Origin of the sequence: Vibrio sp. NFR (genome assembly GCF_027587095.1) — a bacterium.
Classification (GTDB): Bacteria; Pseudomonadota; Gammaproteobacteria; order Enterobacterales; family Vibrionaceae; genus Vibrio; species Vibrio harveyi.
Window position 1 is genome coordinate 1 of the sequence record NZ_JAPPTN010000008.1, and the last position, 230,686, is coordinate 230,686.

Annotated in this window: 207 protein-coding genes, 2 pseudogenes and 1 riboswitch (1 of these 210 cut by a window edge); of the genes and pseudogenes, 95 read left to right on the forward strand and 114 right to left on the reverse strand. The window is 44.8% G+C overall.

Annotation, left to right across the window (positions count from 1 at the left end):
• Nucleotides 1-126: 126 nt before the first annotated feature.
• The 3 genes from OH463_RS15700 to aroG form a co-directional block, all read right to left on the reverse strand.
• Nucleotides 127-1,689, reverse strand: a complete 1,563-nt coding sequence (locus OH463_RS15700; protein ID WP_009696364.1) for a methyl-accepting chemotaxis protein — start codon at nt 1,687-1,689, stop codon at nt 127-129.
• A gap of 221 nt (nt 1,690-1,910) precedes the next feature.
• Complete coding sequence (locus tag OH463_RS15705) at nt 1,911-3,083, reverse strand: MFS transporter (RefSeq protein WP_017190759.1); 1,173 nt, start codon at nt 3,081-3,083, stop codon at nt 1,911-1,913.
• A gap of 168 nt (nt 3,084-3,251) precedes the next feature.
• Nucleotides 3,252-4,304 (reverse strand): 3-deoxy-7-phosphoheptulonate synthase AroG, encoded by a 1,053-nt coding sequence (gene aroG, locus OH463_RS15710; protein ID WP_009696367.1) that lies wholly within the window; start codon nt 4,302-4,304, stop codon nt 3,252-3,254.
• Between the two features lie 476 nt (nt 4,305-4,780).
• On the opposite strand from aroG, the gene OH463_RS15715 reads away from it, so the two are divergent.
• A complete protein-coding gene (locus tag OH463_RS15715; RefSeq protein WP_005452383.1) occupies nt 4,781-5,764 on the forward strand; it encodes an OmpA family protein in 984 nt (327 codons plus the stop codon).
• Nucleotides 5,765-6,286: 522 nt separating this feature from the next.
• On the opposite strand, the gene cyoE is transcribed toward OH463_RS15715, so the two are convergent.
• The 4 genes from cyoE to OH463_RS15735 are packed head-to-tail and all read right to left on the reverse strand — an operon-like array spanning nt 6,287 to nt 9,526.
• The gene (gene cyoE / locus OH463_RS15720) at nt 6,287-7,195 is read right to left on the reverse strand and encodes a heme o synthase (RefSeq protein WP_269991560.1); all 909 of its coding nucleotides are present in this window, start codon (nt 7,193-7,195) and stop codon (nt 6,287-6,289) included.
• The gene (locus OH463_RS15725; RefSeq protein WP_005452387.1) at nt 7,188-8,207 is read right to left on the reverse strand and encodes a COX15/CtaA family protein; all 1,020 of its coding nucleotides are present in this window, start codon (nt 8,205-8,207) and stop codon (nt 7,188-7,190) included. Before OH463_RS15725 ends, cyoE begins: the two co-directional genes overlap by 8 nt.
• 12 nt (nt 8,208-8,219) lie before the next feature.
• Complete coding sequence (locus OH463_RS15730; RefSeq protein ID WP_029788565.1) at nt 8,220-8,762, reverse strand: hypothetical protein; 543 nt, start codon at nt 8,760-8,762, stop codon at nt 8,220-8,222.
• Nucleotides 8,759-9,526, reverse strand: coding sequence for an SURF1 family protein (locus OH463_RS15735; RefSeq protein ID WP_005452391.1), 768 nt, complete (start codon nt 9,524-9,526; stop codon nt 8,759-8,761). Before OH463_RS15735 ends, OH463_RS15730 begins: the two co-directional genes overlap by 4 nt.
• Between OH463_RS15735 and OH463_RS15740 the strand changes: the two genes are divergently transcribed.
• Nucleotides 9,525-9,761, forward strand: coding sequence for a DUF2909 family protein (locus OH463_RS15740; RefSeq protein WP_005452392.1), 237 nt, complete (start codon nt 9,525-9,527; stop codon nt 9,759-9,761). The two genes, OH463_RS15735 and OH463_RS15740, sit on opposite strands and share 2 nt — an antisense overlap.
• A gap of 2 nt (nt 9,762-9,763) precedes the next feature.
• Here the strand turns inward: OH463_RS15740 and OH463_RS15745 are convergent, their stop codons facing one another.
• The 4 genes from OH463_RS15745 to coxB are packed head-to-tail and all read right to left on the reverse strand — an operon-like array spanning nt 9,764 to nt 14,087.
• Nucleotides 9,764-10,648: a cytochrome c oxidase subunit 3 gene (locus OH463_RS15745; RefSeq protein WP_005452393.1), complete on the reverse strand. Its 885-nt coding sequence runs from the start codon at nt 10,646-10,648 to the stop codon at nt 9,764-9,766.
• 11 nt (nt 10,649-10,659) lie between these two features.
• On the reverse strand, nt 10,660-11,265 hold the full coding sequence (locus OH463_RS15750; protein WP_005452394.1) for a cytochrome c oxidase assembly protein: 606 nt from the start codon (nt 11,263-11,265) through the stop codon (nt 10,660-10,662).
• 21 nt (nt 11,266-11,286) lie between these two features.
• Nucleotides 11,287-12,927 carry a cytochrome c oxidase subunit I gene (ctaD, locus tag OH463_RS15755; RefSeq protein WP_009696372.1) on the reverse strand — a complete coding sequence of 547 codons (1,641 nt, stop codon included), beginning with the start codon at nt 12,925-12,927 and terminating at the stop codon, nt 11,287-11,289.
• Nucleotides 12,924-14,087: a cytochrome c oxidase subunit II gene (gene coxB, locus OH463_RS15760; protein WP_009696373.1), complete on the reverse strand. Its 1,164-nt coding sequence runs from the start codon at nt 14,085-14,087 to the stop codon at nt 12,924-12,926. The genes ctaD and coxB overlap by 4 nt, the downstream gene beginning before the upstream one ends.
• A 330-nt stretch (nt 14,088-14,417) precedes the next feature.
• On the opposite strand from coxB, the gene OH463_RS15765 reads away from it, so the two are divergent.
• The gene (locus tag OH463_RS15765; protein WP_009696374.1) at nt 14,418-16,112 is read left to right on the forward strand and encodes a phospho-sugar mutase; all 1,695 of its coding nucleotides are present in this window, start codon (nt 14,418-14,420) and stop codon (nt 16,110-16,112) included.
• Nucleotides 16,113-16,199: 87 nt separating this feature from the next.
• Here OH463_RS15765 and OH463_RS15770 read toward each other — a convergent pair whose 3' ends face one another.
• A complete protein-coding gene (locus tag OH463_RS15770; protein ID WP_269991561.1) occupies nt 16,200-16,619 on the reverse strand; it encodes a GNAT family N-acetyltransferase in 420 nt (139 codons plus the stop codon).
• A gap of 88 nt (nt 16,620-16,707) precedes the next feature.
• Entirely contained in the window at nt 16,708-17,340 is a 633-nt protein-coding gene (locus tag OH463_RS15775) for a LysE family translocator (protein WP_269991562.1), read from the reverse strand.
• Between the two features lie 250 nt (nt 17,341-17,590).
• Here OH463_RS15775 and OH463_RS15780 point away from each other — a divergent pair, with 250 nt between their 5' ends.
• From OH463_RS15780 to OH463_RS15790, 3 genes are all read left to right on the forward strand, one after another.
• Nucleotides 17,591-18,418 carry an AraC family transcriptional regulator gene (locus OH463_RS15780; RefSeq protein WP_049537809.1) on the forward strand — a complete coding sequence of 276 codons (828 nt, stop codon included), beginning with the start codon at nt 17,591-17,593 and terminating at the stop codon, nt 18,416-18,418.
• A 71-nt stretch (nt 18,419-18,489) separates the two neighbouring features.
• Nucleotides 18,490-19,233 (forward strand): AzlC family ABC transporter permease, encoded by a 744-nt coding sequence (locus tag OH463_RS15785; RefSeq protein ID WP_269991563.1) that lies wholly within the window; start codon nt 18,490-18,492, stop codon nt 19,231-19,233.
• Nucleotides 19,230-19,541, forward strand: a complete 312-nt coding sequence (locus OH463_RS15790) for an AzlD domain-containing protein (protein ID WP_009696378.1) — start codon at nt 19,230-19,232, stop codon at nt 19,539-19,541. Before OH463_RS15785 ends, OH463_RS15790 begins: the two co-directional genes overlap by 4 nt.
• A gap of 8 nt (nt 19,542-19,549) precedes the next feature.
• Here the strand turns inward: OH463_RS15790 and OH463_RS15795 are convergent, their stop codons facing one another.
• Nucleotides 19,550-20,164, reverse strand: coding sequence for a fumarylacetoacetate hydrolase family protein (locus OH463_RS15795; RefSeq protein ID WP_005452403.1), 615 nt, complete (start codon nt 20,162-20,164; stop codon nt 19,550-19,552).
• 204 nt (nt 20,165-20,368) lie between these two features.
• Nucleotides 20,369-21,460, reverse strand: a complete 1,092-nt coding sequence (locus OH463_RS15800; protein WP_045486700.1) for a porin — start codon at nt 21,458-21,460, stop codon at nt 20,369-20,371.
• A 564-nt stretch (nt 21,461-22,024) separates the two neighbouring features.
• Here OH463_RS15800 and OH463_RS15805 point away from each other — a divergent pair.
• From OH463_RS15805 to OH463_RS15815, 3 genes are all read left to right on the forward strand, one after another.
• Nucleotides 22,025-22,993 (forward strand): porin, encoded by a 969-nt coding sequence (locus tag OH463_RS15805; protein WP_110415121.1) that lies wholly within the window; start codon nt 22,025-22,027, stop codon nt 22,991-22,993.
• A gap of 435 nt (nt 22,994-23,428) precedes the next feature.
• Nucleotides 23,429-24,268 (forward strand): DMT family transporter, encoded by an 840-nt coding sequence (locus OH463_RS15810; protein ID WP_005452406.1) that lies wholly within the window; start codon nt 23,429-23,431, stop codon nt 24,266-24,268.
• 62 nt (nt 24,269-24,330) lie between these two features.
• Nucleotides 24,331-24,945 (forward strand): glutaredoxin, encoded by a 615-nt coding sequence (locus OH463_RS15815; RefSeq protein WP_269991564.1) that lies wholly within the window; start codon nt 24,331-24,333, stop codon nt 24,943-24,945.
• 67 nt (nt 24,946-25,012) lie between these two features.
• Here the strand turns inward: OH463_RS15815 and OH463_RS15820 are convergent, their stop codons facing one another.
• The 3 genes from OH463_RS15820 to OH463_RS15830 all read right to left on the reverse strand — a co-directional run bounded on the left by OH463_RS15820 (nt 25,013) and on the right by OH463_RS15830 (nt 26,940).
• Entirely contained in the window at nt 25,013-25,147 is a 135-nt protein-coding gene (locus tag OH463_RS15820) for a hypothetical protein (protein ID WP_005452414.1), read from the reverse strand.
• A gap of 134 nt (nt 25,148-25,281) precedes the next feature.
• Nucleotides 25,282-25,629 (reverse strand): hypothetical protein, encoded by a 348-nt coding sequence (locus OH463_RS15825; RefSeq protein WP_005452418.1) that lies wholly within the window; start codon nt 25,627-25,629, stop codon nt 25,282-25,284.
• A 120-nt stretch (nt 25,630-25,749) separates the two neighbouring features.
• Nucleotides 25,750-26,940 carry a multidrug effflux MFS transporter gene (locus tag OH463_RS15830; protein ID WP_005452425.1) on the reverse strand — a complete coding sequence of 397 codons (1,191 nt, stop codon included), beginning with the start codon at nt 26,938-26,940 and terminating at the stop codon, nt 25,750-25,752.
• A gap of 111 nt (nt 26,941-27,051) precedes the next feature.
• Here OH463_RS15830 and OH463_RS15835 point away from each other — a divergent pair, with 111 nt between their 5' ends.
• On the forward strand, nt 27,052-27,939 hold the full coding sequence (locus OH463_RS15835) for a LysR family transcriptional regulator (protein WP_017190772.1): 888 nt from the start codon (nt 27,052-27,054) through the stop codon (nt 27,937-27,939).
• A 257-nt stretch (nt 27,940-28,196) separates the two neighbouring features.
• The gene (locus OH463_RS15840) at nt 28,197-30,017 is read left to right on the forward strand and encodes a putative bifunctional diguanylate cyclase/phosphodiesterase (RefSeq protein WP_005452427.1); all 1,821 of its coding nucleotides are present in this window, start codon (nt 28,197-28,199) and stop codon (nt 30,015-30,017) included.
• A 35-nt stretch (nt 30,018-30,052) separates the two neighbouring features.
• Here OH463_RS15840 and OH463_RS15845 read toward each other — a convergent pair whose 3' ends face one another.
• Complete coding sequence (locus tag OH463_RS15845) at nt 30,053-31,339, reverse strand: peptidoglycan DD-metalloendopeptidase family protein (protein WP_005452428.1); 1,287 nt, start codon at nt 31,337-31,339, stop codon at nt 30,053-30,055.
• Nucleotides 31,340-31,462: 123 nt separating this feature from the next.
• On the reverse strand, nt 31,463-32,092 hold the full coding sequence (locus OH463_RS15850; RefSeq protein ID WP_269991565.1) for a hypothetical protein: 630 nt from the start codon (nt 32,090-32,092) through the stop codon (nt 31,463-31,465).
• A gap of 149 nt (nt 32,093-32,241) precedes the next feature.
• Between OH463_RS15850 and OH463_RS15855 the strand changes: the two genes are divergently transcribed.
• The 4 genes from OH463_RS15855 (at nt 32,242) to OH463_RS15870 (ending at nt 37,586) form a co-directional block, all read left to right on the forward strand.
• Nucleotides 32,242-32,643, forward strand: a complete 402-nt coding sequence (locus tag OH463_RS15855) for a GFA family protein (protein WP_269991566.1) — start codon at nt 32,242-32,244, stop codon at nt 32,641-32,643.
• A 157-nt stretch (nt 32,644-32,800) separates the two neighbouring features.
• On the forward strand, nt 32,801-33,472 hold the full coding sequence (locus OH463_RS15860; protein ID WP_005452432.1) for a YoaK family protein: 672 nt from the start codon (nt 32,801-32,803) through the stop codon (nt 33,470-33,472).
• A gap of 409 nt (nt 33,473-33,881) precedes the next feature.
• Complete coding sequence (locus OH463_RS15865) at nt 33,882-35,246, forward strand: YjiH family protein (protein ID WP_005452434.1); 1,365 nt, start codon at nt 33,882-33,884, stop codon at nt 35,244-35,246.
• A 468-nt stretch (nt 35,247-35,714) separates the two neighbouring features.
• Nucleotides 35,715-37,586, forward strand: a complete 1,872-nt coding sequence (locus tag OH463_RS15870; RefSeq protein WP_009696385.1) for a methyl-accepting chemotaxis protein — start codon at nt 35,715-35,717, stop codon at nt 37,584-37,586.
• Nucleotides 37,587-37,645: 59 nt separating this feature from the next.
• Here OH463_RS15870 and OH463_RS15875 read toward each other — a convergent pair whose 3' ends face one another.
• From OH463_RS15875 to OH463_RS15885, 3 genes are all read right to left on the reverse strand, one after another.
• A complete protein-coding gene (locus OH463_RS15875) occupies nt 37,646-37,948 on the reverse strand; it encodes a hypothetical protein (RefSeq protein ID WP_079325282.1) in 303 nt (100 codons plus the stop codon).
• A gap of 243 nt (nt 37,949-38,191) precedes the next feature.
• Complete coding sequence (locus tag OH463_RS15880) at nt 38,192-39,349, reverse strand: amino acid permease (protein ID WP_005452440.1); 1,158 nt, start codon at nt 39,347-39,349, stop codon at nt 38,192-38,194.
• A gap of 750 nt (nt 39,350-40,099) precedes the next feature.
• A complete protein-coding gene (locus OH463_RS15885; protein WP_005452442.1) occupies nt 40,100-40,411 on the reverse strand; it encodes a hypothetical protein in 312 nt (103 codons plus the stop codon).
• A gap of 140 nt (nt 40,412-40,551) precedes the next feature.
• Between OH463_RS15885 and OH463_RS15890 the strand changes: the two genes are divergently transcribed.
• Together OH463_RS15890 and OH463_RS15895 are read left to right on the forward strand one after the other, a co-directional pair.
• Nucleotides 40,552-40,887 (forward strand): helix-turn-helix domain-containing protein, encoded by a 336-nt coding sequence (locus tag OH463_RS15890; RefSeq protein WP_009696387.1) that lies wholly within the window; start codon nt 40,552-40,554, stop codon nt 40,885-40,887.
• Between the two features lie 88 nt (nt 40,888-40,975).
• Nucleotides 40,976-41,707: a hypothetical protein gene (locus OH463_RS15895; protein WP_269991567.1), complete on the forward strand. Its 732-nt coding sequence runs from the start codon at nt 40,976-40,978 to the stop codon at nt 41,705-41,707.
• A gap of 86 nt (nt 41,708-41,793) precedes the next feature.
• Here OH463_RS15895 and OH463_RS15900 read toward each other — a convergent pair whose 3' ends face one another.
• The 7 genes from OH463_RS15900 to OH463_RS15930 form a co-directional block, all read right to left on the reverse strand.
• A complete protein-coding gene (locus OH463_RS15900) occupies nt 41,794-42,540 on the reverse strand; it encodes a phosphatase (protein WP_269991568.1) in 747 nt (248 codons plus the stop codon).
• A 26-nt stretch (nt 42,541-42,566) separates the two neighbouring features.
• On the reverse strand, nt 42,567-43,301 hold the full coding sequence (locus OH463_RS15905; RefSeq protein ID WP_005452446.1) for a nucleoside/nucleotide kinase family protein: 735 nt from the start codon (nt 43,299-43,301) through the stop codon (nt 42,567-42,569).
• 9 nt (nt 43,302-43,310) lie between these two features.
• Nucleotides 43,311-43,829: an MltR family transcriptional regulator gene (locus OH463_RS15910; RefSeq protein WP_009696391.1), complete on the reverse strand. Its 519-nt coding sequence runs from the start codon at nt 43,827-43,829 to the stop codon at nt 43,311-43,313.
• A gap of 59 nt (nt 43,830-43,888) precedes the next feature.
• Nucleotides 43,889-45,160 (reverse strand): zinc-binding dehydrogenase, encoded by a 1,272-nt coding sequence (locus OH463_RS15915; protein ID WP_269991569.1) that lies wholly within the window; start codon nt 45,158-45,160, stop codon nt 43,889-43,891.
• A 47-nt stretch (nt 45,161-45,207) separates the two neighbouring features.
• Entirely contained in the window at nt 45,208-46,620 is a 1,413-nt protein-coding gene (locus tag OH463_RS15920) for a PTS mannitol transporter subunit IICB (protein WP_005452449.1), read from the reverse strand.
• A 13-nt stretch (nt 46,621-46,633) separates the two neighbouring features.
• Nucleotides 46,634-47,077: a PTS sugar transporter subunit IIA gene (locus tag OH463_RS15925; RefSeq protein WP_005425097.1), complete on the reverse strand. Its 444-nt coding sequence runs from the start codon at nt 47,075-47,077 to the stop codon at nt 46,634-46,636.
• A 478-nt stretch (nt 47,078-47,555) separates the two neighbouring features.
• Nucleotides 47,556-48,275 (reverse strand): GntR family transcriptional regulator, encoded by a 720-nt coding sequence (locus tag OH463_RS15930; RefSeq protein ID WP_009702404.1) that lies wholly within the window; start codon nt 48,273-48,275, stop codon nt 47,556-47,558.
• Between the two features lie 313 nt (nt 48,276-48,588).
• On the opposite strand from OH463_RS15930, the gene mngA reads away from it, so the two are divergent.
• From mngA to manA, 3 genes are all read left to right on the forward strand, one after another.
• Nucleotides 48,589-50,523, forward strand: coding sequence for a PTS 2-O-a-mannosyl-D-glycerate transporter subunit IIABC (gene mngA, locus OH463_RS15935; RefSeq protein WP_045486799.1), 1,935 nt, complete (start codon nt 48,589-48,591; stop codon nt 50,521-50,523).
• Nucleotides 50,524-50,944: 421 nt separating this feature from the next.
• Nucleotides 50,945-53,584 (forward strand): mannosylglycerate hydrolase, encoded by a 2,640-nt coding sequence (gene mngB, locus OH463_RS15940; RefSeq protein WP_269991570.1) that lies wholly within the window; start codon nt 50,945-50,947, stop codon nt 53,582-53,584.
• Between the two features lie 115 nt (nt 53,585-53,699).
• On the forward strand, nt 53,700-54,893 hold the full coding sequence (gene manA, locus OH463_RS15945) for a mannose-6-phosphate isomerase, class I (protein ID WP_269991571.1): 1,194 nt from the start codon (nt 53,700-53,702) through the stop codon (nt 54,891-54,893).
• 246 nt (nt 54,894-55,139) lie between these two features.
• On the opposite strand, the gene OH463_RS15950 is transcribed toward manA, so the two are convergent.
• Complete coding sequence (locus OH463_RS15950) at nt 55,140-56,912, reverse strand: SgrR family transcriptional regulator (RefSeq protein WP_017818619.1); 1,773 nt, start codon at nt 56,910-56,912, stop codon at nt 55,140-55,142.
• A gap of 227 nt (nt 56,913-57,139) precedes the next feature.
• Between OH463_RS15950 and OH463_RS15955 the strand changes: the two genes are divergently transcribed.
• The gene (locus OH463_RS15955) at nt 57,140-57,280 is read left to right on the forward strand and encodes a hypothetical protein (protein WP_009696400.1); all 141 of its coding nucleotides are present in this window, start codon (nt 57,140-57,142) and stop codon (nt 57,278-57,280) included.
• Nucleotides 57,281-57,517: 237 nt separating this feature from the next.
• Entirely contained in the window at nt 57,518-58,057 is a 540-nt protein-coding gene (locus tag OH463_RS15960; RefSeq protein ID WP_269991572.1) for a redoxin domain-containing protein, read from the forward strand.
• A gap of 105 nt (nt 58,058-58,162) precedes the next feature.
• On the opposite strand, the gene OH463_RS15965 is transcribed toward OH463_RS15960, so the two are convergent.
• On the reverse strand, nt 58,163-58,531 hold the full coding sequence (locus tag OH463_RS15965; RefSeq protein WP_017190783.1) for a winged helix-turn-helix transcriptional regulator: 369 nt from the start codon (nt 58,529-58,531) through the stop codon (nt 58,163-58,165).
• A gap of 154 nt (nt 58,532-58,685) precedes the next feature.
• Nucleotides 58,686-59,270 (reverse strand): NAD(P)H-dependent oxidoreductase, encoded by a 585-nt coding sequence (locus tag OH463_RS15970; protein ID WP_050907281.1) that lies wholly within the window; start codon nt 59,268-59,270, stop codon nt 58,686-58,688.
• Nucleotides 59,271-59,539: 269 nt separating this feature from the next.
• Here OH463_RS15970 and OH463_RS15975 point away from each other — a divergent pair, with 269 nt between their 5' ends.
• From OH463_RS15975 to OH463_RS15985, 3 genes are all read left to right on the forward strand, one after another.
• Nucleotides 59,540-59,881 carry an ArsR/SmtB family transcription factor gene (locus OH463_RS15975; protein WP_005452482.1) on the forward strand — a complete coding sequence of 114 codons (342 nt, stop codon included), beginning with the start codon at nt 59,540-59,542 and terminating at the stop codon, nt 59,879-59,881.
• Between the two features lie 85 nt (nt 59,882-59,966).
• Complete coding sequence (gene arsB, locus OH463_RS15980) at nt 59,967-61,022, forward strand: ACR3 family arsenite efflux transporter (protein WP_005425129.1); 1,056 nt, start codon at nt 59,967-59,969, stop codon at nt 61,020-61,022.
• A 151-nt stretch (nt 61,023-61,173) separates the two neighbouring features.
• A complete protein-coding gene (locus tag OH463_RS15985; protein WP_005452486.1) occupies nt 61,174-61,386 on the forward strand; it encodes a hypothetical protein in 213 nt (70 codons plus the stop codon).
• Between the two features lie 20 nt (nt 61,387-61,406).
• Here the strand turns inward: OH463_RS15985 and OH463_RS15990 are convergent, their stop codons facing one another.
• Both OH463_RS15990 and OH463_RS15995 read right to left on the reverse strand, forming a co-directional pair.
• A complete protein-coding gene (locus OH463_RS15990) occupies nt 61,407-62,189 on the reverse strand; it encodes a helix-turn-helix transcriptional regulator (protein WP_017190784.1) in 783 nt (260 codons plus the stop codon).
• 31 nt (nt 62,190-62,220) lie between these two features.
• Nucleotides 62,221-62,754 carry a YbhB/YbcL family Raf kinase inhibitor-like protein gene (locus tag OH463_RS15995; protein WP_005452491.1) on the reverse strand — a complete coding sequence of 178 codons (534 nt, stop codon included), beginning with the start codon at nt 62,752-62,754 and terminating at the stop codon, nt 62,221-62,223.
• A gap of 192 nt (nt 62,755-62,946) precedes the next feature.
• On the opposite strand from OH463_RS15995, the gene OH463_RS16000 reads away from it, so the two are divergent.
• The 3 genes from OH463_RS16000 (at nt 62,947) to OH463_RS16010 (ending at nt 66,508) form a co-directional block, all read left to right on the forward strand.
• Nucleotides 62,947-63,738, forward strand: coding sequence for a PhzF family phenazine biosynthesis protein (locus OH463_RS16000; protein WP_269991573.1), 792 nt, complete (start codon nt 62,947-62,949; stop codon nt 63,736-63,738).
• Nucleotides 63,739-63,935: 197 nt separating this feature from the next.
• Complete coding sequence (locus tag OH463_RS16005; RefSeq protein WP_269991574.1) at nt 63,936-64,553, forward strand: NAD(P)H-dependent oxidoreductase; 618 nt, start codon at nt 63,936-63,938, stop codon at nt 64,551-64,553.
• Nucleotides 64,550-66,508, forward strand: a complete 1,959-nt coding sequence (locus tag OH463_RS16010; protein ID WP_005452494.1) for a monovalent cation:proton antiporter-2 (CPA2) family protein — start codon at nt 64,550-64,552, stop codon at nt 66,506-66,508. The genes OH463_RS16005 and OH463_RS16010 overlap by 4 nt, the downstream gene beginning before the upstream one ends.
• Nucleotides 66,509-66,559: 51 nt before the next feature.
• On the opposite strand, the gene OH463_RS16015 is transcribed toward OH463_RS16010, so the two are convergent.
• Together OH463_RS16015 and OH463_RS16020 are read right to left on the reverse strand one after the other, a co-directional pair.
• Nucleotides 66,560-66,853, reverse strand: a complete 294-nt coding sequence (locus OH463_RS16015; protein ID WP_005452495.1) for a hypothetical protein — start codon at nt 66,851-66,853, stop codon at nt 66,560-66,562.
• A gap of 152 nt (nt 66,854-67,005) precedes the next feature.
• On the reverse strand, nt 67,006-67,872 hold the full coding sequence (locus OH463_RS16020) for a LysR family transcriptional regulator (RefSeq protein WP_269991575.1): 867 nt from the start codon (nt 67,870-67,872) through the stop codon (nt 67,006-67,008).
• Nucleotides 67,873-67,989: 117 nt separating this feature from the next.
• Here OH463_RS16020 and OH463_RS16025 point away from each other — a divergent pair, with 117 nt between their 5' ends.
• Together OH463_RS16025 and OH463_RS16030 are read left to right on the forward strand one after the other, a co-directional pair.
• Nucleotides 67,990-68,361 carry a YybH family protein gene (locus tag OH463_RS16025; RefSeq protein WP_009696409.1) on the forward strand — a complete coding sequence of 124 codons (372 nt, stop codon included), beginning with the start codon at nt 67,990-67,992 and terminating at the stop codon, nt 68,359-68,361.
• Nucleotides 68,362-68,510: 149 nt separating this feature from the next.
• Nucleotides 68,511-68,747, forward strand: coding sequence for a hypothetical protein (locus OH463_RS16030; RefSeq protein WP_005452502.1), 237 nt, complete (start codon nt 68,511-68,513; stop codon nt 68,745-68,747).
• Between the two features lie 183 nt (nt 68,748-68,930).
• Here OH463_RS16030 and OH463_RS16035 read toward each other — a convergent pair whose 3' ends face one another.
• On the reverse strand, nt 68,931-70,025 hold the full coding sequence (locus OH463_RS16035; protein ID WP_005452504.1) for a permease: 1,095 nt from the start codon (nt 70,023-70,025) through the stop codon (nt 68,931-68,933).
• 251 nt (nt 70,026-70,276) lie between these two features.
• Here OH463_RS16035 and OH463_RS16040 point away from each other — a divergent pair, with 251 nt between their 5' ends.
• Together OH463_RS16040 and sigZ are read left to right on the forward strand one after the other, a co-directional pair.
• Nucleotides 70,277-70,570 (forward strand): ArsR/SmtB family transcription factor, encoded by a 294-nt coding sequence (locus tag OH463_RS16040; protein WP_005433559.1) that lies wholly within the window; start codon nt 70,277-70,279, stop codon nt 70,568-70,570.
• Nucleotides 70,557-71,117 (forward strand): RNA polymerase sigma factor SigZ, encoded by a 561-nt coding sequence (gene sigZ, locus OH463_RS16045; protein WP_009703482.1) that lies wholly within the window; start codon nt 70,557-70,559, stop codon nt 71,115-71,117. The genes OH463_RS16040 and sigZ overlap by 14 nt, the downstream gene beginning before the upstream one ends.
• Before the next feature lie 7 nt (nt 71,118-71,124).
• Here the strand turns inward: sigZ and OH463_RS16050 are convergent, their stop codons facing one another.
• Complete coding sequence (locus OH463_RS16050) at nt 71,125-72,018, reverse strand: LysR family transcriptional regulator (protein WP_269991576.1); 894 nt, start codon at nt 72,016-72,018, stop codon at nt 71,125-71,127.
• A gap of 85 nt (nt 72,019-72,103) precedes the next feature.
• On the opposite strand from OH463_RS16050, the gene OH463_RS16055 reads away from it, so the two are divergent.
• Nucleotides 72,104-73,219: a linear amide C-N hydrolase gene (locus OH463_RS16055; RefSeq protein WP_045486661.1), complete on the forward strand. Its 1,116-nt coding sequence runs from the start codon at nt 72,104-72,106 to the stop codon at nt 73,217-73,219.
• 292 nt (nt 73,220-73,511) lie between these two features.
• On the opposite strand, the gene OH463_RS16060 is transcribed toward OH463_RS16055, so the two are convergent.
• Nucleotides 73,512-74,291 (reverse strand): SDR family NAD(P)-dependent oxidoreductase, encoded by a 780-nt coding sequence (locus tag OH463_RS16060; protein WP_269991577.1) that lies wholly within the window; start codon nt 74,289-74,291, stop codon nt 73,512-73,514.
• A 325-nt stretch (nt 74,292-74,616) separates the two neighbouring features.
• On the opposite strand from OH463_RS16060, the gene OH463_RS16065 reads away from it, so the two are divergent.
• Nucleotides 74,617-75,606 carry a zinc-binding dehydrogenase gene (locus tag OH463_RS16065; RefSeq protein ID WP_269991578.1) on the forward strand — a complete coding sequence of 330 codons (990 nt, stop codon included), beginning with the start codon at nt 74,617-74,619 and terminating at the stop codon, nt 75,604-75,606.
• A 70-nt stretch (nt 75,607-75,676) separates the two neighbouring features.
• On the opposite strand, the gene OH463_RS16070 is transcribed toward OH463_RS16065, so the two are convergent.
• Entirely contained in the window at nt 75,677-77,026 is a 1,350-nt protein-coding gene (locus tag OH463_RS16070; RefSeq protein WP_269991579.1) for an alpha-amylase family protein, read from the reverse strand.
• A gap of 727 nt (nt 77,027-77,753) precedes the next feature.
• Between OH463_RS16070 and OH463_RS16075 the strand changes: the two genes are divergently transcribed.
• A complete protein-coding gene (locus OH463_RS16075; RefSeq protein ID WP_269991580.1) occupies nt 77,754-79,016 on the forward strand; it encodes a DUF4297 family anti-phage-associated protein in 1,263 nt (420 codons plus the stop codon).
• Entirely contained in the window at nt 79,016-80,800 is a 1,785-nt protein-coding gene (gene herA / locus OH463_RS16080; protein ID WP_269991581.1) for an anti-phage-associated helicase HerA, read from the forward strand. Before OH463_RS16075 ends, herA begins: the two co-directional genes overlap by 1 nt.
• Before the next feature lie 47 nt (nt 80,801-80,847).
• Here the strand turns inward: herA and OH463_RS16085 are convergent, their stop codons facing one another.
• Nucleotides 80,848-81,762 (reverse strand): BRCT domain-containing protein, encoded by a 915-nt coding sequence (locus OH463_RS16085; RefSeq protein WP_017818602.1) that lies wholly within the window; start codon nt 81,760-81,762, stop codon nt 80,848-80,850.
• A 158-nt stretch (nt 81,763-81,920) separates the two neighbouring features.
• Nucleotides 81,921-82,214: a peptidylprolyl isomerase PpiC gene (gene ppiC, locus OH463_RS16090; protein ID WP_079722410.1), complete on the reverse strand. Its 294-nt coding sequence runs from the start codon at nt 82,212-82,214 to the stop codon at nt 81,921-81,923.
• A gap of 253 nt (nt 82,215-82,467) precedes the next feature.
• Here ppiC and OH463_RS16095 point away from each other — a divergent pair, with 253 nt between their 5' ends.
• Nucleotides 82,468-83,382, forward strand: coding sequence for a chemotaxis protein (locus tag OH463_RS16095; RefSeq protein ID WP_005452523.1), 915 nt, complete (start codon nt 82,468-82,470; stop codon nt 83,380-83,382).
• Nucleotides 83,383-83,400: 18 nt separating this feature from the next.
• Here OH463_RS16095 and OH463_RS16100 read toward each other — a convergent pair whose 3' ends face one another.
• The 4 genes from OH463_RS16100 to hutW all read right to left on the reverse strand — a co-directional run bounded on the left by OH463_RS16100 (nt 83,401) and on the right by hutW (nt 86,597).
• Nucleotides 83,401-83,937 (reverse strand): ATP:cob(I)alamin adenosyltransferase, encoded by a 537-nt coding sequence (locus OH463_RS16100; protein ID WP_005452525.1) that lies wholly within the window; start codon nt 83,935-83,937, stop codon nt 83,401-83,403.
• A gap of 103 nt (nt 83,938-84,040) precedes the next feature.
• Entirely contained in the window at nt 84,041-84,571 is a 531-nt protein-coding gene (gene hutZ, locus OH463_RS16105; RefSeq protein ID WP_005452526.1) for a heme utilization protein HutZ, read from the reverse strand.
• A 134-nt stretch (nt 84,572-84,705) separates the two neighbouring features.
• Complete coding sequence (hutX, locus tag OH463_RS16110; protein ID WP_009696418.1) at nt 84,706-85,209, reverse strand: heme utilization cystosolic carrier protein HutX; 504 nt, start codon at nt 85,207-85,209, stop codon at nt 84,706-84,708.
• 17 nt (nt 85,210-85,226) lie between these two features.
• Nucleotides 85,227-86,597, reverse strand: a complete 1,371-nt coding sequence (gene hutW, locus OH463_RS16115) for a heme anaerobic degradation radical SAM methyltransferase ChuW/HutW (protein ID WP_009701463.1) — start codon at nt 86,595-86,597, stop codon at nt 85,227-85,229.
• 166 nt (nt 86,598-86,763) lie between these two features.
• On the opposite strand from hutW, the gene OH463_RS16120 reads away from it, so the two are divergent.
• The 10 genes from OH463_RS16120 to OH463_RS16165 all read left to right on the forward strand — a co-directional run bounded on the left by OH463_RS16120 (nt 86,764) and on the right by OH463_RS16165 (nt 96,998).
• Nucleotides 86,764-87,516, forward strand: coding sequence for an energy transducer TonB (locus OH463_RS16120; RefSeq protein WP_005452531.1), 753 nt, complete (start codon nt 86,764-86,766; stop codon nt 87,514-87,516).
• The gene (locus OH463_RS16125; RefSeq protein WP_005452532.1) at nt 87,516-88,214 is read left to right on the forward strand and encodes a MotA/TolQ/ExbB proton channel family protein; all 699 of its coding nucleotides are present in this window, start codon (nt 87,516-87,518) and stop codon (nt 88,212-88,214) included. The genes OH463_RS16120 and OH463_RS16125 overlap by 1 nt, the downstream gene beginning before the upstream one ends.
• Entirely contained in the window at nt 88,211-88,624 is a 414-nt protein-coding gene (locus OH463_RS16130) for an ExbD/TolR family protein (RefSeq protein ID WP_017190797.1), read from the forward strand. Before OH463_RS16125 ends, OH463_RS16130 begins: the two co-directional genes overlap by 4 nt.
• A 26-nt stretch (nt 88,625-88,650) precedes the next feature.
• Nucleotides 88,651-89,517: a heme/hemin ABC transporter substrate-binding protein gene (locus OH463_RS16135; RefSeq protein ID WP_269991582.1), complete on the forward strand. Its 867-nt coding sequence runs from the start codon at nt 88,651-88,653 to the stop codon at nt 89,515-89,517.
• A gap of 9 nt (nt 89,518-89,526) precedes the next feature.
• A complete protein-coding gene (locus tag OH463_RS16140) occupies nt 89,527-90,564 on the forward strand; it encodes a FecCD family ABC transporter permease (protein WP_009696421.1) in 1,038 nt (345 codons plus the stop codon).
• Nucleotides 90,564-91,346, forward strand: coding sequence for a heme ABC transporter ATP-binding protein (locus tag OH463_RS16145; RefSeq protein ID WP_269991583.1), 783 nt, complete (start codon nt 90,564-90,566; stop codon nt 91,344-91,346). The genes OH463_RS16140 and OH463_RS16145 overlap by 1 nt, the downstream gene beginning before the upstream one ends.
• Nucleotides 91,347-91,752: 406 nt before the next feature.
• The gene (locus OH463_RS16150) at nt 91,753-93,384 is read left to right on the forward strand and encodes a methyl-accepting chemotaxis protein (RefSeq protein ID WP_005452538.1); all 1,632 of its coding nucleotides are present in this window, start codon (nt 91,753-91,755) and stop codon (nt 93,382-93,384) included.
• Nucleotides 93,385-94,020: 636 nt separating this feature from the next.
• Nucleotides 94,021-94,971 (forward strand): HlyD family secretion protein, encoded by a 951-nt coding sequence (locus tag OH463_RS16155; protein ID WP_009697273.1) that lies wholly within the window; start codon nt 94,021-94,023, stop codon nt 94,969-94,971.
• A 3-nt stretch (nt 94,972-94,974) separates the two neighbouring features.
• Entirely contained in the window at nt 94,975-95,901 is a 927-nt protein-coding gene (locus OH463_RS16160; protein WP_269991584.1) for an ABC transporter ATP-binding protein, read from the forward strand.
• Complete coding sequence (locus tag OH463_RS16165; protein ID WP_005452544.1) at nt 95,901-96,998, forward strand: ABC transporter permease; 1,098 nt, start codon at nt 95,901-95,903, stop codon at nt 96,996-96,998. Before OH463_RS16160 ends, OH463_RS16165 begins: the two co-directional genes overlap by 1 nt.
• A gap of 371 nt (nt 96,999-97,369) precedes the next feature.
• Here OH463_RS16165 and OH463_RS16170 read toward each other — a convergent pair whose 3' ends face one another.
• The 8 genes from OH463_RS16170 to OH463_RS16205 all read right to left on the reverse strand — a co-directional run bounded on the left by OH463_RS16170 (nt 97,370) and on the right by OH463_RS16205 (nt 106,738).
• Nucleotides 97,370-97,732, reverse strand: coding sequence for a RidA family protein (locus OH463_RS16170; RefSeq protein WP_005452545.1), 363 nt, complete (start codon nt 97,730-97,732; stop codon nt 97,370-97,372).
• A 14-nt stretch (nt 97,733-97,746) separates the two neighbouring features.
• On the reverse strand, nt 97,747-98,793 hold the full coding sequence (locus OH463_RS16175) for a lactonase family protein (protein WP_269991585.1): 1,047 nt from the start codon (nt 98,791-98,793) through the stop codon (nt 97,747-97,749).
• 80 nt (nt 98,794-98,873) lie between these two features.
• Nucleotides 98,874-101,327, reverse strand: a complete 2,454-nt coding sequence (locus OH463_RS16180; protein ID WP_269991586.1) for a beta-N-acetylhexosaminidase — start codon at nt 101,325-101,327, stop codon at nt 98,874-98,876.
• Nucleotides 101,328-101,409: 82 nt separating this feature from the next.
• On the reverse strand, nt 101,410-102,039 hold the full coding sequence (locus OH463_RS16185; protein ID WP_009706204.1) for a bifunctional 4-hydroxy-2-oxoglutarate aldolase/2-dehydro-3-deoxy-phosphogluconate aldolase: 630 nt from the start codon (nt 102,037-102,039) through the stop codon (nt 101,410-101,412).
• A 16-nt stretch (nt 102,040-102,055) separates the two neighbouring features.
• The gene (locus OH463_RS16190; RefSeq protein WP_269991587.1) at nt 102,056-103,000 is read right to left on the reverse strand and encodes a sugar kinase; all 945 of its coding nucleotides are present in this window, start codon (nt 102,998-103,000) and stop codon (nt 102,056-102,058) included.
• Nucleotides 103,001-103,103: 103 nt separating this feature from the next.
• Entirely contained in the window at nt 103,104-104,624 is a 1,521-nt protein-coding gene (locus OH463_RS16195) for a sodium:solute symporter family protein (RefSeq protein ID WP_038889690.1), read from the reverse strand.
• 224 nt (nt 104,625-104,848) lie between these two features.
• Complete coding sequence (locus OH463_RS16200; protein ID WP_050922214.1) at nt 104,849-105,241, reverse strand: RidA family protein; 393 nt, start codon at nt 105,239-105,241, stop codon at nt 104,849-104,851.
• A 51-nt stretch (nt 105,242-105,292) separates the two neighbouring features.
• Entirely contained in the window at nt 105,293-106,738 is a 1,446-nt protein-coding gene (locus OH463_RS16205) for an N-acyl-D-amino-acid deacylase family protein (protein ID WP_269991588.1), read from the reverse strand.
• Nucleotides 106,739-106,917: 179 nt separating this feature from the next.
• Between OH463_RS16205 and OH463_RS16210 the strand changes: the two genes are divergently transcribed.
• The gene (locus tag OH463_RS16210; protein WP_269991589.1) at nt 106,918-108,189 is read left to right on the forward strand and encodes an amino acid deaminase; all 1,272 of its coding nucleotides are present in this window, start codon (nt 106,918-106,920) and stop codon (nt 108,187-108,189) included.
• An 89-nt stretch (nt 108,190-108,278) separates the two neighbouring features.
• Complete coding sequence (locus OH463_RS16215; protein ID WP_005425077.1) at nt 108,279-109,142, forward strand: MurR/RpiR family transcriptional regulator; 864 nt, start codon at nt 108,279-108,281, stop codon at nt 109,140-109,142.
• Between the two features lie 155 nt (nt 109,143-109,297).
• Here the strand turns inward: OH463_RS16215 and OH463_RS16220 are convergent, their stop codons facing one another.
• The 3 genes from OH463_RS16220 to fdhF form a co-directional block, all read right to left on the reverse strand.
• Nucleotides 109,298-109,669, reverse strand: a complete 372-nt coding sequence (locus tag OH463_RS16220; RefSeq protein WP_005452561.1) for a hypothetical protein — start codon at nt 109,667-109,669, stop codon at nt 109,298-109,300.
• 250 nt (nt 109,670-109,919) lie between these two features.
• Nucleotides 109,920-110,846 (reverse strand): endonuclease/exonuclease/phosphatase family protein, encoded by a 927-nt coding sequence (locus tag OH463_RS16225; protein WP_269991590.1) that lies wholly within the window; start codon nt 110,844-110,846, stop codon nt 109,920-109,922.
• A 92-nt stretch (nt 110,847-110,938) separates the two neighbouring features.
• Nucleotides 110,939-115,177, reverse strand: a complete 4,239-nt coding sequence (gene fdhF / locus OH463_RS16230; protein ID WP_017189499.1) for a formate dehydrogenase subunit alpha — start codon at nt 115,175-115,177, stop codon at nt 110,939-110,941.
• A 314-nt stretch (nt 115,178-115,491) separates the two neighbouring features.
• On the opposite strand from fdhF, the gene OH463_RS16235 reads away from it, so the two are divergent.
• The 5 genes from OH463_RS16235 to copI all read left to right on the forward strand — a co-directional run bounded on the left by OH463_RS16235 (nt 115,492) and on the right by copI (nt 123,101).
• Entirely contained in the window at nt 115,492-115,905 is a 414-nt protein-coding gene (locus OH463_RS16235) for a hypothetical protein (protein WP_009697106.1), read from the forward strand.
• Between the two features lie 137 nt (nt 115,906-116,042).
• Entirely contained in the window at nt 116,043-117,455 is a 1,413-nt protein-coding gene (locus tag OH463_RS16240; RefSeq protein WP_269991591.1) for a TolC family protein, read from the forward strand.
• Nucleotides 117,456-117,556: 101 nt separating this feature from the next.
• Complete coding sequence (locus tag OH463_RS16245) at nt 117,557-119,281, forward strand: efflux RND transporter periplasmic adaptor subunit (RefSeq protein ID WP_269991592.1); 1,725 nt, start codon at nt 117,557-117,559, stop codon at nt 119,279-119,281.
• A complete protein-coding gene (locus OH463_RS16250; protein WP_269991593.1) occupies nt 119,278-122,487 on the forward strand; it encodes an efflux RND transporter permease subunit in 3,210 nt (1,069 codons plus the stop codon). Before OH463_RS16245 ends, OH463_RS16250 begins: the two co-directional genes overlap by 4 nt.
• 77 nt (nt 122,488-122,564) lie before the next feature.
• Nucleotides 122,565-123,101 (forward strand): copper-resistant cuproprotein CopI, encoded by a 537-nt coding sequence (copI, locus tag OH463_RS16255; RefSeq protein ID WP_269991594.1) that lies wholly within the window; start codon nt 122,565-122,567, stop codon nt 123,099-123,101.
• Nucleotides 123,102-123,163: 62 nt separating this feature from the next.
• On the opposite strand, the gene OH463_RS16260 is transcribed toward copI, so the two are convergent.
• Entirely contained in the window at nt 123,164-124,495 is a 1,332-nt protein-coding gene (locus OH463_RS16260; RefSeq protein ID WP_269991596.1) for a ferredoxin reductase family protein, read from the reverse strand.
• Between the two features lie 212 nt (nt 124,496-124,707).
• On the opposite strand from OH463_RS16260, the gene blaCARB reads away from it, so the two are divergent.
• A complete protein-coding gene (gene blaCARB, locus OH463_RS16265; RefSeq protein ID WP_005452579.1) occupies nt 124,708-125,559 on the forward strand; it encodes a CARB/PSE/RTG family carbenicillin-hydrolyzing class A beta-lactamase in 852 nt (283 codons plus the stop codon).
• Between the two features lie 58 nt (nt 125,560-125,617).
• Here blaCARB and OH463_RS16270 read toward each other — a convergent pair whose 3' ends face one another.
• Nucleotides 125,618-126,190: a GNAT family N-acetyltransferase gene (locus OH463_RS16270; RefSeq protein ID WP_050926319.1), complete on the reverse strand. Its 573-nt coding sequence runs from the start codon at nt 126,188-126,190 to the stop codon at nt 125,618-125,620.
• Between the two features lie 7 nt (nt 126,191-126,197).
• Nucleotides 126,198-127,361: pseudogene (locus tag OH463_RS16275) on the reverse strand (MerR family transcriptional regulator).
• Between the two features lie 194 nt (nt 127,362-127,555).
• On the opposite strand from OH463_RS16275, the gene OH463_RS16280 reads away from it, so the two are divergent.
• Nucleotides 127,556-128,209, forward strand: a complete 654-nt coding sequence (locus OH463_RS16280; RefSeq protein WP_269991600.1) for a DsbA family oxidoreductase — start codon at nt 127,556-127,558, stop codon at nt 128,207-128,209.
• Between the two features lie 56 nt (nt 128,210-128,265).
• Here OH463_RS16280 and OH463_RS16285 read toward each other — a convergent pair whose 3' ends face one another.
• The 4 genes from OH463_RS16285 to OH463_RS16300 form a co-directional block, all read right to left on the reverse strand.
• The gene (locus tag OH463_RS16285) at nt 128,266-128,742 is read right to left on the reverse strand and encodes a hypothetical protein (RefSeq protein ID WP_269991602.1); all 477 of its coding nucleotides are present in this window, start codon (nt 128,740-128,742) and stop codon (nt 128,266-128,268) included.
• Nucleotides 128,743-128,819: 77 nt separating this feature from the next.
• The gene (locus tag OH463_RS16290) at nt 128,820-131,636 is read right to left on the reverse strand and encodes a M16 family metallopeptidase (RefSeq protein WP_269991604.1); all 2,817 of its coding nucleotides are present in this window, start codon (nt 131,634-131,636) and stop codon (nt 128,820-128,822) included.
• Nucleotides 131,633-133,336: an ABC transporter ATP-binding protein/permease gene (locus tag OH463_RS16295; RefSeq protein WP_017818576.1), complete on the reverse strand. Its 1,704-nt coding sequence runs from the start codon at nt 133,334-133,336 to the stop codon at nt 131,633-131,635. Before OH463_RS16295 ends, OH463_RS16290 begins: the two co-directional genes overlap by 4 nt.
• A 73-nt stretch (nt 133,337-133,409) precedes the next feature.
• Nucleotides 133,410-135,755 (reverse strand): TonB-dependent receptor plug domain-containing protein, encoded by a 2,346-nt coding sequence (locus OH463_RS16300; RefSeq protein ID WP_101959897.1) that lies wholly within the window; start codon nt 135,753-135,755, stop codon nt 133,410-133,412.
• 519 nt (nt 135,756-136,274) lie between these two features.
• Here OH463_RS16300 and OH463_RS16305 point away from each other — a divergent pair.
• From OH463_RS16305 to OH463_RS16330, 6 genes are read left to right on the forward strand one after another with little or no spacing between them, the layout of a single operon-like run.
• Nucleotides 136,275-137,018, forward strand: a complete 744-nt coding sequence (locus OH463_RS16305; RefSeq protein ID WP_269991607.1) for a DUF3450 family protein — start codon at nt 136,275-136,277, stop codon at nt 137,016-137,018.
• A 2-nt stretch (nt 137,019-137,020) separates the two neighbouring features.
• Complete coding sequence (locus tag OH463_RS16310) at nt 137,021-138,364, forward strand: MotA/TolQ/ExbB proton channel family protein (RefSeq protein ID WP_269991609.1); 1,344 nt, start codon at nt 137,021-137,023, stop codon at nt 138,362-138,364.
• Nucleotides 138,358-138,870, forward strand: coding sequence for a MotA/TolQ/ExbB proton channel family protein (locus OH463_RS16315; RefSeq protein WP_152164452.1), 513 nt, complete (start codon nt 138,358-138,360; stop codon nt 138,868-138,870). The genes OH463_RS16310 and OH463_RS16315 overlap by 7 nt, the downstream gene beginning before the upstream one ends.
• A complete protein-coding gene (locus OH463_RS16320; protein WP_029788407.1) occupies nt 138,860-139,267 on the forward strand; it encodes an ExbD/TolR family protein in 408 nt (135 codons plus the stop codon). The genes OH463_RS16315 and OH463_RS16320 overlap by 11 nt, the downstream gene beginning before the upstream one ends.
• Before the next feature lie 19 nt (nt 139,268-139,286).
• On the forward strand, nt 139,287-139,898 hold the full coding sequence (locus OH463_RS16325) for an energy transducer TonB (RefSeq protein ID WP_238929524.1): 612 nt from the start codon (nt 139,287-139,289) through the stop codon (nt 139,896-139,898).
• 3 nt (nt 139,899-139,901) lie between these two features.
• Complete coding sequence (locus OH463_RS16330; protein WP_269991618.1) at nt 139,902-141,077, forward strand: tetratricopeptide repeat protein; 1,176 nt, start codon at nt 139,902-139,904, stop codon at nt 141,075-141,077.
• A gap of 78 nt (nt 141,078-141,155) precedes the next feature.
• Here the strand turns inward: OH463_RS16330 and OH463_RS16335 are convergent, their stop codons facing one another.
• From OH463_RS16335 to OH463_RS16350, 4 genes and pseudogenes are all read right to left on the reverse strand, one after another.
• Complete coding sequence (locus OH463_RS16335) at nt 141,156-141,554, reverse strand: NUDIX hydrolase (protein WP_101959934.1); 399 nt, start codon at nt 141,552-141,554, stop codon at nt 141,156-141,158.
• Nucleotides 141,555-141,582: 28 nt separating this feature from the next.
• Nucleotides 141,583-142,097: pseudogene (locus OH463_RS16340) on the reverse strand (GNAT family N-acetyltransferase).
• 188 nt (nt 142,098-142,285) lie between these two features.
• Nucleotides 142,286-143,692 carry a cytochrome-c peroxidase gene (locus OH463_RS16345; protein ID WP_269991620.1) on the reverse strand — a complete coding sequence of 469 codons (1,407 nt, stop codon included), beginning with the start codon at nt 143,690-143,692 and terminating at the stop codon, nt 142,286-142,288.
• Between the two features lie 609 nt (nt 143,693-144,301).
• Nucleotides 144,302-144,454 carry a hypothetical protein gene (locus tag OH463_RS16350; protein WP_005452601.1) on the reverse strand — a complete coding sequence of 51 codons (153 nt, stop codon included), beginning with the start codon at nt 144,452-144,454 and terminating at the stop codon, nt 144,302-144,304.
• A gap of 271 nt (nt 144,455-144,725) precedes the next feature.
• On the opposite strand from OH463_RS16350, the gene speG reads away from it, so the two are divergent.
• Nucleotides 144,726-145,256, forward strand: coding sequence for a spermidine N1-acetyltransferase (gene speG, locus OH463_RS16355; RefSeq protein ID WP_005452602.1), 531 nt, complete (start codon nt 144,726-144,728; stop codon nt 145,254-145,256).
• Nucleotides 145,257-145,306: 50 nt separating this feature from the next.
• Here speG and OH463_RS16360 read toward each other — a convergent pair whose 3' ends face one another.
• The 5 genes from OH463_RS16360 to OH463_RS16380 all read right to left on the reverse strand — a co-directional run bounded on the left by OH463_RS16360 (nt 145,307) and on the right by OH463_RS16380 (nt 152,279).
• Entirely contained in the window at nt 145,307-146,425 is a 1,119-nt protein-coding gene (locus OH463_RS16360; RefSeq protein WP_009697082.1) for an OmpP1/FadL family transporter, read from the reverse strand.
• A gap of 326 nt (nt 146,426-146,751) precedes the next feature.
• The gene (locus tag OH463_RS16365; protein ID WP_269991623.1) at nt 146,752-148,908 is read right to left on the reverse strand and encodes a prolyl oligopeptidase family serine peptidase; all 2,157 of its coding nucleotides are present in this window, start codon (nt 148,906-148,908) and stop codon (nt 146,752-146,754) included.
• A 162-nt stretch (nt 148,909-149,070) separates the two neighbouring features.
• The gene (locus tag OH463_RS16370; protein WP_269991625.1) at nt 149,071-150,642 is read right to left on the reverse strand and encodes an ABC-F family ATP-binding cassette domain-containing protein; all 1,572 of its coding nucleotides are present in this window, start codon (nt 150,640-150,642) and stop codon (nt 149,071-149,073) included.
• A 336-nt stretch (nt 150,643-150,978) separates the two neighbouring features.
• The gene (gene tsaA / locus OH463_RS16375) at nt 150,979-151,380 is read right to left on the reverse strand and encodes a tRNA (N6-threonylcarbamoyladenosine(37)-N6)-methyltransferase TrmO (RefSeq protein WP_009697079.1); all 402 of its coding nucleotides are present in this window, start codon (nt 151,378-151,380) and stop codon (nt 150,979-150,981) included.
• A gap of 8 nt (nt 151,381-151,388) precedes the next feature.
• On the reverse strand, nt 151,389-152,279 hold the full coding sequence (locus tag OH463_RS16380) for a DMT family transporter (RefSeq protein WP_269991657.1): 891 nt from the start codon (nt 152,277-152,279) through the stop codon (nt 151,389-151,391).
• A gap of 114 nt (nt 152,280-152,393) precedes the next feature.
• On the opposite strand from OH463_RS16380, the gene OH463_RS16385 reads away from it, so the two are divergent.
• Complete coding sequence (locus tag OH463_RS16385; protein ID WP_269991659.1) at nt 152,394-152,987, forward strand: TetR/AcrR family transcriptional regulator; 594 nt, start codon at nt 152,394-152,396, stop codon at nt 152,985-152,987.
• A 59-nt stretch (nt 152,988-153,046) separates the two neighbouring features.
• Nucleotides 153,047-153,298, forward strand: coding sequence for a DUF6482 family protein (locus OH463_RS16390; protein WP_005452623.1), 252 nt, complete (start codon nt 153,047-153,049; stop codon nt 153,296-153,298).
• Nucleotides 153,299-153,314: 16 nt separating this feature from the next.
• Here OH463_RS16390 and OH463_RS16395 read toward each other — a convergent pair whose 3' ends face one another.
• Genes OH463_RS16395 through OH463_RS16405 form a run of 3 tightly spaced genes read right to left on the reverse strand, consistent with a single transcriptional unit; the run spans nt 153,315 to nt 156,100 of the window.
• Entirely contained in the window at nt 153,315-154,511 is a 1,197-nt protein-coding gene (locus tag OH463_RS16395) for a multidrug effflux MFS transporter (RefSeq protein WP_269991661.1), read from the reverse strand.
• Nucleotides 154,512-154,515: 4 nt separating this feature from the next.
• Nucleotides 154,516-155,223, reverse strand: coding sequence for a glutaredoxin 2 (gene grxB, locus OH463_RS16400; protein WP_152164455.1), 708 nt, complete (start codon nt 155,221-155,223; stop codon nt 154,516-154,518).
• A gap of 13 nt (nt 155,224-155,236) precedes the next feature.
• A complete protein-coding gene (locus tag OH463_RS16405; RefSeq protein WP_269991665.1) occupies nt 155,237-156,100 on the reverse strand; it encodes an MBL fold metallo-hydrolase in 864 nt (287 codons plus the stop codon).
• 106 nt (nt 156,101-156,206) lie between these two features.
• Between OH463_RS16405 and OH463_RS16410 the strand changes: the two genes are divergently transcribed.
• Both OH463_RS16410 and OH463_RS16415 read left to right on the forward strand, forming a co-directional pair.
• Complete coding sequence (locus OH463_RS16410) at nt 156,207-157,109, forward strand: LysR family transcriptional regulator (RefSeq protein ID WP_269991667.1); 903 nt, start codon at nt 156,207-156,209, stop codon at nt 157,107-157,109.
• Nucleotides 157,110-157,207: 98 nt separating this feature from the next.
• Nucleotides 157,208-157,633 (forward strand): universal stress protein, encoded by a 426-nt coding sequence (locus OH463_RS16415; protein WP_269991669.1) that lies wholly within the window; start codon nt 157,208-157,210, stop codon nt 157,631-157,633.
• A gap of 65 nt (nt 157,634-157,698) precedes the next feature.
• Here the strand turns inward: OH463_RS16415 and OH463_RS16420 are convergent, their stop codons facing one another.
• The 3 genes from OH463_RS16420 to OH463_RS16430 all read right to left on the reverse strand — a co-directional run bounded on the left by OH463_RS16420 (nt 157,699) and on the right by OH463_RS16430 (nt 159,534).
• Complete coding sequence (locus OH463_RS16420; RefSeq protein ID WP_009703435.1) at nt 157,699-157,917, reverse strand: hypothetical protein; 219 nt, start codon at nt 157,915-157,917, stop codon at nt 157,699-157,701.
• Nucleotides 157,918-158,036: 119 nt separating this feature from the next.
• The gene (locus OH463_RS16425) at nt 158,037-158,789 is read right to left on the reverse strand and encodes a DeoR/GlpR family DNA-binding transcription regulator (RefSeq protein ID WP_005452636.1); all 753 of its coding nucleotides are present in this window, start codon (nt 158,787-158,789) and stop codon (nt 158,037-158,039) included.
• The gene (locus OH463_RS16430; protein ID WP_009697071.1) at nt 158,782-159,534 is read right to left on the reverse strand and encodes a glycerophosphoryl diester phosphodiesterase; all 753 of its coding nucleotides are present in this window, start codon (nt 159,532-159,534) and stop codon (nt 158,782-158,784) included. Before OH463_RS16430 ends, OH463_RS16425 begins: the two co-directional genes overlap by 8 nt.
• Nucleotides 159,535-159,764: 230 nt before the next feature.
• Here OH463_RS16430 and ugpB point away from each other — a divergent pair, with 230 nt between their 5' ends.
• The 8 genes from ugpB to OH463_RS16470 all read left to right on the forward strand — a co-directional run bounded on the left by ugpB (nt 159,765) and on the right by OH463_RS16470 (nt 166,045).
• Nucleotides 159,765-161,072 (forward strand): sn-glycerol-3-phosphate ABC transporter substrate-binding protein UgpB, encoded by a 1,308-nt coding sequence (gene ugpB / locus OH463_RS16435; protein WP_009697070.1) that lies wholly within the window; start codon nt 159,765-159,767, stop codon nt 161,070-161,072.
• Between the two features lie 127 nt (nt 161,073-161,199).
• Nucleotides 161,200-162,081 carry a sn-glycerol-3-phosphate ABC transporter permease UgpA gene (gene ugpA / locus OH463_RS16440; RefSeq protein WP_269991673.1) on the forward strand — a complete coding sequence of 294 codons (882 nt, stop codon included), beginning with the start codon at nt 161,200-161,202 and terminating at the stop codon, nt 162,079-162,081.
• The gene (gene ugpE / locus OH463_RS16445; RefSeq protein ID WP_009697068.1) at nt 162,081-162,929 is read left to right on the forward strand and encodes a sn-glycerol-3-phosphate ABC transporter permease UgpE; all 849 of its coding nucleotides are present in this window, start codon (nt 162,081-162,083) and stop codon (nt 162,927-162,929) included. The genes ugpA and ugpE overlap by 1 nt, the downstream gene beginning before the upstream one ends.
• The gene (locus tag OH463_RS16450) at nt 162,930-164,087 is read left to right on the forward strand and encodes a sn-glycerol-3-phosphate import ATP-binding protein UgpC (protein ID WP_269991675.1); all 1,158 of its coding nucleotides are present in this window, start codon (nt 162,930-162,932) and stop codon (nt 164,085-164,087) included.
• Entirely contained in the window at nt 164,080-164,889 is an 810-nt protein-coding gene (locus tag OH463_RS16455) for an HAD-IIB family hydrolase (protein ID WP_049537960.1), read from the forward strand. The genes OH463_RS16450 and OH463_RS16455 overlap by 8 nt, the downstream gene beginning before the upstream one ends.
• A gap of 475 nt (nt 164,890-165,364) precedes the next feature.
• The gene (locus OH463_RS16460; protein ID WP_005452650.1) at nt 165,365-165,700 is read left to right on the forward strand and encodes a hypothetical protein; all 336 of its coding nucleotides are present in this window, start codon (nt 165,365-165,367) and stop codon (nt 165,698-165,700) included.
• Nucleotides 165,701-165,788: 88 nt separating this feature from the next.
• Nucleotides 165,789-165,917: a hypothetical protein gene (locus OH463_RS16465; protein ID WP_005426337.1), complete on the forward strand. Its 129-nt coding sequence runs from the start codon at nt 165,789-165,791 to the stop codon at nt 165,915-165,917.
• A complete protein-coding gene (locus OH463_RS16470; RefSeq protein ID WP_005452653.1) occupies nt 165,917-166,045 on the forward strand; it encodes a hypothetical protein in 129 nt (42 codons plus the stop codon). Before OH463_RS16465 ends, OH463_RS16470 begins: the two co-directional genes overlap by 1 nt.
• A 76-nt stretch (nt 166,046-166,121) precedes the next feature.
• On the opposite strand, the gene OH463_RS16475 is transcribed toward OH463_RS16470, so the two are convergent.
• The 7 genes from OH463_RS16475 to OH463_RS16505 all read right to left on the reverse strand — a co-directional run bounded on the left by OH463_RS16475 (nt 166,122) and on the right by OH463_RS16505 (nt 171,980).
• Entirely contained in the window at nt 166,122-166,538 is a 417-nt protein-coding gene (locus OH463_RS16475) for a MarR family winged helix-turn-helix transcriptional regulator (protein ID WP_009697065.1), read from the reverse strand.
• A complete protein-coding gene (gene dmeF, locus OH463_RS16480; protein WP_005452657.1) occupies nt 166,538-167,452 on the reverse strand; it encodes a CDF family Co(II)/Ni(II) efflux transporter DmeF in 915 nt (304 codons plus the stop codon). The genes OH463_RS16475 and dmeF overlap by 1 nt, the downstream gene beginning before the upstream one ends.
• 223 nt (nt 167,453-167,675) lie before the next feature.
• Nucleotides 167,676-168,239, reverse strand: coding sequence for an HD domain-containing protein (locus OH463_RS16485; RefSeq protein WP_274791430.1), 564 nt, complete (start codon nt 168,237-168,239; stop codon nt 167,676-167,678).
• Nucleotides 168,240-168,385: 146 nt separating this feature from the next.
• Nucleotides 168,386-169,387, reverse strand: a complete 1,002-nt coding sequence (locus OH463_RS16490; RefSeq protein ID WP_199449671.1) for a CobW family GTP-binding protein — start codon at nt 169,385-169,387, stop codon at nt 168,386-168,388.
• Nucleotides 169,377-169,937 carry a carbonate dehydratase gene (locus tag OH463_RS16495; RefSeq protein ID WP_269991680.1) on the reverse strand — a complete coding sequence of 187 codons (561 nt, stop codon included), beginning with the start codon at nt 169,935-169,937 and terminating at the stop codon, nt 169,377-169,379. The genes OH463_RS16490 and OH463_RS16495 overlap by 11 nt, the downstream gene beginning before the upstream one ends.
• Nucleotides 169,938-170,085: 148 nt before the next feature.
• A complete protein-coding gene (locus OH463_RS16500; protein ID WP_269991682.1) occupies nt 170,086-171,420 on the reverse strand; it encodes a dihydroorotase in 1,335 nt (444 codons plus the stop codon).
• A 101-nt stretch (nt 171,421-171,521) separates the two neighbouring features.
• The gene (locus tag OH463_RS16505; RefSeq protein WP_049537969.1) at nt 171,522-171,980 is read right to left on the reverse strand and encodes a Fur family transcriptional regulator; all 459 of its coding nucleotides are present in this window, start codon (nt 171,978-171,980) and stop codon (nt 171,522-171,524) included.
• Between the two features lie 178 nt (nt 171,981-172,158).
• Here OH463_RS16505 and OH463_RS16510 point away from each other — a divergent pair, with 178 nt between their 5' ends.
• Entirely contained in the window at nt 172,159-173,007 is an 849-nt protein-coding gene (locus OH463_RS16510; RefSeq protein ID WP_005452674.1) for a patatin-like phospholipase family protein, read from the forward strand.
• Nucleotides 173,008-173,218: 211 nt separating this feature from the next.
• Here the strand turns inward: OH463_RS16510 and OH463_RS16515 are convergent, their stop codons facing one another.
• Nucleotides 173,219-174,067 (reverse strand): pirin family protein, encoded by an 849-nt coding sequence (locus OH463_RS16515; RefSeq protein WP_269991686.1) that lies wholly within the window; start codon nt 174,065-174,067, stop codon nt 173,219-173,221.
• A gap of 323 nt (nt 174,068-174,390) precedes the next feature.
• Here OH463_RS16515 and cspE point away from each other — a divergent pair, with 323 nt between their 5' ends.
• The 4 genes from cspE (at nt 174,391) to OH463_RS16535 (ending at nt 176,900) form a co-directional block, all read left to right on the forward strand.
• Nucleotides 174,391-174,603, forward strand: a complete 213-nt coding sequence (gene cspE / locus OH463_RS16520) for a transcription antiterminator/RNA stability regulator CspE (protein WP_005452678.1) — start codon at nt 174,391-174,393, stop codon at nt 174,601-174,603.
• A 344-nt stretch (nt 174,604-174,947) separates the two neighbouring features.
• Nucleotides 174,948-175,157 (forward strand): hypothetical protein, encoded by a 210-nt coding sequence (locus tag OH463_RS16525; RefSeq protein ID WP_269991688.1) that lies wholly within the window; start codon nt 174,948-174,950, stop codon nt 175,155-175,157.
• A 62-nt stretch (nt 175,158-175,219) separates the two neighbouring features.
• Nucleotides 175,220-175,360 carry a hypothetical protein gene (locus OH463_RS16530; protein ID WP_005452683.1) on the forward strand — a complete coding sequence of 47 codons (141 nt, stop codon included), beginning with the start codon at nt 175,220-175,222 and terminating at the stop codon, nt 175,358-175,360.
• 335 nt (nt 175,361-175,695) lie between these two features.
• Nucleotides 175,696-175,795: riboswitch (purine riboswitch) on the forward strand.
• 100 nt (nt 175,796-175,895) lie between these two features.
• On the forward strand, nt 175,896-176,900 hold the full coding sequence (locus OH463_RS16535) for an adenosine deaminase (protein ID WP_239968807.1): 1,005 nt from the start codon (nt 175,896-175,898) through the stop codon (nt 176,898-176,900).
• Nucleotides 176,901-176,981: 81 nt separating this feature from the next.
• Here OH463_RS16535 and OH463_RS16540 read toward each other — a convergent pair whose 3' ends face one another.
• On the reverse strand, nt 176,982-178,619 hold the full coding sequence (locus OH463_RS16540) for a sensor domain-containing diguanylate cyclase (protein WP_050936312.1): 1,638 nt from the start codon (nt 178,617-178,619) through the stop codon (nt 176,982-176,984).
• Nucleotides 178,620-178,773: 154 nt separating this feature from the next.
• Complete coding sequence (locus OH463_RS16545; protein WP_009697055.1) at nt 178,774-179,697, reverse strand: LysR family transcriptional regulator; 924 nt, start codon at nt 179,695-179,697, stop codon at nt 178,774-178,776.
• A gap of 168 nt (nt 179,698-179,865) precedes the next feature.
• Here OH463_RS16545 and OH463_RS16550 point away from each other — a divergent pair, with 168 nt between their 5' ends.
• From OH463_RS16550 to OH463_RS16560, 3 genes are all read left to right on the forward strand, one after another.
• Nucleotides 179,866-180,360, forward strand: a complete 495-nt coding sequence (locus tag OH463_RS16550; RefSeq protein WP_005452687.1) for a hypothetical protein — start codon at nt 179,866-179,868, stop codon at nt 180,358-180,360.
• 3 nt (nt 180,361-180,363) lie between these two features.
• On the forward strand, nt 180,364-181,353 hold the full coding sequence (locus OH463_RS16555) for an efflux RND transporter periplasmic adaptor subunit (protein WP_005452689.1): 990 nt from the start codon (nt 180,364-180,366) through the stop codon (nt 181,351-181,353).
• A 136-nt stretch (nt 181,354-181,489) separates the two neighbouring features.
• Nucleotides 181,490-181,963, forward strand: a complete 474-nt coding sequence (locus OH463_RS16560; RefSeq protein ID WP_005531886.1) for a peroxiredoxin — start codon at nt 181,490-181,492, stop codon at nt 181,961-181,963.
• A gap of 70 nt (nt 181,964-182,033) precedes the next feature.
• Here OH463_RS16560 and OH463_RS16565 read toward each other — a convergent pair whose 3' ends face one another.
• The 4 genes from OH463_RS16565 to OH463_RS16580 form a co-directional block, all read right to left on the reverse strand.
• On the reverse strand, nt 182,034-182,738 hold the full coding sequence (locus OH463_RS16565) for a class I SAM-dependent DNA methyltransferase (RefSeq protein ID WP_269991695.1): 705 nt from the start codon (nt 182,736-182,738) through the stop codon (nt 182,034-182,036).
• A gap of 198 nt (nt 182,739-182,936) precedes the next feature.
• A complete protein-coding gene (locus OH463_RS16570) occupies nt 182,937-183,344 on the reverse strand; it encodes an SPOR domain-containing protein (protein WP_005452696.1) in 408 nt (135 codons plus the stop codon).
• A 154-nt stretch (nt 183,345-183,498) separates the two neighbouring features.
• Nucleotides 183,499-185,436 carry a tetratricopeptide repeat-containing diguanylate cyclase gene (locus OH463_RS16575; RefSeq protein WP_009697052.1) on the reverse strand — a complete coding sequence of 646 codons (1,938 nt, stop codon included), beginning with the start codon at nt 185,434-185,436 and terminating at the stop codon, nt 183,499-183,501.
• Nucleotides 185,437-185,723: 287 nt separating this feature from the next.
• Complete coding sequence (locus tag OH463_RS16580; RefSeq protein WP_005452701.1) at nt 185,724-186,893, reverse strand: D-alanyl-D-alanine carboxypeptidase family protein; 1,170 nt, start codon at nt 186,891-186,893, stop codon at nt 185,724-185,726.
• A 457-nt stretch (nt 186,894-187,350) separates the two neighbouring features.
• Between OH463_RS16580 and OH463_RS16585 the strand changes: the two genes are divergently transcribed.
• Entirely contained in the window at nt 187,351-188,958 is a 1,608-nt protein-coding gene (locus OH463_RS16585; protein WP_269991699.1) for a BCCT family transporter, read from the forward strand.
• A gap of 129 nt (nt 188,959-189,087) precedes the next feature.
• Here OH463_RS16585 and OH463_RS16590 read toward each other — a convergent pair whose 3' ends face one another.
• The gene (locus OH463_RS16590) at nt 189,088-190,050 is read right to left on the reverse strand and encodes an NAD(P)H-dependent oxidoreductase (RefSeq protein WP_172581096.1); all 963 of its coding nucleotides are present in this window, start codon (nt 190,048-190,050) and stop codon (nt 189,088-189,090) included.
• Nucleotides 190,051-190,181: 131 nt separating this feature from the next.
• On the opposite strand from OH463_RS16590, the gene OH463_RS16595 reads away from it, so the two are divergent.
• Nucleotides 190,182-191,081, forward strand: coding sequence for a LysR family transcriptional regulator (locus OH463_RS16595; protein WP_005452707.1), 900 nt, complete (start codon nt 190,182-190,184; stop codon nt 191,079-191,081).
• Nucleotides 191,082-191,136: 55 nt separating this feature from the next.
• On the opposite strand, the gene yghU is transcribed toward OH463_RS16595, so the two are convergent.
• A complete protein-coding gene (gene yghU, locus OH463_RS16600) occupies nt 191,137-191,997 on the reverse strand; it encodes a glutathione-dependent disulfide-bond oxidoreductase (RefSeq protein ID WP_009697048.1) in 861 nt (286 codons plus the stop codon).
• A gap of 215 nt (nt 191,998-192,212) precedes the next feature.
• Nucleotides 192,213-192,779 carry a TetR/AcrR family transcriptional regulator gene (locus tag OH463_RS16605; RefSeq protein WP_269991704.1) on the reverse strand — a complete coding sequence of 189 codons (567 nt, stop codon included), beginning with the start codon at nt 192,777-192,779 and terminating at the stop codon, nt 192,213-192,215.
• A 99-nt stretch (nt 192,780-192,878) separates the two neighbouring features.
• On the opposite strand from OH463_RS16605, the gene OH463_RS16610 reads away from it, so the two are divergent.
• A complete protein-coding gene (locus OH463_RS16610) occupies nt 192,879-193,412 on the forward strand; it encodes a dihydrofolate reductase family protein (protein ID WP_050939449.1) in 534 nt (177 codons plus the stop codon).
• A gap of 339 nt (nt 193,413-193,751) precedes the next feature.
• Here OH463_RS16610 and OH463_RS16615 read toward each other — a convergent pair whose 3' ends face one another.
• From OH463_RS16615 to OH463_RS16630, 4 genes are all read right to left on the reverse strand, one after another.
• Complete coding sequence (locus tag OH463_RS16615; protein ID WP_269991708.1) at nt 193,752-196,466, reverse strand: N-6 DNA methylase; 2,715 nt, start codon at nt 196,464-196,466, stop codon at nt 193,752-193,754.
• Between the two features lie 522 nt (nt 196,467-196,988).
• Nucleotides 196,989-197,225, reverse strand: coding sequence for a hypothetical protein (locus OH463_RS16620; RefSeq protein WP_269991711.1), 237 nt, complete (start codon nt 197,223-197,225; stop codon nt 196,989-196,991).
• A 787-nt stretch (nt 197,226-198,012) separates the two neighbouring features.
• Nucleotides 198,013-198,450 (reverse strand): OST-HTH/LOTUS domain-containing protein, encoded by a 438-nt coding sequence (locus OH463_RS16625; RefSeq protein ID WP_269991713.1) that lies wholly within the window; start codon nt 198,448-198,450, stop codon nt 198,013-198,015.
• Nucleotides 198,451-198,471: 21 nt separating this feature from the next.
• Nucleotides 198,472-199,062 (reverse strand): hypothetical protein, encoded by a 591-nt coding sequence (locus OH463_RS16630; protein WP_017818544.1) that lies wholly within the window; start codon nt 199,060-199,062, stop codon nt 198,472-198,474.
• Between the two features lie 545 nt (nt 199,063-199,607).
• On the opposite strand from OH463_RS16630, the gene OH463_RS16635 reads away from it, so the two are divergent.
• From OH463_RS16635 to OH463_RS16645, 3 genes are all read left to right on the forward strand, one after another.
• Complete coding sequence (locus tag OH463_RS16635; protein WP_269991717.1) at nt 199,608-200,162, forward strand: carboxypeptidase-like regulatory domain-containing protein; 555 nt, start codon at nt 199,608-199,610, stop codon at nt 200,160-200,162.
• A 602-nt stretch (nt 200,163-200,764) separates the two neighbouring features.
• Entirely contained in the window at nt 200,765-201,319 is a 555-nt protein-coding gene (locus tag OH463_RS16640) for a DUF6795 domain-containing protein (protein WP_050926510.1), read from the forward strand.
• Between the two features lie 9 nt (nt 201,320-201,328).
• Nucleotides 201,329-202,486, forward strand: coding sequence for a lipase family protein (locus OH463_RS16645; RefSeq protein ID WP_050907470.1), 1,158 nt, complete (start codon nt 201,329-201,331; stop codon nt 202,484-202,486).
• Nucleotides 202,487-202,601: 115 nt separating this feature from the next.
• On the opposite strand, the gene OH463_RS16650 is transcribed toward OH463_RS16645, so the two are convergent.
• Entirely contained in the window at nt 202,602-203,321 is a 720-nt protein-coding gene (locus OH463_RS16650; RefSeq protein ID WP_050903932.1) for a beta-ketoacyl-ACP reductase, read from the reverse strand.
• Nucleotides 203,322-203,750: 429 nt separating this feature from the next.
• Between OH463_RS16650 and OH463_RS16655 the strand changes: the two genes are divergently transcribed.
• Nucleotides 203,751-205,235 carry a DUF1800 family protein gene (locus OH463_RS16655; RefSeq protein WP_269991724.1) on the forward strand — a complete coding sequence of 495 codons (1,485 nt, stop codon included), beginning with the start codon at nt 203,751-203,753 and terminating at the stop codon, nt 205,233-205,235.
• Between the two features lie 5 nt (nt 205,236-205,240).
• Nucleotides 205,241-206,587, forward strand: a complete 1,347-nt coding sequence (locus OH463_RS16660; protein ID WP_269991726.1) for a DUF1501 domain-containing protein — start codon at nt 205,241-205,243, stop codon at nt 206,585-206,587.
• A 111-nt stretch (nt 206,588-206,698) separates the two neighbouring features.
• Here OH463_RS16660 and OH463_RS16665 read toward each other — a convergent pair whose 3' ends face one another.
• From OH463_RS16665 to OH463_RS16675, 3 genes are read right to left on the reverse strand one after another with little or no spacing between them, the layout of a single operon-like run.
• Nucleotides 206,699-207,505 carry a metal ABC transporter permease gene (locus OH463_RS16665; RefSeq protein ID WP_005452753.1) on the reverse strand — a complete coding sequence of 269 codons (807 nt, stop codon included), beginning with the start codon at nt 207,503-207,505 and terminating at the stop codon, nt 206,699-206,701.
• A gap of 3 nt (nt 207,506-207,508) precedes the next feature.
• Nucleotides 207,509-208,435, reverse strand: coding sequence for a metal ABC transporter solute-binding protein, Zn/Mn family (locus OH463_RS16670; RefSeq protein WP_005452755.1), 927 nt, complete (start codon nt 208,433-208,435; stop codon nt 207,509-207,511).
• The gene (locus tag OH463_RS16675) at nt 208,425-209,573 is read right to left on the reverse strand and encodes a hypothetical protein (RefSeq protein ID WP_269991728.1); all 1,149 of its coding nucleotides are present in this window, start codon (nt 209,571-209,573) and stop codon (nt 208,425-208,427) included. The genes OH463_RS16670 and OH463_RS16675 overlap by 11 nt, the downstream gene beginning before the upstream one ends.
• A 303-nt stretch (nt 209,574-209,876) precedes the next feature.
• Between OH463_RS16675 and OH463_RS16680 the strand changes: the two genes are divergently transcribed.
• Nucleotides 209,877-210,530: a cupin domain-containing protein gene (locus OH463_RS16680; RefSeq protein WP_269991730.1), complete on the forward strand. Its 654-nt coding sequence runs from the start codon at nt 209,877-209,879 to the stop codon at nt 210,528-210,530.
• Between the two features lie 81 nt (nt 210,531-210,611).
• Here the strand turns inward: OH463_RS16680 and OH463_RS16685 are convergent, their stop codons facing one another.
• Nucleotides 210,612-210,851: a YdcH family protein gene (locus OH463_RS16685; RefSeq protein ID WP_005452761.1), complete on the reverse strand. Its 240-nt coding sequence runs from the start codon at nt 210,849-210,851 to the stop codon at nt 210,612-210,614.
• A gap of 233 nt (nt 210,852-211,084) precedes the next feature.
• Between OH463_RS16685 and OH463_RS16690 the strand changes: the two genes are divergently transcribed.
• Together OH463_RS16690 and OH463_RS16695 are read left to right on the forward strand one after the other, a co-directional pair.
• Nucleotides 211,085-211,888: an SDR family NAD(P)-dependent oxidoreductase gene (locus OH463_RS16690; RefSeq protein ID WP_005452763.1), complete on the forward strand. Its 804-nt coding sequence runs from the start codon at nt 211,085-211,087 to the stop codon at nt 211,886-211,888.
• Nucleotides 211,889-212,151: 263 nt separating this feature from the next.
• Entirely contained in the window at nt 212,152-213,024 is an 873-nt protein-coding gene (locus OH463_RS16695; RefSeq protein WP_009700644.1) for a B12-binding domain-containing radical SAM protein, read from the forward strand.
• 113 nt (nt 213,025-213,137) lie between these two features.
• On the opposite strand, the gene OH463_RS16700 is transcribed toward OH463_RS16695, so the two are convergent.
• The 3 genes from OH463_RS16700 to OH463_RS16710 all read right to left on the reverse strand — a co-directional run bounded on the left by OH463_RS16700 (nt 213,138) and on the right by OH463_RS16710 (nt 219,631).
• On the reverse strand, nt 213,138-214,442 hold the full coding sequence (locus OH463_RS16700; RefSeq protein WP_269991735.1) for a dicarboxylate/amino acid:cation symporter: 1,305 nt from the start codon (nt 214,440-214,442) through the stop codon (nt 213,138-213,140).
• Between the two features lie 83 nt (nt 214,443-214,525).
• Nucleotides 214,526-215,776 (reverse strand): NAD(P)/FAD-dependent oxidoreductase, encoded by a 1,251-nt coding sequence (locus OH463_RS16705; RefSeq protein WP_045486460.1) that lies wholly within the window; start codon nt 215,774-215,776, stop codon nt 214,526-214,528.
• A 231-nt stretch (nt 215,777-216,007) separates the two neighbouring features.
• The gene (locus OH463_RS16710) at nt 216,008-219,631 is read right to left on the reverse strand and encodes an Ig-like domain-containing protein (protein WP_269991738.1); all 3,624 of its coding nucleotides are present in this window, start codon (nt 219,629-219,631) and stop codon (nt 216,008-216,010) included.
• 611 nt (nt 219,632-220,242) lie between these two features.
• Between OH463_RS16710 and azu the strand changes: the two genes are divergently transcribed.
• The gene (gene azu / locus OH463_RS16715; RefSeq protein WP_005452777.1) at nt 220,243-220,695 is read left to right on the forward strand and encodes an azurin; all 453 of its coding nucleotides are present in this window, start codon (nt 220,243-220,245) and stop codon (nt 220,693-220,695) included.
• A 111-nt stretch (nt 220,696-220,806) separates the two neighbouring features.
• On the opposite strand, the gene OH463_RS16720 is transcribed toward azu, so the two are convergent.
• The 5 genes from OH463_RS16720 to OH463_RS16740 form a co-directional block, all read right to left on the reverse strand.
• Nucleotides 220,807-222,873: an EAL domain-containing protein gene (locus OH463_RS16720; RefSeq protein ID WP_017818530.1), complete on the reverse strand. Its 2,067-nt coding sequence runs from the start codon at nt 222,871-222,873 to the stop codon at nt 220,807-220,809.
• Nucleotides 222,874-223,211: 338 nt separating this feature from the next.
• Nucleotides 223,212-225,302 (reverse strand): EAL domain-containing protein, encoded by a 2,091-nt coding sequence (locus OH463_RS16725; protein ID WP_053050511.1) that lies wholly within the window; start codon nt 225,300-225,302, stop codon nt 223,212-223,214.
• A gap of 324 nt (nt 225,303-225,626) precedes the next feature.
• Nucleotides 225,627-226,475, reverse strand: coding sequence for a mechanosensitive ion channel family protein (locus OH463_RS16730; protein WP_005452782.1), 849 nt, complete (start codon nt 226,473-226,475; stop codon nt 225,627-225,629).
• 98 nt (nt 226,476-226,573) lie between these two features.
• Nucleotides 226,574-227,479: an OmpA family protein gene (locus OH463_RS16735; protein WP_199479198.1), complete on the reverse strand. Its 906-nt coding sequence runs from the start codon at nt 227,477-227,479 to the stop codon at nt 226,574-226,576.
• A 9-nt stretch (nt 227,480-227,488) separates the two neighbouring features.
• Nucleotides 227,489-230,686, reverse strand: partial view of a hypothetical protein gene (locus tag OH463_RS16740; protein ID WP_269991743.1) — the 3' portion only. The gene runs 318 nt beyond the window's last position; 3,198 of the gene's 3,516 nt are visible here — the last part of the coding sequence; its start codon lies off the right edge, out of view; it ends in the stop codon at nt 227,489-227,491.

Sequence of the window (230,686 nt, forward strand, 5' to 3'; positions counted from 1 at the left end):
GCTAGCTTAATCGCTTAGTATTATCAGTTTTCTCTATTGCGAATTTGAAAACTGAAAAGCCCCGCTTCGGCGGGGCTTTATTTTATCTAATCATTTTTCAACAACGATTCAGCTAACTGGTTGGAATCACTTCTCTTCAAACTGAATAGCTAGTCGATAGAAATCTTGGACTTGCTCTTTCAACTGCTTACTGTTTTGCTCTACAGAATGTGTTGCCGCTAAGTTCTGCTCTGCTGTCGAAGCAATAGAATGAATGTGCTGATTTACGTCGCTAGAAAGCTGCAACTGCTTATTAGCAGAGTCCGCGACATTCACCATCAAACCACTCATGGTTTGCATCATCTGCTCGACTTCAGATAATCGCAATGCACTTTGCTCTGCAACATTTGAACAAGTGTCCGTTTGTTCTTTGTTGGCAATAATGTCTTTCTGCCAACCTTGAATCGTTGTAAGCATGGTTTCAATGGATGCTTTAATTTGCTCAGTCGCATTCGAAGTACGCCCTGAGAGCGCTCTTACTTCATCAGCAACAACAGCAAAACCACGACCTTGTTCACCCGCTCGCGCAGCTTCAATTGCAGCATTAAGTGCTAGCAGATTAGTTTGGTCGGCAATCCCGCCAATCTCTTCCATTAATTGGCTTACCTTTTGCGCTTGATCGCTCAATTGATAGGTCGTTTCCGTCGCTTTCTCAGCTTGTAAGCTAAGTTGCGCTAAGTTGGTATGAGTTTGGTCGATGGTCTCTTTCGCCATCAGACATGACTGCAACGTATCGTCTATCAGTAGATGCGCGTCGTTAGTGCTGGATGAAACTGAATTTGCAGACGCTTCCATCGACTCTGTCGCATCGCGAACTTGCCGAATGTCTATATTCTGCTGAGTTAGCGCTGATGAAACTTCTGCCGTCGTGCTGCTAAGCTCTTCCGCGCAACTTTGTAAAGGCAGAGCTGAGTCCGTCATACGTCCTAACACGGTGCGAATACGGGCAGAGAGCATCTTGATATGGAAATCTGCAATCGAGAATGGTTTATTTCCGGAATACACCAGACGACTTACACTGTCGTACTGCGCTTGTAACCTTTTAAATTGCAGAGGCGTATCAACAAGTTCCTGGCGGAAGAGAACAGCTAAAACACCTGCCGGTAACAATGTCGTTAACCAAGCAAGAGGACCTTCAAGTGACAGAGCCAAGCTCGTTACTGGTGCTACTAACGCACCAAGAAGAATTGCATAGCGTAAGGTGTCATTTAACTTCAACGCCCACGCTCGACCAGATTTCTCTGCTTTTAGAAGCCCTTGGTACGCTTTAGAAGCGATATCCACCCACTCTCGCTTGGGCTTAACACGAACCGATTGATAACCCACAACTTGATGGCCTTCATAAATTGGGGTTACGTAAGCATCGACCCAATAGTAACCACCCGACTTCGTACTGTTTTTTACAATTCCGCGCCACGCTTTACCTTGTTTTAGGCGAGCCCACATATCACCAAAAGCGGCTTTGGGCATATCTCCGTGGCGAACGATATTGTGGTTTTGTCCGAGCAGTTCATCGTGACTGTATTCAGCAATTCTGCAAAACGCATCATTGCAATAAGTGATAACACCTTTGAGATCGGTGGTGGAGACCAGTTCGTCAGAATCTCCTACGAGGTTTTCTTGAGCTTTATTGGAAGTTGAGGCTGACATAGATGAGACTTCTATAGTTTTTATTAAATTGCGACAGGATATATACACGATTGTTATATTTATTACAAAATGCTAGAGAAAAAATCTTACCAATGCGACATTTAAAGCCCAAAAAACTCACTTAGATAACAATAATTAATCAATAATGTTACGGGTTGTGAGCTGATAGACAAAAAAGACCCAGCCTTAATAGCTGGGTCTTATAAAATTTTGAACTCAGTTTATGCAATTTGAGATTCAGAATTATTATTCGTTTTAACAATAAAGATTGCCATCACCAATAAGACAAAAGGTAAGACGTACAAATTCAAATTTTGCCACCCTACTGTCGACTCCAACCAACCAGACAAAAGTGCAGTAATGGTGACGCAACTAAATACGAAGAACTCGTTGAACGCCTGCGCTTTGCTTTTATTTTTCACTTCATAGCTCTGACTAAACAAACTGGTTGCGGCAATGAACATAAAATTCCATCCAACACCAAGTAAGATCAACGCCGTACTGAAGTGCCAAATAGATAACCCATGCATGTTAATTGCTATGCACGCGATGAACAGCACACCACCAGCTAAAATCATTTTCTTTGCACCGAATAGTTCAATTAACCGACCAGTAAAAAAAGCAGGCACAAACATGCCCAATACATGCCATTCAATAACCCCAGCAGCTCTTGTGAAATCAAACCCACAGCCAATCATGGCTAACGGTGTCGCTGTCATTAGTATATTCATCACGGCATAGGCAACCATCGCTGCTAACACCGCAATCATAAAGTTAGGACGATAAATAATGTCCTTGAGAGAGTCTGGTTTTGCATAGCAATTTTGCGTATGCGCCGCTGGAAATCGTATCGTCTGTAGTAAAACTAATGCCGTTATATACAAGACAATGAGTACAGCAAAAGCACTAATATAAAGCCCATCTGTCGACCACTTTTGCGAATAGATAGCGAGGTTTGGTCCCAAAACGGCAGCTAGCACGCCACCTGCCATAGAAATCGAGATCGCTCGATGCCGTGCTGATTCATCACACACTTCTATCGCAGCAAATCGATATAAAGTACCAAAGCCAATCCCTACCCCTAGCAAAAAGGTGGAAGCACAAAACAAAGTAAAGTTTTGCAGAGATAGCGCATAGGTTGCCAACGACGCTCCAGCTATACCTATGATGTTACCTAAGCTAAAACCCAGACGGCGTCCCAGCTTTCCCATAATTAAGGACGCCGGGATCGTCGCAGACATTAATCCGAGAAACTGCAACGCTACTGGCAAAGTGATCATGCTTGAAGAAGGCGCAATTTGTTTACCGATAAGCGCAATGACAGAAATCAGAAGTATGTTTCCCGTCATCAATAAGGCTTGGCAAAGTGATAATAGCCAGACGTTTCTATTCATCTCATTCCTTGAGTGTTTTTTAATCTACCCAGACACCTTAACGGATTTAAGGCTAAAACACATGGGTTATGTGCGACAGGTTAAGCCATGACATAGCTAACTACTCTCTACTTAAACTAAAAAAGCCAGCAAGAAGCTGGCTTTTTGTGAGTGTTATTCGCTCAATTTTTATTTGGCACGACGCGCTTTTACTGCGTCGGATAGCTGACGTAGAACTGTTTCCGTATCTTCCCAGCCGATACATGCATCAGTAATCGATTGACCGTAAGTTGAAACTTTGCCATCAACCAAGTCTTGACGACCTTCAACAAGATGCGACTCAATCATCACACCGAAAATAGCATCTTCACCGCCAGAAATTTGCTCTGACACATCATCAGAAACTAACATTTGGCGTTTAAATTGCTTAGAGCTGTTCGCGTGGCTGAAGTCGATCATCACTTTCTTAGGCAGACCGGCAGCATCCAGCTCATCCTTAATTTGACCTACATGAGATGCGCTATAGTTTGGCTCCTTACCACCACGCAGAATAATGTGGCAATCAGGGTTACCTGCCGTTTCAACGATAGCAGAATGACCGTACTTAGTGACTGACAAGAAATGGTGAGATGCGCTTGCCGAACGGATTGCATCACTTGCGATCTTGATGTTGCCATCTGTACCGTTTTTAAAGCCAACAGGGCAAGACAGACCAGACGCAAGCTCACGGTGAACCTGAGACTCTGTTGTACGAGCACCAATCGCCCCCCAACTGATCAGGTCGGCAACGTATTGCGGCGTGATCATATCTAGAAACTCGCTTGCCGTTGGAAGCCCCATATCAGTTAGATCAAGCAGAAGCTTACGTCCGATGCGAAGACCGTCGTTAAGTTTGTAAGTATCGTTTAGGTACGGGTCATTAATCAGACCTTTCCAACCTACCGTAGTACGTGGTTTTTCAAAGTAAACGCGCATCACAACTTCTAGTTGCTCACCGAGTTCATCACGAAGTACTTTCAGTTTTTTACCGTACTCTACCGCCGCCTCTGGGTCATGAATAGAACATGGACCAACAATCACTAGTAGGCGATCGTCTTTACCTTCAAGAATATTGTGGATGGCGTTACGACATTCAAAAGTAGTTGTGGAAGCAGTTTCGGTCGCCGGAAATTTTTCAAGCACTGCAACAGGTGGCAATAGCTCTTTTACTTTATTAATTCTTACATCATCAGTTTGAAACATTACTTCTACTTCCTAATTACTATCCAAGTCCCACTATTTTGCTCAAACTTTACTCACTGCAACATTGTTCACAAAGCAAGCAATAGTAAGGGCTGTGGGCTCATTTAATCGTGTCAATGCAAGTAACTTATCGACTTCGCCGACCGCTTGCAATCACTTTTTTTAAAAAAATGCAAATTAACCACTAATGTTCAAAACAAAACACAGCGTAAATTTTTATGTACACGGAAAGTTCAAAATTATCATATATTTTCCTGTAACTTTGAAAATCTTGTCTACAATGTAAGAAATATCAGAAGTTTGTGAGGTATTTGGCGACGAAAAGTGTAGCAAGATCTAAGATATTGTTGCTTGATGTTAATTTAAATGAATATTAAACTTATTTCTTATTAAACTAATTTCTTATAACTACCTAGTTTTACTCAAGTTGTAAAAACAAAGTAGAAACTAATATGCAATCAATACAAGGAAACATTATGAACAAAGTAGCAATTGCAGTAGCAGCAGTGGTAGCTGGTGGTTTAATTAACTCTGCTCAAGCTGAAATGTATATCGGGGGCAAAGTGGGCATGACTACGCTAGATGATGCTTGCTATTTAAACAGCCCTTGTGATGATGATGCTTTCGGTGCCGGAATGCACATCGGTTACGACTTTACCGATATCATTGGCCTTGAGTACGGTGTTGATTACTTAGGTGACTACGAAGCTAATTTCAAGTCAGGGGCTAATACAGTAAATACGATCGACGGTGATCTTTGGGCATTAACGCTTGCGCCTAAATTCAACTGGCATCTAAACGATACGTGGAATCTATTCGCGAAAATCGGTGGTGCTTACATGATTTCGGGTGACGAAAAAGATTTCGTTCCTACAGGCTCGCTTGGTGCTGAATACACTATCGATAGAAACTGGAGTGTTCGTGCTGAATACCAACGTTACCAAGATATCTCTGACGATGTCCTAGATGATATGGATGCAAACTTCTTTGGTATCGGTGTTAACTACAAGTTCGCAGCAGCACCTGTTGTCGCAGCAGTAGTAACAGAAGAAGTGGTTGCAGAGCCAGAACCAGTAATGATGACGAAGACGCACAAAGAAGAGTACGGTACAGGTACGTTTGAATTCGACAGTGCGAAGCTAACTGATTCAGTATCTGAGCGTCTAGACAACTTCGTAAACTTCTTGAACGAGTACCCACAAGCTCAAGTTGAAATCACTGGTTACACAGATAGCTCTGGTCCAGCAGCTTACAACCAAAAACTGTCTGAGCGTCGTGCTCAATCTGTTGCGGATTACCTAATCGCAGCAGGCATCGATGCAGACCGCTTCACAGTTACTGGTATGGGTGAAGAAAACCCAGTTGCAGACAACAGCACTCACGAAGGTCGCGAGAAGAACCGTCGTGTTGAAGTTGTCGTACCTGAGTTCCAATACGAAGAATTGGTACAACCAGAATAAGAGTTCCCGCTCTAATCTAGTCTAAGGGGTGCTTCGGCATCCCTTTTTGTTTGCTTCAGCTTTACCCTTCACTCTTTATCAAACTCATTCAGTTTCTCTGTTCGCCCTTCTCCATCCTATCTGGTTCCGACTCTTATACTAAAGGCGACCTGACGGTACGCTCGATTAAATATTTGATTTCAAGTTTGGTGAAAAGTGGCAGTTTTCTCAAAGACTCATAGTTCATCGTTCTTGGTTCCAAAACCAATATACCCAAATGATTCCACGACGCCGAATTCAGAGCATTGCCATCGCTCCCTTGATTACCGAAAGTAAGTAAGGAAAACAAGGTCGTGTCATAGCCGGTTCTTTCCATGTTGTTTGACACAGTAATCGGGTCAATCAAACGCTCCCGAAGGACGAGTTGACTGGGGTATAAACATTATTGGGAACGACAGCAGCAGACCCTAGTATTGCGCCGTACAAACAAAAACTGCACCGGAGTTCGGTGCAGTTGTGAGCTTGCCCTTGTGTGGCTCTAGATCATAAAAACACACCAATATAGTGATCCACCAATAACGCAACAAACAGCGCCAATAAGTGATAGATGGAGAATTTAAACGTTTCCATTGCGCTATTTAATTCCGGTGAAAACTTTAACTTCCACGCTTGATACATAAAGCCAGCATTGAGGAGCAATGAAGAGAATAAATATACAGAGCCGACCATCCCCACCAGCACAGGCAAAATACAGACAAGCGTGAGTAGAATCGTATACAAAAGAATTGATGTCTTGGTGTACTCAATGCCATGAGTGACTGGAAGCATTGGGATATCCACTTTGCGATAGTCTTCGACACGATGAATTGCGAGCGCCCAGAAATGTGGCGGCGTCCAAATAAAAATAATCATTACCAATAGCCAAGCATGTGCGTGTAACTCTCCAGTTACCGCCGTCCAACCGAGTAGTGGCGGCATTGCGCCTGCAATCCCTGCAATCACAATATTCTGCGGGGTTGCTCGCTTAAGATACATGGTATAAACCACCGCATAACCTAACAAGCTTAAGAAGGTCATCCATGCCGTCAGTGGGTTGACCAAGGCATGAAGCAACACAAACCCAATTCCCCCCAGAGCAGTAGCAAAAATCGCAACAGACAAAGGGTTAGTATCACCGGAAGGCAAAGGTCGCTTGTGCGTGCGAGCCATTCGCGCATCAATACGGCGATCAATCAGGTGATTAAACGCTGCAGCAGAGCCTGCCATTAGGCCGATACCAGTAAGACCAATGGCAGCTTGTAACCAAGGAAAGTCAGCAATCGGAGCTAAGCTCATCCCAACAATAGCCGTAATTAACATAAGAGCGACGACTTTTGGCTTTGTTAGTTTTAAATAGGTTGACCCAATCTTTCTCTTACCACTTTCTAGAGGTAGCGCGATCTCTTTACTCATAGCGAACTCCTTTCGCTTGATGACCCCAACGAGCTTTACCCTGCCATAGGTAGAACTGACTAACGCAAATAAGTGTAAGCATAATGGCAGCGCCGAGGTTGTGTGCCACCGCAACATAAATAGGGAGCTGGAACACAACGTTACTCACGCCCAATAAGATCTGACACACCAAGGTGAATCCAATCCAGATACCGAGGCGTTGGGAATGATGTGAATCTTGTTTTAATAGTAAGATGCAGTAAATCAACACCACGCATGCGGTAATAATGGCACCAATACGGTGGCTAACATGAATAGTCATTCTGGCAGGGTAATCTAGGACACCGAACTCATAGTTATCAAAACCTGTCTGCCAAAACGAAAATGCCTCTTTCCAAGACAAATAGCTTGTCCAGTTACCTTCACATATTGGCAAAGTGGTACACATTAATGCGGCATAATTTGATGATGTCCATCCGCCAAGCAACACCTGCAACAACACCACACCAAAAGCCATCAAAGAGAACGTTCTCACGCTCTTGGAAGAAGGAGAAAAGTAGAGGCTGTTTTTAGATTGTAATTGGCAGTAGAACAGCGCTTGAAGTGCAAGCAACGTAAAGCCGCCAAGTAGATGAAGCATAACTATCACTGGCATCAGCTTTAACGTTACCGTCCACATTCCTAATGCCGCTTGGCCCAAAACAAGAACGCAAAGCAAAACCGGAATTGTCGGATCAACTCGCTCTGCTCTCACCGCCATGATTGCCATCATCAGAATGACTAAGCCTAAAGTTCCAGCGAAGTAACGATGAATCATCTCTAACCACGCTTTTCCTTGCTCCACTGCTCGCTCCGGAAACAGAGCATTTGCCTTAGTAACTTCAGCTTCAGTTTGGGGTACAAATAACTGACCATAGCAACCAGGCCAATCTGGACATCCCAACCCCGCATCAGCCAAGCGTGTATATGCTCCCAACATAATGACTACAAGAGTAAGACACAGGCTGAACTTAACCAAACGACTTAACGTCATATTGCACTCTCCCTAGCCTACGCGTGATAACTTCAATAGCTTTCGTAAGTCCGCCAATACATCTTTACTTAACCGCACCAAATCCTCGTTGGCTTCTGGCGTATAGGACATAACTAGCTGCCCGAGAGGGTCGACGATCAACATCTGCCCTGCTTTCACTCTCGATGACAACGAATCATTCATTTGCATCACCACAATGCTCTTGCTCTGGGCAACATTATTGGTCTCTTCCGAAGTCCAGATAACTGGCACCACACGCTCCTGATATTTACCTAATGCAATGTGGCTTTGTTGCATCAAATGTATTTGTTGTTGGCACTGTTCTTTACACTCCGGAGGCAACACATACGCTAATTGCCAACCTTTTTCGTCTAATGGTGATGGCTGACCTAATTGTTCGAGCGTGATATATGGCTCAACCAATTCACCTCGATTGGTTACCCCCGTTTCGTACCAACCTTGACTCAATACAACCTTGGCAATAATCGCGGGGAGCGCAAATAGACAAATCAGAGACACCAATACAATTCGTCCTTTCGTGACTGCATTTGTCATTTCTCACCTCCTTGTGAGCGTGGTTGTCGAATCCAACGAATAAAAATCAGGATTGTGATAAACAAAAATACGCCAGACATAGCAAACCATTGAAAAGAATAACCAAAGTGCTTTGCACTGGTTAACGGTAAGGGATTCCAAGGAAATGGGTACGACCATTGCGTTAGATTGTCAGGTTGAATGACCGTAGGCATTAACTCAATATTAAGCAGTTGGCTAAGTTGATTAATGTTGAGGTTTTGCACTCTTATCGTATCGCCCATTTCAGCCATTAGGTCTGAACTTAGTGGATTAGTAGATTTACGATACAAACGCCCTGTGATGTCATATGGCGTTGTCAGATATTCAACCTTCGGAAGTACGGCTCTGGATCTTTTCCCCTTCACAAATCCAAGTTCAAGCAGCGTCAGAGTCGCCGGATCATGAGACATCGATACGATTTGAAACGCTAGGTAACCCACTTCACCCTGATAGGTCTGGTTATCTAATAAAATAATTGGGAGTGATTCAGGCGTCACATTTGCTTTTACTTTAATCCCTATAACACTTTCTTCTCGCCAATCGTTCTTTTCCAGTACTTCAGATATGTCCTGATAAGAGGTATTTTCCCTTGCTAAAATCGCTTGTTCCAAACGCTGCTTTTCATTACCACGTTCCAATTGCCAAAAGCCCAGTTTGACCAATAGAGAAAACACAGCCACAGTTAAAAATACAGCAACCCAAACCCATTTCGATAATATTGACGACGAAACCGGAGGTGCCATGTCCACCGTATTTCTGTTTAAGTTAACGCTTGTCCTTTTGCTGCTTTTCATCATCTTTAACCTCGCAAAAGCGCTTATCGAAATGGTTCGCGAAGACCCAGAGGATTCATCGAAGAAAGGCAAACCAATGAGCCACTATCTCGGTCGTCGTGTCATGTTTTCTGCGTTAGTCGTGATTCTCCTTCTCGTAGCGTTAGGGGCAGGATGGATAGCCCCAAATCCTCGCCCTTACTAGCTTTACAGCACATAAACGAAAACAAATAAGCATAGCCAAACCACGTCAACGAAGTGCCAATACCAACTGCCAGCTTGGAATGCGAAATGGTCTTTCGGAGAAAAGTGGTCCTTGGCGATGCGGAATAACAGCACAATGAGGAAAATGGTACCGAGACAAACGTGCAAACCGTGAAAGCCCGTGAGCATAAAGAAGGTATTACCGTAAATACCGGACTGCAACGTCAGCCCAATATCTTGATAAGCGTGTGCATATTCAACGGCTTGGTAATAGAGGAAGAAGCCCGCCAAGACGATGGTGATTTCCAACCAGACAATCAGTGCTGTTCGTTTATCTTGCTCTAAACTGATGTGTGCCATATGTAACGTAATCGATGACAATAGCAGCAAGATGGTGTTGGTTAATGGGATACCCTGCCAAGGCATTGCTTGGGTCGTATCACCACCCGGCGTGGTGGTGAGTGGCCAGATTGCTTCGAAACTCGGCCACAATACCTCATGTGTCATTAAGTTATTATCTGCACCACCTAACCAAGGCACGGAAATCATTCTTGCGTAGAAAAGAGCACCAAAAAAAGCACCAAAGAACATCACTTCCGAAAAGATGAACCAGCTCATCCCTTGTCGAAATGAACGCGTGATTTGCGCACTGTACTTTCCGGTAAGAGACTCTGTGATGACGTTGCTGAACCACCCTGCCAGCATATAGAGCAAAAACAACATACCAATGGCGAGAATGATGCCGCCTAACGTACCAACCGCGCCATCACTTTGAGTACCTTGAACGGTCATTCCGGCACCGACAGCAACGAGGAACAGCGCAAAAGCTCCTACGATTGGCCAACTGCTTTGTGCGGGAACATAATAGGTCTCAGGCTTGTTACTCATAAGTTCTCTCCTTACAGACGCGCTTTGGTTTGCGGCGTTAAGGTCTGTTTCTCGCTCCCTGAGAGGCTAGCTGTTGAAGACTCGCCCGATTGAGGAGGAAATTTGTAGAGTGTGTAAGACAAGGTCAACGTATGAATTGAATCCGGCACATCCGGCTCAATGTAGAAAATCAAAGGCATACTCGCTTGCTGCTTACCTTCCAATGGCTGTTGATTAAAGCAAAAACACTCGATTTTATTGAAGTAAGCTGCACCAGTACCCGGCGATACGGATGGCACAGCTTGCCCTACCAAATCTTCACCGCTCTGATTAAAAGCAAGATATTCGGTTTGAATCACTTCACCAGGGTGAACATCCATAAAAACGACTTTTGGTTTGAACTCCCAAGGCATGTCCGGGCTAACGTGCGCCATAAATTCCACACGAATCGTTCTGGTAATATCCGCCTGCATACCCGTCGGTTGAATTGCGGCCACATCACTGGTTTTACCGTTAATGCCCAATGCATCACACATGATGTCGTAGAGTGGCACAAGAGCAAAACCGAAGCCGAACATCAGCACTGTCGCTAGCAGCAACTTGATAGTGAGTCTCTTATTGGATGAATTACTTGGCATCTCACTCACCTCACTCTTCGGTTAATCGACTTTTGGCGGAGTTGTGAATGTATGATGTGGGGCTGGGCTAGGTACCGTCCACTCTAAACCCTCTGCACGTTCCCAAGGTTTTGCCGTTGCTTTTTCACCACCACGAATACATTTGATGACTAGCCACAGAAAGATCAATTGAGACAGACCGAAGGCAAAGCCACCTATCGATACGATTTGGTTAACGTCGGCAAACTGGATAGCGTAATCAGGAATGCGTCTTGGCATCCCTGCTAAGCCCAAGAAATGCATTGGGAAGAACAACACATTGACCGAAATGATTGAACACCAGAAGTGCCATAGACTCAGCTTGTGGTCATACATATTGCCTGTCCACTTCGGTAGCCAGTAATACGCCGCGGCCATAATCGAGAACACCGCACCGGATACCAAGACATAATGGAAATGCGCAACAACAAAGTAAGTGTCATGGTATTGGAAATCCGCAGGTACAATCGCCAACATCAAGCCTGAGAAGCCACCTATTGTAAATAAGACAATAAAAGCAATGGCAAACAACATCGGCGTCTCAAACGTCATTGCGCCCCGCCACATAGTCGCCACCCAGTTAAACACTTTCACGCCAGTTGGCACTGCAATCAACATGGTGCAGTACATAAAGAAGAGTTCGGCGAATACTGGCATCCCCGTCGTAAACATATGGTGTGCCCACACTAGGAATGACAGCAATGCAATACTGCAGGTTGCGTAAACCATCGAATGATAGCCGAACAGTTTCTTGCCACTGAAAGCCGGAATGATTGCCGAGATAATCCCGAACGAAGGCAGGATCATGATGTATACCTCAGGGTGACCAAAGAACCAGAAGATGTGTTGGAACATCACAGGGTCACCGCCACCAGCGGCATCAAAGAAACTTGTACCAAAGTATTTGTCGGTCAGAACCATGGTGACCGCACCGGCTAATACGGGCATAACCGCGATCAACAAGAACGCCGTGATTAACCAAGTCCAAACAAACATTGGCAGCTTGAACCAAGTCATGCCTGGTGCACGCATGTTTACGATAGTCACGATAACGTTGATGGCACCCATAATGGAACTGATACCCATGATATGGACTGAGAAAACAAACAACGCCGTACTATCAGGACCATAAGTTGTGGAAAGCGGCGCATAAAAAGTCCAACCGAAATCAGGGCCACCACCCGGTAAGAACAAAGAGCCGATCAAAATAAGGAACGCAAAAGGTAAGATCCAAAAACTCAAGTTGTTCATCCGTGGTAAAGCCATATCTGGAGCGCCAATCATCATTGGAATCATCCAGTTGGCTAAACCAGTAAACGCTGGCATGACGGCACCAAACACCATCACTAGTCCATGTACGGTCGTCATTTGGTTAAAGAACTGAGGGTCAACCAATTGCAGACCCGGTTGGAATAGCTCAGCACGGATGATCATCGCCATCGCACCGCCAGTGAGGAACATAGCAAAGCTAAACCATAAATAAAGCGTACCGATGTCTTTATGGCTGGTGGAATAAAGCCAACGCGCTAGCCCTTTTGGTGCGTGATGATGATCGTGGTCGTCTTCAATCGCAATGGTCGTGTTTGCAGTAGTTTGCGCTTCAGCAGGAGCAGACTTCACCACTTTTTCAATTGGCTTACTCATATTTCCTCCTTGGCACTGTCTTGTGCCTTAAAGGCGTTAACATCGGATGCTTGAACGGTATCGCCAGTATCATTTCCCCAAGCATTACGTTGATAGGTAATTACAGCGGCAATTTCTTGATCGCTTAGTTGGTTAGCAAAAGCTTGCATGGCGGTACCAGCTCGACCGTTCACCAATACGTCGATGTGAGCAACAACCGGACCTTTGGCTATCTCGCTGCCTTTGATTGCCGGGAACGCGCCCGGAATGCCTTCGCCGTTCGCTTGATGGCACACAGCACAGCGCGCGGTGTAAACCGACTCGCCTTGTCCCATCAAATCTTCCATTGAAAGGTCTTGCGTCAATGCTTCTTGAGCAGCCGCCTTTTGTAAGGCAATTTCTTGTTTCTTGTCTGCTATCCATTGGTCAAAATCGTCTTCCGCCATCGCGTGAACGACAACTGGCATGAAACCATGCGCTCGACCACAAAGCTCTGCACACTGACCGCGATACACACCCGGTTCGTCAATCTTGGTCCAAGCCTCATTAATAAAACCAGGGATCGTATCTTTCTTAACAGCGAAATCAGGTACCCACCAAGAGTGAATTACGTCATCGGAAGTCATTAAAAAACGAACTTTACGGTTGATAGGCAAAACCAGCGGGTTATCCACTTCGAGCAAGTAGTGCGCCCCTTTCGCTTCGATGCCATCGATTTCTTTCTGGCTGGTAGCAAGTAGGCTGAAAAATTCGACATCCTCGCCGAAATAACTGTAGTGCCACTTCCATTGAGAGCCGGTGATCTTCACAGTAAGGTCAGATTGGCTGGTGTCTTCCATCGCCACCAGCGTTTTGGTCGCAGGAATCGCCATAGCGATAAGAATAATGACCGGAATAACGGTCCAGATGATCTCCACTTTAGTGCTTTCGTGGAAATTAGCGGCAACTGCCCCTTTTGACTTGCGATGTTTGAAGATGGAATAGAACATCACACCGAATACAACAAAAGCGATAGCGCAACAAATGTAGAAGATCAGCATATGTAATTCATACACTTGCTCACTGATCCCCGTAACACCTCGCGTCATGTTGTAATCACTCTGCTCTGACCAACTGGACGAAGAAAACGTGATAAAAATCACATTCGTTAATAAGGCTAGAGTAGTTGCTAATCTTTTCAAAAGATCTCTCCTCTGCTCAGCCGCTGCGCTTGCGCGAGCTTCCTTGCTTCCCGATGCAAATATCGAACAAATTTACGAAAAATCACAAAAACTACGATTTCAGCACTCTTTGTTATATTTATGTTAAAAGGCTAGTTATAGTTCAATAGTTCTTCAAGAAATTAACTGTGAATAAATTCCGTACAGACTGAAAAATAAATTCGGTTTATCGATTGCCCTCTTTGAAATGTAATTGAGAACCATTTACATTAATTAAAAGAAAACATTGGGACGCTTTTAAGCAAAGAAGTGTCTAAACAAGTAGGCTCCCCCTACTAAGGAAAGACGAATATGACAGTACAAATTACTCAATGGCTAGCACGAGACCCAGATCCAAAAACTCGTGAAGAGCTTCAACACCTAGTCGATACAAATAACGAACAAGAACTGACAGATCGATTTGGTTCACGCTTAGCATTTGGTACCGCAGGTCTGCGCGGTAAAGTCGGTGCGGGTCCAAATCGCATGAACCGTTTAGTGATTCAAGAGACAGCAACAGGTCTCGGTCACTATCTGATTGAACAAGTGAAAGACGCATCGTCTCGCGGTGTTGTTATTGGCTACGATGGTCGCCCAGATTCTAAACAGTTCGCACACGATACAGCTTCTGTACTTACTGCTTTGGGCATCAAGGTTTACCTAACCTATAAAGTAGCAGCAACGCCAATTGTTGCTTTTGGTGTTCGTGAATTAAATGCAGCCGCTGCTGTGGTTGTTACCGCAAGCCACAACCCACCAGAATACAATGGCTTTAAAGTGTACTGGGAAAATGGCGCACAGATTATTCCACCTCACGATTCTGGTATTGCTGCAAAAATCGATGAAGCAACAACAAAACCGCTTCCTCTGATGTCACTGGACGATGCAAAACAAAAAGGTTTGTTAGTTTGGCTTGAAGACGAGTACTACCAAACCTATCGCAAAACAATGAACGACAATGCCCTGCTAACACCGGACAGCAACACAGATATCTCGATTGTTTACACGGCAATGCACGGTGTCGGTGCGGACATGGCAGAAACGTTGCTCGCAGACGCTGGCTTTAAAAAAGTCGCAAGCGTTCCAGAACAGCGTGAACCGGACGGTACGTTCCCTACCGTAAACTTCCCGAATCCTGAAGAAGCAGGCGCAATGGACATGGTGATGGCACTGGGTAAATCTGTCGATGCGGACATTGCTTGCGCGAACGATCCTGATGCAGACCGTTTTGCTGTGGCTGTAAAACGCCCAGATGGCGAATATCAGATGCTAACAGGTGACCAAGTGGGTTCATTGTTTGGTGACTACTTACTGCAAGGTCAACCAAATGCGCTTGTTGGGAATACCATTGTGTCTTCTCGTCTATTGAGCAGTATTGCGAAAGCACACGGCGCAGAATACTACCAAACGTTAACTGGCTTTAAATGGCTAACTAACGTAGCAATGACACAAGAAACTGAAGCGAACCCATTCCTATTCGCTTACGAAGAAGCACTAGGCTACACAGTAGGTAATAAGGTATGGGATAAAGATGGTTTGTCAGCACTGGTCGCTTTCTCTCAATTGACAGGTAAATTGAAAGCACAAGGCAAAACGCTGTGGGATAAGTTAGAAGAACTATACCGCCAACACGGTTTCTACTTCAACGCGCAGCGCAGCATTGCACTTGACCCTAAATCACCACCAATCGGTGACAAACTTCGCGCAAACCCACCGAAAGAGATTGCGGGTAAGCGCATCGAAGTCATTGAAGATCTGAAGTCATCACTTCGCTTCGTGACCGATGGTCCAACAGAAGCGATTAACTTGCCAGCAAGTGACGTACTGGTTTACCACTTAGAAGACAAATCACGTGTGATTGTTCGCCCTTCTGGTACTGAGCCGAAGTTGAAGTGTTACTACGAAGTGATCAGCGAGTTCCCGGCAGAGATGGATTACGCGCAAGCTAACCAAGCAGCGGAAGCGAAAATGAACGCACTTATCGAAGCGCATCAACAAAGCTTGTAATTCGAGTTTGAAACATCGATTCTTTGACAGCTACAAATAGCAAAAGAGGCGCATCGAGCGCCTCTTTTTTATGCAATTCAAACCAACTCAAGCAATCTGTTTTTGCAGGAAATGTTTATCAATGCCTGCTGCTGGGTAGCCTGAATATTGCCCGACTTTTTCAAAACCCAATTTCAAGTAAAAATCGAGCGCTTGAAAGCTATAGGTATCGAGATACAAATGCGTGACTCCACGCAGTTTCACTTGCTCTTCCAGTAGAGCGATCAGCTTTCTTCCTAATCCCGAAGTGCGTGCCTCTGCATCAACCCACAGGTATTCAACAAACACGGTGTTATTGAACATCTCTCCCGTGAGTCCACCAATCACTTTACCCTCGTCATTACGGGCAAAACAGCCAATGGCGTCTACATCCCCATCCGGTAGATGCATGTTGTTATAAGCTCGGATGCCATCACGGATAAAATCGAGATCGTTTTGTTCTGGATTGAGTTTAAATTCAAGTTTCATACTGCCACTCCTTGGAAATCAGAGTGATACTAAAACAAAAAGCCAGCGAGTGCTGGCTTTTGTTCAAAAATCTGATTGTTCCTACACACTACATCACGAAGCTACTGAGCATCCATACCGCAAGGATAACGAACACCAAGCCCATTAGCTTACCTTGGTACATGCGGAATTTATCGTTTTCCAGCAACCCTTTGCCTAATGTCCCCGCCAATGCAACTAACAAAATATTGAATAGCAAGCCTAATACGTTTAGCAGCAAACCAAGCGCGAGCATTTGCTCACCCGACGATGCGGTAATGTTGCTAGAGACAAACTGAGGTAAAAACATCACGAAGAACACTAAGGCTTTTGGGTTCAGCAGGTTACTCATCAAAGCGCGTTGATAGTAAGTCGATGCCATCTTGTTTTTCTGGTCAAGCTCTGGTGCAGCAGAAACGTCCGCTCGTAAACAGTCCCACCCCATTTTGAGCAAGTACGCGCCCCCCAGTAGATGAAGCACTTTTAACGCGATTGGGCTCATGGAAATCAAGGTCGACACACCCATAGCTGCCAATAACGTTAAGATCACGCCGGATGTCGCGTTGCCTAAGCTTGCAAACAGACCAACTTTTTTGCCATAACTCATGCTAGAGCTGGCAATCAACAACATGTCAGGTCCAGGCAACAAAAGAAGTGCAATAACAGCGGTGAGATAAACAGGGAGTACAGATAAATCGATCATGGTGGAACTGGCTTTCTAAAACAGGCGGCGGATCTTATACCAATGAATAGATAACAACCAGACCAAATATCTTTCTACGAAGCAATATTCAGAAAATACAAAAGGTTTAATGCTCAATTTAAAAACAATTAACCTTTTTGATGTTTATTTTTAATACCAATAGCAATTTTGTACAAAAATAAGCAGGATGGATCCGGTAGACTCCAAATGATGTGGTGCTACTGTTTACGCTTGAGCTATTTGGACCGAGATGAAAGAAAAGAATAAGGAAATCGCGACTTTTAAGATTGCTCAAGAGTTGGGCGGGTTAGAGCTGCTCGATGCAAAATACGAAAAACAAAACTTCTCTCGCCATAGCCATGAAGGCTACACCATTGGGGTGATTGAAAAAGGCGCACAGCAATTCTTTCGTACCGGTGGCAACCACATTGCACCGCAAGACAGTATCATTCTTGTAAACGCTGATGAGGTGCATAATGGTCACTCAGCGTCAGAAGGTGGCTGGGAATACAAAGCCATGTATCCCGTACCTGAGCAGTTTCAAACGCTTGGGAAAGAACTTGGCGCGCCCAATGTCGCGCAGCCCTACTTCCCGCAGCCCGTCGTTTACGATCCAGAGCTCGCAAACCAACTGCGATTAGTGTTCGATACTCTCGAGAAATCCGATAATCGCTTGCTAAGAGAGACACTTGTCTACGGCACACTGATCAAACTTGCAAGCAAGCACAGTACACATCGAGCTCCCCTTAAAGATACGACAAAAGCGCAAAGGCAAGTGCACCTGGTCAAAGAATTTCTTGAAGACTTTCCTCAAACCGATGTCTCTTTAGAAGAACTTGCGAAGTTAGCAGGGTTGAGCCCCTTCCACCTGTTGCGTGAGTTTCAAAAGCAGTTTGGCTTTCCGCCGCACGCGTTTCAGATTCAACAAAGGCTAAGAATGGCGAAAAAGCTGCTCAAGCTAGGACAAAAGATTTCCGATGTTGCTCAAGAATGTGGTTTTCACGACCAAAGCCACTTGCATCGTCATTTTAAAAAAGCCATGGGGGTAACGCCTGGGCAGTACATCAAGCACTGTTAGCAATTTTGTACAAGGCAGCATGCTTAGGTCAGCCTACCTTAACAGCATGTTTTTCTATTCAAGTTGAAGTTATGGATACTACTTTGCCAACTCATCAAGACTCAAAATTCTCACTCTTTTTACAAGGTACCATCGCAATGATGCCATTAAGCATCGCCGTACTGCCTTGGGGATTACTTGCGGGCTCATTTGCCATCGATACTGGCTTACACCCGCTAGAAGGTCAGGCGCTTTCCGCCATTCTGTTTGCTGGCTCCGCACAACTTGTTGCCATGGGCATGATTAAAGCTGGTGCAGGCTTAACCACCATGTTGCTGACGACCTTTTTCATTACCTCTCGCCATTTTCTTTATAGTGTTTCGATGCGCAGTAAAATTTCGCCATTGCCCTTAAAGTGGCGTCTTTCACTTGGCTTCTTACTCACTGATGAACTGTTTGCCATCGTCGGGCACCAATCCGATAAGCAATTTGATCGATGGTACGCCCTTGGCGCTGGATTAAGCTTCTACTTATTTTGGAACTTCGCAACACTTGCTGGCATTGTCGCTGGCAGTTTGATACCTGAATTGAATGAGCTCGGATTGGAATTTGCCGTTGCTGCCACCTTTATCGCGATTGTGGTGCCAACGATAAAAAGCATTCCCGTGCTATGCAGTGTATTGGTAGCATTAGTTAGCTCAGTGACGCTGAATTATTACCAAGTGGAAGGAAGCTTGATGTTCGCGAGTATTCTCGCCATGTTGGCGGGCTATTTGGTTGAACAGTTTACGACGAAAGCCCCAAACATTGAGAATACACCGGAGGAACGCCAATGATCTTTTTGTCTATCTTAGCCATGACAGCCTTGGTATTCACTAGCCGTTATCTATTTCTCGAACCAAAATTGCCGCTTAAATTGGGGGTAAGAACTCAAAAGATATTAAGCTACGCAAGCCCTGCAGTGCTCACCGCGATCTGGGCTCCTATCGTGTTTATGCCAGAAGGTGAACTGAGCGTCACATGGCAAAACCCATTTCTATTGGCTGCCCTATTAGCTGCTGCGATTGCATACCTCACAAAGAATGTATTGCTCACCACCATCGTAAGTATGGTCGCGTTTTTACTGCTTCGAATTTGGCTATAAGCTCGCGACTAAACAGCCAACCATTCAATCTCTAATAAGGTGATGTCTCCACACTTCAAACGTCCAAGGAAGACATCGCCTTGATGCACTTCACCCACGCCCTTTGGTGTCCCTGTCATCACGACATCGCCATCTTCTAGCGTTGTGTAGCTCTTCAACTCATCGAGAATGTTCATCGGTGGGTAAAGCATTTGCTTAACATGCCCTTTTTGAACATGAACACAGTTAATCAAAAGCTCTAAGTTGAGATCGTCAATATCGACACCTTGAAGAGAACGGAAACGGCTGAATACCGCTGAGCCATCAAACGCTTTGGCACGTTCCCAAGGTAATCCTTTTTCTTTGAGGTTAGATTGTAAACCGCGTTTGGTCAGATCTAAGCCGAGCCCAACCGCGCAGTATTGACCGTTTTTGATCACAAAGCAGATTTCGGCTTCGTAATGCAAAGGCTCTTGATGGAATGAGGTGAGTTTGGTTGAAACGGAAGTCGCCGGTTTATTGAACACTACCATTTGCTCTGGTACGGCATTATCTAGCTCTTGAATATGCTCAACGTAATTACGCCCGACACACAGAACTTTGCCGACTTTGATTTTCTTCTCTTCAACCTGAACGACGCTCATTGCTCTTCCCTGCAAAACAAAAAACGCATAATAATCCAACACGTTACGTTGTTGACACTAGTTCTCGTTTCGAGGTGTTAAAAACAAGACATTCAGCCCGTTTTGAGTGAATCATCACTAAATTGAACTTCGATGAGGTAAGAACCACAGACAAAAAAAAGCCAGCACGAAGCTGGCTTCCATAGTAACTAGGACAGGTTACTATTATAGGTAGTAACGACCACCGATAGCCCACTTGTCGTCGGTTTTACGATCGTTCGCATCGTTTAGGTCGAACTGGTAACCAGCGTAGCCAACAAACTTAGGAGTGAAGTTGTATTCAGCTTGTACCGCCATCTCTTCACGAGCTGTTTCAGTTGAGCTAGCTTTAGTTGCTTTACCTTCAACCATTTCGTAGTTGATGCTTAGGTTTAGGCTGCTTGGAAGTGCGTAAGCTAGTAGCGCTTCGTACGCATCGCTCTCAACTAGACGTTGTGAACCGTTAAAGTTCATGTATTCATTTGAACCGTATACTGCAGCAACGTATAGACCTTGACCGTAAGAACCGTAAGATGCAGATACTAGGTGTGATTCAGCCGTTTCTTTCTTTGGTGCAGCGGCAGATGCAGTGATGTCACCAGTGTTGTAGGTGTAGCCTACTTTTGCCCCTAGCACTGAGTAAGTAAGAGCAAGTTGTACGCGGTCACCGTAGTTGTTACCAGCGTACTGAGTTTCGTAAATTGGGTTGCCACTACCGTCATCAACAATTACTTCATCTACGCTTGATTGATCGTTGCTACCTTGCCAACCTAGACCAAAACCAATAGAGCCCGCTTCACCTAGTTCGATAGCGTTACGGTAAGAAAGCATCTTGTCCGCACGACCTGTACCTAGGTTACCGTGATCGTCGTAGATAAAGTCGTTCGCAAACGCGATTGGCATATCAGCAACGCCAGCTACATCGTAGTATGGTGCCCACTGAGTACCACCAACTGCGCGACCATAAACATCGTGAGTAATACCGATGTAACCAAGACGAGTAGAAAACGTATTTTCACCACCATCTAGGTAGTTTAGTTGCCATTCACCGCGAGCGTCAGCAGTAAAACCGTTGCCTAAATCCTGAGTTGCTGTGAAGTTGATACGTGGAGAGTTAGAGCCAACATCAGTATCACCTTGCTCTGAACCGTTCACGTTAATAGATACGTGACCGCCAACAGAGAACGTTGTGCCATCGTTGTTGTAAAGCTCCACTGCTACTGCTTGTGTACCGAATGTTGCTGCTGCGATCGCTGCTGCTAGGAATTTTTTGTTCATTATAAAATCCATGTATTTATTCATTAGTTTATAAGTCAGTTTTATACAAAAGTAGATTGGGGCATCTTCTCCACCAATGTGCGTCACTTTTGATTAACAACTGCCAATCAATGTATTTCAGAAGTTCCCCAGAGCAGAGTGAAAAGATGTAATAAAAAAGAAAAATCGCAAACGTTTACCTTTTTTCTTTATACAAATTCTGAAAAATACACCCAAATTGGAAACAAATGCTTACATGTAACAACAAAAAATCCAGCTAAATCATTGTTAAAACAAACAATGAAAATTCAAACATGAAATCTTGAATTACAATTCGAGAAGAAAAAAATGATTAGGATCTTTTTTAAAAATATGTCGTTCGGTAGTCATTAGAAAAACATAAAAAAACATAAAACCCCCTTTTTCTCTTATTTTCATAAATAAGAAAGCATTCATACATTTGAAATAAATATGCAAACAAATCATAACTTAATAGAAATCTATCTTTAATTTTCTCGGTTTACCTTAGCGTCATCAATACACCGAGCAAGAAAGCTCATCGATTACAACTAGGGTAATAAGAAAATGAAAAAGGCAGCACTAACTACTGCAGTGTTAACAGCATTGGTATCAGCACCATCTCTTGCGGCGACAGTGTACAAAGATGGCGGCACAGAATTGAAGGTTGGCGGTCGCGTCGAGTTTCGTGGTGACTTTATTGGTTCAGGCGGTGCTGAAGTAGACGGTTCTATGGAAGATAAGTCACGTGCGCGTCTAAACCTAAAAGGTAAGGCTGACATCGGTAACGGTCTGTCTGCATTTGGTGTTTACGAAGCGGAACAAAAAACCGGTAAGAGCGAATTTAAAAATCGCTACATGTACGCTGGAGTAAGTGCAGATGCAGGTAGCTTCTCTGTAGGTCGTCAAGACATGGCTGCAGTTATCATCTCAGACATGACGGATATCACCGAGTTTTCTGGCGTTCAGCAAGTCATTGACTCATCTTCGGATAAGCAAGATAGCGTTTTCGCTTACCGTGGTGAATTCGATGCTCTACAAGTTCAAGCCACTTACCAAGCTAACTCCGAGGATAGCCAAGATAAATACGGCATTTCTGGTCTTTACTCTCTACCAATCGGTCTTGACCTAGGTCTTGCATACTCAGGCGGTGATGTAGACAAAGACAATTCAGAAGACCAAATCCTTGGTGGTATCGCTTACTCACTGGATAACCTCTACCTTGCAGGTACGTACTCACAAGGTGCACTGACAGATTCTGAAGACTTTACCGCTTATGAGCTAGTTGCAAGCTACAAGATCGCAAGTAAGTTTACCGTCGCTGGTCTTTACACTTTCCAAGAAAACGATCCAAATGGCGCTGCAAAGTACGATGCAGTTGAAGGTTTTGAGCTTGTGGGATACTACAAACTGAATAGCAACTTCCGCACTTACCTTTCTTACTACATGAACCAACTTGATGAAGCGAAAGACGCGGAAGGTAAAGTAACCGAAGGCGAAGATACACTTCGTCTTGGCGTACGCTACGACTTTTAATTGCGGCTTCTGCCCAAGCCAGCATCGCAGCAAGTTTTTGACCGGCACTTCGTGTCGGTCATTTTCTATTTATTGAGATAAGACCGACAGCTTTTCTACTTAAACCTAACTGCCCTCTTTTAATGCATTTACTCCCGAAGTTAGTGCAATTCCTCTAGTAGCCGTTAGACACGCCCTTCTCACCCTTTAAAAATCAACACGTTAAAAGTTGGCACACTAGCTGCAATATTAAAAACGAGCAAATGCATGGCAGCGTTTGTGCTTCTCGTTCTTTGTACCTACTTCGGTAGGCACGTCCTTTGAATTGGTAATGTCGCCTCCCTCTGGGAGGCATTTTTTTATTGGCTACCCCAACATTAGAACGTATGATCCTATCTATTGTTTAAAACCGGAAATATCCAATTGAATCATCATCCTGTCCAAGGAGCATCTTGGATGCTTACCGCAGGCTTGGCTTTTGCCATCGTTAATAGCTTTGCTCAAATCGCAAGTATTCACTTTGGTGTGTCATCCACGACATTTGCACTCTTCCAATACGCTATCGCCTTTTTCGCTATCTTGCCGTATCTGCGAACATTAGGAATTCGTCAGTCTCTACGTACTAACCACTTTGGGTGGCATGCATTGCGCATCTTCTTGGCGGTTATCGGTATCCAGCTTTGGTTATGGGCTCTCGCTTATCCGGTTCCTATCTGGCAAGGCATCGCTTTGCTTATGACTTCACCGTTGTTTGCAACGGTAGGTTCAGGTTTAATTCTGAAGGAAAAAGTAGGTGTTGCTCGTTGGATCGCGACGCTTACTGGCTTTATTGGCGCAATGATCATTCTTGAGCCTTGGTCAGACTCTTTTACCTGGGCAACGTTACTGCCTGTCGGCGCGGCTTTTTTCTGGGCATCTTATTCTTTAATGGTGAAAAAGCTGTCGGTGAACGATCCACCATCAACCATGGTGGTTTACTTACTGCTCTTGATCACGCCCTTTAATATTTTGCTGGCGGCACCTACATTTGCAATGCCTGAAGGCTGGAACATTTGGGGAATCTTAATCGCCGCAGGCATACTTACGGCACTAGCCCAGTGGGCAGTAGTCAAAGCTTACGCTGTCGCTGATGCATCGTTTGTACAACCATTCGACCACGCGAAACTGCCCTTAAATGTCTTTGCAGGCTGGCTAGTATTCAACTGGGTGCCACCAGGTCGACTATGGCTTGGTGCTGCAATCATTATCGGCTCCATTGCTTTCATTACTCATTGGGAAGCGAAAAAAAGAAAGTAATTTGAAAGAAATTTCTCGGTTTTGAGTTCTATATTTTCAGGAAAGGAAATGAGGAGCATCTTATGACACAGCCAATCAAAATTACATTGTATCGTTGGGCCGGCAGTTGGGGACCATTCAAAGTCAATATCCCATGCGGGGAATGTACATTAACCAAAGATATTCTTGCTGACACATTTGAAAATGAATTAGCAGATGTGCCAGTCGAGCTAGAAGTGAAAGATTGGTTGTCTCATTGGTGGGAGCCATTAAAACTTGGAGCATGGCATGCCCCTATCCTAGTCGTTGAAGGCAAAGTCGTCAGCCAAGGGGAAGCGCTAAACCGAGGCGTGCTTGTTCAATCTGTCATTGCTGAATGGACCAAGCGAGATCAGCTTAAAGGCAACATCGTTTATGGTAAGGCGACATGCCCTTACTGTGTTAAAGCGAAAAAGTTGCTTGATGAAGCTGGCGTTGACTACAAATATCACGATGTAGTGAAAGACAGCGCAGCCCTATATCGTATGATCCCTGAAGTGAAAGCCATCATTGGCGAAAAAACACCAGTGACCGTGCCACAAATATGGTTAGACGGTAAGTACATTGGAGGCGCGGATAATCTGGAAAAGTGGTTGGCTGAGAAAGGATTAGATAGCGTGCCAGATAACGTTGTCGAGATCCCAAGTCAAATGGCCTAAATATATCGATTGAGATACCTAGAGCGAAAATGCAAAAAGCCCCGATATGACATCGGGGCTTTTCTTATTAATTCGCTAGTTTTTTCATTACGCGAGCAAACATAGAAGGCTTTTTCTTCTTCGCTTTACCGTAAAGCGCTTTGTGCATCGCGTCTTTAGCCATCATTTGACCAAAGTAAACACCACCAAGTTCGTAACCCATGACCTTCTCCTAAGAAGCAATTAACTGGTTTATGTTGTAATTTTACACCACATAAGCCACAAAACAAGACGTGAATCACATTTATTTTGTAATTTAATTACAAAGTTTTTTATCCTAGCGAATAAGAAACGTAATTAACGTTTAGGTTGCTGGTATGTTTTACCTGCTGCTTTGTAGGTGTCTTTCGGTTTAATTTCAAAGAAAGTCTCGAAGAACCAAGCCGCAAACTTGATCAGGTGGTCACCTTCATTCATTACATGCTCAACGAACTCTTTCTCTTCACCAGACTCATCTGCTTGAACCGTAATGTGGTAAATGCGTTTTTCACCTTCTACTTCAGCAAGACCGAATTGACCTGTTAGCGATTCAGCAGCCTGAGCGACTTCTTCTTCCTCAGATGCTTTTAATAGCTCTAGCGCTTGAGGTAGGTTTTCTTGTTGACCGATTTCTTTCAGTAGAGCTTCAAATTCGTTTTGTTGCATGATTTCACCTAACAATGAACGGGTGTTGTCGATATGCCACTATTAACCAAGTGTAGATAACGACACAATAATTGGTTGCGCATTTTAGAGAGGACAACATGCCCTTGCAACCACATTCAACTAAGAACGCTCTGGTTGGACTAAACCACCAGAAGGGGTACGGAACTGTCCAACCACCAGCACCAAGCAAGAAATCACTGCAATCGAAATATAAAAGACGCCGAGTTGATGTTGAGTTGTTACCCAAGTTTCTACCAAATAGCCGCCAAATAACCCTGCTAAACACATCTGAATAGAACCCGACAATGCAGATACCGCACCTGCCTGTTGTTTATGAGGCGATAGCAGTAAACTGATCGAAACAGGGAAAGACATGCCTTGCGCGAAGCTCAAACACGTAAAGGCAATGAGCAAAGATGTCGCTGTAAACGGCAATATAAGAAGCATCACTCCTGAAAAGGCAACAATGACAAAACTCATCAAAAGGATCTGTTGCTCTTTGTATCGAGCATTGATGATGTTGAGAACTAAACTCCCCATCAATAAACCTGCCGAAGGCACAATCATCAAGGTACCGTAATCGGCAGCAGTGAGACCAAGCTCTTGTTGCATTAAGAACGGATAGAGAGACAGTGTCACCAAAGCTGATAAGTAACTCAACCAGTTGTAGCTTGCGCTGCCTATTACTTGTTTGTTGGTCAACAACTCAAAGTAATTGCGCATCACACGCTTTGGCTCAAAGCGGCGTTTGGGGTATGGCAACGTTTCATGCAGCACAATAAAGCCAAGGGTAAAGATCGCCGTAAGATAAATAAGAACGAAGACAAAAACCGCATGCCAACTAATGTGATAAGCAATCCATCCACCAAACAAAGGCGCAACAATCGGCATCACAGAAGCAGTCACCGAGATGTATGACAACGCCTTTGTGAGCTGCGCTCCATCATAGCTATCTCGCAACACAGAGCGCCCAAGAACAGAGGCACTCCCAGCCCCAAGACCTTGTAGTAGACGTCCGGTCTCAAGTGCAAAAATGTGGTCCGCAAAGGCAATACAGATGATGGTTCCGACGAGATACACACTTTGTCCCAAGATAAATACAGGACGGCGACCAATTGCGTCGGATAAAGGACCATAAATTAGCTGTGAGACACCAAATCCGACAAGAAACAGCGTAACCAAGTTTTGAATCGTATGCTGAGGAAGATTCAAATCGTGACCAATCAAAGGCAAAGAGGGAAGATAGATACTGACGCCTACTTGACCAGTCGCGATGATCATCATCGCCAACAATAATGGTGTTTTACGCAATATACCCTCCTTACATCATGACAGTTTCACGACAGACAGTGTATATTTGATACTCAAAGATGATAATAAACCAAAATGGAAAGGGATTATTTCCCCTGAGGATGGAATAAGATGGATTGGATTCAGAGCGTTAATAGCTATATTCGCGTAGTCGAGGAAGGTAGCTTTAACGCAGCAGCGAGAAAACTCAACACCACCAGCTCCGCCATCAGTAAACGTATCCAATGGTTAGAGGATAAGATTGGTGTTCAATTATTAAAGCGAACCACTCGCTCGATCAGCCAAACTGAAGCAGGCGCTTTGTTTTATGAACGAGCCAAAGTCCAACTCGACTCTTGGCAATCCGTTTTAGATGAAACCCGCTCTGTTAACCAATCACCAGCAGGACTACTTAAAATTGGTGCGACTTTGGCGGTAGGCTCTAAATTTTTAGTACATTATCTTGATGATTTTCTTGAAAAATACCCTGATATTAAACTTCAGTTGATCACCACGCTACCAGGTCAGATACCAGAACTTAGCCTAGATTTGTTTATCAGCCGTGAGTTGGAGCAACTCAATTCCCTCAGCTTTAAAGCCAGCCCATTGTTCGAGCACAAAGCTCAGTTTTATGCTGCGCCGAGTTATCTAGAGAAACACGGTACACCAAAAACAATCGAAGAATTGTCGCAGCATAACGTTTTAATCTGGGGTGAGAAACCAGTACGAGAAATCAAGACCAATCGTGGAAAACGTGTCAGCCTATCGGGAAATTTCGCCACGACGAACCCAGAAGCCCTCTTCCATGGTGCTAAACGAGGCATGGGAATCTTGCTGTCTAATAACGTGATGATCAAAGAAGACCTAAAATCCGGCGCTTTAGTACCCATTCTTCCGGAAGTGACCGCTGATGAAGCGACTGTATATGCCTACTACCCAAAGCTGGACTATCAACACACCCGAACTCAACTGTTTCTCGACTATCTAAAAACGCGCTTAGAAGAAGAGAAACGTGCCTAAACTTTTGACTCTCTGGTGCTTCAAGTACTAGAGAGTAACTAGCCTTCTCCAAAGCGACTACCACTTTGATGAGAGTTAGCTCCCCTAGCACCTCACCCTATGGTTGAAAATCACCAATAAAACGTATCTTGAGTTTGAAAAATCACCTGAAGTAAACAATAGTTAACGTGATGCATATCGATTAAATGAGAAAAGATCGTGTAATAAAGCCAACACAAACACGATATGGGTAAACACAACGTCGGGTGAAATGTTCAATGGATCATGAACAAAAAAGTATCCAGTTACTTGATGAAATTCTAAAGCTCAATGGTAGCGCACTACTCGACAGAGTAACGCTTGAGCTCCATCAGCAATTTCAAAGCTACTGTACTTGCGTAGTTGAGATAGCACACCTACAACATTGTGCGGTGACACTTTCCAACTCTAGTGGCGGAACCATCGCAGACAGCATGTGTTACGGATTAGAAGGCACTCCTTGTGAGCAAGTCGCACAAGACATTGGCGAACTCATCTTCTATCAAGATGAAGTTTACAAGCTATTTCCTGAAGACCAAATGTTTCAAGACGCTGGCATTCAAGCGTATATCGGACTTCCTTTAAAAACACATACAGGTGAAGTGTTAGGCATCTTAGTGTCAACATTTACTCACTCCATCAGTGAAGCTGAAGCCGAAGAAATCATCTTCCATCACCGTTTTTATGCAAACATCATCATCCATAGTTTGCGAGAAAAGTGGATCAGTGAACGCTCAGACAAACTTCTCAACCAACTCAGTTACGAAGTCTCTCATGACAATCTAACAGGGCTGCTCAATCGCAGTTGTTTAGCTGATACGTTGGAGACCTTAACTCAGCAGGCAACTCGCCCTTTTAGTCTTGCGTATCTAGATATCGACAACTTTAAATCCATCAATGACATCAACGGTAACTACATCGGTGACCAAATCATTAAGTTCACTGCAAATGCGATTCAACAAAGCTTAACCTCGCCCAACAATGCGTTTCGAGTCGCAGGTGACGAGTTTGCTTTTATTACCTATGACGAAGATCCTGTTAGCGTCTGCCAAGAAATCCTCGATAAAATCGAAGCAGGCTATTCAGACAAATCCAATCGTATTTCTTTCACTGTCAGTATCGGGATCGCGAGAGCGCCTGTGCATATGCTGAATAGTGATGACTTAATACTGAATGCGAGCCTTGCACTAAAAGACTGTAAAAAACGCCGAGATACCCGTATTCAACATTACGACACCCACTTAAGTGCACTTTACCATCGCCAGACACAACTGATTGAAGCACTGCGTGAGCAGCTTCGTTTAAGCATTGATGAAAATGAAGAGCTTTATGTCGTAGTCCAGCCAATTGTTGACATCACCAGTGACCGTTGGGACTACTTTGAAATCCTCGCGCGTTGGAACAGCAGCGTTTATGGCAACGTCTCGCCAGTGGAATTTATTGAAGCCGCCGAACAATCAGGGTTAATCATTGAGCTAGGCGAGCGCATCGTGGAACTCGCCTGCCGCGCAAAACAAAACTTAGAACGACAACTGGGTTACACCGTCAAGCTTTCAATTAACTGTTCAGCTCATGAACTTATTGATTCTAATCGCTACATGAACTTCCTTACTCGGATTCTAGAAAAATACCATCACCAAGCTACAGACTTTGTTATCGAGCTTACAGAGACAGTCTTGCTGTCACAAAGTGGTCGAGAACAGATGGTATTGAATTCGTTACGCTATCTAGGCTTTAAGGTCGCATTAGATGATTTCGGCACAGGCTACTCAAGCTTAAACTACATTCACAACTACCCTATCGATAGCATCAAAATCGACGCGACATTTGTACGCAACATGCTCTCAAATACGACGTCAGAACAAGTCGTTTTGTTGATCGCTCAACTGGCTCAGTTGCTTGAGGTTGATCTTATTGCTGAGGGGGTTGAGGATGACAGAGCCTTGCAAAAGCTCATTGAAATGGGTTGCCACCATATTCAAGGTTATTTTTATTCGAGACCACACAATGTTGACGAGCTAATTGGCATCATCAACGAAAAGCAGATGAAAAGCGCTTAAAAAAAGACCAAACAATGTTTGGTCTTTTTTGTGATTTATAAAACGGCTTGTTCTTTGTCTTTAAGCAGTTTGTCCATCTCGTCTCGAGTAGCAATAAAGCTCGCCATTTCCTTTTTAGGCACAGAGCTTGCCATCGGGATCTTCGCTCGCATTGCATTAACAGGACGACCGTATTCGATCAATTCGTAGTGAAGGTGCGGACCTGTTACACGTCCCGTTTTACCCGATAAGCCAATACGTTGACCACGAGAAACTTTCTGACCTTTCTTCACTAGGATCTTACTTAGGTGCAGATAGCGCGTCTTGTACTTACTGCCGTGCTCAATCACTACGTAGTTACCCGCATATGGGTGTTTACGTGTCATGATAACCGTGCCATCCCCCGTTGCTTCTACTGGTGTACCGATAGGCACAGCCCAGTCAGTACCGTTATGAGGTGCAACTCGACCCGTTACAGGATGAAGACGTTTCGGGTTAAAGCCTGAGCTGATACGCCAGCCTCGACTAACAGGGTAACGTTGGAAGGCACGCTGTAGGCTCTCACCTTTCGCATTATAGAATTGACCGTCGGTATGAAGATAAGCAGTCACTTCACGACCACGGTTGTAGATCTTAATTGCTTCGATTTCGTTCTTGCCAGTCGGTACGCCATCAATACTTTGAGAACGACGAACCACTTCGAATCGGTCACCTGCGCGTAAGTCTTTACCGAAGTTAACCTGCTCTTTTAGTAGGTTCACCACTTGGCTGATTTCCGCTGAGCTCAAGCCCAAACGATTTGCTGATGACGAGAAACTACCATGAATCACGCCAACTAAAGGTTCTTGATGCCAAACACCTGGGATTGAGATGTCCGAGAAATCGTAGCTGCCATCAGCATTACGACGATAAACGACTTTGTCGGCGATAGAAAATTGAAGCTCCATCTTTTCCAATTCACCCGTCGACTCATCACGCCAAAAACGCAATGTGTTGCCGGGTTTTAAAGTATCAAGAGCAAGGAAGTTCAAATCCGTCTCCATCACTTTCATCAACGAACTGTAGCCAAAGCCCAGTTGGCTAAAAATGGAGCTCAGGTTGTCACCTGCTTGGATTTGGTATTCAAAATTTGGGGGAGAGACAACTTCTGCTGTTGTTGCCTCAAGAATATTTTCTACAACTCGCGATTCAGGCAAGTTAAGGGCGATGGTTTTAGTAAGGGAAGACTCTTTGAGAGAGTTAGAAACACCAATCGCAACTAATACTGGCAAGGAGTACAACAGTAGCGCTTTACGACTTGTCAGATTCGGCAACCGTCTTGTTGTAATTTCATTTGTAGACACGGGAATTACTATCTCCTTTATAACAAGGCTCATAGCTTATGCATTCCCGCATAAGAAATCACTATGAAATTACGAGATCTAGCGCAGAAAACACTTATTTTTTACAGAAGACAAAAAAATTCATTACTGTTGCATATGTAAGTTATTACCTACACGTTTAAGAGTGGTTGTAATCAATTGATTTGGTTGTTCTGCCATCGCTTGATCTTCTCCATGTTGAAGATATGAAAGCGAAATTTGTGTATCGCTGTTCCATTTCAATGAAGACATCTTGATTCGATCACCAATGAAAACGCTGTTAAGCAATACAACACGGCTTGGTACAGCATCAAACTTAAATAAACCGATGTAGTAAAACACCCCAGAACCTTGTGTTGTCACGATCACAGGAGCCACAATCCAAGGGGTCTCACTTACGTTACGCTGCGCAATAAACTCGGTAGGTACCAGTACCTCGCCTTTTGTTGCACCAGCATCATACTGACCTTTTAAAAAACCATGCTCTTTATCCCACTCATCAAGAAAAGTCACCGCACCCTGCTCTGGAACTTGAACAGTCCACGGATTTCGTGACTGAATACCCAGCACTTCCGCTACGATTGAATTAGATTGTGCCTGCGCTTGAGGAAACTTTGCCATGATCTCATCATCAGAAAGGCTAAACCGGTAAATGCCCGCAATAATAACCACAGCTAACAGTACGATTGGGATCAGGAGAATGAGGGGAATAGGTAGGATTCTCTTACGAGTCATGAAGACTTCCTTGTGTTCTTGTTCTCTGAATTATGTTCGGAGTATATACCATTTATAGAGCGAAGACCGCTCTGCCTATCCGTTCATTTTGACTCAAGTGTTTCAAAATTAAACTAAACTGTTTGGTGGGCAACCAATAGGTAATAACGATGACAAAAATCACCCACACATGCGAGTGTGCCTGTGGCTTAGTCCAACTGCGTTGCACGGCGGAGCCCATTCGCACTTCTATTTGCCACTGTTTCGAATGTCAAAAGTGCACGGGGAGTGTGTTTGGTGTTCAAGCTCGGTTTCACAAAGACCAAGTAATATTAGATGGCGATACCACCAGTTATACTCGTATCGCCGATTCAGGAAATCAAGTGCATTACGAATTTTGCCCGGCATGCGGTACAACAATGCGCTTACTGCTTTCAGACGTCCCAGACTACGTGGTGATCCCAATGGGATTGTTTAACAATAAAGAGTTTCCACAACCCACTATTTCCATTTATGAGCAAAGAAAACAGGGATGGGTCAGCTTTGATTGCACCATGGAACACGTTAGATAAATATTTGTTATGCAGAATTTGAACTCTCTCAACATTTGAGTTTGCTCAACAATAGTTGAGACTTTATTGAGAATGATCAACCAAGTAATCGCGTAAGTACTTTCGTTCCGCGCCACGAGCGCTATAATCTGCTCCTAACATTTGGTGAGGCTTTATTGTGATTTCCAGACTTCCTCGTTGGGTGGAATATGGCGCTTTTCTGCTTGCTCTTCTCGCAGGTTGCGTCAATGCCGTGGGTCTTCTCGGCTTTCAACATCAAGCGATAACGCATCTTTCCGGAACCGTAACTCAGCTAGGGAACAGCTTGCTAACAGGTGTGGATACAACCATTCACCTGCTCCTTATTGTATTTAGCTTTTTGATTGGCTCTGCATTTAGTGGATTCTTTATCGAAAGCAGCGCGCTCAAGCTTGGTCGTCGCTATGGTGTAGCTCTTTGCATAGAGGGTAGCCTGCTGTTGCTCAGCTTGGGCTTTCTGGTACAGGGTAATGTTTATGGTCAATACCTTGCCTCTGCCGCTTGCGGCTTACAAAATGCGATGATCACAACATTCAGCGGAGCTGTCGTCCGAACCACTCACATGACCGGTATTATTACTGACCTCGGTATTATGATTGGAGAGAGCTTGCGAGGACGTCAGTTTGACCGACGTAAAGCCAAGCTGTTTATCTTTATCTTCCTTGGCTTCTTATTAGGCGGTACAGCTGGTGCAGGTTTATTTAACGTTTACGAGCTGTACGCATTAGCCTTCCCGGCTCTGTTAGCTTTTATAATTGCCATTGCATACTGGAGTTACCTCTACTTGCAGAGCCGCAACCAAACCGTCTAGTTTTTAATGACGGTTTAAGCATTCGACTTAAACCGTCTTATCTCTCTTGTCACTCGGTTAGCCTATAAACCCTATCTACTGGCAGAAAACGCTGTCATTGGCTTGAGATCCCAATCACATTTGCTAGGCTTTTTATTGCTCTAGTCACACTGTACCCCTTAACACTCTGCACTGAGCAGCTTACGTGCTACAATTTTCTAACACGAGCAACAAATTCATATACAAGATTCTAGGTTTAGTACTTTTAGCCGAAAAAACGGCTGAATAACTAGATGTATTTAATGAATAGTATTGCAATGGATGCAGTTTGCGGGTAATCTCCGCACACTGTGATTAAATACGGATGTTTAGTGAATATTTATGTCATGGAATATGGCGAGTATTGACTAGTAGTAACACGAGACAAACAATGCATAACAACACTAATGCTGCTGAAGCGCCTAAGGGCAACTTTTGGATGTTCTTCATCCCATCCCTAATCGGTCTTCTACTTTTCATGGCACCAATCTCTTACGATGGTGGTCTGACAATCCCTGTCGCGGTAATGGCAAAAGTCATTCCTGCAGTTCTTGGCGATACTTTAATTGCTATCGTAACCGCTATTGTTGCTTTCATGGCGCTAGCTTCTGTTCTTTGCAAAATTTTCAAGCCAGCAGCAATCCTACGTAACGGTTTCTTGAACGGTCTATTTAATCCGTCTCCACTTTGGTTGTTGGTTCGCCTAATTGGTGGTGCAGCGGTGCTGATGACGTTCTTCCAAGTGGGTCCAAAAGCAATTTGGGAAGAAAACACAGGCGGTCTTGTTCTTACTGGTCTGCTGCCAACGCTATTCGCGGTATTTATTTTTGCAGGTCTATTGCTACCTTTATTACTTAACTTTGGTCTATTAGAACTGTTCGGTGCCCTACTAAGTAAAGTAATGCGCCCAGTCTTCAACTTGCCAGGTCGTAGCGCGATCGACTGTATGGCTTCTTGGTTGGGTGATGGTAGTGTGGGTATCCTACTAACCAGTAAACAATACGAAAACAACTTCTACACTCAACGTGAAGCTGCGGTTGTAGGTACGACTTTCTCAGCAGTATCGATTACCTTTAGTTTGGTTGTCCTTGCTCAGGTTCAACTAGAGCACCTATTCCTGCCTTTCTACGGCGCAATCTGTCTAGCTGGCGTTATTGCAGCAATTATCATCCCTCGCCTACCACCATTGAGCCTAAAGAAAGACCGTTACATGGATGGCAGTGAACCGAAAAAAGATGCGGACGCAGTACCTGCTGGTCACACGACTTTTTCTTGGGGTATGGATCTTGCGCTAAAACGCGCTGGTCAAGTGACTTCTGTACAGTCGGTATTTAAAGAAGGCGTACATAACGCAATCGACATGGTGTTTGGCGTACTTCCTGTGGTTATGGGTCTTGGTACCGTGGCATTAATCATTGCAGAATACACGTCTGTATTTGAGATCCTAGGTCAACCATTTATCCCTTACCTAGAGTTGCTACAAATCCCTGAGGCAGCAGCAGCGTCTCAAACTATCGTTGTTGGTTTTGCAGATATGTTTATCCCAGCAATCCTAGCGGCATCTATCGATAACGAAATGACTCGCTTTGTAATTGCAGCAATGTCAGTAACTCAGCTTATCTACATGTCAGAAGTGGGCGCTCTGCTTCTAGGTAGTAAGATTCCAGTGAACATCGTAGAACTGTTCGTAATCTTCATTCTACGCACGCTGATTACGCTACCAGTCATTGCAGGTGTAGCTCATCTTATTTTCTAAATTTGATGCAATTAATAAAGGCTCCGCTCTGTCGGGGCCTTTTTTGTATTTGTAACATCAGTTTGTTTTCTTAGCTCAGATTTACCATATTCTTTGGTTCTTCCCTCGCTTTCTTTACGTCTCATTTTTGATACATAACTTATAAATATCATTTCAAATTCATCTATTTAAATTAGTTAGACACCCAAGATAAGACTTGTTTCTATAAGGCTCAGTGATACCATTCTTATGTTTTTAACAGTTTAATGACGAAGTCCAACAATTCAGATCAAAGTCACAACTTTTAAATTCATCTAGGCTTTTTATCCCGTTTCGACAATAAAAGCCGTAAATAGCCTTCAGGTTTCTGATAAATCTGTCGATAAACAAAATAACAAACACAATTCTGTGTTCACATCTGCCAAAATCACCCAGGGAAGAAGAGGTGAAAGCAGAGTAAACCAGCCGGGAGACTCGAGAGGGAAAAGTATGAAATTCAGACATAAGGTTGTAACTGCCTCTTCTATTTTACTGCTTGTTACTGTGGCATTGCTGTCGACACAACAGGTTATGACTATCCGTTCGCAGATCGAAGAAAACATTGATACGAGTGTGAACGAAATTCTCTCCAGTGTGGGGAACACTGTAGAGTCCGAAATGAACGCGAAGAAAGATCTTGCTCAATCGATGACCGAGATCTTGGAAATTAATCCAAGCGATCACGATTACGTAAAAGATGTACTAGAAAAGCCAATGCCAAAATCAAGCTTCTTGGCAATCGGGTACGCATACGACCACGATGGTTCCTTAATCGAAAACGATGACGGCTGGGAAGCTGGTGCCGACTATGATCCTCGTGTTCGCCCTTGGTTTGTCTCTGCAAAAGCACAGGGCAAACTTATCGTCACTGACCCTTATGTTGATGTCTCTTCTAAGAAGGTCATTATTTCTATCGGTACGCCAGTTCGCGAAGCCGGTCGATTCCTAGCAGCGATGTTCTACGATATGGAGCTGACCACCCTTTCTGACTTGGTAAACCAAGTCAATCTATTTGATGCCGGCTACCTCTTCCTCGTTACTGCAGACGGCACGACGATTGCTCACCCAGAAGCGAAATACAATGGTGAGAAGCTATCGAGCTACTTGCCACAAGTCGAGATCAAACCTGGCGCTCAACACATTGAGATTAACGGCAACAAATACATGGCGAGCCTGTCGCACATTGCGGGTGAAAATTGGTATGTAGGCGCGCTTGTCGACGAAAGCATTGCGTATTCTGCAGTAGGTAAGCTGCGTAATAGTGCAATCATCTACTCATTGATTGCCGTGATTGCCTCTATCATCGCACTGACTATCCTTATCCGTACCTTGATGCGCCCTCTTGATGAGCTAAACACAGCAATCCAAGCCGTCGCATCAGGCAAAGGCGATTTAACGCAGCGTTTGGACACCAATACCGATCAAGAATTCTCTGAACTAGCAAAAGGTTTCAATACCTTTATGGAGAACTTGCAGCACCAGATCATCGAATCGAAGAGTATCTCTGATCAGATCCTCAGCGGAACGCAAATTACTGCTGAAGGTGCACGTGACTCTGCGTCTGCGATTCAGACTCAACTTCAAGAGCTAGAACAACTTGCAACAGCTATGCACGAAATGTCAGTAACGGCAACCGAAGTAGCTAACAACGCGCAAGGCGCAGCAAGTGCAGCGAAAGAAGCGGATGAAGCGACCATGCAAGGCTCCTCTATCGTAAATGAGTCGACAGAAACGATTAACCTACTTTCTGACAGCATCGATCAAGCGGTTGAAGAAGTTCAAGGTTTAGAGTCTGCGACAGCTAACATTGAGACTATTCTTAAAGTTATCAACGATATTGCAGACCAAACGAACCTACTTGCACTGAATGCGGCAATCGAAGCGGCGCGTGCAGGTGAATCTGGTCGTGGCTTCGCAGTGGTAGCCGATGAAGTACGTACTCTTGCACAACGTACTCAAGAGTCTACGACCGAAATTCGCAGCATGATTGAGCAATTGCAATCAGGCGCATCTTCTGTTGCAAGCGCAATGCACCAAAGCAAAGGCAGCGCAGTAGAAGCGGTAGAAAAAGCAGGACACGCAAATGACGCTCTACAACGCATCCGCGATGCAATTCAACGTATCTCGGACATGAACTTGCAGATTGCTTCGGCAGCTGAAGAGCAAAGCTTGGTAGCAGAAGAGATCAACAACAACACGGTCAACATCAAAGATCTATCGACTCAAGTTGCTGACTCTGCAAACCGCACCAACGATGCAATGCAAGCGCAGAATGAAGACGTTCGTAAACAAGACGAAATCCTTAACCGCTTTACGGTGTAACACTTCTCTTACTTACAAATGCAAAACAGCGAGCACAGTGCTCGCTGTTTTTTTATCGATTACAACACCACATGAACATAACGATCTTTTGAACGCTTGTAATAGTGCTCATCCACCTTCAGGTAGGTAAAGTTCCCGATCTGGATATACGTACTGCGCGGTGGAATACGCTTGTAGTGATAATAATAATGTTTTGGTCGTTTGTGCTTCACCACGACGACCTTTTTATGCTTGTGTTTATGTTTATGGTGATGATGACCGTGTTTATTATGATGATGCTTTGGATGCGCGGAAACATCAGCGCTGAACACTCCTAACGAAAGCATCATTCCAATCATGGTAAGAGAAAGTCGCTTCGACACTCAATTCCCCTTTTCTTAATAACTTGGGCGTTATGATAAAAAGAGAGGCAATCGCTCTTGTCAGGCGCTAGCGAGACAATTTCATCCCATGGTCAAATATCATCACGATTTATCAAGCCAAGGCCAATCCGATAAGAGCTACAGATGTATCACTCGCCAAAAGGTATAAAAAAGCCGTTTACCCCACGAGGCAAACGGCTTTTTAAAATTTGAGTCGCTTAAGCGTCAATCAATCAGTGGATACTACACCGCTTGTGCAAACAACAGGAAACAACCAAATAGGAAGATCACGCTCATGCCCATCGCACCGCCACCTGCTTCGTACACATTGTCATCATCCACAGGCACACGACGTACTTTCATCGTCATTGATAGTGGGACAAAAACTGCTAAGAACACGAGGATAATACCTGCGTAGCTTAGGATTGCGAGAAAGTGTTCTGGAGCAAACACGGCACCAAGCAGCGGTAGGATGAACGTTGTCACAAATACCACAGGCTTGCTAGCTTTAAGAAGGTCCGCATTTTGGTCATACAACGCCATTGCCACACCCAAGAAAGACGTTAGAAGCGCCAGACCAGTGAACATCGATAGAATGAATTCTAGACCCGAGTATTGTTGACCAAGCACAGAGATCAACTCAGATACGTTAGAGAATTGAATAAGCTCGTGTGGAGGTAGGTTACCCACGACTGCAAACAACCAAAGTAGGTAGCACACAAGAGGAATCGTAGAGCCAACAATGATCATGTTGCGCAGTTGATTCTTACTTGCTTCTTTGTTGTAGGTCACCAAAGAAGGAATCACCACCATAAAGCCGAAGCTGGTGAATAGAACTGAGCTCTGTTTAATCAATGCCATTTTGTCTGCGTTTACCACTTCACTTAGACCTTCAAACGACACATTTGGCGCAAGAGAGAATAGCGTTAGAATGAGCGCGACAATCATACCGATGAACAAGCCACGGTTTAGCTTATCCACCACACCAGTACCCGCAGATACGATAAGACCAACCAGCACAGTAAAGCCAACTTGGCTAGAAATCGTAGAAAGTGGTAGTCCCATTGACGTGGTGACTTTTTGTACCAAGTCACCCGCACCAATAATGTAAGCCATTAGCAGGCAAACAAGTAGTGCATACAAAAGACCATTAGTAACAAGCTGACCACCTTTACCAAGGGTTTCGCGAGCGATTGCATTCATGCTGACACCACCACCTACTTTGCAGCTTGCTTCTAATAGAAGAAGTGCAGCGTAAGTTGTACCTGCCCAAATGAACAGCATAAGGAGAGTGCCCCAAAGAAGGCCAAATTGAGCAAGCACCATTGGTATGGCAAGCATACCAGCGCCAAGAGCAGTACCTGCTACGATCAGGGAGCTGCCGACAAGTTTTAGGTTCACGGTTAATACCTCTAAATTTAATCCGTTTTATTGTGACTTATCGTACTTTGGTTCGAAGTACGATCTACGGAAACGCCCTACCTTACAGCCCCAGAACTCAGCGCGAAACCGGAATTCAGGATGCAAAAAGCTTAGACTCAAGACGGATCTATCCTGTCTGAGCATATAAAGGGGGTAGGGAATCATTTCCGGGCAGAGTTCGATTAACGGAACGTCTCACTTTGGGTTCGAAGCAAAATCAGCGCATCCTTTTTCGTCAATCCCATTCTCTGCTGAATGGATTTGGTTCGAAAGGATTGTAAGGCATAAATAGGACGATTGAAAAGCAAAAGCTCCATCTTATAGCCATATATTTTAACAACTATCAGTTGATGCAACAGATATGTTGTAAAACCGCCGTTTATTTAGCCTTTTGTCGTTATAAAGAATAGAAAGTGAGCGATGGCACTCAATTTTTGAGGTGTACATGAAAATGTACACTTTGTTGGAAGGTGTTAGAAACCCGGAACATAGCCTAGATTCAGCAATATCGTTATTATTCGCTCCGTACCGACATGTTTCGGTTCACATACCTCTAAACACTGATTTACGGTTCGAAAATATAGGTAAATGAGTGTTCCGAATGCTGGGTTTGGTTCCCCAGCATTTGTATCCTTTCGTTAATTATTCCAAGTGCTTTTATTTCACACAAACGCCTTTGTGGGATTTCGCTCGCCCGTATTTTGTTAAACGAACCAAACCTTCAACGCATTACATCTCCTTGTCTAGCGCATCAATAATGTATGTCAGCACAGCAATCCCCAAATCAGCAACCGAACGTTCCATCAAACTCAAGTGTTCATATGATTGAACCAACTCCTGTTGTTCAATATCACTGCGATGTAAAAACAGCTCTTTATAGTTCATCAATCGCTTTTGGGATTCTCGCGTTAGCCAAGTAACATCTAATCTTGTATCCCGGCTACGATTGCGAATTTCATCAAGAAGTTGATCTAAAATGCGTTGCATTTTGCGAATATTAACTTCGCCAGAAATTGATTTATAAAACTGATATTTTTCCATTTTCTGAAACTGACTGAATTCACGTTATTTTTTTGTGGAACGTCATTCTTATCACTATATCCATTCGGGTAAATATGGGGTGGTTAAACTGGTCCGGTTATTGCGTGCTTCAGGACAAAACTGTCCACTAAGGAGGAGCGATGCAAGTAGACCCGTTGATTGAAGTTCTGATTAGGCGACGCAAAATGAAAGGCGTGTCACGCGAACAAATGGCAAAAATTGCCGGAATGAGTGAAAAGACGTATCAGCGAATAGAGCGAGGCGAATCTGATTTAAAACTCTCACAATACCGTTCAATTTTGCGTGCATTAAACCTGACCGATTTAGACATCGCATTGGATGCAAGAGGTGTTGATAACATTTCTGCAGAAGACGTTGCGTCTGCGGCAAGATTACTTCCCCCAGAAGCACAGTCTATGCTGACCAAGCTTATCTTCTTAGTGCTAGAGCAAAAAACTAAGGCATCCCAAAAGTAGTGCTCTAGACGCATGAATCAAACACAGTTATGGTGAGCTAAACTTAAAGATTAGCGCTTCGATACTCCAAATTATGGGGGAATGTACTATGAGAAGCATCTGGGTAATCGCCACCACCCTACTCTGCTTGGTTGGGTCAACAAGCCTTTCAGCACAGTCACAGGTGAAACCAGCAGTAAAACCGATAACTCAACCGGGTAACAAACACGATTTACGCCCAGTAAACCGCCCTTACCGTCCCATTAAGCCACCGCACCATTACCGTCCGCCTTACTACCGACCACCCTACTATCATCGACCTCATTATGTCGTGAGACCACCCCGTTATCATTCGTCGTTTATCTATGTAAGACCGGGGTATTGGTATCCACCTTATCGTGGACGTTACTATTATTATCACAGTGATTTAGTAGACATTGCGACCTTTGCTGTCTTCGCTGGTATTACTTATGCCATTGTTCAAGATTCCTATTACCGTCGTGATGGTGTCCGCTATGTGTACGTTCGTTATCCACCAAGTGGTAACTACACCATATTGCGCGATGACCGTGTGATAACGTCATCGACGACCAATGATGCTCCGCCTTCAAGGCAGATCGTTTCGCCATCATTAAGCTCAAACACAGCAAGAGTGAGTCCAATACCACCAGCGCCAAAGCCTGAGCCAAGCCCCTATAAACTTGGTGAAATCGTAGACTCGCTGCCTCACACTAAAGAAACTGTCGTCGTTAACGGGCAAAGTTATTTCAAATATAAAAATACTTGGTTTGCACCACTCAGAGCCGAGCGCAAATTTGTTGTGGTAGAGCCACCGTTGTAGTGCTTTTTGTTTCATCCTAAACAAACAAAACCCGCACGCTGCGGGTTTATGTCTCTTAGCCGATAACCATTTGGATCAGTCGCTTCTCAATACAGCGCTTCGAACTCTGGAATTTTCGCCTTGCCCCTCAGCAGTAAGAAGTTCAAGAACCGGCTCGTTGATGTAGTGAGTATTTTCTCTTCTTCAACACCATGTTTTTCCAGCAAAGCAATGGCCAACTCTAACTTGGAAATCTCTTCACTGAAGTGAGCATCCGATCCTGTGGTGAAGTAAACGCCAATTTCTTTACCTAGCTCCACAATACGGTCACAGCGACTATCACTGCCCTTACGGCTTTTACCTGTCAAAGACGTATTGTTTACTTCTACCGCGACATTGTGCTCTTTTGCACAACGCAGAACCTGCTCCATATCGAATGGGTAATTCGGGTTACCTAAGTGACCGAGAACATCCACTCTGCCACTTTTGATTGCATTAATCAGAGCGGCGGTATGCTCAACTTCCGATGCAGGCTTAAACACGGGTTCATGAAAGCTCGCTATCACCCAATCAAGATGTTGATCAGAAGAAGGCGGTAAATCGATCTTCCCCTTCACATTCAGCGTGTTGGCTTCGACGCCACGAAGAATACCAACCTCATGTAAAAAGCGGGGCAAAATTCTTTGATTATTGAAATGCCAGTAGTGAGGGGCGCCTGGCATCTCAGGAGCATGATCGGTGGTACAAAGAAGTTTTAGCCCCTTATTCTTGGCAGCCAACGCATTCTCTAAAATTGTGCTATAAGCGTGTCCACTGGCAATAGTATGGGTGTGGCTATCAATCACGATATCCATGGTAACCTCCTGAGATTGTGGACGAACTATCGAATTTCGAACGAGCCGTTTTGATTAAGGAACAAAGATAAGTCAGCAGGAACCGAATGATTCAGAACTTTATCAACGTTGACCGCATCAGAACGTAAATAGAACTCCAATGCCGCTTCTGGGTCTGTACCGCCGCGGATTTTACGATTGACCAAACGATCTTGTAGAAACTCCGCTTGGGTATCAATAAACACCGTAAAATCTGCCAAACGATGCAGTTCTTTCCATACTGGTTCATCAAGCAGCAGCCAGTTACCTTCAACAACGACAATGTTGCGATTAACTTGAATGGCATCATCAACTGGGTCATGTAAGTTGCGGTCGTAGTAAGGCCACTTACTGTCTTTCACTTTCAGTTGTTTCAGCTTGTCGATAAGCTCCGTGAGATTGAACGTCTCGTAAGAGCCTTTAATGCTGCGCAGTGGAACACGTTCACCATTACGCTCAATGGTGTTGCTGTCGAGGATTTCATTCGGGTAGTGAAAACCATCAAAAGGCAGAACCTGAAGTGGCTCTTGGTTTTCATCTTGTTCTGATAAATATTCCCAAAAGGCTGCTAGCGTAGACTTTCCACTACCCGGAGGGGCGCACAAGAACACAACAATACGCTCCTGCTTCTCGTGATAAAGGCGGGTAAACTTTTCGATAAGAGGTTGATGGATTCGCTTTACGTCGGCTTCAGGAAAGGTAGCTTCGGTCTCAAAACCACTGACGTTTAAATTCACTTTCATGGTGAACCCTTATTGATTTATCTCCCCTTCGATTCTTTCTATCAACATTTCGCACGACAGCTTTAATACTGTTTTGATGAGCGCTTCGTATCTCATTTGCGAAAAGGACTCAAACGAAGAGAACTTAAGCTGATTGATCGACTCAAGATAAAAGCTGTCTTGCTGGGAAGAGAGTACTGATTGGTTTTTGATGAAGTCGTAAATCATGTCATCGGCAAACTCGACCTTTTCCGGCTGAGTGACCACAAACTCCAACACCTGATCGTACAACCCAATGTCAGCGTAAGTTTCCAGTGAGATCTTGCCCATTGCAAACATCAACTTAGACACCACATCGGTTGTTGCTAACGGACCATCTTCTTTCAATAAAGGATCCACAGCATACTCCTTCACGAGGTCGTCTTGAACGAACACTTTCGGAAGCAGTGCTTTTAACTTGAGGTTAATTATTTTGTTAGAAACCTGAAGAAACGCAGTGGCATTTTCGCACTCGTCCAGCTTCTCCAGTAATTCATCTTCACGTGACAACGTCTTATGACCTCTCCATTATGTGGCAGCACAGAGGCTACCACACAAATTCGTTGCAACTAAACCGTTAAGCTCACGTCATAAAACTCAAGTAACGCTTTTTCTGCATGAGCATTCCACACATAGTTGTTTGCGTTCAAAATTGCGTCTAATTCGACGAAGAACGGGTCTTGGTCTGCCAACGATAAAAAGTCATCAATCGCGGTCAACGGCAGGTCAATATGCGGGTAAATCAACTTTTTACCACCCGGAATATCCAACTGATTCAAAATCGTATGTGGCGCAGCTTGCAGACCACCAACGTGTGTGATCATGAACGATGGATTGATCTTACCTTGTGAAGACAAGTCGATAGACTCCACCATGTCGCCAGTTGAGCCACCAGACGTGCCCACAATATGCGTTGACTCGTAATGCACATTGTAGAAGTTAAACGGTACTTTAAATTTCTTATCGGTAGGTCCTGCGAAGAAGTTCAAGCAGCCGTCGTTACCCAACAGCTCGTCGGCTTGCTCTAATACTTGCGATACTGCTGCGTATACCATCACGTCATCGTAGCCTTTGCCGTCGTTAAGCGCTTTCAAATAAGTGACAGGATCATCAACTTGGGCTGTATTCACGTAATGCAGCTCAACGCCTTGCTCTTTTGCTTTCTCAACCGGAATTAAGCACTCTGCTCGGTCTAAACGTGCGGCGTCGATGTCTGTTACCACAATCAGTTTTGGCTTCACAGGTCCGTTAATTGCGTAGTCAATCGCACCAATGCCCATTGGACCAGCACATGCGAGTAGCGCTAATGCTCCGCCCTCTTTAATACCCATATCGTGCTCATACACGTACTGCGTCGTGTGGTAACTCGCATGGTAAGCACCGATGATGCATGACATTGGCTCAGCCAGAGACGCATCTGCAAAGTAGTCACCGTGGTAAGGCAGCACACATCCTAAGTCGATAGCAATTTTAGGAATGATGGAATACGTTGCGTTGCCACCAAAGGTTTCGTAGCTGTAACCCGCAGAGTAACCAGTAGGCAAACCCATTGCTGGTTGTAGAACAAAGTAATCGCCTGCTTTGTATTGGTCTTTTAGGTTCTCACCGACTTCAACAATCACACCTGCGTATTCATGACCCGTCATTACTGGCACTTCATCAATGTTCTCAGGGACGCGTTTGTGTTTGCTACCTAACAATGCTGCTTTGTAAGTGGACAGGCAAATGCTGTTTGAAATGTTTTTAACCAGAAGTTCATCGGCTGAAATGCTTGGCAAATCAAAGGTTCTTAGTTGAACGTCTTTCTCACCACAGATAACCGCTGCCGTTGTTTGTACCATGATTTCTCTCCTAAATGGGGCGGTAGGTTCCGCCCCATACTGCATTGTTAGGCTGGTTGCTCAGTCGCGACCGTTTGTTGCTTAATCTTATCCATCAGCTCGTCAAGCGCTGGGTCATTAAGGAAGTTCTTAATTGTCACGACAGGCAAGCCTGTTGCGTTTACTGCGCGGCTTTCTAAACTTTCGTGTGTCACGACAATGTCGGCCTCACTTGGCACTTTTTCGATGGCAAAGTTCTTCACTTCAATATCAATCCCGGCTTGTACTAACTTGCGCTTGAAGGTTGAAGCCCCCATTGCGCTTGAGCCCATACCAGCGTCACAAGCAAATGCGACAAATGAAATTGGTTTGTTTACTTGTTGCGTTGCAGGTTTAATTGCACCTTCCGCTTTCATGTCTTTCATCTCAGAGACAGACTGTTCAAACTCGTCTTCTTTGTTTTCTGCTTTGCTCATCTTCAGAATCGCACTTGCGACAAGGAAGGAAACTATTGTTGCTGTTGTGACACCTGCGATGGTCGCTAGGAAACTGCCTTTTGGAGTAAGAGCTAGGTAAGAGAAGATTGAGCCTGGACTTGGACCTGCTACCAAACCTGCATCCAGTAGGTTGAAGGTTGCGATACCAGTCGCCGCACCTGCAATCATTGCCACAATCATAATTGGCTTCATTAGCACGTACGGGAAGTACAGCTCGTGAATACCACCAAAGAAGTGAATGATGATGGCACTTGGCGCAGAACGTTTAGACAGACCTTGACCAAACTTCGCGTAAGCCAACAGCATACCAAGACCCGGACCTGGGTTAGATGCCACCATAAAGAAGATAGATTTGCCTGTTTCAGCTGCTGCCTGCAGACCTAACGGGTAGTAAATCCCTTGGTCGATGGCATTGTTAAGGAACAGCACTTTCGCTGGTTCATTGATGATCGCAAGCAAAGGAAGGAATCCCGTTGCAACCAAAGCTTCAATGCCCGATTTAACGAATAAGTTAGCCGCCGTTACTGCAGGACCAACAATCTCATAGGCGAATAGACATAAAATCATGCCCACAATACCCAATGAGAAGTTGTTCACCACCATCTCAAAGCCCGAAGGGATGCGATGTTGGATTCGTTTATCCATTTGCACCACAACCCAAGCACTGAGCGGACCCATAATCATTGCGCCGACAAACATTGGAATGTCAGCACCAACAATAACGCCCATGGTACCGATGGCACCAGCAACCGCTCCGCGTTTGTCACCAACAATCTGACCGCCCGTATATCCAATTAACAGCGGCAATAAGTAAGTGATCATTGGACCAACAAGTTCACCAAATGCTTCGTTTGGCATCCAACCCGTTGGAATAAAGAGTGCAGTAATAAAGCCCCAAGCGATAAAGGCTCCGATATTTGGCAGCACCATGGCGGTCAAATGACCCCCGAAGGCTTGCACATTGGCTCGCATGTTTGGTTTCACGTTATATTCCTTTTTAGTATGCTTTTATTATGTCTAGCACTTGCTCCTTAGATGAGGCTTGTGCCAGCTTCGCAATGTTCTCTTCGTCCACAAACATCTCGCTTAACGCTTGAATCACCTCAATGTGGGTATCAGAGTCTTTTGCAGCTAGGGTAATAAGAATATTGGCAGGACCAAGGTCCGAACCAAAATCAACTGGTGAAGGGAAGATATGAATGCCCAAGCCCGTTTTTAGCACACCGGTTTCTGGACGAGCATGTGGCATTGCCAGTCCTGGGCACAACACATAGTAAGGACCATTTTCTTCGGTCGATTGGATGATGGCATCCGCGTATTGCTGAGAAACGTAACCTTTGTCTTCTAGGTATTGCGTTGTCTTTTTAACTGCGTCTTGCCATTGGTAAGCGCGGTCATTAATAACATCTACTAGTTCGTGGTCGATTAATTCATACAGCATTTTTAAACCCTATCAACAGTTCGGTTTCGATGGGTTAATTATCAATAAGAGTAGCTAAACCACGCAACCACGCTCCTTTTGTGCAACAAATCACAATTAAATAGCTGTCAATTTGTTTTAATCAACGTAGTTCAAAAATAGACAAAGAAAATTAGCAACAAATTTTCTTTAAGCAACATGTCAATAGGCATAGTTTGAACCCACGCACCAATCCAAACATTTCTAAAATTTACCAATAATATAACTTGATCACATTACGACTCTTGACTCACTATTTATCGTGATTAAATTCAAACTTCATTTTCCACTGATTCGGTGCCAACACGTTTCGAACAGGGACAATCATCACACTTGTTTGCGAAAAGAAATCGAAACGTTGCTTAGTTTCAGCAAATAATGAATAGCAAGTAGATAGTGAATAGCAGATACAGAAAACCCGCCGAGTGGCGGGTTTGAGAAGAAGTGAGTTGTATCGCACTTACGACTTATGACGTTTCGCCACCAGCGTAAACTTATAGTCGGTCGATTTAAAATAGTTGCGGCTGTATTCAAACACCACATCACCTTGTAAGAAACCACGTGTGCGCTTCTCAATGATCGGTTGTGCTGGGTCGATGTCTAACAAGTCTGCAATGTCTTGCGGCGGCAATACCGGGATGATTTCTTGTTCGCTGCGATCAATCACCATGCCCTTCTCTTTCTCGATAAAGTGATACTTAGAGCCTTGCATCACTTGGTAGGTGAGATCAGGGAACATCTCTGTTGGTAGCCAGGTTTCTTCTACTGTAATTGGGTTGTTATCAAGATAACGAACACGCTTCACGTAAAAGATTTTGTCGTCCTCATTAATGTTCAGAGCTTCAGCCATAGTTAACGACGCTTTGGTGATCTCGAACGCAACCACGTCACTGTGCGTCACCGCATTTAAATGTGCCCACTTCTCTGCAAAGCTGGTCTGCTGGTAAATATCGTAGTTAACCTTGTTCTCTTTCACATAGGTACCACTACCCTGCACGCTTTCCAGTTCACCATTTTCAATCAGCAATTTTAACGCTTGGCGAACCGTGACTCGGCTACAAGAGAATTCCTCGCGTAACTGGGCTTCGGTAGGAAGAGCGGTTCCTACTTCGTATTCGCCATCGCTGATCTTTTCACGAATCGCATCCGCAATCTGGCGATACATTGGCAGTCTTGCCATGTTTACCTCTATAAAAACAATACAAATGATCGTTCAAGTGAGCTTGTTTGAGACAACTCAAGAACCGAACACACCAGAGTGAACTATCATTGCAAGAAAGACTTGGTTTATAGACTCTATAATACGAATTCAGGTCAACATGACAAGCACTTGTTCGCATATCGGCATACAAAAACAAGCCAAAACAATACAACAATAATACATATTTTAATTCAACTGCGATCCTGATCACGGATCATTTGTATTTAAAAGGTATTATTCACATCATTGTTGAATGCACAACAATGTCGAATGTGACAATGGGACAAAAGTTATGAAATTAACCTCTCTTACAAACCCATCGCTGATAAACCTACAAACGACGTTTGAAAGTCGTGACGCAGCGATTCGTGCACTTGCCGACCAGCTAAACCAGGAAGGCAAACTGCATAACAAGGAAGAATACCTACAAGCAGTGTTTGCTCGCGAAGAGCAAGGTCCGACGGCGCTAGGCGAAGGCTTAGCAGTACCGCACGGTAAGACAGATGCAGTAAAAGAGGCGGCATTTGCCGTAGCCACACTAAAGCAAGACTTAAAGTGGCAAGGTCTGGATGAAGACGAAGACGTAAACCTGATCTTCTTAATCGCAATTCCAAATGCGGAAGCAGGTTCAACACACATGCACCTGTTGACCGAACTGACCACAACCCTAGTGGATGACGATGTTCGCGAGGCAGTGCTAAATGCTACAAATGTAGAACAAATTTTCGCTTTGCTTGATGGTCAAACAGAGCAAGAAGAAAAACAAGACCAATTAGATACAAATGCACCAACCATCGTTTGTGTGACTGCTTGCCCTGCGGGTATTGCCCACACCTACATGGCAGCAGAATACCTAGAGAAGACAGGTAAGAAGCTGGGTTACAACGTACATGTTGAAAAGCAAGGTGCGAACGGTATTGAAGATCGTCTGACTGCCGAACAGCTAAACAGTGCAACGGCAGTCGTTTTCGCGGCAGAAGTGGCGATCAAAGAACTTGAACGTTTTGAAGGCATTCCTCGTGTAGAAGTGCCAGTTGCGGAACCAATCAAACACTCTGAGCGCATTCTTAACGAAGCGATTGAAGCAGGTAAAGCAGGTCGAAGCGCAGGCGCTGCGGTTGCAACCAATGACAAACCGAAGAAGCTACCGCTTAAGACTGAACTGAAACAAGCACTGCTATCAGGTATCTCTTACGCCGTTCCTCTTATCGTCGCTGGCGGTACCGTACTTGCTGTTGCCGTGCTATTGGCACAAATGTTCAACCTACAAGATTTGTATGCAGAAGAAGGCTCTTGGCTGTGGATGTACCGCAAGCTAGGTGGTGGTCTACTGGGTACATTGATGGTTCCTGTACTGGCGGCATACACCGCTTACTCATTGGCAGATAAACCAGCACTTGGTCCAGGTTTTGCCGCAGGTATCGCTGCGAACCTTATCGGCTCTGGCTTCCTTGGTGGTGTTGTCGGTGGCTTGATTGCCGGTTACGTCATGCGTTGGGTAAAAGAAAACGTACGTCTAAACCCTGCGTTCAACGGCTTCCTAACCTTCTACCTATACCCGGTTATCGGTACTTTGGTTGCTGGTTCATTGATGCTGTTCGTTATCGGTAAACCTGTTGCTTGGCTAAACCAAGGTTTGACGGACTGGCTAAACGGCATGTCTGGCACCAACGCCCTACTTCTAGGCGCAGTAATTGGTTTATTCGTATCGTTCGACCTTGGTGGTCCAGTAAACAAAGCCGCTTACGCATTCTGTTTGGGTGCAATGGCGAACGGCGTTTACGGCCCATACGCTATCTTCGGTTCGGTGAAAATGGTCTCTGCGTTCACAGTAACGGCTTCAACCATGCTTGCACCTCGCCTGTTTAAAGATTTCGAAATCGAGACGGGTAAATCAACGTGGTTGCTTGGTCTAGCGGGTATCACTGAAGGTGCGATTCCAATGGCTATCGAAGATCCAATCCGCGTCATTGGCTCATTCTTACTTGGCTCTGTCGTAACAGGCGCAATGGTGGGTGCTGCTGGCGTAGGTCTATCGACTCCGGGGGCAGGTATCTTCTCAATCTTCCTACTACACGATGCAGGTCTAGGCGCATTCACCGCTGCGGCAATCTGGTTTGGCGCTGCGCTGATTGGTGCAACTATCTCGACCATCACTCTCATCATGTGGCGAGCACACGCAGTAAAAAAGGGCAAATTTGTCACTGAGGCTGCTGCTCAGCCATAACCCGAATTATTTATACCCAAGTAACTTCAAGCTGCTTGGTTCAGCGAGAATGACTTGGTTTGTAGACGCGGCGGCGATTTGAAGGTCTAGTGGGTCTAAATCAAAAATCGGCAACAAAGTATACATGCCAAGGCAACTCGCCCTTTGGGAGCGTGTCATTGACCCGATTTCTGCTTCAAACAATTTGGAAATAGAGAGCTATTACACTGCATTGTTTTCCTTGAACTCGAATCAATGACAACGCTCTGAATCCTGCAGTTTGAAATCACTTGGGTATATAGATTCGCTCAACACAAACTTTGGGCGTGGGATTTCTGCGCCCTAAATATTCGTCGGCAAGCATAAACGCCGCAAAAACGAATAGAAAACAATCAAATTTAAAACAAATTAACGGCAATTATTGCCTAAGACGGTAAAAGTTATGACTACATCTCGCGTTCATATTACTCCTCACATGCACTGGGATCGTGAATGGTACTTCACTACAGAAGAGTCTCGCATTCTGCTAGTGAACAACATGGAAGAAATCATGACTCGTCTGGAAAACGATCCAGACTACAAATACTACGTTCTAGACGGTCAAACCGCAGTTCTGGAAGATTACTTCGCAATCAAGCCAGAAAATAAAGAGCGCGTACGTGAGCTAGTACAAGCAGGCAAACTGATTGTTGGTCCTTGGTACTCTCAAACGGATACGATGCAAGTATCTGGCGAATCGATTGTACGTAACATGCTTTACGGATTGCGTGACTGTCTAGCGCTAGGCGAGCCAATGAAGATTGGTTACCTACCAGATTCATTCTCTATGAGCTCTCAGCTGCCAGCTATCTACAACGGTTTTGGCATCAATCGCGCTATGTTCTGGCGTGGTTGTTCAGAGCGTCACGGCACAGATAAAACCGAGTTCTTGTGGCAATCAAACGATGGCAGCGAAGTCTCTGCGCAAGTTCTGCCACTGGGCTACGCGATTGGTAAATACCTACCGCAAGACGAAGAAGGTCTGCGCGCACGTCTAGATAAATACTTCCCAGTGCTAGAAAAACCGTCGGTAACCAAAGACATCCTGCTACCAAACGGTCACGACCAAATGCCTATCCAAAAAGACATCTTCGAGGTGATGGATAAGCTACGTGAAATCTACCCAGACAAAGAATTCAAAATGAGCCGCTTTGAAGAAGTGTTCGAGCGTATTGAAGCCGAGCGCGATCAGCTTGATACCATCAAAGGCGAGTTCAACGACGGTAAATACATGCGTGTTCACCGTACTATTTCTTCAACGCGTATGGACATCAAACTGATCCACGCAGAAGTAGAAAACAAGATCGTAAACATCCTTGAGCCATTAGCGTCTATCGCATGGACACTAGGTTTCGAATACCACCACGGTCTAATCGAGAAGATGTGGAAAGAGAGCATGAAGAACCACGCTCACGACTCGATTGGCTGCTGCTGTTCAGACAAAGTACACGCAGAGATCTTGAACCGTTACATCCTTGCTGACGACATGGCGACCAACCTGATCAACTTCTACAAACGTAAGATTGTTGACCACATGCCTGCACGCGAAGGTTGCGACAAGCTAGCACTATTCAACCTATCGCCATACGCTCGTGAAGAAGTGGTAAACACCACCATCACTATCCGTGCAGAACAGTTCAACCTGTTTGATGAAAACGGCACGCCAGTTGAATACTTCATCCAAGATCAACGCGTAATCGACCCAGGTAAGATTGACCGTCAAATCGTTCACTACGGTAACTACGACCCGTTCATCGAATACGACATTCAAATCAAGCACACTGTGCCAGCGATGGGCTTCACTACCCTACACATTCAAGCGAATGAGAAAGGCACGCAAAAAGTGGCTGAGCAGAAAGAGTTCCTTCTTGAGAACGAATTCTACCGCATCAACATAAACGCAAACGGCACTCTGAACATCTTCGACAAAGAGACAGAGTACCTTTACGAACAAGCGCTGCGCATTGAAGACGGCTCTGACGATGGCGACGAATACGACTACTCACCTTCTCGTAAAGAGTGGCTGCTGTACTCAGACGAATTCGACGCTGAAGTGAATGTGAAGCACGAAGGCTTCCAATCTGTCGCAACCATCAAACTGCGTATGAACTTGCCAGAGAACCTACAACAACGTGAAGAGCGTACAGGTCAAAACGGTTACCTAGACGTGAACTGCCAAGTGGTTCTAAAACAAGGTACACGCCGTATTGAAGTTCGCATGGAGCTAGACAACCAAGCAGACGACCACCGCGTTCGCGTATTAGTACCAACACCGTTTGTGTCTGAAACCGTGGTAGCGGACAACCAGTTCGGTTTGATCACTCGTCCAACGAACGATCCAGAAATGGCGAACTGGGAAGCAGACGGCTGGAAAGAAGCACCAGTGCCGGTTTACCAGCTAATGAACTTTGCTGCGGTTGAAAACGCACAAGGTGGTATGGCGCTAATGAGCAACGGTCTGCGTGAGTTTGAAGTGATTTCAAGCCAAGGCAATGAAGAGCGTGACACATTCGCCCTAACCCTTCTGCGTGGTATCGGCGTGTTGGGTAAAGAAGAGCTGTTGCTTCGTCCGGGTCGTCCATCTGGTATCAAGATCCCGACGCCAGATTCACAAGTACGCGGCAAGATCGTTTGTGAGTTCGCACTATTCGGTTTCGCGGGCAACCACATCGAAGCAAACGTAATGGCAGCGGCGCGTGACAACGTGACTCCAATCCAGTGCTACAACAAAATCCCTTACAACGCGATGAAGCTGAACGTAGGCGAACAAAACCTACCGCTAACGCACAGCTTGCTAAACAAATCGCTAGAGGGTGCGGTACTGAGCGTGCTGAAGAAGGCGGAAGACGAGGATGCACTCATCCTACGCGTCTACAACCCATCAGAGAGCGAAGTGATTAACGACACAGTGGCGTTTACTTCAGAAGTAACGTCATGGAAAGAAACACAGCTAGACGAGAAAGTGCTACTAAATGAAGTGGACACTGCATCGTTCGGTACGCTGAAACCGTGTCAGGTTAAATCTTTCCAAGTGAAGTTCTAATCCGGTTCTCAGGATAAGGTCATCAACTAGATAACCCGTCCAAACCGACTCAGGCTTGCTCTCATCGTGGAGCAAGCCTCTCCTCTTCTTTCGTTCCAATCAAGAGAATATCGCCATGCAACACGCTCTATTCAAACTGGACAATGTAATTCAAAACTACGCTTGGGGCAGCCACACCTCGATTCATGATTTATTCGGCATCGACAATCCAGCAAACGAGCCACAAGCAGAAATCTGGATGGGTGCTCATCCAAACGGCTGTTCAAAGCTTGCTGACACCAAACAACTGCTGTCAGAAGTCATCAACCAAAACAAAACGCAATCGCTGGGTGATTACACCGCAGCACGTTTTGGTGAACTGCCGTTCCTATTCAAAGTACTGGCAGCTGAAACACCGCTGTCTATCCAAGTACACCCTAGTAAGCACAAAGCAGAAATGGGCTTTGCTCGTGAAAACGAACAAGGCATTCCACTTAATGCTGCAAACCGTAACTACAAAGATCCAAACCATAAACCGGAGTTGGTTTATGCGCTGACATTTTACAAAGCGATGAACGGCTTCCGCCCAATTGAGCAGATCTTATCTCTGTTTGAACAAGCGAACATCACTGCTCTAGAGACTGAAATCAACGCACTGAAAGCGACACCAAACAGTGAAGGTCTTAAAGTGTTCTTCTCTGCAATTATGTCGTTAGAAGGCGAGCGCAAACAACAGGCGTTGAATGAGCTTTACGCAATCCTAGAGCGCCCGGCGAAAACCGCTATGGCACGAGAAGCTTACGGTTATATTCAAGACTTCCGTCAGCATTACGCGGACGATATTGGTCTGTTTTCGCCATTGATGCTGAATACGATTGAACTGGCTCCGGGCGAAGCAATGTTCCTCCATGCTGAAACGCCACACGCCTACGTTCAAGGGACAGGTTTGGAGATCATGGCGAACTCAGACAACGTGTTGCGCGCTGGCTTAACTCCGAAGTACATCGACGTTCCTGAGCTTATCGACAACACCATCTTCAACGCGATTGACCCAGAGCAGATCAAGCTCGCGCCAGTACATAAACAAGGTAAGCTTAGTTACCCAATTCCGGTGGATGATTTCGGTTTTGAAGTGATGGCAGTTGAAGGCACTGCACCGACTCAATTCGTACGTAGCGCAGAGATTTTGTTTTGTATCGAAGGGGAAATCTCGGTTTCTAGCCAAGACGATCACATCACTTTGAAAGCGGGTGAATCGGTATTCGTCTGCAGCAACTCAGTGAAATACGTTTGCCAAGGTCAGGGCACCTTAGCTCGCGCCTTTAACTGATTGGCAAAATGAACTGACAGCTTATTGGATAGCAGCTTTCTGTTATCCAGTAAGCACGCTCCTAACCTAGGTTTGCGCTGATTTTGTCAGTGGTCAGCAATAACCACCTTGTCACGCTCCACTTCGATGACGCTTTTCGAAGACGAGCAGACCGTTACCGTTAATATTCATGGTCCACTCCATCACCAAGACTTTTGACCATACCCACCAGTGTCGAGCAAAGCACATTGGTGGGATTTTTTTACTTTAATCTGCCGACCACACCGAGCGAATATCCGGCCAGCCCCAGTTGGTTAGGGCAACGTCTTCTAGAACACCTTGAAAGCGTAAAGTTTGCGTATGATGGAACATAGGCGCTATCCAATACTCACTGACCAGTGTTGAGGCGATCGGCTCTAACGCTTTGAGATAATCCTCTAACGCCGTATAGCCACGTACATTCTCTAGTTGCTCATTCAACCATTCGGCATTCTCTTCTCCCAAGGTGTGATGTAATACGACGTTGCTGAAAAAGTTAGTAAACGCCGAAGCGTGGCGATTGTCATCCAAGTTGATATTGGTGATCACTAACGTCTCATCAAGGGTACCATTTCGAGCTTTTTCACTTAACTCTCGGTAGGTGTACATGACGATATCAACCTTACTTCCCGTTCCCTCTAAACGACTCGCGATTGCACGCGCGCATCGACGCAATGCCGTATAGTTATAGCCGGCAATGGTGATGTTTTTTGGTAGTTTGCTCTCTTCACCAAACGGACGTAATACAGGCTTCCAGTTTGGTAGCAAGTTGTAAGCAGGCACGCTTCCAAACACAATATTTTCTTTGCGCATGACCTCCGTAAGTCGCTCCGGTTGGATTAACTCTGCAATATAGCGACGTTGACTCTGAGAAAGCGGATGCCTAGCATGCTGATTAAACAGAGCGAACAAACATCCATCCTCTGTACGACTATGTTGGCTTGCAGGTGCAGACTCTGCATCTTGGGTCGACATATAATGCCCACACATGCTCTCAGAAAGCTCATCTCTGACTTTTTCCACCTGCTTTTGAGGGGGATTTGCGGCTAAGGATGGGTTTTCCATCTTCTCGTCATTGACGATCCAGATCGTCACCATATCAGTCAGTACTCGACATGCGTAATAACCATCGAACGCCTGCAGCTTTAACCGATGAGCACTGTGCTCAATCACAGAGAACGGGCCACTACCAACGACCAAGTTGTTGTTGGCAACGTTGACTTGGCTAACGGGTTGAATGCCATATTTCACACCAGAGATTAGCCCTGCAAACCCCAAGTCTGGTTTACTAAGGGTAAAGACCACTTTTAGAGGATTTGGCGCAGTAATGTTTGCCACATGGGCAAGTTCTTTTTCATACAGTTCGAGTGAACTGAGTTTGGCAAAAAGACTAACGACTGTATCGGCATTTATCGGTGTGCCATTGTGGAATGTTAGCCCCGGACGGAGATAAAACGTCCACTCATAGCTTTTCTCATCATATCGCCAATGGTGTGCCAGCTCTGGCTTCACCACACCGTAGTAGTCACTCGATACCAAGCAGCAATAAATTTGGCGCAAGAAAAAGCGTTCACTGCTGCGGTGCAATTGGTGCGGGACAATACGTTCAAACATGCGTTTATAAGTGAGCTGAATATTGAGTCGACCTTCTTGAACGGATGCACCTGATGTGGTCTTGAGTAGTCGACCAAATGCCGCCTCGTCTTCATCAAGGATCGCTAGCGCTTTTTCATATTTCCCTCGTTTGATCCGCTCCAGTGCGAGGCTTTCCTTTAGTGCACTCAGCTCAATATTTAACAGAAGCGTCGAACGTTGATTTCGCCCTGCTTTTGGTTGCCAACTCAACCATTCTTGCTCCTGCATTTGAGACAGCAAGCTGCGTGCATGGCGAGGAGAAGTAAACAGCAAGTCAGCAACTTCCTGCAATGTGGTTTTGACTTCACCACCAATGCCAAGTGGAGTAAGCCGTTGGTAATAACGAAACAAGTTGAGATCAGACACCGAGCGCCCTCAATAAGTGGGTATAAGTTTATTTTACTCAACTTCATCCGTAGAAAATAAGAAAACTTCCTATCACTTTGTTCCTCTTTTTGTTCCCCTGATAATAAAAATTGGTGATTTAGCGCACTTCCCGCACCTAATTAGGAATAAACACCAGAAATCTACTCTCTTTTTCAGCTCCTCTTTTCTTTGCATACTGAACTCATCAGCAACAAGGAGGAAATGTCATGCGATGTAGAAGCACAACTCAATCGACTGAAACGTTGCCTACCATGGCAGCTTATTTCCAAAAGCGCGTAGCGCAATCAGAAAACAAACTTGAAGTTTTAGCTCTGACTTACATGATCGAATTGTTTAATTGGTCATAACGGAAAGAACAACACCAAGCAGAACTTAGCTCCTGATACCACACCCCCACTTCGTTGTATCTTTAAGTTCTGCTTTTTCTTTTTCCATCTTTTATTCTTGCCATTTCCGACTAGGTTACTAAAAGTTAACTAGTTGAAATGCTTCGAAACAGGGTCTACATTGAAGCTTAAATCTCCAACCCAATAGCTGCTATTGAGAAAGGAGGTTCATGGATAATGACCGATTCAGGAGTCAATATGGCAACTTCAGTAAAACTTAAAGCGGGCGACAATTTCCCTTTTCTTCAAGCAACTTTGCTAGATGGTTCAAGCGTGACATTAGGTCAGCCGCAAGGTGATGCGACTTGGCAAGCTGTATTCGTTTATCGTGGTAAGCACTGTCCTCTGTGTACCAAATACCTCAACGAGTTAGAGGGATACAAACAAGCTTTCGCGGAAGCGGGCGTTGATATTCTTGCAGTTTCAGGCGATTCAAAAGAGCAGCTAGAAGGACACCTAGAGAAACTCGAAATCAGCTTCCCTATTGCTTACGGACTCACCGAAGAGCAAATGAAAACGTTGGGTCTGTACATTTCCATACCGCGTTCAGAACAAGAGACCGACCACAATTTCGCAGAACCCGGTTTGTTTGTGGTGAATGAACATGGCAACTTGCATGTCGTCGATATCTCAAACAACCCGTTTGTTCGACCAGAACTTGGGGCGTTATCACGTGGTTTAGCTTGGATCCGTAATCCAGATAATAACTACCCTATCCGAGGTACGTTAGATTACTAAACACCTCTCGCTAGACAACAATCAGACATAAAAAATGCCAGCAATACGCTGGCATTTTTATTGGCTTAAACGGTGAATTCGTAGTGCTAAACCACTATTCGGCTATTACTTTCGTAACTCAATTTGGTGTGTTTCAGACCAAATTCGCAAATCATCAAGGATCTTAAGTGCCGTACGCCCAAATTCGGTCAGCTCGTAACTGACTGCTATTGGGCGGTCACTGATAACTTGGCGTACTACCATGCCTTCGGCTTCCAACTCTTTTAAACGTTGGTCAATCATCTTCTTACTGGCACCGCCAAGCATTCGCGCTAAATCATTGAAACGAACTGGACCATCTTTCAAGTGATAAATCAGAGAACCTTTCCATTTGCCACCAATTAAGCGCATCCCTTTTTCAATAGCACACGGCTCTGAGCACACATTCGCCACAGACTTGCGACCTTTGTTATCCACACTGATTCTACTTTCCACGATTCACCTCAAGATACGCACCTAATCTAGGTAACGAAAAGTACGTTAGTTACATTTCGTGCTTTAGAGTAATAAAAACATTCCCTCGCCGCAAACAAATAAAAATGGACCGCATATAGCAGTCCACCTTAATTCATCAATTATTCTAGGATAATTAGAAGTTTTCGTTTATATGCGCTTCGAAACGAGCAAAATCATTTTCAATGTCGCCATTTTTCATTACGTCATAGCAAGCAAAAGTCGGTAGTGCACCCATACCAAAGAAGCGGAAGTTAGCGTGCATATGAAGCATTAAATCGTCCACACTTTTACCTTGGAATAAGTATTCGTTCTCATCATCAAACGATTCTTTTGGTGCATTGAATGTCAGTGACAGCATGTATTTGCTGTTTGTTTGAGTACCACCCGTACCGTAGTTTTTCTTTGGGTATTCTGCACTACGTCCATCGAAAGCACATAGCGCGCCCCCCATGCCAGCAGTAAACACGTCATCCATGTATTTTTTGAATGACCAAGGCACAGACATCCAGTTTATTGGGCTTTGGATGATCACTCGATCAGCCCATTCAAAGTGCGCGAGTTGCTCCTCTACGTTGATTTCATCTTGCATTGTCACAACGCGAACCTCATGGTCTTTTGCTTGTAGAAGCGTCTGTGCTTTGTCGACAAGAGAAGCGTTTAGACGACCTTCAGAGTATGGAGATGGCTCGTGTGCATTGATGATCAGTACATTGCTCATGGGATTACCTTTAAATAAGTTCACAAGATGACGCGATAACCGTGGTGCGCCTCATGCGGTTTATTATGGTAACCTAGAACTACAATGCAATTAGTTAACTTTTAGTAACCTACTAAGATTTTTCATATAACTCTGTTTTTGAAGGAAATATTTCTTAAACTTTTTCTTTATCGTGATTTCCCGATTAAATTTCCATTGAATTGTTGCATCTTACATAGAGCAGGCGTACACTTTATCGCAATTCGACGATTAACTATTAAGGCTTGTCAATGAGTGATAAATGCAACACGACTTGCGGCGTAGCTTTTGAGACCACACAGCAGCAACTTGAGAAGGAACAAGCGTTAGCGGCTCAAGCTAAGGCGCTGTCACATCCCGCTCGTTTGCGCATCCTTCATATTCTGCATACGCTTGATACCATGGGCGGTTGCCTAAACAGTGATTTGGTCTCTGAGCTTGGTCTTGCACAATCTACCGTTTCAGAGCATTTACGCATTCTTAAGCAGGCTGGCTTTATCAGTGCAGAGCCAAATCCTCCTAAGGTTTGCTACCGCATTCAGCGCGACGCGTTTGATCAATTCAATCTAGATTTTTCCAAACTATTTAACTAATTGTCTTTGTGTGCTGGTACGGCGCACAAAGATAAACTATACCTTTAACTATCGCCTTTCGACGATAAACGAATAAGAGAACACTATGACTACTCAAGTTTTAAATAGTGCCAGCGACAAAATGAGCTTCTTGGACCGTTACCTAACAGTTTGGATTTTTGTGGCAATGGCAATCGGTGTAGGTATTGGCGCTGCATTCCCTCAAGTTGCAGAGTGGAACGAGTCAATGTCTGTTGGCAGTACAAACGTACCGTTAGCGATTGGTTTGATTTTGATGATGTACCCACCACTCGCAAAAGTGAACTACAACCTACTAGGCACGGTGACTAAAGACAAAAAAGCCATCACGCTGTCCTTGGTCATGAACTGGATTGTCGGCCCTATTTTGATGTTCATCCTTGCATTGACTTTCCTAGGTGATCATCCGGGGTACATGGTCGGCATTATTCTTATCGGTCTTGCTCGCTGTATCGCGATGGTATTGGTGTGGAACGACATTGGCGGCGGTAACAAAGAATACGGTGCAGCTTTGGTTGCGTTGAACAGTGCATTCCAAATCGTGACTTACAGTGTGATGGCATGGCTATTCATTACTGTTTTGCCACCTGTCTTTGGTTACGAAGGTTTCGTGGTTGATATCTCAATGATGGACATCGCTGAAAGCGTGCTAATTTACCTCGGTATTCCATTTTTAGCAGGCTTCCTAAGCCGCAAATGGCTGGTCGCAGCGAAAGGTGAACAATGGTACAACGAGGTATTTATTCCGCGCATTTCACCAATTACTTTGATTGCCCTTCTGGCGACGATCGTGCTGATGTTCAGCTTGAAAGGCGAAATGATTCTAGAACTGCCAATGGACGTATTCCGAGTGGCCATTCCGCTCGCAATCTACTTCGTATTGATGTTCTTCGTGAGTTTCTTCGTTGGTAAGAAAATGGGTATCGATTACGACAAGAACGCATCAATTGCCTTCACCGCAACGGGTAACAACTTCGAACTTGCTATTGCAGTTTCCATTGCAGTATTCGGTCTGAACTCAGATCAAGCGTTTGCAGGTGTAATTGGTCCGCTTATCGAGGTACCCGTATTGATTGCTCTGGTGAACGTTGCGCTTAAAATGAAGCAGAAATACTATAAATAACAACTCGTAATCATCGCTCAAAAACGCCTTTCATAAATGTGAAAGGCGTTTTTTGTTTGTGTTAATAGGCATAACGCGCTCAACAAATTCTAATATGCTAACTTGAGGGTTAAACAATGTTCTAAATTGAAGATTCAAAAGGAGTTTGGGTATGAATTTAGAATATAAAAAACTGAAGTGGCATGCTGTTCTCAAGCTTTCCCAAGAAACGATTAAATACTTGAATGAAGAAAACAGCAGCAAGCTGAATGACACCGATAAAGTCAGGGCGAACGTTCACGCAGCACAGTTACTTCAGCAACTCTTAACAGAACTCGCTACAACCGATTTAACCCCGCTCCCACCGCAACAAGGGTTCAAGTGACCTGAATGTTGTCGTCGGATTTAGTTCACAACAACCGTTTTGATGTAATCGCTTGGAGTAAGCCCAAACTTCCCTTTGAAGCGTTGGCTAAAGCGTCCTTCGGATTGGTAACCACACAATTGTGCCAACATGGCAACGTTGTAGTGACCGTTTTGCATTAAATACAGAGCATGATTTAAGCGTACTTCCGCGAGAACTTCTCGGTATTGCGTTCCCTCTTGCTTGAGCTTTCTGATCATGGTTGCTCGGCTCATTGCAAAGCGCTCAGCGACCCCTTCTAGTGAGTGCTCTTCGCCAGGTGAATGTGATAAGTAACGGCTTAATTTTTGACTGAATGTGGTATTGGCGCTGGCAAACAAGTGGTGCAAAACACCTCGTTCCGCGAGTTGTTGATACAACCCCATCACCCAGAAGGTCTGGGTTTCTTGACTCATCGACTGCTGGTCAAATGAAAACAGGGCGTTTAACGTATCTTCCAATGCTTTATCCGCCAACAGTGTCGGTTGTTCGCCTTCTCCACCAATGCTCATACTAAGTTCAAGCATGGTCTCTGTTGGCAAACAGTGGAAACTGAACATACGCGAAAGGAACTTTCCTTTCTGTGGCAAGTTCTCAAAGCTCAGCGATGCAGAGGCTTCACACAACAGTAATTCAGAATGAGAGAGATCCAGTGCCGACTCTTTCCAAAATAAACGCTTACTGCCCGTGATGATCTGCACAATACTAGGGGAATGAATCCTCACATTACGCAGTTTTTGTAACTGCTCTGCACGAAACAACGTGACTTGATATTGGTGGCTCATCGATTCCCCTCGCCCTAATTTCTGCTGCACTTTAGCGGGTGTAAGTCGCCGTCAGCTTAGCTTTGTCTAACGCCATGCTATTCAGTGTGAAACCAACCACAGCTGCTGGTGTATTTTCATCTAAATTCAGTTTATCTGTTGGCAGTGCCCAAACCGTAAATTGGTAACGGTGCATGCCGTCAGCTTCTGGAGGGCATGCGCCACCGAAACCAACCGTTCCATAATCGATGCGAGATTCTTTACCACCCAATTTAGCAATATTAACATCACGAGGTAACTCACTTACCGACGCCGGGATATTGAATGCAATCCAATGCCAAAAGCCACTACCTGTTGGCGCATCTGGGTCGTACGCCGTGATAGCAAAGCTCTTTGTACCAGCCGGTGCATCTTTCCACATTAATTGTGGTGAATGGTTTCCACCATCACATCCCCAACTGTTGTATTCAAAAGTCTTCGCCATTGGGTGACCTTCTTGAATATCTTTACTCGACAGCTCAAACGCTTGAGCCGAACCAATGGTAAGTAAACTGAGTGCCAATACAGATTTAGTCATTGCTTTCATGATAATGTTCCTATTTCTTAAGTTCGGAGTTAGTGTATTCCCGAATAGAAATAGCAACCTTTCAATAAGTATCACACTAAATCAGTTTAAGCCAATTTTTGACACTTTAAGTTAAAGCATCACTTAAATGCTTCTCGACACCGAGTACAGACTGATCTGGTTAGCTCATTACCAATGAACAAGGAAGAACGGATGGAATTAGATATTTATATCGTCGACGCATTTACTGACACTCAGTTTAAAGGTAACTCTGCTGCAGTCGTCCCATTAAAAGAATGGTTAACCCCAGACCTCATGCAGAGCATTGCTACTGAAAATAACCTTTCTGAAACTGCTTTTCTCAAGTCCGTCGGTGAAAACCAATATGAGATTCGCTGGTTCTCGCCAATGACAGAAATCGATTTCTGTGGTCACGCCACTCTCGCCGCTTCACTGGTGTTGTTTGAGAAATTAGGCGTACAGGAAAAAATCGAGTTTCATACGTTAGAAGTGGGAACACTCAGCGTAGAAAAAAACGCATTGGGTAAGATCGAAATGACCTTCCCTTTACGAATCCCTCAACCTATTTCCGATATTCCACAAGCACTGATTGAAGGCTTAAACTGCAAAGTAGAGCGCGTGTTATTGAGCCCACAAGCGTACTTTGTAGTGCTCGAAAACCAAGACGAAATACTCGAGGTTCAATATCAATCCGAACAGCTTAAAACACTTGCTCCTTATGATGTTGTCGTCACAGCAAAAGGAGAAGAGCATGATTTCGTTTCACGCTACTTTTGGCCAGCTAACGGCGGTGATGAAGATCCAGTAACTGGATCAATTCATGCCGGCTTGGCACCTTTGTGGGCAGAAGAACTAGGAAAAACCTCTCTCGTGGCGTATCAAGCTTCCACACGCGGAGGCATTCTTCATTGTGAGGTTAAAGCAGAGCAGGTAAAAGTCTCGGGCGATGGTGTGCTTTACATGCACGGAAAAATCTTCGTGTAATCGCTTTACTGCATATAGAAAAAGTATCACTTTCGCGAATTAAGATTATCTTCATTTCGTTGAAAGTGATTTTAAACTTTTCGATGTTCTATCCCTAAAGTAGATAGGATAAGGTTTATGAGTTACAGTTTGTTACAGCAATTAAAAGTCTTTCATTCTTATAGCAAAAATAGTTTAGACGCTTAGCAAGGATCCTCATGATAAATAAAAAAGTCCTCATTCTCTTTGCGCATCCTTCCCAGCATCGCTCTGAAGTGAATGCTCCTCTTTTTAAAGCAGCTAATACCGTTGAAGGCGTGACCTGTGTCGATCTCTACGCAGAATACCCGCACTTCAATATCAACATTGACCGCGAACAGCAGCGATTGCGTGACCACGATGTGGTGATCTTTCAATTCCCATTGTACTGGTACTCCACACCAGCCATTTTAAAAGAGTGGCAAGATCTCGTGTTGGAATATGGCTTTGCTTATGGCTCTGAAGGCACAGAGCTTCATGGCAAAACCCTACTTTGCGTGTTATCTGCTGGCGGTAAAGAGGAAGCGTACAAAGCTGAAGGTTATAACCATTTCACCATTCGAGAGCTGCTTGCTCCAATCGAGCAAATGTCAGCACTCACGGGGATGAATTACATCGCACCACTCGCGCTATTTGGTTCTCGTACTGCACAAGAAGAAAACCGAATCGATCAGCATGTTGAACGCTACAGAACACTGCTCAATGCGTTAGTTAGCGACACGCTAGACATTGAAGCCGCCGCTTCGCTTATTAAGCTTAATAGCGCACTACCACAACTAATTAAGGAAGCATCATGACAGGGATATTCTTACAAGCCTTTGTTTACCTTATTGCCGCCGTCATAGCCGTTCCTTTAGCAAAACGTTTAGGCTTAGGCTCGGTGCTTGGGTATCTCATCGCCGGTGTGGTTATTGGTCCAATCATTGGTTTAGTTGGTGAAGAAACAACGACAATTCAACACTTTGCTGAATTTGGCGTAGTGATGATGCTGTTCCTCGTTGGTTTGGAGCTTGAACCCAAAATGCTCTGGGCGATGCGTAATCGCTTAATGGGCTTAGGTGGACTCCAAGTTGGTGGTACAGCAGCACTGATCATGGCGATTGCGCTTTACTTTGGTCAGCCATGGACGATTGCATTAGCGATCGGTCTGATTTTTGCGCTTTCATCCACGGCGATTGTTTTGCAAACCTTTAGCGAAAAAGGGTTAACTAAAACCGAAGGGGGTCAAAACGCATTCTCGGTACTGCTTTTCCAAGATATTGCCGTTATTCCAATGTTGGCATTCATTCCACTATTGGCACTCCCTGAACTTGTTGAGCAGGCACAGTCTGCAGCGCAATCTGCGGCGGAGCATCACGAAGAGCTCAGCTTAGTTGCTGGACTTCCTGGCTGGGCGTACGGCATGGTCATTACGGCTTCCATCGCTATCGTAGTCGTTGGTGGGCATTTCTTAAGTCGTCCACTGTTCCGCTATGTCGCAAGCTCGGGATTACGTGAAATCTTTACTGCTACAGCATTGATGCTAGTGATCGGTATCGCTGCGTTAATGAGCCTAGTCGGTCTCTCCCCTGCTCTAGGCACTTTCCTAGCAGGCGTAGTATTGGCGAACAGTGAATTCCGCCACGAGTTAGAATCAAACATAGAGCCATTCAAAGGGCTCTTGCTTGGTCTGTTTTTCATTACCGTCGGTGCTGGCATCGACTTCTCTGTGCTGTTCAGCGACTTTGGTTTGATCATCGGCTTGACGCTTGGCGTAATGGTCCTGAAAGCGGCGATTCTCTTTATCCTTGCTTTTATCTTCCGTATCAAAGGCAGCAACCGTTGGTTGTTTACCTTGAGCTTGGCGCAAGCGGGTGAATTTGGCTTCGTATTGCTGAGCTTCTCAGTTCAAAACCACGTCATTCCGTTCGAACTTTCGCAAACACTGGCATTAGTCGTTGCGATCTCTATGTTCCTAACACCCGGCTTATTTATCTTATTCGACAAGGTTATTCTTCCTCGCTTCGAGAGTGAATCGAATGAGCGTGAAAGTGACACCATTGAAGAACAAGGCACAGTCATCATTGCAGGCATCGGTCGTTTTGGTCAGATCATCAATCGCTTGTTGGTTTCTAACGGCGTTCAAACGGTCGTATTAGACCACCAAGCAAGCCAAGTAGATAACATGCGCCAAATCGGCACACGCGCTTACTTTGGTGATGCTATGCGCCCAGATATGTTGCACACAGCAGGCATTGAGCACGCAGCAGCACTTGTGGTTGCCATAGATAACCAAGAAGCGAGTGTTGAATTGGTCAAATACGTTAAGCACACCTATCCGAAAGTGAAAGTGATCGCGCGCGCTTTCGACCGTGGTCACGGTTATCTGCTTCGACAGGCGGGTGCTGACATCATTGAATCCGAAACATACCACTCCGCTTTAGAAATGGGCGGTCATGTGATGAAGTCTTTAGGGATTCATCCGTTCTTCGTTGAGCAACAAAAAGCGACTTACAAACGAGTAGAAGATCGTAAGTCCGACATGCTTTATGAAGCGTGGGCAGATGATTCGGAAGGCGAACGTTACGACAATAACTTCCGTCAGCTATTTATTCATCTAGAAGAAAAAATGGCAGAGGAAATGCAGAAGGATCGTCACGATAAGCTTTCGCGTTCCGAACGTGGTTGGACTCCACCACCAAAAGGGTACGCGGACGACTTCAACGAAGAAAATGTTCAAGAACTTCACCTTCCGAAAGAAGACGCTCAATAAACGCGAAAACCTCCCACTGGGAGGTTTTTTATTGCCCCAAAAACAACCGCGTTACATAAGATCACTCATTAAGATCTCGTACTCTTCATTCGCTTCATCCACTAAATGGGAAAGCTCTAACGCATCGGTCTTAGCAAGATTAAACTGCCATGGGACCGTATCTTCTTTACCACAAATACGAGTTTGAGCACCGCTGCTTTCAAAAGAAAGATCATCAAACTCGGTGGTATGGTGCTCTTGAAGTTCGACAATTTCGACTTCCAATTTGCCGACGGGATTGACTTCAACATGGGCGTGTAAATCTGGGCTATTCGATAAACAATACTCTCGATGAACTGCAATCATGGCTACCTCCTTGGTCTGCCAACTGACAACTCATCAAACAGTGTAGACGAGGGATTTTGAACGTGGGGTGAAATAATGATGAAGATTGATCCCGAATAAAAATGCAGCGGATTAATGCTCCTTACATTCTCAATTCTGATGGAGTCAAACTCTTAGCTTCTGCATGTAATCACTTGCTCAATACGTTCTTCAATTGCTTGAATCGCTAATGTCACAGACATCGGCACATGAGCATGATAAGGATGTAATACGTAAATTGGATTCACTTTTGAGGCTTGTGCATTAGGTACTGGTTCAAGGAGTGGATTCGAGTCCAGAATAAAATCAGGAACAACCCCAAAGCCCAATCCCATCTCTAAAAGACTCACCACATCAAACACGCTGTTCGCTCGATGCTTCACTGGGTATTGAACTTGGTGGTCTTGTTTCTCCAAAAAGAACGTATGAACAATGGGTTCGACCTGCCAATGTTGAGCGATATAAGAAGCATCTTCAATGTCAGATTGCTCCCCTCTCGCGCGGCACAATACGTCACAAAACTGCCCAACTTTCCGCTGTTTAATGTTTGAATCACCAGACGCTCCAACTCGGATTGCAAGGTCAATATTCTGCTGAATGATATCGACATGTTTATCATCACTGATCAAATTTAAATGCGCATTGGGGTAATCGGCAAAAGCAGCCGTTAAGGCAGGTAATACGATCGAGCGCATTAATGCGTTGGGAGCCGTCACGGTGATCACTCCCACTGGGGTTTGCTTCAACTCTGCTGCTTCTAGCCACGCCTCTTCCGCTTGCTTCGTCATTTGCGCGCACTGCTGATAAAAGCGCTCACCAGAGGGTGTCAACGTTTGCTTTCTGGTCGTGCGTTTAAGTAAACACGTATCCAACTCCCCCTCAAGTTGTTTGAGTGCAGAGCTCAGTACAGATTTAGAAAGTTCTAACTTCTCTGCGGCTTTGGAGATCGACCCACACTCTACAATATGAACGAATAGAGACATCAAACGCAGCTTATTCATCACTTTTCCTCATTGTTCTATTTATCAGAACATTCCGTTCTTATTCGTTTGTTTTTCTAATTCAATTCTACCTCTATGATTGCCACATAAACAAACACCAAACACAGGAATTTCAGGATGACTCAATCAGTTTTAGAACGCGCTCAAGCAGGCATTTCAGCATGGCAAATCGCTTTTAATAATCAGGACGCTGCAGGATGCGCAGCACAATACGCCGAAGATGCAATCATGGTTGCCAAACCTTTTGGTACATTTGAAGGTCGTGAAGCAATTCAAGCATTCTGGCAAAACATCATGGACCAAGGTTTTAACAGCGTGGACTACACCAACACGAAATGGGAACAAGATAGCGAACAAGGTTACATTCTGACGTCCGATTGGACCATGAACAAAGCGTTTGGTGTGGTGCATAAAGAACTATGGGAGATCCAAGCTGACGGTCTTTCTCGTCTGACCTATGACGAGTTCGAAGTACTTGGCGAACGATAAAAGTTATTGATAGTTATCGCAAATATTTATTCAGTTACATTGACAATAAAATAACCAATCAATATCATTTCAGCCGGAAAAATGTGAACGAACATCACAATAATTATAATTATCCGTCTATTAATAAACAATTGGTTGAATATTTAATCATGTCAAAACTCTTTTTTGCGTCACTTTTGATGCTTTTATCATTTCAGTCTGCGGCGTTTACGCCCAAAGAAGTGTGCTTCGATCAAGATTCGGAGTTTATTGGATGGCTTACCGACGAAGAGTGTGCCGCTTTAAATGGCAACAGTCCTGATGACTTTACTCAAAACTCGGAATATTCACATCCTACGCGAGAGCCAATCGCAGAATCAGAAGAACCCGTAGTCATTGTCTTATAGTAATTAAGCCTCGACTATGAACATTCTTCCGAAAACAAAGAGCCCATTTCGCTGTATTTAAATGGGCTCTTTTTGTTTCCTTATCCCTGACAGGGGCATCCGGCAAACATAAAAAATCCCCAAGTCTGAATGACTTGGGGATTTTTGTTTTTAAGTAATCGTGCTTATCCCGTCTAACTTTTATTAAGCAAAGATAAAGCTGTATAAGTAACCCGCGCCCATTGCCATACTTAGGATGACAAATAGGAAAGCTGCAATCATTTGGTTCTTAAAGATAGATTTCAACAAAATCACTTCTGTAAGACTTGCGCCAGCGCTACCAATGATCAATGCCATAACTGAGCCCAATGCCATACCTTTTTGTACTAACGCCGCACTTAGTGGAATCACTGCCTCTGCACGGATGTACAATGGAATACCAATGATTGCTGCTACCGGAATCGCGTACCACTTCGCTTCACCTGCGTATTCTGCAATCAGATCCGTTGGGATGAAACCATAGATGAATGAACCAATCGCAATCCCCATCATTAGGTAAGGGAACACTTGTTTAAAGTCTTTCCAAGTTGAGTGCCAAATACGAACCCAACGGCTTGGTTGCTTCTCTTCGACAATCGTCGCTGTTGCAGTACCGTCTGATGAACAGCAAGATACTTCCACTTTAGGTTCAGCTTTTGGCGCATCACCACAACAAGATGTTTTCGCCACAACTGGAGCTGGTTCACCACAAGCGCTGGTACCACAGCTAGATGCTGGTTTCGCTTCTTCTTTTTTCTTGCTTGAGTCACCGCAAGAAGTACCGCATGAAGAAGAACCTACTGCTTCGTATGCTTCTGGTTTTACGTAGCGCTCAAACCCAAGTTTTTCAAGTACATAACCTGCTACTACTGATACTGTCATCGCAATAGCAAAGTAGAATACTGCCACTTTCCAACCAAAGGTCACCACAAACAAGCCAATGATCACTGGGTTAAGCAGTGGACTTGCAAATAGGAACACCATCATTGGTCCAAAACCCGCCCTTGCACGCAACAATCCTTTTAGGAAAGGAATCGTTGAACATGAACAGAAAGGCGTAATCGAGCCTAGCAACGCTGCAATAAAGTAGCCCTTACCCTTTTTAGAGCTCAGGATAGACTGAATTTTTTCTGGTGTTAGAAAGTCTTGCAACACACCTACGATATAGCTAATTGCTAGGAATAGAATGATTAGTTCGGTTGCAAGAAACGCAAACATATCAAGCGCTTCTTTGGCCATTGTCATGATTTCTGGATTCATATTTTATCTCCTACTGATGTCACATCAGTAACTGTAAATTTCCTAATGAAGCTGAATTCTTCATTTCTATTTTTCTCGAATTATAGAATTAAAAATCGATGCGTCAACCATTATATTTCGATAAATATCGAAATATATATTTAACCCTTACTAATCAATAAATTAGATATTGAAATTTTCTTGTTTGCTATTCATCTACACTTTCACTATCATCGAAATGTATTTATCGTCAGTCATTCCAAGAGGTCAGTATGGAACTCGAAGCTGTAGCAAAAGCGCTCAAAGAGCTAGGACACCCTACCCGTCTATGTATCTATAAAGAGGTGGTTAAAGCGGGCTATGAAGGTATCGCAGTTGGTGGCGTACAAGATAAACTTGGCATTCCAGCTTCTACTCTTTCTCATCACATCTCGAGCCTTGCCTCAGCTGGCTTAATCAGTCAGCGTCGTGAAGGTCGTACTTTGTATTGTGTTGCTGAGTATGAATGTTTAGATACGGTTATTGGCTTCCTGCGTGACGAGTGTTGTATCAATGAAAACTGCTAACCTTGAATCGATTTGGAGCGAATACGAACACGCTATTCACGCCTTCTTGCGCTCTAAAGTCAGTAATGAAGATGACGTAGACGACCTCAAACAAGAGATCTTACTTAAGACTTATCAGAATCTTGGGGATATTCGTGATGTATCGAGCATCAAGTCATGGCTATTCCAAATCGCTAATAACGCCATCATCGATTTCTACCGCAAACGTGCACGAAACCAGCGTGATAATGACCTCATCGCTGAAGATCTGTGGTTTGAAGAACAAGCAGCGAGTCTTAAACAAGAGTTGTCAAAGTGCATTGCACCGTTTGTGCAGGCGCTACCAGAAGAGCAATCGCAACTGCTCTCTTCTATTGAGCTTGAAGGTATGAGCCAAAAGAAGCTAGCAGAACAGCAAGGCATCAGCTACTCGACTCTCAAATCACGTGTTCAAAAAGGACGGGTAGAATTGAAAAAGCTGTTTGAGGAATGTTGTAGCTTCTCATTCGATAAACAAGGTCGCATGACAGATTGCAACCAAAACGGTTCTTCTTGCGATAAATGCTAAGCAGTTTTTAAACCTGCTTATCAAACCATTCGGTCACCAACGCCACCAGCTTTTGATGCACAGGGCTTAACGTATTGCCTCGCTTTAATAATACATAACCTGCACGACCTTCGTTCGCCATAAAGTCTATGTTTAAAGGGACAAATTCGCTCTTTTCATCATGAGCTTGCACTAAATGATAAGGAAGCAAGGCAAAGCCATCATTTTTCAATAGTCGCATCAACACATCAATGTTGCTGATTCGGGAGATATTTGGTGACATCACCTGTTGATTGCCAAGTGCACTGGTACTGAAATTCTCTGCAATGTATTGGTGATGTGATGCGAGGTCCTGCAGAGTCACAACGGGGTTCTGCGCTATCGAGCTTTTCCGATGCGCATAGAAGGTAAACCTCGGATAGCCCAAGTTTATAAAAGACATCCCTTCAGTTGGGAACGCTTTACCACTGTTAAGTACCACCGCAAAATCCGCGTGTTTCGCCATAAGCATGTCTAGCGCTTCATCTCGGCTGCGATGTAACCAATGAATCGCCGTATTTTTGTATTGCTTGCGCAGAGACAGGTCGATGTCTGCGATGGCATCACACGGCACCGACATGTCGTGACAAATCGTTATTTCCGGAACATCCCCTTGAGAGTAGCTATCACAAGAAAGTTCTAAAGCCTGCATTTGGTAAAGGATGTGCTTGGCTTGAGTAACTAACGTCGCCCCTACTTCCGTCAAGACTGGTGTTCTTCCTTTGCGTTCAAACAAGATCACATCCCAATCAATTTCGAGATCGCTGACTTGGTGATGCAGCGTCGCCCTGTCTTTCCCGATTACCCTTGCGGCTTGGCTAAACGATCCATGCTCCGCGACAGCAACAAATGCAGTAAGTTGGTCAAAACTGGCTCTGGGCATTGGAAGATCCTCAAACAATAAACCCGTTTATCTTAGCTCAACCGACATTCTTTTGTTGCAAAGTTTGCAACATAACTGAGATTACATGGTGAATATTCCACGTAATAATGACCTCGTATTGAAACGTTACGAGGGCAATTCAATGAAAGGTTTTAGCAAAAAAGTACTTCTAGCAGCATCAGTCGCAATGGCAGTCGGCAGCATCTCTACCGCAGCAAATGCGTGTTCACGTTTGGTTTGGGAGACTCAAGACCACGGTGTATTTGTCTCTCGTACCATGGATTGGATGGAAGCCAATCAGCCAACTATTGACGTTCGCCACGCAGGTCAAACCTACCGTGGATACGATAAAGGCGATGCGCTGACGTGGACATCGAAATACGCTTCTATCGGTGTGAGTATCTACGGCGTGGGCATTATTGACGGCTTTAACGAGAAAGGCTTTGCGGCTAATGCATTGTTCTTGGATGAAGAGAACCCTGGCGCGCCACAAGCGGGAAAACAACAAGTTGAAAACTCGCGCTTTGTCGCTTACCTGATCGATAGTTTTGCATCCGTTGATGAAGCATTGAAGCACCTAGATTCAATCCAAATACAACAGTTCAGTCACAATGGCATTGAAATGAAGGGACATTACTCACTAGAAGATGCAAGTGGCGATTCTGCCGTATTGGAATACATTGATGGTGCTTGGCAAGTGCATCATGGCAAACAATATGACGTGATGACTAACAGCCCAGAGTACGCGCAACACTTGAAAAACTGGCAAGAAGCGCAACCAAAAGCGAAGAGTGATGTGAATGGTGAGTTCCCAATTCCGGGTAACATCAACTCTGCTCAGCGCTTTATCTGGAACAGCTATATGAAGGATCAGCTTAAAGAGCCAAGTAGCTACACCAATGGCATTGCGAAACTCGACAGTGTGACCTACAAAATCCCATTGGATGCAGCAAACCGCCCTGTGAATGGTGAAATGCGCGGCTACGCGACCATCTATGGTTTGGTGTACAACTTAGACCAAAAAGTGATGAACGTACGCTATCAGTATGATGACAGCTACACACAGTACTCAGTGGACTTTAATAAGTTGAATGACGGTCATAACTACACGATCAAAGCCGACTTACCGGATCTGTTTGGTGACATTTCATCTCGCTTAGAAAAAGGCGACGGTGTAATGGGTCAGCACTTAGTGAAATAGCTCTGATTATGTAAAAAAACAGAACTTGAAAGGTGTGTGGACAAAAGCACCATTCAAAAAAGCGCCGACATGCTCGGCGCTTTTCCTTTCTATTCGTTTTGTACTCAATGACGCTGCTCTCGATAATGCCCAGGGGAGACTCCCCTCCAAGTGCTATACGCTCGAATGAATGAGTCGCAGGTAACTTGGCGTATGCCAGCACCAATTGCGGGTCGATATCCATATCGTTAAGCAGCACTTTCCAACTCTGAGGTACGCTGAACTGACTCGCTCGCTTGATCATATCTGATTCCTAAGCACTTTTTTCCATAGTTTGACGCGATATTTTTAGCACCAATTTTCTTGGTAGAAAAGGGACAATCCACTCAAGGATGAACTTCAAACCGCCTTCGTTGAACGCCACCAACTTGCCTTGTTCCATAGCGCTATAGCCACACTCAGCAACAGAACGAGGAGACTTAGCATTTTTGAAGACTTCCACTCCTTGTAGATCCCCTGCGGCAACAAAACCCGTCGCTACCGCACCCGGACACAAAGCTGTGGCAGTTACGTTGGTGTCTCTAAGCTCTTCTGCTATCGCTTGGGTAAACGAAGTAACATAAGCCTTAGTTGCGTAGTACACCGCTTGCAATGGACCTGGCATAAACGACGCCGTTGATGACACATTTAAGATCTTACCATGATTGCGTGCCACCATACCTTGCAGATACAAGTGAGTCAGATTGGTTAACGTCACCATATTAAGTTGCATCATGGCTTGGTCCGCCACGAGATCACGTTCATGGAATTTTCCGTGACCACCAAAGCCAGCGTTGTTAATGAGCATATCAATTTGCAACCCTTGCGCTTCGGTTTGTTCAAACACACGTGAAGCAGATTCAGCTTCAGTCAAATCTTCTGCAATGACAAAAACTTGTACCTTATGTTTGTCGCGAAGCTCTGATGCCAGTGCCTCTAGCTTGTCTTTAGAGCGGGCTACAAGCACTAAGTCTCCACCCTTTTCGGCGTGTATACGCGCTAATTCTTCACCGATACCACCTGATGCGCCTGTAATTAATGCTGTATTTGCCATGTGCTTGTCCTCTAATGTTCTGACTGATTCGCTGTTGGTCACAGCGTAGTTGGTATGGACACAGTTTATGCAATCCAATCACGCCACACACTGGCAAAAGATGCCACCTTGCTTGCCAATCGTGCCACTCATTAAGAGACCTTTGATTACAGAAATTTATTACATTTAAAACAAATGATAATTTTTAGCTCACTTATGCAATAGCTAACATGTCGAAATGACTTCAAGGTGCGTGGGAATACGCATCGAACAACATGGAAATTTCCAACTATTCTAACTTTGTTGGGCTGCATAAATCTGGGTTCCAAACCCTCTGGGGAAACGAATGAAAGCAATCACCTATCAAAAAGATCAAGATACCTTTACCTATACTGACATCGATACGCCAGAGATAAACGGCAGCTTCGATGTACTAGTGAAAGTTCATGCCGTTGGGCTCAATCCTGTCGATGCAAAAGTAAACCTTTGGCACGAGATGGTCGACGGGATAGATGATACATTCGTTGGTGGTCTCGATGTTTCGGGGGAAATCGTTGCCATTGGCGACAAGGTATCAGGTTGGCAGGTGGGCGATCGCGTACTCTACCATGGCAACATGCGTCGAATGAGCGGTGGCTTTGCCGAATACGCAATTCAGGACTCGCGCACGCTGGTTACGCATCCTGATGTTGATCCAGAAATCGCAGCCGCTTCTCCATGTGCAGGTTGGACGGCTTATCGAGCCCTTGTCGACAAGCTGAACATTTCTACCCGTAAGAGTATCTTTATTGCGGGCGGCTCTGGTGGTGTTGGTAGCTTTGCTATTCAGTTAGCTCGCTTCTTTGGCGTAGAAACCATCATAACCACAAGCTCTACTGCAAACCATGAGTTCGTACGTTCGTTGGGTGCAACACACGTAATTAACTACAAACAAGAGAATGTACGTGAGCAAGTTATGTCAATTACTGAAGACTTAGGAGTGGAAGTATCTTTGGATTGCGTTGGTGGCGACAACGACATCTTATGCGCCTCTGTGCTTGGCTTTGAAGGTGAAATGGTTGAACTAGTAAGAACAACTCGCGCAACAGAATACCCAGGCGCTTTCCTGCAAGGGCTCACTTTTCATCAGTTGAGTCTAGGCTCAGGGCATGTTCATGGTGAACAAGGCTTTGCTTCTATGGTTAACGCTGGGGTGGAATTCTCGCATATGTTAGAACGCGGTGAGGTTATGGTGCCAAAATTGGAAGTGGTAGAACTAAAAGACGTCGCTCAAGCTCTAGTCTTTATTCGTCAGCAACGAACGGTCGGAAAAATCGTCGCGAAGCTCATCGACTAAGCACTCAATCCCAAGCGACAAAAAGGAAAAGGAAGCGCAAACTCCAAAGCAGTTTGCGCTTCAAGGGGTATTATTTCTCTACAAGCAGCATCGCCGATTTTGCTGCCACTTTAATCTCTTCAGTACAAGGCACCTCTTCGCCTGTCATCATGTCTACCAAGGCTTTATTCAAGGTAAGTTGTAGTGATTGCGCTCGTGAAGATTTATTCAGCACTAAGATGCCCTTTTCACCACGTTGCAACACCAACATATCGTCGTTACCTTCAAGCACCGTCATCGGTTGACCATGCACTAGGTTATGGAACGCTACCATCTTCGCCATGCGCGCATCTTTCCACGCATTTTGCCATCTTGGTCGACCATCTGCGCCCTTTATGCCACTGGTATCCAAATCTGTGTAAACAAGTGGTACACCTCCATCACGGCCTAGGATATAGGCATACGCTAGCCACTCATTCTCTTCACCCATGACTAAATCCAAGAACACATCGTTATTTGGAATATCGTGAGTGATGGCAAAAGTAATGGCTCGACGGTTCGATAACGCTTGACCAAAACAGTACGGGTCGATCAAAGACTTAAAGCTGCCTTTCTTTGAGAACGCCTTAAAGATGGTTGAGAACAACGGAAAGTCATATGCACCCAATCGTGTCTCTTTCAAATACGGTTCCAAGAACAGCTCATACTCTTCTTCTGTTGCGCCACCATCGGTGATGATCTCACCAAAGATATGCACATCTCGCGTGATCTCTTCTGTCCAAACCAGCTTTAGGTGCTCTAGGGTCATATGCTTCGCAGCATCGATACGGAAACCTTTCACACCCATTGACTTAAGCGCCTTTAAATACGCTTTTTGCTGCTCAACAACGTGCTTGCATACACGCAAAGTTGGTAAGCCAGGATCGGTAGGACCACCAGTGATTCGACCGTTTTGCACTTGCCATTTGTCTTTCCAATCTTTGATCCCAAAGGCTTCAACAAAGTCATTTTCGTCAAATAGCGGCTCAGATAAATCGCCAAATAGAATCAGGTCTTGATACTTGCTCACATTTTGTTGGTAGTCGTCCATCACGCCTTGACGTGGATACTGTAGATCCGGACGAAGGTGCGCTTCGTTCGCCATATGATTAAAAACGACATCGGCATAAACCAGTACGCCTACATGATTGAGTGCTTCAATCATGTTTTTGAAATCTACTGTGTTACCGAGTGCATTGTCGATAATCCGATAATCTTGAGGTTGGTAACGCTGCCACCAGCGTTCGTCTTGTGCGCTTTTCATCGGTGGAGAAACCAACACCGAGCCATAACCTAGCTCGCTGATTTCCGATGCGCGTTGGGCAATGTCAGCATACTTCCAATCAAAAGCGTGCAAGATAACATTTGCACCTGTTGATAGTGTTTCCTGTAAGCCACTCATGTTTCTCTCCTCGTCGCGTTCGCTCACCCATTGTTACTCAAATTCGTCGTGAGCGAATCCAATAGCCGAAATTATAAGAACTATTGACGCGTCGCCCTCACCCCTTTTGTGTTTCTGCTAGGGGGAAAAACAAGGCGTAGCTCATCCCTTGTTAAGGGTTAAACGTGTGTTTAAAAGCACTTTAACACCATGGAGATAACTAGACATGAAAACATGAACCACTAAGCACCTGTTTTATAAACACTTTATTGAACTCATCATAACCCATGCTTAATCGAGCTAATACGCCTTTTCTCAATAAGAATGAGAGAAAAGAGCGCAACAAGACCATATGTAACAAATATTTAAGAAAGTGAAACTGCTGCTTACGTCACAGTTGGTGCGATTTATAAATTGATAGGAAAGGAGAGGAAGACTCGAAATGATGGCGAGAGGAGCACGAATAAAGAACGCTAGATACAAAAATAGCGCGATAAACGCGCTATCAATAAGAAGAAATGAACGCTTAACCTCAATCATTCAAGTACCTGACTTCACTTGTACCCCTTGCTCAACAAAACAAAAGTGGTATAGCTTTCCGCATGATCTGATACATAAAAATCGTAATGTTTAAGTACTAAGTATATGAATGTCGATGTATTATCCTAGTTGAATAAAAACGGACATAAAAGCTAAGGTTAAAAAATGGTTAACGACCTTACTTAGTGTTTTAGCTAGGAGAATTACTTTGACCAACAGAGCCGCTAACGCCACTATCAAAGGGTATCTATATCAGTTTGACTATAGCCTGTTAAAAATACTCGAGTCAGAAAATGATGATGATACTTTTGTAATCGAGGGTGCCGAAGACATCGATATACACGATGCCGACACGAGCATGCATGTACAATGTAAGTACTATGAGGGAACAGATTACAATCACTCAGTGATTAAAGAGGCTATTGTAGCGATGCTCACTGCCTACCATAAACTCTCGGTTACCGAAAGGACAGGTAGAACTTATCATATCTATGGTTTTTACAAAAGTGGACAAAACAAACTTCCTAATGCAATAGATGTTGAGTTTGTAAAAGACAATTTCCTAACTACAAAGAAACGTCCAAAAAAAGAAAAAGATGAGGAACCTAAAGAAGTCATAGAAAAGGTTCATGAAAAGTTAGGGATTTCAGATAACACAATAGAAGAATTCATCAAGGTTTTAGATATAAATTTAAACGCTGAATCGTATGATTCTCAGCAGTCATCTATACACAAAATTCTTAAGCATATTAATAAGGGTAGTTGTGATAATGAAATTGAAACGATTTATTATCCAAGAGCACTAACAATTATTACCGATTTGGCTAAAAATGAAAAGGAAATTGATAGGACTATTACAAGGAGCGATTTTTTAGATAAGTTGCCAAAAAAAGAAATAGTTTTCAATCAATGGTTAATTAATAAACTTGATGAAAGAAAATATAACAAATCAATTAAGAAAGAGCTTTTCACATATAAAGTTGCAAATATACCCAACGAAACTAGAATATTTTTATTAGATTTAAGCGGTGAGTATCATTTAGGTAACGTTACATCTTTATTAAAGTCGATAAGTGATAGATTCTCAAATGCTGAACATAAACATACTACTGATAAACAACGATTTTGTCCTTTGGTATTAATGAAAGGTGTTGATGACGAAAACATAAAAAAAATAAAACACTCTTTATATAGATCTAGCATGATTTTTTCAGATGGTTTTCCTTTTAAAGATTCAGATTTTATCATCAAGGAACTACTTAAGAAAAAGACGAAAGAAAATAACTATAAGGTAAGGTTTATTCCAAGCGAGCTAGAAATTAATAAGATAATAGATGAGGTTGAATCAGTTGTAAAAATATATGATTTCTATAAAGAGTCACCTATAAAATCTGATTTAATACCTGAAGAAGCAGAATATAAAGCGATTAGAATTAACAGCGTTTATTCAATAACGGAGATGATAAAGTAATGTCCAACGAAACCAGCAATGCTCAAGTTATAGGGGTTTTCCCTGATAAAGTTAGAATTTCTGTAGATGATATTGCAGAATTTACTAATGGGGAAAGTATAAAAGTAGGATCTTATATTAGAATTACGGATAATGAAGATTGTGTTCTGATTGCTGCTATTGAAAATTTTTCTATTGAGTCAACAGATAATGGTCATCCCAAGTACCTGATTGAAGCATTTCCTCTAGGTGTGATTGATGATGGAAAGTTTATTAGAGGTGGAGATGCGTTAACAATTCCTCCAACAGGAGTCGCCCCCGCTACTGAGGAAGATATTAGAAAGGTTTTTGAAGATTCAGTAGAAAAAAATGTTAATTTTTCATTTAGCAAGTTGTTATCTAATCAAGATATAACAGTCCCTGTAAATGGTAATAAATTTTTTAATAAACATATTGCGATCGTAGGTTCTACTGGGTCGGGTAAGTCTCATACGATAAGTAAGATCTTACAAAATGCTATATCTTCTAAAGATATAAAAAGTGGAGAAGATGGTTTTGAACTAAACAATTCACATACCGTTATTTTTGATATCCACTCCGAGTATAGAACAGCATTTCCAAATGCCAATGTATTAGATGTAAGTAATATTAAATTACCTTATTGGCTTTTGAATAGTGATGAACTAGAAGAAATATTGTTGGATACTGGTGAGAGAGATAACTACAATCAATCGGCAATATTTAGACATTTGGTAACTGAGAACAAGAGAAAACACAATTCTGGAAAAGAAAAAGTTTTCTACGATAGTCCATTGAAATTCAGTATCGAAGAAGTGCTTAATGCCATATATAACATTAAGAGCGAGACAGTAAACTATAAAAATGAGTCTCGATATATGATTGTAGATGATAGCTACGAAGTGGCTAAAGATGGTAAAACAAAAGAAGCTGATGGATTATTATTAAATGAAGCAGAACGGTTAGATAAGTACTTCTCTAGTAGATATAAGTTCCATCAACCGAAAGGAAGTAATATATCAAAAGGAAGCTATGCAGATGGTTCTCTGAATAAGTTCTTTAGTCGATTTGAATCAAAGATAGCACAAGAAAGGTTGAGCTTTATATTTAACAAAGACAATATGGAACTTACATTAGAAAGAGTTTTAGCATCTTTAATTGGTTATGGAGAAAATAAGTCAAACGTTACAATTGTAGATCTTAGCGGTGTACCTTTTGAAGTTTTGAGTATTACTGTTTCACTTATATCTAGATTGCTATTCGAATATGGGTACTATTATAAAGTTCTTCGAGAAGGAAAAGGAGAAATTCATAATAATGATGCTCCTTTATTATTAGTATATGAAGAAGCTCATAAATATGTACCACGTTCTGATCTTTCAAAATTTAGAGCATCCAAGACATCAATTGAAAGAATTGCTAAAGAGGGTAGGAAGTATGGAGTAACGCTCCTACTTTCAAGCCAAAGACCAGCAGAGATTTCTGAAACGATCTTTGCTCAATGTAGTAACTTTTTAGCGATGAGATTAACTAACCCTAATGATCAAAACTATGTTTCAAGGTTATTACCTGATACTTTGGGCAAACTTAAAGACAAATTGCCAAACTTGGGAGCAGGTGAAGCTCTTCTAATTGGTGAATCTGTGGTTATTCCATCATTGGTCAGAGTTGATAGATGTGAAGAGAATGAGCCATCATCAAATGATATTCCGTACTTTGAGCTTTGGAAAGAGAAGTGGAAAGACATTGATTTTGTGGAAATCGAAAATCAGTGGTTAGGTGATTGATTTCTTATATCAGAATGAAGAGGGTGACCATTCGGTCACCCCTTAACTTAATTTGAACAGCCTACTAACGCATTCCATAGTTCCTCGTTAATAATTTCCACGCTTACTCCTTCGTCTCGCAATGAGAGAGCGGATTCGATCTTTCTTCCGTAACTAGTAAAGCGCCAATCCCTACTAGCAATAGATCCTAATACGAGAATATCTATACTTTTTGAAACGGTCCCTTTTATTTCAGCACCAAGAGCATTAGCTCGCTGTTCTTGAACTTTACGAGTACCACTCAAGAATTTACCTGTAAAACAGACTCGCTTACCGTTGATACACAAACGACCATCTTGCGTAGTGGAAAAATCGGCAGTCATTCCATAAGCTAAGCCAGTATCAAGCATTGATTGACCAGAGACTGCTTTTATTAGATCTAACAGTTCTTTCCTTTCGTCTTCATCAACCAAGTCATCAGCTAAAATAGCATCTAATCTCTTTTTAATCGCATTAGCGGGCCAGATACTTGATAGAGTTTTATCTTTTTCAAGTAAACTCGAAAGGCGTTCAATTTCCATATCACAAATGGTGTCATCCGCGCTAATTCCACTTAAAAAGCCAAGAAGATGATTAACGGTACTCTCGTAGCCTCCATCCTCTAAATCTCCATAGTCGAGAATATCTTGAAGCATTTGTTGTATGTCTTTCAACTCGGAAGCTGATATCACGCCATCTTCTAAAATGTCTTCAATTTGCTCATGAATATCAACGAAGTCCCCATCTCTGAAGTTGAAAATGTCATTGTCTTTCCACGCTCTCAAATAGATTTCTTCAATAGGGTTTAAGTGCTTATCAGCATGAATTCCATCTAGAATCCCTTTTAGAGTCAAAATAGCTTTTGCTTTATTTCTTTTATAATTAAAGGCAATGCTTTGCGGTTGTGCGTGGTCATCCAAGTGCTTCAAGTCTTTTACAGTCATGCTCTTCACCAAAATAAACAACTAGATGCATATTTAATACATCATTGACAGTTCAACATTCAATATGAATGACGGTTAATTGTTAGAGAGGTAACAAAACGAGTCGTTTTAGGCACAAAAAAAGCACCTAACAAGGTGCTTTTTAAATGCGATTCAAACTAAGTACGGTAAAGAACCTTTACAACGTGCCAGCCGAATTTAGTTTTTACTAGGTGCGGAGTTAGAACCTCACCTGAAAAGCAAACTTTGTCGAACTGTGGCACCATTTGACCACGGCGAAACTCACCTAGGTCGCCACCACGTTTACCAGATGGACAAGTTGAGTATTTCTTTGCCAACGTCTGGAATTTAGCACCTTTCTTAAGTTGCTTAATGATGTCTTCAGCTTGTTCTTTGTGCTTTACCAGAATGTGTAAAGCGGCTGCTGTATTTGCCATGTGTTTGTCTCTCACTGTTCGGGTGGCGCAAGTTTACCGAAACGCTTCAATATCGCAATGATTTCTCAAATTCAGGCTCTATCTTCATCCATTAATGATCGGAACTCGCGGACAAGTTGATGAAAAGTTACCCATTATTGAACGTTATTTCTCTCTTTATTTGTTCTATTTCCTAAAAAGCTCATTTTTCCACGCTCTACGGTTGAAGCTGTCGCCTTATAAGATTAGATTAGTTACATAAATCAGTGATATTGATAAGGTTATTTTCATGGCAAAAGTCGCAAGTAAAGCGAACCAATCTCAAGGCATGTTGGTGTTTAAACTCACCCTGCAACAGAACTTCGCAATTGGCACACTTAAAGTCCGTGAAATTGTTCCTTACATGCCAACGACCAAGATTCCATATTCTCATCACCACGTGATTGGGACCGTCACGATTCGTGACTTAACGGTACCAGTGATTGATATGGCAGCAGCGATTGGATTCCGTCCGATTCAAGAAGAGGAATACAAAAACTGCTATCTGATCGTGACAGATTGCTTGCGCACGGTGGTTGCGTTCATGGTACGAAGTATCGAGAAAATCATCGAATGTGACTGGAAAGCAATTGAAACGCCACCAGAAAGTGCAGGTCACAACATCTTTGTTACTGGCATTACTCGCTATGAAGAGAAAATCGTCCAAATGTTAGATGTCGAGCTTCTGCTTTCGAAGATCTACCCTCAATATGAAAACACTAAGATTCCTATGCTGACAGACATTGAGCGTGAACGCCTGAAAGCCTTGAGTATCCTTTTAGTTGACGACTCTTCAATTGCACGCAAACAGTTAAGTGACGCGTTGGATCGCATCAATATCCCTTATCAAATTTGCAAAAATGGCTCTGATGCACTCGATTTAATGAAGCGAGAAGCAGAAGAAAACCGCCCTATTGATCTTCTAGTAAGTGATATCGAAATGCCAGGATTGGACGGTTATGAACTTGCATTTGAAGTTCAAAACGATTCCGCACTGAACAACTCTTACCGTATTCTTCACACCTCTCTCTCTAGCGAGATTTGTGTTGACCGAGCTCACCAAGTTGGCGCTCATGAAGCGTTAGAGAAGTTCAATGCAGGAGAATTGATTGAAGCTATGCTGCGCGGTGCAAAAGAGCTAGAAGCAAAAGCGATGGCATCATAACGACTTTAGTTTGTCTCGTTATTTACTTGGCATCGTGTAGCTGCGAGACACAAACTCCGTTTCTTCCACTTGATAAATGTGATTGATATAGGAAGCCAAGCTGTAAAGCACGTTAGCTAGCAGGTTTGAATAGCGGAACAAAATTGGGGCGGGTTGCTTCTTACCTGAATGCTCTACCGCAACCAATGCGCGAACGACCTTCTTGGCTTGGCAGCGACACAAATGTAATTGGCTGGAAGTTGGGTGACCACCGGGAAGTACAAACCCCTTAAAACCACCGTCAATGCGCGCTTTGATTGCGTCGTAATCAGCTTTTAACTCATCAACTTCCGCTTCTGTGATTGCGAGCTTGCCGCGGATAGAGCCGTTCACATGGTACACGTTTGGCTGCATGCGAGTTAGGACGTCGCGACTAAAATCATCTAACTCCATCGATAGCACAAGCCCAATTCGACTGCACAACTCGTCTGCCGTAATTTCAAAATCGCAGACCGGACTGTCTTCATAAATGAATGGGTAACAAATCTCGCCAAGTTCCTTACTTACTGGTCTCATGCTCTTTCTCTGTACTTTTGGTCTAATAAAAAGGGAGTCATTATAACCTAACTCCCTTTGGGCATTCACATCCGTTTAGACGATCATAAGTTAGAAAGCCAGCTTACGCTTTTTCGACTCTCTTGTGACCTTCTTGAAGGTGAACAAAATCAACCAAATCATCACCAGACACTTGGTAAGCCTGACCAAAACCTTTTACGAATAGACCTTGTTCTGCTTTTAGGTTAAATAGAACAAAGTCTTCTAGTTGGCTTAGACCGTCGATGATTTCACCAAAACGATCTTTCATTTGACCAACAACTTGCTGCCACATTTCAGAGTCACGTTCTACAACTGTCGCAACCGCATCAAACGTTAGACGCTTGCGAGCAAACAACTGCTTAGATGAATCCTCATCTTCAATCATCATCAAAGATACGTTTGGATTCTCAAGCAGATTGCGCGCGTGACGAGCAATCTGAGAAATAAGAACGAAGTAACCTTCCTGGTTTTGTACGTATGGAGCGTAACTTACGTTTGGACGACCTTCTGCATCAACTGTTGCTAGTTGAATCGTACGGCGCTCCTGACGAAATTCCTTAATTTCTGGTCCTAGACGACCTTGTAAACGCTCTTGTTTAACTTGCTGATCCATTTTGATACCTAACTTTACTTGTTTTGTGTTTCCGAATTTAAACTCGGTTATTCTTTGATAAACGACGCCACCCCACCTGTTGGCGGATGGAGCAAGCGTCGTATGCATTTAACATTATTAATTCTATGTTGGAACTACTGATTGAACTCAGCTTGCATTGCGCGAAATGCCGTTACTTGCTCTTCAATCAGTTCGCGCTTTTCATTACGACCGAGGTAGATCTTAAAGATGTTGCTACCGCACTCAGAGAAGAAACCAAAGTAGTGGCTTTCACGCCCCATAAACGGCTTACTTACTAGCGCGATGTTTTTCACGTTATCCAGTTTAAGGTGACCGTGAAGCTCCCCTTCTTTGCCCATTAAGTTGTAGTAACCACGTGCCACTTTGCCTTTCGGGAACGGTGCTTTCACTTCAAAGATTGAGCCGAAAGAATGAACAATCGTCGTTACAGGACCAAAGCCTACAAGACCTTCTAAAATGCTTTGAGCTTGCTCTCCCGGAGCCACCGCTACCATTTCTTGAGGTAGTGCTGAAACCACATCAAATTCCGATACGCCAAGGCGCTCTGCCATCGCCGCAGGTAGCAGTTGCGGTTCTTGTTCTAGTAGGCTTTCAACCTGTTGCTTAATTGATTCCATTGGTTTTTCCATTTCTTTTAGATGTTAGATACTTTTGGTACGTTTTCGTTCATTTCCGACGTTAGTACCTGAATACATGCCTGTGCGAGAGAAACAGCCCAGAAGCTCCCTGCAAGGGTTAGCACTAAGCTACGCTCTTGAAGCTCGACCAAACCCTTGTCGTGCCATACTTTGAACAACGGCATTAGGAAGTTAAAGGTGTCTTCACCCATGAAGTTTGGCAGTTTGTTCCCTTGAACAATGCCACGGTCGAAACCTGACTTTAGCGCAGCAAAGAGTGGCTCTAGCGGGCTTTGTTTCATCATCATCGCGATGGTGCTTTGCCCTTCATTGACGGCTTTGACATAAGTGTCTAGCGTGCGATGTTGCATCATGCCATAACCACCGATGTTACCGCCGGCACCACAACCAACCGGAAGCACTTCTGCATACGTCTTCGCTAAGCTGTTGTATAAGCTGCGTTCACGGTTATCGATCGCCCAATGGTTTACACTGAGTTGCTTCATATGGTGTTTCGACATGAATTTCGCACCGAGCTCGTACATACCAGCTTTTTCAGGCGTGGTTGCCGGTGGCGGCATCTTACCCTTCTCAACTAGGTTCAACATTGGGGCTGTCCCACCAACCACCAGTTGATATAGGTCCAAACCGTGCGCACCAGTAGACATAAAGTCGTGCAAATCTTGTTCGAGCACTTCCTTTGTCTGATAAGGCAAGCCATATAGCAGATCTATAATGACGGGAATTTTGTCTTCTTTAGCGAGCTCAGCAACGCGGTTCAAGACATCTTCACGATCATCTAAACGCTTAGCACTACGACGTACTTTGGTATTGAAGCTTTGCACACCAAATGAAAAACGGTTGAAACCTCCGTCTAGCGCTCCCTGATACAGCTCGTCCGAGAATCGGTTAATACGTCCTTCTAGGGTAATTTCACAATCGGCGGCTAAAGGGAAATAGTCATGAATTGCCTGACCAAGAATACGAACCTGATCTGCAGATAAATCTGTAGGCGTGCCCCCACCGATATAAACCGCATGAAAAATGCCACTTTGTGTCCATGGCAGTGCTGCTTTCTCTTTCAGCTCTTTCATCAGCGCTTCAAAGTACTCATCAACAAGCTTACGGCTCGCAGCATTTTGGAAGAAGTTACAAAAAGTGCAGCGCACACGACAAAATGGCACATGAATGTACAAGCAACGCTTATTGTTCTTTTGCGTTGTTTCAGAAGTGATCCGTGACAGGATTTCACCTTGTTGTGGCGGTGGCACAGGCATACTGCTACCACCCGCGTGCGCAGAGTGTTTTTTCACAAACGCAAAACGCAGCGGATCGGGGCTGTCACTCCCGAGAATTGATTCGTCAAATTTATAAATGTCGACGCTCATATTTACTCACTTAAAGCCCACCACACAAAGGATTGAGGCTCATTTCAAAAAAACTGTAAAGATCATAATTTGCACGTAATGATAATGCAATTGATAATTGATCTTATTTCCTTTTCAGGCAATAATCTTCCCACTTGATAATGATTCCTACTACCGAGATTTACCCGTGAACGTAAAAAGATATGCCATTGCCGGTGGCGCCTCTTTAGTGGTGCACGCAGCACTTCTTTTTGTCTCCCAAGAGACAAAAGTGTTTGCAATGCCAGCAGGCAATCCCACCAGCTCGGTAAGCTTGAATTTAGTCTCAGCGCCAAAACCGGTACAAGCGGCTCCTACGCCACAAGAAGTGGTGGAAGAGAAGCACCCGGAGCCAAAGAAACAACCTGAGCCTCCGAAGCCAAAACCAAAGCCTGAGCCGATTAAAAAGACGGTAGAAAAGCCGATCGTAAAAAAAGAAGCGGTGAAGAAAAAACCAGTTCAAAAGAAACCTGAACCGGTTAAAAAACCTCAACCACCAAAACCCGTTGCAAAGAAAGATCCGCAACCAAAAGAAAAAGTGGAAGAGAAAGTCGCAAAAGAACCTCAACCACAACAAGCGGCTCCTACTGATCAATCGAAAGGGGCGACATCACAGCCTGTAATGATTGACCAACCGACGTTTGTTTCTCAACCAGTACAACCTCGTTACCCACGTTCAGCGCAAAAGCGTGGTATTGAAGGGGTTGCGCTGTATGAAATTTGGCTTGACGAAAACGGCAACCAAATTAAACAAGTACTTATCGAATCATCTGGTGCAGAAATGCTCGATCTTTCTGCTCTACGTGCCATTAAACAATGGCAGTTTTCACCTCATATTTCTGGCGGGCACAAAGTCGCTCACCGAGTTCAAATCCCAGTTCGTTTTAAGTTGGATGGATAATGGAACAGCTACAACATTTACAAACCCAATTTGGTCTTATGACTTGGCCTTTAGTTATTTGCTCTGCACTTACAGTCATGATCATTGCGGAAAGACTCTTTCAAGTATTCATTAGCCTAGGAGTCGGTAAACGCGCGATTCGCCAAAAGCTGACCAAGCTTGACCCAACCAACAACAAAGACATCGAAGCACTAGCGGATGAGTTTTCGGGTAAACGACCTCTTTTATATCGTGGTGTTGCAATGCTGCTTGCGCATCACTCTTTTTCTAAATCACTGCGTGAAGATGCGGCTGGTATTTGGCTTCAAGAAAAACGTCATCAGTTGCACTCAGGTCTGCGTCTGTTGACCTTGATTGGCGTGATCAGCCCCCTGATTGGTCTATTAGGTACAGTTCTTGGTCTTATCGACATGTTTAAAGGTATTGCTTCTTCTACCGGTAACATTACGCCAAACGACTTGGCAGATGGCTTGGGTCTTGCGATGCGTACGACTGCAGCTGGTTTGATCATTGCGTTACCTGCTATTTCTGGCGCGCAACTGATTGGTCTTTGGGCAGATCGTGTTATCGCTAAGCTTGAACACACTCTGAACTATGTAAATCTGTGGCTCGAAGGCATTTCTCTACAGCATGTATCTCCGGAAAACAGCAAAGAAGTCGCGACTGTTGCAAATCATGTTGAAGCGAGAAGTTCATGATTAAGGCACCACAAGACAGCAACAGTCATGGCTTAACACCAGACTTAACGCCACTGCTCGACATCATTTTCATCGTAATGGTGTTTTTGATGCTAACTGCAGCAGTGAAGTTAGATTCCCTAGATGTGAACCTACCAAGCACCGATTCCCAAGCTGTGGCTGAGGTGGACAAACAATCAATCACGGTGAACATCCTTAAAGAAGAACCACACTGGGCGATCAACGGTAAGGCGTACATCGATTGGGAAAACTTTACGATGGCTCTGTTAGAAGAGAGCAAATCAACCGACAAACCTATTGTGATTGGTGCGGAAAAAACCGCAGACATTCAGTCACTGGTTAAGCTTCTTGGCTTTTTACAAGAAAACGGAATTCAAGCGACTCAACTGCTCACTGAAGAGTCGCAATAGAAGAACACAAGATTGAGAACACACTAATGAATAAAACACTTTCGCCCGTTCGTACCGCATTGACTGCAGCCATTACTATGCTTGCTAGTGCGAGCCTATTTGCCGAAGCTCCATCAAATGAACGCGTGGTCAGTGCCGGCAGCGCTGTCACTGAACTGTTACTTGCTCTTGATGCAAAAGATAGCCTTGTTGCTGTCGACGTAACAAGCCAACTACCGGAAGGTATGGAGTTGCCAAAAGTTGGTTACCACCGTCGTCTTTCTGCTGAAGGTCTACTGGGATTAAGCCCGACTAAATTGATTGGATCAGATGAAATGGGACCAAACACCACGCTAGACCAATTGAAATCAGCAGGTGTTGATGTTGAAGTCGTCAATACAGAAGCAAACGTGGAAGGTTTGGTTGATCGTATCGACCAAATTGCGACCATCATGCATCGCGAAGCTCAAGCGACAGCGCTAAAAACTGAAGTTGAAGCACAAGTGAAAGCACTGGAAGGCAACCAACCAGCAAAAGCTGACAAAAAGAAAGTACTTTTCCTACTGATTCACGAAGGTCGCCCAGCAAACGTAGCGGGGTCAGAAACAACACCAGATGCAATCATTCAACTTGCAGGTGGAGAAAACCCAGCAGCAAGCAAACTCTCTTCATACAAGCCACTATCAACAGAAGCTATGGTCGAGATGCAACCAGACGTGATTCTTGTGAGTGGGCGTAGCTATCAAACAATAGGCGGTGCAGATGCCATTCTGAAAGCAATGCCTCTCCTTGCCGCGACTCCAGCAGGTATGAACAAAAACATCGTGACAATTGACGGTCATGCGCTTGTTGGTGGTTTAGGACTTAAGAGCCTTTCAGAGGCGAAGCGCCTAAACGAGCTGCTTTACCCGTAGAGAGATTCAATGCTGTTAAGACGAATTCCTTTATCTACTACCCTACTCGCGTTATCTGGCATTTTAGCTTTTATCGCAGTAGCGTCCATTACAGTAGGTCCAATGAATATTAGCTTCTCAGACAGTCTGAGAAGCTTAACAGGAGCAGGTTCAGACCTTGCTCCTCATATTCAGTTAGTCATCAACGAAATCCGCCTTCCACGCACTATTCTTTGTATGTTTATTGGTGCGATCCTCGCTATCTGTGGTGTTGTGATGCAGGGGTTATTCCGAAATCCTCTAGCCGAGCCAGGCATCATCGGTGTTTCCGCTGGCGCGGCGCTTGGTGGCGCATTTGCAATCGTCGTATTTGCCGATTTCAGTCAAAACTACCCGACACTAATGAACTTAGCTGCCTTGCCATTTTTCGCCTTCCTCGGCGGTGCAATTACCACGGTATTAGTTTACTGGTTAGGTACGAATAAGTTTGGTACGTCAGTCACCATCATGTTGCTTGCGGGGGTTGCAATCAGCGCACTCTCGGGCGCTGCGATTGGTTTTATGAACTTCATCGCCGATGATCAAATGCTGCGAGACTTAACTCTTTGGTCGATGGGATCGCTGGCTGGGGCAAACTGGTCAGGGATTGGTTTAGCTGCGGTGACTCTCATCATCTTGATGTTCTGGTTCCAGAGAAAAGCCATGTCATTAAATGCGTTGCTTTTGGGAGAATCAGAAGCCAAACACCTAGGTGTGCCAGTACAGAAGCTCAAACGCCAACTTATCCTGTTGTCTGCAGTTGGTGTGGGTATTACGGTGAGTATCTGTGGTGCAATTGGATTTATCGGTCTGGTGATTCCGCATTTAGGTCGTATGCTTGCCGGTCCAGACCATCGCACGCTGCTGCCTATTTCAGCGCTTATGGGCGCACTACTTCTTACCGCTGCTGATATGTTTGCACGAGTTGTTGTTGCACCCGCAGAGTTGCCTGTAGGCATTGTAACCGCATTGATTGGTGCGCCATTCTTTATCTACTTACTGTTCCAACAAAAAGGGAAGATTCTGTAATGAATGACATCGTTCTGTCTGGCAGAAACATCTCCATGAGATATGGGAGCCGAGTGGTACTAGACGACATCAATATTGATATTCGTGCAGGCGAGGTCACCGCATTATTAGGTCCTAATGGCGCGGGTAAGAGTACGCTGCTGAAGCTATTGTGTGGCGAGATTCCGTCTCAGAATGATATCCAGTTCTTTGGTAAACAAAAAAACGACTGGGAGCCTTCGGAGAGCGCCAAACACGTGGCGATGTTGCCGCAGCACAGCACGCTGACCTTCCCGTTCTTAGCGAGAGAAGTGGTCGAACTAGGTGCGATTCCTCTGTCCATTTCTAATAAAGAGACCACGGAGCTTGCTCTGCAATACATGAAGCAAACCGATGTTTTGCATTTGGCTGATAACCTCTACCCTGCTCTCTCTGGTGGTGAGAAACAACGTTTGCATTTGGCTCGCGTGTTAACACAACTTCATCTATCCGGTGATAAGAAGATCTTAATGCTGGACGAGCCTACCTCTGCATTGGATTTAGCTCACCAGCACAATACATTAAAAATCGCTCGTCAAGCGGCAAAAGAGCACAACGCAGCGGTTGTAGTCGTATTACACGATCTTAATTTGGCCTCCCAGTATGCAGATCGCCTTGTACTACTGCACGACGGTAAACTTGTCTGTGACGATACGCCATGGAACGCATTAACACCGGAACGCATAGAACAGGTTTACGGCTATCACTCCATTGTGACCAAACACCCTACGTTGGATTTCCCACAAGTTCACGCTGCGGCATAACCTTTATCGATTAACCAAACGATTCATGTCCAACAAAGCCCAATGTTCAATATTGGGCTTTTATTTTGCCTAAATAACACTCAAATTTTCGAGTCTAATCTGTTTTAATCATTCAATAATGTTTTGGATACACAAATAACTAAATTGAACAATAGGTAAATTCTGAATTGCCATTTAGTTATCAACAATAATACATATTGGGAATTAGAATAATTTATCATTTAATTAATAATCACCCGCATCAATATCGATTAATTATTAACTTATTTTCAAACGAAAGATGAACATTAAGTTTCCAACTTAATTCAGGTTGCGATAAAATTTTTTGCGACATTCATCACACAATATATCTATTCTCCCCCTTAGACTCCGGACTTTTCAAGCCCCCCAAATTTGCAGTGAGTCTATGAAGCTTTCTAACTTAAGTATTAAAAGTAAAATTAGTGCGTTGATATTAATTATCTCCGCCGCCGTAATTGCACTCTCTTTCTTCTTTAACTCTCAAATTAAATTAATCGACGGAAAGATGTCGGAATTTTCTGACACCACAGTTCCGAGTATTTTGTTAGTTAAAAACATTGAAATCGAAGTCGGCATTTTAAGAAAAGATGAATTTTCTTTATTGACGAATGTAAACCATGCTGAGTTTAAAACATGGTTGAAAGGTCTAGATGAATCAGAAAGTAAAGTTGACAACTATATTAAAAAGTATGGTCAGTCGTTATGGGATCAACGTGACCGTGATGCCTTCAACCGTGTCAACGATGCATGGGAAAAATACCGTAGCTTCAATGAAAAATACTCCGCACTGCTTCTAACCAAGCAAGTTGATGAAGCCAACGCAATGCTGCTTGATGGCTTCCCTGCTTTCCAAGAGCTACAAAACGCTATCATCGCTCTTGTTGAGCTAAACCAAACCTTCATTAAAGAAGACATCGACAGCACGCATATCGTGGTAACCGATGCGATTACTTATGGCATCATTGCTATTGTAGCCTTGTTAGCTTTGGGTTTTTCTCTAGGGCTATTCCTTACCAAGCAAATTTGCTCGCCACTTAACTATGTTGTTGAAATGGCGTCTAAGATTGCCTCTGGTGATCTTACTTACCAACTCCCACGCAATAAGATTGGTAATGATGAACTTGGTATCCTTGCCGATGCATGTATCGATATGCAGGCGAAGCTTTTAAGTCTGGTTGACAGCATTTCTTCAACTACCGCACAAGTAAGTACAGCAACAGAAGAAGTGAGCGCGATTTCGGAACAAACTTCATCTGGTATGGACGAGCAGCAACAACAGCTTAATCTGATTGCAACCGCAATGAACGAGATGCAAGCAACAGTTAACGATGTCGCCAACAATACCGAAGCCGCATCTGAAACCGCGAATGGTGCGTCGAACGATGCGAAACAAGGTTTAGAAGTCGTTCAAGAGTGTATCTCGCAAATCAATGAAGCATCTGTTGCGATCCAATCTGTTGGCACCATGGTCAGCGAGCTTGAGCAAGACGCATCAAACATCAGCGTTGTCGTCGACGTGATTCAAGATATTGCTGAGCAGACCAACCTTCTGGCTCTCAATGCAGCGATCGAGGCAGCACGCGCTGGCGAACAAGGTCGAGGCTTCGCGGTTGTTGCAGACGAGGTACGTACACTAGCAAGTCGCACGCAATCATCCACAGAAGAGATCGTCTCCATCATTAGCAAGCTACAAAACTGCTCTAAAACCGCAGTGTCTGCGACAAACAACAGCAATGATTTGATTCAAGTGTGTGTTGAACAAGCACAAAACGCAGGTGCAACCATTGGTCAAATCGAGCAAAGCGTGGACAACATTGCAGAGAAAAGCATTCAAATTGCAAGCGCATGTAGCGAGCAGAGCTCAGTCACTGAAGAATTGCATCGTAACGTAGAACACATCAATCAGTTCTCTAGTGAAGTGGCAACGGGCTCTCGCCAAACCGCGGTTGCTTGTCGTGACTTAAGTGAGCTGGCTGTTGGTCTACAAGAAATTGTAAGTCAATTTAAAACGGCTTAGCCAATCATTAAAGGCTTCTAGCCTACCTTTACTCGCATATCCAAAGCCCAATGTTCATTCATTGGGCTCTGTTTCTTTTATCGCTTCAGAGAAAACCCGATCGCCGTCTCGATTCTCCAATTTATCCCACCGAAACCCACCAGCATCAGGGTAACCCACTATGATTATTCTTTGTGGCGTATAAAGTGTAAAAACTATTTCTATACCCAAGTAACCTCGAGATGCTAGGTTCGGCGAGAATGACTTGGTTTGTAGACGCGGCGGCGATTTAAAGATCTAGTCATTCTAAATCAAGAATCGGCAACAAAGTATACAAGCCAAGGCCCTTATATTTGTAAAGAGTGCCCTTTGGGAGCGTGTCTTTGACTCGCTTTTTTAGTCAAACAAATGGCTGCGTCAAACAACTTGGAAAGAGCTAGCTATTACACTGCATTGTTTTCCTTACTCTCGAATCAATGACAACGCTCTGAATCCTGCATCTTGAAGTCACTTGGGCATAATAATTAATCAATTGATGAATATTGAGGGAATTATCGCCCTAGCCGACTAAAACTTGTCCACGTTACACTGAATACAGTCCCACATTCTTCTGCAACCTGACCTACGATCAGGCTCAACTTCTTGAGGAAGCATCGCATGATGAAGCGAATCATTCTTGGCACCTTTGTTATCACCCTTTTGACCGCTTGCTCAAAAGACGATGGTCAGCAAGCTCTTGGCACACTAGAACGTGACCGCGTCACCTTTACAGCCACCTCAAGCGAAATCATTCGTGCTCTACCCATTAAAGAAGGCAGCCAAGTAACTGAAGGTGAGGTGCTAGTTCAACTCGATACTAAGAACCAAGAAGCGATATTAGCCCGCGCCGTAGCTGAGCAAGCTAAAGCAGATGCTTACCTATTAAAGCTGACCAATGGCGAACGTCCTGAAGATATTGCAGCAGCCCAAGCAAGAGTTGCAAGAGCAGAAGCGCAATTAACCGAAGCTCAAAAGAACTACCAACGTAAAGCAGAATTGGTACGTAAGAAGCTCATCAGCCAATCGGAAAAAGACACCGCATTGGCAGCAAGAGATTCTGCGCGTGCCGAGTTAGACTCGTCACAAGAAGAGTTCAGCAAACTAACCGCAGGCTCACGTCCAGAAGACATTGAACAAGCCAAAGCCGAACTGATGGCAGCAAAAGCAGATGTGGCTCTTCAACAGCAAAAACTAGCAGAGCTAACCATTACCGCTACCCGTGATGGTTTGCTCGACAATCTACCTTTTAACTTAGGCGAGCGCGTTCCAGTCAATGGCATCGTTGCCGTGATTCAAGCAAGCCGTGTCCCTTATGCACGTGTTTATGTCCCTGCGACTTATCGAGTTAACTTTATTCCCGGTAAAGCCGTACAAGTCCATGTGGATGGCGTCGAAAAACCTTTAGAAGGAACCGTGCGCTGGGTTGCTACTGAACCATCATTTACCCCCTACTTCGCCCTAACAGAGGAAGAGCGTTCGCGCTTGATGTACCTTGCAGAAGTCGATTTACAAGACTCTGCTGAATCTCTACCTTCAGGCATTCCTGCACAAGTGGATTTAGTGGAGTAAACGATGACTGAATACGCAATTCAAGCAGAGAATGTGGTAAAGAAGTTCGGTGACTTTACTGCCATCAATAACATCACGCTCAATGTGCCCAAAGGCAGTATTTATGGCTTTCTGGGTCCAAATGGTTGCGGTAAATCGACCACCATTCGTGTGTTAACGGGTCTACTCTGCCCAAGTGAAGGCAATGTTGATGTTTTAGGGTTGGAGATCCCAAGACAATCTGAGCTATTGCGACTCAAAATTGGTTACATGACGCAAAAATTCTCCCTCTACGATGATCTTTCCGTTCAAGAAAACCTCGAGTTTATTGGGCAGATCTTTGGCATGGATACTAAAGCACTTAAAGCTCGCATCGAAGAACAATTAGCGACATATGGACTTGATCAATTACGTAAGCAACGCGTTGGTGGCATGAGTGGTGGACAAAAGCAGCGACTTTCTCTTGCGGCAGCGACCATGCACAAACCTGAACTGTTGTTTCTCGATGAGCCAACCTCCGCCGTAGACCCGGAGAACCGTCGTGACTTCTGGGAGCAATTATTTGATCTCTCCGATCAAGGCACTACAATTTTGGTCACCACTCACTATATGGACGAGGCAGAACGCTGCCATCGACTTGCTATTATGGAGGCTGGAGAAATCCGTGCTGATGGTGAGCCGGAGCAACTCATGGCGCAAATGGGTGTGAATATTGTCGAGGTCAAAGCGGATAACTTGCGTGAACTGAAAGAGAAAGTCATAAAACGTGAAGAAGTCCGTTCTGCTGCCCAGTTAGGTATCCGCTTACGCATCCTAATTCATCAACATATCGAACAACCGATTAATTGGTTAATACAAACCTTCCCAGAGCTTGAAGGCTGCGAGATGAACATCGCGCGTCCTAGCTTAGAAGATGTATTCGTTAGTGTAACGGGGGAAGGTCGCCAATGATGAAGTCCATTGCTCGAATGAAGGCGGTGATGATCAAAGAGATTCGACAGCTTTCTCGTGACCGAATCACCTTTGGCATGGTAGTCATGATTCCTCTGATCCAATTATTGTTATTTGGATTCGCCATCAATACCGATATTCGCAATATTCCCGTCGGCGTTGTTGACCAAAGCGGTAGCACCGCAGGTCGCGTTATTACTGAATCGGTAAAAGTGACCCAAGTTGTCGATGTGGTCGAAACCTTTGCCACCGCTTCAGAGGCGGAACAAGCGATACAAGACGGTCTCGTGCGCGCGGCACTCATTCTGCCAAGCGATTTAACTCAGCGTATGGTGCAAGGTCGAGAGCTGGGACAGTGGATTGTAGACGGCTCTGATACCATGATCAGTTCAGCCATTCTCTCGCTGCAGACCATGCCATTGACTGATTTCGACTTTGAGATCCGCCCTGCTCCCACCAAAACTTTTGAAGTCGCGTTGTATTACAACCCGAGCCGGCGCTCAGCAGTGAACATCGTACCCGGTTTACTTGGGGTCATACTTACAATGACGATGATCCTGTTTACCAGTGCTGCCATTGTGAGAGAAAGAGAACGAGGCAACTTGGAATTACTCATCACCACACCAATTCACTCTATTGAGCTCATGGTCGCGAAAATTATTCCGTACATCTTTGTCGGTTTAATTCAGGTATTTATTATTCTTGGCTTGGGGCATTGGATCTTTGGCGTGCCGATAAATGGAGCCATTAGCCAGATATTATTTGGCACCTTGTTGTTTATAGCCGCCAGTTTAACGCTCGGTTTGGTGATATCCACCATCGCCACAACACAGCTTCAAGCCATGCAGATGACGGTATTTATTCTCCTCCCGTCTATACTTCTGTCTGGTTTTATGTTCCCTTATGAAGGGATGCCAGTCGCAGCTCAATGGATATCAGAGGCTCTGCCCGCGACCCACTTTATGCGCATCATTCGTGGTGTGGTGCTTCGTGGTGCCGATTTAATGGAGTTATGGCGAGACACAATATGGTTGCTTGGTTTTACCGTGGTGGGCTTAGTCGTCGCTTCTTTGCGCTTTAAGAAATCACTCGATTAGAGCAGAAACAAAAATGCCACTCCGTTCAATACGAGTGGCACTTTATCCCTAAGTAACCTCGAGATGCTGGGTTCAGCGAGAATGACTTGGTTTGTAGACGCGGCGGCGACTTAAAGATCTAGTCATTCTAAATCAACAATCGGCAACAAAGTATACAAGCCAAGACCCTTACTATTTGCAAAGAGTGCCCTTTGGGAGCGTGTCATTGACTCGCTTTTTTAGTCAAACAAATGGCTGCGTCAAACAACTTGGAAAGAGCTCGCTATTACACTGCGTTGTTTTCCTTACTCTCGAATCAATGACAACGCTCTGAATCCTGCATCTTGAAGTCACTTGGGTATATTATCTCGATAAAACCTAACGATGAGCCGTTACTGGTACTTTTCACCCGCAGCTGCAACGAACGCCATTTCTACTAAGAGTTCAGGATTCGCCAATTCAACTTTGACGCAAGCACGGCTCGGTGCGCAGCCCTCAGGGAACCACGCATCCCACACTTCGTTAAGGGCATCGAAGTTAGCAAAATCTGTCACGTAAATCGTCACAGATAGAATGCGCGACTTATCGCTGTCAACACTGGCTAGCATTTGCTCAGCTTGGTCGAAAATCTGTTGTACTTGTCCTTTCATATCCGCAGTTGTATCTGCTTCTGCCACCTCAACAAAGTTGGCAATACCGTTGAATACCGTTACATCAGACCAACGTTTGCATGGATTAATACGATGAATTGTCATGTTATTTCTCTTAATTACGGCTTCTCAACCAAACACACAGGCGCACCGATGTCGCATGAGTATCCGGTTGGAGTGATAACGCCAGTTTCCGGATTCCTATGGAAGCTAGCGACATTATGTGAATGTTGATTGGCAACGAGCATCCACTGCCCGTCACGGGATAAAACAAAATCTCTTGGGAACGCGCCACCACAATCGGACGCGGCAATTTGAACCGGAATATCACTCGTTACATCAAATGTACTGATCAGATTTTGCGCACGGCATGAGACATAGACAAAGCGCTCATCCGCAGAGAGACGAATAGCAGACGCCGCTTCTTTGTTCTCCTCGTCGGTTAGCAACTTAACTTGCTGAGCCAGATTCCATTGCCCCCTTTGCTTGTGAAGTACCGCTAGCGTTTCGGACAGTTCGCAAACAACGTACGCGACAGACTCATCACTATCGAAGACCAAATGACGAGGACCAGAACCAGGAGGCATCGCGATGCTTTGAGAAAGTGAAAACTTAACTGTCTCACCATCTTTTTTATAGTCATAGAAATGAACACTGTCTGTGCCTAAATCGACCACAACAAGTTGCTCGGAGTGGTTGAGAAACGTTGCTTGATGCGCATGAGGCGAGGCTTGACGATCAGCATTGGAACCACTGCCTCCCACATATAATTCTGCGATGGATTTCAGGGGCTTACCTTGCTCATAAAGTTGGTAAACACTTACATTACCGGAACCGTAGTTTGCCACAGCAAGCAGCGAGGCTTTGATATCAATATGGCAAGGATAGTCGCCTTCAATTGGTAATGCATAGCTGTCTGTTTTTTCAGCAAAAATCAGTTCTGCACCTTCCAAGCGTTCTACTTCATTAAAGGTATATAACCCCTCTCCTTTGAGCGCAAGGTAAGAAGGGTTACGAACCGTTTTCACCGCTTCAGGAACAAGTTCATTGGTGAGCGTTAATGCGCCAGTAGCAATATCGAGAGAAACACACGCGATGCCCTGACTTTGGCTTGGTGAATCGGTATAGGTGCCTACATAAAAATGTAAGTGACCATTTACTGTCATGAGAAAACCTTTGGGAGATATAAGAGTGCTTAAACGATAAGATGCCGCCTGCGTTACCAGACGGCAATCCCTTTTAGTTATCAATCGGTTAAAGTGTGAAGCAACCGCTCAGTTGGTACGACAATAGCGACAATGGTTTCATCAAAGATAATCGCATTTTCATTGATGATTTGTTGATACGCTTTAGCGTCAGATTGACTAATACCACGGCCCTGCTTGGCGAGCTCAATCAAGGTTAAACTTAAGTCGGCAACTTTGATGGCAGACTCTACAACTGGCACCGTTTCTACTGACGCCACGTTGACCGCGAAAATAGGTTTGGCTTGCTGCGCCGCTAACTTAACGCTTTGATAATGCATCGCTAACGCATCCAACGCGGTTTTATCACCTTGAGCATAAACTGCGACCAAATCTTTCATCTCGTACACTGCTAGGCTTTCTACTGGCAATGCATCCGCAAAGCGGTTTAGTCGCTCATACTGGTTGTACAAATCACCCTCGTTTGGCGTAGAGATCCACTTCTCCCAATGACGAGCGTAGTATTGAGCCGGCTCGATGTACTTCGCTAACGTTTGTAGCGGTGCTTCGTCCGCACCATTAGCAAGACGTTTCAACATCATATTGGCATCGGCATGATGGCGCAGACCAAGCGAAATCTCAGACCATGTATCCATCACCTTCATGCGCTTGTACATGCTGCGCTCATCGGTCAGGTCTTGGCTCGACCATAGACGCTCAGCAATCGCGTAGCTTCGTGGCCATAAGCGTTGCTCGATGGTCATTGAATCGAGGTTCTCACCCCAAATGGTGATTTCTCCACCTAAGATTAGCTGCTGTTCTTTCTCGGTCAGCTCAGCCGGATAGCCACCGTTCGGCTTAGGAATGACACTCCCTGCCATGTCACTGCTCGCGACCAATTCTCCAGTCGCAGGCCAACGAACATTGCCTATCAACTGGTAACTGGTGTCTTTCAACTTGCCATCCGCGAAGTCATAGTTGAATTCGGTGTAAGACATAAAGTTATCGAAGTGGCCTTTAAACTTCACACCCGGCACGTACTCGATGATGAACACCTCTTCGCGGGACTTACCGTTGTAATCGGTAAATGCACGATAGCTGCCATCTTTCGCTTCTATAATGGTTAGATTGCCAGTGCGCGGACCACCTTTGTTGCGTGGTTTCACCCAGTTATAAGTCGCGAATTTCTCACCTTGATGAAGTTGGTCATCAACCGTGATTCCTTTCGGTATTGGATCATTGCGGTAGTGGTAACTGGTTGGTTGTGGCTGGTCTAGATAATAGCCTGTTGAGAGAATACCTTGGTAGCCCTCTTTTGCTGCTCGACCGATACTGTCGTGCCCTTGCCAGCTTTGAATCACAATCGAGGTTGGAAGGTCTTTGTGCCAGATTTCATCCCAGCCAGTCATCTTCTTACCGCGCTGTTCCAGCATCTGTTCGACCTTGGTGTTCAGATACGATTGCAGACCACGCTCTCCATCCAGATTGTTGTCTTTGATGAACTGTTGAATCTTCGGGTTATCTTTCCACTGTTGGTAATTTGGTTCATCACCACCGATATGGAAATACTCATCTGGGAAGAGCTCAGCCACTTCGTCAAACACGCTCGCCAGCATCTTGTAAAGTTCAGGGTTGGTCGGGTCCATTAACGGCTCAAACACACCCCAGCCACGTTGATGCGGATAAGATTGCTCACCCATACCAGACATTAATTCAGGGTAAGCGTGCGCTACTGCCGAAGCATGTCCCGGCAAAGAGATTTCAGGGATAACTCGAATGCCAAGGTTACGCGCGTAATTCACCACATAGCGGATTTCATCTTTGGTGTAGTAATCACCATCTGCGGTGTCTTGCCACAGTTTTTGGTAATTATCGAGCTGGATACGAATCGCTTGGTCATCCCAAATATGCCAATGGAAGACGTTCATTTTTGCTGATGCCATCGCATCGAGTTGACGAAGGATCACATCAAGTTCAATGAAGTGACGAGAAGTGTCGTAAGAAACACCACGCCAAGGAAAACGCGGCTCATCTTGAATCGACACCGCAGGCACAAAGTACCCAGTTGCGTCCGTAGTCACCAACTGCAAGAAGGTTTCAAAACCATGGAAAGCACCGTAAGGGCGTTCGGAGCGAATGATGATCTGACCATTACGCGATTCAAGTTGATACGATTCATCACTGTTAATGTCTTGCACCTCTGACTTGGGCGCATTACGAATATCAATCACCAGAGTCGCGTCTTTTTCCGACTCGGCATGCCAGTTCAACATTGGTAAGCCGGTTTGACGATATAGACGGTCCATGGTGCGCTTGGCGTTGAACTGCACGCGCGGTGAGTCGTAGCCTTTGATGTAAATGCTGAAGGATTTATCCAGTGTGATTTTACCCTGCCCCAACTCTACATTTTGTGGATAAGGCATTAGGTTAAGATCGGTGTTGGGAGTCATCGCCATTGCTGCCGTTGGAATTGTGATTAAGCCTGAAATGAGTAGTGCTAATGTACCTTTGTTCATCCGCGCCATCCTTATAATTATTCAACCCAAGTCACGCTATTTAATGGGGTCTGGTGACTTGGGTAAAAGAGCTCTGTTTGAGTTACGCAACCAGCTCTACTGCTTCACGAACCAGCTTACCAATTTCATCCCACTGCTCGTTTTCAATTAAACTCGGTGCCACCATCCAAGTGCCACCGCAGCAAACCACACGGTCGATGGCTAGGTAATCATTGACGTTGCTTTTACCGATACCGCCTGTCGGCATCAGACTCACATCAACATAAGGTGCGAGTAGTGACTTCACCATCGCGATACCGCCGCTCGCTTCCGCCGGGAAGAATTTGAGGAAGTTCAAACCTAGCTCAAGTGCTTGTTCAACCTGACTTGGGTTGTTCACACCCGGTACGATCGGCATGTTGATTTCTTGGCAACGACGCACGGTATTGGGGTTCAACCCCGGCGCGACAATAAACTCTGCCCCCGCGTCTTTCGCTTGGGTAATTTGCTCTGGCGTCAGTACCGTGCCAGCACCGATGCACATTTGCGGATAAGCATCACGCATGGCTTTAATCGCATCGGCAGCGGCTTCTGTTCGAAACGTCACTTCCGCGACTGGCAGACCGTTTTCTACTAGCACTTTTGCCAATGGAATCGCGTGCTCAACCTTATTGATTTGAATAACAGGAATAACTTTGAATTGCTGAAGTTGCTGAATCATTGCTTGGGACATAATACGTTCTCGGAAATTATCGAATTAGATGAGTCATGGCGTCGTTTGGAATGATCGCGCCAGGATATTGAATAACGGTTGCTGCTAGTGCGTGACCGAGTTGGGCAGACTGCTCACAGCTTTGCCCGGTCAATCGTCCTGCAAGGTAACCAGCAGCAAATGAATCGCCGGCGGCACAAGTGTCGATTACTTTGATGACCTTCTCGGCAGCTACGTAAGCACTTTGCTTGTCGTCACCTTGCGACCAAACCAGTTTGCAGGGCTCACAGCCACGTTTGATCACGATTTCTTGGCAACCGAAGCGAAGGCAGCGCTGCTCGGCACTTTCCTCTTCACCCCACACCAAGACATCATCGTCTTCTGTGATAAGCGCAATGTCGACTAAAGGCAGAATTTGGCTGTACCAATGCTTTGCCTCTGTTGCAGACCAAAGTTGAGGACGGAAGTTGTTATCGAAGATAACCTTGCCTCCGCCTTGTGAAAACTGGCTTAACGCCTTTTTAAGCCTTACTTTGCTATCGTCATTTAATATCGCAATGCTAATACCACTTAGGTAGAGGTAATCCAGCTCTCGGTTCGCAATCGCGGCTTCTAATTTGTTGAGTGAAGAGGTAGAGAAGTAACTTTTAACGGCTGCGCTGTCACGCCAATAAAGAAAGCTGCGTTCGCCCTCTTGGTCGGTCTGCACCATGTACAAACCCGGTAGTTGAGCTGGGAAGATCTCGACAAGATCAGTAGCAATGCCTTCTTGTTGCCAGTTTTCCAGAAGCTCTTGAGAAAGTACGTCTTCCCCAAGACCGGTAGCGTAAGACACTTGGACTGGTTGCTGAGCCGTCAGTCGAGAGAGGTAAAGTGCGGTATTGAGCGTGTCGCCACCAAAGCCTTTGCGAATTGGGTCGCCGCTCAGTTCAATCATGCATTCGCCAAAGAAAGCAATTTTAGTCTGGGATGAATCGGTCATCGTTCACCTACTTTGGATAGATTTAGAATGGTGGCTCGGGGGAGCCACCAGTTTGTCAGGAGCTTATGAGCGAGTTTCTGTTCGAGCCGGAAACTCTTTGCTATTAAGCGTTTTGATTTGCTGTTGTGCGGTTTTTTAATGAAGCATCTTCTTCTAGAACACCATCGTCAGACAGTTCCATTTCCATCAGAGCACGCTCATCATCTAGGATTGCTCGTGCCATTTCTGGTGACACTTGGTTAGCTGGAGTCACTAGGCTTACTACCACACCTGCGGTTAGGGCAAACAAGCAAGATGGAATCACTGGGTTGCCCCAGAAAGCGGTCAGGTCAGGGCTCATCATGACTGCAAATGAAGCGATAGACGCACCTGCCAATGTTGCCAGTGCACCTTGCCAGTTGTAACGCTTCCAGAAGCGACCCAACATACCGCACACGAACATGCCAGACATAACTGTCGAGATCATCTTAGTGATGTAGCTAATGATGTCGTTCGAAGTTAGCGCGAACAGCAATGCACAACCGATCACTACAACCAAAGCCAAGCGAGAGTAATTCAACATGGATTCTTTGTTTGGCACACGACCGGTGAACATGACGTAAACATCACGCAGTAAGATAGAAACGCCCGCAATCGCATCGGAACTCGCACTCGACATGGTTGCTGATAGACCAGCAATCAGAACGATAAGACCAACACCTACTGGCAATACCGTTGCCGCGATGTATGGGAAAGCAAAGTTCGCGTTGTTCAGTTCAGGGTCAATCGCATGCGCCGCCATACCGATGACTGCTGGGATGATGGAGAAGAACAAGTACAGCACACCAGAAGCCACGAACGAACGGCGGATGGTTGATACATCTTTGCCTGAGTAGATGCGTTGGCGGAATGAAGGCGTTGCAAGTACACCCACACCAATAACAACAGCAAGAGAAACCGCAGGGATTAGACCAAGCTTATCAATCGCAAGGAAGCTAACCGCTTCTGGATCCATGGCAGAGTACAGGTTATCCAAGCCGCCAATGTGTTGCACAGACAGTACCGCCATTAGGATGAAGCCAACGAATAAGATGATAGCTTGAATGGTGTCCGTCCAAACCACCGCAGTGTAGCCGCCAATAACCACGTAAATAGTAAACGCTGCTGCGATGATCATCTTCGCAGTGCTCAGCTCAATATCAGCAATCCACGCTAGGTACATACCACCACCAAGGATGTGTGCGCCCAACCAGCCAATAGAAGCGATAAAGATAAGCAGACCAACCACGTTCTTCACGATGCGGTTTGCACCTACGTAGTATGCGAGCTCTTCACTCATGGTCATAAAGTTGAGTTTACGAACTGGCGCGAACCACAGCGCCAATAACAAGATACCAATTGCGCCGCCAATGCCGTAAAGCGCACCAGCCCAACCGTTTGAATAACCAAAGCCAACCGCGCCCATACTTGAGCCTGTGCCAACCATGGTTGCTACCGTGGTACCTAATACGAGGAACAGAGGTAAGCCTCGACCACCGAGTAGAAAGTCTTCACCTGATTTTTGGTTGCGAGAGACAAACCATCCCAACCAAATTAAAAATAAGACATACGCACCGAAGCCGGTAAGAAAAAGTGTACTGTTCATTGAACACCTCTCATATCAAAATCCATCTTTCAGATTGATATAATTCCAGCAGCAAGCATTAGATTTTATTCCAGAAATTATCTAATTTTATTTTTTATAGCTTTTGCTAAATATATTAGGCACTACTGCTTTATGAAATTATATTTATGTAGGGAGTGAGAGTGCCAAAAAGATAATAACAGGAAAGTAATTATATTTGGCACTCATTAAGTAAAATGTGAACTTTATCGGCGATCTTCGCGGTAGCAAGTCACATCGACTTCGACTTTCACGTCCACCACGAGATCACACACCATGCAAATACGTGCAGGTGGGTGATCACCAAAGAATTCTCTGAACACTTTATTGAACGATTGGAAGTAACGCGAATCCGTTAGTACCACTTTTACGTGTACCACGTCAGCTAGCGTGTAACCTGCTTCTTCCAGGATATCGACACAGTTTTGAATCGCTAGGCGAGACTGGTCAACGATACCGCCTTCTACCACTTCGCCGTCAGTCATTGGTGTTTGACCCGATACGTATAAGAAGCCGCCCGCTTCTGTTGCACGCGCAAATGGTAAATGTTGACCGCCAGTACCGACGCCGCCTTCTACACCATAACGTTTAATTGACATAATATTCTCCAGTGATAATGCTTAATCTATAAAATTAATTAATTTAATAAGTTATTGATGGGTATTATTTCTATAAATAAATACGCCATTTCTATTTTCGGTGACTTTATCTTTTAAATAAGATAACTCGCCATTTACAAATACAGATTCAATACCTTGCGCGACGGAAATTGGATTTTCGAACGTTGCAGTATCTTTAATTGTATTTGGGTTAAATAAAACCAAGTCTGCGTAAGCGCCTGTTTTTATTTCCCCACGATCTTTCAATTGGTAGCGTGTTGCTGACATCCCCGTCATCTTGTGAATCGCTTCTGCCAATGGGAAAAGCTGTTCTTCACGGCAGTAATGCCCCAAGACTTTCGGGAATGTGCCCCACAAACGTGGATGTGGATGCGGGTCATTTGGTAATCCATCCGAGCCCACCATGGTCAACTTATACTTAAGGACACGTTTGACGTCGTTTTCATCCATGCAATGATAAACCGCGCCCGCAGGTTGCAACGCTTTCGCCGTTTCCATAAGAGTTAGTTGCATCTCGTCAGCAATGTCTTTCAGCATCTTGCCAGCGTGTTCAGGTTTACTTTCAGACCAAGTGATGAAGATGTCGATTTCATCCGTCACCTGTTTTAAATCCAGCGTTGAAGAACTGGCAGAATATGGGTAGCAATCGCAAGACACGTCTTGATGTTCAGAAACCTTATCCATCAAATCCAGCACTTCGACCGTGCGTCCCCAGTTGCCTGCGCCTGCACATTTCAGATGAGAAATCACCACGGGCACTTTGGCGTACTGCCCAGTTTCAAAGGCTTCTTCCATTGCGCTGATGATTTCTTCAAACTCAGTGCGCATGTGTGTGGTGTAGATACCACCGTGATGACCGAGAATTTCCGCTAAGCGCATCACTTCATCCGCGTTGGCTTGCTTGGCACTCGCATAAGCAAGACCCGAGCTCAAACCCAATGCGCCCTCTTCCATCGCTTGTGCCAGTGTTTGGCGCATTTGCTCGATTTCTTCATCGGTTGCCGTGCGCAGTAAGTCGTCCATCACGTTGTTACGTAAAGTTGTGTGACCGACTAACGCTGCAACGTTGACCGCAGGGTTCGCTGCTTGCACCGCCTTCGCATACTCCGCAAAGGTTGGGTATTTGAAATCTTCCTGCTTGCCCAATAGGTTCATTGGATCTGGCGGAGTATCACTGAGTACCGCAGGGCTCGCGCTAATTCCGCAATTGCCTACGATTACCGTCGTCACGCCTTGGCTGATCTTTGGCAAGCAGTCAGGGTAACGAATCACATTGGTGTCATCGTGCGTGTGCACATCAATAAATCCCGGAGCCAACGCAAGGCCCTGACCGTTGATAACCTTCTTTGCAGAAAGCTCGTCTAGCTGCCCTACTTGCTCAATACGATCTTGACGAATCGCAACATCAGCAATGAATGGTGCTGCACCCGTACCGTCAAATACCTCTACGCTTTTGATAATGGTATCGAACAACATACTTCACTCTCTTCGTCCGTCGTTAACATGATTCCATCTTAATAATTCTTGAAACTTAAACAGTGAAGAAACACACAAAAAACTCAGATTTGTTTGATACTTTCTAACATATTATTTATGGTAGTTAGCAACAAACACTTAATTTCAATCACTTAGACCATGTTAGAAGTAGGTACGCCATGAAAGACAATCGCCAAAAGTGTGATAAAAACTATCATAATGAGTGTATTACCACGCCAGGTTACGGAGAGAAGGCTCAACCTGTTGCGTGCAATTCCGATGGGTTACACAGTTTGATCCGTGAAGAGATCACCCTGCCCGCAGCGGTGATCAAATCTTCTTCATTGAAGAACAACCTCGATTGGATGCAGCGTTTTGCCAATCAGCACAAAGTGAAACTGTCACCGCACGGTAAAACCACCATGACTCCCGCTTTCTTCCAGAAGCAATTAGAAAACGGCGCTTGGGGCATTACCGTCGCAACGCCAGCTCAGGCAGAGGTTGCGGCACTAGGCGGAGCGAAAAACATCATCATGGCGAACCAACTAGTCGGGCGCGCGAACATGACCATCATCGCCAACTTGATTGAATCCCACGGGGTCAACTTCTATTGCTGTGTGGATTCAAGCCGAAACGTCAAAGCGCTAGAGCGAGCCTTCGCTGAACATCAATTGCCGCTTAATGTACTGATTGAGTTTGGCGTCGAAGGCGGTCGCTGTGGATGCCGTAATCAACAAGATGTGGTTGAGCTCGCCACACTCATCCACCAGCAACCTCACCTTACACTCAAAGGTATCGAGGTTTACGAAGGTGTCATTCATGGTGACAATGCTGAGCAGGACATCCGTGACTTCCTCAACACCACATTAGAAATCGCAGCCCAACTACAAAGCGACAAGTTGATTGAGTCTAAACCTCTTGTTACTGGCGCAGGCTCTGCTTGGTATGACGTGGTTTCTGAGTGCTTCGCCAACCTAGAAGATTTTGATGCCATCATTCGCCCAGGTTGCTACGCGATTCATGACACAGGCATTTACCTAGACGCACAAAACAAAGTCATGCTGCGCGCTGAAAATAACCAAGGTGCAGCGTGTGATTTAGGTGGTGACTTGGAATCGGCACTAGAGCTTTGGGCTTATGTCATTTCTCGCCCTGAGCCAACCAAGTTAGTTGCCGGCTTTGGTAAACGTGACGTGGCGTTTGATGCCGGATTACCAACCCCCGAGCGCGCATACCGCGAAGGTGAATCAATCTCTATTGAAAGTGCGGTAACGACCGCGGTGATGGATCAGCATGCGTTCATCGAAGTAGACGCAAACAGCGACCTTCAAGTGGGTGATATGATTGCCTTCTCAACCTCTCATCCATGTTTAACGTTTGATAAGTGGCGTGCAGTGGCGGTTTGTGATGATGAGTATCAAGTCACTCATTGGGTGAAAACCCGTTTCTGATGATGAGCTTAGTGAGGCTTTTCGTTATACTTCATGCCAAACCAGTGGAGGCGGCACAACCGCCTCCATGCAAAAGATAGGAACACAGCTTGAGTTTAGAAGTCGATATTATCTCTCAAATCACTGAACGTTTCAGTGCGCTGCGCGATGCCGAAAAGAAGGTCGCAAAGTTGATCATGGACGACATTCAAACTGCCGCCAATGCCAGCATTACTGAACTGGCAGAAAGCGCAGAAGTGAGTGAAGCCACCATCACCCGTTTTGCTAAAGCTGTTGGCTGCAAAAACGTGCGTGATATGAAGATCAAACTGGCACAAACCTTAACGGTTGGACAACGATTCATCCTTGAGCCACCTGATCAAAGTGGCTACCAAGGCATTTATGAGTCGATCAAGCAATCCCTTGATGTAAACCGCAGTTTGATTGTTGAAGAAGATATCGACACTGCTGTGAACTGGCTGCACAACGCAAGGCAAGTGATCTGTATTGGTATGGGTGGCGGCTCAACCATTGCAGCACAGGAGATGCAGCATCGTTTGTTCCGCCTGGGCTACCCTGTTGTGGCGTACAACGATGGCTTGTTATCGCGCATGATTGCAGCGACGGCAGACGCGAACGATGTGTTGGTGATGATCTCAGCCACTGGCTATACCCCTGCCATCATAGAAACCGCGCAATTAGCCAAGCAGTACGGCGTAAAAGTCATTGTGATTACTCCAAAAGACACACCTTTGACTGAGCAAGCCGATTTGGTTCTGCCTATTGAGCACCAAGAGACGGACTTCATCTACAAGCCATCGGCTTCTCGTTACGCGATGTTGGCTTTGGTTGATGTACTTTCGATGGCATTAGCCGTTAATCATAAGCGACGCTCGCGCGATAAACTTCGCCGACTCAAAGTTGCCCTCGACTCTTATCGTGGCGGTTTGGAAAGACAGCCTCTCGGGGATTAAACCGAGGTAACTCATATCGATGACAGTCGAATCCGGAAACGACAAAGCCCGATATTCAACATCGGGCTTTTGTTTATTCGCTACTTGGTAAAGGGACGATTGAAAGATATCAGCTACTCACCATGCTATATACAAGTGACTTCAAGATGCAGCATTCAGTAGTATTCGCCCCAAGAGCAATCATGCAAATCAGAGATTATGTAGCTTCTTAGTGAGTTGATTTTAAAATTGAAGACTACTTGCTTGCAGACATTTCGGCTGCGGTCGCTGTAAGTGATATAACCTTCACTGTAAGCCCGCTTACCGTTGGTCGAGGTAATGTCGGCATTGAGTTCTAGATGAGCTTTGTGCTCTTCTACACGCGCCATCATCTCATGTACATCCAGCCACTCTTCTCGGTTCGCCATTTGGATCAGCATCGATTCCGCCTGCGTTTCTAACTTTTGCGGATAAACGTAAAAGCGGTTATAGGCAAAGTAAGCGCTCATTAAAATAAGTATTAACACTGCTGAGGTAGTTCTTGTCATGCAAGTTGCCTCTTATCGTTATGAATTTCTTGTTATACCCGATCCGATTTTGCGTACTGATTGCATAAGAACGGCTTGGGTATACTTTCAGTATAGAAAGCGGATGAAGTTTAGGTTAAAGAATTCACACAAATAACAAGCGACGGCCAGAATCCGTCAATTCCATGACAAGCCGTAGTACAATCTGACCTCATTCTAAATAATTAGAAACTTTGGTTCTTTGATCATCTTGCCATTAAAAAGTACCAGTTCATTGTCCTATTAGAGTCATAACTAACCTGTGATCTGACCCCTTTGGCTGGCTCGACGATAAGCGAGAACAGATTTTTCTGTCAGCCTTTTCTGATTTAAGCCAAAGGTGATCGATGCCTATCATAGCCATCGAAGAGACAGATATGCCTTTGAGTGACGCAGGCCAACTGGCGACAGGTTGGGAATGAAAACGCGAAAACAACTCATTGAACCTAGGACTTACTGCAGATAGGTTAAAGTCCCCAATCACAATCATTTCCGGTGTTGGGTACAAATCAGTAAGAGTTTCTATGGTTCGAATCAGTGCATTTCTGCGTTGCCACAACAGCTCAGTTCTTGGCGAAGGAGGATGTGCTGTCATCAAAGTAATAGGCTCATCTACTTGCCATACCGCGCGAATGACTTCTTGCCCATCAGGGGTGTGATAAATCGAGACTGACTCCAAAGGATAACGACTTAGAATCATCTGGTTAGAAGGGTAACCAACGCCACGCTGCCCTCCGAAATAAAAAGGATAAATGTCATCGAGAAGGTGCAACTTATTCCCTACTTGTGGCGAGAGCTCTTGCATCACCACCAAATCCACGGGATGTTTTAGCAAGTAGTTAATAAACTGATTGATGTCTGGGTTTGCGTAGAACAGATTGAACTGGATGATTGTCAGTGGGTGCTCACAGGCTTCGCTGCGGTTGATGTGTGCAGGTAAGAGAAATGGAACAAAAGCACCGCTGATCACGATTGAGGTGAGCGCCTTCGCCCAGCGACGAAAGACTAAAAGCACGAGAGCGAGACTGAAATAGATGAATAAAATGAGGGCGGGAATCGAGGTTAGATTCTCCGCCCACCAAATATCATGATATTGCCTTGCCACCAGCCAAATTGAAGCGGGTAAAAACAACACAATCCATTTAATGACTCTCAGCACACGCACTGCTCGTTTAGCGATTACATATCATAAGCTTATATGTAGTTTGCTAACTCGCCAGTGCGTCGCTGACCAATACGTAGCGTATCAGCTTAAATAGTATGAACTGCTTCCGTTGCAGGCTCTGTATGTAGAACCTTTTCGCTTACTTCCACCTTAACCGCGGCAACCTTGAATTCAGGGATCTTCGCATGCGGATCAGTCGCTGTTGTCGTTAGGCGGTTCACCGGGGATTCAACAAAGTGGAATGGAATGAACACCACACCTTTTTGAATGCGCTTAGTCACAAAGGCATCAATCTCAATGCTGCCGCGACGTGTAGACACCTTCAAACGCTGACCATTACTGATGCCTAGCGCTTCTGCGTCTTCCACGCTCACCATCGCACGTGGACCAGCAAGATTATCCAACCCTTTGGTTTTGCGCGTCATAGTGCCGGTGTGGAACTGCTCAAGCACACGACCAGTCGTTAACACAAGCGGATACTCCTCATCTGGCAGCTCAGCCGCATAACGGAACGGTACGCCCACCATTTGACCTTTACCTCGAGTAAACTGGGTTTGGTGCATGATGCGAGTACCTGCTGGGTTGTTCTTGTTGCTCGGCCACTGCACTCCGTTTGGCGTTATCGCCTCCCAACGAAGACCTGCGTATTGAGGCGTCACTCGTGCAATCTCGTTAGTGATATCAGACACGCAGTGGTAGTCCCAATCACTGCCCATTGCATTGGCGATTTCTTGAATAATCCACCAATCTTCTTTCGCTTCACCCGGTGCCGTTACAACCGGATTCACACGCTGAACACGACGTTCCGTATTGGTGAAGTGCCCCGCTTTCTCTGCAAACGAGCAAGAAGGCAGAACCACATCCGCGTATTGAGCGGTTTCCGTTAGGAAGATGTCTTGAACCACCAAGAAATCGAGCGCTTCTAAGCCTTCAATCACATGCGCTTGGTTCGGGTCACTCAATACTGGGTTCTCACCCATGATGTACATACCACGAACGTCACGATGGCAAGCCGCATCAATGATTTCTGTCAGGGTTAGACCTTGCTCAGAAGGCAGATTTGGCGCGTTCCATTCAATCGCAAACTTCTGACGCACAATTGGGTTGTATACCTTTTGGTAACCCGGGAAACTGTTTGGCAAAGCACCCATATCACACGCGCCTTGCACGTTTGATTGACCACGTAGCGGGTTGATGCCACCACCTTCAATACCGATGTTGCCACACAGTAATTGCAGGTTAGCGATAGAACGCACGTTGTCATGACCTGTCGTGTGCTGAGTAATACCCATCGAGTAGTACACAGCGGTACGATCTGCCGTGCCAATCATACGCGCCATTGCTTGAATGTCTTCGGCTTTAACACCTGTAACCAACTCCACTTTATCGAGGTTGTAAGCTGGCGACATCACCTCTTGCAGTAAGGTATCAAAGCCGTCGACACGTTCTTCGATGTACTCTTGATCGTACCAACCGTTCTTGATGATCTGTTGCATGACGCCGTTCAGGAGCATCACATCAGTACCCGGACGGTGCGCCATGTACAACTCAGCATGCTCTGCCATATCGACACGTTTCGGGTCAGCTACAATCAAACGAGCGCCGTGATGACGAATTGCTTGTTTGATATGTGAAGCGATAATCGGGTGCGCCGATGTGGTATCCGAACCAATAATAAAGATCACATCAGAGTGCTTAATGCTTGGAATGTCATTGGTCATTGCACCACTACCGAGTGATGCCTCAAGACCGGTTACACTCGATGCGTGACACAAACGCGCACAGTGGTCGACGTTATTGGTGCCCAATTCACGGCGGACAAATTTTTGGAACGCGTAGTTGTCTTCGTTGGTGGTTTTCGCTGAAGAGAAACCCGCCAATGCGTTGCTGCCAAAATCTTGCTTGATGCCAGAGAACTTGCTCGCAACCAGCTGAATCGCCTCTTCCCAACTTGCAGGCTGCAACCAACCGTCTTTACGAATCAATGGCGTGGTAAGACGCTCTTCACTGCCAATGAAGTCAAAACCAAAGCGCCCTTTCACACACAGCATGCCTTGGTTCACCGGCGAGTCACCGCCTTTCACGTAACGAATCGTATTGGTTGCTTCGTCCACGAACATAGTCAACTTACAACCCACACCACAGTATGTACAAATGGTGTCGACCGCTTTCAGATCTTCAGTACGACCTTGCGAACGGTCACGACTATCGACCATCGCCCCCGTTGGACACACTTGAACACACGCGCCACATTGCACGCAGTTCGAATCGCCCATCAGAGTTAAACCATTCTTGTTACTTCCAAAGTGTGGACGATCGTCTGGACGTAACGCAGGGCGACCTTGTTTGTCGCACACAAAGTTCAGTACACCGTGCACGGCTTTGTCGCGACACGCTTGGATGCACTGACCGCAGCTAATACAGCGGTTAGCATCAAACTCAATAAACTCAGAACTGCGGTCAACTTCGTACTTATGACGCAAGTCTTTCGCACGAAGATCCAACCAATCTTGATGTGATTTAATCTGCAAGGAGAAGTCAAAGCTTTGCTCAGCTTCATATTCGGTGGAGTAATCACGCAGCGCACAATCGGTATTTGCCTGACAACCACATTCTAGACAGCGCGCAGCTTCCTTCATCGCTTCTTCGTTATCAAAGCCTAACTCCACTTCAGCGAAGCTTTGCTCGCGTTGTGCTGGAGTCAGTTCAGGCATGATAGAACGAGCGACTTTTTGGATGTTCTCGAAGTGAAGCGGATCGACTTGAGAAAGTTTCTTCTCTTTTCGTGAGTTGAACGCCGCCTTTGGCATGTCTGCCATATCGCCATTCAAAAACAGATCAATGGCTTTTGCCGCAACGCGACCATCACCCACGGCTTCAACTGCCGTTGCTGGACCACGGCGGAAATCACCAATACTGAAGATGTTACCCGTGCCGGTGTGCATGGTCTTTTCATCTGCATCGGAGGTGTTCCAACGCGTAAGTGGAATCGACAAATCTTCGCCTTCGAGGAAGCTCAAATCTGGCTTTTGCGATACAGCCGCAATCACGGTGTCGAACTCTTCGGTAAAGAACTCGCCGGTTGGTTTAGGGCTTCGACGACCAGATGCATCCGGATCACCCAACGCCATGCGCTCTAGACGAATCGCACTCACGCGTCCGGTTTCATCGGCAAGGTTTTCTGCAGGGTTGGTCAAGAAGTGGAATTTCACCCCTTCGTGTTCCGCTTCGACAATCTCGTAGTCTTCCGCCGGCATTTCGTCACGTGTACGACGATAAATCAATGTGGTGTCTGCACCAGCACGACGCGCAGTACGAGCACAGTCAATTGCCGTATTACCACCACCAATCACCGCGACTTTCTGACCCGTAACGTAGTTTTGCTCAGTAACGTAATCTTTCAGGTAATCAACGCCCAGGTAACAACCTTCAAGGTCGCTGCCTGTGTAATGCATTTCAACCGCTTGAGACGCACCGACAGCCAAACACACTGCATCGTATTCTTCGCTCAATTGAGAAAGCGTGAAATCCACACCCAGTTTTTGGTTGGTGCGAACCTGCATGCCATTGCGGCACATCAGTTCGATTTCTTTATCGAGAATGTCTTTTGGTAGGCGATATTCAGGAATACCATAACGCAACCAACCGCCCGCTTTTGGCATGGATTCAAAGACAGTGACGTCGTAGCCTTCATTCGATAAGTAGTAGCCAGCCGTTAGACCACCAGGACCACTGCCGACGACGGCAATGTTCAAACCTTTGCTTGATTTCTTTTCTGGTACATAGGCTTCATGCGCAGACAAATCCGCATCCGCGGCATGACGTTTAAGCTGACGAATTGCAATAGGCTCATCGACTAACGAGCGGCGACATTCGCTCTCACAGAATGCCGGACACACACGACCAATCGATAACGGCATAGGAAGCGTACGCTTAATCACTTCAATCGCTTTTTGATGATCGTTCTGTGCGATGTGATAAAGGTAGGATTGGATGTCTACACCCGCTGGACACGCGGTTTTACATGGCGCTTCACAATCGGCGTAATGGTCCGTCATGATGCGGTTAAGTGCTTTTCTGCGGTGCTCGCTTAACTGCTCTGATTGCGTAACCACATTGAGACCACGGTAAACTTCGAGTTCACACGCGCGTTTAGTGCCGCCACTTTCGACTTCAACCACACACAAGTCGCACGGCACTTTTTCATTACTTTTGTTCATTCCGCACAGCGATGGGATCTCGACCCCACACACTTTTGCTGCTTCTAAAAGGGTTAAACCCTCTTCTACAATTCTATATTTTCCATCGATGACAATTTCTATCATGCAACCCCCGCAGCAAAGCAAATCCAAATCTGCACAAGTAAAACCATGCATTCTATAAGGATAATCATTTGTAAGACAAGTTAGTGTGATGTAAAACTTATAAACCACATTTTTTACGTGTCATAAAAAGAATGAGCTTCTTGCGCGAAGTCCTAGGAATCAGTGTTCAACAAACGTTTTACTCGTCAGATAATGCGAAAAATGGTTGGCTGAACTATTTTGATAAGAAGAGTAATAAAACATTGACCTTACCCTAAGGTTAACCTTTAGAATCGAGTGGTTTTCATCATTTCATCAAATACACGGGAAAAGGTATGCGCCTAAAATCGCTGCATACAACTTGGTTAACTCTCTTCACAACGCTGATGCTATTAGTATCAAGCGTGGCGAATAGTGCCCCTTTGATGAACATCCAAATGATGTCAAATGGCGTGATGAATCATGGACAATCTATGATGATGGACGACAGTGAACATTGTGGCATGCCCGGAATGATGGACGTATCCATCACCGAAGACGGTGAAGTGAGAGAAAGCCGAATGAACTGCGGTGGAGGCTCCGGCATGGTTCACACCTGCTGCACGGCGGCTTGTTCTCTGGTTTTCCTCCCCCTACCTGTCCCTGTCAATCGCGCATTGCCGATCGTTTATCGTGCGGCAATTACTCCTGAAGTCACCTCCCCTGTTGTACACGTCAGCCGTGACCTGTACCGACCTCCAATAATTTAAATCTGTATTGCATTCGACCCTGCGTAGCTATCGCAGGTGGTTTTAATGTGCCAATACGACGCAGATAAATCTGGATTACTGTTTCTGCTTTAAGCCAAACCCTTCTTCGTCGTTTCGGCAAACACTGGATTTAGATTATGGATTTTAGACCATACCGCCTTGCTGCACCTATGTGTGCCTTGGCTTTGGTTTCTGCTCCAACTTTGGTGAATGCGGCGATGCCAAATACAAAAGTGCCGAGCAAAGAAACCAAAGCAGCAAACCTTACTGCGCCAGAGATGCGCACATCATCAAAAAAACTCGCGCAACTGATCAATGTTGCCCTGAGCAATGATGGCAACCGCCAACAATATTCAGCGCAATCCGCTGCGATGCGTGAAACGGGTGTTGCAAGTTCTACCTTGATGGATCCAAAACTCAAAGTGGGTTTTGGTGGTTTACCTGTCGACAGCTTTAAGTTCGATGACGACCCAATGACCAACATCTCTGTTGGTTTAATGCAGCAATTCGAACGTGGCTCCACGCTCAATCTGCAACAGAAGAAAGCCAATCAACAAGCCGATGGGCTTGGGCTTCAAGTTCATGCTCGCGAACTTGAGGTTGCCAACAGCATGACTCAACTATGGTTAGAGCTTGGATATCAGCAAAAAGCTGAGCAAATCTTGCTTGAGAACCGCAAGTTGATGAAGGAGATGGAAAGCTTTATTCAAACCAACTATTCGATTGGTAAGAGTGAAGCGCAAGACCTACTCAACGCTCAATTACAAGTGAGCAAGCTGGATGAAAAACTGCAAGCCAATGCGCAAATGCAGCGACGTCTTGTTTCTCAGCTTTCGGAATGGCTAGGCTCGGACTGGTTAGCGACGGAACAGGCTCTGTACGCTACCAATCAACTCAACTGGGATACACTGAATAGCAAACTTGCTTCCAGCAAAGATTCCACCAAGCACTACCAACAACTTAGTCAGCACCCAATGGTTAAAATGGCCGATGTGAGTATTTCTGCCAATAAAACTCAGGTAGAGATTGCTGAACAAGCTTATAACCCGCAGTTTGGTGTGGAGGTTATGTACGCTTATCGTCAAGCCAATAACATGAAGGGTGAGCCAGCATCAGACTTGGTCAGCGCTTATCTAACCATGGACATTCCACTGTTCACGGGTGATCGCCAAGATCGCAATCTCGCTGCCGCACAATACCAAGTTGGTGCAGCACAATCACAAAAAGACACCTTATTAACGCAGATGAATGCCAAGGTGAACACTTTGCTGGTTGATCGCAGCAACTTAACCCAACGTTTAGAACGTTACCAATCCACCTTATTGCCCCAAGCGAAAGCGCGCATTCAAGCCGTTGAGCGGGGCTACCAAAACAACACAGCGCAGTTTAACGATGTGATTTCAGCCACGACAGACGAATTGGCTCTGCAATTAGAGCAACAACGTCTGCTAACCGATCTCAACATCGCAAACAGCAATTTAGCCACCCTACTCGGTGGTTTCGATTATCAAGTGGCTTCTCCAGAAGCTCGCTCTATCTCGACATATTAATTTGTGATTCCCAAAAACGTTGGGGCTACAGGTATGTGACCGATATAGAGCAGTCAACAACGCTGTAGCGTCATGCGCAAACGGGAAAATAAGGTATAAGAATGAAAACATTACAAGTTGCAACCATCGCGCTGATTGTTGGTGGTGCTTTAGGGTTTGGTGCTAATCATTTTCTTGCGGACTCAGCTCACGACATGAGTGCGATGGGTGGAACTTCCGCAGCAAGTTCTAATGATCCACTCTATTGGGTTGCTCCAATGGATCCCAACTACAAACGTGATAAACCGGGTAAATCTCCAATGGGCATGGATTTGATTCCGGTTTACGCAGAAGACCTCTCCGGTGAACAAGAGGCGCCCGGTACGGTGACTATCGATCCTTCAGTAGAAAATAACCTCGGGGTCAAAACCGCAAATGTGGCACTACAACAGTTATCACCACGCATCGAAACGGTTGGTTATATCGCCTTCGATGAAAGTCTGTTATGGCAAACCAACGTTCGTGTTGCGGGTTGGGTAGAAAAACTCTACATCAATGCCGTGGGTGAGAAGGTGAAAAAAGGCGATGTGCTTTTCACTCTCTACTCTCCGGAACTGGTTAAGGCACAGGAAGAACTGCTGAATGCTTACCGTACTGGTCGTAAAGGACTAGTGAAAGGGGCGACCGAGCGCTTAGTAACGCTTGGTGTTGACCGTGCACAAATCAAATCCATTACCCGTCGTGGTAAAGCATCCCAAACCATTGAAATTAAAGCACCTGCTGATGGTGTTATCGCGAGCTTAAACGTGCGAGAAGGTGGCTATTTGTCTCCGGCTCAAGCGGTGATCAGTGCTGGTCCTTTGGACAATGTTTGGGTTGATGCAGAAGTCTTTGAGCGTCAAGCACATTGGATGAAAGCCGGCTCTCAAGCCACGATGACCCTTGACGCCATTCCGGGTACTGAATGGCAAGGTGTCGTGGATTACGTGTACCCAATCCTCGACCCTAAAACACGTACGTTACGCGTACGTCTCAAGTTCCCTAACCCAAATGGTGATCTAAAGCCTAACATGTTTGCCAATATCGCGTTGCAGCCTGTCACTGACGATGCGGTATTAACCATTCCTAAGTCATCCGTTATTCGCTCCGGCGGTATGACTCGTGTTGTTCTGGCTGAAGGTAATGGCAAATACCGTTCTGCTCGAATTGAAGTCGGTCGTGAAGCTGGCGAACAAATCGAAGTATTACAAGGACTTAAACAAGACGACAAGATCGTAACGTCATCTCACTTCATGCTTGACTCTGAATCAAGCCAGTCAGCAGATCTATCTCGCATCAACGGCATAGAAGCAGCGGCAGAAACGGCATGGGCAAAAGGCGAAATCACAGATGTAATGAGAGATCACCGCATGCTGACCATTAACCACCAGCCGGTACCAGAATGGGATTGGCCAGGCATGGTGATGAACTTTACTTTTGCTGATGGCGTCGAGATGGGTGACTTGAAAAAAGGTCAGGCTATCGAATTTGAAATGCAGAAAACAGAATCTGGTCAGTATCAAATCGTTGACTATAAGGCAGACAACAGCGTCATTGCAGCAGAAGTTTGGCTAACTGGTGACATCACGATGCTGATGGCTGATTTTGGCATGATTACCTTAAACCACCTACCAGTAGCAGAATGGAATTGGGATGCGGGCGAAATGAACTTCTCTGTCGGTGAAGAGGTGGATTTATCAGGTTTTGAAGAAGGAGAAAAAGTTCGGTTTCTAGTTGAAAAACAAGGATCTGATTACATTCTTAAACAGCTAACGCCAGCAACAGAGGCGGTTGAGGAATCACTATGATCAGTGCAATTATTCGTTGGTCATTGAGCAACCGTTTCTTAGTGTTGATCGCGACCTTAGCTCTTGTATTAGGCGGACTTTACAGTGTAAAGAATACGCCTGTTGATGCCATTCCGGATCTTTCTGATGTGCAAGTGATCATCAAGACAAGCTATCCGGGTCAGGCTCCTCAAGTCGTCGAGGATCAAGTCACTTACCCACTCACAACCGCCATGCTTGCCGTGCCGGGTGCTGAGACGGTTCGTGGCTACTCCTTCTTTGGTGACTCTTACGTTTATATCATTTTCAACGATGATACCGACATGTACTGGGCACGTTCTCGCGTGTTGGAGTACTTAAGCCAAGTAGCACCAAAGCTCCCACCGAATGCAAAACCAACCTTAGGTCCTGATGCAACAGGCGTAGGCTGGGTTTACAGCTACGTATTACAAGACAAAACCGGCAAGCGTGATTTGGCTGATCTTCGCAGCCTGCAAGACTGGTTCTTGAAGTACGAGTTGCAAACCGTTGATGGCGTTTCTGAAGTCGCTACCGTGGGCGGTATGGTGAAGCAATACCAAGTACAGATTGATCCTGCCAAGCTGCGTGCTTACAACCTCACTTTGCAACAAGTGAACATGGCAATCCAAAACGGCAACCAAGAAACCGGCGCGTCCGTTATCGAAGTTGCGGAAGCCGAACACATGGTTCGTACCACGGGTTACTTAACCAGCATTGAAGACATCAAATCACTGCCTCTAAAAGTCACCGAGAAAGGCACTCCGTTACTATTAGGAGACATCGCAGACATTAACCTTGGTCCACAAATGCGCCGTGGTATCTCTGAGTTGAATGGCGAAGGTGAAGCTGTGGGTGGGGTTATCGTGATGCGCTTTGGTGAAAACGCCAGTGAAGTGATTGCGAAAGTCAAAGACAAACTTGCAGACCTGCAACGCAGCCTACCAGAAGGCGTAGAAATTGTGGCAACCTACGACCGCTCTACCCTTATCGATTCAGCGGTAGAAAACCTATGGAAGAAGCTTGCAGAAGAGTTCATCGTCGTTGCGATTGTGTGTGCGTTGTTCCTATTCCACATTCGTTCTTCATTGGTTATCGCTCTGAGTCTACCTGTCGGTATTCTTAGTGCGTTTATCGTGATGCATTGGCAAGGCATCAACGCCAACATCATGTCCTTGGGTGGTATTGCGATAGCCATTGGTGCCATGGTGGATGGCGCAATCGTGATGATTGAAAACGTTCATAAGCACATTGAACGAACGCCACTGACCGACAAGAACCGCTGGCAAGTAATTGGCAAAGCCGCAGAGGAGGTCGGCGCACCGCTGTTCTTCTCGTTGCTGATCATTACACTTAGCTTCGTACCGGTGTTCGCCTTAGAAGGTCAGGAAGGCAAGATGTTCTCGCCGCTTGCGTTCACTAAGACTTACGCCATGGCAGCGGCAGCAGGTTTGGCAATCACACTCGTCCCTGTTCTTATGGGCTACTTCATTCGCGGTAAGGTGTTACCGGAACACAAAAACCCGGTTAACCGCGGCTTGGTCGCGTTGTACCGCCCGCTGTTGAACACCAGCTTAAAATACCCTAAGACCATGATTGTTATTGCATTAGGTCTAATGGCGTCGGCTTACTACCCAACCAGTAAACTGGGTAGCGAGTTCATCCCACCGCTGGATGAAGGCGACTTGATGTACATGCCAACGACCTACCCAGGTATCTCGATTGGTAAAGCGCGCGAGCTTCTACAACAAACCAACAAGCTGATCAAAACCGTTCCAGAAGTGAAAACCGTATGGGGCAAGATTGGTCGTGCTGAGACTGCAACCGATCCAGCGCCACTCACCATGATCGAAACCGTGATTCAGTTGAAGCCACGCGATCAATGGCGTGAAGGCGTAACAACCGAGTCGCTACGCAAAGAGTTCGATAGTCTGGTTCAGTTCCCTGGTCTCACTAACGCTTGGGTAATGCCGATCAAAACGCGTATCGACATGTTGGCAACGGGCATCAAAACCCCTATCGGTATTAAGATCGCCGGACCCGATCTGAAAGTGATCGAGAAAATCGGTTCTCAGTTGGAGCCAATTCTTAATGGTGTACAAGGCACGGCATCGGTTTATGCAGAGCGTGTAGCAGGAGGCCGCTATGTCACGATCGACATTAAACGTCGTGCGGCAGCGCGTTACGGTTTAAGCATCAAAGATGTTCAGCAGGTGATCTCGACCGCGGTGGGCGGCATGAATGTGGGTGAAACCATCGAAGGCTTGGAGCGTTACCCAATCAACGTTCGTTACCCACAAGACTACCGTGACTCAGTGGTAAAACTGCAAAACTTACCGTTAGTGACACCAAATGGCGCTCGTATTGCACTGGCTGACGTAGCAGACATTCGTTACGAAGACGGTCCTCCAATGATCAAGACGGAAAACGCACGTCCAAACGGCTGGGTGTTTGTCGACATCGATGGTCGTGACCTTGGTTCTTACGTCGTGGAAGCGCAACAGGTCGTGGCAGATCAACTGGAGCTTCCTGCAGGTTACTCGCTGGCTTGGTCTGGTCAATACGAATACATGGAGCGTGCGAAAGATCGCTTGAGTGTCGTGGTACCAATCACCATCGCCATCATTATGCTGCTGCTTTACTTCAGCTTCCGTCGTGTAGGCGAAGTGATGATCATCATGCTTACCCTACCGCTCGCTATGGTCGGTGGTTTGTGGCTCATGCATATCCTCAACTACAACTTCTCGATTGCCGTCGGGGTCGGCTTTATTGCCCTAGCAGGTGTCGCAGTTGAGATTGGGGTCATCATGCTCGTCTACCTCAACCAAGCGTGGCACTACAAAAAACTCGATGCGGAAGAGAACCAACAGAAGCTTGAGGCGAAAGACCTAACCGATGCCATTCGCGAAGGTGCAGGCTTACGTGTTCGCCCAGTAATGATGACGGTACTAACGGTCATTATTGGTCTGATTCCGATCATGTACGGCGAAGGTACAGGGTCAGAAGTGATGCAACGTATCGCCGCACCAATGATTGGTGGTATGGCATCAGCACTACTACTGACGCTCTTGGTACTTCCTGCCATCTTCAAGCTGTGGAAACAACGCGAGTTGCGCCCAAGTAACTCAACTCCTAGTCAAGCAAGTACGCAAGCTGGCAATCAAATCGAAAACGCCGACAGCAAAGATCGCACTGGCAACAAGGCGTAATCCCTACCTTCCCCTCAAACAATCCGTTTTGAGGGGAAGTAACCAAGTTATTAATGAATTAAAACAAGGATATAAAAATGAAAAAGACACTAATCACTCTTGCTCTAGCCCTAACTACAACGGCTGCCTTTGCCCAAATGGATCATGGTCATATGAAGCATGAAAATATGGACCACGGCAGCATGGAAATGGACCACAGTAAAATGGACCATTCAAGCATGATGGATATGCCGGGCATGTCGGCAGTTGGTATGCCAGCAAAAGGCGCAAAACCAGATAAAGTGGTACACGTTATCTTAGGTGATGACATGACAATCAAGTTCAAGAAGGACGTTAAGATTGAGCCAAACGATGTGGTGCAGTTTGTAGTCATGAACACGGGTAAAATCGACCACGAGTTCACTATCGGTTCTGCCAAAGAGCAGCTAGAGCATCGTGAAATGATGAAGACAATGACTGGTGGGCACATGCACGACTCAGGCAATTCTGTGACGGTAGAACCGGGCAAAGCGAAGCAGTTATTGTGGCATTTCCACGGTGACAACAACGTTGAGTTCGCGTGCAACATTCCGGGTCATGCGGAAGCTGGCATGGTTAAAAATATCGAGCTGTAGTATCAAATCAAATATACAAAAGGAGCTGTTCATTCAGCTCCTTTCTCATTCAATAACGATTTTTATCTCATTACAAACAGCTCTTCGTGATAGCTTCTTTCAATATTAAATTGACACGCCTCGAGCTCTTTTTTCAATGTTTTTGAGAACGCTTCAGGTCCACAGAAGTACATTTCATACTGATTTAAATGACCACATTGCGCGATGATACGTTCAGCATTTAAACGTGGTGCTTTCAGTGTGTCTATCACATGCAAGTTGACGTTGGCTTGGTGAGCAAGGTGCCATAGCTCATCAACTAAATGGCTATCCACACCACGTGTACAATAAAACAAGTGCACGTTATTGTTACTCGCTTTCGTTTTTAATGCTTCCAAAGCAGCGAAGAAAGAAGCAATACCTACCCCACCAGCAACCCAAATTTGCGGTTTATCTAAATCAAATGCTAAACGACCGTAAGGACCTTCTATCGTGACTGCGTCCCCATTTCGCACTCGTTCATAAAGCCCAGTGGTAAAGTCACCCAGCTCCTTGATTAAGAAACGCACTTCGTTACTTTCACTACCGGATACAATGGTAAATGGATGCGCATCTTCGTCACCAAAGCGTAAGTAGGCAAATTGCCCCACATTATGTCCTTGCCAAGACGCGTCTGATTTTAAAACTAACTCCGTCACCTCTGCTTGTGGGAAGTAACGTGTAGAAGTCACCATAGCGGAGTGTTTATTCCGACGTCCAACCAAGCCAAACAAACTGTAAAGTGCGGCGATCGAACCAACGACTGCAAAGGCGACCGTAACGTAGTAAACAGGCTCACCCCAGTACGCGCGTTTTAACAACAGCACGGAATGGATAGCAATCAATAGATAAGCAGCCGACATCAAACGGTGAGAGAGTTTGAACGGTTTGTATTTTATCGCACTCCACAAAGAAACCACCAACAACACCAACAGTAAGTAGAAGCCCCACTCACCAAGGCTCTGCCCAAATTCACGTAAACCACTAACCCAAGCTTCAATGCCAGACAAATTACCAGCAGGTCCTACTCCCGAGTGTTTTACTGGTCTCGCCAATACTCCCGACATAACCAACCATTTCGGCACTTGATACCAAAGCCAGTGCACAATACCCAATGCAACACCGCTAATACCTAACCATTTATGCACTCGATACGCTTTGTCCATGCCATGTAGCCAGTTTTCAACCACAGGCAGACGCATTGCCAACACCATGGTGACCGACATCAACATCAAAGACAAAATGCCTGAATATTGGATCATGGCAGATCGCCATTCAAAGACATTGCTGGAAGAGAAAAGCTGCGGCTCCATCGCAAACCATAAAACGGACATCACGGCGATCATTGCCCAGATGATATTGCGGATTGTTTTCATGATTGGTTACTCGGTTAATCGACAACTTTACTTTAGTCCTTCACATGTAAAACAACGTCAATAAGCGTAAAAACGGGTAAAGCTTGGCATATGCAAAGATTCCTACAGAAAAAAGACATGAATCTAACAGTTATTAGAGTATTCACTCGTTATAGTTCCGGGTAATGTCACCAGAGTAAGAACTGGTATTAATAACACTAAGAAAATCAACGATGAAAAAGCTATTTCTGCTGCTCGGATTGTTAGCCTGTTCAAGTGCAACTTACGCCGCCAAAATCAATGAAGACCTCGCTGCAATAGAAGAACATATCTCAGGTCGCATCGGTGTTTCGGTTTGGGATACACAAACCGATGAGCATTGGGATTATCGTGGCGATGAGCGCTTTCCCATGATGAGCACCTTCAAAACACTCGCATGTGCGACCATGCTCAATGACATGGATAATGAAAAGCTCGATAAGAACGCGACCGCTAAAGTAGAAGAACGCAACATGGTAGTGTGGTCTCCGGTGATGGACCGCATGGCTGGTCAAACGACTCGCATTGAGCATGCTTGTGAAGCCGCGATGCTGATGAGTGACAACACCGCAGCCAACATTGTTTTGCGCAGTGTGGGTGGACCTCGTGGTGTGACAATGTTCTTGCGTACCATTGGAGACAAAGCAACCCGACTTGACCGTTTTGAGCCGAGATTGAATGAAGCGAAACCGGGCGACAAGCAAGACACGACAACACCTAACGCCATGGTAAACACCCTACACACCCTACTAGAAGGCGACGCGCTATCATATGAATCTCGCATTCAATTAAAGATCTGGATGCAAGACAACAAGGTGTCTGACTCTCTAATGCGTTCTGTGTTGCCTAAAGGCTGGTCAATTGCAGATCGTTCTGGCGCAGGCGGCTTTGGCTCACGTGGTATCACCGCGATGATCTGGAAAGAAAATCACAAGCCTGTTTACATCAGTATCTATATCACAGGCACCGATCTGTCACTGCAAGCTCGTGACCAAGTGATTGCTCAGATTAGCCAACTGGTGTTGGACGAATACAAAAATATTTAACACTAACTTTATGATTAACAACGGAGCTCTCAGGCTCCGTTTTTTCTAGTGCACAATCCTACCAATACGCAGGACTATCCAAACCTTGCACGCAAGAAGATGTGCCTTGAGTTGGCGTCAACTCACCTGTAAGTGATTGTGCCAACCAACCATGTGGAAAGCTCAAGGCATGTGGCGCTTTGAACTGTTCCTCGGAGACTTGTTGGAACCCAACGCGCGAATAGAAGTTAGGATCGCCGTAGGTAAATACCAACTCAATGCCTTGCTGTTTTAAGTGTTCCAGACCAAAGTTGATCAAGGCTTGTCCTACGCCTTTTCCTTGGCATTCTGTCAGAGTTGCCATTGGTGATAATAGATAACCTACTTCACCACTCTCAAAGCGTAGTGGCGTAAACAACACACCTGCAATTAAGCGTTCACCTTGTTTAGCCACAAAGCCTTTTAGCTCCTGTTCTGGGGTTGTTTTCAGTAAGTCACCGACGAGCGAGCCGATGGTTTTGCCTTCTACTTCGCCTTCGGAATCAGAAAAGGTTTGAGTAAATAAAGCGATCATCTCGCTGCTCATTACTCTCTCATAAGGAGAAAGTGTGTAGTTTGTTTTTTGTGTGTTTTGATTTGTTGTTTCGTTCATTTTTCTATCAATCTTTTTGTAAGATATACATCTGATACGCCACTTCGTTACGACGGCGTTTAACGATATCTAATTCAACTTGTATGTCTTTTAATGCTTGCGATTCCAGCATCTCAGCTTTCAAACTTTGCACACGCTCATCTAAAGGAACGTAGTAGTTATCCCATGCCTGTTGGCTAATTGGGAACGTCTCTAGCGCATGGTATCCCGCTGCATTTGCTTGCTTAATTCGCTTCTCGACACTGCCCACATCTGGGTACTCTTTCTTCCAGAACGCAACCGTATCTTCACTTGGAGTCTCGGTGTTCCAAACCAAATCGCTCAGCACTAAAATACCACCTTCTTTAAGCAATGGACGCCATGCTTTGAATGCGTTCTCCACGCCCATGATGTATGCACTGCCTTCTGCCCAAATGACATCGACCGAGCCTTCTGCAAACGGGAGCTCTGTCATGCTGGCACACACTGTTGTGATCTTGTCCCTTAAACCGAGAGTTTGAGCTTTGCCTTTCAGGCGCTGCAACGATGGTTCGTCATTATCAACAGCAGTAACATGTGCGTGTTGAGCCAGCGTGCGAGTCGCGATACCTTGTCCACAGCCGATTTCCAGAATTTCATCAGGTTGCGTAGGTAGCATACTCAATGCCTTCAAGGTGTCTTGCTCTGCTCCCGGCCCCCAAAATTCCAAGGCTTCATATACGCGGAAGAAGTCCGCCATGTAATCTTCATGAGTGTTCATATCTTTTGATAACCAACGTAAGTGAAGGGCTTCTTTCTCGCTAAAACCTTGCGTCATAAGCCATTTCAAGTGCGCATCCGGTGCAACTTCATCCAACGATTCATGCCAATCGGTTAACGGTGTTTCGCCCAGCAGCGCCGCCAAAAGCTGACGTGATTTCTGCTTTTGCTCAATCTCTTCATCGAGGAGCCTGAGCCTTTCTAGCATCAATTGGCGATCTACTTTAGCTTCCAGACAGGCTTTACACTCCTTGAGCGTCAGTCCGCCGCTTTACAATTGCTGGATCAAACGCAAGCGTTGTAGATCCGCATCGCTATACGCGCGGTAGCCGTTGCTTAACCGTTGCCCTTTGATGAGCTCAATCTTCTCGTAATAGAGCAATGTGGTGCGAGACAAACCCAGCATCTCTGCCAGTTCCGATATCCGATACATGTAATTTTCCTCAGCGCTGATGAAAGCATCTTAAACTGTAGAGTTATAGACAGGTCAACATGAATTGTAGAAAAAGATACGCTGAAAGATAAAATGCGATGAGAAAAGCATCAGGTTACTAAAAGGTAACTGGTTGAATTAACACTCTTGGTCTCCATATCCATTTTATAACTCGAAAAAGTAAGGTCTGCTTTATGGAATCAGTAATCAAAATCGACGTAGTGTCGGATGTGGTTTGCCCTTGGTGCATCATCGGCTACAAACGCTTAGAACAAGCAATTCAAGAGCTAGGATTGGAAGACAAAATTGAGTTGGAATGGCAACCGTTCGAATTGAACCCAAACATGCCAGCAGAAGGTGAAAACCTACGCCAACACCTAGCGAATAAATACGGAACAACGCTGGAAGACAGCGTTCGTGCACGCGATAACCTGACTAATCTGGGTAAAGAAGTGGGATTCGACTTTGACTACTTTGATGACATGAAGATGGTCAATACGCGAGATGCACACGTACTGCTGCAATGGGCGGAGCAATTTGGTAAGCAAACTGAATTGAAGTTAGCCCTGTTTACTGCGTTCTTTGGTCAACGCAAAGATGTCTCTGACCGAAGCACACTGGCAGCGATTCTGACTGACATTGGTTTAGATGCAAATATGGGCATCGCCACCCTAGACGATGCAAGTAATGCTGACTCTATCGAGTATCAAGAAAGCCAATGGCATCAACTTGGCGTGAGCTCAGTACCAACAGTGGTGTTCAATATGGAAAGTGCTGTGACAGGCGCACAACCAGTGGAAGTGTATAAACAAATCCTAACAGAGTATGCGGAGAAGTTAGGACAGTAAGGTTGAAGACTCGCGAGATAGGCATATCGTTCACTTCGATACGCCTATCTATGTATTTACTTACAGCTTGGTATCAAGGTCTGATACATGGTTTTAAAGCCTCGCAAAGACACGTCTACCTTTTCAAATTTTGGTGTATCACCTTGCAACTCAACCTTCAGCGAATTCGCTTGGTAAAAATTATTAAGTTGCTCGACTGGCACTGTAGCCCAATGTGTATTTCCTTTGATCCAAACATCCATAGTAAACACTTGTCCATTGTCTAATGATGCTTTCGCTGCGTAGCCCAACTCTTCTCGTAACAAGCCGTTGAAAAAGAGTAAGTTCACACCTTCTGTCGTGCATCGCAATGCAACAGTATCAACGTTAGCGTCACTTCTGACACTTGAAACCCCAAGGATTACAGCTTCGCCGGTATCAAAACTCTTAGATTCGTAGTGTTCCCAATCTTGATAGGTGTTAGTCAGTTCCAAACCTGCATTTGCGCTAAATGCGACCGCTGCTAATAATCCTATTAGTCGTTGTTTTTTCATCTCTTTAACCTAAACCTCAACCACGCTCTGGGTTCTACTATCACGTGGTTGAAGCCTTTACTTAATTGATAACACGATTATTTAGCAGTGTTTTCTGGTAATAACACTGCTTCAAAACGTGTCGCTTGATTCAAGAACTGACGCATAATTGCATCCACTTTCTGTTTGCTTGCTTCACTGTTTGCTCTACGTTGTGCTTGAATCAATCGTGGGCTATCGGTAAGAAGGTAAGATTGCTCCATCGCATTTAACATCCCTAAATCAGAACGTAGATAACGATCAATCTGATCATCACGTTGCAGCAGTTTGTTTTCTAATACTTGTTCATCAGCCCCTGTTTCAGCCACAGAGCTCAACACCGAATGAGTCAGAGAGATCAATTCATCCACGCGCTCAGGTGCACAAGTGAATAGGATTCGCCCTTCCGCTTGAGGGCTATGAACATCTTGCCAGAACCAACTCGCTACACCATAAACACCTGAGGCCTGCTCACGAAGTTTAAGGCGAAGTTGCTCCTGAACCAGTTCGCCACTGAGCTCCAAATAGTAAGCATTGTCAGGTCGCCACTGTGAATCTTGAGTTAGGTAGATTTCAACTTCTGCCCTCGGCTCTTTTGAATCTGGCGTGCTGTAACGTACTTTTGGTGAAGACGCTTTCACTTCATAGTACTCACGAGAAACTTCTTTTACCTTGATTGAAGCAAGGTAGCGCGCAGCCAGAGATTCAATTTGAGCCGCAGATATGTCACCCACAACGAAATAGGTATAGTCCGTTTTTCCCGCAACATACTTCTGATACACCTCGCTCAGACCTTGAGCTGTATAGCTTGCAGCACGTTCCCCATTGTCGCTATAAACCGTAGGAATATCAGGGAAACGTAACTCTGAGACTTTGCGAACAAATCGATCTGCACCATCAAATCGAGCACCACTAAGTTTTTGCGCCATCTCAACTTGATACTCTTTCAACGACTTCTCCGAAATAGGACTTGCGGCTAATTTAAGATGAAAAAGCTTCAACATTTTTTCGAAGCTCTCAGTCTTCGCCCAACCAGAGAATCCTTGTTGGTACTCATCGACGAGTGTAGACATCACCACTGGATTGCCGCGGAAAATAGTTTGAATATCCGCCTGAGGTACAACGCCCACTCCGGTATCATCCACTAAGCTAACCGCCGTTTTTAACGCATGATAATCTTGTTGAGGAATTGAGCGCGTCCCACCAGCAGTAAGCGCTTTAAAGTGCACTTGACCCGGATTGCTATCACTATAACGGTAAACCAATTTGCTCCCGTTACTTAGGCGATACTCAGTGATTCGGTGCTCCGCCCACTTTCGTTCTTGCTTTACGTTCCCCACTTTCGGATCGACCACAGGCAATACGGCTTGGCTTTCATCAATAAACCACGGTGGTTGCTGCTCTTGCATCGTGGTTTGCCATACTCCTTCTACCCATTTCTCATCTAGTTTTGGCTTACGCTTATCAGAAGGTTGGGTTAACAGAATCAATCGTGACTTAGGTGCGATGATCTGCTTGAAAGCATCATTCACTTGTTGCGGCGTAATGCGCTCTAAGAAGTACTTGTTAAGCTGATAAGCTTGTTCCTTGTCGATCAAGGTTTGTCCACTTGCCGCTGACACCATTAAGTCGCCAGCAAGATCGATGCTATAGTCTTTTTTGTCTTTCCCTCTTTCAATCACACCTTTCAAGCGGCTGATTTCGCCGTTGATCTCTTGCTCAGAAAAGCCGTGTTGAGCTAGCTGAGAAACAAACTTAAATAAGCCCTGAGTTGCTTGCTCATAATCACCGTCAACCAACTGTAGAGAGAACACTGCTTGCGTCGTTTCTCTTCCAACATTTGATGAATAGAAGTTTGCCGCATTAACTACATTGTCTTCATCTTGTTCCCAACGTTGCAAACGTACATTGAGCAAACGAGTCGCGATTTGATGTGCAAGATCATCTTGGTAGCGTGCGTAGCTGAGATCAGGCTTGAACTCAGAAAAGAAACTGACTTCAACGGAAGGTGATGAATATCCCTCTTCAGAAACCGTCTCGCTACGCCAACCATCGATGAGCGGAATACTATAATCTACTTTTTCCAGCGACGTATCTGGCGTGCGGTCATGACCTAACTTACGCGAAATGAGTTGTTTCATTTGCTCAGTGTTGACGTCACCCACGATGACAATCGACATATTGTCCGGGCGATACCACTTGTTATAGAAATCAGCAACTCGATATTTCGAGACATGTTGGATGGTATAAGGATCACCAATTGGGTCACGAGTTACGTATCGGGAACCGGCCATCTCAATCGCACTCTTCTTATCCCCTAAACGTAACATTGGCCCCAATCGAGCGCGCCATTCCTCCAATACGATGCCACGCTCTGCGTCTAAGTCGCCTTTCAGCATGGTGACATTACTTGCCCAATCTGACACAACATCCATCACCAACTCGAGAGTTTCTGGGTTGTTGTTTGGAAGATTCAATGTGTAGACGGTGTTCTCAAAGTCCGTAAAAGCGTTGATGTCCACGCCAAACTTCATGCCCGCTTCTTCCAAAACCTTGATTACTTCGTTCTCGGGGTAATGCTTGGTGCCATTAAACGCCATATGTTCAACAATATGAGCAACACCACGCTGGTCATCTTCCTCGTTCATTGAGCCAGCATTCACAACCAGACGAACGTAGACCCGCGATTCAGGATTGGTGTTTTCTGCTATGTAATAGCTCAGCCCATTTTCTAGTTGCCCAACGTCCGCACGACGATCAAAAGTCAGTGCTTGTGTAAGATCGAGGGACGACTCCACCGTTTTATTTGGCGCAAGTACCTGACAAGCACTTAAAAAGACGCTGCTTGTCAGGAGCAGTAATTTATTAATCTTCATGAATATTTGAACGATTGAGTTTGAGTACATAAGGTGATCTGATTTTGTTCTTCTGCCCCACCTTCACGATGAGAGACTTCTACAACATGTGTCTCTGGTAACTGCTCTGCCATAACCGCGCGAATAGAACGATAACTTTCAGGATCAAGTGCTGACATTGCCTCATCTAAGAACAACCACTGCGGTTTTTGAACTAGGCTTCTCGCTAACATTATTTTCTGAAGCTCGCCGCCAGAAACGCTTTGTTGCCAGTTACTTTGCCGATCCATTTGTTCAGCAAACTTCGCAATACCGGCTTGATTTAATGCATCGATGAGCACATCGTCAGAGACTAAACCGCCGCTTGGATACAATAAGATTTCGCGTAATGTTGCGTTCGGCAAATACGGTTTCTGAGGAATAAACATACACTCGCTGTCGTCAGGCATGCTGATGTCGCCACTTTGATATGGCCATAAACCCGCAAGCGAGCGAATAAAGGTACTTTTACCACCGCCAGAAACACCTTTAATAGTGATGCTTTGATGAATAGATCCGCTTTGTTCAGACAACAAAGTCTGCTGGTTCGGAGAGAACAAGTTGAGATCGCGCCACTCCGGTTGTTTTGATAATGGTAGAGCGTTAGTAGTCGGTAACATCTCTAACTGAGTGTGGAAAGTAATAAGACGATCAGTGACTGCACGCCAATCTGCGACCTCTTCATAAGAGTCAACAAACCAACTGAAGGCTTCTTGTACTCGGTAGAAGCCAGTCGCAGTTTGCATCATATCGCCCAATTGAAGTGCGCCGCTCATCAAGCGCGGCGAAGCGACCAAATATGGAAAAATACGCGCAACTTCGTTATAGCCACTCGTGAACGCGCCGTATTTTAGCTTCATACCTGTAAGTTGCTGCCAGTTGTCCCAAACCTTGCTAAACAGATTTTGTGTGCGATGGTTTTCAGCAAGTTCACCACGCTGTAATGCAATGGATTCAGCATGTTCACGCACTCGCATCAAATGAAAACGAAAGTCTGCTTCACTTTTTTCTTGTTCAAAGTTAAGTGGCACCAAACGTTTTGCGATCTTGTGTGTTAACCAAGTACCGACGATAGAATAAATGATAGCAACCCAAACCATGTAGCCCGGAAGCACCCATTCGCTCCCAGCAAACTCAAACGTAAAGCTGCCAGACAGGTTCCACAAGATGACCACAAACGAGAACAGACTCGTCACAGTTCGAAGTAAACCAAGTCCCATCTTTAAAGTATTATCGCAAAAATCCTTCACATCCTGAGAGATTCGCTGATCTGGGTTATCACTGTCTGGATAGGTCAGTTGATGTCGGTACAAACGCTTTCCACCCAACCATTTTTGTAAAAATGCATGGGTTAACCACCGACGCCAACGGATCCGCAATGTTCTGCGTAAATACTCCTCGGCCAAATCAACAACCGTGTAAACCGCCATGATCAACACAAATTGACCCAGCATATTCCAAAAGTTATTCCATTCTTCGTTTTGCATAAGATTGAAGAAGTCACGGTTCCAGTTACTGTAAAGAACCGCTACCTCAACGATCAGATAATTTAAACCGACGACTAAGCCCAAAAGCAGCCAAGCAATGCGCTTTTCATCACTACGCCAATAAGGGTGTGCAAGTGACCATACTTGCGCGAGGAAAGGTTTGTCTTTTAAAGACAGGGGAGAATGGTTAGACATGTTGCACCAAAAACGACAAGGCAACCAGCAGCCAAAACTACTGGTTACCCTTAATCAAACAAAAGAAAATAGATTAGAATTCGTAACCTAGCTCTAGCCAGAACTCACGACCTGGAGAGAAGGTTGCGTTGCTAGACGTCGAAGATAATCCCTTCTGGCGAACATCATCTAATACGTTAAGTACATCAATTTGAATGTAACCAGAGTGAGTGCCGTACAAGCTTGGTTGGTAACGTAGGCGAGTATCCCATTGAGTGTGAGTACCGTGATCATAGCTGTAGTACATCTCGATACCTTCAGCTGAATCCGTTGAGTACTCGGTGTCTTTCACTGGTGCTTTAATGTACACTTTGTTCGCCCAAACAACGTCATATTCAGGTACAGCCATATCAAGACCTAGGCGAATGATCCACTCTTCTCCACTGCTGTTAACTTGACGTTCCGCTTCTTTACGAGTCATCAATTTACCGTCGAGATAAATAAGGTCATTATCGTTGTAACCATTGCCAAGAGTAGACTCATCAGTCTTAGTCAAATCTGCAGCCAAGGTTGTTGTCCAGTAAGTCGGACCTAATACCCAAGGCTTAATGTTTCTTGCTTGAATCGTGTATACATCTACGTTGTAGCTTTCAGTATTCACGTAAGAAACAACTTTAGAGCCGCTTCCACCGAGTTCTTTCGCTCGAATTCGATCTTTGTAATTACGGCTAACATAGTTAGCTGAGAGCACGAAGTTATCGATATTTTGAGTTACACCAAACGTCACTTCATCTGCATGCGGGGTCTCTAGGTTGTTCAGAGACGAGTAATCGCGTGATGTATCTTTGTTAAGCTCTTGAATCTCACCAGTCAGCTTCATCATAGCGAAAGAACGACCGTAGTAACGGTTTAGACCAAAGCTAACATTGGTATCTCTCGTTACTTGCAACGAAGAAACAAAGCGCGGTGCCACGTTGGTATTTTCTAAAAAGTCGTCGCGATCAACTCGGATACCCGGGCGAAGCGTCAAATTACCAATTTGGATTTGGTCCTCAACATACAGCGCGTAATCTTGGTAGTCAGTATCAACCGAACCAGCATTTAGCGTTTCAGCAGATCTATTGAACTCCACACCGCCCCAAGTCATAAGCGTGTTGATGTTTACATCATGATCACGATTAAACTTGAAGTCTGTTTTGCGGTAATCAGCACCCAATGAGATTAAGTGTGTTAGCGGACCAGTTTCAATTAAATCAAAGTCATAGGTAAGCTTCAGATTAATATTCTGCTGAGTCATTTGACTATCACCGTAACCGCCTTCGTAGTATTCAAACGAAGGATCAAATTCGATATAAACGTTAGCATCGTTTGATGATGAATCTCTCTCGTCTCTGAATTTGTCGTAAGCTGCAGTTGCTGAGAAAGAACCTGCACCAAGCTTCTGTGTCCATTTGATCGTTGAACCGTATGCTAAGTGAGTATCCGTTACATCCCCTTCGGTGTTGGTAGCATAGTATTTACCTTCACTGTAGTCAGACAAACGCAAGCCAAACTCTAATCTATGATCCACATCTGGCGTCCAGTTGAAGTTCGCCAAAAAGTTATCAGAACGACGAGTGTGATCTTGTTTGTCACGCTTACCTGTTGGGTTCAAAAGTCTTGTTTGCTGGATATCAGAATCTCGGCGGCTAAAACCAAGCACCATACCAACGTCATCAGTTAGCGCTTGCTCAGCCATCACGCTAAAGAAATTCTTTTTGTATTTAGGCTGATATGTCGCGTCAGCACCAAGTGGTTCAAGACTCTCAGTAGCCGCTTTTACATGATCATCAATATGAATAGAAGCCCAATCAGACTGTGTACCTCTATAACGAAGTTTTACTCGATTCTCACCGCTGTATTGGCGAGTTTCAGCAACAACAGCACCTCCGGTAAAACCACCTAGACTTACTGGAACATCACTAGTGTATGTCGTAATTCCCGACAAAAGGTTTGCATCAAAGAAATACGCTTGCTCAGAACTTTTACTTGGGTTTACCGCCATTGAGCCATCGAACAATGAGTGACTAGGGTCGATATCGTTGTTTACATTAATACCATCTAGCAGATAAGCCGTTTGCTCAGGCTCAGCGCCATTGATCGATATTGACGTAGGCTTAATCTCACCACCTTGTAAACCATCTAAATCACCACCAGCAAAACGAACATTTGGGTTGTCTTTTAGGTAGTCAGTTAAGTTGCCGTTAGATGAAGGAGTGTCTTTAATGTCATCAGCATCAAGTGTTTGTTTAGTTGAAAGCTCATCATCTCTTGTGTCTGTCACATTTACAGTTAGATCAGATGGAGTTTCGGACGGCGTTTCCGTTTCTGCATAAACGTTAGATACGGAACATAGCGACGCAATGGTCGCTGCAAGCAAAGTTTTATTGAAAGGGTGCATTGTAAAAGCTTGTAAGTGATAATTGTTATCATTAATGCTATCAACAAGTCATTCAACAAGTAAATCCCACTAACAGCTGTGATAAGCACAGAATAATGTGTTAGATACCTTGTTCCATTAATAAATAGATAACATTCACTCAGCCTATAAAAACAAGTCTAACTCTCTCAAATCCCTTATGCGAAAAGAGCCAAATGAAACTAAATCTCATTTGGAATAAAATGTCGAAAACAAACAAATACGCAAACATTCCGTTAACATGAGTTTTTTATAAAAAATTCATTTTTGTTAACGCAATCGATAAAATTGAAAACGCGTAGTTATAACAATAATTTCTGACAACTCATTTTCCATCTGAGTTCATTTATTTTTTAATTAATTAAAATTCAGCAACTTAACTCAAAAAACCAAGAGTAGAGTAAAAAATAACGCTTCACTTCCAATTAAAAACAATTATCATTCCCAAGACTTTAAGATTATTCGTTAGAATAAAACCAACCAAAAACAGTACTCAAACTGATGATTCAACCTCGTTTTACACCCTTAGCAATACTCTCACTTTGTCTGCAAAACACAGCTTTTGCAGAATCAAACACTATCCAGCACCTTCAAGAGCAAGTTGGTAATATCGAATTATCATCTTCGGAGCAAAAAAAGGTCGAGAGCATTGATGACCAAACACAATTGCAACGTGAAGTGGTAAGAAACCTCGACCACGAAATCCGGTTACAGTCTCGCTACCAGCAGCAGCTCACCAAACAGCTTCAACAACTGGAAAATGCGATTCAAAACTTAGATGGCAAGATGGAGAACATCCGCCAAACTAAAGTGAACTTGTATCCGTTATTAGAGCAAATGACGACGACGCTCAAGGAACTGGTTTTAGCGGATATCCCTTTTGATAGAGATTCAAGACTTGAACGGGTACAGCAACTGACATCAGAGCTAGATAACCCTCAATTGACCGATGCGGAAAAACTCGAACGCATCCTTATCGCTTATCAAATCGAGATCCAATACGGGTCTCAAGTAAAAGCTTGGTTTGGCCGATTAACGCCTAATCAAGAAGTTCAATACCTGAGAGTTGGCCGTCTAGGTTATTACTACCTATCACTTGATGCTGCAACTGCTGGCGTATGGCAATCAGAAAGCCAACAATGGATGACATTATCAGTGGATGAGACCAAGCAGGTTGAGCGAGCACTTATCGCGTTCAACAGCGGCATGACCTACCCTGTTCTTACCCTTCCAAAGGCGCAGTAACCATGAAAAACTTCCTCTGGAAACCAAACTATTCACACCTGTTGAGTGCCATTTTACTGGTTATTTTTAATATTGCTCCAGCAGTAGGTGTCAATACCATCGAAGAACGTAGCGGAAGTGACACTCTTCAAGAGATTTTTAAGCGTGTAGAACAAAGCAGCAAAGAAGACATTCAACGTTACAAGCAATTGAAATCACAAAAAAGTCATCAGCTTCAAGAGGTTAATGGGCAGGTTGAATCCCTACAACTCAAGCTGCAAGAGTTGAACTCAAGCAATGCGAAGCTTGAAGAAGCCATTATCGCACTTCAAGAAAAGCTAAGTGACAAACAAAAACAAGTGCAGCTTGCACAGGCGGATATTGAAGAGGTTATAGAGCTGACATCTGCGCAACAAAACAACTTTATCTCTAACAATAAACCTCTCGCTACATGGTTTGAGAGCCAAACACTCTTACCTGTTCAGAAAAATAATTTCAGTATCGCTTCTATCAATAATCTCTGGCTTGCGATGGTTCAACAAATCTCAGCCTCCAGCCGAGTAAACGTTGTAAAGGGAGAGATACTGCTTCCCAACGGAAACATTGAAAAAGCACCAGTTCAACTAGTGGGGGCATTTAGTCAGTTTTCGCAAGATTATGGTTGGTTGAAATTTGATGGTGCTCGTCAACAATGGCGACAAGTCTCACCACAACCGCAGCTTGATATCACACAAGGACAATGGGCAGTCGATCCAAGCTTTGGATTTGGTTTTGATGTTTTAGCGAATCAACCGAAATGGTACGAGAGCTACTTGGCTGCAGGCATGGTTGGTGCGCTTATTGTTGTTCTAGCCATAATTGGCTTTTCTATCGGAATTGCTCGCTTGATTACTTTGACGAAAGAAAAGCAGGCGGTAAAAAAACAAGCGAGTCAGTTGGATGAACTTTCAGAAAACAACATGTTAGGTCGTGTACTCATGCAACTGAAAAACTGCAATGCTCATCAGCAAATGGAAGATGTAGTAGATGCAAACGTGAGTCGAGAAATGCCTTGGCTGCACAGAGGTATAGGTACCTTAGCCGTACTAGCAGCCATTGCTCCGTTAATGGGACTGCTCGGAACCGTTGGCGGCATGATTGAGACCTTTTCAGTGATCACCTCTCAAGGCGTCACAGATGGAGAACTGCTTTCTGGCGGTATTGCTGAGGCACTACTCACGACCAAGCTGGGACTTCTGGTTGCTGTTCCTCTGCTCATCTTGCATTGCTTAGTTAAAACTCAAGCTCAGCAACTTGCAGAAATCATAGAGCATCAAGTAACCAGTTTGGTTGTAGATATTCGTTATGGGAACCAAGGAACATGCTAGAGCAAGTGCTCGCTGCACGCTTACCGATGGATCACCCAATTATGTGGTCTATCGGCTTAGTTTCACTTGTTATGTGGGGTCTCATCCTACATTGTTACTTGCGTTTTCACACCTTAAAGAGCACGGACTTAAACACTCAGTTCTCGCAAAAGATCAAGCAATACTACGGTATTCAGGACAACGAGCGCCTCTACCTTGAAAATGGATGGTTAAGCGAGATTAGACAACACCTCAGTGTTGGACTTAATGAGATACGTCTTTTTGTCCGAATTCTGCCAATGCTTGGGTTACTCGGCACAGTGGATGGCATGATGACCTGTTTTGAGCAATTGAACAGCGATGATGTTCTAAACGCAGTGTCGGAAGGCATCAGCCAAGCGATGCTCACCACACTAGCAGGATTGCTCGCAGCACTGTCTGGTATGTACCTAGCTTACAACCTCAAGAGACAGCAGGAAAAACTTTTAGTCCACTTCGCCAATCAATGGAAATCCTATGAAAATTAAATCCTTCACAGATAGAGAAGAGTCACCTCAAGTTGACCTTACTCCTTTGATCGACGTGGTTTTTATTCTGCTGATCTTTTTTATTTTATCGGCGAACTTTCAAAAAGAGTCGACGATGGAAGTCGATAGACCTAGTGCATCCAGCTCATCATTGAAACCAAAAGCAGAGACCATTTCGGTGAGTGTCGATCGCGATCATAATATTTGGTTTAACGGACAAAACGTCAACCTCAGCCAGCTTCAATTCCAAGTAAAAGCTTACTTGGTCGATAAGAAGCCAACCAATGCGATCGTGAATGCCGACCGCAGCTTAGATACGGGAACGCTCATTTCCGTCATTGACACTTTACGCTTATCAGGGCTAAACAATGTTGCTATCGCTACCAAAGAGCAGTAAATCAAAACTGCTAGGTATATTGGCAGCTGCTGTATTCATCAACTTGCTATTGGTTGCTCTCCTGCACCTTTTGATATCAACGCCTAGGGCAAAACCAGAGCGCAGTTCAAACCAGATCTATGTCCAAACAATCACGTCGCACAAAAAGCCCAAGGAGCTTGAGGTTACTAAGCCTGTCGTGGTTGCAAGCGCGCCTACTTCAGCTCCTGCTCGTCCTGCGTTGGTTGACTTTACCATCCCAGATATGGACAGCATGGTCACGTTGCCGAAGGTTACTTTTAAACCCAGTGATGAAATAGATGTCCATTTAACTTTTGATTTTTCTTTTTCGGGAGCGGGTGTTCATCAGGGCAGTCAATTTCAATCTCAGGTTGTGATGGCAAAACCCACTTATCAGATTCCCCCAAAATACCCGACGAAAGCCAAACGAAACGGTATTGAAGGGCACATCACTTTCTCTTTGTTAATAAGCCAACAAGGTGAAGCAATACAGTACAAAGTGGTTGAAGAGTCTCCGAAAGGCGTTTTTCTTCGCTCATCATTGCGCTCCGTAATGCGCTGGAAGTTTGTTCCTCCACAATCTGGAGAACAGTGGCAACAAGTTACATTGAACTACAGCTTAGAGGACTAAATAGTGAGATTTACAGCCCTGCTCTGCTTAGTCTTTCTCAGCTTTACAACGCATGCACAAGTGGACATTGAGACATTTGAGCAATACCAGAAATTAAGCCGTTTTTTGGAGCGTGACGACTTCGAGATAAATGCCTTTGCACGATTTCACGATAACCACCAAGGTAGTAATGCGGAAACTCAAGAGCTGACAAAAAGCCTTTATTTACAAGCTTGCTTAAAGCTAGAAATGTTGTCGTGTGCCCTCGACAGAACAAACGAATTGCTGACACTAACAAGGAATTCCGCTAATCGTGAACAACTCCTTCGTCTCGCGGTGCAGCTCAATTATCAAAACCAACGTTACCTCGATGTATTGAGCCAATTCGCAGTATGGCAAAAACTCTACCAATCAGAGTTGGAAAAAGGACAAGTCAAACTGACGGACGCACTAATTGCTGAGGTTAGCACCATCGCAGGACATAGTGCTTATCAACTTGAGAAGTGGCAAGAAACTGCAACCATTATGAAAGCTGCAGTAAAGCTCGACGCTACGCAGCAACGGTATCAATTACTTTTAGCAAGCTATCAACGATTAGAAGCATTTGAAAAAGAGTATGCCTTGCTGTTGAAAGTAACCGAGCTCTATCCAAACCAAGATAAATTCTGGTCGCGTTTGGCTCAATCACACATTCACTATGGGCAGAATGCGAAGGCAGTTGCCTCACTTCTCGTCGTTAAAGATTTACATAAACTCACCGAGCCGCAACGAATTCTTCTTGCGCAGCTGCAACTTGAAGCTAAAACTCCGGCTCTTGCTTATCACACTTTGAGTGAATATACGCCTTCTTCAGAATACCAAGAGAAGGTCAACAAGTTGAAACTTCACGCGCTGCTAAAATCCCGTCAGCGTGACCAGGCAATTAAGTTGTTAGACTCGTTATCTCAAGCAAGTTCATTAGCCATCAAAGCACAGCTGGCTTATTCAGAACAACGCTGGGAGCAAGCCGTCCCGCTATTAAAGCAACAAATTAAGCAGCAACCAGAGAACCAGAGGTGGCAACTGCTTAAGGCAATTGCTCATTTTGAATTGCATCAGTACCGACAAGCAAAACCATTATTGGAATCTTTACTTGGAGGCAAGTTTGACAGCTCTGCCAAACAATGGCTGATTCAAATCGATTATCTGAATAGCGATTAGAACAAAGCTCGAAAGACAACGCCCGTAATGCTCTCACATTACGGGCGTGTTACTTTCTATCAGTGACTCAAGGGTGCGCTATTTAACCAGTCCTTGTTCCACCAACTTAGGGAATACGTTATTGCGAAAAATCGTACTTATCACGACGTCATCGACGTTTGAAGAATCTATCCATTGGCACTCTTCGATTTCATTACTGGCAACCACCTCGCCCGAGTAATCGCTAACGAAGAACACATCCATGACCAAAGTAATGCCGTCTTTATCGTGCGCTGGTGCTTCAAATCGCCCAAACAATACCAAGTTCTCTTCCGTTACCTTAATCCCCACTTCTTCATGTAGCTCGCGACATAATGCTTGCTCTGAAGTTTCGCCACTATCAAGTTTTCCACCTGGCGCGTAGAAGGTGTCTTTGCCTTTTGAACGTAACACCAGAAGTGCGCCGTTTTTAATGATGATACCTGCTGACTTATGCATATTGTGCATCTTGCTTTCCTTCTAAGCGTTAGAGAAACTTCTCAATCAGAACTTCATTGATATACTGACCGTTAATCTTGGCGTGCTTCTTTGCCGTACCAACTACTTCAAAACCATGTTTTAGATACGTGGCAAGTGCGTTAGGGTTGTCTTCTCTCACATACGCAAACAGCTTTTCATAACCTTTCGATTTCGCATCAGCAAAGGTAGCGGTAAACAGAGCCGAAGCCACACCTTGGCGACGATATTTTGCATCAACGAAGGTACCGATAATACCAACGTGCGCAAACGCCTTGGTATAACTCGCGAAAGGCTCTACGTTTGGAAACCCAGCACAGTGCCCTCTTCTTCACTCTCATCGATTGGGTTCAATGCCACATTAAATACGCCCATTTCAGGAAAGCTCTCAATAAAGCTTTCTTCCTCTTCTGTCGTAAAGGTGGTATCGAGAATCGTATATAAGCCCTCTTCGATAATTGGGTTCAACACTTCGGTAATGCCTTGAGCGTGTTGTTTTTGAGCGTTCTTAACTATCACTTTCATAATATTTTTCGTTCTTTTTATATGGATGAAATTAAGGCGTCATTATCATCTAGAAGGGTCGACAAACCAATCACTAAAGTGCTGATTTGGTTGAGTTCGGAGCATAAAAAAGACCACCTCAGTTCAAGGTGGTCTTAAGTGTGGGAGCTATCTTTTATCAAAGATTCGCTTTGGCATATTACTTAAGCTTAACTCAATGGGCGGCCTTCATAGTCACCCGTCAAGGTTTTGAGGAAGGCTTTGATAGCGTCAACTTCTTGTTCTGACATCTCCACACCGACTTGATACTTACCCATGTCGTAGATGGCTTTGTTTAACGTATCCGCATGACCATCATGGAAGTATGGCGGCGTCAGTTCAATGTTGCGTAACGTTGGCACTTTGAACTTATGCTTATCTTCTTTATTGCCAGTGAAGTTGTAGCGACCAAGATCTGCATCGGTCATTTCTGTGCCACGGTCTGCGAAGTAATCGGCTTTCATACCCATGGTTTCAAACGTTTCACCACCCATGGCTTCACCTGCGTGACAGGTTTGGCAGTCGTATTTCTTGAACAACATCAAACCATATTTCTCATGTGAGTCCAGTGCATCCGTATTACCCATCAAATACTGGTCGAAACGGCTGTTTGGCGTGGTAAGCGTTTTCTCAAACTCGGCAATCGCGTCCGTAATGTTGTTGCCATTGATGTCACCTGAATAAACCTTTTTGAACATCGCGACCATTTCTGGGTCTTGGCTTAACTTGTCGACAATTTCATCCCAATCCACAGAGCCCATTTCAATTGGGTTAAATGGAGGACCACCAGCCTGATCTTGCAGATCTGCAGCACGACCATCCCAGAATTGCAGTTTGTTGTACACGGCATTGAAAACGGTTGGCGCGTTAATACCGCCGACTTGACCATGAATGCCAACAGAGGTTACTAGTCGGTCCACGCCGCCTGTATCAAGGCTATGGCATGATGCACATGAGACACTATTGTCTCCTGACAATCGCGTGTCATGATAAAGCACCTTACCTAACTCAGCTTTATCTGCATCAGTTTCAAACATGGTGTAAATTGGCTGTAGGACTTTGCCTTTACGCTCTTCAGATACAGGCGATTGCGCATGACGCTCTGATCGTTTTTCGCGAATCCACTTTAACAGCGTGTGCTTTTCATCTTTTGACATGCTTGCTGACCAGTGCATGGTCAGGTAAATCGCTGGCGGCATGGAATCGTCGTAAAGCACTTTCTCAAGTCGAGCAAGCGCAACCTCAGACACCGGGTTACTTTGCTTCACGTCATCAAACAAATTGGTCATATCAAAGTGGCGCATCGCGACTTTGACGTCCGCTTCCATTATCTGTTTCGCGACTGGCATTTCTGAGTAGAAAGGCATTTCGCTATTTGGTGTATGGCAGTAACCGCAGCCTTTGTCTGCCAGTACTTTCATTGCTTGGTAATCCAACGTAGATTGATCTAACGAGCTAAATTGCGTCAGATTCTGTTGAGCTACCTTTTTATCGTCTTGGTTCACCATGTAAACGGTACCGAAGTAAGCCACCAAACCAACTCCCACGATCCCTAGTGCTATTTTCTTTTTATTCATAACTGTTCCCCTAAATCAGTTAAGGCGAAAGTTATTGAAATGCCCAAATATTTAAAAATGGGAAAAAGGAATTGATATTAATCGAATATTTAGATGAGCAACTAATTTAACATCTAAAGTTTATAAAAACAGACACTTGTGGAGATAAGTAAAAAATACAACATAAAAACAACAACTTAAAACCAAAGCTTTTATTGATATGAGTCAAAATGGTATATATACCCAAGTGACTTCAAGATGCAGGATTCAGAGCGCTGTCATTGATTCGAGAGTAAGGAAAACAACGCAGTGTAATAGCTAGCTCTTTCCAAGTTGTTTGACGCAGCAATCGGGTCAATGACACGCTCCCAAAGGGCGAGCTGCCTTGGCTTGTATACTTTGTTGCCGATTCTTGATTTAGAATGACTAGATCTTTAAATCGCCGCCGCGTCTACAAACCAAGTCATTCTCGCTGAACCTAGCATCTCGAGGTTACTTGGGTATAACCACAATGAATCAAAATTGAATAAAAATAAATCAGAGGGAAATAAAGTAGGAATTTAGGAAGGAATTGTAGGCACAAAAAAAGGCAGCTCGTGAGCTACCTTTTTCGCAAGTCAGCAAATTAAATTATGCTTTCTTAAGATCTTTAGCTGGGTAAGTTAGCGTTTTTTCGCCAGCTTTAACGTGCGCGTAAAAACCGCCGCTGCTTAGACCTGTAACAACCATTTCGCCTAGCTCGATACCTTTAGTAGCTACTACTACGTCACCGATTGAAAACATATTTAATACCTTGTGTATGTAGATTATGACCTTAAGTCGTTGGCGGTATTTAATCTGAAATCGCACCCTTAAACTAATCAGGTTTTTTGTCGTTATGATTAACTTTTATTATTACCGAAGTCCTTATATTTAAAGGGATTGTAAGGGTATGACGAAGATCGCTTTTACCGTCTTAAACTCAGAGAAGTAAAGGGGAGATTTCCCCCTAATGAGCTAAGATGGAGGAATCATAATTACCTTTGATTATGCTTTTGCTCTCTGGAGATAAACGATGAAAAATGGTCTCACTATTCGTGCTTTAGAACGTTCAGACCTGCGCTTTATTCACGACCTCAACAACAACCGCAATATTATGACGTATTGGTTTGAAGAGCCGTACGAATCCCATGATGAATTAGAGGAACTTTACCGCAAGCACATTCACGATGATGCTGAGCGCCGCTTTGTCGTAGAAGATGAACATGGTGTATTAATTGGTCTGGTAGAGTTAATAGAGATTAATTACATTCACCGTAGTGCAGAATTTCAAATCATCATCGCACCAGACCATCAAGGACGTGGCTACGCGGAAGAGGTCATCAATCGAGCTTTGGATTATTCGTTCTCGATTCTTAACCTGCACAAAATCTATCTTTTGGTTGCTTTAGACAACGAAAAAGCCGTTCACCTATATCAAAAGTGCGGCTTTATTGAAGAGGGGCATTTGGTGCAAGAGTTCTTTATCAACGGCAGCTACCGTGACGTAAAACGCATGTACATTCTACAAGAACAATACCGCGAGAAACTCGAGAACAATCAATAACAATAAAACAACGGTAAGCGAACACCTGCTTACCGTTGTTTTAAACTGATTTATTGGTTTTTCCAGTTGTAACCGACACTTAGGAAATACAACGCTGGGTCATCAAAGTTCGCAACGGGAATGCCCGCCAATTTGATTTCAGATGAATCAATTAGCATTGCTTCAAATGCTACAGATACCGAGCTTGCTTCATCAATCTTGTAATCAAAACCAGTACCTAAACGATAAGATTTACCAGCAGGAATCGTAAGGTCACCGTTTGACTGATCTGCGTACATACTCGTATCAAACGCAAAACCCGCATTCCATGTCACCTTACTGTTGATCTTGTATTGGGATCCAATCGCGACTTGATAAGTATCTTGTGTTTCCACTCCCATCAAGGTGTCGTACGCGCTCCAATCTTGCCAGTTCAAGTTACCCATAAGGGCAAGTTTGTCGTTTAGCTCATGATAAGCACTAAATACTACCTGTTGAGGTAACACTGCGCTGGTTGTCAGGTCTTTATCTGCGAAGTCGAATTCTGCTTCACTAGAATAAGATAAACCTAAACGTGTCCCCGAGTTCAGCTCATAAAGCGCGCCAACACGACCATTCACTTGGACATCGGTATCTTCAATACCGCCGGCTAGCGAAGTTCCGTCCACTTTTACATCCATATCAAGAATCCCGTAGTGAATGCCAAGCGCAGCACCCACAGACCACTGTTCGTTGATACGGTAAGAAGCAGAAGGCTGAACCGTTACGGCTTGAGTGATGGCATTAGGAATATCGATACGGTTAAAAAGCTGGTCATATTCCAATCCCAGACCATAATTCCCATACATACCAATGCCTAAAGTCCACTTGTCGTTTACCTGTTGGCTATAGAAGGCTGAGCCAAGAGGCACGTAACCTATGATATTACCGGCATCTCCACCATCGATGGTGTCTAGCGTTGCATCACCATACAAGCTAATCAGATGACCAGAGAAAGATTGACCCGCTACATTGGATAAACCTGCGGGGTTAGCCGCCATTACTGAGGCATCATGCGCTCGCGCTGCCATACCAGCAGAGGCTAAACCAATATCTGTGGTAGAAGTCTCGTACAAGTACAAGCCTCCAGCCTGAGCTGCTGCACATGAAAGGAGGGACCCCACAACAACGAATTTGGTAAGATTTTTCATATTATATTTATTCCACTTAAGCTAACGATACCCAAGTGACTTCAAGGTAGTGCGCTCCCGAAGGATGAGGTTACTTGGGTGTACATACGTCATCCAATCCCCTTCAAAGAACAGGTAAGTAAACAAACTTTGGATAAGTAAGGACGGACTATTCAACGTTGTATAAAACTAAGTGGAAGCATAATAGGAAGTTCTATCACCTATGGTTATATGCGTTATAACCTTATTTTTATTTTGGCTGAGAGAAACAAAAAACGCAGCCCGAAGACTGCGTTTTAATCCCAATGTGAATGAGCTTAAGCCCTTTGTTTATTTCGCCCTTTCACTTACAGCTTTTCAACACCCATATTGAACAACGTAAAGCTGTAAACATCGGCGGTTTTCTCGATAACCTTACTAGTCGGTGTGCCTGCACCGTGACCTGCATTGGTTTCGATTCGAATCAAAGTTGGGTTTGTACCCGCTTGTTTCGACTGTAGCTCAGCCGCAAATTTGTAAGAGTGCGCAGGCACCACTCGGTCATCGTGGTCACCCGTTGTCACCATGGTTGCCGGGTATTTAACGCCGGCTTTTACGTTATGAACTGGCGAGTATCCTTTGAGGTAATCAAACATCTCTTTACTTTGCTCTGCTGTACCGTAGTCATAAGCCCAGCCAGCTCCTGCTGTAAAGGTGTGGTAGCGAAGCATATCCAATACACCCACTGCTGGCAGTGCCACTTTGAACAGCTCTGGGCGCTGCGTCATCACTGCACCAACAAGCAAGCCGCCGTTCGAGCCACCGTTAATCGCAAGCTTGTCTGATGAGGTGTAATCTTTATCGATAAGGTACTCAGCTCCAGCAATAAAGTCATCAAACGAGTTTTGTTTCTCTAATTTGGTGCCGGCATTGTGCCACTCTTTGCCGTACTCGCCACCGCCACGAATGTTCGCGACAGCGTAGATACCACCCATTTCTAACCATGCTGCTCGGCTTGGACTAAAGTAAGGCTTTAGACTGATGTTAAAACCACCGTAACCATACAAGATTGTTGGTGCGCTGCCGTCCATCGGCGTGCCTTTCTTGTAAGTGATGATCATTGGAATCTTAGTACCGTCTTTCGATTTGTAGAACACCTGACGAGATTCAAATTGAGCAGAGTCGAATGGCGCGTTCGATTTGTGGTAAACCTCGCTGTCACCGCCTTTGATGTCTAGGCGATAGGTCGTGCTTGGCGTCTTGTAGTTGGTGAAAGAGTAGTAGACTTCAGCGTCTTCTTTCTTACCCCAAAAGCCGTAAGCACTGCCGATGTCTGGTAGCTTGATTTCACGAATGAACTTACCGTCCATGTCGTATTGTTTGACCATAGAAAGAGCATCAACAATGTAGCTTGCGAATAGATAACCGCCCGCGGTTGATGGGCTAAGCACGTTGTCAGTTTCAGGAATTAAATCTTTCCAATTCTTCGGCTCAGGGGTGCTCGCATCCACCGTCACCACTCGTTTGTTTGGTGCATCTAAGTTGGTGACCAAATACAGCTTGGTGCCTTTGCTATCAATCACCCAAGTATCAGAATTGGTGTCATCCAAAATGGTTTGCAGCGGACTATCTGGCTTGGTCAAATCTTTGAAGAACAGCTTATTGCCAGACGTTGAAGTACTTGCCGAAATAAACAGGTAACGTTGGTCGTCGGAAGTGTAACCACGAACGTATCGGTGCTTCTCTGCCTCTGTACCGCCGAAGATAAGCTTGTCCTCACTCTGCTTAGTGCCTAGCTCGTGATAGTAAAGCTTGTGTTGGTCGGTTTTTGCCGAAAGCTCGCTGCCTTCTGGCTTATCGTAACTTGAGTAGTAGAAACCTTTGTTCCCCAGCCAGTTTACGCCGCTGAACTTAATATCCACTAACGTCTCACCGACAGGCTTTTTGGTTTCAGCATCAAGCACAATCACTTTGCGCCAATCGCTACCGCCTTCTGAAATACTGTAAGCGACTAAAGAACCATCTTTGGTGAAGCTCACATTCGCCAGCGAGGTCGTGCCATCTTCGCTAAAGGTATTTGGATCGAGGAAGACTTCAGGCTTGCCACCGTCAAGTTGGCGGTAAAGCACATCTTGGTTTTGCAAACCGTCGTTCTTGTAGAAATAGGTGTATTTACCTTCTTTGAATGGTCGCCCTAACTTCTCGTAATCCATTAACTGAGTTAAGCGTTCTTCAATCTGGTGACGATAAGGAATTTGCGCCAAGTAATCGAACGTGACTTGGTTCTGCGCTTTGACCCAATCCGCCGTTTCTTTACTGCGGTCGTCTTCTAACCAGCGGTATGGGTCACTGACTTTGGTACCAAAGTACTCATCCACCACATCGACTTTCTTTGTCGTTGGGTACTTCACAGCCATTTTGTGTACGTGTTCAACCAATTCCTTTGTTGAGTCTTCGGCATAAGCACTCGGCAATATGCCCGTCATCGCAAACGCGGTCACCAGCGCTAAGGTTTTCTTTTTCATAGACTTCCTTTTCTGTTTTTGTTTTATGTAATGCACCAAGCATCTTACCTATATTAGAGAAATGATTCTAATCGTCTGAATAAAGCTGTGAATCCACGGAGACAAAGTGACTCACTTTGCCTCCGTGAGATAGACAAACCTCGGTTTATAGACCGACTTGCATTAACTCAGTTCAATGCTTCGAGACACACCCGACTCCGCGGCAAAATCTTGGTCGTGACTGATAAGAATAAAGCCGCCTCGATACGCGCTTAGTGCCTGAGCAAGCATGATTTTCGAATCCAAGTCGAGGTGATTATCTGGCTCATCCAAGAGCAACAAAGGCTGCGTTGGTTGATGACTGACAATCAGCATAGCGAGCTTCATTTTCTCGCCGCCACTCAATACGCTGCCCAAACGAAATACACTGTCTCGGCGAAAACCAATGCCTGCGAGTAATGTTCTGGCATCGCTCTCTTTCATCCCCTCACAATGTTGCATCAGGTTTTCCAACATGGAGAGTTCAGGCTGTATCGCACCAAAGTGTTGGTCGAGATAATAAAGCGGCGTATTGATTTGTAGCTCACCACTTTGCAGTGAGAACTCCCCCAAGAGGGTTTTCAGTAAGGTCGATTTACCGCATCCGTTTTTGCCCAACAAATGCAATTTATCATCCGCATGAACTTGCGCAGTGATGGGTTGAGCCGACCCAAATGGCAACATGCCTTCTAAAAGCGACACAACTTTTCGTGAACGGTTTTGACTGTCTGCCAAATACAGTTTTTGCCCTTTGATTTGCTCTTTACGCACTCGCAAACTTTGCTCTTTCTCTTGCAGATGCGCTTGGCGAAGTTGCTCGTTTTTATTACGACTGGCAGCTCGGGCTGTAGCTTTGTTTTTCATTGCATCCAGTAAGATTTTCGGCTGACTGCCATCCTTTCTTAGCTTATTACCTTGAGCCGCTCGTTGCTCTGCTTTCTCCCGATTGCGCTGAGCTTGTTCTTCTAATTGCTTTTTTTGTTTATCGACACTGGCTAACTGGCGTTCCACCGCTTGTAGTTCGGTGCGCTTTTGCTCGGCATACACGTCGTAATTACCGCCAAACACTTGTAAGCCTAAACCGGATAGCTCCCAGATTTCCTCCATCTCGCGCAACAATTCTCGGTCGTGACTTATAAGCAGAATCGCTCCTGAGAAATTGCGCATCGAATGAATCAACCACTGCTTGGCATGTGTATCAAGATGGTTCGACGGTTCATCAAGGATCAGTAATTCCACTTCGCTGTCGAACAACTGCCACAGTTGCAAACGCGCTAACTGCCCGCCACTCAATTGCGAACAAGGAAAGTCTGGCTGTAGCGGCAAGCCCATGGTTTCTAACTGCTTAGCAAGTTGGATGGGCAAATCCCATTGTTCACCTACTACCTCAAACAGATACTCCGAGCAATCGCCCATCTCGATCTGTTTGAGCGCGCTTAGCACTTTGTCCTTTGCTAAGAACTGGGCAATCGAAAGATCGCCCCCCAACAAGTGAGATGGTTGCTGGCGATACACCGCAAAGGACCTTGGTAAGGTGACCGTACCGCTGGTTGGGGTTTGCTCACCACTGAGTATCGATGCAAACACCGATTTTCCGACACCGTTACGTCCGACTAACCCAACACGACGTTTGATCATTGAACATGAGATTTGCTGAAACAGCGTTTCGCCATTACCAAATTGATGACTGATATTGTAAGCCTGTAAGAGTGGCATAATTTGCCTCCTGTATGACAGGGACAACAGCCGTAGCTTGAGATAAATCTAGAGATGAGATCGATGCAAATACACGCGCCCATAGAAGCGCTTCAAACAGAAAAATGGTAACTGCAAAGAAATATCGGAAAGTGAGCTACGCCTACTAACCCTGTAAATCCAAAAAATAAAATGAGAGTTGGATGACAGGTTTAGTTGTTCATGTTGGCGTAATCTCCTAAAGAAGTGATGGGCAAAGTCTAAAGGTTTTCTTGTATAAAAAGCAAGCGACTTCTGTCACAAGCCGCTTTCAAACCGAAAGCTCGTTTGGATGCCCTAGCTTACAAGGGCAAAAACCTAGGACTGTGCTTCAAAGTAAATTGCAGGTTTGATATCAACCAAAGGCGTGCCATCCAAGCAGTCCAAACCACGCACTTTAATTACTCCCTCGTCGATAGACTCAATCGGTATTACCGCCGCGCCAATAGGGTTTGGTCTGTGCGGTGAACGTAAAGCAAAGGTGCCCTTCTTCCCTTGCATCATTTCAGGTTGGCGGTTCGCACCAGAAAGCCAATACAGAACCAGTATTTTCTGCTCAACCTCAAGTCCTACAAGCCCTTGGTGATACTGAGATTTAAGTTGAATTTCACACACAGGTCCATCTTGTGGCTGAATGTTATTTGGGCACTGAGAAACCTCAGTATATGGCGTACGAATTTGCCCAATAAACTCAAGTTGTGGGGTTTGAATTGTGTTCATATCAACCTCTATTTTTGTTCTGACTTCATCGCTGAAAAAGCGTAAATGGTAATAGTGACCAAGATGATTGAACCACCAAGAATGCTTGCCATTGCAGGAATTTCATCAAAGAAGAGTAATGCCCAAAGTGGTGCTAGCACGGTTTCAATCATCAGAATCATGCCAACTTCAGGTGCAGTGATGTAACGAGTCGCAACTTGTGAAAGCACACGCCCAAACGGCGCAGTAAACAGCCCCATCAAGCCCATAATCAGCCAAGTGTTCGCGCTGTAAGTTGAAGGCGTTGCCCAAAACAGCATTGCCATCGCTAAGAACAGCCCACCAAAACCAACGCTTGCCATGCGGCTTACGTGCTGATGCTTACGCAATTGCACCTGGTTGAGCGACAAACACACCACAGCAAACACTGCTAAGCCATCGCCAATCCAGTTACCCGATTTAAAAGAACCAGAGACCACAATCGCAATACCTACCATCACAGCAACAATCGCAATCCACGTCGAACGCTGGGTCACTTCACCCAAAAACCACCAGCTAAACAACGCAGCCAAAGCTGGTGCTGCACTCAGAATCACAAAGGTATTGGCAACCGTGGTGAGCTTAATGCTCATCACCAAACCAGCAGCACTGCCGAGCATCAATAAGCCAGACAACAAGACATGCCAGCCGCTCTCTTTCACCGCTCGAACCAGACCGCGCTCATCGCGAAGCTGGATAAATATTGGCATCGAAATCGCGGTAAACAAGCCAAATAGAAATGCGGTATCCACCCCACTCACGCCTGAAAAGCGAATAAAAATTGGGTCCAGGCTCATCAACAGTGCACCAACCAAGGTGATCACCACTCCGGCAAAGCGAGCGCCTTTGGCGTTTAGGTTATTCATTAAAGCCGTTGTCATCGTATCTCTCCTAAAAAAACAAATCATACTCGCAAGTATGATTTTATAATTTCGGAGTTGTGTCAATAAAAATCATACCGTATAGTATGATTATCAAATCAAGAGAATCTGAGCATGAGCAAGATCGAGCAAAACCGAGAGAAAAAACGTCGAGCTATTTTGGAAGCCGCGAAAGAGAACTTTTTGTCCGAGGGATATGTATTAGCGAACATGGATAAAATCTCTGCCCAAGCAGGTATGACAAAGCAAACCGTGTATCGTTACTTCCCATCTAAAGCAGCGCTATTTGAAGCAACATTGCGCCAGATAGGTGAAAACATGGATGGCGGTTTCGTTACTCACCTACAAAAGGATGATCTGCGAGGAGCGCTGAACTCATTTGGTGAACACTTTGTTTCTTTCCACCTTTCTGATGAGCACTTGGCGACCTTCCGCTTGTTGATTGCAGAGAGCGCCAAAGCGCCTGAGATCACGACGATCTTCCGCGAAGTCGGTCCGGACGATACCGATGCTAAGCTCACTCAATTCTTCCAAGATCGTTTCGATATTAAGGAACCAGGAACACAAATTCGCCTCTGGACAGGTATGCTACTGTCGATCCGCTCTGGCGTTCTAATGGGAATGGAAAAGCCAACGCAAGCTGAGATTAAGAAGCACGTGCAAGAAGTGACTGAGTTTTTGTTGGCAGCGATCGAGCATCAGAAGTGAACTAAAATCCATTACTCGCCGTAATAGCCAAAGAGTGAAAACACCAATGGGAAACGGCTATGAATCTTTTGATTGAATCGGTTGAGGGTGGTATCTACCTCGCTTACAACGTAGAAAACCAAACAAGATCGTTGATCTTGAACGAGCACAAGAGCCCACTCACGTTCGCCAGCCTCTGTGAGGCAAGAGACCACTTTCGAGGAGAAGGATACTCCTCAGCAAAACTGGTCCACCTCAACGCATCCGATGAGATGTGTGGAGAAAGAATACGCTGTGACATGCCATTAGAGATTGAATTGAGCTGGTATTAACACCAGCTCTTAGCTATCAGACCTGAGCTTTACCTACAGCGATTTGGCGCTTCCTCACCATCAAGACCATGGTTGCCAACAGTGACATCATATACACTATTGCCAGCGCAGTTGTACCATCCACATTCAACGCGCTCGCTATAGCGACGAGGACTGCACCTCCCATCATTCTCAAAAAGCCATCAATGGAAGAAGCTAAACCAGCACAATACTGAAATGGTTCCAACGCCATCGAAGTCGCTGCGCCAGCCAACAAGCTAAATCCGCCGCTCGCCATTCCTGCCATCAGGAAAAATCCACCAACTTCACCTTCGGGCATTAATACCAAGCCTATTCCTGCCATTGCAACCATGATCGTGCCGGTTAATACCGTATCAATACGTCCCAATTTGTTCATCACTTTAGGTGCAATCACACTAAATAGAATTTGAGAACCGCCAATCAAGCCAAACATCATAGAGAACTCGACTTGGCTTAAACCTCCTTGCTGCATTGCCACTACTGGAGCGACAGAGACATAAGTTAAAAGCCCGCCAAAACTCAACAGGTTTGCCAATGCAAACACCCGGAAGTTCTTATTACTTAGAATGTCTTTGATATTGCAACGCAATGCCACCGTGTTCTCGATATCAACCGACACCTTAACTGGCTTTGGGCTGTCAAATCCGACGGTCGCTAACACCATAAGTAACAGTGCTAACCCTGCCATCATATAGAAGCCACCAGCCCATCCCCAAGCCATGGCTAAACCACTACCAATCAATGGCGCGATGGTTGGAATCGCACTAGTGACACCGCCGATGTAACTCAACAGCCTTCCTGCATCATTTCCTTGGTAATTGTCTCGTGCCCACGCCATAGCGGTGATCATGGTAAAGGAAGCCCCAATGCCCTGCATTCCTCTCGCGATATATAGTACTTCCATATTCGGTGACAATGACGCAAGAATACTGCCCATCGCGTAAACCAACGTACCAAGCACAGCCGAAAACCGACGACCAAATCGGTCTGAGATTGGCCCAGCTAATAACTGGCTCACCCCCAGAGCAAGAATATAGATAGAGATGGTTTGGCGCATATCACCATCGCTAGCACCAAACACATCCATCATCTGAGGAATGGACGGCAAATACACGTCAATAGCAAGAGGTCCAAGTGGTACTAAAGCGAAAACAACAATCAGTGGCAAAAGCCTATTACCTGCCTTCTCCATGCCCCTACCTCACCGTGCGATCAGCATAAACTGGAGCAAAGAGTGCCACTTGAGTTCGCTGTGAAATGATCTCTAAATAATCGCGTATTATCTGAGGTATCGAAAGCTCACCGATCATGGTTAGGTTTCTCAGCTCCGAAAACAGCGCGATGTCATCAATCGTCAGATCTCGTGTTGTGTTTACAACAGACATCATATCAATCTCAGGCACCATCTTGAGCAGTGCGCCCTCAAGTTGAGGTAAGTAATCTTCGGTCTTGCTCAGCAACTCAGCTAAAGAAGCACCTAAATACTCTTCTCTAGAGTGAACAAATAATGCCATTGCCGACTCCGTGCTGAGTTCAGGGAGCCCAAGCAATGGCATGCGCGGATAACACAGCTTGGCAGTATATGGCTTCAAATCATCCAACATATCCTGAACGATGGTCGATAGTGTATAGCGACTAAAATAAGGCTCGACGTTAAGGGAACTAGGAAGTTGGTCCAAAAAAGCAAAAATATCGAGACTCTCCGTCATAAGCTCTGTTTGCTTTTCCGCAGCAGAAGTGAGCTGCAAAATAGGAACGGTAAACTTTTCTAGTTTCGCAGCGACCGATGGTTCGAGCTCTCCCAATGGGAATGTTTTGACCTTAACATCCAGATTCTTCAACCCAATTAATGCTTTAACTCGCGTACAGTAAGGACAGCTATCAAACGTATGTAATGTCATCATTTTCCTGTCCCTCCTAGTTGCCATGCCAGATGGAATAAGCCATACGCTCTACATGAGCAGGAAGGTTTTGTTCATAGCCCACCCAATGTTCGAACTTTGGTAGCTTCACTGAATGCTTGAGTTCTTCTGGAGTCTTACCAGCTTGCAAACCACTCCAAACCGCATCAAACAACGCTTTGTTAAATTGATAATCTTCTTCAAATGCTTCGGCTGATGAGACAGGCATGTGACCACTAATGACAGTGTCAAATGCTAATTCATTCCGCGCACGTTCAAAGGTATTCAAAATGCTGACGTAGTTATGCGTATTCAAACGGTGTGGTTCATTAACCATACCCGGCAAATGCCAATCAACGGCGAGTAGGACTTTGTCTTTCGGCATATGAATGATGCTCATGCAATCCCCATCATTAGGACCGTAGTAATGCAAATCGACTTGTTTGCCACCTAAACTCACGCTCATGGTGTCATCATATGTTTGATCTGGTTGAGCAACGCGGTTCTCTAAGTCTCGACTTAAAAGCTCAGTACACTTTTCTTGAGAGATGAACTCTGCTCCCTGCTCTTTAAAGATCTGACCACCGCGAGAGTGGTCAAAATGGTCGTGTGAATAAATCACTTTTTTGACTGGTTGCTTGGTTAGCTTGCTAATTTCTTGCATCATTTGCTTGGATCGCGCTTCACCGGACGGGTCCGTCACAATCACCCCTTCAGGCGTTACAACGACTAAGCTGTTATAGAAATACTGCGAGTATTGATAAACACCATCTTTCAACTCAATCATCACTGGTTTGGTTGGGTCAAATTGCACCGCTTCAGCCGCTACCGTTGAGCTCATCAAAAGCCCGCCAATCATAGCTTGGTAAATCATCTTCATAGGACACCTTTTGTCTTACTTGTCTTTGGTGTTGCTAAAGATAATTTGTATACTTTAATGAAACAATTGAGTAAAAAGTAACTTCATAACATACAAAAAGTATAGAATGGACAAATACAAAAACATGCAACTGCTCTGCACCGTGGTAGAGAAAGGCAGTTTCGCAAAAGCAGCAAAAGCATTAGGTGTCACTCCAGCGATTGTCGGGCGACATATTGCAGCCATGGAAAGCGAGTTAGGGTTTGTACTTCTTAATCGCACAACTCGGAGCATGCAACTGACCCCAGGAGGCAGAGCCTATTACGAGGGGTCACGTGCGATTCTTGAAAACATAGAGCAGTTAGAAGACTCTTTAACTAGCGCCCACCAACTGAATCCAACCGGATTAATCAGACTTTCAGCCCCAGATGCAATGGGACCTTTTCTGATGAAAGCGATTAAGGCATTTCGCCAAACCTATCAGCACATCCGCTTTGATTTGGTGTTGTCCAATAGTCACGTAAACCTGATTGAAGAAGAGATTGACCTAACTATCCGTCTCTCATATGACTTACAGGATTCTTCCTATATTGCAACGAAACTAGGCAGTTCTAGCTTTGGATTGTACGCAGCACCAAGCTATATTCTTGAACACGGGCAGCCAAATCACTACAAAGAGTTAGAGCAGCATGATTGCTTACACATGGGGCGCTCGCGTTACGGTGATAACTGGGTGCTGCAGGTAGAAGGTAAGAGCATCACCTATCGCCAACCATGGGCGGCAGTCATTTCCGATACCCATACTCTAATCGCCGCCATGGTAGATGGCATGGGAATCTCTATGATGCCGAGTTTGTTTGTATACAAAGAACTAAAACAAAATACTCTTGTTGAAATCAAAGGTGTTGCTGAATTCCCGCTGGTCAATATTTCCGGAATGTATCCTACACGTAAGCATGTGCCCTACCGTTTATCTTTGTTCTTAAATCACTTAAAAGCATGGTTTCCAAAACATTTGCAACAAGCATAATTTGCCAAAACTTTGAGCGATTTCGGGATCTTATCAACACATTTTTTGTTAAAGGCGTACTATGCTATTGGTAGTGTATTCCACAAGAGGGCGTGGTTATGAAATACAAACATATCCTAGTCGCACTGGAACTGTCTGATGAGAGTACTGTGTTGATTGACCGAGCGGTATCTATGGCGAGTTATCTCGGTGCCGAGATTTCTTTTATTCATATCGATGGTACTCATGGCGAAATTTATCGTGAGCTTGTCGATATTAAAGCAAACCCAGACCAAAGACCGTTGAATGAACATTCAATGGAGTGCTTGAAGTCCTTTCGCGATTACATGGAGCAACCATTGAAGCACTTCTTCGTAGGCACTGGTGATTTAGCGGACAAACTGGAAGTGACTATCAAAGAACAAGAAGTTGATCTGCTGATTTGTGGTCACCATCAAGACTTCTGGAGCAAGATCATTTCTTACTCAAGACATCTGATCAACAAGTCTCCGGTTGATATTCTAGTTGTACCAATTCACGAATAGCGTGAATGAACCATCCCAAAAGCCGCCAACGATGGGCGGCTTTTTTGTGTTTCTTGTTGGCTCAATTAAGGCTCTATTTCACCAATCGAATACAGCACCAACTCTTGTGGGTTATTCCCTTCCCCTAACGAGTGAATGTCTTCCCCTTCTTGTTTGAGCTCGTTAATCAGTTTGAGCGCTTTATCTTGCTTCACACCAATAATGGTCGGCATTTCAGAGGCCGAGACACCAAAACGCGTTGCAATAAGCAAGTTTTTCACTTTGGTTTTATCCGATTCAAACATGACATGACCTCTTTAATTTCAATTATCTAAGCATAGCGAATCACGATGAGAAAGCACCATGCCAACTTGAATAGATAACGGATTTTCCTAAGGGCTAGACAAACAAGGAAAGTAAAAGCTTAGTTACTGAAAACGCGGTCAAAATAACTGAGTGGCGCCACCTTGGTATTGGCTCTTCGTTGCCACTTGCTGCTGTTCGCCACCAGCCACTTTTGTTCTGAGTTGGCTAAAATCGCTTGGCTCACTCTGGCTTCTCGCAACTCATGTTCCATCGCAAAAGCATGAGTATCACCTTTAGTGCTACCAAGATTGATCTGCGCGGAATGAAGTTCGGCGATTTCGGTTACACCTGCGCAACCGATAATGCCAATATCTGCGGAAAACTGAGCGAAAAAGTGCTCCGCCGCACCATCTACTACATCGCGGTCATTGGTACGAATACGCCCACCCGGAATCCAAGTTTCAATGTTCTCAAAATGAGAAAGAATGTGCGCCGCTTCGAAGTTATTCGTCACCACACGAAGCTCACTGTGATGGACCAAACGCTCTGCAATCAATGCGATGGTAGTACCGATACCCAAAAACAAAGTCGCGCCGTTCGGGATGGCTTTGACCACTTCATCTGCAATGATCTGCTTTTCTTGTTGATTGGTGACTTGGCGAGAAGCATAGCTGCGATTACTCAAGGTAGCAGGCAATCCGACACCACCATGATGACGTCGGGTCAGTCCTAATTGGCAAAGCTGATTAATGTCACGTCGAATGGTTTGCGTCGTGACTTCGAAGCGCTGAGCAAGTTCTTCTATCGCACAATATTCTTGCTGATGAACCAGTTCAATGATGCTTTGCTGACGGACGTTGAGGTTATTCATTCAATGCTGCTTCTCGTCTGACTGCAGTCGCTTCAACTTTATAACTCTGTGGTGTGTCTGTGATCATCATGTCCACACCCCACAGCCAATGCGCTTCAACTAATTGAGGGAAGTTCGGTGTATAACAAAATAGTTGGTAGCCAAACTGCTTGATTTGCTTAGCCTGCGATTCGGTCAGGAAACGGTAATCACAATGCACGCTGTAAGCATCAATGTGTTGTAGCACGATAGCAAAATCATCAGGAATCTCTTGCCACAACTGTCCTCTTCTCACTTCTGGCAGATAGTTTCTCATCGTCACCAAAGCTTCCGTATTAAAGCTAGAAAACAGAATCATGTCCGTATCCACATCCAAGCGCTCAATTACCTGTGCCACCTTTTCACACAACAAATCAATTTCATCGCCTGAGTAGATCTTCAATTCAATATTGAGCTTCACGCCAGCCTTTGCGGTGAGTTCAAGCGTCTCTTCTAAGCTCGGGATATGCTCGCCAGCGAAGTCATCACCGAACCATAAGCCAGCATCAAGTAACCTTAGCTCGTGCCAAGTCAGCTCTTTCACTTTACCGCGACCATTTGTGCAGCGGTTTACGGTTTTGTCATGGATAACCACAGGGATGTTGTCTGCGCAGAGTTGAACGTCAATTTCAATCCATTCACAGCCAAACTCAATAGCGCGTTGCATTGCCGATAAGGTGTTTTCTGGAGCCAAACTGGATAAGCCACGGTGTGCCGTTATTGTCATTTTTTATTCCGTCTTTTTCATTTGTTTTCAAATGAACTATCTCAGCCCTCAATGACGGTTTAATTACAAAATCGTGACGAAAATAATGCTCAAATAAGTTCATTTTTCTGTAACTAGAACGTCATTTGGCTCATTTAATGTTCATTTGAATTTTTTGAAGCGGATTCATTATCAAAATGAAAACCTGCAAGGGAACAACCTGTTCAAATCATCTATGAAAAGGAATCATTATGGCTATTAAACACCTCGCCGGACTTGCAATTGCAGCGGCATTCATCAGCACGCAAGCACAAGCAAAAACAGAGGTTGAGTGGTGGCACGCAATGGGTGGCGCACTAGGTAAAAAGGTCAACGAAATTGCCGCAGACTTTAACGCAAGCCAATCAGAATACGAGATCAAGCCAGTTTACAAAGGCAGCTACGCAGAAACCATGACCAGTGCAATCGCCGCATTCAGAGCGAAAGAGCAACCAGCTATCGTGCAAGTGTTCGAAGTGGGTACGGCGACAATGATGGGGGCAGATAAAGCGATTTATCCCGTTTATCAATTGATGAAAGACACCAAAGAGTCGTTTAATCCAGATGATTATCTTGCGGCAGTAACGGGTTACTACACCACCAATGAAGGCAACATGCTTTCACTGCCATTCAACAGCTCCACTCCTGTGCTTTATTACAACAAAGACATGTTTAAGAAGGCAGGCGTAGCAAATCCACCTAAGACGTGGAAAGAGATGGAAGAAGTGTCTCGTAAACTACTGGCGTCTGGTGCGAAATGTGGTTTCAGTACAACCTGGCAATCATGGACTCAAATCGAAAACTTTGGTGCGCGTAACAACGTTCCTGTTGCCAATAACAACAACGGCTTTGCTGGCTTAGACACAAAATTCAAGTTCAATGACTCAGCGTTCGTACATCATATCGAACAGATGGGTAAATGGTCGAAAGAAGGCATCTTTAAGTACGGTGGTCGTCAGTCTGATGGTATGCCACTGTTTTACACCCAAGAGTGTGCAATGACCATGGGCTCTTCCGCAGGTCTGGCGGGCATCAAAGAGAACATGAAAGGCATTGATATCGGCGTAGCACAATTGCCATACGATTCAGAGCTAATATCTAAGCCACAAAACACCATTATCGGTGGAGCCTCTCTTTGGGTGCTTCGTGGTCACTCAAGCGAAGAATACAAAGGCGTGGCGAAGTTTTTCTCTTACCTTTCAAGCCCTGAAGTTCAAGCAGATTGGCACCAATTCACTGGTTACTTACCAATCACTAAAGCGGCTTATGAGCTAACGAAAGAGCAAGGCTTCTACACTAAGAACCCGGGCACCGACACAGCCGTTCTGCAAATGACATCGACAAAGCCAACGGAAAACTCGAAAGGTATTCGCTTTGGTAACTTCCTGCAAACTCGCGACATCATCAACGAAGAACTGGAAGCGGTTTGGGCAGGTAAAGCAACGGCACAAGCTGCGCTAAATAATGCGGTTCGTCGTGGTGACGAGCAGCTACGTCGCTTTGAGCGCACACAGAAATAACGAACCTTAATAACGAACAATGATGCACCGAGTCTTATTCCAGTAGGTACTCAGAGATGCACTCTCCCCGCCCATCATGGGTGGGGAATTCGTTTACACACCTTGCCTGTTTTATTTTGGTATTTGTATGTCCTCACCTGTTGTTTTTAAACACAAATGGCTTCCGGTTGCGCTGATTGCGCCTCAGTTGGTGATCACTTTGGTGTTCTTCATCTGGCCGGCAGGACAAGCCATTTTCCAATCTTCACAACTTGAAGATGCTTTCGGTATGAGCCGTGAGTTTGTGGGTTTAGAGAACTTTGAAACGCTCTTCCATGATCCACTTTACCTAGATTCGTTAATGACCACGCTGCAATTTAGCATCAGCGTTGCGGTGCTTGCTCTGGTCAGTGCGCTGATCCTTTCCGCTTTTGCCGAGCAAATCATCCGTGGCGCGACCATGTATCGCACTTTCTTGATTTGGCCTTATGCGGTGGCTCCGGTTGTCGCAGGTTCAATATGGCTATTTCTATTCGATCCAACCATCGGTGTGATGACCGAACTGTTGAATCTGTTTGGCGTAGACTGGAATCCAACGCTCAATGGCACCCATGCTATGTGGATGGTGATCATCACCTCGACATGGAAGCAAATCAGCTACAACTTTCTGTTCTTCCTTGCAGCGCTTCAATCAGTACCCAAGTCTCTGCACGAAGCCGCGGCCATTGACGGCAGTGGTCCAATCAAACGCTTTATCACTATTAGCTTCCCGCTGATTTCACCAACCAGTTTCTTTTTGTTGGTCGTGAACTTCGTTTACGCGTTCTTCGATACCTTCGCCATCATCCATGCGATGACACAAGGCGGTCCGAGTAACAGCACTTCCACCTTGGTTTATAAAGTCTATAACGATGGTTTTATTGGTCTGGACTTAGGCTCATCAGCAGCGCAATCCGTCATCCTGATGATCTTGGTGGCTTCCCTAACCGTGATTCAATTTAAGTATGTTGAGAAGAAGGTGGCGTACTAATGGTAGAAAGAAGACCGTTTTTTAATCTGTTTTGTCATGTCATTTTAATTCTTGGCATTATTTCGATTGCGCTTCCAGTTTGGATTGCGATCGTAGCAACCACACATGAGAACAGCGCGTTCGCTACCGGTACACCATTGTGGTTTGGCGATTTGGGCTTTAGCGTTTTCACTGACTTGTTGAGTAACGACACCCAGTACAACAACAATACTTTGCCAATTGGCAACATGCTGCTGAACTCCTTCATCATGGCGATGTGCATTACCATCGGCAAGTTGAGCATTTCCATCCTGTCCGCCTATGCAGTGGTGTTCTTCCGTTTTCCGGGACGAATGCTGGCGTTCTGGATGATCTTCTTCACACTTATGTTACCAGTAGAAGTGCGCATCATGCCGACATTTGAGGTGATTACGAACCTCAACATGCTGAACTCATTTTACGGCTTAACCATTCCATTGATCGCCAGTGCAACGGCTACTTTCTTGTTCCGTCAGTTCTTCTTAACGGTACCAAATGAGTTGGTGGAAGCAGCGCGAATTGATGGCGCAGGACCAATCAAGTTCTTCTTCGATATCTTGTTGCCTCTATCTCGCACCAACATCGCCGCACTGTTCGTCATCACCTTCATTTACGGCTGGAACCAATATTTGTGGCCGCTTTTGATCACCACAGACGTGCAGTACTACACCATCGTGATGGGCATTAAGCAGATGCTTGGAGTGGTTGATGGCGTGATCGAATGGAACAAAATTATGGCCACCACCATTATCGCCATGTTGCCACCCGTGATTGTGGTAATTGCAATGCAAAAAGCCTTTGTTAAAGGTCTGGTAGATTCGGAGAAATAAATGTCCACGCTAACTCTTTCTAATATCGCTAAATGTTATCCGAACGGCTATCAGGCGATCCAAAAACTTAATCTCAATATCTGCGACGGCGAAATGGTCGTGTTGGTTGGCCCGAGTGGCTGCGGTAAATCCACCTTACTTCGCATGATTGCAGGGCTAGAGGAAATCAGCTCAGGAAAGCTTAAGATCGACACTACAACCGTCAACGATCTCGAACCTGGCGAGCGAGACATTGCCATGGTATTCCAGAACTACGCCTTGTACCCACACATGACGGTGTACAACAACATGGCTTACGGTCTGCGCAACCGCAGAACACCGAAAGCGGAAATCGAACGATTGGTTCACGAAGCGGCAAAGATGCTGGAGTTGGATCACCTACTCGACCGCAAACCAGGGCAGCTTTCTGGCGGACAACGTCAACGTGTGGCGATGGGGCGCGCAATTGTACGTGAACCAAAGGTGTTTCTGTTCGACGAGCCACTGTCCAATCTAGACGCCAAACTGCGTGTTCAAATGCGTTTAGAAATCAAGAAGCTTCAGCGTCGCCTCGGGACGACATCGGTTTACGTTACCCACGACCAAGTTGAAGCAATGACGCTGGCGGACAAACTTGTTGTTTTGAACAAAGGTAATGTCGAACAAGTTGGCACACCGCTAGAGATATACGACAACCCTGCATCTTTGTTCGTCGCGACCTTTATTGGTTCACCATCCATGAACATCTTAGATGGCAATGTTAGCGTTGACGGCATTACTATCGGTGACGCGCTGCTTCCTGTCTCCACAGCAAACTTGGCTCTTGGCGAAATAAAGCTAGGACTTCGTCCAGAGCATTTACAAATCAGCCAAGATAACCCATGGTTGCAAGTAGAAGTCGAATTGATTGAATCGCTCGGTGCCGATCTGTTGCTTTACTGCCGCACAGAAGGTGGTGACTCACAAAAGCTTGTTGTTCGTGTAGAGGGACATACGCCAATTCAAATTGGCGACAAGCTTGGTCTAGACATCAAGCCAAAACATGTTCATCTATTTGATGCCAACACAGAAAAGCGTATCGAGAGTACACTGGCTTCCGCGGTATCACTGCAAGGCGTCAGTGACGAAACTCAAGCAATCAACCCTAGAGTAAACAAGCAAGGAGTGGTGAATGCCTAACCCGTTATCAGAGCTCAAGTTAGAGAGTCTGAAACAGATCGAATGGCTGCTAACCGACGTGGATGACACATTGACTTGGCAAGGCAAGCTGCCACCTGAAACACTCATTGCGTTAGCCGAGCTAGAGCGTGTGGGCGTAAAAGTGGTGGCAGTAACAGGCGCATGTGCCGGTTGGTGTGACCAAATGGCAAAGATGTGGTCACTGCATGGTGTGATTGGTGAAAATGGCGCGTTTTGGATGAGAAAAGACGCGGCAGGATTCCACACCACCTTTGCTCGCCCAGCCGAAGCAATGCGCAAAGAACAACGCGCATTACAAGAAAGTATTACCGGCATTTTGGCAGGCTATCCCAATGTCGAGTTCAGCCAAGATCAGAGTTTTCGCTACTGTGACGTTGCGGTGAACATAGCGCAAGATAGAACGCCTGTTTCCCCTTCCACGACAATGGAAATTCTTAACCACATTATGAATTTGAATGTGGAGTCTAATCCCGTCAATGCAACATTGAGTTCGATTCACATCAATGCTTGGGTCGGTAGTCACAACAAGCGTACAAGTGGTGAAGCGTACATTAGGCAGTTCAATAACGGCGAATTACCGAGCTTAGAACGCATCACGTATGTGGGAGATTCACTCAATGATGAAGGCATGTTTGAGTGGTTGCCAATGACCTTTGGCGTGAATAACATTCGCCCTTTATTGGCGAAACTGAACCATCAACCTAACTATGTCACACAAGAGAACGGCGGCTATGGGTTTGCTCAATTGGCAAGCTTGATCGTTCAAGCAAAAAGCCTGTAATTCAACAGCATGTCCATTCGCCCTTCCGCTTTTCTTAAGTCGGTGAATGGACATTATTTTTGTCTCTGATAAATAAAATCTCTATTTATCATTCGCAATTATCGTTTTGTTATCTACCAAAAACGCTCAAAAAACTCTCGTTACTAATTTGCTCTCAATCCCTTGCTATATATGGCGTTTTTTCATTTCGTACTACTTACCATGCTCAGAACGAAGCAATCCGCAACAAAAATTGATTGTTGTCCTAACTAATTATTTTTGTTTGTCGCATTCAAAAGCAGCCCATATTATCCGCAGCACAAGGGATGACATTCCTTACGCTCTTTAACAATCAAATGCCGTACTCCTTCATCTGACAACTTTCCTACTGATGTAAAAATTCCCTTTTGATTCCCATTTTCAAATTTTTACAACCACTGCGCAGAGCATTTAAAGCTGTGTTCTGCATTACAGTCTATTCATGTAGGAAATCATCGTGGATAAATATCAAGCTGCATACGCTAAGCGTCTAGAAAAACTGAAGGGCAATCGTTCGCCAAAAACTATTGCACGTATTTCGGCGTGGGATGCATTTTTTAACAAAGAATACGAGATGCAAGATCTAGAGTCTCAAATGGCAGACTCTGCTCGTCATCACTATGAGCAATCTGACGTTAAAAATGAAATCAGCTTTGGTTCATTCAAACGCGCATTCTATAAAGAATCGATCGTGATTTATGACCTAACCGATGGCGCTTCAATTCAGAAAGTGTTCACACCGTTACTTGTGCTAACAACAGCATGGGTACTGTTCGTGTGTTTTACCCAGTAATTGAATAACCGAATTAAATAAGCAATAGATAAACTATTGGCAGAGTGTTTATTACCTTTGTTCAATACAAACAGTTGAGAGTTTAAGGATGAAAGGAAGAAACATTGCGGCATTTGCCATTGTGGTGGCAGCATTTGCGTTTGGTTATGGCTTTAAATCCTATCAAGAAGCGAATGGTGTCATTTACCCAACCTTTAAGAAGGAGTTTAATCTCTGATGCCTAAGATTACCCTTCTGCTACTCGCAACGACTGTCGGTATTGGCGTTACCGGTGCTGCATTCTGTGTTGGCATTACGTATGCGTTCACACAACTGCCAATCGAACAAATTCTATCAAGCTTATAAAAAAGTAGAGCATTTCGGTGCTCTACTTTTTTGCTGTTTGAGACTCAATATTTGAGTTGAGAAACGAAAAGCGCAATCAGAACTCTTTATTCATCTTCTGTAAGCAAGCAAACAAGATCGCTTGATGCTCAGGCTCGATATTGCGCGTTAAGTCTTGAACCAAATCTAAATGCAGCTGATTGTGATGACGGTGAATCTCTTCACCCGCTGGCGTAAGCTTTACTACGATAGCGCGACGATCTTCTGGATGCGGACAGCGCTCAATAAGCTCCGCTTTCACCAGTTTCTCAATTTGAACCGTTAACGTGCCTGTCGTAATCCCAAGCTTTTCCGCCAGTTCTTTCATACGCAACGCACCATGCCCACCCAGTACTTCAATCGTGTGGATTTGAGCCAGTGAGTAACCCGTGCCTTTTACTACAGATTGCTCCCAAGAAGACATTTTGTCATAGAACTCGGTAAGCGTTTGATTCAGCTTTTCTAATTCGCGCATCACTCAGTCGTTTGAACTTCCAAAGTTAGGTGGTGAATCTTATCAAATTTACTCAATAATTGCTTAAATTCATCCAGCGTTTTGTTGCTATGATTTTTAAGCGCGATAGCCGCAGAATAATGATGACCACTCACCTTCCAGATGTGTAAATCAACAATCTCGGCATAAGGAGTAAGTGTTTCAGTAATCTCATCTCGGTATGACTTGTTGATGCTCTCATCCAACAAGACTGGTGCGGTTTGTTTCATTAAACCCAAGGTCCACTTACCAATCACAACGGCACCAACAATCCCCATCATGGCATCTAACCAAACCCAGCCGTAAAACTTACCGACAATCAACGCGACAATCGCAAGTAGAGAGGTCAGCGTATCCGCTAACACGTGGAAGTACGCAGCAGTTAGGTTGTGGTCGTGATGATGTTCGTGCTCATGATCGTGAGAATGGTGATCATGATGGTCATGCCCATGATGATGGTGATCTTGCAGAAGCAGCATGCTCGCAAGGTTCACCACTAAACCAATCACCGCCACCATAATAGCTTCGTTAAACTGAATGCTTTCTGGGTTGAAGAGACGATGAATCGACTCGACCATCATCATCAATGCCACAATCCCCAACGCAATGGCACTGGTAAAACCGCCGAGCACACTCACCTTACCCGTACCAAATGAGAAGCGGTCATTATGGGCATTTTGTTTCGCGTAGCGGTAAGCAAACAAGGTGATACAAAATGCCGCTGCGTGTGTACCCATATGCCAACCATCTGCGAGCAATGCCATTGAACCAAACATGGTCCCGGCAGCAATCTCCACCACCATGGTGGTCACGGTTAGGATCAATACGTAGAGCGTGCGTTTTTCACCCTTTTGGTTGTGAGAAACGAAATCATGTGAATGTTGCGATACAGCCATTGCGACACTTACCTTCCAATTTTAGTTTGATTATCAAATTATTTGATTTTAATTTAGTTTGACCATCAAACAATGTCAACCTAGGAAGGGAATTTGATCAAAGGGAAGTTTTAAAAAGAGTCTTACTCAGTATAAAAAACACAAACGAGCTAAAGCACTTAGGTTCACCAGAGACGCCTAAGTGATTTTGCAGCAAGTGATGTTTTTAAGTTGAGCGAGAGAACTAGCGCTCAGCTAATCGACGGGTATCTTCATCGATGATCGCTCGAAGCGCTTTGGTCAGATCATCAAAGTCCGTGTGCTTTTTGCCGTATTCCAGATTAAAGGCGTAATTGAAATCGGTAGGGTTATCGCCTTGAGTGTGCTGCAGAATGGTTTCCAATTTATCCAACGCTTTGGTGAGTCGAGCTTCTGCGGTAGTAGCACTGTCGTATTCCAACCATAGCTCCAGCAGATCCTTTTGCAGAGAAGCGTCTAACGGAGCGATGAGTTGCTTCAAATCCGCCAGTTCTAGTGCGCTTTTATCCAGCCCATCGTGTTGCTCCAACGCCGAAATGTCACCGCTGACCGCTTCTGCCAAGTCATGAACAACACAGAGTTTTAGCACTTTCAAGCTATCCAAATGTGGATAATGTTCTGCTACCAGCATGGCAAGTAAGCATAATCGCCACGTGTGCTCAGCAGTACTTTCATGGCGACCAGAAGACGTCCATGCGGTGCGTAAAGTGTTTTTGAGCTGCTCAGCCTCGCGCAAAAAAGTAAGAATGCCCGGTAGCTTGTCGATCATATCAGTGCTCATGTTTCAATGTTTTCAAGAAGAGTAACGGATCGGACTGAATCGGAAAAGCACAAACGACAGGGAGAAAACAGGAAGTGATTAGAAACATAGAAGAAGACTCAGACACTCATATTGAGAATGCCTGAGCCTATAGATCACGCCAATTCGCAAGAAAGCAGTTTGGCTTCAAAGTGCTCATCAATGCAGTCGGCAATCAGTTCAATTCGGCTTTCAGCACAGTCATCCAACTCCACTTCCTGTAGCCCATCTGGCGTTAGGTTGTAGCCATAAATGCCATCACCAGTAATAAACACCGCTTTCATGCGCTCCACTTCCAGCTCAACCAACAGAGGAATCAGCTTGCGGCGATCGAACACTTTCTCAGGTGAAAAGCGCCAACCGACACTCTGGAAACCTTCGCCTGAATTGGTCGCTTTGAGCATACCACTCTCAGGCATTGGCATGTCTGAAGCCAAAGGCTTGTCACTCGCATGATGGTGGTGATGCGGTGGATGTTCATGAATGGTGGTCTCACCTTCAAATTCAGCAAACGGAATCACCCCATGCTGAGCAAAAACCACTTTGGTATTTGGGCGCCCAACTTGCGCCACGTAAGCTTCTAGCTTCTGGGTGTCTCCCTCTTGATACAAATCGAGCTTGTTACCCACCACTGTATCGGCAATCGCAATTTGTTGGTTGAACGTGTCATGCTGTGTATAGCGCTCATCCGCAAGCTTACGCGCGTCGACCAAAGTGATGTTCTTTTGTAGCGAAAGCACTTGGCGATAATGATCTGTCGACAACACTTGCAGCACTTCTTTCGGGTGGCCAAGCCCAGTAGGCTCAATCAGCAGACGGTCTGGCTTTGCTTCATTAAGCAGTTGGTTTAAGGCGATTTGCATTGGCAACCCCGCCGCGCAGCACATGCAGCCGCCGGGTACTTCGCGAATAAACACTTGTTGCTCTTCGCTTTGTTGCCCCTGAACCAAGCTACCATCAACGCCGATTTCACCAAACTCATTCACTAATACCGCCCAGCGCTCGTTCTCTGGCTTATTCGCCATTAAATTCAAAATCGCTGAGGTCTTTCCTACACCAAGAAACCCCGTAATCATGTTGGTAGGAACACCAAGTATGGGTTGGCTCTCAGAGCTCATTGGCAATTCTCCTGTAACCTTGCACCAGTTCGTGGTTTGCTGAAACCACAGACTCTGAAAACGCCGAGTACTCAGGTGGCACTTTCGAGATGCTATTCAAATCAAAGTCAGCACCAATATTCGTCATTGGCGGAACATGGAAATTCTCTGGCAAGTCTAGACCATCTACCACACAGTTATGGCGAATAACACAACCCTTCCCAATCACAGCATTAAACACCACCGAGTTAAAACCAATGAACACATCATCGCTAACTTCACACGGACCATGAATAATTGTTCGGTGTGCAATGGAAGAGCGCTCACCAATGGTCACGGCAGCGCCTGCCTTTGAGTGAATGACCACGCCATCTTGAATGTTGGTATCACGCTTGATGACAATGGCTTCCATATCGCCTTGCTCGTTCACCTCATCAGCACGAATCACCGCGTAAGGACCAATAAAAACGTTATCTTCAATGATCACTTTGCCACAGATGATTGCCGTCGGATCGATGAAGGCTGTTTCCGACACTTCGGGCATGTGACCTGTGGGATTTCTTCTTAACATATTGAATTCTCTTTATTTGGTGCCGAAAAGACACTCAAGTTACGACAACTATACTTCTACAAATAAAGCCCGATGAAAGCGGATAAATGTAAGCTTTCGAAAATAAACTGAGCTTTCAAATAATCTAAGTTTTTGAAAAACGTGAGTCTTAGCGATCAAATACCAATCGCATAGCATGTACTGCCTGCTCATTGACTTGTTGGTCGACATACACCAACCCACCGTTGACCCAAGTTTTCTTGATTTGTGAGGAGAACTGATGGCCAGCAAAAGGCGACCAACCACAGTGGTACAAGCTATTGTCATTGGTGACTAAGGTCGGCATTTTTGTATCCACCAGCACCAAATCAGCGAAATACCCTTCACGGATAAAGCCACGTTGCTCAATACCGTAGCGGATGGCTGGGTTATGTGCCGTCTTTTGAACCACTTGCTCCATCGTCATATGTCCGCGAGCGACTTGATCAAATAAAGACAATAGTGCGTGCTGTACCAAAGGTAACCCCGCTGGCGCTTGTTCGTAAGGCACCTGTTTTTCTTCCCTAGTGTGGGGGGCGTGGTCTGTCGCGATAATGTCAATTTGACCTGTATTAAGTGCTTTTAGAATAGCCTCACGGTCCTTTGGGTATTTCACCGCTGGGTTACATTTGATTTGGTTACCACGCTCTGCGTAATCTTCATTGCTAAACCACAGGTGATGAACGCAAGCTTCAGCAGTAATGTTTTTGTTCTCGATTGGACCTGCATCAAACAGTGCTAACTCTTTTGCCGTTGTGATATGCAGAACATGCAACTGACTGTTGTACTTCTTAGCCAGTTCTACCGCATAAGAAGAGGACGCATAACACGCTTCGTCATCACGCAGTATCGGATGATCTTCAATGGTGAATTCCGACTTCTCTTTGAGTAGTCGCTGTTTGTTTTGCGCAATCACAGGTCCACTTTCACAGTGCGTTACGATGAGCACCGGTGAATCACGGAAAATTTCCTCCAAGGCTTGAGGTGCTTCCACCAACAAATCCCCCGTCGAAGCCCCCATAAACACTTTCACGCCACAATGTCTCTTTGGATCAAGCAGTTTGATTTGCTCAAGGTTGTCTTCGGTCGCACCAAGGTAGAAAGAGTAGTTCGCGAGGGAGCTCTGCTCGGCAATGGAGAATTTGCTTTCTAACGCTTCGATGGTCGTCGTGGCAGGGTTTACGTTCGGCATTTCCATATAGCTTGTGATACCACCTGCAACCGCTGCACGGGATTCTGTTGCAATCGAACCTTTGTGCGTTAAACCCGGCTCACGAAAGTGTACTTGGTCGTCTATCATACCGGGGATTAGATGACACCCTTTAGCATCAATCACCGTGTCTTCCGGTTTTGAGGCGATATCGGTCGAGATAGCTTCAATTCGCTGATCGACAATTCGTAAATCGGTCTCGGTAATGGTTCCTTCGTTGACGACAAGGGCGTTTTTAATCAGTGTTGCAGGCATAGCGGTTCAGAACTCCTTGCTGATGATGCTAATAATGGGAAAGGATAAACGTCGTAAAGTGGCAGTGATGAAGACGACAATAAGTGGACACTCAAAAACACTTACTGGGATTTCGCACAGTCATCACAAACACAATTGATCTCTAGTTGAGGGCTGACAACGGTGAAGCCTTCTTCTTTTGCATGGGATTGCAGACCGTGAATCAAGTTTGGGTCGATGGCTTGCTCGCTAATTTTGTTGCATTTGGAGCAGATGAGAAATTGAGGAACGCCATGTTCGTGCTCGCAGAGGATATGGGAGCAGACGATGTATTTATTAGAAACTTTAAGCTTGTGAGCCAAGTGCTCACCTTCAAGAAAATCCAAGATTCGATACACCGACATTGCCTGAATATTTTGTTCAAAATGGGCTTTGCAATAATCCACCAACTCATAAGCAGACAAGGCTCTATCGGCATGGACCAACGCTTTCAACACCAGTTTTCTCTTGGAAGTTAGTTGCTTTCCTTGAGCTTTAAAGCTCACCTCTACATGCTTAATAATGGCGTCAATATCGCTCATTTTCACCTCACACAAGACACACGCTACCTTATAATAATTTTGATTATTGTTATGTTATAACATAAAAAACAGATTCATCAAGGTAAGGTCAAAGTGAACGCGACTTGGGTATACGCATTAGATCCGTTACTCTAATTAGTTCGTATCCAAATCAGAATAATCGAAACGGATGGCTAGGATGGAACATGTTGGTTCTCGAGCGTTGATTGTAGAAGGCGGCGCGATGCGTGGGGTGTTCTCCTGCGGCATACTCGATCACTTTATGGCACAAGATTTCTCCCCTTTTGACAGCTTTTGGGGTGTCTCGGCGGGCGCAAGTAACTTAGCGGCTTACCTTGCTAAAATGCCGGGCAGAAACCTCAAAATCTATCTCGACTACAGTCTACGAAAAGAATTTATCTCCCCCACTCAACTCGTACGCGGTGGCGATATGATGGATTTAGATTGGATGTGGGACGTCACGCTTAAAGAGTTGGGCATTGATCGAGCCGTACTCTCTGCCGATCCTCGACCATTCTTTTTAGGTGTCACACGACAAGACAACGGACAACCAGAATACCTAACACCTTCCGTAGAAATGTTGGCGGAAACCATGAAAGCCAGCAGCGCCTTACCAATCATGTACCGCAATGGTGTGCCATTAGATGGCGTAAGGTATGTGGATGGTGGTGTAGCGGATGCAATCCCTATTGCCGAAGCCATCAAACGCGGTGCAACCAAAATCATGGTGCTACGAAGCCGCCCTGCCAGCTATCGCAAATCCAAGCCTAAGTTTGAAAAGCTAACTTCACGTTTACTGAAAGATCATCCAGCGTTAATCGAGCCAATGCTCACGCGCCATATTCGTTACAACCAGAGTCTGGAACTGATAGAGAACCCGCCAGTTGGCGTTGAGATCATCCAAATCTGTCCACCAGAAGGCTTTAAGTTAAAGCGTTTAAGCCGCTCGCCAGAACCTTTACGTCAAGCTTATGAGCTGGGTGTGGAATGTGGTCCACAAGCCATTGAACGCTGGGAGCAAAGCTAAACAGAGCACAAAAAAGCTCACTGCCCTCGTGAAAGACAAAAAAAGCCACACCCAATTGGTGTGGCTGATGCAAATTCGATGGCAGTGGATATCGTCTTTGCTTGCGTATGAGCCCAATAAACGGACTCCAAATCACTTAGTGTTTTTCTCTCGAACTGTAACTCCAAGAGTTGGCGTCAAGACTTGGTGCCAAGCAACGGTATTCGGTGCCTTAATAAGTTTCAAATACACCAGAATTGTAGTCTTGAATCGCTTGTTCAATTTCGTCGATGCTGTTCATCACAAATGGACCATAATGCACAACAGGTTCATTAATCGGTTCGCCAATAAAGAGCAGTACTCCGCTAGCGTCATTGGCTTGCAGCTCTACCCACTCACCTTGCGAAAGCAGTGCCATCTCACCTTGCATGACCACGCGCTCGCCCACCTTAATACTTCCTTTATAAGCATAGGTCATCATATTGTGATGTTTCGGTGTCATTAATGTCATTGTCGCACCTGGATGCGATTGCCAATCAGCAACCGTCACTGGTACACCCGTTTTACTTAGCGGTCCTTTGGCAACCTCATCGCCGATGCTTAACTCGCCAGAAATAACACGAACCAAACCATGGGACTCTGCGCGATGCTCGGTAATAGTTTCCGGTTGGAAGTCGTGATATTGCGCCGGAGACATCTTGTCTCGTGCAGGTTGGTTAATCCAAATTTGGAAACCGTGCAGCTCGCCGTCTTCCATGATTGGCATTTCACTGTGAATCACACCACGACCAGCAGCCATCCATTGCGCACCGCCAGAACGAAGCTCACCAATGTTGTCCATATGGTCACGATGTTGGAAATGACCGGTGAGCATATAAGTTAGTGTTTCAATGCCCCGATGTGGATGTGGAGGGAAACCACCCACATAATCTGCACGTTGGTCTGATTTAAGCTCATCGACCATCAAGAATGGTGAAAAGCTCGTGTTATTGAATCCGGCTACGCGACGAATTTTAACCCCATCACCATCTGCGGTTGCATGCGATGGAATGATCTGACGGATCTCTCTCACTGTGCTCATAATATTGCCTCCCTTATTGGTATGGACTCATTGTAGGAAGGGGGATGCCAAATCATGAGGGGATGAAATTGTTCTACTCCATCAGTTTTTTCGAACGAAAAGAATTTGAAAAATAAATGTAGCTATTTTTTAAACACCCTGTATAGTGGCGGCTGGCTCTAGAAAAGAGCTGTTAATGCTACATTTAGTTTAAGTTCCCTCTCAGTAACACCCTGAATCCTTGATTCAGACTCCTGCGTAAAACTTCCTCTTGATTGCACATTCAATAGCTTAAAAAAGATCCATCACAATTCGTATATTATTGTTTAATTTCAGAGGTTTTTATGTCTGGTAAAGTAACTGGTTCAGTAAAATGGTTTAACGAAACTAAAGGCTTTGGTTTCCTAACTCAAGACAACGGCGGTCAAGATGTATTCGTACACTTCAACGCAATCGTTGCTGACGGTTTCAAAACTTTGACTGAAGGTCAGAAAGTAAGCTTCAATGTAGAAGAAGGTAAAAAAGGTCCTCAAGCGACTGAAGTTACTCCTCTATAAGATAGCTTTTCTTGGTGCAGCATTTCCTCGCTGCACCAAACTCTCTCCCCCTTCAAAAAATTCCTCAAACTTAATATTTAGCAATTAAATTTTGCTTGGTTTTCTGCTGCCTAAAATATACCCAAGTAACCTCGAGATGCTAAGTTCAGCGAGAATGACTTGGTTTGTAGACGCGGCGGATACGATATCCATCGTTGGAACACTAGATCTATCGAACCCGATAGCCATCGTTGGTATTTCACTTACTTAAAATTAGGAAAAATTATGTCTAGAAGAACAGGTCGTCAAAGACACTGGTACCAATTATTGAATAAAGAAAAGATCACCAAAAAACAGGAGAATAAATGATAGAGATTGAATTCCGTTTAAAACAACCCGACATCTTTTGGAACGCCAAAATTCATCAACTCAATAGTGATATTTTAAGGCGCCATATATTGCCAAAACTCCAATCTGCTTGTTATCTCATTGATTTTAAATACTGTGAGAAAACCTACTCCGGAGACATTCTGTGTGACTCAGGTTCAAAGCTAGGAAGTTTTATTATTAAATAAATCAATTTTCGTGCATTAATGAATAATGCGGATATTTAGGAAGAATTTCCAAAGGAAAAATCATGGCAAAGAAAAGCAAGAAGCAAATTGAGCAAGAAAAGAAAGAGTCCGAACAAAACGCCGCAGCGATTAAACAACAAACGCGCCGCCGAATTGAGGACATCATGGAGCAAAGAGAATTTGATAAAATGTTCGAACTATAAATACATTCCATTTCCTTTTCTCTACTCTTCTCAATCTAAAATATCGACGTGCAAGGTATCGCCCCCCTCTTCTCAGTTCACAATGAGCAACGCACATTAAACTCGATATGACTCCCAATGTTTCTCGCATGGTGTGGTTCAGTATTAGCCACTGAATATTCGACGCTCAGCAAGGTGTGTGCTGACAACGAAGCCATCATGCGATGAATCACAGCCTCGATACAGATCTCCATCGCTCAATTAAACCAACACTTTTTTGCCTTTCCGTTCTTCATTCTCCGTTCTCCACAAATAACAATTTCATCAACGACTCTAGCCAAGCTTCAATTTTTGCGTATAATCGCAACCGTTTGCTTCGTATAACCCCAATGATATGGTTTGGGGGTCTCTACCAGCTCCCGCAAAGTGCTGATTACGAAGAGTCGAGATCACTGTGGATCTTACTCTTTGTAATGGCGTTCGATTTTTCTCAATCTATACCTATCCTTAGAGTAATTGCATCCACAACAACCATAAGAAAAAGTGGGAGTTTATTATGAACGCATTTATTCAAGGTCTTCCAAAGGTAGAGTTACACTTACATATCGAAGGTTCGCTAGAGCCAGAACTGTTGTTTGAACTGGCACAACGTAACAACATAGACATTCCATACGAATCGCCACAGGCACTGCGCAAAGCGTACGAATTCGAAGATTTACAGTCTTTCCTAGATATCTATTATCAAGGTGCTAACGCGCTGCGTACAGAACAAGATTTCTATGATTTGACTTGGGCATACTTAGAGCGCTGCAAAGCCGACAACGTCATCCATACTGAGATCTTCTTTGACCCGCAAACCCACACCGACCGTGGCATTGAGTTTGAAACGGTCATTAACGGTATTCACCGAGCAATGCAAGATGGTAACGAGCAGTTAGGTATTACGTCTCAAATTATCGCATGCTTTTTGCGTCACCTATCGGAAGAAAGCGCCATTGAAACGCTGCAATCAATCATCAAACATCAAGACAAAATCATCGGTGTAGGTTTGGACTCTTCAGAACTCGGTCACCCGCCAGAGAAATTCAAACGCGCTTTCCAACAAGCAAAAGCAGCAGGCTTATTGACGGTAGCACACGCGGGTGAAGAGGGTCCGGCACAAAACATCATTGACTCTGTTGAGATGCTTAGTGTTAGTCGTGTGGACCATGGCGTTCGCTGTGTTGAAGATGCTTCATTGGTAGACGCGCTTATCGAAAGCAAAATGCCACTAACGGTTTGTCCATTGTCGAATATTAAGCTGTGTGTGTTTGATCAAATGGAGCAGCACAACATAGTCGATTTGCTGCGTAAGGGGGCCGCGGTGACGATTAACTCGGATGACCCGGCGTACTTTGGCGGCTATATGACGGATAACTTTAAAGCGGTCAGCGATGCTCATCCAATGACGAAATCAGAACTGGCTCAGTTTACGGTTAATGCAATCAACGCCAGTTTCATTGATGAAGCACTTAAAGCAAAATACCGTACTCAAGTCGCGAACTACTTGGCTAGCCACTAAATATTAACGCTAGGTGACTAGGGTTTGTTGACTTTTCTAACAGATTTTCGCCGAGAAAGAACAACAAACCCTAGCTCTTGGTCACGACGCTACGCTTAAACTGGTTTTGACACAATTTCTTCCTGAATTCTTGGCGAGATAAAGCGCCTTATCAGCGCAGGCAACCAGTTCATCGAAGTTTTGCCCAACTTCTAACGTTGCAACACCCGCGCTAAATGTCATGCACGTCACGGGCGAAAAGTTCTCCTGTTTCATTTTCTCTTGTAAGTTGAGAGCGATTTGCTCGCCTTGCTCAATCGATGTATCTCTCAGTAGAATGACAAACTCTTCCCCGCCCCATCTTGCAATAAGATCTTGTTTTCTCACATTGTTACTCAGGAAATCGGCTATATGCATTAGCACTTGGTCACCCACATCGTGCCCAAAGGTGTCATTCACCACTTTAAAATAGTCAAGATCAATAAGAATCAGAGAAGTAGAGTGAAAAGGTATCGTCTTATTGGTCAATTCTTGATGTACTTGGTTAATTAAAGCTCGTCGATTGAATAAGTTCGTCAATGGGTCATACATGGCTAACCAAGTTAACTTCTGATTATTTTCGTTGAGTAATTTCACAGACATCGCGAGGTCGTGATTGGCATCGTTCAGCTCGTTAGTTCTGCTCGCCACCACATCTTCCAAGTTTCGATTATGCTGTTGAATCTCTTCTATGGTGTTTTTAAATGCGTTAGACAATTGCCCAATTTCATCCAAAGAGTTTTGCCCAGCAAATTCGGTGTAGTGACTGCTGACCGAATTTTTAACGTCCTGCGTTAACTCCACAATCGGTAACGTCACAGAGTTGGTCAGATAGATGATAATCGGTAGAAAAACGATGATCACCACCGATAAGGTAATGGTGACGTCTTCTACTAGTGCTTTGATATCAAGGAATATGTCTGACTCTTCCGTTGTGACAAACAACGTCCAACCCGGCAGACTATCAATGGCAGAAAAGGTAACGATCTTGGATTCACCCACATTCTCATCATAATAATGTCCGTAGCCGATATCGTGCTGTCGTGTTTGCAAGGCAATATTCCCAAAGCCTTCAAAACCGATACTGTCAGAATCAAAGATATTTGCCGCTAAAATTAGCGTGTTATTCGGGTGGGAGACCACATTTCCGTAATTGTCGGCAATCCATGCATAACTACTGTTTCCAAGTTTGACTTTGGACAGTCTCTTACTCAAATAGTCAATAGAGATGGATACTCCAACAATACCACTCCACTCATTTTGTGAATTAAAAACAGGGACACCCAATGCAATCAACGGCTCTCCTGTCACCAAACCAATGTGCGGCTTAGTGACATGGTATTTTGCCTGTTGCCAGTTAACATCCTCAGTTATGTCTGCCAGTGTCACTTTGGTTCTGCGACCTTGATAATCGACCAAGTTCCATTCATTGTCGACGAACAAAGTATTGACCACCGCATGTTTCGACATGCTTTGCAGCCATTTCAGTTCTTCAATAATGAATGGAACATCACCATGCTGAACCCTTTGATGCCCACTGATGGTTTGAAGTGAGGCGACGTTTCTTTGTAGCTCTTGGCTAATCACATCAGAATGGAGGTTTGAAACTTGAATCGAGTTTTTTAAGGCAACACTAAACACACGTTGCTGCTCTTTAAAATAAAGGGCACCAAACAAAATCAAAACAAAGCAAATCGTCATCAAGGTATAGATGACAATGAACTTAGTTCGAATGCTCGTGAAAAAAAACCGACTTCCCTGCACAAAAGCCCCAGTGATATTGAGGAATATATTTACAGTCTAGTGTCTCATTAAAGAACCATCCATACGGTATAGTGAAAATATTCACTTTAATCTAATGATTTTCGGTAAATTTCTCAGCGGCTAATAAACACTGCTCTCTCAACCACTGATGACTAGGATCATTTGTGCGAGAAGAATGCCAATACATGGCGACATCAATTGGATCTTTCATGAAGTCTGCTTTTAGCTCTTTGAGCTGATAGAGGTCGCAATACTGCTTCAGCAAGGTTTGTGGCATCAGAGCGAGATAATCACAACGCTGCACAACCGGCAATACTTCAATAATGCTACTCGCCTGCCATGCCACATCACGTTGACCTAAGAGTTTTTCATCCTTGATTCCTCGACCAATTAGGTAACCATTTTGTTGATTGAACTGAGACAAAGTGACGTGCTTTTCATTGAGGTACTCTTTGACACTGATCCTGTTGCCCGTTAAGCGAGGATGATCTTTGCGACACACCACGGTCAACTTATCAGACATCAATACTTTAGAACGTAAATGTGGGTGCAGATTAGTGTGAGCCTCTATCACCAAGTCACACTGCTGGGTTCTCAGTAGGTTCGTCAAATCCATGGTGTATAACGGTTCAATGCGTGTGCTGGCTTTTGGCGCTCTCTCACTGATCAAAGCGGAAAGTTCAGGAAGAAGAGTAAAACCGAACACACTAAGGGAAGAGATCACAAAACGCTTATCGCACTCAGCAGGATCAAACCGAGTATGTTCTGGCAGCATATATGCGATGCTCTCTACTGCACTCGCTAATGTCGGGTAGATATCAACTGCAAACGCCGTTGGTGCAACGCCATGGCTTTCACGAATGAATAACGCATCCTTAAACACCTCACGAAGCCTGACTACCGCTTGGCTGACCGCAGATTGACTCACACCCAGACGTTGCGCCGCTTTGGTGTAACTCTTCTCTTCCACAATCGCCACAAAGGTCGGGATAAGACTGTAATCTGAGTGCTTCATAGATTATGTGTTCTCTAATATTTCCATGCTGACATGAGCTTAACTTATATCATATATCACTCAACTTATGGCGTTTTTTCATACAATTCCGCGCATGTGATTACAAAAGACAAAACAATAATCACGCGCTCAACGTTTTACCCTCACACATTGACAAAAGGTATAACTATGAACGTCATAAAAGCCATAGGTCGTGTCATTTTTGCGATTTTTATGGTGCTATTAAAGTTCTCACTTTTCATGGCTCTAATGCTCGGTGGAGCTTACTTGCTTGCGCCTATGGGTACGATCAATTCGAAAGATATTGATATGAGCTTGTTTACCAATACCCCTAACGACACCATGATGGTGATCTTCAACTCCGAGTACTTCAGCGGTTATCTATTTTCCGTCACCATAGCGCTTGCCCTTTTTGTCATCTATTTGCTATGGCAGATCCACGAAGTTGCGGTACATCGAGCTCAAGAAAAGAAAAGTTCTCATATCCAATTGGTATTTGCGCTTTCTCTATGCGGTTTGTTCATCCATAAAGCGTGGTGGGTGCTGGCGTTAATCATTGCGTTCGCCAACTGGGAACACATCGGCAGCTCACTAAGCAACATCATTCGCAATAGTCGATTGGCTTCACAGCCACAAACAACGACCAAAACAGCAGGGGAATAATCCATGAAAGAGGTAATGATTCCGTACATTCTGATCATGTGGATTTTGGTCTCAACGGGTGCGATAAAATGGACGTTCAAAAGCGCATTTTGGATTATCTCTGGTGGTGCATTTATTCTGGTGGTATTAGGAATACTCTCACGCCTTTGGGCTCCTGTTGATTTGACCTACTCATCCACCGTAAAAGCACCTCATTCGGTTCTTTCTCCCCTATTTAGAGAACAGATTGACCACATCTATGTCGACCACAACCAAGAAGTGAAGAAAGGCGATGTGATCTATACGCTCGTCGACACCACCTCTTTGGCAGACGTAGAAAAAATTAAAGCAGGGATTGTTCAGCAAGAAGAAAATGTGGCGCAGTTGAAGCGCGACATCATTCGCGGCAAAACATCACCAGAGATCTTTAAAGGTCGAGACATCGAATACTACGAGTCTCAACTGCGCGTTGCAGAAGCCTCGTTAAAATCCCTGCATGCCGACCTGCAAAAGACCCAATTTGAGCAAGAGCGCAAGACAGTTCGAGCGCCTTATGATGGGCAAGTTGCGGTAGTGAATGTCGCGGATGGAAGCCGTGTCGGCAATATGCACATCTACGATACGTCACGTAAGTTCTTAGAAATGCGTATTCCAGACCAAACCTACCGCTATGTTGAAAAAGGACAGTTTGCCGAATTTTACGTCGATGCTTACCCAGGCGAAGTATTCCGCGCTCGCGTACACAGCATTACGGCAGGCACTGGGGAATCCTCTGTCTCACCATTGCAAGGACCACAAAGCGTCCGTCAGCATGTCGGCGCAAATACCAGTAGCCATGGTCGTACTGTGATTCTGGAGATCTTCGAACCGGAAGGCAAAACCATCCCGATCGGAGCCACTGGTTCAGCATGGATTGCAGCGAATAAGCCACACAGTTTGTTCGGTTTCATTGACGTTATCGGCGCAGCAACCGTCCGACTTCATTCTTACAAGTCTTATCTAAACGCAATGTAAAAAATAAACAAACCGTCCACTGAGGCGGTTTGTTTTTATGATGCCAATTAAGACCTTACATTTCTTCCGTGGTTAGCCCGTGGTTTTAGCGCTAGACTGAGTGAGCTAAATAAAGCTACCCAAAAGGAAGAAAATCATGATTCAACAAGGTCAAGCACTGCCAGCGGCAACGCTAAGCGAACTGACTGCCGATGGTATGGTTAACCACCAAGTGACAGAGCTGTTTGCGGATAAGAAAGTGGTTCTGTTTGCGGTTCCTGGAGCATTTACGCCAACGTGTTCAGAAGCGCACTTGCCAGGTTATGTCGTATTGGCTGACCAACTTAAAGCGAAAGGTGTGGACCTGATTGCGTGTGTTTCTGTTAACGATGCATTCGTGATGCAAGCTTGGGGTGAAGCGCAAAACGCGTCTGAGTTATTAATGCTTGGCGATGGCGACGCAAGCTTTACCAAAGCACTGGGCCTAGAAATGGACACCGGCGGTTTTGGCGGCGTTCGTTCACAGCGTTACGCGATGATCATCGACAACGGTGTGGTCACCACATTAAACGTTGAAGAGCCAAAGACATTTGAAGCAAGCAAAGCAGAAACCATTCTCGCAGCGCTGTAAGCTCAACGCTAAGATCACAAAACGGAAGCCTCTGCGCTTCCGTTTTTTCTATCTGAACTCACTGATTTTACTAGCTCAGCGCCACACATTTAATGAAGATGAAGTTCGGGAATATCGCCAAGCGTTGGTAATGTTCTTCTGAGATTTCACGAATCTTCTCATTCACCTTACCTTCTGAGATCGCCAACATCGCCATGCCAGCCCCACTGATCGCATCGGTAATGTCTTGCAAAGAGCGACGATAGAATGCTACAGGAACTGGCTCACCAACGGTGTTCCACATATCTTCTACAAGCTCTTTGTCGTAGTAATTACCTGAAGCAGAACACTCAAAATCCGCAAATGGATGATGAGTCGAAAATACGAACTGACCACCTGCTGTTAACACACGTTGGATATCATTAAACAAAGGGCGAAGATCCTCGATGTAATGAACCATGAGCGGACAAATAACAAGATCATATTGCGCATCTCGCTCTTCTGGTAAGCCTAACGCCAAGTTTTGCGCATAAGCTGTAACTGAATCACCCAGCTTACCCTTAACGATATCAATCATCTCTTGCGCAGCATCAATACAAGTCACAGAGCTTGCGCCTCGCGCCAATAGAAGCTGTGCGTAAATACCCGAACCGCAGCCTAAATCCAGCACCCTTTTACCTGTAACATCACCGATAAGTTCAAAGGTATTTGGACGCTCAAAGTGCGCGTTGTACAGGTTATCTTGTGCTGCCACATCGTATTGCTTTGCGTAGGTGGTGTACATTTCTTGCTTCATGGTGACTCCAACAGAAAAAGTGGGATGCGAAGACTAAAAAATACCCGATAACAAGTAAAGTCAAAAGCGCGTTAGAAGCGTGATCTTGCGTGTACATTGGAGAAGATCGGTGACTGATGGTTCAAATGAGCCTTTCCAATCGATTGCAAAGGCTCGATGTGTAACAACAAAGTGTTTATTGGAATGACAAGAACAGCACTAGCGCATACGTACTACACTGGTTTCTTGCTTGCGTTGCATTTCAGCAAACGTCATGACGAAAGGAGAAGATTGCTTAACTCGACTTGGTAAAGAAGAGAGTGCACTGTAGGCATCTTGCTTGGTCTTGAAGTCACCCACCGTCACTGTGTACCAACGAGTGCCGCGGCTGTTTTTCCAGTTCACCCATACCGGATGTTTCGGGTCAATGTAACGAATGTACTCTTTGACATCTTTTTCTTTCTTCAATGCCAACACTTGCATGGTGTAATGGTTTGGGTTGAGGTAGCCGTAAGCATCTTGTGATGACATTACCCCCACACATTGCCCCGTTTCTACAGGTTGATGCTGAGGCATAACACAGCCAGTAAGTGACATAGCCAAGGTCAAAGATAGAATCTTGCGCACGCGTAACTCCGTTTTTGTTCTGAATGGTTCTCTTTAAGAGTGCTCTACGCTGAGTAGGCGACCGTAACGACAGAAAAATGAAGCACAAAACAAAAACGGCAGATTGAACGCTTCAATCTGCCGATTCGTTTACAAGCAATGTTGCCAATCTTCTTTATCGTCCGTCAGGAAATACCACCTGATTCTTACCGTTTTGCTTCGCTTCATAGAGGCTTTTATCTGCGCGGCGGAAATATTCGTCGTTGTACGTGAAGGTATCAATCTGCCCACCATGACTTACCCCAACTGAGGTAGTGATGTGCAAACTTCCCTCTTCGGTTTCGAACAACGCGTCATCAATGTGCTGACGAATTTCTTCAAGACGTTTCGCTAGGTCATCGGTTGCTCTTAATAGCATCAAGAACTCTTCACCGCCCCAACGAATCAACAACTCTTGGGCATGAACATGAAGCCTCAATCGTTCTGCAAAACCTTCCAAAACGCGGTCGCCTGCCTCATGTCCGTGAATATCGTTAACGTCTTTGAAGTTATCAATATCAAACAACACAACGCGATACTCTGTTTTTGCATCTAACTGTGCAGGGTGATCAATCTGATCATAGTAAAAGCGTCTGTTATGTAATTGAGTCAGTGGGTCAAGCAAAGAAAGCTGATGAAGCTCTTGGTTTTTGCGCTGCGTCGCTAAGACTTTAGACACCGTAAGTGCCAGTACGACAGCACAAACCGCTATCCAGATAATCGCAATCTGAAAGCGCAGCTTCTCTTGATCCAGCTCCGATTCCGCCAAACGTTTTTCTACTTCCAATACGTCTCTTTCACGCTGGATGTGCTCTGTCGCAAACGCCTGTTCTAAATCATACACTTTGCCGAGTAACTGCTTCTTACTGTTAGCAGAAAAATGCTTAAAGGAATTCAGAGCGTTCTCATACTCGCCAAGTTGTTCGAATATCTTTGCCTTCTGTTCTTCAACTCGAATCAGCCAACGTTGATGCTCTATAGAACGAAACGCAGCCGCACTCAATGCCGCACTTTGCATCGCCTTATCTAAGTCTCCGAGCGCCAATTGAGACTTCGACATAATCAAATAACACTGTCCATATTCAATTGGAAAGTCAGCAGCAGAAGGCAACATAACGCACTGCTGTGTAGTTTCAAGCGCCTTAGTAAACTGCTTTTCCAGCAACAGCATGTCAGCTTTGCCTTTCAGCTGGATTAGATGATGGCGAAGGTTCGTTGAGGTTGCCTTGTAGAACTCTTGAGATTTCTCATAAGCAGCACGAGCGAGCTTAACGTTACCCTGTCGGTTATAAACATGCGCTTCGTTGAGATACAGAATCTGTAGCCCTCGCGCTTTATGCCCTTGAGCGTGACGCTTTAGATAAATCTGCTGCGCTTTTTGGATGAACTCTAACGCCCTATCCCAGCTTTCAATATGCAGATAAAGCAGCCCTAGGTTGTTATAGATTGTCCCTTTGTACGCCTCTTGCCCCACTTTATTGGCGATATCTATTGCATCAAGGAAATAGCGCTGGGCATCGACTAATTGATTGGTCGCATTATTCAGCGCCCCCGCGATATTGTAGAAGCGAGGCAATAGAGAATTAATTTGCTCTTTTTTGGCGATATCAATGGCAAGTTTTATTTCAGTCAAACCAACATCATTACGCCCGTGCAAGGTGTGCTGCATGGCACTGTCTGCCAAAAGTACTGCATCAAGCCAAGGTTGTTCAGTTTCACGAGCGATGGTCTGGAGCTGCCCACGATACTCTGCCGCCAGTTGTGGCTCATCGTTCGCACGAGCAACACGATATCGCTGATACAAGGCGTAGGATTTTTCAAGCTCAGTCGAAAAAGTGTTGCCGATTGCAGCCAGTGCTTGTTGTGCGCGTTCCGGATCACTGTAAGCCAATGCACTGACATCCAGCAATGCCTCACCTTGAGCTGATTTAGCAAGCAAAACCTGAGGATCTTGGCTGATGATTTGTTGAATATTTTCACTTGGCGAATCCTTACGCCAGTAATCGTGTAAAGCAAAAGCGACCACTACCCAAAGCAGTGCCGCTAGCAAAGTGACAACATAGCTTTTTCTCACGAAGTATTACGTTCCATCTCGATTGTATTAAGAATTTTCTTTTTAGAAGCATCTGATTTATAAGCGAACAATAACATCAATCCGATACATTCCCAAGTGCGCATAAGAATCGATTTTTATATAAATGTCACGGTCATATAAATGTTGCTCTAATGGCAAGATTTCCTGTCATCCTTGTATTGGCGTTGTGGGAAACCATTGGGAGAAAAAACTGAGCTTTAAATAAACAAAAAGCCGCAACTTAAAACTAAGATGCGGCTTCAAATAAAATCAGAGAAAAAAGAAGGTTAGAACCAGCTTGCAACCAAACGCTTGAACCAATCCACTAGGCGCTTAAAGATACCGCCTTCTTCTACTGGCTCAAGTGCGACGAGATCCGCTTCTTTCACTACATCACCGTCCACTTTATATAGGACTTTACCAACAATTTGATCTTGTTGAATCGGAGCCATTAGGTCACCGTTGTATTCCACTTCTGCTTCCAACTTGTTCACGTCACCTTTCGGTAGCGTTAGGTAAATATCGCGTTCAACGCCAACTTTAAGTTCGTCTTGGTTACCCATCCAAACACGTGCTGTTGCGACTTCTGTACCCGCTTGCGTTGGCACAACAGTATCGAAGAAACGGAAACCGTAACTCAGAAGCTGTTTGCTCTCTGATTCACGTACACTTGGGCTTTTGGCTCCCATAACAACCGCGACTAAACGCATGTCGCCATTGGTAGCAGACGTTGCAAGGCTGTAACCGGCACCGCTGGTGTAACCCGTCTTCATACCGTCAACACTCATACTACGGTCACGCAGCAAACCATTACGGTTGTATTGAGTAATGCCGTTGTAGGTAAACGACGTTTCACTGTACAGCGGGTAGATATCAGGAAGATCACGGATGATGGCACGACCTAGCGTTGCGATGTCACGCGGGGTCGAGTACAAACCGTCACTGTCTAGACCATGTGGGTTGGTAAAGGCAGAGTTCGATAAACCAAGCTGATTCGCCCAGCTATTCATCAAACCAACAAAGCCTGCTTCACTTCCGGCGACGTGCTCAGCAATCGCGACACTGGCGTCGTTACCTGATTGCACAATTAAACCGCGGTAAAGATCGGAAAGCGAAACCGAGGTACCGACTTCGATAAACATTTTAGAAGAATCAGGGAAGTTCTTCGCCCACGCATTGCGGCTGATCACCACTTCATCGTCTAAGCTAATGTTGCCTGACTTCACCTCTTGCCCCGCGACATAAGCGGTCATCAGCTTAGTCAAACTCGCCGGGTTTAGGCGTTTGTCGGCATCACGTTCCACCAGCACAGTGCCAGTGTGGTAATCCATTAAAACATAGCCTCGAGAGCTTAACTCTGGGGCATTAGGAACAACGGTAGGAGCAGCAAAACTAAACGCAGAAACAGCGGTCAATGTGGTCGCTAACGTAGCATTGATTAAAGTGTTTTTTCTCATAGCAGCATTCTGTGGCTTACAAATTAAGTCGAGTATATGGAAACGCTGTTCAGTTACAGCAGCTCTGTTACGATTGGTTACGTTTACTCGATATTTGTCGAAAAGAATGCGAAGTCGGTTGGAGTTTGTGCTTATAAGTTAGCCAAACATGTCTATCGAGAATCACGCGAATTTGTTACCACTCACGTGCTTTGCCCCTCCCTTTTGAACAAACCTTCCTCTACAACAAAAAGCAAATATTTACACATCAAAACATTACACCTCATTGCATTTTCAACCAAAAATCACATTAAAACGTAGTTAACGCCTTTAAATAAACCATCAGTTTGCATTGTTTTACACAAAACATTATGATTGCGTCGCATTTTTTAATTTGAACTCAAAACAATTGGAGGGCGGTTTTAGTGTTTTTCTTACTCAAGAAGGGCACATTTAATAAAGCGTACATGTTGTATTTATGGATAATGCACTAAAAAAATATAGTATCGACACTACCGACTATCAGGTTGGTCAAGATAACGTTCAAAAATGGGGATTTGATATCCACAATCCAGTATTTGGAATTAGTGCTGGTCTTGTTCTTCTCTGTCTTGCTTCTCTATTAATCGTTGATCCTTCAACAGCCCGTGATGCCTTAAATGGCGTAAAGAACAGCATCATTTCTGACTTCGATGTGTTCTTCATGTGGTCAACAAACTTTTTCATCGTATTTGCTATCGCAGTCTTACTGTCACCACTAGGTAAAATCCGCATTGGTGGTAAAGATGCACAAGCAGAACACTCAACCGTTTCTTGGTTATCAATGCTCTTTGCCGCAGGTATGGGTATCGGTCTTCTGTTTTGGAGTGTCTCTGAGCCAACGGCTTATTTGACTGACTGGTATGGCACGCCCCTGAATGTTGAGCCTTACACAGAGGAAGCGAAATCCCTGGCTATGGGTGCAACCATGTTCCACTGGGGTATTCACGGTTGGGCAATTTACGCCATCGTGGCACTTTCGCTAGCTTTCTTCGCCTTCAACAAAGGCTTACCACTTTCATTACGCTCTGCGTTCTACCCGCTATTTGGTGATAGAGCTTGGGGCTGGTTAGGTCACGTCATTGATATTCTTGCGGTACTTTCAACCCTGTTTGGTCTTGCGACTTCGCTTGGTCTGGGTGCACAGCAAGCAACGAGCGGCATCAACCATGTATTTGGTCTGGATGGCGGCATTGGCATGCAAATGATCGTTATCGCATTCGTAACCTTTATTGCCGTACTTTCTGTTGTTCGAGGCATCGACGGTGGCGTTAAGCTACTGAGTAACATCAACATGGCGGTGGCATTCGCTCTATTGGCTTTTGTGCTATTCATCAGCTTTGATGTAGCAACAACGTCGATCTGGGATACCACAGTCGCATACGCAAAAGACATCTTCGCACTGAGTAACCCTCATGGTCGAGATGATACCGAATGGATGCATGGTTGGACGGTCTTCTACTGGGCGTGGTGGGTATCTTGGTCACCATTCGTCGGTATGTTTATCGCTCGAGTTTCGAAAGGTCGTACGGTTCGTGAATTCCTATTCGCTGTTATCGTTATTCCAACCACAGTAACACTGATTTGGATGGCAGTATTCGGCGGTATCGCACTTGATCAAGTGGTCAACAAAGTCGGCGAGCTGGGCGCGAATGGTCTTACAGATATCTCACTAACCCTTTTCCACGTTTACGATGCAATGCCGTTTAGCTCGGTCATCTCGGTATTATCTATTGTTCTGATTTTAGTGTTCTTTATCACTTCTTCAGACTCCGGTTCACTGGTTATCGATAGCATCACTGCTGGTGGTAAAATTGATGCGCCGGTACCACAACGTATTTTCTGGGCATGTATCGAAGGCTCTATCGCTGCGGTAATGCTGTGGATTGGTGGTAAAGAGGCCTTGCAAGCGCTTCAATCCGGGGTGGTGGCAACAGGTTTACCTTTCACTTTTGTTCTATTGCTGATGTGTGTCAGCTTGATCAAAGGCTTGAGATCGGAATTACCTGCCTATCAGAACACCGCGCGGGAACAATCTGTTGCTTAATTTAAGCTGCACATAATCTAGAGAAAACGAGCGTCAATATGGCGCTCGTTTTTTAGATATTAAACAAATAAAAAAAGCCCTAAGCATCTGGGCTTAGGGCGAAAGCAATGAATTGCTAGCTAAGGGCCGTTAACTCACCACTGGAACAACGCTGTATTCATGAATGATGACTCGTCCACTCTCATCAATCGACACTTGCCATGTCTCATTAACGTTTAAGTTGACTGCTTCACCTTTCATCATCGAATCATCATAACTGTCTGCTGTTAATCGAATACGCAGTTCCACTTGAAAACGATCACCATTAGGTTTCACTTCGATCTGCTGAACGTCGTGGTCACAGTTTGGTTTAAAAGTCGCACGGGCAATCGCATACCAATCACGAAAGCCATCATGACCTAAAAATTCACCTTCTGGCATCGACCATTTCACGTCTTGCGCTAGCTTGTCTGTGAAGAACTCCGTCCCTTCTTCTAAAACATCAAATTTGGCGAACCACTCAGCAACAAATGTCTGCATACGGCTCTCTGGTGAAGCGGTGATTTCTTCAATCTGTGCAGCTAAGCGGCTCGCATGATCTTTTGCACGTGCTTGCACTTCTTCCAACTTATTATACACATTTGGAATGTACACCATACGATGGGTATAAACTGGCTTACGATAGTTCATACCCGCCAAATAAGCCGTTTGTTGGAATGGGTAAACAAACTGCTCGATAGTAAAGTGGTTGTAACCAAGTGGATCGTAAGACTCTGCAGGTCCACCAATCGTAAATGACAGAATGAAGTCTTTGCCTTTTAGCTTGTCGCCTTCAGGACCGTAAGCGAAGTTAAAACTGAATACATCATCTACCCACTTTTTCAACAACGCCGGTGCTGAGTACCAGTAAAATGGGAATTGCAACACAACCACATCAGCACTCATAAGCGCAGTTTGCTCTGCCTCAACATCAATTTGGTAGTTCGGATACAGAGTGTCTAAACGACGAACTTCAATATCACTAAGCCCTGCTTTTAGCTCGTCTAGGATAACTGTGTTGGTGTATGACTCATCTAGGTTTGGGTGACCTGAAATTACCAGTACTTTGCTCATCGCGATTCCTCTGTTTCGAAGCGTTAACCGATGAAGAGAGAATACGCTGAAGTAACCTTTAGTTTTAGATGCTCTTTACTTAAATTATTATTAGGTAGAAACTAACAATAAACGCAACACTAGGATGAAACATGAACGGCACCACCTACAATCAATTAATGATGTTCCATACTATTGCACAAGAAGGCAGCATCACCGCCGCAGCGCGTAAGTTAGAAATCGCACCACCATCGGTGAGTCAGGCATTAAAAATGCTGGAAGAACAACTCGGCTTGCCATTATTTACCCGCACCACTCGTCGCATTGAGCTGACAGAAGCAGGGCAACGCTTATACGATCGAACACTGACTACCATGTCTGATCTTAACCTCGCAGTCGAGAGTGTAAGTGATTTGAGCCGAGTGCCATCGGGCAAAGTTCGTATCACGGTGCCACGCTTTGTTTATCAATCTTTGCTCAAACCTATCTACATTGAGTTTTGCCAACGTTATCCCGATATCCAGTTGGAAATTTCTGTTTCCGATAAAACTGTCGATATCATTCGTGAAGGGTTCGATATGGGTATCCGCTTTGGCGATAAAGTGGAAGAAGGAATGATTGCACGTCAGCTCACTCACCCAGTGAAAGAAGCGTTATTTGCATCACCAAGCTATGTCGCGCAGTTCGGCTTACCCAATACGCCAGAAGACTTAAAAAAGCATAAGTTGATTCAATACCGCTTTATTTCTTCTAATCAAATCGCACCGCTGAAGTTAAACAACAAAGGGGAAGCCATCACCGTCGACATGCCAAGCGCGCTGATCGTCAACGACACCGATCTCATGGTTGACGCTGCCATCAACGGGTTAGGCATTGGTCGTATTGTGACGCCTATCGTACAAGAGGGCTTTCGCACTGGAGAGTTGGTGCCTGTGCTTGAAGAATATTGGCAGCCCTATTCTGGCTTATATGTTTACTTTCACAAGAACACCCAAAAAGCCAAGCGGGTTCGAGTGCTTATCGACTTCTTAATCGAGAAAACACACCACTAGGGATCAAAAAAAGGAATGCACAGGCATTCCTTTTTTGTTTAGTACGATGAAGCGATTACGCAGACTTTTTCGCTAGTGCGGAATCAATGTCTGCAGCGCTGTGACGCTCAGGTACTTGTTCCCACTCTTCACCCCATGAACGGTTAACAATACGACCACGTTGTACTGCTTCGCGTTCATCAATCGCTTTCGCCCAACGCACAACATTCTTGTAGCTCGCCACATCTAAGAACTCTGCCGCATCATACGCACGACCCAGAACAAGGTTACCGTACCATGGCCATGTTGCAATATCGGCAATGCTGTACTCGTCACCACCTAGGAATTCGTTGTTCGCAAGGCGCTTATCCAGCACGTCTAGCTGACGCTTAGCTTCCATAGTGAAGCGGTTGATTGGGTACTCGAACTTCTCTGGTGCATACGCGTAGAAATGCCCAAAACCACCGCCTAGGTATGGCGCAGAACCTTGCAACCAGAACAACCAGTTCATTACCTCAGCGCGCTTCGCGCCTTCTGTTGGTAGGAAGTGACCAAACTTCTCTGCTAGGTAAAACAAGATGTTGCCAGACTCAAAAACATTCACCGGTTCAGCACCTGAACGGTCAACCAAAGCCGGAATCTTCGAGTTCGGGTTTACTGACACAAAGCCTGAACCAAATTGGTCACCATCGCCGATCTTGATCAGGTATGCGTCGTATTCAGCTGCTGTTACGCCTGCCGCCAAAAGCTCCTCAAACATGATCGTCACTTTCTGACCATTTGGCGTACCCATTGAGTAAAGCTGAAATGGGTGCTCACCAACAGGAAGCTCTTGCTCATGACGCGCGCCAGAATCCGGACGGTTAATGCTCGCCCACTGACCGCCATTTTCATTATCGTTTGTCCAAACTTTTGGTGGAATGTATTCGTTAGCCATTGTTATCCCTTATTGTGTTTGAATGCATCTTCAAACTGACGGCTCTAGCACGCCAGCAAGCATTATTGAAAGTATCCCTTCGCCTTTCGCTTCGGGCATAACCAAGATATTAGGTCTAATTAACCAAATAAAAGTCCTGTAATCTCTTTTAGTTAGAACCTTTGGTTATGGGAATTTCTTTCAGGGTATATACCCAAACAGCGCGTTAATGTGAGCTAGGTTCGAGATACCAACAATGATGAGCAGATCAGACTTAACGGTCCATCCAACATATCAGTCTTAATCAAGCTCGCATCATGGCAACAGCTAATCGACAGCGCAAAACCGTGTAAGTAATCCGCCAGCAGATCCAAACTGTCTTTCTCTACTTGCTGGGATAAACCCAAGGGTTGAACAATCAATTGATAGCGCTCAGTAAACACTTGAGCCGGTCCGTGGGATGTCATGCTCAACATGGTTTGCAACAGCCCGTTATACTCACGCAACAGCTCAATATAACTAACGCACAGGTGTTTGAGTTCGCTTTGCCAATCTTCATTTGCTTGCGGTTGATAAATGTCTTCCACCGACGATGTTGTTAACGCTTCAAGCAAAGCATTTTTGTTTTTGAAGTAGTAATAGATCGCCATAGGATCCACATTCAATTGGGTCGCTAGCAGGCGAATACTTGGTACCTTTCCTTCCTTTTTCATCAATAACTTAGCCGACTCCAAAATGCTTTCTGCACTCAGTTGTGACTGCTTTGCGGTCGGTCTTCCACGTTTCTTTTCGTTGACAGACATTTGATCTTCTCGATAAACTCAGCATTATTCTACATTGTAGAATTAATTTTAACCCATACTTTAGCTTGGCTCAAGCATCACTACTTTGATGAGGTACTCATGGCAAATATCGTATTTATTGCAACCAGTCTGGACGGTTACATCGCAGATAAACAAGGCAAACTCGACTGGCTACAATCCGTACCAAATCCCGACAATATTGATACTGGCTTCTTCCCATTAATGGAACGTATTGACGGCTTAGTCATGGGGCGTAATACCTTAGATGTTGTGCTGAGTTTTGATTGTGATTGGCCGTACAGTAAACCCGTGTTCGTACTCAGCAATACCATGACAGAAGTCCCACAGGGCTACGAAGACAAAGTCTTTTTAGTAAAAGGCGAGCTAAAAGATGTGCTTACTGACCTGAATGCAAAAGGCTTTAACGAGCTATACATCGACGGCGGTGTGACGATTCAGAACTTTTTAAAAGAAGATCTTATCGATGAAATGGTGATCACGCGCTTCCCTATTCTACTTGGCGGCGGCGCACCTTTATTTGGTGATTTGCAACAGCCACTCAATTTTAAAGTGACCAATTGCGAAGTTGTTTTGGATACCTTAGTACAAACCACTTACGTGCGTGAAAGGTAATCTACCTAGATAATTTAAACAAAAGAAAAACGCCCTTCCTAGAGATAGGAGAGGCGTTTTTTATTTGTATTGTTCTAGCTTGGTGAAGACCGTTTTGGGACAGAAGTGAGTTAGAGATGTTGTGATTGACGCCCGCGACACCGGACAATTTGGATTGGAGTGGAAAATTGTTCCGAGTGCTTGCGCTTGTTATGTGTTATCTGTGCCATCTTAACGAGATTAAAATTCGGCCAGAAGCTGACATCGAAAATAGTGAACGACCCTAGAATTAATACACGTACTAATCTCATATTCTAGTTATTCTTAGGGAAGTTAATTCAGCCTAAATCTAGTCCCCTACTAACATAGCTCTAGCTCATCCCCAGGACTCACCATTTTTTCGACCCAATAAATAAAATCAGACCTGACCTCTTTACTCTCTACAGATGTTCCTGACTCGAAGCTTTTCAGCATAAACCCATGCCCCGACTCTTTATCGATAGAGAAAATTTCTTCTTTTCGAGTATTGGGGTTATAAGCCAGAGAAATCATGGGGTATAGACAAATGAAATCGGACTTATACTGAATATAAAGCTTATCAATAGACAAGTTTTGCTCAGAGCTAAATTGGACCTTTTCAAATGCGGGATGATCCCCCTTTAGCGTACTGGCGGAGTACACCAACTCATCACCACGCCATTGTTTATCAATCTTGTCGATACGGATTAACTCACAATCTGAAATAAACTCAATATGCATCAGCAGCTCATCTAAAGTTTTAGATTGTTCCTCTCCCCCCAATTTTCTTTCGTGACGATTTGAGGGACCACGATGATGCTTATAATCATTAAGCTTAGATACAAGGTTTTCCCTAGCATTTTTTGCGAATACCGACTCTTTCTTACCACCGGGTTTGTACCAAACCTGAGAGAAAGACTGTGCAATTGGCTCCTCCACAGAGCTCAAGAGCTTACAGGCTTTTTGGAGTATCGTTTGAAAATCACCAGGCGATACACCTCTACAAACATAAGACTGAAACTCCTTAAGTAACTCTACCTTGTCAGAATTGTTATCAATACCACCATATTTAACACTCAACGCAATTCCCACAGCAGATAGGAAAGACAATAACTGCTCCCCATATTTCATCTGCCGTTCGTAAATTCCTGCGATCTCGTGCTCTAGATATATATTTCTATAGGCATAAGCTAACGGGAATGGATACTGCGTTCTTACACGATATTTAATGTCGTCCTTTTGCTTTAGTGCAGCCTCAAGAGCACTTGCTGTAAATCGTGCATCTTCAAAACGACTGCTGATATCACTAGGAGCATACCCATCAAACAGGGCCTTCTTGTACTCTCTGACCTTCTCATACTCATTTTTTAGTGACGCTTCGAGCGCATTCATTTCCCTCACCAGATCGATAATCTTCGGGTCTGGTATGGGTACTTCCAACGCACGGATTGACTTGAGCGTCTGGGTAGGAATAACTGAGTAGCTCCTCGCATTGCTAATACGACTTGCAACTTGATCAGAGTTGAGGAACTGGCAGATAAATTCCATCTTATCCATATCTAGGCTGGAACTTCGAATGATAAAGACGGTATCTTCCACTGCACAGCCTTGTTCTCGAACACCCACTAAGTAGGCGGCGGGATTAGCCCCTATACGTTGGAGCAAAATATCCCCTTTCTCAGCATATCGAATAGGTTTCGAGAAGCCAGCCAGATTCTTCTTTGCAAGATCATCTAAGTCTATTTGACTTGTCCTTAGGTCTTTGCCCCTAATAACAGGTTGATCGCCTTCTTCAACCCGCGAAAGAGAGGTTCCTTGAAGTACATCGGCAATGTCACCGATTTTTGACCATTCATCAGACAAATGCCCAGCGTTACTTTTATTTGCAGGAATATACTCACTAGGGATCAAACAATACTGATTGTCAGCAATAGCACTATAGGAAGCATCAATAACCCCCTCTTCAGGATAGCGTGAGAGACTCATGTTACGAATCATTTTGATGTTTTCGTATGACAAACGATTTTGTCTTCTATGGTCACTCTCAAAGCACTCATCCGCTTTGACAAAGCGAACCGATTCTTGTCGTTCGCTGTTTTTGAAGAACAAAATGGCACATCGCAAGCCTGTATGTGGCAATAGGTTAGCAGGCAAAGAAATCACCAGTTTCAACATGCCGGATTGCAACCAGCTCTTTCTAGCCTGTTCAGCATCACCAGTCTGAAACAGCAGCCCCATAGGAACTAGGTATGCAGCCCTTCCTTCAGGTTTTAGATGCTGGAGCCCCAACTCAATAAAATTGGCCGACATATCCTGATAAGCTATTCCACGTAAAGCATCAGAGTACATATGCCGTGCTTGGTCGCGGTTCAGTTTTCTAATTGGAGGGTTACTAAGCACTACGTCAAATTGAGGTAAATCGCTTGCAAAAGCAAAGCTAGATCCTCGAATTTCATGATAGTACTGTTTTGAAATCAAAGTCTTTAACCGAACAACGACTAGATTGAAGGCATTTTTATCTCCCCCCCAAAATTGAAAGTCAGGCAATCCTGTTTGCTGGACAGCATTCAGAAAACCACCTGACCCCATACAGGGATCAAATAGAGTCTCCCCTGACGACACTTCGACCAAATCAGCCATCAATTCAGCTACAGAACTCGGAGTTACAAATTCGCCACTTTTTCCATCGGTAATAGAATAAACAGAGTCCAACAGTTCGAGTATTCCCACATCCAAATCGATATACAACGAACTCGCATCATACAAAAAACGATGGAGAGCAGGATGTTCAAATGGTATATAGTAAACGTTATTAAGATCCCGATAACTACCAAGAAAATCTGCTTCAAACTCGCCGATAACCCCTCTTAAAAAGGAATCCATCTCTCGAGGTAATACCATCATTAACTTATCTGGATTACCATCTTTACGAAGAGCAAATAAGCTTACTACCGCACCAAGAGCTATAGACTCCGGACGAGGGCCGTAGCTTCGCAACACTTCAAGATATCTTGAGAGAGCGGACTGCAATAGCTCATTATCCGGTCTTTCGTCCATGATGACTCCTGTTAGACTAATAAATTCTGGGAATTTCGGAGAGTAGTTTACTAAAAACTCAATGCCCGCATTGGGTCGGAATCAGACTTACTATGACCACCGCATAACATCTTATTCAATAGCGTTACGCCCCCTGTAATTAGAGCAAAACGCTATGTATCTACCTGTTAGCGTTCACTTTATCACCTAGATAAAGCGATATCCACCATAGGGTTAAACTACATGGTAAGAATTACTAGAGTGGAAGAGAGCACTATCGCAGGAGGAAACAGAGCATCGTCTGCCACTGTGAATTAGAGCAGTGAAAAATGACACTCTCAGCACCGCGACAAGACAAAGAAAGCTCGAACGATAACTCACTTTGGGGCACTTCTGTGTTACAAAGTGCCAACTGTGAAGGTTCTGGACAAAAATGAATCAACAGGGCTCTAGCTGAATTAAGATGGATACTGCTTATATTCATAAGATTCAACCCAAAGGCAAGCTATTCAAGCTCATTATCTTCAGTTATATAGTCAACTACTAAAACGGGTCCAGCAAATCTTCATCAAACCTAAGCCCTTCTAAGCCATACTTTTCGCACAGGATCTTGAAAGACTCAGTAGCATAAAGCGCAGTGCAACCTTGGAGATGGGATTTGAAAACAAAACGTCGTTCGATGTCCTCGTTGTCAAACTCAAGTGTTTCCAAGCCATCTTCAACACCAAAACTAAGGCAGTTGAAAGCGTACATGGTTTCGCTACCGACGTTTATTGGCAAGAACTCCCCCTCTGATATAAGTACCGATTCTAGCTTATCACATGCCTCTACAGTCAATCCTAAACATGTACTTCGCCATGTTGATATATCAGGTATTGTAGAGTCTTTTCCTAAAACGTCCTCAAAAGCGCTAACGATACCCTCTTTCCAAAGTGGTAGTAAGGGCTCATTAGTTACTGGTTACACTCGGAGTTGCCTTACCAGCTTTTGTCACCCAACTGATTAGCCAGGTTCATTATATCCAGTGTCATAGTTTTGAACTCGTGTGGGCGTTGCTTTAACTGATAGACTTTCATGATTGACCGTTACAGCTAATGTCCTTCTTTTCAATAATTTTCTGCGGATATCCACCATGCAGAAGTTTGCGCTCACGCTGAAATCTTTATCTATAGCATCAATACGCTGCTTGTAGGCTTCTTCCGATTCATTCTTAGGGGCAACACTATTCTTTTTGTCATGGTAATCAGTGGTCCGACACTCATAGCGATAAAGCGCCAACTCCAATGCAGATGGGTTACCAGGTCGTGCAGGTCTTGGCTTTGGCGTATACTTTAAACTATCTTCCTTGTAAGTTTGGTTGGATAAATATTAATGGTGCGATACTTTCGATAAAAGCTGCAAGCTATCAGAAAAAAAGTGGTAACGAAACACTCAATGCCTTCACTACTATCTCACTAAAAAAAAGTAGGTCATTAAACCGTTCGCGCCATGCCATTGACCGATTTCACTACAAAGGTTTGGGGCAATAATGAGTCACCACATCTATTGAATCTACCTGCAAAGCCCATCACTTCTGTTTGCTCGCCTTCGTTATCAACTGAAACTCCATACCAGAACGTTTTATGTTGCGGGTTTTATAGCGTGTCGGATACTTGTCAAAAAAATCAGACAGCTTCTTTAATCCGTAGTTTCTAGGATCGAAATCTGGCTTCAATCTCTTCAAATACTTACCAATTTCACCAAGTTTAGCCCATCCTGACTCGTCTCTATAGTTTTGCCATGCCTGATGCATCAATCGCCAAAGTTCACGTTCAGCGTCTTGACTAGAGTTAGGTTGTGCTCCCCCCAGTTCAACATCAGCATTCAAGTTTTCAATAGCAACAAAATCATCACAAGCGTTTTTAAATGAAGTCGGTGTCATTGCTTTTCCAACACCAATGACATGGATCTCCGACTCTCTCAATCTCGTGGCAAGACTTGTAAAGTCACTATCACTGGAGATCAAAGCAAAAGAACACTTGTTAGCTTATTCACAGTACTTTTCCTCAGCTGGAAGCGATGTACTGACTGCACCATCTTGCAAATGATTGTAAGCCAGATAAGCCATAGTTCTGGCTTTTGTATTGTATGTTAATGCTCTGATTGTTTTAGAAGTTTCGATTAAATCATCTACTGGGATACCCACAAAATCTTTGCATGCGATGACTTTATCGTATTCGTCACCTATCGCCATGGCTTTGTCAATATTAGCCTCAGTCTTTTCACTCCAATCGTAATATAGGTTTTTCTGAGTTTGACGTGCATCTTGCTTCAATGCATTACGCACTGGCTCTGACACTTCTAACGCATTGATGAATGCCTCAATATCGTCGCGTATTCCGTCCTTGTTTTCATCACGACCAGTCAGGGAGTCGCTTCTGTCTAATGTGTAATCAAATTTTCGATACAGCAGAGCAAATTGGTCATCAATTGTAGGCTGAGCTTTAAGTTCTTCAGCAAGCTCCGGTGTTTTTTTAAAACTCTGATATTGGCTATTGTGATTTGGCGCTGAAGGCGTGGTGTTTTGCTGGTTACAGCCAGAGAGAACAAGCAGAGCGAGTAGCGATAATTTTTTCATATGCATAATCCATGTTTTTTATGGATATTACATCTGTGCTTTACGGATAGACCAATTGCGTTTTGTTATACCGAGTAAACAACTGGCAACTTAATTCTCCAAATATTTATGCCTTTATCTTGAAACCAAAACGCCCTTAACCTAAGCGAAGGACATTTTTTTAATTTTTTAAGCTTAACTAAACTCATTGTTAGGCATAAAAATAGAGGATGCTAACCACAAATAACTTCTGTCCAGAGGCTGTCGCATAACGCATCTAAGGAAATTTCAGTCTAATATACTATTGAAAAAATGAAGGTTCCTGTTAACGGAAAATATAATAGAAAGCCGCTCCAATGAACTGACGTCTCATTTTTGACAACAAATTCAAATTGATCACTATCTTGCCTTAGACAATATTGCCAGTTCTGTTTTCGGCATATAGCATGCCAGAGACAAACCATATGAATATCAATAGTTTGGATATGCTTAGAGGTTTACTATCGTTAACACACCTCAGTTTTCTGTTAGTTTTTACACTTTCAGCTTTTGGCTCGGAGAACAAAATGTTTAGAAAGAAAACGGTTCAGCTGTTCCCTCCAGTGACTGGAAAACTTACCAACAATGGTTCCCCCTTACCTGGTGTTAAATTAAAAAGAAGCTATGAATTTATCGATGTTACCGATGATGAAATACATGATTACACGACAACTGACAGTGAGGGACGCTTTAGTTTTCCTGAGTTAACCATGCAATCACGCCATGCCGACAATCCCTTTGCTACCAATGTTATCTGGCAAGGTATTCGTATTGAAAGTGATGATCCAAGCAATGCTGAAGATGATGAAGTCTACCTATGGGATGCGAACTCTCGAGGGGTTACACATAATGCTTACTTTGTAGAGATGTTATCTGCTCTAAATTGCGATCTATCGAATAGTGAAGAAGTGATTTATGTGTATAACTCAAAATACCCCAGTGGCGTAATTGTATACCCTATAGTCAGCATTTGTAGATGGCCTAAACGATCTGAAATTGAAAAAAGAAAAGCCGCAGACATTGAAGAGTTTGATGAGCTTAAAAATTTGGATAAGTACGGAAATATTAATGGATTAATTTAGGGAATAAAAGTGATAATACTTCCTCCAAGGTTAACCTCTGATCCAACTAATTTTTCTCATTCTATTATTGAATAAAAAACGAAGAATTGCGCTCTTACTTCACATACAAAAACATTTCTAAACTCAAAATGGGGAAATTAGAAAAACCTTGGCTATAACTTCAATAAAATTGCTCAAACGTTTATATCGAGGCGTCAATGGAGCTATTAATCGTTTTAAGTTTTTTAAGCTTAACTAAACTCATTGTTGGATATAATCATTTGAGGATATTAACAACAAATAACTTCTATCCATAAGCTGTCGAATAACACATCTAAGGAAATTTCAGTCTAATATACTATTGAAAAAAGCAATATTCTTGTTAACGGCAAATATAATAGAAAGCCGCTCCAATGGAATTGACGTCTCATTTTTGACAACAAATCCAAATTGATCACTATCTTGCCTTAGACAATATTGCCAGTTCTGTTTTCAGCATATAGCATGCCAATACAAACTACATGCATATCAACAGGTTGAACATGTTTAGAAGTTTACTATCGTTAACGCACCTTAGTTTTCTGTTAGTTTTTGCACTTTCAGCTTGTGGCTCGGAGAACAAAATGTTTAGAAAGAAAACAGTTCAGCTTTTCCCTCCAGTGGCTGGAAAACTTACCAACAATGGTTCCCCTTTACCAGATGTTAAATTAAAAAGAAGCTATGAATTTATCGATGTTACTGATGGTGAAATACATGATTACACGACAACTGACAGCGAGGGACGCTTTAGTTTTCCTGAGTTAACCATGCAATCACGCCATGCCGACAATCCCTTTGCTACCAATGTTATCTGGCAGGGAATTCGTATTGACGATGATGATCAAAACAAGGTAGAAGATGATGAAGTCTACCTTTGGGATGCGAACTCTCGAGGAGTTAAACATAATGCTTACTTTGTAGAGATGTTATCTGCTCTAAATTGCGATCTATCGAATAGTGAAGAAGTGATTTATGTGTATAACTCAAAATACCCCAGTGGCGTAATTGTATACCCTATAGTCAGTATTTGCAGATGGCCTAAACGATCTGAAATTGAAAAAAGAAAAGCCGCAGACATTGAAGAGTTTGATGAGCTAAAAAATTTGGATAAGTACGGTAATATTAATGGATTAATTTAAGGGATTAAAATGACAACACTTTCTCCAAGGTTAGCCTCTGAGCTAGCTAACTTTGCCTATTCTATTCGTGAAAGCAAACGAAGAATTGAGCCCTTACCTTACATACAAAAGTATTTCGAAACTCAACATAGGGCAACTAGCAAAACTGGTGGTTATATTTTCAATAAAGAAACAGGTTTTGCCGCTTTAGGATATGGTAAAGAGAGATACAAAGGTGATGCAATCATTGCCATAAGAGGTACAAAAATGACCTCTGGTCACGATTGGGGGACTAACGCTCAAGTTGGCTTAAAGGGCAGCGATAATGGACAGACAGTACATGCGGGATTTCAACGTACGTTTTCATTATTACGTCCCCAACTAAAAAAGTTTCTTGATGAGTGGTACGGACATTCAAATTCTGGAATCGTGCATTGTGTTGGACATAGCCTAGGAGGTGCCTTAGCCACGCTTACTGCCGACTGGTTGGCGACAAGCTCTCTTGCTAGCAATGTGAACTTATATACCTTTGGCGCTCCTCGTGCAGGTCTATCTGGTTTTGCTATGGCAAATACAAATAGAGTTAACAACATTTATCGCTGCACTCATGGCGCAGATGTCGTGCCTAAAGTGCCTCTTTGGCCCTTTGTTCATTCTCCGTATAAAGGCTTTGAGTTCCGACTCGATGGTGGACAGGGAATCTGCCCTAGCGCTCATGGTATGGATCCTGAAGCAGGTGCTATTCCGGGGTATCTTGCTACAGCAAAAAAAGAAGATTGGGGAACATTGCAAAAAACTGCTAGTGATTATCTTTCCCCTGTACGGCTAGATTATGATAAGCGCAACCAAGCTAGTTACAATAATTACTGGACTGACCGATTAAGCGCCGCTCTACTAACGCTTCTTAAAGACGCAGGTTATTATACTGCAGTGGTCGCTCAAGCTGCCATCAGCAGTGGAGCGACTTTATATGATTTTATCGCTCAAACTTTGGTTAAAATAACAGAAGCCGGAAAAACTGCAGCATCACAAGTAAAAGGCTTGTTGGGTCATATGTTGGTATTTGCTGGTTCAGCTAGTTCAATTGTTAAAGATTTAACCTTTAAAACCATTAGAGGTATCTTCAATAAAATGCTCAATCGTTTATATCGAGGCGTCAATGAAGCTATTAAGCGTTTTTATGATTAACAGCTTCAACCTGTTTTTATGGAAAACGGGTTCCAATAACTAAGTTGACTCTATCCAACAAAAACGCCCTTCACTCAGATGAAGGGCGTTTGTTATTTGAGGTTTAGTTCGTTGGTTAAAGCACTAAACCACCGTCAATCTTGAGCACTTGTCCTGTAATGTAAGCGCTCTTGTCGGAGGTGAGGAAGGACACACCATTAGCGATGTCTTGTACTGACCCCATTCGACCTAATGGGGTTTTGCCTTCCATCATTTCAATGACTTTTTCTGGTAGGTTTTTGGTCATGTCGGTGGCGATAAAACCTGGCGCGACACAATTGACGCGGATCTGTGCCCCCTTTCTCGATAGCTCTTTCGCCCAGCCTTTGCTCATTGAAATAACGCCGCCTTTACTTGCGCCATAGTTGCTCTGACCGATATTGCCATCCGTTCCCACGATAGAAGAAATACTTACAATACTGCCCTCCCCCTGCTCTAGCATGACAGGAGCAACACGTTGAGTTAGTAAGAATACGGCTTTTAAGTTCACGTCGATAACGCTGTCCCAATCTTGCTCTAGCATGTCTGGCAGCAATGCATCACGAGTAATGCCGGCGTTATTAACCAGCGCATCGATTCTGCCATGCTGTTTTACGATACTATCTACCACTTCGCGAACGGTTGTGGCATCGCACAAATTGACTTGATAACTGCTTAACTGCGCTGACTGGCTCCATTCCACAGGCGATATGTCCAGCCCGACTACGTGGAATCCATCCTCCAGTAATTGCTCACAAATAGCTTGGCCAATACCACGAGCCGCACCAGTGACTACTGCTACTTTTTCCGGTTTCATCTTGGTCTTCCTTAAATGTTGAGATTACAAATTCGCTGTTATCCCTAGGTTTGTTGTTTTTATGCTTAGTCGCGTTATAGCTGTGCTTCTCGTACGCAGGGTCTTTCATAAACTATAGAAACAGTCTGGGAGTCGGATGTGAACTAATCAAGACATCTTGATGATGGTTTGCCAAATAATGCGTTTCCGTCACTGTTCTATCGATGTTGCTGCGCAACAAATGCGCTTTTTGTTGAATAAGCAGCCTTTCACTTAAAGCTCACCCATTTAATTCTTAGATTATGCAGCAAAGTCACAATAAACCTGTGGGTATTACATTCTTGTTATCAAAAATCTGGATTACGATTTTAAAGATACAGCGTGCTTTTAAACATGGATGCGAGAAAGACGCCTCACCTGACAAAGATAACAATACCTACGGGAGATAAAATGAATCAGGCTTACATAGATGCAGCAAGAACGCTGCAACAGTGCACATTTGGGCCATCCCAACGTGACATTAATGACCTCGTTCAATCAGGAAGCATTGAAAACTGGGTCGCTCAACAAACACTTATCCCTTCTTCATCTTGGCTTACTCACTTTGAACAAGATGAGTTGAATGTTCCCGACTTAGGACAGGGCTTGTATTACGCCAGCAGTTGGACGCGCATGACGGTGGAAGGCAACGATATTCTGCGTCAACGCATCGGTTATACCCTTTCTCAACTGTTTGTCGTGAGCGTAAAAGACCCAGCATTTAGTGCAGCGTCTAAGCGTCGTTACATGTGTAATTACTTCGATGGGCTGCTCGATAACGCTTTTGCGAACTTCCGTGATGTGATTCGCTTTGTATCGAAATCGCCAATCATGGGCGAATACCTAACCTTTGTAAACAACGTTTCTAATGAGCTCACTGCACCAGATGAAAACTACGCGCGAGAGCTGTTGCAGTTATTCACTCTTGGTCCTGTCAAGCTGCGCAATAACGGTGAAGTCCGTTTGGATGCCGAAGGTAACGAAATGGCATCTTACACCCAAGTAGATATTGAACAACTGGCCCGCGTGTTTACCGGCTGGAAGTTCATTGATATCCGCGGTAATGACAAATACAGCCAACCGATGTTGCCACGCGGCGAGCATGACATGGGCGAAAAACGTATTCTTGGTAAAACCTTCCCCGCCGGTGTGGGTGCAGAGGATGAGCTGGAAGCAGTGATTGAGCATTTGATGAAGCAGAACACACTCTACACTTTTGTAACTAAGTTCTTCATCAATAAGCTTGTGACCAGTAACCCGAGAGCGGGCTACATTCGCCGTGTCCGCCGGGCATTTAAACGCTCTGATGGCGACATGCAAACTCTAGTAGTTGCGATTTTAACTGACAAAGACGCCCTGCGTTCTGGTAACTCAGTGGGCAAATTGCGTGACCCGCTATCTGTCTTTACTCATGCGATGCGCGCTCTGCAAGTGAAGCGTCGTGACGGTGTGATGATGTGGCCAAAACAATTCAATTGGTATAGTCGAACGCTGCCTTTATCTGCCCCATCTGTGTTTTATTACTATCAACCTGATGACGCGCCAAATCATCCTGATTTTAATGGTTTGGTGGCACCCGAGTTTAATGTGTATCAATGGCATGACATTTACCAATACGGGATTCAGTTCCGTGAGTTGATTGCTCGCTTCGAACAGGAAAACAAAGATTGGTACATGGATGAAACCTTGTTCATCCGTTACCTTGCGTTTGATGATGAAGGGGTTGTTGATTACCTCAATGAGCATTTGTTCGCTTTTCAAATGAGTGAGCAAGCGCGCCAATGCTATCTCGATTACCTCGCTCAGTGTCCGGGACGCAAACCGGAATGGCGCAAAGAGATTAAGAATCTCGTCATGAACGCACTGCTTTCACCAGAATTCATCACACAGGGGTAAACATCATGAACTTAACTCGACGTCGATTTTTACAAGCAAGTTCCGCTGGTGTGGGTATTTCTGCGCTGAACCTAGCGGCATTTCCTGCCTTTGCTGACTCGTTTAATCAATGCCAAAACGAATATCGCGCCGTTGTCGGCATTGACCTTGCAGGCGGTAATGATGGCTACAACATGCTTATTCCAACGGCAGCCAATGCCAACGCTCAATATCGCGCCCTACGTGGCAATTTGGCTTTGGATGAAACTACGTGTATTTACCTAGATGCCGTGAACGACACGGCAAAGCTGGCGCTCAACCCTGCCATGGCGGCGCTCAAACCTTACTGGGACAGCGCGAACCTTGTACCTGTGATTAACCTAGGACCACTGACTCAACGCGTAAACAACGTGATATATGGCGAAAGTACGCGACCAGCGCATCTGTTCAGCCACTCGCATCAATCCACCATGGTTCAGTCTCATGCGACCAAGTCTTTATCGAAAGAAGGCTTTGGTGCAAAGACATCCACCGAGCTAGGTACCATGCTGCGCAATCTAAACGAACTATCGCCAATGTTTGATATTGGCGGTACACAGGTGTGGACAAATTGTATTGAAGCACAATCCAACTCGGTGGGATCTCAACCTCCAAGCGATATTTTTAATGATCAACGTTCACGCGACTTGTTCGATCAACTGCAAAGTGCCGGCAGTTACAACAATATTTTTCAATCGCATTACGCAGGTGTCGCGGTAGATTCCACCAGAATGTATGAACAGTTTAGTTCGATTCTGAATTCCGAGATCACCGATGCTTTCCCTGAGACACGAATCGGTAAGCAATTGAAAGCGGTGTTCAAGCTGATTCTGCATAAAGATCAATTCCAACATCCTGCTCAGTACTTCAGTTGTAAGTTGGGAGGGTTTGATACTCACTCAGCACAAATCAGCCGTCAAACTGGCTTGTTGCAAGAGTTGGCAGAAGCAATGGCAGCGTTCCAATTAGCATTACAAAACAATGGGTTGTTTGAGCAAGTGACGACATTTACTCACTCTGAGTTTGGTCGAACTCTGATTCCAAACGGCACCGATGGCACGGATCACGGCTGGGCAAGTCACGCCTTAGTCATGGGCGGTGGTGTAGCAGGAAAAGCAATTGTGGGTGAGTACCCGGATTTATCTGAACATAGTCCGTATTTGCTTTCTCGTGGGCGTGTTATTCCCACTATTTCTTCAGATCAATTGCATGCAAGTTTGATGGCGTGGTTGGGCTTATCGGAAACCGGAATCAATCAATTATTCCCTGCGTTGGATAACACTTTGACAGATTCGATTCAGCCTCAAATTCTCCCTATTTTCAAATCTTGCTAAAATAGAAACAGATAGAGTGGCTAATTGGTCTATAAACGAAGACTGATCAAGCGTTACTAATAAGAAAAAGCAGTGCTAAACAAAAGGCTCCGTGAATGCGGAGCCTTTTTATCATTGCGCGATATGCTCTTGACCTTTGCAAGCAGATTGCGATTTGAGCAACCAAGGTTGCAGCAAAAGATTGAACAACATACCTGCGATAAACAAGGTGATGACAATACTCGCCCCGCTTGGTAAATCGTAACGAGCCGAAACAGCAATGCCCGATAGTATTCCGACAATACCAATGCTGATACTCGCAATAAAGAACCGAATCCCTTTCAATGCTGCGGCGCACAAAGCCGGAATCACCAACAACGCAAATTCTAAGTAAATCCCCGTGAGCTTGACCGTAATCGGCATCAAGATAGCAAAGATAAGATAGAAGCCACTGCCCAGCATAAACTCAGGCTTGAACCATACCAACAGCAGCATCGCCGCGGTTATCAAAGCCAAAGGCCAAACGTCCGCCCACGTTGCCCACAACAACTGACCATTAAGTATGCCTTGAATGAAGTCACCGCCATGTGGGTCTTTGCTCACGAGCAAAATCGCCAGCGATGCGGATACTACAAACAGGCTGCCGATCATCGGCTCTAAATGCTGTTGGTATCGCTTCTCCATTACGGCGATCAGACCGCAAAGCAATAACGACATCACCCAAGGACCAACCATCTCACCAAAGAAGGAGCCTGAAAACAGTGCGTATTGGTTCAACCAATAATGGCTGAGCGCAGCTCCCAAAGCGGCAACTTGTGCCACCGCCAAATCAATAAAGATGATCTGTCGATTGAGAACTTGTTGCCCAAGAACCACATTGCCAGCCAGAGCAATTAAGCCGCACAACACCGCTGGCAATAACCATGCATACTCAGCCATGGTTTAGATCTTCACCGGAATGGGCTGCACGAGCACGTCCAATAAATCGTCGATAACTTGATCGTACATTTCATCCAAGCTTTCACCTTTAGAAACCGTCAGTGGCAGTTGAATCACAGGTTTGTTTGTATGCTGCTGTAACCAATTTGCTGGACGCTGGTCTTGGTGAGATGAGTAAACAATCGCATCAAAACTATTGGCATCTAACTTGGTGAGTGATTGCAGGTGAGATGTGGTTGGCGAGATACCCGGTTTTGGTTCTAAGTCAGCAATTTGCTCCATGCCAAGCCAATCGTACAAATAACGATAAGTCGCATGATATCCCACCACTTGCTTCCCTTTTAATGGCGCGGCTTTTTCATTCCATTCATTGAGTTTTTTACGCCAATGCGCACGAAACTTCATGCCATTAAACTGGTACGTTTGCGCATTATCTGGATCGATGGTTTTCAAACGCTCGGTGATCGCATGTGAGAGTGGAATCATATCGTTGGCTGCAAACTGCACGTGCGGATTGCCATGGGCGTGGATGTCCCCCATGCTACGGTCGACGTGGTCATGAGTATCTAACATTCGAACGAAATCCGTTGCGTAAATCATACTCGGTGCGCCGTTTTGTACCGCAGCATTGCTACTGCGTACTTGCAACATGGGTAGCCACCCTACTTCCAACTCGGCGCCGGAACACATTGCCATATCAGCTTGGCGCATCTTAGCAATTAGAGAAGGGCGAGCTTGGACGTAATGCGGATCTTGCTTTGCTGTGGTCGCAGAATAGATGGTGGCTTCTGGTGCGTGGCTTTCGAACAAGGCTTTCCATTCTGGCTCACAAACGAAGATGTTGAGAGCCAAAGCAGGCGAAGAGATGATGGCAGCCCCCGCCGCCATCATCGCTAAACTGCATTGAGTCAGTGTCAGCTTAGAACGCATGTGCACCGTGCGCTCCAAATGTCATAACGTATTGCAGAGTAAATACGTTATCTGTTTCGCTGTCTTGGTTATCGATACGAGTGTATTGCGCACGGATAGTACCAAAGTGAGAAGAATCCCACGCGATCATCGCATCCATCTCTTTATCATTCAGTGCAGTGAAGTGCATATGGTCGCCGTGAGCATGACCATCGTAGCTTTCTGCTTCACCGTAACGTAGACCTGCTGACCAGCTTGGGTTAAATCGGTAAACACCTGATACGTAGTATGCGCTTAGGTTATCTGGCGACTCCGCATCATCTTTAAACTTGCTGTCTACCACGCCGTCCAACAACATGTATTCCGCTGATAGTGTCAAGTTGCTGTATTTGTAATTACCATCTGGAGCCCATTTCCATACGAAATCTGCACCGTAAAGGTTTGCACCAGTAACTGCTGCACTATGATTATGGTCGTGACCATGCTCCTCTTCGTGACCATGACCGTGGTCGTGATCTTCGAACTCTTTCACTTTCCCGTTTTCGTTACGCAGGTAGCTTAAACCAAACTGCCAGCTAGACGACTCAGAGAAATCATTACCTAGTTTCAGCGTAGAGGTGTAAACGCCTACTTTGGAGCCTTCTTCAACAGAAGACATCTTGCTACCACTCAATGCTTCAACGCCAAATTTCACGTACAGATCCGTTGGCAACACAATGTTTACGCGTACACCATCATCGTAGTAGTGCGAGCCTAGGAATGTGCGGTAAGCAATCGGACGCTCCACAAAACTGTCGGTGTGCATGTGTTGATTGTTCAGGTGACCAAAATCAGACAGGAATCGACCAGCACGAACATTGAGACCGTATGGAAGTGCCAGTGTCTCGACAAAAGCTTCTTCAAGCATCAATTCTGTTTCATTGCCATGGCTTTCTAATACTGCTGTTAGCGCACCGTGGAATTTGTCATCAATGTTTGCAGACATGTTCAACTCAGTGTGACCAAGACCAAAACCTTCTTCACGCTCTGAGTTATGACGTTGGCCATCTTGATAGTAACCGTCTAGCACTACGCCAATCTGAGGGTTCGAAAGCGCATCGGCAAAAACTGGGGAAACAAACAAGCTACCAACCGCTAAAGAGACCAATTTCTTATTCACTACGTTTTTCCTTATTTTGTTATGTTATAACACCATTCAATATTTCGCGGATGTTATAACATAACAAAGGGTAAAAAAAGCGAAGCATGTAACAATTTGTAAAATTAACTTATGTGTAAATTATCAATAATAATCATAAGGTTAACCGGCAATCCCTCCGTATCACTCGAAAAATCCATACCTAACCTTGTGAAAACTCCTGGTTGGCAAACACGCGAAAGCGACTAGAATCGCTCTATTACCCAGATGACGCCAAGATGCTTGGATATACGTACTGGATATAAACAAATACAGGAAGCAACTATGTTAAACATGGATTTTTCACAACGCTTGGTGATTAAAACCGCAGAACAGGAATGGATCGCTAGCCCTGCTGTTGGCGTGTGGCGTAAACCGTTAGAGCGTGAAGCTAAAGAGTCAGGACATACCACCAGCATAGTGAAGTACGAGCCAAACTCAGCGTTTGCTACCCACCCTCATCCGTATGGGGAAGAAATCCTAGTGCTTGAGGGGGTGTTTTCCGATGAACATGGCGACTACCCTGCCGGAACTTATATACGCAACCCTCCGGGCAGCCAACACGCGCCTTTTAGTCGTGAAGGCTGTGTAATCTTGGTAAAACTCAACCAGTTTGATCCAAGCGATATTGAAACGGTACGAATTCATACTCATCAAACAGATTGGCTGCCGGGTATTGGCGGATTGCAGGTGATGCCATTGCACGATTTCAAACACGAACATGTGGCGCTGGTAAAGTGGCCAAAAGACGAAAGATTCCAGCCACACCGTCACTTTGGTGGCGAAGAGATCTTTGTATTGTCGGGCGAGTTTAGAGACGAATTTGGTGAGTATCCAACTCACACATGGTTGCGCAGTCCGCACATGAGTGAGCACTTTCCTTTTGTGGAACAAGAAACGGTGATCTGGGTGAAGACTGGGCATCTACCCGTGGAATAGCGTGCTTAAGCTAACAACCCATCTTGCAGATACGAAAACGGCTCGAAGATTCGAGCCGCCATTGATGAAGCACTTGAAGGATTATGCGCTCATTATTTTTGAATAAAGCCAGTCTTTTAGTTCTGCACGGTTGTGTTTTAAAGTGTTCATTTCATGGTCGTCGATTGGGTTTCCTCGCAATTCGAGTTCACGGATTTCTTTGTCGAGCGTGTTGTAGTTTTTAGCGTTTTCAGCAAACGCGGAGTCGTTAGCTGTCAGTTGAGTGATGGTATCCAAATGTTCTGGGAATTCATGAGTTAATGAGTGATTTTCACCTAACATAGAGACCTCTTTGGCTGAGTATATTTTAAGTTAAACAAGCTGCTCAAATCTTAAGCAACGCTTAAAATAACCATAGCATTTCAAAGGGGGTGAATTCGTCGATTCGCCCACAAAAACACCAATAGATTGATTTTCAATTTTTCCTATAAAGTGTTTCCCCAACGCCCTCAATAGTCTAATGCGGAAGATGCCACTATGATTGTTTCATATCGAATTCATAAGGAATCTCAGCTATGCAAAAAATCATCCTGATCACAGGCTCTACAGACGGCATTGGTTTAGAAACAGCGAAAATGTTAGTGGCTGACGGGCATCATGTGATCGTGCACGGTCGTAACCAAGAAAAAGTCCAAAACGTAGAACAGAGCTTGATTGAGATAAACGCAGGTAAAGTCGAAAGTATTGTTGCGGATTTGTCTTCTCCACGCGCCGTGAAACAGATGGTTGCAGAAATAGCAGAGCGCTTTGGCAAGCTGGACGTCATCATCAATAACGCTGGCGTATACGCAACACCAAACGCAAGAACTCAAGATAACCTAGATGTGCGTTTTGCAGTCAACACCATTGCGCCTTACCTACTGACAAAAGAGTTACTTCCGTTGCTTGGCAATACAGGGCGTGTAGTGAACTTGTCTTCTGCTGCGCAAGCTCCTGTTAGCATTGATGCATTAATGGGTGACAAACCGTTGTCAGACGGTGAAGCTTATGCACAAAGCAAACTGGCACTTACCATGTGGTCACGCGTGATGGGATTAAAGTTGAAAAACGTCGGTCCTATGGTTGTATCAGTCAACCCAAAGTCTCTGCTTGGTAGCAAGATGGTAAAAGACGCTTACGGCATTGCTGGCGGCGATATTCGCTTGGGTGCTGACATTTTAATTCGTGCCGCACTATCGGATGAGTTTGCACAAGCACATGGCGCTTACTTCGATAACGACATTGAAGCTTTTGCGGCACCTCATCGTGACGCCTTAAACGAGCCAAAGTCACAGCAAGTGGTTGATGCCATTGAAACTGTGATTGCGAAGCTTGTCTAACTCAAGCCAAAATAAATATTGCTATTTTTGTTCAAGCACCTAGCTTCGGCTGGGTGTTTTTTATCTGCATTCCAACAAAATCCCTGCCTCTAATTATCAATAAAATCTAAAAACTCATTCGATAAAAACACCAATTATCAACAATTACCAATATTGTTAATCTTCGGTCATCGGGAATAAGGCGACATTATATTGCGCTTATCCCCACTGTCTTTAGCGAGCGATGGCACTGAATCATCCCGCCTTTAACTGGAGATCCATTTATGAACTATGAGGGCAAAGTTTACCGACCATGGCCGGAATACCGCAGCATTCTTATCCAAACTACACTGGGCTGTAGCATCAATACGTGCACGTTTTGTAGCATGTTTGATGATAAGCGCTTTAAAGTGCGTCCCATTGAGGATGTGTTTAAAGATATTGAGGAAGCGCGCCTTATCTACCCACACGTAGAGTCGATCTTTCTAATCGACGGTAACGTCATGGCAGCACGTACGGATTACTTGCTCAAGATCTTCGACAAACTGCGCTCCACGTTCCCTGAGTGCAAAAAGACTTCACTTTACAGTGGCATGAACGATTTCCGCCGTAAAACCATTGCAGAGCTAAAAGAGCTCAAAGATGCTGGACTTGATATGGCGTATTCCGGTCTTGAATCGGGTGATCGAATTGTTCTAGAGCGCATCAAAAAGCGCATGTCACCAGAACAAGCCATTGAAGGTATGGCAATGGCGAAAGAAGCTGGCATCGAAGTATTGCTCTCTTTCATCTTTGGACTTGGTGGGCGTGAGCGTTCAAAAGAGCACATCATCGCCACAACCGATATTTTGAACCAAATGAATCCTGAGCAAATTGCCCCAATGGCACTTGCGATTCAACCGGGAACGGTGATGGAGCAGGAAGTGAAGAATGGTGAGTTCATTATGCCGACACAACTGCAGGTGTTGGAAGAGGAAAAATACCTGCTTGAAAACCTGAACATTGATACTTTTTACTGGGGCGACCATGGCAACAACATCGTTCCTCAAAAAGGCTGGCTGTTGGATTCTCGCGACGATTTTCTAAGAAACATCAATCACGCGATTGCGTCTAACCCAATGGCAAAAGACAACGTCATCCAAACCTTTTCGTGGTAATGATGACGGGTTCAGATATAACACTAAATCCCTAATAGGAACTAAGGAGTGACGCACAATGTCACTCCTTTTTTCAAGCTCGATATTAAAGAAGAACCGACTTGGTGTTAGGGTTAGCTCACCGAAGCCGCTGTATGTTGGTCAAAAACATCACCAGCTTGTTTCTTTTGCCAACGGTCAATGACAAGCGTCGCAATCAAATCCCCTTCCACATTGACGGCGGTGCGGAACGTATCCAACGGCCTTTCTATCACTAATAAAATGGCTATCGCTTCCAATGGAATACCCGCAGCTAGTAGTACTAACTGCATACCCGACATGGAGCCCGAAGGCATGCCTGGCGCACCAACGGAAGAGACCATGGCCATGATAAAGATCATCACCAACCCTGTGGTACTCAAATCCACCCCGAACAACTGTGCTAGGAAAATTGCAGCGACACCCTCAAATAACGCGGTGCCGTCCATATTCATTACAGAGCCGAGCGGCAGCACCATACTGCTGACTTCTGGCGCGACATCTAAATTATCTTCCGCACTTTGTTTTGCCAAAGGCAGCGCCGCCGCACTTGATGACGTTGCGAACGCCATGGCTAATGGGGCTGAAATCGCTTTAAACAGTGCAACTGGAGAAATCCCGGTCATTACCTTAGCAATCGTCGGTAATACCACTAGCCCGTGCACCATCGTGAGCACAAACACCAGTAACGCAAACAACGCAAGTTGCTGAATCAGATTCCCACTTGAGATCAGCGTAATATCAAACACGATCGCAAAAATAGCAATCGGAGACAGCTTAAGGATGCCTCGAATCATGGTGTTGACACTTTTGTTCAGCCCCGAAATCACCGCTAGCAACGGATGACCCGATGGAACAGAAAGCAAAATCGCAACGCCTGCCATAAAGGAGAAAACCACGATCGCCAGCAAGTTACCATTCGCCAGTGCAGCAAATGGATTCACCATCGCCATCTTGACAAGGTTGGTGAGTATGGCGGCACCACCAGCACCTTGCTCGTCAATCAAATGAACATTACTACCCACAGAAACGCTTTGATTAAGTGGTTCCCATGCAGGCAATGCTAACGACGCACCAAGCCCTAAACTAATGGCAATTAAGGTGGTGAAACTGTAGAAAAGCAGTGTTCGCCCACCCAGAGCTTTAAGACGAACGGTTGAACCAATATTGGTGATGCCTTCGACAAGAGAAAACAGCACCATCAAACCCACTACCATTTTCAGTAAGCCGAGATAGACCGTTTTGCCCAACATTAAAATTTGGTAGTAATCACCCGACAGTAAAAGCGATTTTTCGACCAGCCCATGGTCCATAAGAAGAAGGATGGCTTGAGCCCCACTCCACGCAAGTAGGGCAGAAATAAGAAGTTGAACGGGCAAAGAGAGTTGCAAATGACGCATAAAAAACACCTAGCGCCACAAATCCTGATGATTTGGGCGCTCGATAAAAATGAAAAAATGGAATCGAAGAGTCACGGCTTGGATTAAGACCAAGAGCCTTTGTAATATGGGTTCAATAAACCTTTTACGCGTTTAAGCACTACCAAAGCCGACACGCGGAACCAACCGAAAATAACGCGCTGATGCAGCCTAAAGATCGTGTCGTACAAGCGGCGAACGTAGCGTCCACGCAATACGACTTTGTCATTCATCAATGCGCCAACCGCGTAGTCATGTCCAAGCGCGACGACCATCCCACCGTCTTTGAACACAAACGGTTTTAACTCTTTGCCTTTCACTAAGCGTTTAAATTGCTTCGCCAAATGTGTGGCAGCTTGATTGGCAGCTTGCGCTCGTGGCGGCACAATGTTTCCATCTTCTTGTGGGCATTCAGCACTATCACCAATAACAAACACGCTATCATCGAGAGTAGTTTGCAGTGTTGGCAGCACTTTAAGTTGGTTAATGCGGTTACTTTCTAGACCATCGAGATTCGCTATCCAATCTGGACATCGAATCCCTGCTGCCCAAATTTGCAGATCGGCAAGAATGACTTCATTTTCCGTCACGATACGGTCTGCTTCTGCACGTTGAACTTTGGTGTTTAAGCGAACATTAACGCCTTGCTTTTGTAGTTTCTTCAGTACCTTGGCAGACATGCACTCAGCACTTGCAGGTAGCACACGATCCGCCGCTTCGATGAGCGTAATGGAAAGTTGAGTATCATTTTGGTAGCGGTTTAATTGCTTGCTGACTTTCGCCCATTCAGCCGCTAACTCAACACCAGTTGCGCCGGCACCCACGATAGAAACACGATGTGAACCACCATTTGCTAGCATTTGCTTCATCTGTTCCCACGCTTTTTCTGCTTGAGAAGCGGAATCTAAGAATAAGCAATGATCGCTCACGCCCGGAATTTTGAAATCGTTACTGATAGCACCAACGGCAATCACGAGGTAATCGTAATCCAGTGTTAACTGCTGCGATAGCCCGGTCTGCTCTGGTGAAAACTCAGTACTCACAGTGATGGTTTTGTTCGCACGGTCTAAGCCTGACATGCGCGCTTGAACATATTGGTAACCGTGGCAAGCAGCATGAAGACGAAACGCAACCGAATCGAGCTCATTATCAAACGTGCCCGCCGCAATCTCATGCAGCCTTGGTTTCCATAAGTGATGAGAAGATGGCTCAACCAAAGTAACGGTATGGTCAGATTTGCCTGCAAAACTACTCGCTAAACGCGTGACCATTTCTAGACCCGCAGCACCACCACCGACAACAACAAAGTTCGACATACTCCCCTCCCGGAAACCATCCATCGAAAGATAAAAATCAAAAACGCAGCAAATACGTTTGGAATGGCGGGCATTATATTGGGTTGAAAATAAATGATAATAAGCGGAAAAAGAAAATGACTATTACGAATTAGTAATAATAAAAACTAAGCATCTAAGCCAAATGCTAAAAACAAAAAAGCCACCACTTTTCGGTGATGGCTTTTCTTCATTGATGTTGCTTTGTCTTAATTAGCGAGGATCAAGACCTAGCTTTTGTAGTACCAGTTTGAAGTTCTCGCGGCGCTCTTTCACATTGTGAACATCACCTGTCGAACACGTCAGGTCCGGACAACCACGGTTAACGATGCCTGAAACGTCATCGATAAATTGAGAACCTTGCAGACCACTATCTACATACTTCTTCAGCTCATTGTGGTAGTTCCAATCCGCGTACTGACCGCCTTCATCGTTGTATGCCTGAACTGACGTTACCCAGTAGAACAGACCTGCGATCCACTTGATCTCTTTGTTCTCTTCCGAGCTACAAATCAGACCTGGGTTAGAACAGAAGTCTAGCTCAGCATAAAGTGGGTTCGCTGGTGGCGCTTCTACCGTTACGCCATCAATTGTCTTACCAATGGTTGATGGATCAACGTGCGAGCGACCTAGGTAGTGGTTAAGCGTACCAAAGTTCTGACGACCTGTGGTTTGGATTACACCACGACCCCACCAGCCACAGCCTTCAACGCTTTCTTGGCTGCTGCCGTCCCAAATGAACTTACCTGCTTTCTGACCAACGTAAGTCTTACACTCGTCGCGTTCCCAAACTTGCTTAGACGTATCTACGTTTTCTGGAACATCGTTACAGTGACCGTTGTTTGTCCAACGACCTGCTGCACCGTTCACCAATAGACCGCGCTCTTCAAGTACTGCATCAGGTGCTGCAAAGACTGGAGCTGGTGCGCCATACCATTTAGCATGAGTCAACGCACTGACTTCCATCTTGTCATCACGAGGACAAGAGTACGCATGATCTAAACCTGAAACTGGATTTACACCGTAATCTGCGTATTTCTGACCCAGTTGACCACAACTTGCTGTCATTGGGTAATCCGCAGGCGCGCCGTATTTCACTTCAGACCAGTTGTTTTCATCACACGCGTTGTAGCGAATGGTCTCTTGCATACTTTGTGCAAGGAACGCAGCAATCGCGACTTTCGCGTATTTGATGTTGGTTGCATCATCAACTTCATCGTTCATCAACCAGAACTTGTTGCCCGCCACACCAATGTTGTGCATTGCGTTCAAGCCATCTAGGAAGTCGTTCCACTTGTAAACCGTTGACGGAACCCACTGAGACTGTGGCGTTTCGTATAGGAAGGCTTCGTTATCCATCACGCTTTCAGCATTTGCTAACTCTTGGTTTAGCGCTTCAATGCGAGTCAATGAACCTTTCTCTAACTCTTCACCTACGTAATACAGTGGCACTTTCGCCGTTTGGTAAAGCTCAATTTTGCTGGTTAGGGCTTGAGAGTCTTGATCAAACATCAATGCAAATACGTTGCTGTACGCGGCTTTACGGATTTGCTGATCGGTTTGAGTATTGCCCATGAAGTAATTTGCGGTTTGCTCTGTTGGCATGTTCGCTAACATTGCAGGCGCATCAACGTAATCTGTCACCTGTTTTACGTATTCAAGTGCGTGATGCCACTGCTCGCTGGTTAGTGCCGTGGTTGCATTCGATTTAGTAAACACCACAAAGTCAGCTTTGTTCGCAGCATCTGCTTTGTAAAGCTCGAAACTATCAAGTAGATCTGCCGTGAAAACGGACGCTTCATCCCATACAGACTGACGACCAGAGTGCGTATCGTAAGCAAACTCACCAATGCTTAGTGACCAACCAAATGTCGCTTGTGGCGCAAGAGTGGTGAAGATCAAGTTGTAAGCATGTGCCCAGCCTTTCACGTCATCGCTCAGTGCGTTGATCGCATCGATATCAATACGGCTACCCGTGATATCAATGGCATTCGTCAGTGCTTGTTTAACCGCAACGGCACCAAACGATGCACCTTTGTCTTGCGTAGCGAGATCCAGAACATCCGATCTAATCACGACAGATGCAGTACCCGCGTTCTCTGCTTGTTCGATAGCCGACACAAACGAACGTGTCAGTTGCTCTAGGTCTGTGAGCGCATCACTGCTGCTTGCTGCAATAGTCAGTGTGCTTGGTGCTTGAGTGGATGGGCTCGCCACTACGAATGTGTTTGGCCAACCTGCCACTTCTAGACGCACTGGGTCCATTGGGTTACGCAATGATAGTGCTGGCGCTGTACCCGGCTCAGTACCATCACAGTTTAGATGTAATGACCATGAGCTATCGCTGCCAGGAACAGATTGAGTCCAGTACACCGCTGAGTAGGCAATGTTCTTATGAACCATAATGTCGCCGCCTGTTGCGTGATCACCACGAGTCCAGTCTGGGTACACATTAAAATCAACACATAGTCCACCTGTTGGCGGAGGCGTCGGTGTTTCTACTTTTTCAACTGTGATGTTTACACGTGCTGTCGCCGTTAGATGCTCAGCATCTGTTGCGATCGCTTCTAGCTTAACTGCACCGACTTCTGACGCCGTCCAGTTACAAGAGAACTGGTTTGTAGTTGATGCGTTGAAATCACAGATTTGCTTGTTGTTTGCTTTCACGATAACGCGAGACAAATCGTCATCAGCATCCGTTGCACGAACAGAAATGGATACCGCTTCACCTTTTTCAAACTTAGAACCGTTCGAAGGCGAAGAGAAGCTCACTTCTGGCTTAACAAAGCTTGGGGCTGCTTCAACTGCAACTGCGATGCTGCGTTGCTCGACCATTTGGTTGTTCTGATCGAGAACCACCACTTTAAGTGTCGCATTACCCACTTCATTTGGCGTCCAAGATTGAGAATACGTCGTTTGACCTGCTGTGATGTTACGTTGACCTAACTTGCGGTCATTCGCCCAAAACTCCAGTTTAGAGATCAATTCACCATCAACACGGGCTTTAATCGTCGTTGCCTGACCCACCATCAATGCTTGACCCTGTGTAGGCGCGACGAATGTTAGCTCATGGACTTCAGGTGCCACTGGTGGCTCAACTGGCTTCTCTTTTACCGAAATGCTTACCGCTTGTTGTTGGGTTAAACCAGAAGTGTCTTCTACTACAGCTTTGATCGTGTGAGTGCCTGCGCCAACAGAAGTCCAAGTTGCTTGGAATGGGGCTTGCGTTACACGAGCAACTTGTTTGTTGTCGACAAAGAAAGTCACAGCTTTAACGCTGGTGTTGGTTGCCGTAACGTTCGCTAGCATGGCAACCGCTTGACCTTCTTCAAACTCAGCACCGTTCACTGGCGAAGCTAATTGAAGAGAAATTTCTGGTTCACCTACTTCACCTTCGTCATCAGCGATCAGACGAATGGTATTTTGAAGAAGAGTCAGATCCAATACACCACTCACACCCAGAGTTAGCTCAATACGCTCACCTGCCGGAAGTTGTGATTTCACCCAGCTACCACGATCAAAAGCCAACGCGAGCGTGTTCTTGAAGACGTTGCCTTGTGCGTCGCTGGTGAACTTCATGCCCGGGTAGCTGATGCCAGTCGCAGACCAAGAGGGTGTCGACATTGATAGGTTTGAATCAAACGTCACTTTCGCATCACGAAGTTCAACTGGCTTTGAACCGTCGTTCGTTAGGATCACTTTGTAAGTGTTCCACCACTGGCTTTCTGAGCCGACGATAGTTGCGTCTGTGATCACTCCTGCGTGTGCAGCAGGCAACCCCATACCGATCGCCAGTGCTAAAACACTTGGCATGATCGCTAGCGTATTCTTTCTCATAATTAAAGACTTATACAAACAACAATAAAAAGGAAAGGCATTATAGAGGGGGACTTTTTTCGCGTCGCAGCGGACAGGTGTAACTAAATGTAACTCAACTTACAGGTGTAAAAGTGCCAAAAATAAAGCGTCTTTTCGCGTCAATTTGACGACATTTCGTACGCAATCGGTAAGCAAACAAAAAACTGGGACTCTAGTTCAAAATTCAGAAAGTGTGCACTGGATAAAACAAATCTATTTTCTGGTGACAATCGAGATAAGAATTTGTCTTCACTTTGCTTTTATGCATCTTAAAATCAATAAGTTACAGAATAAAAACACTTGAAACACTTAGTTACATGTTAGCGAAAAAAGCGCCAAAATCAGGGCGTTCTGAAGACACAAATAGGCATCTGAGGTGGTTATAAAGATCGTCTTCACACTTCTTAAATGAAGCGTTCAAAATAAGGCATATGAATGATCATCCAGTGAAAACAATAAGTATAACTTTGCAACAAAACGTCAATATCCGGATTGAAGCACGGTTTCAATTGGAATATTCGATGATAATGAGATGCATTGGATCGGTTTGAATCCAAGTCAGCCCAAAAATAAAATATGGAGAGTGTTATATGTCTTTACGTTTAGTAGCAGCAACCTTTGCACTAGTTGGATTAAGCTTTGGCGCGCAAGCAAGCGCAGAGTGTGAAGTGTCCATCGATGCTAACGATATGATGCAGTTTTCGACCAAAACACTGAGCGTGCCAGCGACGTGTAAAGAAGTGAAACTGACGCTGAACCACACTGGTAAAATGCCTGCGCAATCAATGGGTCATAACGTGGTGATTACTGATACGGCAAACCTTCAAGCTGTGGGTACAGAAGGCATGTCTGCTGGTCTAGAAAATAACTACGTGAAACCAAACGATGACCGTGTTTATGCCTTCACTAAAGTGGTTGGCGGTGGTGAAAGCACTTCTATCACGTTCAGCACTGAGAAGATGACTCCGGGAGGCGATTACTCGTTCTTCTGTTCTTTCCCAGGTCACTGGGCAATCATGCAGGGTAAATTCGAGTTCAAATAATCACGCCTTCATCTAAGTATTCTAGTTTGAGATTCTTAGAGCGACATAAATTGAACCTAAAAGAAAAGGGAAGCTGAGCGCTTCCCTTTTTTGTATCTGCTCACCTCGGCCTTAAAATGCAAAGTGATCGTAATCCAGACTCTCTTCTCGCTGACTGTATTCAAGCTTTACAACATCGTCGAAGGGCATTGGTTGATAGAAATAGAAGCCTTGGATCAGATCGATACCGAGCTCTGCCATAAACTCCAGTTCGCTTTCTGTCTCTATGCCTTCTGCCACCGTAACAGCACCAGTAATTTTTACGAGTTTCGCCGTTAACCTAAACAGCTCACGACCATTTTTGTTGTTGAGATTAAGCACCAACGAACGATCTATTTTCACTTTATCAAAATCGTATTTCGACAAGTAACCAATTGACGAATAACCAGAACCAAAATCGTCCAAGGCAATCCTCACCCCCGCTTCTCGCAGTGTGCTCAACACACGGTGTGTACGATGCTCATCTTGAATCAACATATCTTCAGTAATTTCAAACTCAACTTGCGAGCAAGACAACGCGCTTTCATTAATCATCGTCAATACTTTTTCGGTGAAGTCTGGCACCAAGCAAGTTTCTGGAGATAAATTAATCGAGACCTTAAAGTTTGGTCGATTCGCCAAAGGCGCCACTTCACGCAGTGTGGTCTCAACCACCCATAAATCCAACTCACTCATTAAGCCGACTTTGGCAAAGTCCTCAAGAAACGTTGGAGGCGTGATCTCGCCCGTTTCTGAGCGGTGACGAATCAGTACTTCAAGCGACCGAATCTCCCCTGTGCGAGCATTAACCTGCGGTTGGTAGAACAACACGAACTCGCCATGCTTTTTCAGATCACTGATACGTTTTTGTGCCGCGAACTTATTGGTAATTTCAGGGAAAAATGCCCCAGCGACTTTGCCATTGTCTAATCCCTCGTAATTGAAGAAATCATCAGAGACTGACTTTGCAAACAACGTATTCGCATTCCCAATCTTGTCCATTTGCTTGAAGAACGGATAGTAAATCAACACACCGACTAAGATGATGATCAGTTGTAATACCACGCCAGTCCATGTGTAACCAGTCCCGATGTAACCACTGGCGAGCGGCGGAGTCATCCAGCTAACGATCTCGGTAATCGGTGCCACCAACCCCATTGCTGTTGCAATATACGCGATGACTAACCCCACAACCGGTGCGATTAAAAATGGCACAATCATGACTGGATTGAACATGATGGGTAAGCCATAAATAATGGGCTCGTTAATATTAAACAAGCTCAACACCAGTGCTGTTGCCGCCAAGGCTTTATAACTGCGATTTTTAGTCAGAAACAGCATACACAGCACCAACGAAATGGTGTTCCCTGCACCACCCATTCCTGCATAAAAATCAAAGAAGTTTGTGGTTAAAATTGGCAGTGGTGTGCCCAGCGCTTCGTGGTTTTCTATCGCGACACGAGTTACCTCATAAAGCTCTGACTTGTAAGGGGCAAAAATGATGTGACCATTGATGCCAATCGACCAAAATAGGTTACGCACAAACTCATAAATGATCCCATCAAGCAACGAGTTTGGGTCTAGCTTCGGCAGTAACAGATCTGCAATATCAGCGGCACAGAATGCCTGTCCAAGTGCATAGCCCAACACAGTGTAACCAACCACCAAGACTACGGTCGCCATGATGAGGTTGTATGATTGATCCACCACATTTGGTAAATCAGAACGCATAAACCATCTGCGGTTTTGCATGAAGCGTACAGACCAAGCGACGACTGTCGGAACCAGAATCGCTAATGGGTAGTTACTCGGAACAACAGTACCATCTTGCAATAAGCCCCACTCGTTACAGACGATAAAGTAAATCATCAACGAAGGCGTTATCACGTTTACTCGCGAGACTTTTAGCAAAGAGGAAAGGAACTGCGAGAAGTACACTAGAAGCAAAATGGGAAATAGCTTCCAAATAATGGCGCTTGCTGCCCCAACAGTCATACCAAGTTGTTCATAGCCTGCGATCATCAGTAGATTGCTTAACAATGTACTGAATGCAGAAATCAATGAAACAGGCAGCAACATCACTAAGACGTTACACAAACCATTAATGTATAAGTTGGAAGAAATTACAGTAAAAAGCCGATTAATGTATCGATTGTTCATTTGGCTCAGTTAATCCATCAAAGTACGACTCAAAGAGCCGCTCAAGAAATTCGCCGCAATTAAATCCATTTAATTTGTTTCGCAATGAGGGAGAGTTTCGACAAACACGTCGAGGACGGTATCATTCGAGTAACAAAGCGTTGATCGTTCAACGTTGCGAATAGTCACTCAACAAGGGTAGCCACAGCCAACTTGTTGTAATCGACCAAACAGAAAGAGCACCTTTTAAGCCCCTCGGTACTCTTTCGTTTGATAGAAACGCGTTGCTTCTAAGGTCAACGTCGTTCGTTAATTCGCCTGCTATTTAAGCAAGGAGGCGCACATTAGCGCCAGCAAGTCTATATTTCCACTCGACTTTGTAATTGTGACGATAGAAATGGTTTTTCTTGCTGTTCACCAAGAATGTCTAATAAAGGCGATGGACGAGCAAAGAAATAACCTTGCACTTTGTCCACGCCGCAGCGTTTAACAAAGTCATATTCCGCTTGCGTCTCCACCCCTTCTGCCACGACTTCACAATGGGTGATGTGACCCAGTTTCGCAACCAACTTGTAGAGATCTTTGCCCTTTTGATTGTTTGCATCCAACAAAAGTGAACGGTCTAGTTTGATCTTGTCGAATGGGTATTTCAGCAGGTGTGGAAACGACGCATAGCCTGTACCAAAATCATCCATTGCAATACGAATACCCTGTGCCTGAAGCGCTTCCATTGTTTTGATCAAAAAAACCTTATTGCTGAGAATCGCTTCTTCTGTGATTTCAATTTCCAACCACTCAGGAGAAATACCGTAATGGGCTAAACGCGAAAGCAAATGCGGCACAAACTCTTCTTGTTCTATCGTCGCCACCGCGATGTTGATGGCAATACGACGATCTTTCGATAAGTGCATTTTCTGCATGTCTGCCAAGACTTTCTCTATCACCAACTTATCCAGCAATGGCATCGAGTTGAGCATTTGAAAATCACTCACAAACGTCGGCGGGCATAACGTGCCATCTTTATCGATGTAACGAAGTAGCGCTTCATAAGAAAACTCACTGACGTTTTTGGTCGACTGGAGCTTTTGATAGAACATCACTAACTCACCTTCACGCAAAATCGTGGTTAAGCGTTTCTGCGCCGTCGACTTACTGATACTGGAGTTGTTCGACGCCTTTACGTTACTTAGCAGTGATTTAAATATCGAGCTTTCGATACCGGTATAAGCCGTATTCGCACGAAACTGTGCTGAGTATTTTCCTGCGTACGCCAAATAGAACGGTCGATAGATGAAGATGCCCAATACAATGATGAAGGCTTGAAGAATCGAACCTTCTATTTGATTCCCCATCGCCATATAGCCACTGAACAAGGGTGGTGTCATCCAGTTCACAATATTCTCTACCGGCGGTACCAACCCCGATGAAATGCACAAAAAGGTGATGACAAAGCTCACTAACGGCACGAGCACAAAAGGAATGATCAAAATCGGGTTGAAGATGATTGGCAAACCAAACAACAAAACCTCGTTGATGTTAAAGATCACCAGAGGCATCGCTGCCAGAGCAAGCATCAAATGATTGCGCTCTTTAGCAAACATCAGCACACAGAAAAGCAAACTGATCGAGTTGCCAGATCCGCCCATCGACATAAATGCGTCGTAAAATCCTTGGCTAATCACGTTCAGTGACGCCTCTCCGGCCTGCCACGCCATTACATTGGCTTCGGTTGCGGCAAAGATCTGCTGCTTAATCGCAAACAACAGGTTGTGTCCATTGATGCCAATCGAGCCAAGTAAACCCAGCACAGTTTGATAGATCAAACCACCTTTGAATGTCAGCGGGTCTACGCCGAGCTCACGAACCATGCCACCTGACAACGCCATAAAGATCGCCGTGAAATGGGATATCACCAACGCGATGAGCACAAATAAGAAAAAGTGCACCACGTGCTTAAGCAGTCGTGATGAAAAGTCGAGGGCTTGGGGTTCTAACAGACGTATCTTGAAAATGCTGCAGTAAACGTACGTCATTGTCGCGCTCAATAACGCCAACAATGGGTTGTTCGGTAACATGTAAGTCTGTGAAAGACTGCCATTCTCTATTGAGATCAAGTAGAACATGATCAACGAATAGATGATGAACACGGCACTCGAAACGTTGGTTTTATGGGAAAGGTAGTAACCCGCCACCACGCAGAATGCACTTGGATATAAGTTGATCAGGATATCTGATACATGAAACAGCAGTTGGGAAAAATCCGCTAAGCCAGTAAAACGGAATACGTGTCCAAAAAAAACTGCCAACGCATTAGACAGAATCAAAGGTAACAGCAGCAATGCGATTGACGCCAAATCCGTTAAATAGGATTTCGACGCTGACTGCCACTGCCCCATCAATGCGAATAGACGTTGAGAAGGCGAAAATTTGATTTTAAAGCCAGTTTGCATGAAGCATCTTAATAGTAATGTTATGAAGAGATTCAGCGGTTTAATAAACAGCCATGCGTGCAACCTTTACCGTTATGTCGTCGAGCCCGTGGGGAGCCAACCATTACGGTACGGACTATCTGAGTAGTCTTAATTGATGTTTTTATTGTGTATTTTGAGCAACAAGCGGAAGTTGTCTGAGGACAGATTGCGGGCGTAATTTAACGATTATATGCGCCCCGATCCATTAAGATATTTTGTCGTAACGACAAATGGGCAATAAAAATAACCCTCACCTTTGATTGGTGAGGGTTAACATTGAGGTGATGATTATTGAGCGAGAACTCAGTGTTCCGGATTCATCGGGAATCGTTGCTCATACAGCTCCATAAAGTCTTTGCGAATCAGGTGTTCTAAGTGGTTGGCTTTGTCCGTTGGACAGAAAATCATGATATGCACGATTTGCTCACCATTGATGTTGCTTGAGATATGGATATGCGGCTCTGCACCCGGCAGATCGACACCGGCGTGTTTTTCAATCATCGCGTTGTAGCGATGCGCGACATCAGCAAAGTAACTGCAATGTTCGTCAATCTTATCGGTCAGTAATGGCAAAATTGGGTATAGGTTGACGAAGTCTTTCACCACAACAGAAAAGTCATGGTAAACGTAACGCTTCATAAAGTTGAGGTTCTTCACTGGGTAGGTGAAAAACATGCTGTTAGGCAACGTCGCGGTTTTTCCTGTGAAGTGGTATTGCCCATGATGCAGGTCGATTTCTTGAATCACTGTCGCCATCATGTTGTGCTCAATCACTTCGCCACATAGCTTACCGACTTCAATCCAGTCACCAATGCGAAATGAACGAGAACTGGCTCGTTGAATCGAACCAGTAAAACAAAGAATAATCTCTTTAGATGCGACAACAATCGCTACTGCAATCGCGGTAACGCTTAGGGCGAACTCGCTGATTTCTGATTGCCATAAGATGAACAACAGGATCAGCGTAAGAGCGAACGTACCGTTTTTGGTTCTCGACATCCAACTGCGTTGTTCTTCCGTAATGAAGGCATCGTCGCCACGAATTCGAGACAGAATCAAACGACGCAGAACAATGATGAACAGCAGGATTAATGCGGAAAATAAAATTTTGTGAGTGAGAAGAAAATCGACGACTAACTGCACTTTCTCCATTACCCGACTCCCTGTTTGGTTTGGATAGGTTGACCTTTGTATGCTAACTACCGCTATGAAAACAGGTAGCTAGCTTGCGAGAGGACAACCTTACCAAATTATTCCGTCGGTTGCCCCAGTTCGCTCTCTTTAAATACGATAAACGCACGGCGGTTTAAAGCATTGGCTTCTGGAGATTCTTCGTTGATCACAGGTTGAAGCTCACCAAAGGCTTTTACCTCCCACACAAACTGCGATGGATCGAGTTTCGTCTTGAGATACGCCACTACGGTTTGCGCTCTTCGCTCCGCCAGTTGTTCATTATAAGAGAGCGAGCCCACTTGGTCGGTATGACCAGCCACCATAATGCTACCTTCTAAACCTTGCAGTTTGGCGATGAAGTCATCTAATTGTGAAAGGTCTTCCGGTTTTAATTCCGACTTATCGAAATCAAAGTGTGGTGTCATCGCCATGTAGATCTTGCGTTCTGGTTTTGGCGGCTCACAGAAAGGCATCTCTTCGTATTTCTTCGCCTCTTCAAACATAACGTAAGCACGACGGTTTTCGGCGCGAGCTTGATCCGATTTACCCAACGCTAGCGGCTGCGACTCACCAAAGTGCTTCACTTCCCAATCGTATTGCTTTGGGTTGAGTTGTTGCTGAAGATACGCTTCTACCGATTCAGCACGGCGCATAGACAGCTTCTCATTGTACTCATCAGAGCCTTTAAAGTCGGTATGACCAACAATCGTGATGCGCCCACTCAAGCCTTGAATATCATGGATGAACGCATCTAGACTTGCCGCATCGGCTTCACGAATGGTGGACTTATCGAAATCGAAATGTTCGGCAACCGCGATATGAATTTCGCGCTGCGGCGCCAAACATTCACTGATCAGAAACTTGGAGACATTCACGTCCGCAAACTTTTCTCGGTTCTCTTGGCTTACATACGCATCCGCCGAACAACCTGCCAATATTGCCCCTACGATCATGCCACTTAACAAACGAATCGTCGTTTTCATATCGCCCTCTTATAACTTACCAACTAGGTTAATGAACACGCCTGATGCGTCGTAATCGTCATCATTCGCTAGGTTGCCATCAAAGCCCGAGAAGTTGTAACCCACGCCGACTTTGAAGTTATCACTCAAATGTTTGTTAACGGAAACCAATGCGCCCTGCTCTAGCTCATCGTAGGCGCTGTCCGTCTTCCAATGGTACTCGCCGGTAACATCCCAATCTTTCATGACACGATAAGATGCACTCAAGCCGTACAATGAAATTTTGCTATCGACAGGAATGTCTTCGCCTGACTGACGAGTGAAGATTTCATGTTTGTCTTTGAATGCGTATTTCGCGCCTAAATCCCAGTTTGCATCCAACGAATAGATACCTTCAATTTCGATGATATGGCTCTCTTCATCTTTGTAATCTACATCGCGGTTGAGCTGGTCGAAATCCACCAAATAGGTGTAGCGAGATAACAAGTTCAAACGGTCGTTGTAGATTGGGCGATAAGCCAGTCCTGCCGTCGACTCAATAAAGCGAGCCAATACTTTATCGCTCGACTTACTCTCAGAGCGCGAGTAGTTGAACTTGCCAAATAAGGTGTACTCTTCCGTCAGGTGATGCGTGTAACGGTTAGTCGTCACCCATTGGTCGATACGTTTCTTATCTGGGTCTGCAGAATCATCGGTCTTGTCGACACGGTACTCCACTTTGTTCTTGAACAGCACGTCATCGATATCAATCGAAGTGCTAACGCTCACCGCTTGGCGCTCTGTGGTGATCTTCTGTTCGTCTTCGATTTCGCCTTTTTGGTAGCCGATGCCCATGTCGATGTCGTCGTTCATGTCGTAACCAAAGCCAAACGAGTCAATACGACCTTTGCCGTTGTTTTCATCAACAAATTGGTTTTCTTGGTAGAAATCAACCGTAGAAGTTAGGTCTGCACGCTGACCAACAATCACATTGTTTTTGCCTTCGTATGTGTCATCTACATAGGTTAAATACGTACTGTAATCTTCGGTTACGTCATACGTCACACTCGCTTCTGCGGCATCGCCACGATCGCCAGTGGTGTATTCAGCACCTACCACAAAGTCTTCTAGAATCCGGGTTTCACCACCCAGAGTGACGCTGTCGTTCTCGTCGTATTCATCCGTTTGACCTACGGTTTTCTGACCTTTGATATAAACGTTGTTATCGCTATCCCAGATGTAGTCAGCACGCAGACCCGCTAAGGTGCCTTTGCCTTTTTCATCTTGGTTGTTTAGCTCTTCAACTTGTTTACCCGCCGCCGAGATCTTGATGTGTTTGGTGACCTTAACTTGAGTTTCCAATTCCGCTTGTTGGGTATCGGTGCGTAAATCACCGTCTGATTCACGTTCTTCAACCGAGGTAAAGCGCGTCTTTACTGCAACTCGGTCAGTGGCTTGGAAACGGATTTCGGTACCGTATGACTCTTGCTCTAAGTCGTCATCTTGGCTGGCAAAACTGTAGCCTGCATCTTTGGATTTGTACCAAGCTTTGACGTCGTTACCCACTGCAGAAAAGACGTTCGGAGCGAGATCGTATAGGTTCATCACCCCTTTCACTTGGTAGATATCACCTTCGCGATCTTCTGCGTTATTGCCAATTGGGGTGAAAGTTAAACCTCCGTCTAAAGAGACGTAGTTAGAATCAGTTTGTCGACCTTTACTGTGCCCGAATTCGGCTTTTAAATAGGTGCCTTCTGAAGCACGCAAGGTTAAGTCTGTGCCGTATGCTTCGTAATCTTGATTGTCTTTTTCTTCGGTTTGGTAGTTTGCCCCGACGCCGATGTAATCGTTCACCCAACCTTTCACGCGACCACCAGCAGTCATAGAATCTATCGCATCAGTGCCTTGAGGCACGTACTCATAATCCACCGCAAGATAGTTGTCGTAGCCAGAAGAAGGCTGGTCGTTGATAACCGAACCAAAGTTGTCAGAAATGATGTTGTTTAGTGGTCTGGTTAGAATGATGCGACCTTGATACGGGTCGATTTCATAGTCTCGTCCCGATTGCAGTGGCATTTCCTGAACCGTAATGCTGCTATCAGGGTCAACAACTTTCACCATCACCTTGTCGCTGCCCGGAACCACTTCACCATGACGCAAGAAGTACAACGAACCACCAGTGCCTAAGAATTCATCGTGAGCAAAGAGCGAGTCCGATTCAGCCGCAAAACCAACGATGTTCAGGCGATCTTCACCAAACTTGGTGGTTGAGCGAGTACGGTAATCACCTTTGAAACCATATAAGCTACGGTTGTAATCGTTGTTGTCTGTACCCGTAATTCCTGTGTTGTAGTTACCCCACAACACATTGGATTTATCGTATTCGACGTTGAGATAAACCTTACCTTTGGTGTTGACCACTTTGTAGATGTTCGAACTGTCACCGTAGTTGCCGTAATACATCTCATCGTCGTCTTCTAGAATGTCGAATACACTGGATGAATCAGAGGCAAACGGGTGCTTAAACATGTCTCGAACGTCACTCTCTTTGGTATCAAAGTGAGTAGTAATTCTGAGTTTGTCACCAAACTTACCCTGTCCAAAGTACGCTAAGCGTCCTTGGTTGTAGATGTCATCTTGGTATTGGTCGTCGACGGCCAATGCCGCTGAGTTACCGGTGACCTTGTTTTTACCAATGTAGAAGTCAGCAAGACCCGCTTGTACCCAATACTCATCTGGAATACGCACATAAAGCTGATAACGGCGCTCTTCACCATTGTCGAACACCACGCGAGTTGGGAATAAATAAGCGTCTGCTGGTAGGTATTGCTCTGCGTATAGCTCACCTTCTTCCACATCGAACTCATCTTCGCCAATCACAACTTTGTCGACACCTTTTAACCCTGTACCCATGAATCTTGCCAGACCCGCAGAAGTTGGAATGTTGTGACGCATTAATTGGGCTTTACCAAGTTTGCGGCTTTGATCCTCTTCGCCGTCATTCTTGTCAATATCAACTTCAGAATCAGGCTCAACAAGGTCAATCACACCTACTGTAGTCACGTCCATATTGCCGTCTTTATCGAAGGCTTTTAGGCGGAACAACAGCTGTGTGTTCGATTCAAATTGGTAGTCTTGCGTGGTAGCGCCGTCCCAAACAATGTTGAAGTCATTAGCAAATTGCTGTCCTTCTACCACGGCTAATGGGTTCACTAAACCGCGGTCTCCACCCCGAAACACCTCAAGTTG

Coding starts and splice junctions, on each gene's coding strand:
- OH463_RS15700 (WP_009696364.1), bottom strand. CDS start 1,689: ATGTCAGCCTCAACTTCCAATAAAGCTCAAGAAAACCTCGTAGGAGAT.
- OH463_RS15705 (WP_017190759.1), bottom strand. CDS start 3,083: ATGAATAGAAACGTCTGGCTATTATCACTTTGCCAAGCCTTATTGATG.
- aroG (WP_009696367.1), bottom strand. CDS start 4,304: ATGTTTCAAACTGATGATGTAAGAATTAATAAAGTAAAAGAGCTATTG.
- OH463_RS15715 (WP_005452383.1), top strand. CDS start 4,781: ATGAACAAAGTAGCAATTGCAGTAGCAGCAGTGGTAGCTGGTGGTTTA.
- cyoE (WP_269991560.1), bottom strand. CDS start 7,195: ATGAGTAAAGAGATCGCGCTACCTCTAGAAAGTGGTAAGAGAAAGATT.
- OH463_RS15725 (WP_005452387.1), bottom strand. CDS start 8,207: ATGACGTTAAGTCGTTTGGTTAAGTTCAGCCTGTGTCTTACTCTTGTA.
- OH463_RS15730 (WP_029788565.1), bottom strand. CDS start 8,762: ATGACAAATGCAGTCACGAAAGGACGAATTGTATTGGTGTCTCTGATT.
- OH463_RS15740 (WP_005452392.1), top strand. CDS start 9,525: ATGTCCACCGTATTTCTGTTTAAGTTAACGCTTGTCCTTTTGCTGCTT.
- OH463_RS15735 (WP_005452391.1), bottom strand. CDS start 9,526: ATGGCACCTCCGGTTTCGTCGTCAATATTATCGAAATGGGTTTGGGTT.
- OH463_RS15745 (WP_005452393.1), bottom strand. CDS start 10,648: ATGAGTAACAAGCCTGAGACCTATTATGTTCCCGCACAAAGCAGTTGG.
- OH463_RS15750 (WP_005452394.1), bottom strand. CDS start 11,265: ATGCCAAGTAATTCATCCAATAAGAGACTCACTATCAAGTTGCTGCTA.
- ctaD (WP_009696372.1), bottom strand. CDS start 12,927: ATGAGTAAGCCAATTGAAAAAGTGGTGAAGTCTGCTCCTGCTGAAGCG.
- OH463_RS15765 (WP_009696374.1), top strand. CDS start 14,418: ATGACAGTACAAATTACTCAATGGCTAGCACGAGACCCAGATCCAAAA.
- OH463_RS15770 (WP_269991561.1), bottom strand. CDS start 16,619: ATGAAACTTGAATTTAAACTCAATCCAGAACAAAACGATCTCGATTTT.
- OH463_RS15775 (WP_269991562.1), bottom strand. CDS start 17,340: ATGATCGATTTATCTGTACTCCCTGTTTATCTCACCGCTGTTATTGCA.
- OH463_RS15780 (WP_049537809.1), top strand. CDS start 17,591: ATGAAAGAAAAGAATAAGGAAATCGCGACTTTTAAGATTGCTCAAGAG.
- OH463_RS15785 (WP_269991563.1), top strand. CDS start 18,490: ATGGATACTACTTTGCCAACTCATCAAGACTCAAAATTCTCACTCTTT.
- OH463_RS15790 (WP_009696378.1), top strand. CDS start 19,230: ATGATCTTTTTGTCTATCTTAGCCATGACAGCCTTGGTATTCACTAGC.
- OH463_RS15795 (WP_005452403.1), bottom strand. CDS start 20,164: ATGAGCGTCGTTCAGGTTGAAGAGAAGAAAATCAAAGTCGGCAAAGTT.
- OH463_RS15800 (WP_045486700.1), bottom strand. CDS start 21,460: ATGAACAAAAAATTCCTAGCAGCAGCGATCGCAGCAGCAACATTCGGT.
- OH463_RS15805 (WP_110415121.1), top strand. CDS start 22,025: ATGAAAAAGGCAGCACTAACTACTGCAGTGTTAACAGCATTGGTATCA.
- OH463_RS15810 (WP_005452406.1), top strand. CDS start 23,429: ATGCTTACCGCAGGCTTGGCTTTTGCCATCGTTAATAGCTTTGCTCAA.
- OH463_RS15815 (WP_269991564.1), top strand. CDS start 24,331: ATGACACAGCCAATCAAAATTACATTGTATCGTTGGGCCGGCAGTTGG.
- OH463_RS15820 (WP_005452414.1), bottom strand. CDS start 25,147: ATGGGTTACGAACTTGGTGGTGTTTACTTTGGTCAAATGATGGCTAAA.
- OH463_RS15825 (WP_005452418.1), bottom strand. CDS start 25,629: ATGCAACAAAACGAATTTGAAGCTCTACTGAAAGAAATCGGTCAACAA.
- OH463_RS15835 (WP_017190772.1), top strand. CDS start 27,052: ATGGATTGGATTCAGAGCGTTAATAGCTATATTCGCGTAGTCGAGGAA.
- OH463_RS15840 (WP_005452427.1), top strand. CDS start 28,197: ATGGATCATGAACAAAAAAGTATCCAGTTACTTGATGAAATTCTAAAG.
- OH463_RS15850 (WP_269991565.1), bottom strand. CDS start 32,092: ATGACTCGTAAGAGAATCCTACCTATTCCCCTCATTCTCCTGATCCCA.
- OH463_RS15855 (WP_269991566.1), top strand. CDS start 32,242: ATGACAAAAATCACCCACACATGCGAGTGTGCCTGTGGCTTAGTCCAA.
- OH463_RS15865 (WP_005452434.1), top strand. CDS start 33,882: ATGCATAACAACACTAATGCTGCTGAAGCGCCTAAGGGCAACTTTTGG.
- OH463_RS15870 (WP_009696385.1), top strand. CDS start 35,715: ATGAAATTCAGACATAAGGTTGTAACTGCCTCTTCTATTTTACTGCTT.
- OH463_RS15885 (WP_005452442.1), bottom strand. CDS start 40,411: ATGGAAAAATATCAGTTTTATAAATCAATTTCTGGCGAAGTTAATATT.
- OH463_RS15890 (WP_009696387.1), top strand. CDS start 40,552: ATGCAAGTAGACCCGTTGATTGAAGTTCTGATTAGGCGACGCAAAATG.
- OH463_RS15895 (WP_269991567.1), top strand. CDS start 40,976: ATGAGAAGCATCTGGGTAATCGCCACCACCCTACTCTGCTTGGTTGGG.
- OH463_RS15900 (WP_269991568.1), bottom strand. CDS start 42,540: ATGGATATCGTGATTGATAGCCACACCCATACTATTGCCAGTGGACAC.
- OH463_RS15905 (WP_005452446.1), bottom strand. CDS start 43,301: ATGAAAGTGAATTTAAACGTCAGTGGTTTTGAGACCGAAGCTACCTTT.
- OH463_RS15915 (WP_269991569.1), bottom strand. CDS start 45,160: ATGGTACAAACAACGGCAGCGGTTATCTGTGGTGAGAAAGACGTTCAA.
- OH463_RS15925 (WP_005425097.1), bottom strand. CDS start 47,077: ATGCTGTATGAATTAATCGACCACGAACTAGTAGATGTTATTAATGAC.
- OH463_RS15930 (WP_009702404.1), bottom strand. CDS start 48,275: ATGGCAAGACTGCCAATGTATCGCCAGATTGCGGATGCGATTCGTGAA.
- mngA (WP_045486799.1), top strand. CDS start 48,589: ATGAAATTAACCTCTCTTACAAACCCATCGCTGATAAACCTACAAACG.
- mngB (WP_269991570.1), top strand. CDS start 50,945: ATGACTACATCTCGCGTTCATATTACTCCTCACATGCACTGGGATCGT.
- manA (WP_269991571.1), top strand. CDS start 53,700: ATGCAACACGCTCTATTCAAACTGGACAATGTAATTCAAAACTACGCT.
- OH463_RS15955 (WP_009696400.1), top strand. CDS start 57,140: ATGCGATGTAGAAGCACAACTCAATCGACTGAAACGTTGCCTACCATG.
- OH463_RS15960 (WP_269991572.1), top strand. CDS start 57,518: ATGGCAACTTCAGTAAAACTTAAAGCGGGCGACAATTTCCCTTTTCTT.
- OH463_RS15970 (WP_050907281.1), bottom strand. CDS start 59,270: ATGAGCAATGTACTGATCATCAATGCACACGAGCCATCTCCATACTCT.
- OH463_RS15975 (WP_005452482.1), top strand. CDS start 59,540: ATGAGTGATAAATGCAACACGACTTGCGGCGTAGCTTTTGAGACCACA.
- arsB (WP_005425129.1), top strand. CDS start 59,967: ATGACTACTCAAGTTTTAAATAGTGCCAGCGACAAAATGAGCTTCTTG.
- OH463_RS15985 (WP_005452486.1), top strand. CDS start 61,174: ATGAATTTAGAATATAAAAAACTGAAGTGGCATGCTGTTCTCAAGCTT.
- OH463_RS15990 (WP_017190784.1), bottom strand. CDS start 62,189: ATGAGCCACCAATATCAAGTCACGTTGTTTCGTGCAGAGCAGTTACAA.
- OH463_RS15995 (WP_005452491.1), bottom strand. CDS start 62,754: ATGAAAGCAATGACTAAATCTGTATTGGCACTCAGTTTACTTACCATT.
- OH463_RS16000 (WP_269991573.1), top strand. CDS start 62,947: ATGGAATTAGATATTTATATCGTCGACGCATTTACTGACACTCAGTTT.
- OH463_RS16005 (WP_269991574.1), top strand. CDS start 63,936: ATGATAAATAAAAAAGTCCTCATTCTCTTTGCGCATCCTTCCCAGCAT.
- OH463_RS16010 (WP_005452494.1), top strand. CDS start 64,550: ATGACAGGGATATTCTTACAAGCCTTTGTTTACCTTATTGCCGCCGTC.
- OH463_RS16015 (WP_005452495.1), bottom strand. CDS start 66,853: ATGATTGCAGTTCATCGAGAGTATTGTTTATCGAATAGCCCAGATTTA.
- OH463_RS16020 (WP_269991575.1), bottom strand. CDS start 67,872: ATGAATAAGCTGCGTTTGATGTCTCTATTCGTTCATATTGTAGAGTGT.
- OH463_RS16025 (WP_009696409.1), top strand. CDS start 67,990: ATGACTCAATCAGTTTTAGAACGCGCTCAAGCAGGCATTTCAGCATGG.
- OH463_RS16030 (WP_005452502.1), top strand. CDS start 68,511: ATGTCAAAACTCTTTTTTGCGTCACTTTTGATGCTTTTATCATTTCAG.
- OH463_RS16035 (WP_005452504.1), bottom strand. CDS start 70,025: ATGAATCCAGAAATCATGACAATGGCCAAAGAAGCGCTTGATATGTTT.
- OH463_RS16040 (WP_005433559.1), top strand. CDS start 70,277: ATGGAACTCGAAGCTGTAGCAAAAGCGCTCAAAGAGCTAGGACACCCT.
- sigZ (WP_009703482.1), top strand. CDS start 70,557: ATGAAAACTGCTAACCTTGAATCGATTTGGAGCGAATACGAACACGCT.
- OH463_RS16050 (WP_269991576.1), bottom strand. CDS start 72,018: ATGCCCAGAGCCAGTTTTGACCAACTTACTGCATTTGTTGCTGTCGCG.
- OH463_RS16055 (WP_045486661.1), top strand. CDS start 72,104: ATGGTGAATATTCCACGTAATAATGACCTCGTATTGAAACGTTACGAG.
- OH463_RS16060 (WP_269991577.1), bottom strand. CDS start 74,291: ATGGCAAATACAGCATTAATTACAGGCGCATCAGGTGGTATCGGTGAA.
- OH463_RS16065 (WP_269991578.1), top strand. CDS start 74,617: ATGAAAGCAATCACCTATCAAAAAGATCAAGATACCTTTACCTATACT.
- OH463_RS16070 (WP_269991579.1), bottom strand. CDS start 77,026: ATGAGTGGCTTACAGGAAACACTATCAACAGGTGCAAATGTTATCTTG.
- herA (WP_269991581.1), top strand. CDS start 79,016: ATGTCCAACGAAACCAGCAATGCTCAAGTTATAGGGGTTTTCCCTGAT.
- OH463_RS16085 (WP_017818602.1), bottom strand. CDS start 81,762: ATGACTGTAAAAGACTTGAAGCACTTGGATGACCACGCACAACCGCAA.
- OH463_RS16095 (WP_005452523.1), top strand. CDS start 82,468: ATGGCAAAAGTCGCAAGTAAAGCGAACCAATCTCAAGGCATGTTGGTG.
- OH463_RS16100 (WP_005452525.1), bottom strand. CDS start 83,937: ATGAGACCAGTAAGTAAGGAACTTGGCGAGATTTGTTACCCATTCATT.
- hutZ (WP_005452526.1), bottom strand. CDS start 84,571: ATGGATCAGCAAGTTAAACAAGAGCGTTTACAAGGTCGTCTAGGACCA.
- hutX (WP_009696418.1), bottom strand. CDS start 85,209: ATGGAATCAATTAAGCAACAGGTTGAAAGCCTACTAGAACAAGAACCG.
- hutW (WP_009701463.1), bottom strand. CDS start 86,597: ATGAGCGTCGACATTTATAAATTTGACGAATCAATTCTCGGGAGTGAC.
- OH463_RS16125 (WP_005452532.1), top strand. CDS start 87,516: ATGGAACAGCTACAACATTTACAAACCCAATTTGGTCTTATGACTTGG.
- OH463_RS16130 (WP_017190797.1), top strand. CDS start 88,211: ATGATTAAGGCACCACAAGACAGCAACAGTCATGGCTTAACACCAGAC.
- OH463_RS16135 (WP_269991582.1), top strand. CDS start 88,651: ATGAATAAAACACTTTCGCCCGTTCGTACCGCATTGACTGCAGCCATT.
- OH463_RS16140 (WP_009696421.1), top strand. CDS start 89,527: ATGCTGTTAAGACGAATTCCTTTATCTACTACCCTACTCGCGTTATCT.
- OH463_RS16145 (WP_269991583.1), top strand. CDS start 90,564: ATGAATGACATCGTTCTGTCTGGCAGAAACATCTCCATGAGATATGGG.
- OH463_RS16150 (WP_005452538.1), top strand. CDS start 91,753: ATGAAGCTTTCTAACTTAAGTATTAAAAGTAAAATTAGTGCGTTGATA.
- OH463_RS16155 (WP_009697273.1), top strand. CDS start 94,021: ATGATGAAGCGAATCATTCTTGGCACCTTTGTTATCACCCTTTTGACC.
- OH463_RS16160 (WP_269991584.1), top strand. CDS start 94,975: ATGACTGAATACGCAATTCAAGCAGAGAATGTGGTAAAGAAGTTCGGT.
- OH463_RS16165 (WP_005452544.1), top strand. CDS start 95,901: ATGAAGTCCATTGCTCGAATGAAGGCGGTGATGATCAAAGAGATTCGA.
- OH463_RS16170 (WP_005452545.1), bottom strand. CDS start 97,732: ATGACAATTCATCGTATTAATCCATGCAAACGTTGGTCTGATGTAACG.
- OH463_RS16175 (WP_269991585.1), bottom strand. CDS start 98,793: ATGACAGTAAATGGTCACTTACATTTTTATGTAGGCACCTATACCGAT.
- OH463_RS16180 (WP_269991586.1), bottom strand. CDS start 101,327: ATGAACAAAGGTACATTAGCACTACTCATTTCAGGCTTAATCACAATT.
- OH463_RS16185 (WP_009706204.1), bottom strand. CDS start 102,039: ATGTCCCAAGCAATGATTCAGCAACTTCAGCAATTCAAAGTTATTCCT.
- OH463_RS16190 (WP_269991587.1), bottom strand. CDS start 103,000: ATGACCGATTCATCCCAGACTAAAATTGCTTTCTTTGGCGAATGCATG.
- OH463_RS16195 (WP_038889690.1), bottom strand. CDS start 104,624: ATGAACAGTACACTTTTTCTTACCGGCTTCGGTGCGTATGTCTTATTT.
- OH463_RS16200 (WP_050922214.1), bottom strand. CDS start 105,241: ATGTCAATTAAACGTTATGGTGTAGAAGGCGGCGTCGGTACTGGCGGT.
- OH463_RS16205 (WP_269991588.1), bottom strand. CDS start 106,738: ATGTTGTTCGATACCATTATCAAAAGCGTAGAGGTATTTGACGGTACG.
- OH463_RS16210 (WP_269991589.1), top strand. CDS start 106,918: ATGAAAGACAATCGCCAAAAGTGTGATAAAAACTATCATAATGAGTGT.
- OH463_RS16220 (WP_005452561.1), bottom strand. CDS start 109,669: ATGACAAGAACTACCTCAGCAGTGTTAATACTTATTTTAATGAGCGCT.
- fdhF (WP_017189499.1), bottom strand. CDS start 115,177: ATGATAGAAATTGTCATCGATGGAAAATATAGAATTGTAGAAGAGGGT.
- OH463_RS16235 (WP_009697106.1), top strand. CDS start 115,492: ATGCGCCTAAAATCGCTGCATACAACTTGGTTAACTCTCTTCACAACG.
- OH463_RS16240 (WP_269991591.1), top strand. CDS start 116,043: ATGGATTTTAGACCATACCGCCTTGCTGCACCTATGTGTGCCTTGGCT.
- OH463_RS16245 (WP_269991592.1), top strand. CDS start 117,557: ATGAAAACATTACAAGTTGCAACCATCGCGCTGATTGTTGGTGGTGCT.
- OH463_RS16250 (WP_269991593.1), top strand. CDS start 119,278: ATGATCAGTGCAATTATTCGTTGGTCATTGAGCAACCGTTTCTTAGTG.
- copI (WP_269991594.1), top strand. CDS start 122,565: ATGAAAAAGACACTAATCACTCTTGCTCTAGCCCTAACTACAACGGCT.
- OH463_RS16260 (WP_269991596.1), bottom strand. CDS start 124,495: ATGAAAACAATCCGCAATATCATCTGGGCAATGATCGCCGTGATGTCC.
- blaCARB (WP_005452579.1), top strand. CDS start 124,708: ATGAAAAAGCTATTTCTGCTGCTCGGATTGTTAGCCTGTTCAAGTGCA.
- OH463_RS16270 (WP_050926319.1), bottom strand. CDS start 126,190: ATGAACGAAACAACAAATCAAAACACACAAAAAACAAACTACACACTT.
- OH463_RS16280 (WP_269991600.1), top strand. CDS start 127,556: ATGGAATCAGTAATCAAAATCGACGTAGTGTCGGATGTGGTTTGCCCT.
- OH463_RS16285 (WP_269991602.1), bottom strand. CDS start 128,742: ATGAAAAAACAACGACTAATAGGATTATTAGCAGCGGTCGCATTTAGC.
- OH463_RS16290 (WP_269991604.1), bottom strand. CDS start 131,636: ATGAAGATTAATAAATTACTGCTCCTGACAAGCAGCGTCTTTTTAAGT.
- OH463_RS16295 (WP_017818576.1), bottom strand. CDS start 133,336: ATGTCTAACCATTCTCCCCTGTCTTTAAAAGACAAACCTTTCCTCGCG.
- OH463_RS16300 (WP_101959897.1), bottom strand. CDS start 135,755: ATGCACCCTTTCAATAAAACTTTGCTTGCAGCGACCATTGCGTCGCTA.
- OH463_RS16305 (WP_269991607.1), top strand. CDS start 136,275: ATGATTCAACCTCGTTTTACACCCTTAGCAATACTCTCACTTTGTCTG.
- OH463_RS16310 (WP_269991609.1), top strand. CDS start 137,021: ATGAAAAACTTCCTCTGGAAACCAAACTATTCACACCTGTTGAGTGCC.
- OH463_RS16315 (WP_152164452.1), top strand. CDS start 138,358: ATGCTAGAGCAAGTGCTCGCTGCACGCTTACCGATGGATCACCCAATT.
- OH463_RS16320 (WP_029788407.1), top strand. CDS start 138,860: ATGAAAATTAAATCCTTCACAGATAGAGAAGAGTCACCTCAAGTTGAC.
- OH463_RS16335 (WP_101959934.1), bottom strand. CDS start 141,554: ATGCATAAGTCAGCAGGTATCATCATTAAAAACGGCGCACTTCTGGTG.
- OH463_RS16345 (WP_269991620.1), bottom strand. CDS start 143,692: ATGAATAAAAAGAAAATAGCACTAGGGATCGTGGGAGTTGGTTTGGTG.
- OH463_RS16350 (WP_005452601.1), bottom strand. CDS start 144,454: ATGTTTTCAATCGGTGACGTAGTAGTAGCTACTAAAGGTATCGAGCTA.
- speG (WP_005452602.1), top strand. CDS start 144,726: ATGAAAAATGGTCTCACTATTCGTGCTTTAGAACGTTCAGACCTGCGC.
- OH463_RS16360 (WP_009697082.1), bottom strand. CDS start 146,425: ATGAAAAATCTTACCAAATTCGTTGTTGTGGGGTCCCTCCTTTCATGT.
- OH463_RS16365 (WP_269991623.1), bottom strand. CDS start 148,908: ATGAAAAAGAAAACCTTAGCGCTGGTGACCGCGTTTGCGATGACGGGC.
- OH463_RS16370 (WP_269991625.1), bottom strand. CDS start 150,642: ATGCCACTCTTACAGGCTTACAATATCAGTCATCAATTTGGTAATGGC.
- tsaA (WP_009697079.1), bottom strand. CDS start 151,380: ATGAACACAATTCAAACCCCACAACTTGAGTTTATTGGGCAAATTCGT.
- OH463_RS16380 (WP_269991657.1), bottom strand. CDS start 152,279: ATGACAACGGCTTTAATGAATAACCTAAACGCCAAAGGCGCTCGCTTT.
- OH463_RS16385 (WP_269991659.1), top strand. CDS start 152,394: ATGAGCAAGATCGAGCAAAACCGAGAGAAAAAACGTCGAGCTATTTTG.
- OH463_RS16390 (WP_005452623.1), top strand. CDS start 153,047: ATGAATCTTTTGATTGAATCGGTTGAGGGTGGTATCTACCTCGCTTAC.
- OH463_RS16395 (WP_269991661.1), bottom strand. CDS start 154,511: ATGGAGAAGGCAGGTAATAGGCTTTTGCCACTGATTGTTGTTTTCGCT.
- grxB (WP_152164455.1), bottom strand. CDS start 155,223: ATGATGACATTACATACGTTTGATAGCTGTCCTTACTGTACGCGAGTT.
- OH463_RS16405 (WP_269991665.1), bottom strand. CDS start 156,100: ATGAAGATGATTTACCAAGCTATGATTGGCGGGCTTTTGATGAGCTCA.
- OH463_RS16410 (WP_269991667.1), top strand. CDS start 156,207: ATGGACAAATACAAAAACATGCAACTGCTCTGCACCGTGGTAGAGAAA.
- OH463_RS16415 (WP_269991669.1), top strand. CDS start 157,208: ATGAAATACAAACATATCCTAGTCGCACTGGAACTGTCTGATGAGAGT.
- OH463_RS16420 (WP_009703435.1), bottom strand. CDS start 157,917: ATGTTTGAATCGGATAAAACCAAAGTGAAAAACTTGCTTATTGCAACG.
- OH463_RS16425 (WP_005452636.1), bottom strand. CDS start 158,789: ATGAATAACCTCAACGTCCGTCAGCAAAGCATCATTGAACTGGTTCAT.
- OH463_RS16430 (WP_009697071.1), bottom strand. CDS start 159,534: ATGACAATAACGGCACACCGTGGCTTATCCAGTTTGGCTCCAGAAAAC.
- ugpB (WP_009697070.1), top strand. CDS start 159,765: ATGGCTATTAAACACCTCGCCGGACTTGCAATTGCAGCGGCATTCATC.
- ugpA (WP_269991673.1), top strand. CDS start 161,200: ATGTCCTCACCTGTTGTTTTTAAACACAAATGGCTTCCGGTTGCGCTG.
- ugpE (WP_009697068.1), top strand. CDS start 162,081: ATGGTAGAAAGAAGACCGTTTTTTAATCTGTTTTGTCATGTCATTTTA.
- OH463_RS16450 (WP_269991675.1), top strand. CDS start 162,930: ATGTCCACGCTAACTCTTTCTAATATCGCTAAATGTTATCCGAACGGC.
- OH463_RS16455 (WP_049537960.1), top strand. CDS start 164,080: ATGCCTAACCCGTTATCAGAGCTCAAGTTAGAGAGTCTGAAACAGATC.
- OH463_RS16465 (WP_005426337.1), top strand. CDS start 165,789: ATGAAAGGAAGAAACATTGCGGCATTTGCCATTGTGGTGGCAGCATTT.
- OH463_RS16470 (WP_005452653.1), top strand. CDS start 165,917: ATGCCTAAGATTACCCTTCTGCTACTCGCAACGACTGTCGGTATTGGC.
- OH463_RS16475 (WP_009697065.1), bottom strand. CDS start 166,538: ATGCGCGAATTAGAAAAGCTGAATCAAACGCTTACCGAGTTCTATGAC.
- dmeF (WP_005452657.1), bottom strand. CDS start 167,452: ATGGCTGTATCGCAACATTCACATGATTTCGTTTCTCACAACCAAAAG.
- OH463_RS16485 (WP_274791430.1), bottom strand. CDS start 168,239: ATGATCGACAAGCTACCGGGCATTCTTACTTTTTTGCGCGAGGCTGAG.
- OH463_RS16490 (WP_199449671.1), bottom strand. CDS start 169,387: ATGAGCTCTGAGAGCCAACCCATACTTGGTGTTCCTACCAACATGATT.
- OH463_RS16495 (WP_269991680.1), bottom strand. CDS start 169,937: ATGTTAAGAAGAAATCCCACAGGTCACATGCCCGAAGTGTCGGAAACA.
- OH463_RS16500 (WP_269991682.1), bottom strand. CDS start 171,420: ATGCCTGCAACACTGATTAAAAACGCCCTTGTCGTCAACGAAGGAACC.
- OH463_RS16505 (WP_049537969.1), bottom strand. CDS start 171,980: ATGAGCGATATTGACGCCATTATTAAGCATGTAGAGGTGAGCTTTAAA.
- OH463_RS16510 (WP_005452674.1), top strand. CDS start 172,159: ATGGAACATGTTGGTTCTCGAGCGTTGATTGTAGAAGGCGGCGCGATG.
- OH463_RS16515 (WP_269991686.1), bottom strand. CDS start 174,067: ATGAGCACAGTGAGAGAGATCCGTCAGATCATTCCATCGCATGCAACC.
- cspE (WP_005452678.1), top strand. CDS start 174,391: ATGTCTGGTAAAGTAACTGGTTCAGTAAAATGGTTTAACGAAACTAAA.
- OH463_RS16525 (WP_269991688.1), top strand. CDS start 174,948: ATGATAGAGATTGAATTCCGTTTAAAACAACCCGACATCTTTTGGAAC.
- OH463_RS16530 (WP_005452683.1), top strand. CDS start 175,220: ATGGCAAAGAAAAGCAAGAAGCAAATTGAGCAAGAAAAGAAAGAGTCC.
- OH463_RS16535 (WP_239968807.1), top strand. CDS start 175,896: ATGAACGCATTTATTCAAGGTCTTCCAAAGGTAGAGTTACACTTACAT.
- OH463_RS16540 (WP_050936312.1), bottom strand. CDS start 178,619: ATGACGATTTGCTTTGTTTTGATTTTGTTTGGTGCCCTTTATTTTAAA.
- OH463_RS16545 (WP_009697055.1), bottom strand. CDS start 179,697: ATGAAGCACTCAGATTACAGTCTTATCCCGACCTTTGTGGCGATTGTG.
- OH463_RS16550 (WP_005452687.1), top strand. CDS start 179,866: ATGAACGTCATAAAAGCCATAGGTCGTGTCATTTTTGCGATTTTTATG.
- OH463_RS16555 (WP_005452689.1), top strand. CDS start 180,364: ATGAAAGAGGTAATGATTCCGTACATTCTGATCATGTGGATTTTGGTC.
- OH463_RS16560 (WP_005531886.1), top strand. CDS start 181,490: ATGATTCAACAAGGTCAAGCACTGCCAGCGGCAACGCTAAGCGAACTG.
- OH463_RS16565 (WP_269991695.1), bottom strand. CDS start 182,738: ATGAAGCAAGAAATGTACACCACCTACGCAAAGCAATACGATGTGGCA.
- OH463_RS16580 (WP_005452701.1), bottom strand. CDS start 186,893: ATGAGAAAAAACACTTTAATCAATGCTACGTTAGCGACCACATTGACC.
- OH463_RS16585 (WP_269991699.1), top strand. CDS start 187,351: ATGGATAATGCACTAAAAAAATATAGTATCGACACTACCGACTATCAG.
- OH463_RS16590 (WP_172581096.1), bottom strand. CDS start 190,050: ATGAGCAAAGTACTGGTAATTTCAGGTCACCCAAACCTAGATGAGTCA.
- OH463_RS16595 (WP_005452707.1), top strand. CDS start 190,182: ATGAACGGCACCACCTACAATCAATTAATGATGTTCCATACTATTGCA.
- yghU (WP_009697048.1), bottom strand. CDS start 191,997: ATGGCTAACGAATACATTCCACCAAAAGTTTGGACAAACGATAATGAA.
- OH463_RS16605 (WP_269991704.1), bottom strand. CDS start 192,779: ATGTCTGTCAACGAAAAGAAACGTGGAAGACCGACCGCAAAGCAGTCA.
- OH463_RS16610 (WP_050939449.1), top strand. CDS start 192,879: ATGGCAAATATCGTATTTATTGCAACCAGTCTGGACGGTTACATCGCA.
- OH463_RS16615 (WP_269991708.1), bottom strand. CDS start 196,466: ATGGACGAAAGACCGGATAATGAGCTATTGCAGTCCGCTCTCTCAAGA.
- OH463_RS16630 (WP_017818544.1), bottom strand. CDS start 199,062: ATGAAAAAATTATCGCTACTCGCTCTGCTTGTTCTCTCTGGCTGTAAC.
- OH463_RS16635 (WP_269991717.1), top strand. CDS start 199,608: ATGTTTAGAAAGAAAACGGTTCAGCTGTTCCCTCCAGTGACTGGAAAA.
- OH463_RS16640 (WP_050926510.1), top strand. CDS start 200,765: ATGTTTAGAAAGAAAACAGTTCAGCTTTTCCCTCCAGTGGCTGGAAAA.
- OH463_RS16645 (WP_050907470.1), top strand. CDS start 201,329: ATGACAACACTTTCTCCAAGGTTAGCCTCTGAGCTAGCTAACTTTGCC.
- OH463_RS16650 (WP_050903932.1), bottom strand. CDS start 203,321: ATGAAACCGGAAAAAGTAGCAGTAGTCACTGGTGCGGCTCGTGGTATT.
- OH463_RS16655 (WP_269991724.1), top strand. CDS start 203,751: ATGAATCAGGCTTACATAGATGCAGCAAGAACGCTGCAACAGTGCACA.
- OH463_RS16660 (WP_269991726.1), top strand. CDS start 205,241: ATGAACTTAACTCGACGTCGATTTTTACAAGCAAGTTCCGCTGGTGTG.
- OH463_RS16665 (WP_005452753.1), bottom strand. CDS start 207,505: ATGGCTGAGTATGCATGGTTATTGCCAGCGGTGTTGTGCGGCTTAATT.
- OH463_RS16670 (WP_005452755.1), bottom strand. CDS start 208,435: ATGCGTTCTAAGCTGACACTGACTCAATGCAGTTTAGCGATGATGGCG.
- OH463_RS16680 (WP_269991730.1), top strand. CDS start 209,877: ATGTTAAACATGGATTTTTCACAACGCTTGGTGATTAAAACCGCAGAA.
- OH463_RS16685 (WP_005452761.1), bottom strand. CDS start 210,851: ATGTTAGGTGAAAATCACTCATTAACTCATGAATTCCCAGAACATTTG.
- OH463_RS16690 (WP_005452763.1), top strand. CDS start 211,085: ATGCAAAAAATCATCCTGATCACAGGCTCTACAGACGGCATTGGTTTA.
- OH463_RS16695 (WP_009700644.1), top strand. CDS start 212,152: ATGAACTATGAGGGCAAAGTTTACCGACCATGGCCGGAATACCGCAGC.
- OH463_RS16700 (WP_269991735.1), bottom strand. CDS start 214,442: ATGCGTCATTTGCAACTCTCTTTGCCCGTTCAACTTCTTATTTCTGCC.
- OH463_RS16705 (WP_045486460.1), bottom strand. CDS start 215,776: ATGTCGAACTTTGTTGTTGTCGGTGGTGGTGCTGCGGGTCTAGAAATG.
- OH463_RS16710 (WP_269991738.1), bottom strand. CDS start 219,631: ATGAGAAAGAATACGCTAGCGATCATGCCAAGTGTTTTAGCACTGGCG.
- azu (WP_005452777.1), top strand. CDS start 220,243: ATGTCTTTACGTTTAGTAGCAGCAACCTTTGCACTAGTTGGATTAAGC.
- OH463_RS16720 (WP_017818530.1), bottom strand. CDS start 222,873: ATGAACAATCGATACATTAATCGGCTTTTTACTGTAATTTCTTCCAAC.
- OH463_RS16725 (WP_053050511.1), bottom strand. CDS start 225,302: ATGCAAACTGGCTTTAAAATCAAATTTTCGCCTTCTCAACGTCTATTC.
- OH463_RS16730 (WP_005452782.1), bottom strand. CDS start 226,475: ATGGAGAAAGTGCAGTTAGTCGTCGATTTTCTTCTCACTCACAAAATT.
- OH463_RS16735 (WP_199479198.1), bottom strand. CDS start 227,479: ATGAAAACGACGATTCGTTTGTTAAGTGGCATGATCGTAGGGGCAATA.